This is a genomic window from Massilia paldalensis (assembly GCF_044901715.1).
GTDB classification, from domain to species: domain Bacteria; phylum Pseudomonadota; class Gammaproteobacteria; order Burkholderiales; family Burkholderiaceae_D; genus Telluria; species Telluria paldalensis.
Genome location: NZ_JBJCIU010000003.1, coordinates 736,512 through 962,838, shown reverse-complemented (window position 1 = coordinate 962,838; position 226,327 = coordinate 736,512). Strand labels below are relative to the sequence as shown.

Here is a 226,327-nt window from a genome sequence, read left to right as displayed (position 1 = left end):
TCGGACATCAACACGGACCGCCTCGGTCCCACCTCGGCCGGCCAGAGCATCCACAACACGGGCGGCGCCACCCCCAACAAGCAGTACGAGCCGGCGCAGACGCCCGAGCAGCGCGACGCCGAATTCTTTGCCAAGGAAATCTGCGGTTTCCTGCTCAAGGGGCAGCAGGAGAAACGCTTCGGCAAGCTCGTACTGGTGGCCGAGCCGAAATTCCTGGGCGTGCTGCGTGGTGAACTCGACAACCAGCTCAAGCCCGCCATCGCGCTCGAAGTGAACAAGGACTACAGCCACTCGAACGGCCAGCAATTGCGCGAACAGCTGCAGGCCTACAAGGCCAAGCAGTAACCCTCCCGCCCGGCGCCGCGCCATGCGGCGCCGGGCAGCCTGCGGCGATCAGAAGGTTTCCCACTCCGCTTCTCGTTCCGCTTTTCGCTCAGCTTCCCGCTTTGTTTCCCGCATGCCCGCCGCGACCGGCTTGGCACGGACCGCCGCGGCCGGCGCCGCTGCGGGACGGGCCATGCGTGGCGCACTGCGCTCCGGGCGCGCCGCTACCCGCACGGCCGGCGCCGATGCCGGCACTGCCGCGGCCTGGCTTCCATGGGCCAGCTTGAACACGCTGACGGCTTCGGCCAGGTCGCGCGCCTGTTCCTGCATCGATTCGGTGGCCGCCGCGGCCTGCTCGACCAGCGCGGCATTCTGCTGGGTGACCTGGTCCATCTGCATGATCGCCTGGCCGACCTGGTCGATGCCGGCGCTCTGCTCGCCCGATGCGGCCGAGATCTCGCCCATGATGCCCGTCACCTGGCGCACGCTGGCCACCACTTCCTGCATCGTGGCGCCGGCCTCGTCGACGAGGCGCGCGCCGATGCCGACCTTGTCGACCGAGTCGTCGATCAGGGCCTTGATTTCCTTCGCGGCCGCGGCCGAACGCTGGGCCAGCGTGCGCACCTCGCCCGCGACCACGGCAAAGCCGCGTCCCTGCTCGCCCGCGCGCGCCGCTTCCACCGCGGCGTTCAGGGCCAGGATGTTGGTCTGGAACGCGATGCCGTCAATGACCGAGATGATGTCGACGATCTTGTGCGCCGACGCGTTGATCGCGCCCATCGTGCCGACCACCTGGGCCACCACGTCGCCGCCGCGGGTGGCGATGTCGGAGGCGGATGCCGCCATCCGGTTGCCCTGGGCGGCATTGTCGGCGTTCTGCTTCACGGTGCTGGTCAGCTCTTCCATCGAGGACGCGCTCTCCTCCAGCGCGCCGGCCTGCTGCTCGGTGCGCACGGACAGGTCGTGGTTGCCCGTCGCGACTTCCGCCGCCGCGGTGGCGATGCTGTCGGCGCCGCTGCGCACCCGCGCGACGAGGGTATTCAGGTTGTCGTTCATGCGCTGCAGGGCCGTCATCAGCTCGCCCGTTTCGTCGCGCGCATCGACCTCGATGCGCGAGGACAGGTCGCCGCCGGCGACCGCATTGGCCAGGTCGACGGCGCGGCGCAGCGGACGGGTGATGCTGCGCGCCAGCAGCCACGCCATGACGGCCCCGATGGCCAGCGCCATGACGCCGGCGGCGGCCATCAATTGCTGGCCGCTGCTCGTCAGGCCATCGACCTGGTCCTGCGCCTCCTCGAACATCGCGCGCTGCCGTTCGGCCAGCCTGGCGACGGCGTCGTCGTAGGCAGTCAGCGCCGGGCTCATCTTTTCCTCGGCCAGGCGATGGACGGCAGCGTCGTCGGCGCCGCCGTCCTGGCGCGCGAACACATCGTCGCGCGCGGCCACGTAGGCGCTACGCTTCTCGGCGATTTCCGCCAGCAGCGCCTTGCCCTCCGGGCGCACGACGAGCTTTTCCAGTTCCTCCTTGGCCTTGCTGATGGCGGCGCTGTTGGCCTTCATCCTGGCCGCGATCGCCGCCTTGTCCTGCGCGTCGCGCGCGCGCAGGCGCGCGTCGACCAGGGCGCGGTTGGTGCGGCTGCCGGCCAGCCAGCTGTCGGCCAGGCGCAGCTTGCGGATGGTGCCGTCCATCTCGTCGACGGCATTGCCGACTTGCTGCAGGCGCAGCGCGCCGATCCCGGCCAGCAGGGCCGTCAGCGCCAGCACGGCGGCAAAGGCGAGTCCCAGGCGGACGCCAATTTTCATGTTCTTCAATTGCATAGCTACCTCGACGATGCGAAAACGATACGACTGGTTACCCGGCAGGAGAAAGGCGGGCAGGAAGACAGCGGCGGCGAGGTTTTGGCCTGGGAAAACGACTTTTGGTATGTACAGCGCCATGGTAATGCAGTTTTTACTGATTTTCAGCAAAATGTTGTCGCACAACAACATCGGAGTCGATGTTCCGCGTGGTGTCGTGCGCAGGGGCAAACCCGTTAGAATGGTCGGTTGCTTTGCCACCCCGTGTATTTATCCGCTTCTTCACGATCGAACGATGGCTCACTTCCTCCCCCGCCCCCTGCATCTCCTGGCCGCCATGATGCTGCTGGGCGCCCTCCTCGCGGGCGCCCGCGCCGCGCCTCCCAAACCCGTCCTGCTGGGCATCGACGGCGAATTCGGCCTCGACAACAGCACCTCCGCCCAGGCGGTGGAGCTGGGCATGCGCGCGGCGGTCGCGGAGATCAATGCGGCCGGCGGCGTGCTGCACGGACGCCCGCTGGCAGTGGTGACCAAGGACCACCGCTCGATTCCGGCGCGCGGCATCCGCAACATCCAGGAATTCGCCGCCATGCCGGACCTGGTGGCCGTGTTCGGCGGCCGCTTCAGCCCCGTCGTCATCGAGGAATTGCCGACGCTGCGCCAGACCCGCACGCTGTTCATGGCCGTGTGGTCGTCGGCCGACGGCATCGTCGACAACGACATGCAGCCGAACTACGTGTACCGCTTGTCGCTGCGCGATGGGCTGGCCATGCCGCGCCTGCTGGCGTCGGCGCACCGCCGGCGCCTGGACAAGGTGGGCCTGCTGCTGACCAACACGTCCTGGGGCCGCAGCAACGCCAAGGCGGCCGAGCGCGCGCTGGAGCGCCAGCCGGACATGAAGATCGTCGGCACGTCCTGGTACAACTGGCGCGACGCGAGCCTGGTCGACAAGTACCAGCACCTGCGCGCGGCCGGCGCCCAGGCCATCGTGCTGGTCGCGAACGACGACGAGGCGGCGATCCTGGTGCGCGAAGTGGCGCGCCTGCCGAAGGCGCAGCGTATCCCGATCCTCAGCCACTGGGGCGTGACGGGCGGCGAATTCGTCGAGCAGGCCGGTCCGGCGCTGCAGGAGGTCGACTTCACGGTGATCCAGACCTTCAGCTTCTTCAAGGCCGACCCGGCGCGCGTGAAGCGTTTCCTCGCCAGCGCCGCCAGCGTGTCCGACGTGCGCCGCATCGAGGACGTCAAGGGACCGGTGGGCGCCGCCCATGCCTACGACATGACCCATCTGCTGGCGCTCGCGATCGACCGCGCCGGCAGCACCGACCGCAAGGCCGTGCGCGACGCCCTGGAAAAACTGGGCCCGTGGCGCGGCCTGGTCAAGCACTACGCGCCGCCGTTCACGCCGGCCAGCCACGAAGCGCTCGGCGCCGAGGAGCTGCTGATGGCGCGCTACCGCGCCGACGGCGTGCTGGTGCCGACGCGGGACTGATCGATGATGCCTCCCGCTCCCCCGCCCAGCCTGTCGCAGCGCTTCGCGCTCGCGGCGGCGATCCTGACGGCGGCCGCCGTGCTCCTGATCACCGGCGTCTCGTTCTGGCTGATCGACTCCCAGCGCGCCCAGGCCAACGCCCTGCTGCAGCAGCGCGAGGTGGCCTTCCACGCGACCACGGTCGGCCGCAACCTGGAGGCGCTGACCACGCGCTTTGCCGAGGTGGCCAACAGCCCGATTTTGGCTACCGCCCTGGTCGACAGCGCCGGCAAGGAAACCTACCTGACGCCGTTCCTGCACGGCCTGCGCCAGATGAACGGCATTCCGCTGCAACTGCTGTTCACCGACTTCGAGGGCAAGGAAATCGCCAGCAACGGCGTGCCCGGCTTCACCGAGGCCGACCTGGCCTGGCTGCGCGCGCGCCTCGAGAGCGGCGACGAGCGGCCCGCGCTGCAGTCCGGCCCCAAGGGCGACGAACTGATCGCCGTGAACCTGCTGCGCTATTCGCGCACGCGCACGCCGGAAGGCGCGCTGATGGTCAAGATCCGCCTGGCCGACCTGAAGCCCGTGCAATGGGCCAGCTTCGTGCGCACGGATGCGCGCGCGGACGCCGCCCGCCACGGCCTGGCCGACGGGCACGAGATCGCGGCCCCCGTGCCGCTGCCGAAGGGTTTTTCCCACCTCGGCCTGCAATTGCGCGAGGACGAACGGCGCCTGGCCGTGCCGCTGGATGCCGCCGCCCCGCAATACCTGCTGATCGTCGGCGTCGCCGCCCTGCTGGCGCTGGTCGTGTTCCTGCTCGCCTCGCGCCTGGCGCTGGGCCTGACGCGTGACCTGCGCCGCCTGCAGGCCTTCTCGGCCAGCCTCGGCGACGAAGGCATCAGCAGCCAGCGCGCGCCGCTCGAAGGCAGCCTGGAAGTCGTCGGCCTGGCCGGCGCCCTGAACCGCATGCTGGACCGCCTGTACGAACAGCACGCCCACCTGGAAGCGGAACGCCAGAAATTCCTGCAGCTGTCGAACAACATCCCGCAGCTGGTCTGGATCGCCGACCCGCAGGGCAACATCCGGTGGTTCAACGAGCGCTGGTACGAATTCACGGGCGTGGCGCCGGGAACGATGGATCCGAACGACTGGCATGCCTTCCACGATCCCGACCAGCTGCCGCAGGTGCAGCGGCGCTGGGAGGCGGCCCTGGCCAGCGGCGAGATGGCCCAGCTGACCTTCCCGCTGCGCGGCGCCGACGGCCGCTACCGCAATTTCTTCACCTCGGTGGCGCCGCTGCGCGATGCCGGCGGCGCCATCGTCCAGTGGTTCGGCACCTGCACCGACGTCACGCCGCTGGAGCGCGCCGAACGCGCCGTGCGCTACAGCGAGGAGCGCCTGCAGCAGGGCCTGGTGGCGGCGCGCATGGCCGTGTGGGAGCGCGATCCGGCGAACGGCCAGGTCACGTTCTCGGCCAACCTGCACAGCGTGTTCGGCAAGTCCTGGCACAACGTCGCCGAGATGTGGCGGCTGGTCGACGCGGACGACCGCGAGCAAGTGCGCGAGGCGGCCGAACGCGCGCTGCGCGAAGGCGGCGAGTACCGCATCGTCCCGCGCATCCGCCGCGCCGACGACGGCAACACGGCCTGGATCGACATCCGCGGACGCCTGGGCCTGGGCGCGGACGGGCGCAGCACCGTCATGCACGCCGTCGCCATCGACATCACGGAACGCAAGCGCGCCGAAGAGGCGCTGCGCCTGGCCGACCGCCGCAAGGACGAATTCCTCGCCATGCTGGCGCACGAGCTGCGCAATCCCCTGGCCCCCATCGCCAGCGCCGCCGACATGCTGCGCCTGGCCTATGCCGACGAGCCGCGCGTCAAGCAGATCAGCGACATCGTCGCGCGCCAGGTCGCGCACATGCGCCACCTGGTCGACGACCTGCTGGACGTCTCGCGCGTCACGCGCGGCCTGGTGACGGTCAACCGCCAGCCGATCGATTTGCGTACGGCGGTCGGCGAGGCCATCGAGCAGTCGCGCCCCCTGATCGACGCGCGCCGCCACCAGTTGCAGGTGCGCCTGGCGCAGCAGGCACTGATGGTCGACGGCGACCACACCCGCCTGGTGCAGGTGGCCACCAACCTGATCAACAACGCCGCCAAGTACACGCCGGAGGGTGGCCTGATCGAAGTCGCGCTGGACGCCGTCGACGGCCGCGCCCAGCTGATGGTGCGCGACAACGGCAGCGGCATCGGCCACGACCTGCTGCCGGTCGTGTTCGACCTGTTCACCCAGGGCTCGCGCACCCTCGACCGCACCCAGGGCGGCCTGGGCCTGGGCCTGGCCCTGGTGCGCAAGCTGGTCGAACTGCACGGCGGCCGCGTCGACGCCGCCAGCCCCGGCCCGGGCCGCGGCAGCACGTTCACCGTCCGCCTGCCGCTGCTCGCCTGACCCACCTCAAACCGGGGTCAGAGCCGGGGTCAGAGTCCTGATTTTGGAAACAGCCTGTTAGCTATTTCTTAAAACCGGGCTCTGACCCTGGCTCTGACCCCGGTTTGTTTTTCTGCAAAGGTGTAATGACAGTTGGCACGACTATTGCTTAACAGAAAGTAACTCCTTTTACTTGCCAAGCAATGCGCGCCGACCAAGATTTGCAGCTGGACACCTTCCTGCCCCACATGCCCGACGTCGGCCGCTACCAGGCCGCGCTGCGCGAGCTGCACCAGACGTGGCGCCTGATCGAGGCGTCGGCGAAGATGAATTGCCCCGTCGAGGCGCGCATGCTGCTGCCCGCCGTGGTGGCCACGCGCACCAACCTGGGGCAGCTGGAAGAGGCGCTGGTCGCCAAGCTGGTGTCCGAAAAGGTGCGGCAGGTGCTGGGCGACGCGGCCACGCGCGCCCAGTACGCACTCGACCTGCTGGTGCGCAACCTGTTCGAACGCACGGCCGACGTCGGCTTCCTGGCGACCGATGTCGACCTGTGCCGCTTCGCCGCCGGCCTCGATGACGACCGAGACCGCGCCCAGGCCCGCCTGGCCGCCTACCGCGACAAGTACACGGTCTACGACGATATCCTCGTGCTGGCGCCCGACGGCCGCGTGCTGGTGCAGGCCGATGCCGGCGCGCACCTGGCCGCGAGCGGCGATCCGCTGGTGGCGCAGACGCTGCAGGCGGACGGCTACCTGGAGACCTTCCGCGCCACCGACCTGCGTCCCGGCCAGGCGCGCGCCCTCGTGTATTCCCAGGCGATGCGCCACCCGGAGACAAACGCGCCCGTCGCCGTGCTGTGCCTGAGCTTCCGCTTCGAGCACGAGATGGCCGCCATCTTCGCCGCCTACGGCGACCGCGCGGGCCGCGCCAACATGCTGCTGCTCGATGCCGAGCGGCGCGTGATCAGCAGCGCCGACCCGCTCTGGATCCCCGCCGGCGTGCGGGTCCCGGCCCCGCCGCGGCAGGCGGATGCAGATGCGCGGAACGACGGGCAGGAAGCGCACGTGCTGCTGTTCGCCGGACGCGCCTACCTGGCCAGCACCTTCGCCAGCGCCGGCTACCAGGGCTATCCCGGCCCGGCCGGCTGGACCAGCCAGGTGATGGTGCCGCTCGACCTGGCGTTCGACACCGCGCGCGCCGGCAGCGGCGGCATCGACGCGACCGAGCCGCGCCTGCTGCAGGGATTGCTGTCGCATGCGGACAGCTTCAATCCCGCGCTGCACGCGCTGCTGTCCGCCGTCACCGCGGCCACCCACGGCATCAAGCGCATCGTCTGGAACGGCAAGGTGACGACCAGCGTCCAGGCGCACGGCGACCAGGGCAATAACAAGGGGAGCAACAAGGGAGATGGCGGCGCCGCCCGCCTCGGGACGATCCTCGACCAGATCACGGAAACGGGCCAGCGCAGCGACGCCGTGTTCTCGCGCTCGATCCGCGACCTGTACCGCACCGTGCTCGCCTCGAGCATGCGCGCGGCCGAATTCACCTCGCAGCTGCTGGTCGACATGCTCGACCGCAGTCTGTACGAACGCGCCAACGATTGCCGCTGGTGGGCGCTGGCCAGCCAGCTGCGCCACGGCCTCCTCGATGCCGACGCGGTGCGGCGCGCCCAGGCGATCGGCGCGGTCCTCAAGACCATCAACGCGCTGTACACGGTGTACAGCCGCCTGTTCGTGTACGACCGCAGCGGCACCGTGATCGCGGCCACCGGCAGCCAGGACGTGGTGGGCCGGCGCATCGACGGCGGCACGCTCGCCAGCGTGTCCAAGCTGCGCGATCCGGGCGAGCACCATGTGGAGCCCTTCGCCCCATCCGATTTCTACGACGGCCGCCCGACCTTCATCTACCACGCAGCGATCCGCGACCCGGAACGCGAGCAGGCCATCGTCGGCGGCATCGGCATCGTGTTCGACGGCGCCACCGAACTGGCGAACATGCTCGCCGGCGGCGTCGCCGGCCGTCCCGGCATGCACGCGTTCTTCTGCGCGCCGGACGGCCGGGTGCTGTGCGCCACCGATCCGGCGACTGTCCCGGGAGCGGCACTGGGACTGGATCCGGGCCTGCTGCACGCGGCGCTGGAGGGCGGCGCCAGCGTGTCGCGCATCGTCACCTGGCGCGGCCAGTACTGCGTGGCCGCCTGCACGGCCGCCGGCGGCTACCGCGAATTCCGCGCCGGCACGCACCGCGAGGAACCGGTGCTGGCCGTGCTGCTGCAGACCTTCGGACCGCTGCGCGACGATGCCGCGCTGGCGGCGGCAGCGGAACCGGCGCGCATCGAATCCGCGCCCGAAGGCGGCCGCGCCGTCGCGCTGTTCCACGCCCAGGGCGCCCTGATGGCGCTGGACGCCGCCTGCGTCGTCGAGGCCGTGCCGTTCGCACGGGTGAAAAAGGCGCCGAGCGGGGCGCCGGGGGCGGAGGCACGCATCGGCATGCTCGACATCGACCTGTCCGGCCAGCCGCGCGCCTTCGTCTGGGTGTTCGACCTGGCGCGCCTGATGGGCGGACGCGCCGCCGCCGCGACGCCGCACAGCCAGGTGCTGCTGGTGCGCAAGGACGGGCGCACGATCGGCCTGCTGGTGGACGACGTGCACTCGGTCCAGCAATTCGATGCGCAGCAGTCGGCGCCGCTGACGCTGACGGGCGGCACGCGGCCGCTGTCGAAGGGGCTGATCAAGGCGAACGGCGGCGCCGTGCTGATCCAGGAACTGGACATCGGCGCCGTGTTCACGGCCCTGCTGGCGCCGCGCGAGCCGGCGATGCCGTGAGTTGCAGCGCGGCACTGGTTTGACGGGCCCGACGATTCGTCGGACCATGGAGCCAATGCCAACGCTCATGTCGCTTCCATGTCTGCATCGTCACGCCCTGCCCTCGGCCTCGTCTGCATCACCTCGTCCAAGGAGGTCCGCTACCGCATCGTCACGCGCAAGCGCCTGCTGGAGCAATCCGACGCCGGCCAGCGCAAGATCCTCGACGACATCTACCGCGACAACCTGCAGACGCTGGACCGCGCGCTGCAGTACTGCCAGTGCGAAGGCATCCGCCTGTACCGCATGCCGTCCTCGATCTTCCCCTTCTTCGACGAGGACATCGGGCGCGAGGTGATGCAGCCGCTGGCCGCGGCCATGGCAAGGACGGGGCAGAAGGCGACGGCGCTGGGCATCCGCCTCGTCATGCACCCTGACCAGTTCGTGGTGCTCAGCTCCGACTCGCCCGACGTGGTCGCCAACAGCGTCAAGATCCTGCAGATGCATGCGGACATCATGGACCTGCTGGAACAGCCGCGCTCCCCCTGGGCCCTGCTCGAGATCCACGGCGGCAAGGCGAACCGCAGCGACGCCCTGGTCGAGCGCATCGGGGCGCTGCCGGAAGCGATCCGCTCGCGCCTGTGCCTGGAGAACGACGAATACGCGTACAGCGCCGCCCAGATCCATGACGTGTGCATGCGCAGCGGCGTGCCGATGATCTTCGACGCCCACCACCACATCGTCTGCGAAGGCCTGTCCAGCTACGACGACCCGAGCGTGGCCGACATGCTGGCGAAGGCGCGCGCCACCTGGGCCAATCCCGAGCACCAGCTGGTGCACATCTCGAACGGCCGCGAAGGCTTCAACGACCGCCAGCATTCCGACCTGATCTCCGTGATGCCCGCCTCGTACGAACAGGCGCCGTGGATCGAGATCGAGGCCAAGCTGAAGGAAGAAGCGATCCAGGGCCTGCGCCACTGGCCCGCCGGACGCAACGGCCACCTGAACGATCCCGCGCTGTAAACCCATGCGTATCGTGCATGGCCGCGATCAGCAATAAGAATTAGTCATTTCGCGGCCCGGCGCGCAGAATGGGGCCGGCCATGCAGACCCGCCAAAAGGCGGTCGCCGCCGCCCGTGCGGTGGTGCAGAATATGGTCGTCCACGTCCGTCCAACTACCGATGCCAGGTCCGAATATCCGCGTTTCCGATCTTTCCAGCCACCGTCCGCGAGGCCGTGCATGATCGTCCGCGACCGCCCCACGCCGCTGCGCCTGTTCCTCGCCGTGCGCGGCTCGATCCTGCCGAGCATCTGGAAAAGCCTCGCCGTCACCACGCTGCTGGCCATCGCCGTCACGGCGACGCACGGCACGCTCGACGGCGTCAAGTTCTCGCTGGCGGCCTTGCCCTTCACGCTGATGGGCTTGCCGCTGGCGATCTTCCTCGGCTTTCGCAACAACTCCGCCTATGCGCGCTACTGGGAAGGCCGCATGCAATGGGGCGAACTGGTGCTGCGCAGCCGCAGCCTGGCGCGCCAGTGCCTGTCGCTGGTCGACACGGGCCGGCCGTTCGCCGCCGAGGACGATGACGCGCGCACGCGCATGCTGCGCCGCGCGATCGCCTACGCCCACGCGCTGCGCCACCGCCTGCGCGGCGGCGATGCCGGCGCCGACGTCGCGCCCTGGCTCGCGCCAAGCGAGTGGGAGCGCGTGCGCGTGCTGCCCAACCTGCCGCACGCGCTGATGCTGGAAATGGGCGCCGACCTGGCGCTGTGCCTGCGCGAGCGGCGCCTGGACGCCTGCACGGCGCCGGCGCTGGACGCGACGCTGACGGCCATGACGGGCGTCGCCGCGGCCTGCGAACGCATCCGCGGCACGCCGATCCCCTTCTCGTACACGCTGCTGCTGCACCGCACCGCCTACCTGTACTGCTTTTTCCTGCCCTTCGGGCTGGTCGACACGATCGGCTACGCCACCCCGCTGGTCACGGCCATCGTCGCCTACACCTTCTTCGGCCTGGACGCCCTGGGCGACGAGATCGAGGAACCGTTCGGCGAATCCGACAACGACCTGCCGCTGGAGGCCCTGTGCCGCACGATCGAGATCGACGTGCGCATGGCCCTGGGCGAACACGACCTTCCCCCACCGCTGCTGCCGGTGAACTACCGGCTCGGCTGATTCATAACGATAGAGACGACCATGACACAGGACTACCAGGATCGCATCCGCTACGCCCCCTTGCGCGAGCGCGTCACCACCGCTGCCGAAGCAGCCAGCTGGATCAAGGACGGCATGACCGTCGGCATGAGCGGCTTCACCCGCGCCGGCGACGTCAAGGTGGTGCCGGCCGCGCTGGCCGAGCGCGCCCGCCGCGAACCGATGAAGATCACGCTGCTGACCGGCGCCTCGCTGGGCCACGACACCGACAAGCTGCTCACCGAGGCCGGCGCGCTGGCGCGGCGCATGCCGTTCCAGGTCGACCCGGTGCTGCGCGCGGCGATCAACCGCGGCGAAGTGATGTTCATCGACCAGCACCTGTCCGAGACCGTCGAGCAGCTGCGCAGCCGCCACATCAAGCCCGTGGACGTGGCCGTCGTCGAGGCGGTGGCGATCACCGAGACTGGCGCCATCGTCCCGACCACGTCGGTGGGCAACAGCGCCAGCTTCGCGATCCTGGCCGACAAGGTGATCGTGGAGCTGAACCTGTCGCAGTCGCCGCACCTGGAAGGCCTGCACGACATCTGGATCCCGAAGAAGCGCCCGATGCGCGAACCGGTGCCCGTGATGTCGGTGCAGCAGCGCGCCGGCGTCCCGTTCATCGAGATCCCGCCGGAGAAGATCGTCGCCGTCGTCATCTCGGAGCAGCCGGACAGCACCTCGTCGGTGCTGCCGCCGGACGCGGACACGCAAGCCATCGCCGGCCACCTGATCAAGTTCTTTGGCGACGAGATCGCGGCCGGCCGCCTGACCCATTCGCTGCTGCCGCTGCAGGCCGGCATCGGCACCATCGCCAACGCCGTGCTGGCCGGCTTTGCCGACAGCCCGTTCTCGCACCTGACGATGTATTCGGAGGTGCTGCAGGATTCGACCTTCGACCTGTTCGACGCCGGCAAGCTCGATTTCGCTTCCGGCTCCTCGATCACGCTGTCGCCGGAAAAATCGGCGCAGGTGTTCGGCGACTTCACCCGCTACCGCGACCGCCTGGTGCTGCGCCCGCAGGAAGTGTCCAACCACCCGGAAGTGATCCGGCGCCTGGGCATCATCGCCATCAATACGGCGCTCGAGGCCGACATCTACGGCAACGTCAACTCGACCCACGTGGGCGGCACGCACATGATGAACGGCATCGGCGGCTCGGGCGACTTCGCGCGCAACGCCTACCTGTCGATCTTCGCGACCAAGTCGCTGGCCAAGAACGGCCACATCTCGTCGATCGTACCGATGGTGTCGCACGTCGACCATACGGAACACGACGTCGACATCATCGTCACCGAGCTGGGCCTGGCCGACCTGCGCGGCCTGGCGCCGCGCGAGCGCGCCGACGTCATCATCGAACACTGCGTGGCCGAACCGTACCAGCACCTGCTGCGCGCCTACGTCGAGGAAGCGAAGACGCGCGGCGGGCAGACGCCGCACGTGCTGGAAAAGGCGTTCGCGTGGCACGAGCGCTATCGCGATACGGGGTCGATGCTGGAAAGCTGACGCAACGTAGACCGTCGTCCCTGCGAAGGCAGGGACCCAATTTGGCGCCGTCGCGATGCAAGAATTGGGCCCCTGCCAAGGCGGCCGGCGAGGTCAGGGGCGACGTTACAGGTACTTCACCCACCCCTTCCCGCTCTCCCGCTTGTACCGCCCGAACGCCCTCGTCGGCCAGTACAGCGCCGCGGCCAGCCCCGCCGCCAGCACCCACACCTCCCACACGTACATCACGTCCACCCGCTCCGCGCCCAGCAGGGCCGCGGCGGCGCGCTGCATGGCCAGCAGCGCGTACAGGTGCAGCAGGTAGTAGAACAGCGGCGCCCCGCCGAACACGCCGCAGGCGCGGGTAAAGGCGTTGTCGGCGCGCTCCAGCCACGCCAGCACGGGCAGGCCGCAGCCCAGCGTCAGCAGCAGGAAGTCCAGCGACGGCGGATACTTGGTGAAGTTCAGCCACGCCATCGCCGTGCGCAGCGCGTCCTCCTGCACGCGCCACGGCAGCGGCTCGCCGTAGACGTTCCACGTCCGCAGCACCGCCAGCAGTGCCAGGCAGGCGGCGCCGCCGAGCACGAGCCGGCGCTGGCGCAGCGACGGGGACATAGCGCGCGCGTAAAGGGGGCCGCACGCGTAGCCAAGCAGGATCACGCCGATCCACGCCAGCACCGGATAGCTGATCTTCACGCGCGGCGCGCCGTCGGTGAGGAAGCCGCGCTGTTCCAGGACGGTCCAGGCGTAAGCGGCCGCGCCGCCCGGTTCGAACGACAGGCCGGCCAGCGCATTGTGGCCGCCCACGATGGCCAGGCCCAGCGCCGCCAGCACGGCGAGGGGCAGCCGGTGCAGCAGGGCCAGCGCCAGCATCGCCAGGCCGATGGCCCAGATCACCTGCAAGTACAAGGTCGCGGGCGCGAAGGTGCCCGTCCAGGCGAAGTTCACGAACACGATCTCAAGCAGCACGAGGAACAGGCCGCGCCTGGCCAGGAAGCCGCCGGCCGGCCGCGTGCCGCCCGCCGGGTGGGCGTACAGCCAGGCCGACAGCCCGGTCAGGAACACGAACATCGGCGCGCAGAAATGCGCGGCCAGGCGCGAGAAGAACAGGCCCGGGCTGGTCGCCGCGACGTCCATCGGGTCACTCACCTGGTGCTGCAGGAAGAAGGTCTCGCGCACATGGTCGACGGTCATCAGGAGCATGACGAGGCCGCGCGCCACGTCGATCGAGAGGATGCGTTTGCTCGAAGAATGCATCGGCCCTCCGTCAGAAGCGCAGCGAGGCCGTGGCCGTCAGCGTGCGCGTGCTGCCGGGCGCGACCCACAGGCGGCTGTAGGAACTGGCGTAGTAGCGGCGGTCGAACAGGTTGTCGACGTTCAGCGCGAGGCGCCAGCGCGGCTGCGGCATCCAGGCGGCGAGCAGGCGCGCCGTCGTGTAGGCGGGCAGGCGGAAGTCGCTGGACGCGGCGACGTCGCCGAAGCGCTCGCCCACGTAATGGATGCCGGCGCCGATCGAGGCACGCGCGTCGCCCGCGACCAGCAGCACGTTGGCGCTCTGGCGCGGCACGTTGGGGAAGCGGCTGCCCGTGCGGATGGTGTTGTCGCCGTGCGTGACGCGCGCGTCGGTATAGGCATAGGCGGCCGACAGGCGCAGGCCGCGCCGCAATTCGCCGGCCACGTCGAGCTCGACGCCCCTGCTGGCCACCTCGCCGGCCGGCAGCGCGTAATCCGTGTTGACGGGATTCGTCGTCAGCACGTTGCCCTTCTCGATGCGGTACACGGCCAGCGTGCCGGACACGCCGCCCGGCACGTCCAGCTTGGCGCCGATCTCGTGCGAGCGGCTGTCCTCGGCGGGGAAACCCGTGTTGTCGATGCCGATGCCGCTGTTGGGGCGGAAGCCTTTCGCCGTGCTGGCATACAGCGCCAGCGTGTCCGTCGGTTGCCACACGAGGCCCGCGCGCGGGCTGGTAGCGCCCAGCGCCTGGTGGTTCACGGCGCCGGTCCGGTAGTTCGCGACGGTCTGGCGGTAGCGGTCGTGGCGCAGGCCCACGAGCGCCTTCCAGCGCGGCGCCAGGGTCACCTGGTCCTGCAGGTACAGCGCATGGGCGCGCTGCGCCTCGTTCGTGTCGATCGATAGCGCCAGCGGCGCCGCCATGGCGCCATACACGGGAGCGAACAGGTCGATGGCATAGGGATAGGCGGCGGACGGATTGCGGCGCAGCTGGATGCGGCGGTCGTCGAAGCGGTAGCCGTCCACGCCCAGCAGCAGCGCATGGCGCACGCCGGCGGTGGACACGGTGCCCAGCAGCTCCAGGCGCGCCGAGCGGTCCTCGGCCGAGAAATCGCGGTGGCGGCGCTGGCGGCGCAGCGTGCGGCCGTCCGCCAGCAGGTCGTTCGCCTCGCTCGAATAGCCGTCGAGCGCGCTGTTGCGCCAGGACGCGCCGCCCTGCAGCGACCAGCCTTCCGCAAGCACATGCTGCACGAATACCTGGTGGCCGGTCGAACGCACCGTCGTGCGGCCGTCGCCCGGCTCGCCCAGGAAGCGCTCGACCGGCACGGCCCCCAGCTGCATGCCGATCGCCGGGATGCCGCGGTCGAACGGGGCGCGCTGGCGCGTCGCCTCGATCTCGTACGTCACCGTGGTGTCCGGCCCCGCCAGCCACAGGAACGAGGGCGCCGCGTACGAACGCTCGACCTGCACCGTCTCGCGGAAGCTGCCGCCGTCCTGATGCGCCACGTTCAGGCGGTAGGCGACGCTGTCCGAGACCGGCCCGGTCAGGTCGGCGGCGACGCGGCGGGTGGCGTGGCTGGCCAGCGCGACGTCGACGCCGTACTGCGGCGCGAAGCGCGGCTTCTTGGTCAGGATATTGACGGTGCCGCCGGGCTCGCCGCGTCCGTACAGCGCGGACGCCGGCCCTTTCAGGATCTCGATGGCCTGGGTGCCGGCGACGTCGCGCATGCCGTTGTAGCCGCGGCTGGAACTGAAGCCGTTCACCATGTAGTCGGAACCGAAGTTGGGGTCGCCCGTGAAGCCGCGCATCGCGTAGCTGTCCCACAGGCCGCCCAGGTCGCTCTGGCGCGCGATGCCGCTGGCCAGTTCGAGCGCCCCCGCCAGGCTGGTGACGCCGGCATCCTCCAGCAAGTCGTTGCCGAGCGTGCGCACGCTCTGCGGCAAGTCCCTGGGCAGGGCATCCGTCTTGGTGGCGCCGGCCACCGCCAGCGTGCCGTACGGAGAGCGCTTGCCGTTGATGACGACGCTGTCGACGGCGTCGGTTTGCGCCAGCGCGGTGAGAGGGAAAGCGCTGGCGAGGAGCGCCAGGCACGGTAATGCGTTGTATGTCATCCGGGTGTGTTTCATCTGTCTTCCTGTCCTGCGTGGCCGCGCACATGGCAAGGCGCCGCCGCTGCGCCGGATGGCGCAGGAGCGCTCGCCGCGCACGCGGCAAATGGTCGTGGAACGGCCGCCGCACGGGCAGCAGCCGCCGCGCGCAAGGCGCGTCGAACGTTACGGGTGCGGGAAGACGGGAGGCGCGTGCGGCGGAGGGCGCAGCCAGCCGAGGGCCGGCACGGCCTGGCTGGCAAGCGTTGCCACGGCCAGCGCATGCAGCAAATGCCAGGCGAACGGCGCCAGCGGCAGCGCGGCGTCGGGCGGCGCCGCCAGCGGCTGGGCGTGCAGCGTGCACGCGACGCAGTGCTGCGACTTGGCCGAGAGATCGTGGTGATGCTCGGTCGCGGCCAGCATCTGCAGCAGGAAGATGACCGTCGCCAGCCACACGAGCACGCGGCCGCGCGCGGAGGCGGGTCGGTACTGGCGAAGGGAGAAGGCGGTCATCGGCTGCGTTGCGTGGTGCATTGTGCGGAATCCGCGATTGTACTGCAGGGCCGCGCCGCAGCGTGGATTTCCGCCGCCGGCGCGCTATGATGAAACGGTGGCCGCCGCGCACGTGGCGCGGGCCGTGCCGCTCATGGCAAGGAGAACGGTATGCAAGGCATCGAAGACCATTCAGCCACCCGGGCCCCGCTCGCGCGGGACGTCGTGCGCATCGTGCTGGGCACCGCGCTGTTGCTGCTGGTGCCGCTGGTGGCGATGCGCTTCACCCGCGAGGTGGACTGGGGGCCGGGCGATTTCCTCGCCGCGGGCGCGCTGCTGGCCGGCGCGGGCATCGCCTGGGTCGGCGTGTCGCGGCGCGTGCGCGCGCCGGGCCGCCGCGTGCTGATGAAGACGGGCGTGGCCCTCGTCCTGCTGCTCGTGTGGGCGGAACTGGCGGTCGGCATCGTGTCGTGATCGGCGACCGATAAAAAAACACCAGCCCGCGGGCTGGTGTTTTATGTCATGCATCAGGCAAAGGCCGGCGTACCGGCCCGTGCCGATCAGTAGCCGCGGCTGCCGGTGCCGCCGCTGGTGCCGCTGGTGGTGCTGGTACCGCTGGTGCTGGTGCCGCCGGTGGTGGTGCCGGTCGAGGTGCCGGTGCCGGTAGCGCTGGTGCCGGCACCGGAACCTGCGCCGGTGCTGTTCATGCCGCCTGCCGAGCCGCTCAGGCCGCTGCCCGAGCTGACGCCGCCGGCGCCGGTGCTGCCGCTCATGCCGCTGGTGCCCGACGAGCCAGTGCCCATGGCGCCGGTCGCGCCAGTGCCGGTTGCGCCGCTACCGGTCGCGCCGGTGCCGGTGCCGCCCGTGCCGGTACCCATCGAACCGGCACCGGTGGTGCCGCTGCTGCCGCTGGTGCCGGACGTGCCGGTGCCCATGGAACCGGACGAGCCGGTGCCCATCGATCCGGACGAGCCGCCGGTGGACGAGCCGCTACCCATCGAACCCGACGAGCCGGTCGAGGAACCGGAACCCATCGAACCGCTGGAGCTGCTGCCCGAGCTACCGGATTTTTTCTTGCCCGTGTGTTTCTGGGACGAGCCGGTCGACGATTGATCCTGCGAAGTGGCACTGGAGCCGGTCGACGAGCTGGTTTGCGCTTGTGCGTTCACCGCACCCAGCATGGCCATTGCAACCGACGCGCCCATGAGACCTTTCAGCAATTTATTCATCTTCATGTCGTTCTCCTTAATGTATATGGGGCAAAACTGTATATGGAGCAAAAAGCTCAACAATATCAAGTAGATATCGAGCGAAGAACCAGTTTATGCCGGTCCCTGCAAAGGGTGCGCGCGGTAGCCGCGAGGAAAAATTATGCTGCGCCGCGCCAGACGGTCAGCGTGTATGGGCGGCAAGGGCCGACGTCGCTCCGGCGGCCCGCGCGGACAGCGTTCCCAGCGCGGTGTACAGCGCCAGCACGTTGCTGCCATCGTCCGGGTAGACGCGGTTCGACAGGAGTACGTAGAAGCTGCGCGATCCCGGGTCGATCCAGAGCACGCAGCCCGTGAAACCCGTGTGGCCGAAGCTGCCGACCGGATACACGGTGCCGCGCGGACGCACGGCATACGGCGAACCGATGTCCATGCCCATGCCGCGCAGCGCCAGCCCCGGTGGAGATTGCACCGTGGTAAGTAATCGCACGCTCTCCGGAGTCAGTACGCGCACGCCATCCAGTTCTCCGTTGCGCAGCACCATGCGCGCGTAACGCGCCACGTCGTGCGCCGTCGTGAACACGCCGGCCGATCCGGCCACGCCCTCCATGCGGCGCGCCGTCGGGTCGTGCACGATGCCTTGAAGCACTTGCCCAGGTTCGAGGTCGGTATGTGCCGTGGCGGTGCCGGCTTGCGCGCCTTTCTGCGTGGGCGCGATGACGGCGCGCGCGACGCCCCGCCGCAGCGGCAGGTAGCCCGTGTCGCGCATGCCCAGCGGTTCGTAGAGGCGCATGCGCACGAACGCGTCCAGCGGCATGCCGGACACGCGCTGCACGACCTGGCCCAGCAGCACGTAATTGATGTCGGAATAGCGGAACAGCGTGCCCGGCGCATTCGTCACCGCCGCCTGGCAGGCCAGCAGGTGGCCGGCCGCATCGCCGTGCCAGGCCGGCCTGGCGGGCAGGCCCGACGGCAGGCCCGAACTGTGCGTCAGGAGCTGGCGGATCGTGATCGCCTCCTTGCCGCCGTTCGCGCATTCGGGAAAGACGTCGACGAGGCGCCCGTCGAGATCGAGCTTGCCCTGTTCCGCCAGCATCAGGATGGCCGGTGCGGTGGCCAGCACCTTGGTCAGGGACGCCGCGTCGAACACGGTGTCGCGCCGCACGGGCGTCGGGTCGTCGTAGCTCAGCGTGCCGTAGGCCTGCGTAAACGTCCGCACGTCCGTCCGCACATCGGCGTCGCCGTCGCGTTCGAGGAGGAACACGGCGCCGGGCAGCTTGCGCCCGGCGATGGCGCCCTGGATGGCGGCGTCGATCGCGGGAAACATGCTGGCGTCGAGGCCGGCGGCGTGGGCAGGATCGGCGGGATCGGCGGGCGCCGTGCGGGGCGTGGCGCACGCGGCGGCGAGCCCGGCGATACAGGCGACGGCGAACAGGGTTCTGCGCTGGCGCAGCAGGCGGATCGGGAACATGCGCATCGATGGGGCTGCTTGAACGAACAGCCATCATAGCAGCGGCTGGCATGGACGAGCGCCGGCAATGTCGGGGTGGAAAATCAGGGCCCGCAAAACGCGAACGGCGGGATCGGCGTATGATTTCCCCATGATCCCATTCTCGATACTCGACCTCTCCCCCATCGTGGAAGGCGGCACCGCTGCCGACTCGTTCCACAATTCGCTCGACCTCGCCCAGCATGGCGAGCGCTGGGGCTACAACCGCTTCTGGCTGGCCGAACACCACGGCATGCCGGGCATCGCCAGCGCGGCGACGGCGGTGCTGATCGGCCACGTGGCCGGCGGCACCTCGCGCATCCGCGTGGGCGCCGGCGGCATCATGCTGCCGAACCATTCCCCGCTCGTCATCGCGGAACAATTCGGTACGCTCGCCTCGCTGTATCCGGGCCGTATCGACCTGGGCCTGGGCCGCGCGCCCGGCTCGGACCAGGCGACGGCGCGCGCACTGCGCCGCAACCTGGCTGCCGATGCGGACGAGTTCCCGCAGGACGTAGTGGAACTGATGGATTATTTTTCCGAGGCGCCGCGCCGCAATATCCGCGCCGTGCCCGGCGCCGGCCTAGACGTGCCGGTCTGGATCCTCGGTTCCAGCCTGTTCGGCGCCCAGCTGGCGGCGGCCCTCGGCCTGCCATACGCGTTCGCCTCGCACTTCGCGCCGCAGATGATGATGCAGGCGATCGAGATCTACCGCGCCACCTTCCGCCCGTCGGCCCAGCTCGACAAGCCCTACGTCATGCTCGGCTTTAACGTGTTCGCCGCCGACACGGACGAGGAAGCGCAGGTACGGGCGACCTCGATGCAGCAGGCCTTCGTGAACCTGCGCACGGGCCGGCCGACCAAGCTCAAGCCCCCGGTGCCGGGTTACTACGACCTGCTGGGCACGGCCGAGCGCACGATGCTCGACTCCGTGCTGTCGTGCACGGCGATCGGTTCGCCCGAGACCGTCGAACGCCAGCTGAAGGCCTTCATCGAGCGCACCGGCGCGGACGAGCTGATGATCACGGCGCAGATCTACGACCACGCGGCGCGGCTGCGTTCGTACGAGATCGCGGCGGACATCCAGCGCAAGGGCTGACTGCGAGGTTGACTGCGGGGCTGCCCGCGGCGCTGAACATTACAGCGCATCTCATCGGTGGTGTGGCGCACATCCGCGCGTGCGGATTGCGCCTACCCTGTTCTCCATGACGGCGACACATGGGCGCCGCGAACAGGAGAACGACGATGAAAGCAATGAAGACAATGGCAGTGGGCGCCGCGGCGCTGGCGCTCGCATGCGCATCCACGGGCGCGCTGGCCAAGCCCGGCTGCCTGAAGGGTGCGGCGGTCGGCGCCGTCGGTGGCCACCTGGCCGGCAAGCACAGCGTGCTCGGCGCCGCGGCCGGCTGCGCCGTGGGCCACCACATGGGCAAGAAACAGGAAAAGAAGGAACGGGAGCAGCAGGCCCAGGCGCAAGCCCAGGCAGATGCCCAGGCCCGCCAGCAGCAGCAACAGGCGCCGGCCCGCAAATAAGCCCGTCAATGAGCTCTACGGCGGCGCCTGTCAGGCTCAGGCGTCGCCCGTCCCCGCCTGGAACGCGTCGATCAGCGCACGCGTCGAACGCACTTTCCCCATCACCTTGAACGTATTCTGGCAGGCGAACTCGTGCGCCTCGGCCTGCATGCTGCTCATCGCATCTTCCGCGAAGACGAGGGCGAATCCTTGGTCGAAGGCGGCCCTGGCCGTCGATTCGACGCCGAAGTTGGTGGCGATGCCGCCCAGGATGATGGTATCGATGCCGCGCCGGCGCAGCAGCTGCTCCAGGTTCGTGCCGTAGAACGCGCCCCACTGGCGCTTGGTGACGACGATGTCGGTGGCCTGCACCTGGGCGTCAGGCGAGAACTGGATGGCTTCCGGCGGCGGTTCCGGCGTGCCGGGCTTCTTCATCGGATTGTCGGCCGGCAGCGCCAGCAATTCGCCCATCAGCACGCGCACGAACACGACCATGCCGCCACGGTTGCGCATCTCGTCCGCCAGCAGCACGCAGTTGCCGACGACCCGGTCGGCCGGATGCGGCGCCAGTTCGCGCGTCGTATTGAAATTCTGCAGGTCGATCAGCACCAGGGCGGTGCTGCCGATATCCATCTTCTCATCATTCATGTTCAATAACCCTCCTATGCCGCCAGTATCGGCCAGCGACGGAATCGGTGGCGCGCATTTTCATCCGCTTCGGGTTTCCTCTGTGATAGATTTCTCAAGATCACCAACAGCGGAGTGTCCATGAAACGATTCGCCCTGGCCGGCACGAGCGCCCTGCTCGCCGCCTGCGCCACCACCCAGCCGCCCCTGACCGCCACCACCGTCGGTTCCGGCGCCGTCCGCAGCGCCGAGCAGCAGGCGCTCGAGTTCGACAAGGCCGACCTGAAGCTGCGCATCGAGCCGGCGACGAAAAGCATCCAGGGCGACGTGCTGCTGACCTTCGGCACCCGCGCCCCGCTCGACCGCATCGAACTGGACCTGGACCGCAACCTGCCGATCGACGCCATCGACGTCGACGGCCAGCCGCTCGCCGCGAATCGCTGGCGCAATCCGGAAGGCAAGCTGACGGTCGAGCTGCCGCAGCGCCTGGAGCCCGGCAAGCAGACGACGATCCGCGTGCGCTACCACGGCCAGCCGCACGTGGCGAAAAAGGCGCCATGGGACGGCGGCTTCGTGTGGTCGACGACGCCGGACGGCCAGCCCTGGGTGGCCAGCGCCGTGCAGGGCGAGGGCTGCGACCTGTTCTGGCCCTGCATCGACCATCCGACCGGCAAGGCGAAGGTGGTCGAGGAGCACCTGACGGTGCCGGCCCCGCTGGTCGCCGCCGGCAACGGCGTCGCGCTGGGCATGGACACGAAGGATGGCTGGAACACCTGGCACTGGCGCACCAAGAACCCCAGCACCTACGGCATCTCGATCAACGTCGGCCCGTACAAACTGCTGGAAGGCGACTACAAGAGCCGCTACGGCAACACCATTCCCCTGCGCTTCTACTACCTGCCGCAGAGCGAGGCGCAGGCGAAGGAACTGTTCGCCGAATTCCCGCAGATACTGGACTTCTTCGAAACCACGATCGGCCCCTACCCGTTCGGCGACGAGAAGATGGGCGTGGTGGAGACGCCGCACAAGGGCATGGAACACCAGACCATCAATGCCTACGGCAACAAGTACGCGAAGACGCCCTATGGCTTCGACGAACTGCTGCAGCACGAATTCGCCCACGAGTATTTCGGCAACCAGCTGACGAATGCGGACTGGGACGACATGTGGCTGCACGAAGGCCTGGGCAGCTATATGCAGCCGCTGTACATGCAGGTGCTGCGCGGCGACCAGGAATACTTCGCGCTGCTGATGGCCTCGCGCGCCGGCATCAAGAACAAGCGGCCGATCGTCTCCGGCACGCCCAAGCTGGAAGAAGACGTGTACGACGAGAAGAAGGGGCCGGGCCAGGACATCTACGTGAAGGGTTCGCTGGTCATGCACACGCTGCGCGGCCTGGTCGGCGACGACGCGTTCTTCCGCTCCGTGCGCGAAATCGTCTACGGCACGCCGGACCCGCGCCCCGGTAACTTCGCGCCGCGCTACGGCACCACGCCGGAATTCATGGCCATCGTCAAGCGCAACGCCGGCCGCGACCTGGACTGGTTCTTCCAGGCCTACCTGTACCAAGCCGCCCTGCCCGACCTGCAGGCCACCCGCGACGGCGACCGCCTGCTGCTGGCATGGAAGACGGAAAAGGACACGCCGTTCCCCATGCCGGTCGAGGTGCGCGTCGGCGCCAAGGTGGTCACCGTGCCGATGACGGATGGACGGGGCAGCGTGGCGCTGCCGGCGGGGGCGAGCTACACGCTCGATCCGCATTCGAAGGTGCTGCGGCGCGAGGAGCAGATCGAGCGGTATCAAGCGTGGCGGGAAGAGCAGCAGAAGAAAACGAAGCCGAAAAACTGAGCGCCGTCGTCCCTGCGAGGGCATCGAATAGCAATCACCATTGCATCAATCGAGCAAACGCCCTTCCGTATCGATCCGGCGCACCTCTCCGAGCTTCAGGGCACGGATGTCCCCTTCGATCTTCGCCATGTCGCCCACGACGATCCACACGGGCTGGCGCGGCAGGATGAGCCGGCGCGCCAGCGCGTCGACGCCGGCCGGCGTCTGGGCCGCCACCCGCGCCGCGTAGCTGTCGTAGTAATCGTCCGGCAAGCCGTACTGCAGGATGGTCGCGTAGGCATTGCTCAGCTGCGCGACGGTCTCGAAGGCGCCCGGCAGGCCCAGCGTTTCGTTCGCCTGGGCTTCCGCGAGTTCGCGCGCCGTCACGGGACGGGTGCCGGCGATGGCCGCGTATTCCCCGGCCAGCTCGCGCAGCGCGTCGGCCGTGCGGTCGGTCTGCACGGGAGAGGCGCTGTATAGGATGCGCTGGCCCTTGGCCTGCACCAGCGTCGAGCCGACGCCATAGGACCAGTGCTTGTCCTCGCGCAGGTTCATGTTCAGGCGCGCGCTGAAGGTGCCGCCGAACACGTCGTTTAGCAGGTTCAGGGCGATCGTGTCCGGCGACGCGCGCGGCGGCGCCAGCTGGGCGGCGAGGATCTCGCTCTGCAGCGCGCCGGGACGGTCGATCAGGTAGACCGTGGTGCCGGCCGGCTGGGGCACCGTCGCCACGTCCTTGTGCGGCACCGCGCCGGACCGCCAGCCGCCGAAGGCGCGCTCCAGCTGCGGCAGCAGCGCGGCCAGCGTCTTGTCGCCCACCACCAGCAGCGTCGCGTTGCCCGGCTTGAACCAGGCCGCGTGCCAGGCCGCCAGGTCGGCCCGCGTGACCTGCGCCACCGCTTCCTCGGTGCCGCTGCCCGTCAGCGGCAGCGCGTAGGCGTGGCCGCGGCCGTAGACGAGCGCCGGCAGCGCGCGCAGGGCCATCGCGCGCGACACCGTCTTCTCGCGCTGGATGCCCGCCAGGCGCAGCGCGCGCTGGCGCTCCACTTCGGCGGCGGGAAAGGATGGATGCAGGGCCAGGTCCGCATACAGGTCCAGCGCCCGCGCCAGCGTCGGCTGCAGCACATTCATGTTGACGAAGGCGCCGTCCAGGTTGATCGTGGTGCCGAACGAGGCGCCCAGCGCTTCCAGCTCGCGGCCGATCTGCAGCGCGTCGCGCGTCTTCGCATCCGCCCCGCCCGTGCCCTCTTCCAGCATGCGCAGCGCGAAGCTGGCCAGGCCCGGTTGCCGCTGGGAGTCGGACGCGAAGCCGGCGTCGATCATCAGCGACAGGTTGATCACGGGCGCGCCGTGGCGCTCGGCCAGCACCACCTTCAAGCCATTCCTGAGCGTCGCCTTCTGCATGGGCGGCAGCGCCAGCGTTTCTGGTCCGCCGAGGGGCGGCCCCTGGCTGCGGTCGAGCGTGGCGGGGCTGGCGGCAAGGCCCGTCGGGAACGGGTCGACCTGCAGCACGAAGTCGCCGTCCGACAGCCAGTCGCGCATCGCCCGGCGCACGCTGTCCGGCGTGGCGGCGCGGATGCGCTCGGCATACGTCCTGTAGCAATCTGGCTGGCCCGTGAACACGGTGCAGCGCGCCAGCACGTCGCTCTTGCCGCCGAAGCCGCCGACGCGCTCCAGCGCGCGCGCCTGCCCGGCCAGGATCGCCGTGCGCGCACGCTGCAGCTCCTCCGCCGTGGGGCCATCCCGCAGCAGGGCACGCAATTCCTCGTCGGCGGCGCGCTCCATGGCGGCCGTGTCGGCGCCGGGCCGCGCCGTCAGGTTGATGCCGAACTGGCCGGCGATCTCCTCCGACTCGTCGCCGGCGAAGGCCGACGTCGCCAGCTGCTCCCTGACGACGAGGCGCTGGTACAGGCGCGAGGTCTTGCCGCCGCCCAGCACCAGGGCCGCCAGGTCGAGCAGCGCTTCTTCCGGCGTGTCCGCGCCCGGCACGTTCCAGATGCGGTAGATGCGCGACTGCGGCACGCGGTCCTGGGCCTGGGCGCGGTGCGTGCCGCTGCGCCTGGCGATCCAGGCGCGCTGCTTCGCCAGCGGCGGCCCCGGCGGGATGGCGCCGTAGTAGCGCTCGACCTTCTCCCTTGCCTGCTGCGGCGTGATGTCGCCGGCCAGCACCAGCACGACGTTGTTCGGGCCGTAGTGGCGCTTGAACCAGGCCGTCACGTCGTCCATGCCGGCCGCGTCGAGGTCGGCCATCGAACCGATCGTGGTCCAGGAATACGGATGGCCGCGCGGCCAGGTGTTCTCGGCGACGAGCTGCTCGACGACGCCATAGGGCTGGTTCTCGCGCTGGCGCTTCTCGTTCTGCACCACGCCGCGCTGCAGGTCGAGTTTCTTTCGGTCGAGCACGGGCAGCAAATGGCCCATGCGGTCGCTCTCGGCGAACAGCACGTAGTCGAGCATGGAAGCCGGCACCGTCTCGAAGTAATTGGTGCGGTCCTTGTTCGTGGTGCCGTTCAGGTCGCGCGCGCCGATGCCTTCCAGCGCGGCCAGGAAGGGTTTGTCGAAATGGGCGCTGCCTGAAAACATCAGGTGCTCGAACAGGTGGGCGAAGCCCGTCTTGCCCGGTTGCTCGTCCTTGGAACCCACGTGGTACCAGGTGTTGACGGCCACCACGGGCGCCTTGTGGTCTTCGTGCACGATCACGGTCAGGCCGTTCTTCAGGACGAAGCGCGTGTACGGGATGTCCGGCGTCGGGACGTCGACCCTGCCGGCGGCTTGCGCGGCGGCGCCATGCGATTGCACGATGAGCAAGAGTCCGAGCAGGCAAGCCAGTACACGCATGGGTTCTCCCGAGAATGATCCATTCGAACAGGCCATTCTAGGCCCGATGCCTGCACAGCCGGTGCACGCATGTTCGGAAGAAATGTTGCAAGGACCTGTAGTTCTGGACTGACATCCTGCGAAGGTGTGCTCTGTCTGCATGATCCCGCCATGGGGCGTATGATACGAACTTAGCCAACAGCAAGGACAGCTCATGAATCAACGACGCTCCTTCCTCAAAAGCTCTGCCGTTCTCGCCTCGGTGCTCGGTGCACCGGCCGTGGTGAAAGCCAAGTCCGTGCCGGCCGCCGTTGCCGCCGCGCCGGGAGAACGCATCCTGCGCCTGTACAACACGCATACGGGCGAAACGACGCGCAGCGTGTTCTGGGCCGAGGGCCAGTTCATCCCCGACGCTTTGCAGGACATCAATAAATTGCTGCGTGACCACCGCAACAACCAGGTGGCGGAAATCGATCCGCAACTGCTGTTGCTGCTGGACCGTGTCAGCGCGAAATTCGGCGACCACCCGACCATCCACGTGATTTCCGGCTACCGCTCGCCGGAAACGAATGCGAAATTGCACGAAAACACGAGCGGCGTCGCCAAGCACAGCCTGCACATGGACGGCAAGGCGATCGACGTGCGCATCCCCGGCCAGGACCTGGCCAAGCTGCACAAGGCGGCCATGGCCGCGAAGGGCGGCGGGGTCGGCTACTATCCGGACTCGCAGTTCGTCCACATGGACGTCGGCCGCGTGCGCTACTGGTAAGCGACCGACGATGCGCCGTATCTCGTCGTTGCTGGCCTCCCTGCTGCCTGCCGTCGCCTTTTCCCAGGTGCAGCAGGCGGCGCAGGAGGCGCCCCCGGCGGCGGCCGTCGTGCCGCCCGCCCAGACCGTCACCGTGACCTCCACCCGCGACCCGGTCGACAAGTCCTATCGCAAGATGCTGCACGGCGTGGAACGCTTCGAGCGCCAGCACGGCCTGGCGCCGAAGGCGTCGTTGCGCTTCCGCCTGCTGCCGCGCACCCCGCAGGTGGACATGAGCGGCATCACGCTGCGCGTGGTGGGCGACGGCATCACCCTGCCCGTTCCCGTCGCGCCCGACAATACCTTCACGCTGCCCCGCAACCAGCAGGCGCTGCGCGAGGACGCGGCCGTGATCGCCAACCGCAAGACCACCAGCATGACCTGGCGCGCCCAGGTGATCACACCCGGCCTGCCGCCCGACACGCGCCGCCTGGGCGACCTGCGCCTCGAGTGCCTGGTCGGCGTGGAAGCGGGCCTGGTGTCGAACAGCTCGCCGCTGTTCGGCTGGATCGCGAATGCGCTCACGAGCCCGGACCAGGTCTGCAACAGCCCGGACGGCAACTTCCTGTTCTTCACGGAGCGCCCCGTGTTCTCCGTGACCCTGCGCGCCGGCGCGCGCACCGAGATCCTGCCCTTCCGCTTCCTGTACGCGGGCGGCGAACAGACGCGCGACATGCTGCAGTATTGCGATTGCCAGGTGCTGCTCGACCGCACGTATTACGCGCCGATCTGGGACAAGACGTGGCCGGACGACACGCTGGTCAGCTTCGACTACATGGATGACGCCGCGGAGGCTACGCCATGAGCCGCCTGCTCGCCGCCGCCCTCGTCGTCGCCGCGCTGGCCGGCTGCGCCACCCGTTCGCAGGCGCCCGGCACGCTCGTGCAGCAGCAGCGCTTCAGCCAGCTCGTGGTGCCGGGCAAGACCACGCGCGCCGAGCTGCTGGCCGCCTTCGGCCAGACCCGCAACGTCGTGTTCGACAGCGGCATGGAAGCCTGGGTCTACAGCACCGACGCGGGCAACGGCCGCACGGCCGAGCTGGTGCTGCTGCTGGACCGTGCCGGCGTGGTGCGCAAGATGCGTACGCGCCCGTCCTATCCAACCGATCCGGCACCCTGAGCGGTGCTGCGTGGCAGAATGGAAATTTTCCACTCCTGCCACCGCCACCATGCACGACTCTCCCGAAGCCGTCGTCCAGCGCCAGCTCGACGCCTACAACGCCCGCGACATCGACGCCCTGCTCGCCACCTATGCGCCGGATGCGCGCCAGTACGAGCATCCCGGCACGCTGCTCGCGACCGGCGCGGCCGAGATGCGCGACCGCATGGCCGTGCGCTTCCGGGAGCCGAACCTGCATGCGCGCCTGCTGCAGCGCGCCGTGATGGGCAATATCGTCATCGACCACGAGGAAGTGACGCGCACCTTCCCCGAAGGCACGGGCACCGTGAACATGGTGGCGATCTATGAAGTGGTCGACGGCCGGATCGCCAGCGCCTCCGTGCAGGTCAGCAACAAACGCCTGCATGGGGCCGCCGAATCGGTGTAAAGTCGATCATCATTATTTTTTGGAAAGATCATGATGCGCAGGACGATCGTCGCGGCCATGCTCGCCGCAGCATGCATGGGGGCTGCGGCCGCCGCCGAACCGGGCGCGAATGCGCTGGACCCGACCGAACAGCGCATCGTCGCCGCGATCAAGGCCCGTTCGCCGCAGGCGCTGGCCCTGCTCGAGCAGAGCGTCCTGATCAATAGCGGCACGATGAACACGGAGGGCGTGCGCGCCGTCGGCAAACTGTTCCGCGACCAGTTCGACGCGCTCGGCTTTTCCACCCGCTGGATCGCGCTGCCGCCCGAGATGAAGCGCGCCGGCCACCTGGTCGCCACGCGCGAGGGCAACCAGGGCAAGCGCCTGCTGCTGCTGGGCCACCTGGACACCGTATTCGAGCCGGGCAGCGCCGTGCCCATGTGGCAGCGCAACGGCGACCGCATCCGCGGCCAGGGCGTTTCCGACATGAAGGGCGGCGACGTCATCGTGATCGAGGCGCTGCGCGCATTGAAGCAGGTGGGCGCGCTGGAGAACACGACCATTGCCGTCATGTTCACGGGCGACGAAGAGGAAGCGGGCAATCCGAAGAGCGTCTCGCGCGGCGACATGGTCGCACTGGCCAAGCGCAGCGACGTCGCGCTGAGCTTCGAAGGCAGCATCGTCGACAAGGATGGCCTGGCCACGGCCACCGTCGGGCGCCGCGCCACGGCGAGCTGGGAGCTGGACGTCAAGGGCAAGCCGGGCCATTCCTCGACGGTGTTCGGCGCCAACGGCTACGGCGCCGTGTACGAGGCGGCGCGCATCCTCGACGCGTTCCGGCGCGAGGTGGCGGAACCGGGCCTGACGTTCAATCCCGGCCTGATCGTGGGCGGCACCGAGGTCGCGGCCGACGACGCCGCCTCGCGCGGCACCGCGTTCGGCAAGACCAACGTCATCGCGGCCGGCGCCAGGATCAAGGGCGACCTGCGCTACCTCGACTATGCGCAGCGCGACCGCGCCCAGGCGCGCATGCAGGCGATCGTCGCCCAGAGCCTGCCGGGCGCCAGCGCCACCATCGCGTTCCACGATTCGTATCCGCCGATGGCCGTCACGCCGGGCAATCTGAAGGTGCTGGAGGCGTATTCGCGCGCCAGCCGCGATGCCGGGCTGGGCCCGGTGGGCGCCGTGCCGGCCGAGGCGCGCGGCGCCGGCGACGTCCAGTTCGTGGCGCCGCTGCTCGACAGCCTGGACGGCCTGGGCGCCAACGGCAACGGCGCCCACTCGCCGGACGAGGACCTGGACGCCGGTTCGATCGAGCGGGGCGCGATCCGGGCGGCGCTGCTGATCTATCGCCTGACACGTCCAACTTCGCGCTCAACTACGGATCCAAGCGCGCGCTGAATGTTCGCCGAATTTTCCTACAATGCAGCCATGGCACGACTACAGCTTACCTTTCCCGAGGACCAGTACTGCTACACGACGCTGATGACGGTGCGCGTCACCGACATCAACGCCGCCAACCACCTCGGCAACGACTCGATGATCTCGATGATCTCCGAGGCGCGGGCCCGCTTCCTGTTCGAATACGGCGTGGCCGAGACGGAACGCGACGGCACCGGCATCATCGTCACGGACCTGGCCACCGTCTACCGCGCGGAGGCGCATGCGCGCGACCAGCTGCTGTTCGAGGTGGGCGTCATGGACTTCAACAAGTATGGCGGCGACGTCATCTTCCGCGTCACCCGGCCCAAGGACAAGTGCACGATCGCGCTCGCCAAGCAGGGCTTCGTGTTCTACAACTACAAGACCAGCCAGGTGGTGGGCATGCCGGACGAGTTCCGCGGCAAGTTCGACAGGGTGAACTGGGTCGATTGATCGTCCGTCGTCCCTGCGCAGGCAGGGACCCAATGTTGCATCCGTCTCGATGACGCAAGCAGACATTGGGTCCCCGCCTGCGCGGGGACGACGAGTTGGGAAACGCTTACACCATCGGCGGATCCGTCTCGCGCACGAACACGCGGTGGCTCGCCAGCGCCGTCTTGAACGCGTCGACCGGGGCGTCGACCAGCAGGCCCGGGTCGGCCGAGCCGTCCGGCAGCGCGGACGGGACCATCGCCTTGGCCAGCAGCTGGGCGCCTGCGCCCAGCACCAGGATGGTCTTGCAGTGGCGGTACTGTTCGCGCACGAAGTCGATCGCCTGGGCGTTGCGCGCCAGCGCCTGCACGGCCTGGGCGCCGTCCGGCACGATCATCGCGTCGAACAGCACCGACGGCGCCGCTTCCAGCGTCACCTCTACGTCCAGCGCATCGCCGTTGGCGGCCGGCAGCTTGCCCAGCATATTGCCGACCAGGCGCGGCACGGCGCCGTCGTCCAGCAGCGACTGGTACAGGGCGCGCACCTGGGTGGCGTCGCTGTCGCGGCCCACCAGGATGGCGACGCGGCGGGTGCGGATGCCGGTCTGGCCCGGGCGCGCCAGCAGCGACAGCGCCGGCGACGGGGCATAGCTCGGCACCGGCGCATCGAGGGCGCGCGGCAGCGGATCCGGCACGTCCATGCCGAGGCCTTCGGCGACCTTGGCCACCAGGTCCGCGTCGATATTGGCCAGCAGCGCCAGGATGCGCTGGCGCACGGCCGGGGTCTGCACGCGGGTCAGCTCGAAGCGGAAGGCGTTGGCGATGTGGGCCTGCTCGACCGGGGTCTGGCTCTGGTAGAACAGGCGCGCCTGGCCGTAGTGCTCGGCGAACAGTTCCGGGTTGCCGCGCACCTTGTCCTCGGTGGTGAAGCGTTCCGGGAAGCTCGTGAAGCCCATGCGGCCGGCCTGAAACGGGCAGCCGCCGCCCAGCGAATTCGGCTCGTAGTTGACGCGTCCGCGGTGGATGGCCTGGCGGTGGAAGCCGTCGCGCTGGTTGTTCTGGATCTGCACGATCGGCGAGTTGATCGGGATCTCGTGGAAGTTCGGGCCGCCCAGGCGGGTCAGCTGCGTGTCCAGGTAGGAGTGGTTGCGGCCCTGCAGCAGCGGGTCGTTGGTGAAGTCGATGCCCGGCACGATGTGCGCCGTGCAGAACGCCACCTGCTCGGTCTCGGCGAAGAAGTTGTCCGGGTTACGGTTCAGCACCAGGCGGCCCACCGGGGTCAGCGGCACCAGCTCCTCCGGCACGATCTTGGTGGCGTCGAGGATATCGAAGGGGAAGGATTGCGCCTGCTCCTCGGTGAAGATCTGCAGGCCCAGTTCCCACTCGGGGAAGTTGCCCGACTCGATCGCTTCCCACAGGTCGCGGCGGTGGAAGTCGGGGTCGGCGCCGGAGATCTTCACGGCCTCGTCCCACACCAGCGAGTGCGTGCCCTGCAGCGGGGTCCAGTGGAACTTCACGTAGCGCGACTCGCCCTGGGCATTCACCAGGCGGAAGGTGTGCACGCCGAAGCCCTGCATGGTGCGGTAGCTGCGCGGGATGGCGCGGTCCGACATCACCCACATCAGCATGTGCGCGATTTCCGGCGACAGGCCGGCGAAGTCCCAGAACGTGTCGTGGGCGGTGGCCGCCTGCGGCATCGCGTGGTGGGGTTCCGGCTTGGCCGCGTGCACCAGGTCGGGGAACTTCATCGCGTCCTGGATGAAGAACACGGGGATGTTGTTGCCGACCAGGTCCCAGTTGCCTTCGTCCGTATAGAACTTGACGGCGAAGCCGCGCACGTCGCGCGCGACGTCGGTCGAGCCGCGCTCGCCGGCCACGGTCGAGAAACGCACGAACACCGGCGTGCGCTTGCCCTTGGCGGCGAACGGCGCGGCGCGCGTCAGGGAACTGAAGTCATCGTAGGCTTCGAAGAAACCGTGCGCGGCCGAGCCGCGCGCGTGCACGACGCGCTCGGGAATGCGCTCGTGGTCGAAGTGGGTGATCTTCTCGCGCAGGATGAAGTCTTCCATCGCGGTCGGGCCGCGCAGGCCGATCTTCAGCGAGTGCTGGTTGTCGGCAACCGGCACGCCCTGGTTGGTGGTCAGGTGGCGGTCGGCCGGGTCCACGCGCACGCGGTCCAGCGGCAGCACGGTGGCGTTCTCGCCTTCCGGCGGCTGGCCGCTGCCGACCTTGGCCGAGCTGGCGACCTCGGTGCTGGTGCTGCCGGTGGCGGCGTGGGTGGCCGGCTTGGCGTGAGCGCCTTCCTGCGGCACGCGCGACGCGTCGCCGTATTCGGCCGGCTTGTTCGGATTGAACGGCATGGCGGCCGCCAGGTTCTTCTCGGCGGCGACCTTGTCGAACAGGCGGTCCTCGACGGGATTGTGGGGCGTGACGGCGGGCGGGGTCGGGTCCGACGGTCCTGCCATGGTGCTCAGCACGGAGCCTGCGCCGTCGGGCTTGCCTGTTGCCGGGGTCTTGCTGTTGGAAGTCATCCTGTCCTCGCTGGTTGGTTGTCGGTTCTTGTTCAACAACCACGTTAGCCCAGGAAGAGCGAACGCTACGTTAGCGCGCTAACGTAGCGTCGATGTCAGCATTGAATCATTCCTATCATTGCGATAGCTTTACCTTATATGATTGCTATCATCGACCGGCCAGGCCGCGTCGGTCTTTCAACGGGGCAATCTCCTTGTCGAACCACACGTCGATCATGCGCTTTTCGTAGCGCAGCGGTTCCGTGTCGAAGTAGCGGTTGAAGTTCTGCTGGTAATTCATGTCCGACAGCTTGGCGTCGCCGCTCTTGATCACGTTGCCGTCCTGCTCCAGCGTGTAGTGCAGGTCCATGCGCGGCCAGTCGGCCATGCCCTTGAGCACGCGGATATCCTTACCGGCGCGGGCGTTCGGATACAGGCGTCCGGCCGGGTCGAAGTCGGTCACCTCGATGCGCAGGTTCTGGCCCGGCGGCAGCGACTTGCCCAGCTCGACGAAGTGGTCGGTCACCTGCTGCAGCACTTCGTCGCGTTCCCAGGTGGCGAACGGCAGGTCGTAGAAGGTTTCCGGTTTCACGTAGGTCACCGTGACGTCGGCGAACGCGCTGCCCGCGCCCAACGCCAGCAGGCCCGCTAGGGCCGCCTTCTGCATGAACGATTTCATGGTCATGTCCTTTTCTCGCAATGGGGTATCTGGACACGAATATACGCCTGTTCGCACGGCGGTGTCCGTCGCCGGAACGTCAAACTTTGTATCGAATGTTAGGCCCCGCACCGGCAATTCAAGAGCCCGCTCGCAGAATGGGGACAGAGGAGAACGCCATGCCCGAAGGCCCATCGCTGGTCATGCTGAAGGAACAGACGGCCCGTTTCGTGGGCCAGGAGATCGTGCGCGCCGAGGGCAATACCTGGGCCATCGACACGTCTCGCCTGGTGGGCCAGCCCGTGCTGTCGCTGCGCACCTGGGGCAAGCACTTCCTGATCCAGACGCCGGCCATGACGGTCCGCATCCACTTCCTGCTGTTCGGCACCTACCGCATCGACGAGCGCCGCGACAAGGTGCCACGCCTGTCGCTCGGTTTCGCCGACGGCGGCGAAATCAATTTTTATGCGTGCTCGGTGAAGGAATTCGACGGCGACCTCGACGCCGACTACGACTGGGCCGCCGACGTCATGTCGGACGACTGGGATCCGGCGCGGGCCCGCAAGAAGCTGCGGGCCGCGCCGGAGACGCTGGCCTGCGACGCCCTGCTCGACCAGGACATCTTTTCCGGCGTCGGCAACATCATCAAGAACGAGGTGCTGTTCCGCATCCGCCTGCATCCGCTGTCGACGGTGGGCAGCCTGCCCCCGGCCAAGCTGCGCGCGCTGGTGCAGGAAGCCCGTCAATACAGCTTCGACTTCCTCGGCTGGAAAAAGGAGGGCGTGCTGAAGCGGCATTGGCTGGCGCACAACCAGAAGACCTGCCCGCGCTGCCACATCCCCTTCCACAAGGCCAATCTCGGCAAGACCAAGCGCCGCAGCTTCTGGTGCGAACGTTGCCAGAAGCGCTACGGCTGAGCCGCTGCGGTGCGTCCGCACCAGCGCGGCGCCGTTCGTGACCCATCCGGACGCACGCGTGGTGCCTGTCGCAAAATCCCGCATCCCGCGTGTTGCGACATTGTGACTTATTTCGGGTTCGGTTCAATATTTCTTGTTGTTAATGGTTACTGCCCATACTACAATCAAATTGCCGTAGTACTGCCCTAACGCAATCCCCTCTCTTTTCCCTAATTCACTCACGATACGGACATCGTTCATGTCATTCCTTTCTTCTGCTGCGCCCAAACTGGCTCCCTGGAAGGTCTTGCTGGTCGACGACGAACCGGACATCCATGACGTCACCAAGCTGACCCTGTCGCGTTTCCGCCTGGACGGACGCGCCCTGACCTTCCTGCATGCCTACAGCGGCGCCGAGGCGAAGGAGGTACTGGCGCGCGAGAAGGACATCGCGCTGGTGTTCCTGGACGTGGTGATGGAGCAGGAAGACAGCGGCCTGGAAGTGGCGCGATGGATGCGCCGCGACCTGGACAACCAGTTCACCCGCATCGTGCTGCGCACGGGCCAGCCGGGCCAGGCGCCGGAAGAACGCGTGATCGTCGACTACGACATCAACGACTACAAGGAAAAGACGGAACTCGATCGCACCAAGCTGTTCACGACGACCTTCGCGGCGCTGCGCGCCTACCGCGACATCATGAAGGTCGAGGATGCGCGCCGCACCCAGCAGAACTACCGCGAAGGCCTGGAACGCGTGATCGCCGCGTCGACCCACCTGTTCCGCCAGCGTAACCTGAAGGATTTCGCCAGCGGCCTGCTGCAGCAGGTCGTGGCCCTGCTGCGCCTGGAGCAGAGCATGCTGCTGCGCCTGGCCGGCGCCAGCGTGATCACGGGCGAGAGCAAGTACGAGGTGCTGGCCCGCATCGGCGACCTGGGCGAGCCCGACATCGGCCCCGAACTCGTGGCCCAGCTCGACGAGGCGCGCCACAACCGCATCTCCAAGCTGCACGGCGACACCTATGTCGGCTACTTCCCCAACAACAGCGGCAAGGCGTCCCTGCTGGTGCTGAAAGGCGTCGAGGAGATCTCCGAGATCGACGTCCAGCTGCTCGACGTGTTCTGCTCGGGCGTCGCCGTCGCTTTCGACAACATCCTGCTGAACCAGGAAATCACCGATACCCAGGCCGAGCTGATCCTGCGCCTGGGCGACGTGGTCGAATCGCGCTCGAACGAAGCGGGCAACCACGTGCGCCGCATGGCCCAGGTCTGCCACATGCTGGCGCAGGAATCGGGCATGTCGGAAGACGAGACCGCCGTGCTGATGCATGCCGCGCCGATGCACGACATCGGCAAGATCGCCACGCCCGACGCCGTGCTGCTCAAGCCGGGCCGCCTGACGCCTGAGGAATGGGAAATCATGAAGCAGCACCCGACCGTGGGCCTGCAGATCCTCGACGGTTCGCAGCGCCCGATCCTGAAGGCGGCCGCCGTGATCGCCCACCAGCACCACGAGAAGTACGACGGCAGCGGCTACCCGCAAGGCCTGAAGGGCGAGGACATCCACCCGTATGCGCGCATCGTGGCGGTGGCCGACGTGTTCGACGCGCTGACCCATGAACGCTGCTACAAGGAAGCCTGGCCGATCGACCAGGTGCGCGACTACCTGCGCGAGGTGGCGGGCAAGCATCTCGACCCGTACTACGTCGACCTGCTCGTCAAGAACCTCGACAAGGCGGCCGAGATCAACCGCATCTGGCCAGACTGACCACCGTTGCCCGGCGGGACAGCTGCCGTATTGTCGGGTACCATGCGGGACGGCGAACGAATCGCCGTCCGATCTACTCCGGCATGCCTCCAATGCGCATTCGAACCCGCCTCCTGCTCCTGATCCTCGCCGTGCTGGTCCCCGCTTTCCTGGGGGTCGCGCTGGCCGTCGGCTATGTCTATGTCGAGGAGCGGCGCGCGCAGGAAAACAGTGTCAAGGAGACGGTGCGCGCCTTTTCCCTGCTGGTCGATAACGAGCTGGAGACCAACGAGGGCATCCTGCACGCGCTGGCCGGTTCGCCCGCGCTGGCCGAGGGCGACCTCGACGAATTCTACCGCCACGCCCGGGCGACCGCCCCCCTGCGCGGCGGCGCCATCGCGCTGTACGACGCGGCCGGACGCAGGCTGCTCGACACGCGCGTCGCACCGGGGAGCGCGCTGCCGGAACGGCGCCTGGCCAATATCGACACGCTGGCACGCCGCTATGGCGCCGACCGCACGCTGGTGTCCGACGTGTTCGCGTCGCCGGAAGGCGGGCACCGCTTCGTGATCCAGGTCCCCGTCCACCTCGGCGGCCGCATTGCCTATTTCCTCAGCATGAGCGCGGATGCCTCCTCCCTGCAGAAACTGCTGACACGCCAGCGCTTCCCCGAGCAATGGCAGGCCGTGATCACCGACCGCCAGGGCCACATCGCGGCGCGCCTGCGGGACCCCGAACGGTTCCGCGGTCACCTGGTGGGCGACGCGGTGCTGCGCAGCTTCGCCGTGGTGGCGGAGGGCACCGTGTCCGCCAACAACCTGGCCGGCATTCCGATGCGCGGCTTCTTCAACACCGTGCCGGATTCCGGCTGGCACGTCATGGTCACGATCCCCCAGGCCGAGTTGCGCCGCGTCCCCCTGCATACCGCCGCCTTCCTCGGCGCCATCATGACGACGCTGCTGGTGCTGGCGGTGGCGGCGGCGCGCTGGTTCGGCCAGCGCGCCGCCGCGCCGATCGAATACCTGGGCCGCAGCGCCGAGGAGATGGGCCAGGGCCGCGAGATCGCCTACACGCCGCAGGGCGTGCTGGAAATCGATGCGGTGGCGCGGCGCATGGCCGAGGCCAGCCGCCAGATCGTGCGCGCCCAGGCCGAGCTGGAACGGCGCGTGGCCGAAGCGGTGGCGAACAGCGAGCGTGCCCAGACCGCCCTGATGCGCGGCCAGAAGCTGGAAGCGCTGGGCCGCCTGACGGGCGGCATCGCGCACGAGTTCAACAACCTGCTGCAGACCCTGACCACGGCGCTGCAGATGGCAGCCCTCACGTCCAACCAGCCCAAGGTGCAATCGCTGATCGAGACCTGCCGCCGCACCGTGGGCCGCGCCACCGCGCTGACGACGCGCCTGGGCTCCTTCGGCCGCGTGCAGGATGCGCGCCTGCTGACGGTCGACCCGGCCGACCAGGTACGCGGCTCGCTGCAGCTGCTGCGCGGCGTGCTGCGCCAGGGCAGCAGCCTGGAAGTCGATTGCGCCGAGGACGTGTGGCCCGTGACGGTCGACCCGCTGCAGTTCGACCTGGCCCTGCTGAACCTGACGATCAACGCGCGCGACGCCATGCCGGACGGCGGCCGCCTGGGCATCACGGTGCGCAACGTCACGCTGGAGCCGGGGGCGGAACGCGCGCAGGGGGCGCACGGCGACTACGTGCGCGTGAGCGTCTCCGACAGCGGCACCGGCATGCCGCCCGACGTGCTGGCGCGCGCCCTCGACCCCTTCTTCACCACCAAGGAACCCGGCCAGGGCACGGGCCTGGGCCTACCGCAGGCCTATGCCTTCGCGACGCAGTCGCAGGGCTGGCTCGCGCTGTCGAGCAGCGTCGGCGCCGGCACCACGGTCGACCTCTACCTGCCGCGCTCGCACCAGCCGCTGTCCCCGCAATCGCCCTCGCGCGGCGGCACCGAGGCGCCGCGCGGCGCCGGCCGCGTGCTGTTCGTCGAGGACGACGAACTGGTGCGCGAGACCGTCGTGCGCGGCCTCGAACAATCCGGTTTCGACGTGGTGGTGGCGCCGGGCGGCGACCAGGCGCTGGCCATGATCGAGGCCGGCCTCGATGCCGACGTGGTGTTCTCCGACATCGTCATGCCGGGCAAGGTGAGCGGCATCGACCTGGCCGGCATCCTGCGCGAACGCCGCCCCGGCCTGCCGGTGGTGCTGGCCACCGGCTATACCGACCAGCGCGTGGCCGTCCCCGGCGTGCAGGTGCTGGCCAAGCCCTACGAGATCGACCAGCTGGTCGATCTGCTGGCCGGCCTGGCCCGGCAGGAGTGAATCCGATGGCTACCTCGCTGCACCCCCTCCCCTTGCGCATCGGCCCCGGCGCCGACCTGCGCGCCGAACTCGCCGCCGTGACCGCCCGTCACGGCGTGGCCGCCGCCTTCGTCGTGCAGGGCATCGGCAGCCTGAGCGTGGCGCAGATCCGCTTCGCCGGCCGGCCGGATTGCACCGCATTGCACGGCGACCTGGAAATCGTCAGCCTGGGCGGCTCGCTGTCGCCGGACGGGCCGCACCTGCATATCGCCGTCTCCGACGCGGACGGGCGCGTGACGGGCGGCCACATGGGACCGGGGTGCATCGTGCGCACGACGGCGGAGGTACTGGTTATGCTCTTGCCGGATTTCCGCTTCAGCCGCGAGGACGATCCGGCGACGGGATATAAAGAGTTGTTCGTGAACCGGTGACGGTGCGTGGTGGGCACGTGGTGCCCACCAGCCCCCTCACGCCGCCATCAGCCTCGGCTTGTGCAACTTGCGCGGGAAACGCAGGTGATACTGCAAGCCCTTGCCCGGCTCGCTCTCCACGCGCAAGGTGCCGCCCAGCGCCCCCGTCACCAGGTTGTACAGGATGTGCGCCCCGAGGCCACTGCCGCCGCTGCCGCGCTTGGTCGTGAAGAACGGGTCGAACAGCTTGGCCAGCGTGTCCGCATCCATGCCGGCGCCGTCGTCGCCGTACTCGAACACCACCATCTCGTCTTCCAGGGCCGCGTGGATGCGGATATGGCCCGCCTGCTCGCGCTCGAAGCCGTGCACCAGGGAGTTCATCAGCATATTGGTCAGGATCTGCGACACGGCGCCGGGGAAGCTGTCCAGGACCAGGTCCTTGGGACAATCCACCTCCACCTTGACGGGCCGGCCTTTCAGCTTGGGCTGCAGCGACAGCAGCACCTCGTTCACGTAGGCGCCCAGGTTGAAGCTGCGGATATCGTCCGAGGACTGGTCCACGGCCACCTGCTTGAAGCTGCGCACCAGGGCCGCGGCGCGCTGGGTATTGGTGGTCATGATGCGCAGCGACTGGTCGACCACGTCGAGGAAGGCGTGCAGGCTGTCTTCCGTCATGGTGCCGTCGGCCAGTTCCTCGCGCGTGAGCTTGAGCTCCTGCACCAGGTGGCTGGTGGCGGTGACGCAGATGCCCAGCGGGGTATTGATCTCGTGGGCGACGCCGGCCACCAGCCGGCCCAGCGAGGCCAGCTTTTCCTGGCGCACCAGTTCCGACTGCGCTTCCTGCAGCTGGGTCAGGGCCCGGTTCAGCGCCGCGTTCTGCGCCTCCAGGCTTTCCTTGGCCTTGCGGATCGCGCGGTCGGCCTGCATGCGCGCGATCGCCACCGCCACGTGGCTGGCGATGAAGGCCAGCAGGTCCAGCTCGGCCTTCGAATACACGATGGTCGGGTCGTAGCTCTGCACCACCATCACGCCATAGGCCTTGTCGTGCACCAGCATCGGCGCCCCGATCCAGCTCGCGATGCCGACGTTGCCGAGCGGCTCGCGCACCTTGCCGGACGCCTGCAGGCGGGCGAAGCTGCCGGCATCGTGCAGCTGCGCCTGGCGCGTCTGTAGCACGTACGACACCATGCCGATGCCGAACGGGAAGCGCTTGTGCGGCGCCTCACCATCCTTCTCGTCGACGAAATACGGAATGCTGATCTCGCCCGAGTCCGGGTGCGTGAGGGCGATCAGGAAGTTCTTGGCCACCATCAGCTCCGCGATGATGCGGTGCAGGCTGGACGCCAGTTCGTCCGTCTCCAGCGCGGACGCGGACAGGTCGGCGATCTGGTACAGCGCGTGCTGCACCTGCTCGGCGCGGCGCCGCTCGGCCACTTCGCGCGCCAGCGCGCGGGTGCGTTCCTGCACGGCGCGCTCCAGCCGGTCCATGCTCTGCAGGCCCTGCAGCGCATTCGAGATGTGGTTGGCGATGAGGGAAAACAGCGCCTGGTCCTCGACGCTGTACGTGTGTTCCGGCAGGTAGCTCTGGACGACGATCACGCCCACCGCCTCGTGCTGCTGGTCCAGCAGCGGGCAGCCCATCCAGTGCTCGGCCACGCTGCCCGTGCCCCAGGTGCTGCCGTTCTCGCGCGCACGCTCCTCGGCGGACGTCATCGACAGCGCCTGCTTGTTCAGCAGTACCCAGGCCGTCGGCGACTGCTCGGGCGACGCCAGCTTCACCCGTTCCTGCGGGTCCGGGCCCTGGTCGCGCGTATCGACGAAGTAGACGAAGCGCACGGTGCCATCCTCGCGGTCGGCCAGGGCGACGTAGAAGTTTTCCGCATACATGATGCGGCCCAGCGCGCGGTGCACGGCGCCGATGAATTCGGTGATGTCGGTGCAGCTGGCGGACAGCTGCCCGATCTCGAGCAGCATCGCCTGGACGGCTTCCAGGCGGGCGAGACGGCTTTCCATGGTTCCCCTATCGGCACAATAATGCGTCAGGGAAATATTAGCAGCTCACATCGCCCGCGGGAGCATCTGTCGCGGAAATATCAACAGGAAATTGGATCCCCGCCTGGCGGGGACGCCTCTTCAGCGCGGCGCGCGGAAGTCGTTCTCGACCCAGGCCATGGCCGACGCCGGCGACAGCTTGAAGTTCGCCTCGACGCGCACCTTCGCCACCTGCTCGCCCATCTCGTCGATGGCGGCCAGCAGCGCGTACGGGTGGTCCTCGTCCGGCACGATGTCCAGCGTGACCTTCAGTTCGCCGTCGGCGGTGGACACCACGGTGCTCTTGTGCAGGATCGCGTGCAGGTGCTGCTCGTGGCGGCGGATGACTTCCGACGCCGTCTTGACCAGCGTGTTGAATGCGTTGACGTCGAGCGGCTTCGGGTTCTTCTTGTCGCGTCCCATGGTCCAGGGACCGACCAGGGCCGGTTCGGACTCGCCTTCCTTGTACATGGCGACGGCCCAGCCCTCGTCATCTTCGTTCTTGATGACGCGCGCGGTCCAGCCGTTGTCCTGCCACAGGCGTGCTTCCTGGACAGGCGCGTCGTTCTCGGGTGCTTCGTCGTCGTGTACTTCGTCGTTCATGGGTTCCATCGTGATCTGCGGGCCGTGCCCAAAGCCAGATCATAGGGAATTAGCGCCTGCCGGACAAGCGCCGCACCCCTGAATTTCCTCGCCTGACTCAGATGATGCGCAGGTCGGGACCGCGCGGCGGGACGATCGGCGGCCCGGGCGGCGTGCGCAGCGGGTCGATGGCCGGATTCGGGATGTGGCGGCTGGCCGGATCGTTGCGTGGATCGATGACGATCGGCGGGATCGCCGGCGGCGCGGAGGGCGGGTTCTTGTGGCCGCCCCGATCGAACCATGTCCGGCACGCGTGCTGAAGCAGTTGCATGGGACCTCCTGTGACAGAGCAGGCTGTCAGTATAGACCGCAGGTCCTGCATTGCAAGGCTTGATTTCCGGCAGCTTTTACCTTGCGTTCGCGCTACCGTTCGTCATGCCGGCGCGCCGTTCGGCCCCGCGGGAATGCAGCCTGTCGCACGCCGATGGAGGCGCCTGCCCGATACAGATACATTGTGACCATGCCGCCGACAAACGAAAGAACGGCACAACGCCATCAACGAGGAGCCATCATGAAAAAGACCGCCGCATTCGTCATCCTGTTCGGAGTTGCCCTGCTCTTGTGGAACCTGTTCGCCTGGCACGGCGACATGGCCTTCCACGTCAACGGCGACGACATCGACGGTCCGCTGGAAGGGCTGCTGGCGATGCTGTTCGCGGGCGGCGGCGTGCTGCTCGGCGGCGTGATCATGCTGACCGTGGGCGCGGTGCTGGCCGTGGTGTTCGCCGGCGTCGGCATCCTGTGCCTGGGCGGCATGGCGCTCGGCGCGCTGGTACTGGCGCTGGTGGTGTCGCCGCTGCTGCTGCCGCTGCTGGTGCCGGTGGCGATCGTGTGGTGGCTGGTGTCGCGCTCGCGCCGCAACCGGGTCATGTCGCAGCCGGTGTGACGCGTGCATGGTGGGCACGTCGTGCCCACCATCGTAGACCTCACCCCTTCTTGTGTTCCGCCGCGTACTGCTCGTAGCCGCGTGCCCGCAAGGCGCACGCGGGGCAGGTACCGCAACCGTGGCCCCAGGCGTGGGGCGCGCCCCGCTCTCCCAGGTAGCAGGTGTGGGTGTCGAAGCGGATCAGGTCGACCAGCGCTTCGCCGCCGCTTTGTTCCGCCAGTTCCCAGGTCTGCTTCTTGTCGAGCCACATCAGCGGGGTCTCGACCTTCAGGCGCGTGGCCATCCCCAGGTTGAGGGCCACCTGCAGCGCCTTCATCGTGTCGTCGCGGCAGTCCGGATAGCCGGAGAAATCCGTTTCGCACATGCCGCCGACGAGCACCGTCAGGCCGCGCCGGTAGGCGACCGTCGCCGCCACCGTCATGAACATCAGGTTCCGTCCCGGAACGAAGGTGTTCGGCAAGCCGTTGGCCTGCATCTCGATGGCGACGTCGCTGGTCAGCGCCGTATCGGAGATGCGTCCGATCAGCGACAGGTCGATCATGTGGTCCTCGCCCAGGCGCTGGTCCCACTGCGGCGACAGCGCGCGCATCTTGGACAGCACGGTCGGACGCACCTCCAGCTCGATCGCGTGGCGCTGGCCGTAATCGAAGCCGATGGTCTCGACGCGCTCGTAGCGCTGCAGTGCCCATGCCAGGCAGGTGGTGGAATCCTGGCCGCCGCTGAAAAGCACCAGTGCGGTATCGGGTTGATGCATGTTAAATATTCCTGAGCAAAGTTGACACTAAGCGTCCGCCACCGGGTTTGACAATCCGTTAAGATGTGGCCGGCAAATAGACACAATGGAGAGACATGTTTCCCGCAAGACCCGACCAGACCGAGGCGAAGACGACGGCGCAATCACGGATTTTGGCACAAATCGTGCTGGGCGTGAACGCGCTGTGCCTGATCCCTGCCGTCGGGGCGCAGGAACAGCAGCCCGTTTCCCCGCCCGCCGCCGAGCAGAAGCCGGCGACGGCGGCCACGCCCGACGACAGGACGGCCGCGCCGCTGCCGATGGATGCGCCCTCGCGCGCCGTCGACTACGACGTGCGCATCGAGGCGCCGCGCGACCTGCGCGAGCTCATCGAAGGCAACATCGACCTGATGCGCTGGCGCGGCAATCCGCGCGTCGACCTGGAGCAGTTGCAGCGCCTGGTCCGGGTCGCTCCCGAACAGATCAAGACCCTCGTCGCCACCGAGGGCTACTACTCGCCGCAGGTGTCCAGCACACTGGACACGTCCGGCGCCAAGCCGGTGGTGCGCATCACCGTCGAACCGGGCCAGCCGGTGGTCGTGAGCGACGTCGACATCGAATTGCGCGGCTTCGTCCCGGCCGACAAGGGCAGCGCGCCGGTCGATGCCGCCGCCCTGCGCCAGGGCTGGTCGCTGGGCAAGGGATCGCGCTTTCGCACGGCCGACTGGGAAGCCGCCAAGCGCAACATGCTGCGCCAGATCGCCCAGCGCCGCTTCCCGCGCGCCCAGCTGCTCGAATCCAGCGCCACCGTCGATCCGGACACGCGCAAGGCGCAGCTGAAGGTCGTCATCGACAGCGGCCCGGACGCGCGCTTCGGCGCCCTCCGGATCGAGGGCCTGAAGCGCTATCCGGAACGGGTGATCACCAACCTGAACCACATCCGCCCCGGCGACGAATACAGCGAGGCCGCGCTGCAGGGGCTGCAGGGCCAGTTGCAGGACACGGGCTATTTCGCCACGGTCGAGGTCAGCGCCGACATGTCCGGCGTCGTCGCGCAGCAGGTGGACGACCTGGCCCAGGGCGAGCAGCCGGCCACCACGGGGCCCACCGCGGCGCCCGCCACGCTGCCCGTGCTGGTGCGCGTGACGGAGAACAAGCGCAAGAACGTGTCGCTCGGCGTCGGCTTCTCGACCAACACGGGCGCGCGCGCCCAGGCCAACTACGGCGACCTGTTCGTGTTCGGCAAGCGCAACAAGAGCAGCGTGCTGTACGAGCAGAAGCACCAGGCGGCGCGCACCGACTTCTACTGGCCGACCACGTCGAACGGCTACAGCAACAGCGTGGGCGGCGGCTTCGACCGCGAGGACGTCGAGGGCCAGATCACCCGCACCACCAGCATCTCCGCCACGCGCAGCTGGGGCTCGCCGCTGCTGGAGCGCAGCCTGAAGCTGGAAGCGCTGACCGAGGAAATCACCCTCGAAGGCCAGACCACGCCCAGCACGCGCGTGAAAAGCCTGCCGCTGACCTTCTCGATCACCAAGCGCCACCTGGACAGCCTGGTGGCGCCGACCAAGGGCTACATCGCCAACGTCCAATTGGGCGCGGCCGTGCTGCCGATCCTTACCGACGAGAAGTTCGTGCGCCTGTACACGCGCGGCCTGGCCTACAAGCCGGTCGGCAGCGAAGGCACGCTGATCCTGCGCGGCGAATTCGGCGCCGTCGGTTCCGGCGACAAGGCCGGCGTGCCCTCCACGTTCCTGTTCCGCGCCGGCGGCGACGGCTCGGTGCGCGGCTACGGCTACCAGCAGCTCGGCGTGCCCGTCGCCAGCGCGATCACGGGTGGCCGCTACCTGTTCACGGCCAGCGCCGAATACGACTGGTGGTTCAAGCCGCCGTACGGCGCGGCGATCTTCTATGATGCCGGTAACGCCGCCGACAATTTCAGCGACCTGAAACCGAAAGCGGGCTACGGCGTCGGTGCGCGCTGGCGCAGCCCGGTCGGACCGATCAACGTCGACGTCGCCTACGGCCAGGCGGTGCACAAGGTCCGCCTGCACTTCTCCCTGGGATTCACCTTCTGATGGAAGTCGATAACAACACCTCCGAACAAGCGACGCCGCCGGCGCAACACAAGCCGCGCCGCTGGCCGCGCCGCGTCGCGATCGGCGCCGCCGTCACCGTCGTGGTGCTGGGCGGCGTGGTCTGGTACCTGGGCCGCGAGACGACGCTGCAGATGATCGCCCAGCGCGTCGCCAGCGCCAGCGGCGGCGCGCTGACGCTGTCCGGCGTCTCCGGCTCGCTGTACGGCCGCATGCACGTGGACCGCATCGTGTTCCGCACCGAGACCCAGCTGATCACGGCGGACACCGTCGACATCGACTGGAAGCCCTGGCAGTTCCTGTCCAGCGGCGTCGAGATCAACCAGCTGTATGCGGCCGCGCTGCGCCTGGAGACGCTCAAGGAAACGGACGAGAAGTCGACGATGCCCGCGCGCCTGGCGCCGCCCTTCAAGATCGCCGTCGAGGATGCGCGCCTGGCCAAGCTGGTCATGGTCAACAAGGGCGCCTCGACCGAGATCGACGACATCCGCGCGCGCCTGCACGGCGACAAGCAGCAGTGGAAGCTCGACTACGCAGGGGCCGCCACGCCCTGGGGCCAGGTCAAGGCCAACGGCACCATCGCCAACACCCTGCCCTACAAACTCGACTTCAATGCGAGCCTGAGCCAGACCCAGGCCCCGCCCCCGGCGGCCAAGCCGGGCGAGCCGGCGCCCTCGGTGGCACCAGTCACGCCGGCGAACCTCGGCGCCCAGCTCACCCTGCACGCCGGCGGCGATCTGCAGCGCACCGTGATCGATGCAAAAGGCCAGGCGGCGCGCGCCCAGGGCAGCGGCCAGCTCGTGCTGGCGCCGTTCGCCGACCTCCCGCTGCAGGCATTCAAGCTCGACGCGCACAATATCGACCCGGGCTTCTTCAGCCCCTCGCTGCCGACGGCGGACCTGAACCTGAACGTGGCCGTGCGCCTCGACCCGGACCGCAAGCTGGCCGGCACCGTCGACATCAAGAACGACGGCCCGACCGGCACGCTCGACCAGCAGCGCCTGCCGCTGCGCGCCATGCGCGGCCAGTTGAGCGGCAACCTGGATGCGCCCGTCATCTCCGACGTCCTGATCGACCTGGGCGCGGCGGGCCGCTTCACGGGCCAGGGCGGCGTGCAGCGCGGTGCCAACGAGCAGGGCCTGGGCACGGCCGAATTCGCGCTGCACACGGACCGCTTCGACCTGCACGAAATCCAGGCCAGCATGAAGCCGACGAAGATCGCCGGCGACCTGCGCATCGCCAACACGCAGGACACGCAGACGCTGAACATCAACCTGTCCGACGCCGGCATGCGCCTGGTGGCCGAGGCGGCGCTGAACAACAACGTGCTGACCGTGCGCGACGCGCGCCTGACGGCCGGCCGCAGCAGCGTGCGCGTGACGGGCAATGCCAACCTGCTCGACAAGAAGCCGTTCAAGGTCAATGCCGTCGCCAGCCGCTTCAATCCGGCCGACTTCGGCGACTTCCCGCAGGCCGACATCAATGCCGAGGTGAATGCGGCCGGCGCGCTGGCGCCGCAGTGGCTGGTGAACGCCGACTTCGCGGTGAAGCAGAGCCGCCTGTTCGACCAGGCGCTGTCCGGACGCGGCAAGCTGACGGCCGATGCGACCCACGTCGACGACGTCGATGCCAGCCTGGCGCTGGGCCAGAACACGATCGACCTCAAGGGCGCCTTCGGCCGCGCGGGCGAACGCCTGTCCTGGCGCGTCGACGGCCGCCAGCTGGCCGCGCTGCGCTCGGACCTGTACGGCGCCGTGCAGGCGAACGGCGTCGTCACCGGCACCATGCAGGCGCCGCGCACCACCTTCGAGGTCGATGCGCGCAGCCTGGGCTGGGTGGCGAAGGAGCGAAAGAACAACGAGGGCCGCCTGCATGCGAGCGGCGAAGCCTGGCTGGGCGGGAACGCGGACGCGCGCATCGTCGAGGTGCGCGCCAAGGGCGACATGCAGCGCCTGAACCCGGCCGCCTTCGGCTCGCCCCTGGCCGGCAGCATCAACGGCACCTTCGACGCCAGCGGCCGCACGGGCGCCAACATGGGCGGCTCCGTCAACCTGGCGCTGCAGCAGTCGACGCTGTCGAACTCCCCGCTGTGGGGTTACGCGAAGCTCACGGCCGACAAGCGCCACGTGTCCGACGCCGACGTCGACCTGCACCTGGGCGGCAACGTGGTCGCCGCCAAGGGCGCCTTCGGCAGCGGCCGCGACACCCTGAACTGGCGCATCGACGCGCCCCAACTGGGCGCCCTGGGCCCCGACTTCGGCGGGCTGCTGCGCGGCTCCGGCACCCTGTCCGGCACCATGGACACGCCATCGCTGACGGCATCGCTGGAAGGCCAGAAGCTGCGCATGGCCGGCCAGTCGGTGGGCAGCCTGCGCGCCACCGCCAACCTCGGTTCCGGCCGCGGCGCCGCCGACCCGCTGGCCGTCGACGTGCAGGTGGCCGACTACGCCAGCAGCGCCGCCAACGGTTCGGGCGAACAGACCCGCATCGCCAGCGCGCGCCTGCAGTCCACCGGCACGCGCGGCGCCCACACGATCAACGCGGCGGCGCGCAGCGACATGTTCGACGCCGCCGTCGCCGTGCACGGCGGCTGGAACAACAATGCCTGGACGGGCAGCCTCGATACGCTGACCAACCGCGGCCGCTATGCCTTGAGCCTGGCCGCGCCGGCGCCGCTGCGCATCGTGGCGCCCGCCGGCAGCGGCGTGGCGGGCCTGGCCAACCCCGCGCAGATCGCGTTCACCAATGCCACCATCCGCCTGCCGGCCGGCTCGATCACGGTCGAGTCGCTGCAGAAGGACGGCGCGCGCTGGACGAGCCGCGGCGGCGCCACCGGCGTGCCGGTCAACTACCTGACGCAAGCCTCGGACGCCGTGCGCCAGAACCTGCGCGGCGACATGACCATCGGCGCGCAATGGGCGCTCGACCTGCGCGCGCCGAGCAGCCCCGGCGCCGTGCCCGCGCTGGACGGCAACCTGCACGTGTTCCGCGAAGGGGGCGACCTGATCGCCGGCGACACGGCGCCGGTGAAGCTGGGCCTGCGCACGCTGGACCTGCGCGCCGACGTCGCCGGCGGCGCCCTGCGCGCCCAGCTGGCCGTGGACGGCTCGCGCGTCGGCAGCGCCAAGGTGGACGCCACCGCCCAGCTGATCCGCGGCATGGTCCACAACGACAGCCCGCTGAAGCTCACGGCCGAAGCCAACCTCGGCTCGCTCGCCTGGGTCTCGCCGCTGATCGGCCAGCCGGGCCTGGAAGTCGACGGCGCCCTGCGCGCCAGCGTGACGGGCACCGGCACCGTGGGCAACCCGACGCTCAACGGCGGCATCAACGGCGAAGGCCTGGCCGTGCGCTGGCCCGACCAGGGCCTGCGCCTGCGCAACGGCACCCTGCGCGCCACGCTGGCCGGCGACCAGCTGCAGTTGCAGCGCTTCTCGTTGGAAGGCAACAGCGGCCGCGCGAGCCTGGAGGGCAATGTGCGCTTCGCCGGCGCCCAGGCGACGATGGACCTGCGCCTGGTGGCCGACAAGCTGGAAGCGCTGTCGCGCCCGGACCGCACCGTCATCGTCAGCGGCCAGGCGTCCGTGGTGCGCGACGCGACCCGCTTCGCCGTCGAGGGCAAGTTCCGCGCCGACCGTGCGCTGGTCGAATTCGCGCCGCAGGACCGCCCCACGCTGTCGGACGACGTGATCGTGCTGGGCCGCGGCACGCAGAAGCCGACCGCTGCGAAGAAAGAGAAGGAAGTGCCGCTGACGATCGACCTCACGGCCGACCTGGGCGACGACTTCCACGTACGCGGCCTGGGCGCCGACGCCTACCTGGCCGGCGCCGTGCAGCTGCGCATGGTCGGCGACGGCCCGCCGCGCCTGAACGGCAGCGTGCGCACCGTCAGCGGCACCTATGCCGCCTACGGCCAGCGCCTGTCGATCGAACGCGGCGTGGTCACCTTCAGCGGTCCGTACGACAACCCGTCGATCGACGTGCTGGCGGTGCGCAAGCGCCCCGACGGCGAGCAGCTCAGCGAGACCAACGTCGAAGCGGGCGTGCAGGTGCGCGGCACGGCGCTGGCGCCGTCGGCCTCGCTGGTGTCGACGCCGAACGTGTCCGACAGCGACAAGCTGTCCTGGCTGGTGCTGGGCCACGGCATGGACTCGGCGACCGGCGGCGAAGCGGGCGTGCTGAGCGCCGCGGCGGGCGCCCTGCTGGGCGGCAAGGGCGGCACCGGCGGCATCACCAGCAAGCTGGCCAATTCGCTGGGCCTGGACGAACTGGGCGTGCGCCAGGGCGCGGGCCAGGCCAGCGGCCTGGAAAACACCGTGGTCACGGTCGGCAAGCGCATCTCCTCGCGCCTGTACCTGAGCTTCGAGCAAGGCGCCGCCACCGCATCGAGCGTGGTGCGCCTGCGCTACAAGATCAATCCGCGCATCACGCTGCAGCTGCAGACGGGGACCAATACGGCGCTGGATGCCTTGTATTCGTGGTCGTTTGACTGACCCAGGTTTGCGCGACCGACCCGTCGCCCCCGCGCAGGCGGGGGTCCAATTGCTGTTGGCGCAGCGACTGCGCCGACAACATTGGGTCCCTGCCTGCGCAGGGACGACGGTTCAGCGTTAGCGCGGAAAATAACGCTCGCTGTCCACATCCTCCAGCAAGGTCGCCCCTTCGGGCGTCCACCCCAGCACTTCCCGCGTCCAGCCGCTCGATGCCGGCGCATCGATCCCCGCGAACCGCGTGAACCAGCCGAAGTGCTGCTCCGCGTCCTCCGCGCGCAAGCTCGCCGACGGCACGTCCAGGCGGCGCGCGATGGCCTCGGCGATCGCGCGGAACGGCACGCCCTCCTCCGCCACCGCGTGGTAGCGCGCGCCCCTTGCCGCCCGCTCGATCGCCAGGCGGTAGACGCGGGCCGCATCGAGGCGGTGCACGGCCGGCCAGCGGTTGCCGCCGTCGCCGACGTAGGCCGCCACGCCCTTTTCACGCGCGATCCCGACCAGGATGGGCACGAAGCCGTGGTCGCCCTCGCCGTGCACGGACGGGGGCAGGCGCACGATGGACGCATGCACGCCGCGCGCGGCCAGCGCCTCGGCCGCGTGTTCGGAGGCGCGCGGGAAGGCGTCGATGACGGGATGCGGCGCATCCTGCTCGGTCGCCAGGCGCCCCGGCGCGATGAGGGCGATGCCGGACGTGACCAGCAGCGGCTTGGCCGTGCCGTCGAGGGCGGCGCCCAGCGCCTCGATGGCGCGCCGGTCCAGCGCGCAGCTTTCGGCGAAGCGGGAAAAGTCGTGGTTGAAGCCCGTGTGGATGACGCCGTCCGACGAACGCGCGCCCTGCCGCAGGCCGTCCACATCCTCGAGCGTGCCGCGCAGCGCCTGCGCGCCCATCCGTTCGAGCCGCGCGGCGCCCTCTTCCGAGCGCGCCAATCCCAATACTTCGTGGCCATTCCTCATCAGGTCCTCGACGACGGCCGAGCCGACGAAGCCGGTGGCGCCGGTAACGAAAATTCGCATGGTGTTCCTCCCTTGGTTGCCGATGTGCCTTACTATCGGCGCTGGCCCCATGGGGGTAAAGTAGTGACGTCATACTGGTATAGGAACTGACAGGATGGACCTGCCGATCGCACGCGCGATGAAGAAAGACAACCCGCTGGGCGGCTACCTGAAGGACCGCCGTGCCCGGATCGACCCGGTGGCGCTGGGCTATCCGGCCGCGCGGCGGCGCACGCCGGGACTGCGTCGCGAGGAAGTCGCGCAGCGCGCCCACATCAGCGCCACCTGGTACACCTGGCTGGAACAGGGCCGCGGCGGCGCGCCGTCCGCCGAGGTGCTGGAGCGGATCGCCCGCGCCCTCATGCTGACGGGGGCCGAGCGCGACCACCTGTTCCTGCTGGCGCTGGGCCGTCCGCCGGAACCGCTCTACCAGCCCGAGGCCGGCATGTCGCCACGCGTGCAGCGCGTGCTCGACGCGCTGCCGACGAGTCCCGCCTTCGTCAAGACGCTGACCTGGGACGTGGTCGCCTGGAACCGCGCCGCCGACGCCGTGTTCGGCTACAGCGGCGTCCCCGCCGGCGAGCGCAACATCCTGCGCCGCATCTTCGGCGCGCGCGGCCGCCTGAGCAACGGGATCGACTGGGAAAAAGTGGCGCGCTTCGTCGTGGCCGCATTCCGCGCCGATGCCGCGCGCACCAGCGCCAGCGCCGAAGCGCGCGCCGGCATCGACGCCCTCGTGCGCGAGCTGTCCGAACGCAGCCCGGAATTCGCCGCCTTCTGGCGCGACAACGACGTGCGCAACTTCGGCGAAGGCACGAAGCACCTGCACCACCCGGTGGCCGGCGTCATCGCGATGGAATACTCGTCGTTCACGGTCGACGGCCGGCCCGACCTGGGCATGGTCGTCTACAACCCGGCGACGCAGGACGACGTCGACAAGGTGCGCCGACTCACGGCTTGCTGACGGCCGGCACGCCGCGCAGGAAGGCCACGATGGCCGGCGCCAGCTTCGGATGCAGCGGCAGCGACGGGTCGCCATAGGAAGCCATCTGGCGCTGCGGATCGTCGGGCACCTCCTTGAGGACGTGGTTCATGCCGGGGATGATGGCCAGCACGGCGTCCGGCTTGGCCTTCGCCAGCGCCCGCGCCTCGTCGACGCCCACCTGGATGTCCGTCGTGCCCTGCACGACCAGCACGGGCACGTGCAAGGCGACGACCTGCTCGGCCGGCACGTACTTCATCCACGAGATCAGGTAGGGCTGCACGCTGGGCCGGTACAGGGCCGCCAGCGCCGGCGGCACGTCGGCGTCCGTCGCACCGCGCTCGAGCGCGGCCAGGATACGGTTGCTGGCCGCGAGCAGGTCGGGCGGCAGCTTGTCCGCCAGCTGGGTGCGCAGCGCGGCGCCCGCGTTGCGGGCCAGGCCGGCAATCGAGACGTAGGCGCCGGCGCCCGCGCGCTGCGCGGCCAGCATGCCGACCAGCGAACCTTCGCTGTGGCCCAGCACGATCACGGGGCCGAAGCGCGGATCCCCCTTCAGCCTGGCGACCCAGGCCGCGGCATCGTCGACATAGGTGTCGAAGCGCAGCGCCGACTCGGCGGGACCGGCAGCTCTGCTGGCCGCGATGCCGCGCTTGTCGTAGCGCACCGAGGCGAAGCCGGCGTCGGCCAGGGCCGCGGCCAGCAATTTGATGCTGTCGTTGCGCGTCTGCGGCACGGGGCCGTTGCCGTCGCGGTCCGTCGGTCCGGAGCCGGACACCAGCAGGACCACGGGCACCCTGGCGCCGGCAGGCAGGTTCAGGGTGCCCGCCAGCGTGCCCGTCGGCGTGGCGAGATCGATGGCCTGTTCGGCCGCCATGGCGGTGTGCGCCGCCAGTACCAGCATGCACAAGGGCAGCAGCAGCCGCGCCACGGACTTCCTCATCGTTTCTCCTCGCATCCCTGTCGATCGTCGATCGACGTATCGTAGTTTCTGCAGATGCAAGGGTCAATGCGCGGCGGGTATGGTTCCGCCGGATCAGTGCAGTCGACGGCGGGCGACGACGCTCGGATGCGGATCCGTCACCGGCGGTTCGTCGTTCATGGGCGTGCGGATCGGCGGCTGGTGCGGATCGGCCGGTTCGAACGGATCCTCGGCCGGCTCCTCGACGGGGGCCGGGTCGGGCGCGCGGTGCGCTTCGATAGCGGTGGCAAACATGGCGGACTCCTCAAGATGATGCCAAAACACTACCATGGCCGCCGTTTGCCCGCCGTCCCGCTGGCATCCGGCTGGATTACAATGACGGATTCGACAGAAAGGATCCGCCATGATGACAACGCCGATGGTTGCCGCCGTCCTCGTCCCGCTCGTGCTGTGGCGGATGGTCAGCCGCATCCGGCGCCTGACGAGCCGCCAGCGCTCGAAGACCTGGCGCCACCGCACCACGCTCGTGTTCTTCCCGCTGCTGGTGCTCGTGCTGGGCGCCGTCAGCCTCAAGGGCGGCCTGCTGGGCATCGCGGCCCTGGTGGCCGGCCTGCCCGTGGGCGCCGTGCTGGGCCGCATGGCCATCAAGCGTACCCGCTTCGAGCAGGTGGGCGACGACTACTATTTCACGCCGCATGCACCGATCGGCCTGGCGGTGGCCGCCCTGTTCATGGGCCGCATGGCCTGGCGCGCCTGGGAGTTCTACCAGGAGGGCGCCTTCCAGCATCCGGAAGCGTTCCAGCACCACGAATTCGTCAGCAATCCGCTGACCCTCGTCATCTTCGGCGTCCTCGCCGGTTACTACATGAGCTACGCGTTCGGCCTGCTTTCCTGGCGCCAGCGCAGCGCATCGCTTACTATCCCTGCATGAGCATCACGACCCTCGCCCTCATCATCCTCATCCCCGTCCTGGTCTGGCGCATCTATTCGCGCCTGAAGAGCCAGATGACGCGCCAGCGTTCGATCATGTCGCGCCACTACACCGGCCTGCTGGTGTTCGGCGCCCTTGTGCTGGTGCCGGCCGCCAGCCTGCTCGACCGTCCCTACGGCCTGGTCGCCCTGGCCGGCGGCGCCGTCATGGGTGTGCTGCTGGGCCGCTATGGCCTGCGCCGCACCCGCTTCGAAGACACCGACGAAGGCTATTACTTCACGCCCGACCGGCGCCTGGGCGTCCTGGTCGGCATGGTGCTGGTGGCGCGCATCATCTACCTCGGCATCGAGATCTACATGAACCAGGGCAGCAACCTGCCCAACCCGCGCATCACCGACAGCCCCGTCACGATGTACTGCCTGGGCCTCACCGGCGCCTATTTCGCCGCCTACTCCTTCGGCCTGATGCGCTGGCGCCAGCAGAAGCGGCGCGCCATCGGCACCATGTGACCGATCCGGCGGCGCCGGCTGGCCTATACTCCCCGGTACCAACGCCACCGGAGACGCCATGACCCTGAACCGCCGCCGCTTCCTCGGCGCCGTACCGACGTTTTCCCTCGGCCTGGCCGCCGGCAACGCCCACGCCCAATACGGCACGCCGTCTTCCGCACCCGCACCCGCGCCCGTCACCGACTACGACACGCTGGTCGTGCTGGCCGGCGACGCGCTGCCGCGCAATCCCGCCACCGAACCGGCGCGCCTGCAGGCGCTGATCGACAAGCATGCGAAACCCGTCGACAGCTACCTGTCCGGCGGCGCCGTCGCCGAACTCGAAGCGAAGTTCTCGGCCTTGCTCGGCAAGGAAGACACGGTGTTCATGCCGACCGGGACGCTGGCCAACCACATCGCCCTGCGCCTCCTGTGCGGCGAGGCGAAGCACGCGCTGGTACAGCAGGAAAGCCACGTCTACCGCGACGAATCGAACGCCGTCACGACGCTCAGCGGCATCAACCTCGTTCCCCTCGCCCCCGGCCGCGCGGCGCCCACGCTGGAAGAAATCGGCGCCGCGATCGAGCGCGCGGAAGTCGGCCCCTACCCGATCAAGGTCGGCGCCATCGCCCTGGAAAGCCCCGTGCGGCGCGCCCAGGGCGCCACGCTGCGCCCGGAACTGGTCGCCGCGATCGCGCGCCAGGCTAAGGAAAAACGCATCGGCCTGCACCTGGACGGCGCGCGCCTGCTGCTCATGTGCGGCATGGCCGGCTTCGACGTGAAGCCGTACTGCGCCCACTTCGACACCGTCTACGTCTCGCTGTACAAATACCTGGGCGCGCCGTTCGGCGGCGTGCTGTCCGGCCCCAAGCCCCTGATGGCGCGAGCACGCGAACTGCGCCACATCTTCGGCGGGACGCTGTACCACGCCTGGCAGGCCGCCCTGCCCGCCCTCGATGCGCTGGACGGCTTCGAACAACGCTACGCCGGCGTGCGCGCGGCCGGCGAGCGCCTGCTGGCGGCGCTGGAGCGCACGCCGGGCTTCACGGTACGACGCGTCGCCGACGGGAGCAACCTGGCCGTGCTGGAGATGTCTACGCAGCGCCAGGCCGGCCTGGAAGAACGCCTGCGCGCGGCCAACGTGCGGATCGGGAAGATCGACGGGGGCAAGGTGACGCTGGGCTTCAACGAATCGATCCTGCGCCGCGATACGGCCTACCTCGTCAAGGCGCTGGCGGGATGACCACTGCCACCGACAACGCGCAGCGCTTCCCGCGCGGCCGCTTCATCCTGTTCCACCTGGGCGCCGTGCTCCTGAGCGCCACCGCCGGCTTGTTCACGGGCATCGCGCCGCTGACCTTGATCGTGGCATTGGCGCCGCTGCTGGGCATGCGCAAGGCGGGCCGCGCCGACAGGCGTACGCTGGCGCTCAGCACGACGCTGGCGGTACTGCTGGTCGCGTGCGGGTATGGGCTGTTGCTGCTGACGTTCGTGACGGGACTCGGCAAGGGCCGGGTCTGAAGGCGCCGAAAAAAAAGCGGCCGGCCTCCCGAGAGAATGCCGGCCGCGACCTTGCCGTGGAAGCGCTGCAGGATTATGCCGCCTTCGGCTCCTCGCCTTCCTTGCGCCGCTGCAGCACGAAGATCGGCTGCGCCCACTGCGTGTCCTTCTTCTTCTTGCTCGTGATGAGCGTCAGGTCCGACGGGTCGTAGACGTCCGTGTTGTGCGTCAGCGGGGTCGTCATCAGGTACTGGGCGTCGGTGTTCTTCAGGAACTCGCCGACCAGCTGGATGTTGCGGATGTCCAGGTGGGCGAACGGTTCGTCGATGAACACGAAGCCGCCCGAGCCCTCTTCCGACTTCAATAGGCCGATCAGCAGGACCAGCGACTTCATGACCTGCTGGCCGCCCGAGGCTTCGCCGTCGTTCATGCCGATCTGGCCCTTGCCGTCGAACTTGAAGCGCACGTGCAGGCCGGCCTGGGCCAGTTGCACGTCGTCGTTTTCCAGGCGCACCGGGTCGGCCGTGACTTCGATGTTCGCGAGCTCGCCCAGTTCCTTGATGTTCTTGGAATAGGTCTTGATCGTGTAGCGCAGGCGCTCGATGTAGGCGCCGCGTGCATTGGCTGTCGCCTCGATGGCGCGGTTGTTCTGGTAGCGGCGTTCTTCCGTCTCGTTCTGGCGGCCGGACAGCTGCTCGTTCAGTCGCGCGTACTGGTCGATCACGGTGGGATCCTGCTCCCAGTCGTTGCGGCCCAGCGAGTGGTCGAGGGTGTTCATGCGCAGCTTGACCTGGTGCGCGTTCTGGTGCGTGGCCACCAGCGCGGCGCGCTGCTGCGGGTTGCGCCAGGCCTGGGGCACGTGGCGCCAGTTGCGGCGCAGCGCCAGCAGGTCGCGCGCGTGTTCGCTGCGCTGCTCGAGCTGGCGGCGGTTGTTCAGGCGCATGCCCGCTTCCGCTTCCGACAGCGCCATGCGCGCGTTCTGCCATACGGTGTCGGCGCGGGTACGCGTGACGGTGGCGTTCTTGATCAGGACCTGCAGCTCGCCCAGGCGCGCGCCCACTTCGAGGCGCTCGGCCTTGAGCGGTTCCAGCGCGCGCGTGGCTTCCTCGAACTCGGCCTGGCGCGCGGCCAGTTCCTTGGCCGCGTCCACGCCGGCGATGCGCACGCGCAGCGCCGATACTTCCGACGCCAGCTTGCTGATCGCCAGCGTCAGCGTGTCTTCCTGCGCTTCCAGCGCGGGCAGCGATTTCTGGATCGCTTCCAGGCGCTGGGTTTTACCCGCCGCGCCGAAGCGATAGCGCGACGGCTCGACGAACAGCGAGCGGCCGCCGCGGCGTTCGCGGTGATACGCGTCCGGCGTGATCCATTCGTCGGCATCGCTCTTGAAGCCGGCGTCGACGGATTCCACGCGCTCGATGCGCTCCAGCTGGTCGATCAGCCAACCCGGGGCCGGGCTGGAGAAGCGCACGACGGACAGCAGCGTGTCGTCCTTGACCACGGGCGCGTCGACGCAATCCGGCACGATGAAGTGGCGGTACCTTTCCTTCTCCGCCAGCTTGTACGCGGCCGGCGCATCCTTGGCGCGCTCCAGCAGCACGACGGACGCGTAGCCGCCCAGCACGCCCTCGACGGCGCCCTGCCACTTCGGATCCGTCACCTCGACGATGTCCGACAGCATGGCGTGCGGGATGCCGGCGTCGCGCAGCGCGCGGCGCATCTGGCGCTGGGCTTCCGGTTCCGGCATCGTGGTCTTGCCCTGCAGGGCGGAGACGGTCGCCAGTTCGCCGGCGATCTTCGTCGCCAGCGCATCGCGCTCGCCCTTCTTCTTGGCCAGCTCCGCTTCCTTGGCTTCGAGCTGGCTCGCCACCTCGGCGATGTCGGCGCCGGCATCCGCGGCCAGCTTGTTCAGGCGCTCCTTCTGCTCCAGCAGGCTTTCCAGCGGCTTCAGCTTGCCGTTCAGCTGGGTCAGGCGGCCGGCCAGCTCGGTGGCTTCCTGTTCCAGCTTGACTTCCTGCTGCTGCGCCTCGGTCAGCGCGCGCTGCTGGGCCGCGAGCGCGTTGCGCTTCTCGGTCAGGATGCTGTCGGCTTGCGCCAGCGGCTTCCTCGCCTCGCGCAGCTGGCGGCTGATGTTGGCCGCCTTTTCGCGCGCCTCGTGGTATTCGAGGCTGGGCAGCACTTCCTCGACGAGGTTGCGCCGCTCCTTGTTCAGGTCCTCGAACTGGTGGAAGTTGGCCACGCGCAGGCGCAGGCCTTCGAGGTTGATGCGCGAGGTCTCCAGCTCGGCCTCGAAGCGCTTCAGTTCCGCCTCGGTATCGCGCTGGTGGCGCTTGGCTTCGTCGTAGGCGTCCAGCACTTCCTTGTCGCCGAACACCTGGAACACCAGGTCCAGCAGCTGGCGCGGCGCGTATTCGCACAGTTTATCGGTCTCGCCCTGCTCGAGCGCCAGCACCTTGGACATGGCCGGCGACAGGCCGGCCGACGCCAGGCGCTTCCTGTAGTTTTCCACGCCCAGCCAGTCGGTGGCGTCGGTGACTTCCTCGATCTGGATGTTCCCCGGTCGCATCAGGTACTGGCGCTTCCAGTCGCCGCCGTTCTTCTGCACCTGGCAGAACAGCGTGACCTCGTCGTCGCTGAAGAAGCCGGAGTGGCGGAACGGGCGGTTCGACAGCTGCAGGCCGACCGGCTTGTTGTCGACGACGGCGCGGATCCAGGCGCTCTGCTGGCCGGAGTGGCGCGCATAGTGCTTGTACGTGCGGCCCATCGAGCAATCGAGGCCGAACAGGGTGCGCAGCGCGTCCAGCAGCGTGGTCTTGCCGGAGCCGTTCTGGCCGGCGATGGTGATGATCTTGGCGTCGAGCGGGATGTTCTTGATGCGCTGCCAGTAGTCCCAGTGGACCAGCTCGAGTGATTTGATGTGGAACATGCGTCTCTTAACCTTCGGTCGTATCGGGGGCTGCGGCAGTGCCGGTTGCAGGCACGTCGGCGGCCGGCTCGGCCACGGCGGCGGCGGCATCGTTGGCCGCCTCGCTGGCGGGGCGGCGCGGCGCCGCGGCCAGCGGGGCGCGCTTGAACACGTCGGCCAGCGCGCCGTTGATGATGCGTTCCTTCAGCACATCGGTGTCCATCAGGAGGTCCAGCAGCGGGCCTTCCAGGATCACGTCGCCGCGGCGCTCGATGAAGCCCAGCTTGGACAGCAGGCCCAGGTTCATGTCCATGCGGGTCTTCTTGCCCAGCTTGTCGCCGAAGTCGGCCAGCAGCGCGGAATACGAGATGCCGATCGAGGTGTCCTCGGCGCGCGGGATCGGATTGTCCTTGTCGAACATGTCGGACTGGTCGACGTCGATCGACTGGTGGGTTTCCTGGCGTTCGCGCTTGGGCAGGATGATCTGCGCCCACAGCACGACCAGCAGCGCCACGCCGTCGCGCGTGAGGCCGAAATTATTGTTCTGCCAGATGTCCTTGGCGCCGAAGATCTTCGGCTCGACGTTGCGGTGCAGCGCCAGCGTCACGTGGTCGGCATACACGTTGTCGAGCAGCTTGAGGCCCGTCTCGAGCAGGCGCTTGTCGACGTCGGCGCGGAAGGTGTCGTCGGACAGCGCGCGCTTGACCATCTTGTCGTCGCGGCGCAGGGTCTGGTGCGTGAGCAGTCGCGCGATCAGGATTTGTGCGTCGTCATTCATCTTGCGTCTTGCTTTCCAGGTCTAGTGTCAGGTCGTCCAGGTTCAGCGACAGGGTCGCGCGCGACATGGCGGCGACGTGCGGATCGTCCAGCTGCACCATCTCGTCCTCGGACATGAATTTCACGGGCAGGCGCGCCAGCTCGGCCGTCGCGCCCTGCAGGTTGGCCTCGGCCGCGTCGCCCAGCAGGGGCAGCAGCGAGGCGCGATAGGACGCCACCGCGAAGCTGGCCGGCAGCAGCGACTCCTGGATCGGCACGCTCTTGGGCGAATCCTCGGACATGACGGGGAAGTTGCCCAGGTTGGCGAAGTCGGACAGGCGCTTGATCCAGTCGTCCAGCTCCGCCTGCATCGCGGGGTTGTCGTTGATGGTCATGGGCGCGTCCTCGCCGTTCGGCAGGCCGCCCGGCGCCAGCACCGGCGCGCGTTCCGTCATCAGTTCGGTCTCGGCCACGTCGATCATCTCGGCCGGCGTGGTGAACAGCGGCACCACCGGACGGTCGATCGCGTTCTCGGCCAGGCTCGCGAGGTCCTCGTGCGCCAGCAGCCAGCGCTTGATGTCCGTCGTCGACAGGCCGGACTGGCCCAGGTGCACGCGCTGGCGCTCGATCTGGTTCAGTGCGCGCGAGAACATGCCCTGCATGTTCAGCAATTGCGACTGGGCGCGGCCGATCGCCTGGGCGGCGCGGTGCGTGGCGAAGTCCGCGCGCTCGTCCGAGGTGATGGCGCGCAGGATGTCGGAGCCCTTCTCGACCCAGTCGCAGGCCGTGTGCCACTTGGCCTGCGAGGCACGCAGGCGGAATTCGGAGCCGGACGCGATGGCGTCGCGAAATTCCTCGTGCAGCTCGACCAGGCGCCCCAGCAGGTGCTTCAGCTGTTCGACGGTGACGCCGCCCACGGCCTGGGCACCGGCCACCTGCGACAGCAAGAAGCCCATCTCGGCCTCGTCCTCGTCCGGCTTGCCCAGGGCCAGCAGCGTGTCGAGGGCGGCCAGTACGTTGCGCGCCAGCGGTGTGATACGGTACACGCCGGCCTGGTTGTCCCAGGCCAGCAGGCCGTGGCTGCGCAGGCGGCCCAGCACCGTCTCCAGGCTTTCCGGGATCAGGTAGGCGAACTTCTGGTTGATGTCGGCACGCGAGAACGCCGACGTGCCGCTGTCAGCCGCCAGGTCGCGCAGCACCAGCAGGCGCACGATGACGCCGTCCTGGGAGCCGTGGAACAGCGCCGTGAACGCCTGCAGCATCGGCGCGGCGCGCTTGAGGTGATAGACCTGCTCGATCTCGTCGGGCGCCACTCCCTCGTGGAAGTGGGCCTGCAGCGGGTCGAGCTCTTCTAACGCCGGGGAATGGGGTTCGGCGGCGGGTGCGCCGGCCAGGTTGTCGATCATCGTAGGGCTTACCAATCTGCTGTCGCGCGCGGCGGCCATGCGGCAGGCGCGGGGGCGTCAGTATAACAGTTAAGGGTTGGCAACTTGAAAGAATGGCCGGGGCGATGTCACATCTGGCGAATTAGCAACGGAATCCGGAAACGCTTGACTTGCCAGAATGACAAGCTCGATGCATGTTGCAGCCGGGCAGGCGCGCGCCCTCGGCGAGCTCGTCCGTGGATAATCGACGTTGTCTTATTTACATGAACATCTCGAGGAGGAACGCCATGCAACGCACACTCGCCGCGGCCGCCATCCTGGCCGCCTGTCTCGCCACCGTGCCCGCCGTCCAGGCGGCCGGCCCCCAGCAGCAGAACGGCATCACCTACATCAACGGCGGCGTCGGCCAGGACGAGCAGAACGCCATGCGCGCCCTGCGCGCCGACTACAACCTGCTGCTGACGTTTGCGACCAAGCAGAGCGGCGCCTTCCGCTCCGACGTCCAGCTCGACATCATGGACGCCAAGGGCACGACGCTGCTGAGCGTCCCGAATACGGGTCCCATGTTCTATGCCAAGCTGCCGGCCGGGACCTACCGCATCAGCGCCGCCGCCGAAGGCAAGACCTTCAAGCGCACCGTCAAGGTGGGCAATGCGCCGCGCGAGATGACCTTGCACTGGGAAAACGACTCGCCGGACGATCCGGGCGTGCAGGAGTAAGCGCCCACGCCCGTCGCCCCTGCGCAGGCAGGGGCCCAAGTTCCGGGCCCAGCCGCAACATTGGATCCCTGCCTGCGCAGGGACGACGTACCGTCGGCCTTTATTTCTTCGTGATCTTCTGCAGCACCTGCTCGACGACCTCGCCGCGGTCGCCCTCGGTGAAGCGCAGCTTGACCGGGTACCACTCGTTGCCCGGCGCCAGCCACATGTCCAGCGTCTGCTCGCGCGAACCCGGCGGCGTGCCGCGCGAGACGTGCACGGCCTCGATCTCGCCCATGCCGGTCTGGATCTTCTCGTTGCCCACCACGCGGAAGGTCCAGGGATCGGCATCGCGCGGGCCGACCACGAAGAATTTCCACTCTGAGCCCGCCTTGAACTTGTCCTTGGCGGCGCGCGCGACGGCGACCAGCTGCCACGAAATCGACACGCGGTCCTGCTCGCCGCCCTTGATCGGGTAGGTCTTGTCGCCGTCGCTGAAGCTGATGGTCTTCGCGTCGCGGTCGAAGGTGGCCGTCACGGGCTCCTTGCGGATGCGCTTGTCGTAGAACTCGGCGGGCGCGAGGCCGTAGCTGTCGATCGTGCCGCTGCTGCGGTTTTCCGTCAGCTTGCCCATGATGGCCACGCGCGACTCGGCGCTCGCCGCATACTTGCCGGGATCGGCGCGCCAGGTGATGACGGCGTCGCCCTTCAGGGCCAGGCCGCGCTGGGTGGCGCTGATCGCATAGGCCAGGTCGGCCGAAGGCGGCAGGTCGAACGGGCGCTTGACGGCCGGATGCTCGGCGGCGTCCTGGGCCCGGACGGCGGGCACCGCGGCGAGGGTCAGCGCCAGGGCGGCGGCCGTGGCTTTGATCAGGGTGTTCATATCAGTTTTCCGCATGTCATTTTTCCATATTCTTGTTGTCGATCTTGATGGCGCTGGCGGTCTGCGTCGTCACCGCGCCGTTCGCTTCGGTATTGCGGATCTGGACCGGATACCAGCCATAGCCCGGCGCCAGCCACAATTCCAGGCGCGAGTGGTAGGACCCCGGCTTGGGCGGACGCACGAGGCGCCAGGTGGCGATGCGGCCCAGTTTCGTGTCGATCTCTTCCTGCCCGGCCACCGTGAAGCTGTACACGGTGGCGCCGCGGTCTTCGCCGACCAGCAGGTCGATCGTGCCGGACAATTGCTTGGGGTCGCCGCGGGCGATCGCCGCCAGTTGCAGCGGCACGCTGGCCTTGTCCTGGGCATACGGCACCAGCGGCACCTTGGCGTCGGATGCCGAGAACGTCAGCGTGCCTTCCTTGCGGTTGAAATGCGTGGCCGTCATCGAGCGGCCGCGCCGTTTCTCCGTCATCAAGGTGGGGACGAATCCCTCGTCTCCAACCGCACCTTCGCTCGTCAGCGTCAACAGGTTCACATGCGCGAACACGACCTTGATACCGGCCTCGACGCGGATCGTGTAGCTCGTCGGCGCGATGCGCCACGACAGCAGCTGGTCGCCGCTCCACTTGGTGCCGTTGGCGTCGGTACGCGCGACGTCGAGCGTGATGTCGGCCGACGGCGGCAGATCGATGCGGTAGCGGCGCGCGGCCGGCGCGGGTGCTTCCGGCACGGGCGGGGCAGCCGGCGCCGGGGCCGCGGGCGCAGGCGCCACGGCGGCCTGCCCTGATTGTACGCCCGTCGCGGCAGCGGGAGCGCCCGCCTGTCCGACGGCGTCGCCGGTAGCGGCCGCGGGCGCACCGTCCGCCGCTTGCGGCGCGGGGGCGCCTTCCGCCGCGGCGACGTCGGGTCCTGCACCGGTCTCGGGCGGAGGCGGCAGCGGTTCCGGATCGATCTCGGGCAAGGGCGGCGGCGGTTCCGCGACCGGCTGCGGCGGGGAAGGCGGCGGCAGTGGCGCGGGCGCCGGTTCCGGAACCGGCACCAGTTCCGCCGTGACCGGCGCGGCCGGGCGGGCCGCATCGCCGCGGAGGGCAGGCGCGCGTCCAAGCTGGCCGCTCAACCACTCGAACACGAGCACGTGCAACAAGACCGTCAACGCGCCCAGTACGAATTGCCGGCGACGACGGTTCGGTACGGTAGTGGTGCTCATCCTGCTAGTGTAGCCTGTCCACCCATCCCGCGTCTGCGGGAACGGCTTTGACGGCCATTCCTTATCTGTTAGGCTACCTGGAAATACGAGGGAGACGATCATGCTGAAACCACCTGCCCCCGGCATTCCCGGAATGACGGATACGCTGGATTTCGTCAAGAACCTGTGGGGATCCATGCATCTCCCCGGAGCCGGCATGCCGGGCATGTCCGCCATGGCGGGCCCGCCGCTGTCGATGGAAGACCTCGACAAGCGCATCGCCGACATGAAGGCCGTCGAATCCTGGCTCAACCTGAACCTGACCATGCTGCGCGGTACGATCCAGGCGCTCGAGGTGCAGCGCGGCACGTTGGCCACGCTGCGTTCGATGAGCACGTCGATGGCCGAAGCCATGCGCCAGTCCGGCGTCAGCGCCGAGAAGCTGGCCGCGATGCCGTTCGCGCCCTTCTTTGCCACGCCGCCGGGCGCTGGGGAGTCATCCAGACCGGGCGGCGACGCTGCAGCGCCTGCCCCATCGCCGGCCGATGCCGCAAGTGGCGCCAGCGCGCAGCCCGGCACGTCCGCGCCGGCAGGCCAGGGCCAGGACGGCGCAGGCGCCGCGGCCATGGGCATGCCGGCCGCGATGGCCTGGTGGAATATGCTGCAGGACCAGTTCGCCCAGGCCGTCAACGTGGCGATGACGCCGGCAGCGGACAGCGGCGCCAAGGCGGACCCGGCGCAGGAACAGCCGACGGTGCCGGAAAGTGCAACGGGAACGGGAACGAAGCCGGCCGGCGGGGGTGGCAGCGGCAAAATGCGGGCCAGCAAGCCCAAGGCGGAAAAGCCCTGAGGTAGGCTCCCTGAGGTAGGCTCGCTGAGGCAGGCACCCTGAGGCAGGCACCGCGCGCCACGCCTACGCTTCTTCCTTCTCCTCCGGCTCGGCTTCCGGCTGCAGATCCGACTCGGGCTGCGGCTGCAGCAGGGCCAGCTGCTCCATCAGCTGCGCGAAACGCTGCTGCCCCGGCAGCAGGCGGTCGACGTGGTGCAGCACCTCGTACGCTTCCACCGACAGTGCCGCGTCGTAGCCTTGCTGCTGCATGTGCGACACCATGATCTGGGCCGCATTGAACAGGATACGCTGGTTGTTCGGCACCTTGCGGCGGGCGTCGCGCATCCACTGGACGGCGGCGTCCAGCTTGCCCGTCTTCCACAGCAGCACGCCCTGGTTCATCAGGTCGCCCGCTTCCTTCTTCGAGGCCTGGATCAGGGCCATGCCCTCCTCGCCCATCTCCGCCTCGTCGAAGATCTGCTGGACTTCATCCAGCAGTAGCGGATTGTCGTGGTTGTTGCGGATCACGTAGCACAGCAGCTCGGCGGGCGCCTCCTTCATGCCGACCGCGAACATCAGGGCCGCCTGCTCCAGGCAGGTGGCCACGTCCGGACGTTCCGGCGCCGCTTCCAGCAGCGCTTCCAGTTCCTCGCCGACCTTGCGCGCGCGGCGCTCGTCGCCGCTCTCGTGGTAGACGAGGCCTTCCGTGACCTTGGCGCGCACGACGACGTCCGGATGGTCGGCCACGAATTCGCGCTGGGCCTGGGTCAGGAGGCGCAGGGCTTCCTTCGTATCGCGCTTCTGGCCGCGCACGCGCGCCAGGCCCAGGTAGGCGTCCGGCGTCTTCATGACGGAATACTCGCCGATCGCCAGGCATTTGCGGTAGGCCTTCTCGGCCAGCGGCATGTTGCCGATCTTGAGGGCGATATTGCCCAGCGAGCGCTGGCGCGTGACGGAGTTCGGCGACAGCTTGGCGGCCCGCTCCAGGATCGCGCACGCCTCTTCCTGCTTGCCCATGTTCTGGTAGGCCAGCGCGAGCTGGTCGTAGGCTTCGATGAAGTGGCGGTTTTCCGCGATCACGCCCTGGAACATCTGGCGCGCCTGCTCGAATTCGCCGTTGGCCATGCGGATCTTGGCCAGGCCCACGCGTGCCCACTGGTATTCGCGCTGGGCGAGCACGCGCTCGTACACCTCGCGCGCCTTGACGGGCTCGCCGCTCTTTTCCATCAGCCGCGCCTTCATGCGCAACAAATCGATCTCGTGCGCCTTGTGGGCCTCGATCTGGACGTCGCACAGCCGGGCCGCGCGCAGGTAATCCTTGTCGGCATAGGCCTGGTCGATCGAGCGGAACACCTGCTTGCGGTGCCACACGCGGTTCAGGCGCGTCAGCAGCACGCCTTCCGTGATCGGCTTGATCAGGTAGGCATCCGGCTGGTGCTCGGCCGCGCCCATGACGGATTCCACGCTCTTCTCGGCCGACACCATCAGCCACACGGTGCTGGGATTGACGAGGTTGCGCACGCGCGCCTCTTCCAGCACCTGCTGGCCGTTCTTGCCGTCGCCCAGGTTATAGTCGCACAGCACCACGTCGTAGCGGATGCGCGCCAGCAGCCCCATGGCCTCGCCGCCGGACGAGGCCTGGTCGATGTTGCGGGCGCCCAGGCTGCGCAGGCTTTCGCGCAGGAGCTGGCGGATGCCGACGAAATCGTCGACGACGAGATAGTTCTTGTCGGCCCAGTCGACGTCCTCGATCTTGCCGGCGCCGACGAGGGGATGGGCGGCGGCATTCATGGCAGGGTCAGGATGAAGCAGCCGCCGCCGTAGGCGCCGCCGTTCTCCAGGCGCAGCGTGCCGTGGCGGCCGCGGTGGCGGTGCATCTTCGCGACTTCGCTGGAGAAATACAGGCCCAGGCCCGTGCTGTTGGTGAGGAAGTTGACGCCGCCGATGTCGCGCGCGGCGCTGGCGCCGGCCTCCAGCAGCGCGGGCGGATAGCCGGGGCCGTTGTCCTCGACGCGCAGCTCCAGCGAACCGTCCACCTCGCGGATCGCCAGGCGCACCGTGTCGCAGGTGTAGTGGATGGCATTGTTGATCGCATGCGACAGCACGCCCACGACCAGGTCTTCGTCGACGTGCCAGATCTGCGCGCGGTCGACGTCGACGTCCAGCCGGATGCCGCGCGAGCCGAGCAGCACGCGCGCGATCGCCGCCACCTGGTCGACCAGGTGGCCCATCTCGAGCGGCTGCAGGTCGAACGGATAATCCGGCTTGCCGACCTTCTTGTACAGGGCCAGCAACTGCATCAGGTTGTCGTTCAGGCGCTTGGTCTGGTACAGCATGTGCGCCAGTTGCGGATAGGCGCCGTCCTGGGCGGGCGACGATTCGGCCAGCAGCCGCTCCAGCGTGCCGGACAGGACGCTGATCGAATTCTTCATGTCGTGCGCCGTGGAGGCGAGAAACAGGAACAGCTCGTGCTCCGGGGCGTTGGGCGTATCGTCCATGACGTTATTGTCAAATGTTGCCGAGCGCCAATTATACCTTTGGAACTTCCAGTTTCTCGGGAAAGATCAAAGTTCGGCACCTTCCACGCCTTGCGGGCCGCGCGGACTGCGGCGCGCACGCAACACGAACCGGGCCGGGTCCAGCGCATCGACGAGGTTCGCTTCCAGCGGCAGCGGTTCGCCCTCGATCTGGGCCGCGAGCAGCTCGGCGCCCAGGCCCGCCCAGATCAGGCCGCGCGAGGCATAGCCCAGCAGCGCGTACAGGCCCGGATGGCGGGGGACGTCGCGCAGGCGCTCGGTGGTGCCGGCCGCGTCGAAGTCCGGCAACCGGCCCACCAGCGGCAGGCGGTCCGGCGCGATGCAGCGAAAGCCCACGCGCCCCTGCAGCGGGGCGCCCGCCGCCGCCTGCGGGTCCGACAGCAGGCCGCGCAGCCGCTCCAGGTTTTCCGCATGCGAGGCGGCCGACAGGGCCGGATCGGGATCGGCGTCGTAGGTCGCGCCGGCGCTGCACACGCCACCGGACGGCGGCGTCAGGTAGGCTTCGCGGCACAGCACGACGGGCAGCGCGGGTAGCATTTCCGCGGGCACGTGGCTGACCTGGCCGCGCATGGCGGTCAGCGGCAGCGCGGCCGCCTGGGGAATGCGCATGGCGCCGGCGCCGTTGGCCAGGATCAGGTTCGGGGCGTGGGCGACGAGATTGCCGGCCGCGTCGCGCACCTGCCATTGGCCATCCACGCGCTCGATCGCCACGTCGCCCACCCCGAAGCGCTGTTCCAGCCGGCCTCCGCAGGCGGCCACCAGGGCGTCGCACACGCTGCCGGGGCGCGCCCAGCCGCCCTGCCGGAACAGCCAGCCGCCGTCCGGCGCGGGCAGGCCGAGCAGCGCCTCGGCCTGCGGCGCTTCCAGCCATTCGGCAAAGTCCGCCGGCACGGCGCCGCTGGCGGCGATCTCGCGCGACACGGCGGCGTGACCGGCATCGCGCGCCAGCTGCAGCACGCCGCAGGCGGCGCCGTCGATGGCGCGGCCGATGCCGCCCAGCCGTTCCCAGTGGCGCAGCGCGAACAGGAAGGCGGCGCGCGTCAGGCGCGTGGGGACGTTGTCGTCCTTCGACAGCAGCGGCATGAAGATGCCGGCGCGGTTGCCGGACGCCTCCATCGCGGGACGCGCGTGGCGTTCGACCAGCGTCACCTGCCAGCCGCGCGCGCACAGGCGCTCGGCCGCGGCGCAGCCGGCGATGCCGGCGCCCAGGACGACGGCGCGCCGCTCCGGCACGGGTGGCAAGGGCGGGCGCGGCTTGCGGCTGGCGAAGCGCGCGCGCTGCGTACCGGGCTCGAACACGAAGCCCTGCGCCTGCAGCGCGGCCACTTGTTCCGCCGTCAGGCCATGGCCCAGCAGGCGCGCATTGGCGGCGGCCACGCGCGCCAGCGGCCGCGCGAAGCCGGTGCCCGCATGCTCCAGGCCAACCAGGCGGAACAGGTCGACGCGCGCCACCAGCTGCGCCAGCGCCGTCTCGATGGGGGCGTTGACCAGGTCGACCGTCAGCCCCGGCTCGGCCTGCGGAAAGCGGTGGAAGCCCGGCTGCAGGTGGTCGCACACGGCGATCAGGTGCAGGTGCGGCGGCCGCTGCGGGTCGGTGCGCCAGACGTCCGTGAGCACGCGCACATCGGCCCCGCCGCCGTGGCAGGAATCGAAGACGGTGTAGCGCGACGAGGCGTGCCAGTGCTCGCGGTAGTCCATCGCTGTCATCCCCGGCGCTTGCGGCACAGGCAGTCGCGGTCGTGGTCGTCCACCATGCCGATGCCCTGCATGTAGGCATACACGATGGTCGAACCGACGAACTTGAAGCCGCGTTTGCCCAGGTCCTTCGAGATGCGGTCGGACAGTTCGGTCCTGGCCGGGCGAGCGCCGTCCGGCCAGTCGTTGACGATGGGGCGGTGGTCGACGAAGGACCACAGGTAGTCGTCCAGCGTGCCGCCCTCCTCGCGCAGGCGCAGGTAGGCCCGGGCGTTGTTGATGGCGGCGGCCACCTTCAGGCGGTTGCGCACGATGCCGGGGTCGGCCAGCAGCGACGCCACCTTGGCATCGTCATAGGCGGCGATCTTGTGCGCATCCCAGCCGTCGAAGGCGGCGCGGTAGTTGTCGCGCTTGTTCAAGATGGTTTCCCACGACAGGCCCGCCTGCGCCCCTTCGAGGTTCAGCATCTCGAACAGCGTCGTCTCGTCATGGCAGGGCACGCCCCACTCGTGGTCGTGGTAGGCGATGTAGCGTGGATTGGCCATATTGGCCCAGGTGCAGCGGATCTCGTTCATGGACCAAGTATACCCCTCGGCGCTGGCGCGGCAATGGCCTCGTGGCCCGATTGGAGGGAAGTGGGTGCCGCGTCCTTTTATGAGGGTTATTCGTCCCAATGGCCATCCGTTTAATGCAGACAATGGCCTCCCGAAAAATCAACCAGTGAGGTGATCCATGAAGAAAATCCTGTCCGCCCTGGCGCTGTCGCTGCTAGGCTTCTCCTGCGTTGCCCCGGCATCCGCCGCCGAGGGCACCGACATGCGCCTGTACCGCTTCGACTGCGGCACCATGACGCTGGGCGACCTGAGCATGATGTCCGACGCGGGCGAATACAAGGGCCGCTCCTACGACATCGTCATCTCGTGCTACCTGGTCAAGCACGGCAATGACTGGCTGCTGTGGGATACGGGCTATCCGCGCAACTTCCAGGGCGGCGTCACCCAGGGCACGCTGAAGATGAACCTGGAAAAACCGCTCGTCGACGAGCTGGCCACGGTGGGCGTCAAGCCGGCCGACATCCGCTACGTCGTGCTGTCGCACGCCCACTTCGACCATGCCGGCCAGTCGAACGACTTCCCGCAGGCCACGCTGGTCATGCAGCGCGCCGAGTACCAGGTCCTGGCGAACAGGAAGGACGCCGAAGCCCACTTCATCCAGCCCCAGCTGCTCGCCGCCCACACCGACGGCAAGCAGGACAAGCTGCGCCTGCTCGACGGCGACACCGACCTGTTCGGCGACGGGACCGTCAAGCTCTACGCCCTGCCCGGCCACACCCCCGGCCACCATGCCATGGAACTGACGCTGCCGCACGCGGGCAAGGTGGTGCTGTCGGGCGACCAGTGGCACTTCACGGAAAACCACGAGCGCAACCAGGTGCCGACCTTCAACTACGACCACGACCAGACCATCGCCTCGTCCAGGCGCCTGAACGACATCGTCACGCGCGACCATGCGCGCCTGATCCTCGGCCACGAACCGAAGGACAACGGCGCGCTGCCGCGCCCGCCGCGGTATCTCGACTGAAGTACCGCGACTGAAGTACCTCGACCGAAGTACCTCGACTGAAGTACCTCGCCTGACATACCGCGACTGACGTACCGCGAGCGGTCCCGCCACCGGGTGACGAAACCCCGGTTCGGTGGGACGAATGGCAGCGGCGGCGCTGCTATACTTTTTGGATGACGCCAGCGCCCTCCCTCTCCGCTCCCCTTCTTCCGCCACGGCCCGCCGCGAAGACCATCGCCGTCACCGTGCTGGTATGGACGGCGATCAGCGCCCTGGGCGCGTTGCAGACCTACAGCGACAACCTGCGCGGCGGCACGGACAGCCACTACCCGTCGCTGCTGGTCACCTGGTTCGTCGAATACGCACTGCCGCTGATCGTGCTGAGCGCCGGCCTGTCGCTGGCGCTGGCCCGCTGGCCCGCGCTGATCGAGCGGCCGCGCAACGTCATCCTGCTGTTTATCGCCCTCGTGTGCGTGTTCCAGCCGGCGCAATGGGTCTATATGGCATGGCTGCGCGGCTACCTGGCGGCCATCGACAGCCCCTGGCAGCTGCTGCGGCGGATGCTGCTGGTCGGCTGGTTCTCCACCACGGGCACCTTCGCCGCCATCCTGGCGCTGCACTACTTCCGGCGCGCGCGCGAACGCGAGCTGGCGCTGCTGGGCCTGCGCCTGGCGCTGGAAGAACAGCGCATGCTGGCGCTGCGCGCCCAGCTCGAACCGCATTTCCTGTTCAACGCCCTGAACGCGATCAGCGCGCTGGTGCGCGACGACGACAAGGCGCTCGCCCTGGGCGGCATCGGCCGCCTGAGCGACCTGCTGCGCTACGCGCTGTCGGCCAGCGCGCACGGCGCTTCCCATGCCGGCGCCACCGTCGCCACCGAGCTGCAGTTCGTGCGCGACTACCTCGACCTGCAGCGCCTGCGCTACGGCGACCGCCTGCAGATCCACATCGACGGCGAAACGTCCCTGCTGCACGAGGTGGCGTGCCCGCCGCTGCTGCTGCAGCCGCTGATCGAGAACGCGCTGCGCCACGACCTCGATTGCCATGCGGGCCCCAGCGACATCCGGCTGGAATTCGCCCAGCACGGCGACGCGCTGCGCATCCGAGTCACCAATCCCGTGAGCACGCAGACGCCGCCGAATCCCGGCACGGGCCTGGGCCTGGCCAATACGCGCGAGCGCCTGCGCCTCGTCCATCCTTCGGCGTCGCTGGACGCCGGCGTGCAGGGCGAGCGCTACGTCGCGGAGGTCCGCCTACCGTTCGTGGAGCCGGATTGACGCCATGGCCATCCGCTACCTGATCGTCGACGACGAAGTGCCGGGCCGCGCCAACCTGCGCCTGGCGATGGCCGTCCATGCTGGCTGGGAGCTCGCGGCCGAATGCGACGGCGCCCCGGCCGCGCGCACGGCGCTGGCGGCCGGGAACATCGACGTCGTCTTCCTCGACATCCGCATGCCGGGCGAGTCCGGGCTCGTGCTGGCGCGCGAGCTCAGCCGCATGCAGGAACCGCCCCTGGTCGTGTTCGTGACCGCCCACGGCGAGCACGCGCTGGATGCCTTCGACGTGCACGCGCTCGACTACCTGCTGAAACCCGTCGGCGACGCGCGCCTGGCCCAGGCGGTGGAGCGCACCGCGGCGCTGCTGCGCCAGCGCCAGCGCGAAGCCTATGGCGCGGCGCTGCGCGACTACGTCGACGGCAACGCCGAGCGGCCGCTGGACCACCTCAACGTGCGCTCCGTCGGCCGCATCGAACGCATCGACATCGCCGACATCCTGTGGATCGAATCGGCCGGCAACTACGTCGAACTGCACCTGGCGGCGCGCACGGTGCTGCACCGGATCACGCTCAACAAGCTGGAGGCGCTGCTGCCGCCCGGCGCCTTCATCCGCGTGCACCGCGGCGCCATCGTGCGGCGCGGCCAGATGGCGCGGCTGGACGCCACGGGTGACGGCACCTGGCGCTTGCTGCTGCGCTGCGGCGGGACGGTGGCAGTCAGCGAACGCTACCTGGGCGCCGTCAAGGCGAGCATGTGACGAAACGCCGGCACGCCGGGACGGCTGGCCTGGGCGGCCGCAGGCGGTGTCACTACACTGGCCGTCATCATCGAACGACACTGGAGAGACCCACGTGAACATCCGCCGTACCGCCCTTGGCGTCCTTGCCGTCCTTGCCCTCAACACCGCTCCCGCCGCCATGGCCGCGGACGCCGCCGCCGTCCGCGCCGCCGTCGACCGCGTCATCCGCCCCCTCATGAAGGAATACGACGTGCCGGGCCTGGCGGTCGGCGTCACCGTCGATGGCCAGGCGCTGTTCTTCAATTATGGCGTCGCTGCCAGGGACAGCGGCAAGCCCGTGAGCGAAAACACGCTGTTCGAACTGGGCTCCGTCAGCAAGACCTTCACGGCGCTGCTGGCCTGCCATGCGCAGAACCTGGGCCGCATCGATTTCCATGACCATCCCGGCGCCTACGTGCCGCAACTGAAGGGCAGCCCGATCGACCGCGCCACGCTGCTCGACCTGGGCACCTACACGCCGGGCGGCCTGCCGCTGCAATTCCCGGACGAGGTCCAGACCGACGAGCAGGCGATCGCCTACTACCGCCAATGGCAGCCGGACGCGCCGCCCGGCACGCTGCGCCGCTATTCGAACCCCAGCATCGCCCTGCTGGGCCGCGCCGCCGCGGTGGGCCTCGGCACGTCCTATGGCGAAGCCGTCGAGCGCCGCCTGCTGCCGGCCCTGGGCCTGCGCCATACCTACGTGACGGTGCCCGCCGGCGCGATGGCCGACTATGCCTGGGGCCACAACCAGGCGAACAAGCCCGTGCGCGTGAACCGCGGCCCGTTCGACCTGGAAGCCTATGGCGTCAAGTCGAGTAGCGCCGACATGGTGCGCTACATGCAGGCGCAGATCGACCCGTCGCAACTGCCGGCATCGATGCGCGCCGCACTGGACTGCACCCACGTCGGCCACGTCCAGGTCGGCGAGATGACGCAGGGCCTGGGCTGGGAACAGTACCGCGGCACGCCGACGCTGCAGCGCCTGCTGGCCGGCAACTCGACCGATGTCAGCATGAAGCCGAACCCGGCGCAGAAGATCGCACCGACGGCCGCGCCGCCGGGCACGCTCCTCAACAAGACCGGCGCGACGGGCGGCTTCGGCAGCTATGTCGTGTACGTGCCGGAAAAGAAGATCGGCGTCGTGCTGCTGGCCAACCGCAACTACCCGACGCCGGCGAAGGTCACGGCCGGGTGGAAGATCCTGGAAGCGCTGCAAGGGCAACGCTGATCGTCGGCCTGGTCCGACACGACGGCGCGACCTCGATTACCCAAGATGGGTCTTGTGGGCGCCGCCACCGTCCCTACCTGTAAAGCGTACCTCCGGTGAGTAGGTTTCATTGGTGGCTCCCTGTCTCCTCCAAGCTCTCCGCTTGGATTCACCGCCCGCGGCAGCGATGCACGGGCGGATTTTTTTTGGCGCCTGCCGGGGCGCTCATCGAGTTCGCGTCGCGCCACACAATGAAATCTCTCAAATCCCTAGTCTGCTGGCGCTCGGTAGCTGTCCGGATAGCAACAACGTCGTATACTGAGCTCACCATGACCACCGTTCGCTACCGGATAGAAGCGGACCCAAGTCAAGAACGGATTGATGTCTGAACTCAGCCATAAACGCATCACTATGAACCCATCCTTGTCGATCGCCGCTAACGGACACCTAACTCTCGACTTTGGCGATTACGATTCCGTGGCATACCAGCAGGTATGCACCAAACTTGAAAAAGAACTCGGGTTTTCAAGACAGGGAGGCACCGTCGTTGGACTCGACGAAGGTATAAGTCCTTCCTTCTTACGGGCCGGACTCGAGATTTCGGCAGGGTGGGACAACTGGAGCGGTAGCTATCTGCTTTCAAATTCAGACGCAGGCGACGCAGTTCTCCGTCGTCTGCACGCTGAGCTTGTATAAGAAATTGCGGGACGAAACAATATTCGCTACACGTTGCCTCTCAAGGCAGGCGACGTCCGCTTCGGGTCGAACGCGGACGTCGCCAGTGCTTGCAAGACCGGTAGACCGCGAACGTGATCGTTCGTTCACCTCTACCCCGGCAGCGCCGCCGCTCAGGACCGCAGGAACCGGATGACGGGCGCGAAGAACGCCTCAGGCTGCTCGATCCAGGGGAAATGCCCGGCATGGTCGATGGCCACGATCTCGGCCCGGGGAATGCCGGCCTGGATCGCTTCCGACTCGGCCAGCGGGCAGACCGGGTCCTGGCGGCCGTCCACGACCAGGGTCCTGGCCGTGATCTTCTTCAGGTCGTCCAGCGGCGGCGCATCCTTGGCCGGCGGGCTTTCCTCGAATGCCTTGCTCATCGCCGCGCTCATCGGCTGCGTCATGACGGCCAGCAGCTTCGGCACGTCCCTGGCCGGGTCGTAGAAGAAGTAGCCCGCGTAATCCTTGAACTGGCGCGTGAATCCCGCGTCGTCCTTTGCCGCGGGTGCGCGCATCAGCTTGGCGTAGGCGGCGAAGCGCGGGTCGGCGTCGCGCCGCTCGTTTTCTGCCTTGCCGTCCGGGCCCCAGCCGCCCTGGTAGCCCAGCAACTGGGAACCAACCAGCACCAGCTTGCGCACATGCTCTGGATGCGTCTCTGCATACACGATGGCGATGGCGCTGCCGTTCGAATGGGCCACCAGGTCCATCGCGTCCAGGCCGAGGTAGGCGCGCAGCCGTTCGAGATCGCCGGCCAGGTCGCCGTTGGTGACGTGCGCGGACCGGCTCACCGGCGTCGATTGACCGGTGCCGCGCGGGTCATAGGTCAATACGGTGAAATGCTCGCGCAGCGGCGCCAGTCCCTTTTCCAGGTATTCGGTGCCGATGCCCCAGCCCGGCGCCTGGACCACGACCAGCGGGCCGTGTCCCTCGATGCGGTAGTGAAGTTCGACGCCGTCGAGCTTCGCGACATGGTCGCCCGCGGACGTCCTGGCGCGCAAGTCCTCGGACGCGGCACCTGCCGAGGGGCCGGATGACAATGCGGCGGCGAGCGCCGAGGGATTGGACGACAGCGCGGCGGCGAGCGCTGAGGGAGTGGACGACAGCGCGGCGGTGACCGCCGCGCAGGCTGCGAATGCGATGACGTTGGTTCTCACGATCTGACGATGCTTTCCGATTCGATGCCGCCGGCGCGGCTGGATTACCAGGGTAGCGCGATCGGCTGGCCGTCGCCATCCACCACAGGGACAGGTGACACGGACAGGATGCCGTACAGGGTCAGGGGCTCGCTGCCCGTATTGACGATCTGGTGCAGCTCGTTCGGCTGGCACAGCAACACGGTGCCTGCGGTGATCGGCGTCTCGGTGCCGGCATGGTGCATGACGCCGGTGCCGCCCGTGAACACGATGACTTCCTCGCAGTCGTGACGGTGCAAGGGGGTCGCGGCACCGGGGCCCAGCGATTGCTGCCATACTTCGAAGGCGCCGATACCATTGGCGCGGGAAGCGAGCGTCTGGTGCGTCAGGCCAGGCAGCGCGAGGGCAGGAATGGTGGCGACATTGCGTACTTCCATGGGAGTTCTCCATTGCGATGATGGGAAGGATTATGCGGATGGTCGCCCAAAGAAGAAACGGCACGGCATGGCACAACCAACTGGACATAAACTCAACGGCAGCAACCAGGAGCTGGTCAAGCAACGCTCTTTCGTACAGACGGTACGTACGGGCGGCATCACGAGCGCGGCGCGCCAGCTCGGGCTGACGCCGTCGGCGGTCAGCAAGAACATCGCACGCCTGGAGGCGGAACTGGGCGTGCAGCTGCTGGCGCGCGACAACCGCCACCTGGCCCCGACGGAACGGGGGCTACAGGCTTACGAAGCCTATTCCGAGCTGATCGAGCGCCTCGACGGCCTGCAGCAGCGCCTCGCCGCGCCGGACGAGGTGGCGGGCCAGCTGGCGCTCGCGATCCCCTCCGGCACCCTGCCCTGGCTGGTGCCGCTGCTGGCGCGCTACCGCGCCGCTTATCCAAAGGTGCAGATACGCCTGAATGTGAGCGACCAGCACAGCGACCTGGTACGCGACCGCAACGACGTCGCGCTGCGCTTCGGCCACCTGAAGGACAGCAGCGTGCGCGCGCTGGCGCTGGGCGCCACGCCGCTGGTCATGTGCGCGGCACCCGCCTATCTCGACAGGGTCGGCACGCCGGCGACGCCGGACGACCTGGCGGCGCACGAGGGCATCCTGTTCCGCCTGCCCGAGAGCGGCCGACCGCGTCCCGTCGAACTGGTGCCCGGCGCCGTCACGTGGCAGGCGCACACAGTGGTCGACGAGGGCCAGGCGCTGGTGCAGGCCGCGCTGGCCGGCTTCGGCCTGATCCAGGCGCCGCTGCTGCTGGTACAGGCGGAGCTGGAGGCGGGCCGCCTGGTGGAAGTGCTGGCGGCGCACCGGCCGGCGCCGCTGGACGTTCACCTGCTGTATTCGGCCGCGCGCTGGCTCGCGCCGCAGGTACGCGCCTTCCTCGACAGGGCCCGTGAAGCCACCGACCAGGACATTCGAAAAAATCGATGATAAAACATTAAATTACTCGTTTTTTAATTCTCCTGCAGCCTCGCATAATGTCTCCATCGCAGCGAACACAAGGCAAGCGCAACAAAGCAAGCCTTCGAAAGATTCGATGCATAACTTGACCACTATGACAGGGAGAACATCATGCAAAACGCCAAACTCGAAGTCCTGACCCCGGAAAACGCGCAACTGATCATCATCGACCACCAGCCGCAGATGGCATTCGGCGTCCAGTCGATCGACCGCCAGACCCTGAAGAACAACGTCGTCGGCCTGGCCAAGGCGGCCAAGGCCTTCGACATCCCGACCATCATCACCACCGTCGAAACGGACTCGTTCTCGGGCAAGACCTACCCCGAAATCCTGGACGTGTTCCCGGGCCAGCCGATCCTCGAGCGCACCTCGATGAACTCCTGGGACGACCAGAAGGTGCGCGACGCCCTGAAGGCCAACGGCCGCAAGAAAGTCGTCGTCGCCGGCCTCTGGACCGAAGTCTGCAACACCACCTTCGCTTTGTGCGCGATGCTGGAAGGCGACTACGAGATCTACATGGTGGCCGACGCCTCGGGCGGCACCTCGAAGGAAGCGCACGACTTCGCGATGCAGCGCATGGTGCAGGCCGGCGTCGTCCCCGTCACCTGGCAGCAGGTGCTGCTGGAATGGCAGCGCGACTGGAAGAACCGCGAGACCTACGACGCCGTCATGGACATCGTCAGGGAACACTCGGGCGCCTACGGCATGGGCGTGGACTATGCCTACACGATGGTGCACAAGGCGCCGGCGCGCAACCGCAGCGAGCACGAAGTGCTGGCGCCCGTGGCGGCCAACTGACGCGCCGTCGCCCCGGCGGAGGCCGGGGCCCAAGACCTTGGCGCAGCCGGCCTGCAACGAGAAATTGGGTCCCGGCCTGCGCCGGGACGACGGTGCCTAGGCGCAGCCGGCCGTCAGCAGCAGCGGCACCCCATTCCACGCGATCGCCACCAGCGCCAGCACGGCCAGCACGAGCCGCGTCCAGTCGAGCAGTCCCGCGTGCGGGCTGTTCGGCACGGTGCGCGCGCCCCAGGCCAGCCAGGCGCAGATGGCCAGCGCCACGATGGTGACGCCGCCCAGCAGCAGGCGATCCGGCCCTTCGGGCCGCAGCCCGCCCGGGCTGCACTGGGCGGCCGCCGTCGCATACGTGAAGGCGAAATACACGATCCAGACGATCAGCGGCAGCGTGGCGCGCAGCGTGCGCGGGAAGAACCGTTCGTTCATGGTCACTCCATCAGCAAGGGCATCACGCGGATGAGCGTCGACATGGCGATGCCCTGCAGCGTCGTGTAGTGCCAGATCAGCGCGCTGTTGTCGAGCGTGGCGCGGCTGTGGTCGGACAGGTGGCCGCGCCAGGCGCGCAGCGCCAGGTAGGGACCGACGATCAGCAGCACGGCGATGTGCAGGCCCTGGTAGCCGAGCATGGCCGAGATGGCGGCGGCCCAGGCGCTGCTGCTGCCGTCCAGGCCCGCCTGGCGGAAGCCTTCCATGTCGATGCCGAACGCGGCGCAGGTGCACGCCAGTGCCGCCAGCGCCAGCCACGGCAGCCTGCGCTTGCCGAGGGCGCGCGTGGCCAGCCAGACCAGCACGGAACCCAGCGCCAGCAGGCCGCTTGAAGCCAGCGCCCACGACAGCGGCGGTAGCGACGCGCCGGGCGGCGGGCACACCTGCAGGCGCATCGACACGTGGATGTAGGCGAAGCCGAACGAGGCGAAGATGCTGCCGTCAACGACCAGCATGATCATCGTGCCCCACCAGGAGTGTGATCCCGTCTTGACGGCGCCCACGGGCAGCGTCTCCCCTTCGCCGATCTGCACGCTGCGCTGCGGCGCGGCGCGGTCCGATTGCCACAGCCAGCAGACCACGGCCACGATGGCGACGATGCCGCCGATCCAGGCGGCAATCGTCAGCTTCATCGTCAGCAGCAGGAAGAAGGCGGCGGTGCCGGCCGCGGCCAGCGGCGGCAGCCAGCTGTCGCCCTGCAGGATCATCAGGTAGGTCGGCCTGGCGGCAATGGGGCTGGTGGCGATGGTCTCGCGCTTGCCGGTGGCCGTGTTCGGCAGGTAGTGGCGGCCCTCGTCCACTTCCTGCGACAGCGTCGGCTGGTCCCACAGCGGATTCGTGCTCGCGATCCGCGGGATGCTGCGGTTGCCGTAGTCCTCGGACGTCAGCCATTCCAGCGTCGACGCATTCCACGGATTGCCGACCTCCTTCGTCGGCCGGCGCAGCGTGCGCACGACGTCGGCGGCGAACAGCACGACGCCCAGCGCGAACAGGAAGGCGCCGACCGTCGACAGCATGTTCAAGCCGTTCCAGCCCATGTCCGCCGGATAGGTGTAGACGCGGCGCGGCATACCCAGGAGGCCCGTGATGTGCATGGGGAAGAAGGCAGTATTGAAGCCGACGAACATCAGGCCGAATACCCAGCGCGCCAGCCGCTCGGACAGGCGATTGCCGTTGATGAGGGGCAGCCAGTAGTACATCGCCGCGAACACGGGGAACACCATCCCGCCGATCAGCACGTAGTGCAGGTGGGCGACGATGAAATAGGTGTCGTGCACCTGCCAGTCGAACGGGATGACGGCGACCATCACGCCGGTCAGGCCGCCCAGCACGAAGATGAACATGAAGCCGAGCAGGAACAGCGTGGGCGCCCCGGCCTGCACCTTGCCCTTCCACAGCGTGGCGATCCAGGCGAACACCTGGATCGCCGTCGGCACGGCGACGGCCATGCTGGCGGCCGAGATGAAGCCCATCTCCATCACGCCCAGGCCGGCCGTGAACATGTGGTGCGCCCACAGGCCGAAGCTGAACACGCCCACGCCCAGCAGCGCGGCGATGATCGCCCTGCGGCCCACCAGCGGCGTGCGGGCGATGGTGGGGATCATGGTCGAGACCATGCCCGCGGCGGGCAGGAAGATGATGTAGACCTCGGGATGGCCGAAGAACCAGAACAGGTGCTGCCACAGCAGCGGGTCGCCGCCGCGGTCGGCGATGAAGAACGGCCAGTCGAGCGCGCGCTCCATCTCCAGCAGCGCCGTGCCGGCAATCACGGCGGGGAAGGCGAACACGATCATCAGGCCCACCACCAGCATGGCCCAGGCATACACGGGCATGCGTGCCAGCGTCATGCCGGGCGCTCGCGTGAACAGGATGCCGACGATCAGCTCGATGGCGCCGGCGATCGCCGAGATCTCGATGAAGCCGATCCCCAGCAGCCAGAAGTCGGCGTTCATGTCCGGCGAATACTGCAATCCCGTCAGCGGCGGGTACATGAACCAGCCGCCGTCCGGCGCCAGGCCCACGAACAGCGTGCAGAAGAAGGCCAGGCCGCCGATCGCATAGGCCCAGTAGGCATAGGCGGACAGGCGCGGGAACGGCAGGTCGCGCGCGCCCAGCATGTTCGGCAGCAGGTACACGGCCAGCGCTTCCACGACGGGGATCGCGAACAGGAACATCATCACCGTGCCGTGCATGGTGAACACCTGGTTGTAGGTGCCCACGGCCAGGAAGCCGTTCTCCGGCACGGCAAGCTGCAGGCGGATCAGCAGGCCCAGCACGCCGGCCAGCACGAAGAACAGCAGCGCCGTGCCGATGTAGAGCAGCCCGATATTGGTATTGTTGACGCTCTTGAAGAAGCGCCAGCCCGAGGGCGTGCGCCATACGTCTTCCAGGCGCTCCAGCTCGCCCGGCGGGCGGGGGGAGGAATTGGGGAGGTCGTTCCGGTTCGTCATCGGGGCTTCATTCCAGGTGCGCGAGATAGGCGGCCAGCGCGCGCAGCGACTCGCCGTCGAGGCCTGATGCGGCCGGCATGAACACGCCCGGCTTGACGGCCTGCGGGTCGGCGATCCAGCCGGCCAGCGTGCCTTCGTGGGTGCGCAGGACGCCGGCGCCAATCTGCTTGCGGTTGCCGACGTGGGTCAGGTCCGGTCCGAGGTGCGCCTTCTCGGCCACGCCGCGGATCGTGTGGCAGGACTGGCAGCGCTGTTCCAGGAAGACGGCGCGGCCCCGCTCCTGCAGGCTGGACGCCGGCGCGACGGCCGGCTGCGCCTGGCGTGCCAGCCAGGCCTTGAATTCGTCCGGCGGCAGCGCGATCACCTGCAGCGCCATGCGCGCATGCTGGGCGCCGCAGTACTCGGCGCACTGGCCGCGGTAGATGCCGGGCTTGTCGGCGCGGATCGTCAGGCCCGTGACGCGGCCGGGAATCATGTCGCGCTTGCCCGCCAGCGACGGCACCCACAGGCTGTGGATCACGTCGGCCGCGTTCAGGCCCAGGTACACGCTTTGCCCGACCGGCACGTGGATCTCGTTGGCGGTGGCGATCTCGCGCCCGCTCTCGGGGTCGCGGTAGCGCACGTCCCACCACCACATCTTGGCCGTGATGGAAATGGTCAGGGCCTGGCTGGAACTCTGCGGCGCCAGCTGGCCGCTGCGCCAGGTGCTCCACACCAGCAGCGCGCTCAGGACGACGATGGGGAAGGCGACGCCGGCGCCGGCGATCCACAGCGCGGGGCGCACGGGACGCTCGTGGCGGCGCAGGCTCAAGGCCAGCAGCGCCATGACGGCGACGAAGATCAGCGTGCCCGCGCCGAACATCACCCAGGCGAACTGGCTGATGACGGTGGCGTCCCAGCCGGCCGGATGCAGCACCGACTGCAGCGTGCCCTCACCCGTCTTTTCCGTCATTGGCCCCATCATCGCAACGTGTACAGGTAGGCCGCCATGTGGCGCGCCTCCTGCTCCGTCAGGCCCAGCGCCGGCATCGACGTGCCGGGCTTGTGGGCCGGCGGATCGCGCAGGAAGGCGACCATCTGCGCGGGGTCGTTGGGGATGCCGCCGGCGATGTAGCTCAGGCGCCCGATGGTGGCAAGCGCGGGGCCGGCATCGCCCGTCGCGCCGGGAATGCCGGGGATCGCATGGCAGGCGCCGCACTGGTATTGCGCGACCAGGCGCTTGCCCACGGCCGCGTCGCCGCCTTCCACGCGCACGGGCTTGCCCTCGTCGGCGCAGGCGGACAGCAAGGCCAGGGATGCCAGGGCGAGACAGGCGGAAGCACGAACGGCGGACGGGCGGGCGGCGATGGGCACGGTTGAATTCACGATATGCGGAGGACTTTTATAATACCGGACACCATGACATTTTTTTAACACGATACGATTCGCCAATCCGGCCACCCCGACGATGCCCTCGAACCGCACGCGACTGATCCTCAAGACCATCGTATTGACGCTGCTGGCGGCAGGCTGCATCGCGGCAGCGGGCGGCGCGGCCGTGTTCTACGGCGGCTGGTATTACGTGGGCGCGACCAAGCACCACTTCCAGACCGTCTACAGCGTGCTGGAAAAAGGCATGCAGTACTCGGTGCGGCGCAACGCGCGCGACATCGCCGTGCCGCCGCTGGGCGCGCCGGAGCAAGTGCGGCGCGGCGCCGCGGTCTACCGCGACCATTGCGCCCAATGCCACGGCGGTCCCGGCTTCGCGCAATCCTCGATCGGCATGAGCATGCAGCCGGTGCCCGGTCCGCTGATCGACGCGACGTTGAACTGGAAGGAACGCGAGATCTACTGGATCACGCGCCACGGCATCAAGATGAGCGGCATGCCGGCCTGGGAATTCCACCTGAGCGACGCCGACATCTGGGCCACGGTGGCTTTCATCCGGCAGTTGCCCGAGATGAGCGCGCAGGACTACCGCGCCATCACGGCGCACGAGGTGCAGCGGTGATGCGCGCCGCGACCGCTGCGCTCACCGGCGTCGTCCTGGCGCTACTGGCCGGCTGTGGCAACAGCGGCCGGCCGCCGGCCGGCGTGCTGGGCGACCCGGAGCGCGGCAAGCTGGCGCTGAGCCAGTACGCCTGCCAGGCCTGCCACATCATCCCCGGCGTGACGGGCTCGAAGATCTACGTCGGGCGCCCGCTCGACGACCTGGCCAAGCGCCGCTTCATCGCCGGCTCGCTGCCGAACGACCAGGCCAACCTGGTGCGCTGGATCCGCGATCCACAAGCGATCGACCCGCACACGGCGATGCCGAACATGGGCGTGAGCGAACGGGATGCGCGGGACATGAGCGCCTATCTACTTAGCCGATGAGTGCTCAGCCGATGAGTACTCAGCCGACGAGCACCTGTTCGAGCGTGCGCACCCCGGCGCGGATCTCGTCCGGACGGAAGGCCGAGAAGCCCAGCACCAGGCCCGGGTCCACCCTGCACGCCGCGCCGGCGTCCGGATTCGCGTAGTAGCCCAGCGTGCGCAGGTCGATGCCGGCGTCGCGGGCGCGGCGCGCCACGGCGTCCTCGTCGTCGTCGCCGTCGAAGTGCACGCACAGGTCCAGGCCCGCATCCGACGGCCCGCAACGCAGCCGCCCCGCCAGGCGCGCCTGCAGCGCGTCGAGCAGGGCTTCGCGCCGTTCGCCGTACGCTTCGCGCGTGCGCCGGACATGGCGCGCGAAGTGGCCCTGGGCGATGAAGTCGGCCAGCGCCGCCTGCGCCACGAACGGCCCCTGGCGGTCGACCAGAGCCCGGGCGCGCGCCAGGGGTCCGGCCAGCGCTAGTGGTGCCACCACGTAGCCCAGGCGCAGTCCGGGGAACATCACCTTCGACAGCGTGCCGACGTAGACCACGCAGCCGCTGCGGTCCAGGCTTTGCAGCGACGCGAGTGGCGGTCCCGTGTAGCGGTACTCGCTGTCGTAGTCGTCCTCCACGATCCAGGCGCGCTGCCGTTCGGCCCAGCGCAGCAGTTCGAGGCGGCGCCGCAGGCTCATGGTGACGCCCAACGGAAGCTGGTGCGACGGCGTGGCGAAGGCCAGCCTCGCGTCGGGGAAGCGCGAGGCCGCGTGGGCCACGTCCATTCCCTCGGCGTCGACGGGCACAGGGCAGACGCGCGCGCCGGCCGCGACGAACGGCGCCACCGCGCCCTGGTAGCCGGGCGATTCGATCCAGGCGGCGTCGCCGGGCGCCAGCAGCAGGTGCGCCAGCAGGTACAGGGCCTGCTGCGATCCGGCCGTGATCACCACCTGGTCCGGCGTGCAGCGCACGCCGCGCGACGCCTTCAGGTAGGCGCACAGCAGCTTGCGCAGGGCCGGCAGCCCGGCCCCGCTGTCGCCGTAGCCCAGGCGCGCCGTCGAATGGCGCCAATGGCGCGCTTCCAGCTTGCGCCAGGTGTCGAAGGGGAACAGGTCCAGTCCTGGCATGCTGACGCGGAAGGCGCGCAAGGGCCCGTCGTGGTGGCGCACGCGCGCCATGCCGGACGCCATCGCCTCGCCGCGCGGCGACAGCGGACGCATCGCCTGCGCGACCGGCGCGGCATCCTGCTCCGCGCGCGCGACCGGCAGCGAGGCGCTGACGAACGTGCCCTTGCCCACCGCCCCCTCCAGGTAGCCTTCGGCCATGAGCTGTTCGTACGCGGCCTGCACCGTCTGGCGCGACACGTCCAGCAGCGTGCATAGCGCGCGCGTGGCCGGCAGGCGCACGGATGCCTCGATGCGGCCGTCGAGGATGGCTTCCTTCAGGTGCGCGTACAGCTGGCGGAACAGTGGCGTGGTCCCGCCGCGCTCGAGGGGCGCGGCGGCAAGGATGTCGTGGACGTGCATCGGTCGGCGCAGGAATTGGACCGCTCATCTTCGCCCCGATTGGCTGTTTGAGCAAGCCATTGCCGGCGCTAGCATGCAGGGCCATCACAAGGAGAACCGCCGATGTATGTGCCTGCCCAGTATGCCGAGACCCGCAACGAAGCGCTGCATGCGCTGATCGACCGCCATCCGCTCGGCACGCTGGTGCGCATGGACGGCGACGGCCTCGATGCCGACCACCTGCCCTTCCAGCTGGTGCCGCCCGCCTCCGCCGCACCCCGGGGCAGCCTGCGGGCCCACGTGGCGCGCGCCAATCCGCTGGCGCGGCAGGATGGCATGGCGGTGATGGTGCTGTTCCGCGGCGCCTCGGACTATGTGTCGCCGCGCTCCTACGATCTCGCCGCGCGCGGCGGACGCGCCGTGCCGACCTGGAACTACGAAGTCGTGCACGTGCATGGCAGGTTGCGCGTGGTGGACGATGGCGACTGGATCATGGCGCACATGCAGGCGGCGACGCTGCGGCGCGAGGACGCGCAGGCCGGATGGCGGATCGAGGACGCGCCGCGCGACTACATCGACAAGCTGTTGCGGGCGACGGTGGGGATCGAGATCGCGATCGAGAGGATCGCGGGGAAATTCAAGATGGGGCGGTGAAGCGGGCAAGGTGGGCACGTGGTGCCCACCCTACCGCTACGACCGGGCGATTACTTGCCCGATGCGGTGCCCGACTTGGCCGACGGCATCTGCTCGGCCGACTTCAGGTGCTGGGCGACGACCGGCTCGGTCTTGTCGACCAGGGCCTTCACTTCCGGATCCTTGGCTTTCTTGGAAGCGGAGACCAGCTTGGCGTGGACGGTCTTGTGGTCCTGGACGCCGGCCTGCTTCATGTAGGCCTTGTCGAAGGCGTCGCCGCTCATCTTTTCCAGCTTGGCGGCCATGGCCTTGTGCTTGGCGTCCGGCTCGGTCGGCAGCGTCACGCCGCGCGCCTGGGCCAGGGTCTTCACTTCGTTCAGGTTCTGGGTGTGGTCGTCGATCATCTGCTGGCCGAAGGCCTTCACCTCGGCGCTCTGGCCCTTGCTCTGGGCCAGCTTGCCGCCTTCGATCTCGGACATATTGGCGATCGCCATGTCCTTCAGGATCTGCTGGTCGCCCGAGCTCAGCTTGGCACCGGTGGCGGCGCCGCCGGCCGCGGTCTGGCCCGCTGCGCCGCTGGCGCCGGCTGCCTGGCTGCGGTTTTCCATGCCCGCGCTGTTGCTGTTGTCGATGGTGCCGTCGGTGACGGTCTTGCCCGAGGTATTGGCCTTGCCCTGGCTCTGGGTGCCGGTCTGGGCGACGCTCGGGGTGGTCTGCGCTTGCACGCCGACGGCGCTGAACATGGCGGCCACGGCCAACACGGCCAGCAGGGCTTTCAAGGATTTATTCTTCTGCATGTTGATTCTCCTGGTCTAAGGGGGCGTGGACCGCGCATCGACGATGCACATGGCCACTTCGTGTTCGATTGACAACGACGTGAGCCAGTGTATCGCCGCGTTTTACCGTACAGCGCACGTTAGCCAGAAGGAAATTATTTCTGCCAGAAGCCGCTTCAGAGGAAGCTCATCGTTAGCTCATCGGAAGCTCAGCGCGCCCGTCAGGTCGCCCGGTCCGCGCTCGCCGCGCGCGGCAAAGGCGGCCGTGCGCGCCGCCGGTCCCTCCAGCGGCGGCAGGTCGTGCAGGCGCGAGATGAAGCGGATGATCGACGTCGTGTCGTAGAAATTGTGGTCGACGGCGCCCTTCTTCGCATACGGTGACACGATGATCGCCGGGATGCGCGAGCCCGGACCCCAGCGGTCGCCCTTGGGCGGTGCCACGTGGTCCCACCAGCCGCCGTTCTCGTCGAAGGTGATGACGACGACCATGTTCTTCCACTGCGGCGACTTCTTGAGGTGCTCGATCACGTTGGCCACGTGGGCGTCGCCCGACTCGATGTCCGAGTAGCCCGCATGCAGGTTCAGGTTGCCCTGCGGCTTGTAGAAGGCGACGGGCGGCAGCTTGCCGGCGACGGCGTCGGCGATGAAGCGGTTCGAGATCGGGCTGTCACCCAGGCCGCCGTCGCGCAGGTGCCTGGTGCGCGCCTCGGTGCCGGGGCCGAACTGCTTGAAGTAATTGAAAGGCTGGTGGTGGAACTGGAAGTTCGGGCGCGTGCCTTCGCCGCGGCCGTCCAGGGCCGCCTGCCAGGCTCCGCCGTACCAGGCCCAGTCGACGCCTTTCCTGCTCAGCAGGTCGCCGATGGTGTCGTAGGTCTGCGGCGGCAGCGTGGACGGGTCCTGCGGATCGGCGTGGTCCTTGTCGCCACCCGGTGCCGGACGCACCCAGCTCGGCTGGTACGGCGGCGCCATCGTATTGACCGCATAGCCGTCCGGCGTGATCGCGCCGTTGTTGACGAATTTCGGCTTGCCTTCCAGCGCCGATTTGGGCGAATCGGGCGCCACGGCCAGGCGCGTGCCGGTCGGCCCGTCTTCCGTGACGGCGATCTTGCGCTTGGCCGGCGTCTGCGCCGCATTGAAATACTCCGGCACGCGGCCGCTGATCAGGAACTGGTGGTTCAGGTAGGAGCCGCCGAAGGCCGCCATGAAGAAGTTATCGCACAGCGTGAATTCGCGCGCGATCTGCCACAGGCCCAGGTGCTTGTCCGTTTCGCCGTAGCGGCCCATCACCAGCGCGCCGCTGTCTCCCCAGGCGACGAAGCCATCGTTCTTGCCGCCGTTGATCTGCATCTGGTTATGGTAGAACGCGTGCACCAGGTCGCGCGTGACGAGGCCTTCCGGCAGCGGCTTGCCGTCCGTGTCCTGCAGCTTGAACGGGCCGTTCGGCAGGTGCTGGATGTCGTCTTCCTTGACGATGTAATCCTTGCCCCCGATGTTCTGGCGCGACGGCACCATGCCGCCCCAGATCTTCGGCAGTTCCGGCAGCGGCGAACCGTCGCGGTCCTTCTGCACGGCGGCGGCGGACGGCAGCGCCGACAGCGGTTGCGCGAGGCCCGGGAAGTCCGCGAACAGGTTGTTGAAGCTGCGGTTCTCCAGGTAGATCACGACCACGTTCTTCACATTCGCCTTGAGCTTGGCGTCGAGCGAGCCGGCGGCCGGCTTCGTCGCTGCCTTGGCGGACGCCTTGTCGGCGGCCTGGGCCGGCGTCAGCGTGGCGGACGTCAGGCCGACGGCGGCGGCGGCCTGGAAGATCTTGCGGCGCGAGGGGCTCGCGGGCTGGTCGTGGTCTTGCATGGCATCTCCTGTCGCGGCGAACGCTGCCGCAAAGGAACGATTATCTGTTCTTTCGACTAGTTGGAAAAGGGAAAAAGTGGAGCAATATGGATGGGATAACATTGCTGCAATAAGCCGGGGCGGCATGCACGCCGTCATGACATCCCAGGGTTTTACATGGATTTACGGCGCCCCCGCCGCCGATCGACACGACAATGCGCCAGAATGGCGCCAGCCAGAACAGATGCAAGAAAGAGGAATTCCCATGACGCCAACCTTCGTCTCCCGCGCGCTCGCGCTCGCCGCCCTCGTCGGCACGGCCAGCCTGGCCCATGCCGCTCCCGCCGATGCGGCCAATGCGGCCGATGCGGCCCGCCCTCCCGTACAGACGCAGGACCAGCTGGTCCTGCCCCAGGCCGAAGTGGAAAAGCTGCTGGCCGCCTATGCGCTGATCAAGCAGAACTACGTGGGCCAGGCCGACGACAAGAAGCTGTTCGACGGCGCGCTGGCCGGCATGCTGGCCTCGCTCGACCCGCATTCGAGCTATCTCGACAAGGACGCCATGCTCGACATCCAGCGCGAGAACACCGGCGAATACGTCGGCATCGGCGTCGAGGTCGAGGAGCACCAGGACGAACTGCGCATCGTCTCGACCAGCGACGGCTCGCCGGCCGCGCGCGCCGGCCTGGTCCCGAACGACGTCATCGTCTCCGTCGACGGCACCGCCGTGGCCGGCATGTCGACCGAGGAAGTGGGCCGGCGCATGCGCGGCGTTCCCGGCACCGTGGTCACGCTCGGCGTGACCCACGCGGGCCACTTCGGCAACAAGCTCACGACGCTGCGCATCGCGCGCGAGGAACTGCACAATGCCACGGTCCAGACGCGCATGGCGGGAAGCGGCGTGGCGTGGATCCGGATTTCCGAATTCGGCGGCGCCACCGGGGCCGACCTGGCGGCCGCGCTGCGCAAGCTGGATGGCAAGGAGCCGCCGCGCGGCCTGATCCTCGACCTGCGCAACGACCCGGGCGGCCTAGTGGCGGCCGGCGTGGCCGTCGCCGGCGCCTTCCTGCCGCCCGGCACCGTGCTGTTCTCGGCGCGCGGCCGCGAGGACGGCGCCAATGCCGTCGTCACCGTCGACCAGCGCTTCTACCGAGGCCCCGGCGAGCCGGACGTGCTGGCCGGCCTGCCCGCCTGGACGCGCACCGTGCCGCTCGCGGTGCTGGTCAACGGCGCCTCGGCGTCGGCCGCGGAACTGGTGACGGGTGCGCTGCAGGACCAGCACCGCGCCACCGTGATCGGCACCCAGACCTTCGGCAAGGGCTCGATCCAGTCCGTGATCCCGCTGGGCCAGGACGATGCCGTCAAGTTCACCGTCGCGCGCTACTTCACGCCGAACGGCCGCGAAATCCAGGCGCACGGTATCACGCCCGACATGCGCGTCCTGCCCCGCGGCGTGGACCGCGACGACCTGCTGCTGCGCGAGTCCGACCTGGCCAACCACCTGCGTCCGGCGTCGGCGACGGCGGACAGCGCTGCGCGCGACCCCGTCGAGCCGTCCCGCCTGTTCGGCACCCGCGACGACAAGGCGCTGCAGGCCGCGGTCACGCTGCTGGCGTCGTCGGACCAGCGCAAGACGGGGCTCTCCGGCCTGCTGCACCGCTGGAGCGCCGCGCTGAAGTTCGGCAAGCCGAAAGCCGCGCCGGCGGCCCAGTAACGAGGGAAGCGTTGTACTGCCCAGTAATACGAATGTCACGCCGGCGTCAAGATGGCGTCACATTCGGCCGTCAGAATACGCATCGCTCCTAGGGAAAAGAGCACAAGGCGGCCCAGCCGCCCTACCGGCGCCGGCGGTCGGGAAACATACCGGCACCAATTCCAGATCCCCGCACCAGGGCTGACCGCGTGCGGGGATCGTCCTTTGCAGCCTGGCGCGCACTGTGGCAGCATGGTCTTCCCGCAACCGAGGAGACACGATGGACCCGGACCTGAAAACCCTGCTCGCCGACCTGGCGGCATTCGGCGACGCCCACGACGCCGACGGCGCCAACCGCGCCACGCGCATGCTCAACATCACGCCCGACACGGGCGAATTCCTGGCCGTGCTGGTCAAGGCCACGGGGGCGCGCCGCATCCTCGAACTGGGCACCTCGAACGGCTATTCGACGCTGTGGCTGGCCGATGCCGCGGCGAGCATCGGCGGCGCCGTCACGACGGTGGAGATGGCGCAAGCGAAGATCGACATGGCGCGCGTCAATTTCGAGCGCGCCGGCCTGGCCGACCGCATCACCCAGCTCGGCGGCGATGCCGGCACCGTGCTGCGCGGCATGGAGGACAGCGAATTCGACCTGGTGTTCCTCGATTCGCAGCGCAGCAGCTACATCGGCTGGTGGCCGGACCTGCAGCGCGTGCTGCGCACCGGTGGCCTGCTGGTGGTCGACAACGCGACCTCGCATGCGCCGGAAATGGAAGGGTTTGTCGCGGCCGTGCGGCGGGCCGGGTTCACGACCAGCCTGGTGCCGGTGGGGAAAGGCGAGTTTTTGGCGGTGAAGAACTGACGACGCATTACCGGTAGGGTGGGCACCATGTGCCCACCCTACGAAACCGCGCTCGGGCGACGGATCAGAACCGCGCCTTGTCGCGCAAGCGGTTCCTGACATGCTTGCGCGCCCGCGGCAGCGCATCCAGCGCACGCATCGCCAGCACGCCCTCGATGAAGCCCAGCAGCCCCTCTTCCTGCGGCACCCGTTCGCGCAGCTGACCGACCAGGTCCTGCGCCACGAAGGCATCGTTGATCTCGCCCAGCTCGTCCTGCATGCCGGTCAGCAGGTCGTGGCGGCGCGCGCCGTGCTTGCCGTGGCCCAGCGCGGCGAAGAATTCGCGCGCATAGCGTTCCTTCTTGGCCGCGATGCGGACCTTGTGCAGGTTTTCCGGCTGCGTCAGGTCGAAGGTGCGGGCGCGCTTGCGCACGCGCGCGGACGCGTGCTGCACCAGCCGCGGCGCCGCCCGGCGCACCTGCTGCGCCAGCGGATCGGGCGGCAGGCCGCCGTCCTGCGGCAGGCCGGCCTGCTGCCAGCCCTTGCCCGCGATCCAGCCGCCCAGGCCCAGCATCAGGCCCGTATAGCGCGCGCTGCCGACGGCCGAGCGCACCTTGGCGTGGTGGCGCTGCGCTTCCTCGCGCGCCGCCACTTCCACGCGCGCCAGCGCCGGCTTGTGCGTTTCCGTCAGCGGCAAGGCGGGCAGCACGGATTCGATGAACACGTCCCAGTTGCGGGCCTCGCCCAGCTCCCCGGCCAGCCATTCGATGTCGGCCGCCAGCTGCTCCGGCAGGTGGATCAGGTCGCGCACCATCGCCAGCGCGGCACGCAGGCGGCGCAGGCCGACACGCATCTGGTGCAGGCCCTCGACGTCGCCCGTCGCGACGAGGCGCTCGTTGGCCTGCATCTGCTGCAGGCAATTCAGCATGATCGCACCCAGCGCCTCGCCCAGCGTGGCCTTGCGCTTGAGCGTCACGGGCGTCGCCTTGACGGCCTGCGGCTTGTCCTCGTGCGCCAGCGCGTAGCCGCGTTCGGCCTTGCTGACGTTCTCGATGCGCACCGGCGTGTGCTCGTGCACCTGCTGCGCCAGCTGGAACAGGCGTGCGGGGTCGCCTTCCTTGATCTCCAGTTCCAGCTCGCGCACGGGCACGCTCTTGTCGCCGCGCTGCAGCTCGCCCACGTCCAGCGCAACCTCCACCTGGGCGCCGCCCTCCAGCGCCAGCATCCAGCTACTGCGCTTCGTGTTGTTGACGAACACCGGCTCCTGCGCCAGCTGCAGGCCGCCATGGCGCGCCAGCTCGGGCACGGCCTGTTTCAACTGCCTGGCAAACAGGTCCAGGTCCGGCGTGTCGGACGCGACCTCGGCTTCCAGCTCGGTACGGCGGTGCAGGCCGGCCAGCGCGCTGCCGCCGCCTTTCAGGGTCTGCACGTGGCGCTCGCCGATGCTGCGCACACGCAGGGCGAAGCCGTGCTTCCACAGGTCGCCGTCGGCGCTGTCGTAATAGCGGTCGACGTGCTGCTCGTCCTTCGGCTCGGATTCCGGCGTCGGCCGCAGTATTGGGTTCTTCTTGATCTTCGTGATGCTGGCGGCGTCGAGCGCCAGCTTGATTTCGGCTTCCATTCTTGCTCCTTTGGCTACATCGGCTCACTCTAGCGCATCTTTACGGCGCTCGGCGTACGCAAGGGTAACCGCGGCATGTGTCGACCATATGTCCTGGGGCAGAATGGAAACCGCCACTCAATCGAACTTGCTGAAGTCCGGCTTGCGCTTCTCGAAGAAGGCCGTGAACGCCTCCTTCGCTTCGGCGCCCGTCAGCATGGCGCTGAAGCGCTCGTTTTCCGCCTTGATCGTGTCCGCCACCAGCGCCGCGCGCGAGCGCTTCATCAGCATCTTGGTCGTGCGGATCGATGCGGCCGGCAGCTTGACCAGCTTGGCGGCCTGGCCCTGCGCGAACGCCAGCAGGTCGGCGGCCGGCAGGACTTTCGCCACGATGCCCATCTCGAACGCTTCCTGGGCGGAGAACGCCTCGCCCAGCATCAGCTTTTCGGCGGCGCGGGTATAGCCGGCCGCTTGCGTCACGAGCAGCGACGAGGCGAACTCGGGGCACAGGCCCAGCTGGGTGAAGGGCATCGAGAATTTCGCGTTGTCCGCCGCATAGACGAGGTCGCAGTGCATCAGCAGCGTGGTGCCGATGCCGACGGCCAGGCCGGCGACGGCCGCGACGACGGGCTTGGTGCTGCCTTCCAGCGCGCGCATGAACTGGAACACGGGGCGGTCTTCCGTCATCGCGCCCTCGCCCACGTTGTTGAGGAAGTCGTCCAGGTCGTTACCGGCCGTGAAGATCTCGGGCTTGCCGACGATGAGGATGGCGCGCACGGTATTGTCGCTCTCGGCGACGCGCAGGGCGTCGGCCATGGTCGTGTACATGGCGCCGGTGATGGCGTTCTTGCGCTCGGGGCGGTTGAATTCGATGGTGAGGATGCCGTTGGAGGTGGTGGTGAGGATGTCCATCTGGGGTCTCCGTTGTCGTTCGTATGGCGTCTTGCTTGCAGCGCGCTGTTGGCACGCTCAGCTTGGGTTCCCGCCTGCGCGGGAACGACGTTTTGATGTTGGCGTAAAAAAGGGCGCTGGTGGTATTCCCACAGCGCCCTTTTTGCACGGTGTGCTATGCGACGTTTACACGCGCTCGATGATACCTGCGGCACCCATGCCGGCGCCGACGCACATGGTCACCATGCCGTACTTCAGGTTGTTGCGGCGCAGGGCGTGCACGACGGTCGCGGCGCGGATGGCGCCGGTGGCGCCCAGCGGGTGGCCCAGGGCGATCGCGCCGCCCATCGGGTTGACCTTGCTGGTGTCCAGGTCCAGGTCGCGGATCACGGCCAGCGCCTGGGCGGCGAAGGCTTCGTTCAGCTCGATCCAGTCCAGCTGGTCCTGGCTGATGCCGGCGGCGGCCAGCGCCGCGGGAATCGCGAACTTCGGACCGATGCCCATGATTTCCGGCGGCACGCCGCGCACGGCGAACGACGAGAACTTGGCCAGCGGGGTCAGGTTGTGTTCCTTCAGGATCTTCTCGCTGACGACCAGCAGCGCGCCGGCGCCGTCCGACATCTGCGACGAGGTCGCGGCCGTCACGCTGCCCTTGGCGGCGAACACCGGCTTCAGCTTGGCCATCGCTTCCAGGCTGGCGTCGGCGCGCGGGCCTTCGTCGTGCTCGACGAGGCGGCGCTTGACGTCGACTTCGCCCGTCGCCAGGTTCGGCGTGCGGGTCACGGCTTCGACCGGGGTGATCTCGTCCTTGAAGTAGCCGGCCTGCTGGGCGGCGATGGCGCGGCGGTGCGATTCCAGGCCGAACGCGTCCTGGTCTTCGCGGCTCACCTTCCACTGCGCGGCGACCTTCTCGGCGGTCAGGCCCATGCCGTAGGCGAGGCCGACGTTCTCGTCCTCGAACACGCGCATATTGATCGACGGGTGGTGGCCCATCATCGGCACCATCGACATCGATTCGACGCCACCGGCGATCATCACGTCGGCTTCACCGACGCGGATGCGGTCCGCGGCCATCGCCAGGGCGGTGATGCCCGAGGCGCAGTAACGGTTGATGGTCACGCCGCCGACGGTGTTCGGCAGGCCGGCCATGACGACGGCCTGGCGCGCGATGTTGAAGCCCTGCTCCGCTTCCGGGAACGAGCAGCCGATGATGGCATCGACGACCAGTTTCGGGTCCAGGTTCGGCACCTGTTTCATCGCGCCCTGGATCGCGGCGATCAGGAGGTCGTCCGGACGGGTCTTGTTGAACACGCCGCGCGGCGCCTTGCCGATCGGGGTGCGGGTCGCTGCGACGATGTATGCGTCTTGAAGTTGTTTGCTCATGTCAGTGTCCTTGTTGTCCGCGACGCGATCAGTTACGGACCGGTTTGCCGGTCTGCATCATGCCCATGATCCGTTCCTGGGTCTTCGGATTGTTCAGCAGCGAGACGAAGGCCTTGCGTTCCATGTCGAGCAGCCACTGCTCCGACACGACGCTGCCCTGGTCGACGTCGCCGCCGGTGACGATTTCGGCGATGGTGTCGCCCAGCTGGTAGTCATACGCCGAGATGAAGCCGCCGTCGCGCATATTGACCATCTGGCCGCGGATCGTGCCCCAGCCGTAGCGGCCGGTGACGGGGATCGCACGGCGTGCCGGCGCGCGGTAGCCGGCGTCGAACATGGCGCGTGCCGTGACCTTGGCGACGTGCAGCAGCTCGTACGGGTTGAACACGATGACGTCGTCTTCCTTCAGGTAGCCCATGGCCTTCGCTTCCAGCGCCGACTTCGACACTTGCGCGGTGGCGGCGTTCATGAAGCCGGTCTTCAGGAATTGCAGGATGTCGTTGCCCTTGGCTTCATTGGCCGCGCGCAGCGCCGCTTCCTTCAGGCCGCCGCCGGCCGGGACCAGGCCCACGCCCACTTCGACCAGGCCGATGTAGGACTCGATCGATGCCACGCGTTTCGACGCGTGCAGCGCCATCTCGCAGCCGCCGCCCAGCGCCAGGCCGGCCACGGCCGCCACGACGGGGATGTTCGAGTACTTCATGGCCATGAAGGTGTCCTGCAGTTCCTTCACGATCGGGTCCATCGCCTTGGCGCCGCCCGCCATGAAGGCCGGCAGGGCCGATTGCAGGTCGGCGCCGGCCGAGAACGCGCCGCCTTCGGCCGCATCGGTATTCCAGATCACCAGGCCTTTATAGCCCTTGGCCGCTTCCGCCAGGCCGCGCTGGATGCCCTTGATGACGCCATCGCCGATCACGTGCATCTTGGTCTTGAGCGAGATGACCAGCACCTCGTCGTCCGAGTGCCACAGGCGCACCGAGTCGTCCTCGAACACGGTGGTGCCGGCGGTCTTCGGATCCGCGCCTTTCATGCCCACGACCGGGGCGCGGAATTGCTGGCGCTGGTACACCGGCAGGTCGGACAGCGGCACGTAGGCGTTCTTCGACACCGAGTACGAACCTTCCGGCGTGTGCACGCCCTTCTCGGCGACAGCGCCGTTGAAGACCCAGTCCGGCAGCGGTGCATTGCTCAGTGCCTTGCCGGCGTCGATGTCTTCCTTGACCCACTGGGCGATCTGCGTCCAGCCGGCCGCTTGCCAGGTCTCGAACGGACCGACGCTCCAGCCGAAGCCCCAGCGCATCGCGAAGTCGACGTCGCGCGCATTGTCGGCGATGGTGTCGAGGTGGAAGGCGATGTAGTGGAAGGCGTCGCGGAAGATCGCCCACAGGAACTGCGCCTGCGGGTTCGACGATTCGCGCATCGCCTTGAATTTCTTGACCGGGTCCTTCTCTTTCAGGATACGGCCCACGATGTCGGCCGCCTTGGCGCCGCCCGGGACATACTCGCCGCTGGCGAAGTCCAGGCGCAGGATGTCCTTGCCGACCTTCTTGTAGAAACCGGCGCCCGTCTTCTGGCCCAGCGCGCCCTTCTCGATCAGCTTGGCCAGCACGTCCGGGGTTTTATAAACGCTGAAGAACGGATCGTCCTTCAGGTTGTCCTGCATGGTCTTGATCACGTGGCCCATCGTGTCCAGGCCGACCACGTCCGCGGTACGGAAGGTGCCCGACTTGGCGCGGCCCAGCTTGGCGCCGGTGAGGTCGTCGACGACGTCTACCGACAGGCCGAACTTCTCGGCTTCGACGATGGTCGCCAGCATGCCGAAGATGCCGACGCGGTTGGCGATGAAGTTCGGGGTGTCCTTGGCGCGCACGACGCCCTTGCCCAGCGTCGAGGTCAGGAAGGTTTCCAGCTGGTCCAGGATCTCCGGACGGGTGGCGGCGGTCGGGATCAGTTCGACCAGGTGCATGTAGCGCGGCGGGTTGAAGAAGTGCACGCCGCAGAAGCGCGACTTCAGTTCGGCGTCGAAGCCTTCGGCCAGCTTCTCGATCGACAGGCCCGAGGTGTTCGAGGCGAAGATGGCGTTCGGGCCGATGTGCGGCGCGACCTTCTTGTACAGGTCATGCTTCCAGTCCATGCGCTCGGCGATGGCTTCGATGATCAGGTCGCAGCCGGCCAGCACGTCGAGGTTGTCTTCGTAGTTGGCGACTTCGATCAGCGCGGCGTCGTCCTTATTGCCCAGCGGGGCCGGCGACAGCTTCTTGAGGTTCTCGATGGCCTTCAGGACGATGCCGTTCTTGTTGCCTTCTTTTGCCGGCAGGTCGAACAGCACGACCGGCACCTTGGCATTGACGCAGTGCGCGGCGATCTGCGCGCCCATCACGCCGGCGCCCAGCACGGCGACTTTCTTGACGATGAAATTGGTCATCTCTCGTAATCCTTAGTTATCGTCGCCCCTGCGAAGGCAGGGGCCCAAGGTTGCATGCGCTTTCTCTGCGCTGAAATTGGGTCCCTGCCTTCGCAGGGACGACGGGTCAATGAAGCAGGTGTACGCGTTGGTACGTGATGGTCGTGCTTAGAACAGGTCCGCGTCCAGCGCCAGCAGGTTCGCAGCACCCGACCGCGCCTGGCGGATCAGCATGGCGGTTTCCGGATACAGGCGGGCGAAGTAGAAGCGCGCCGTGGCCAGCTTCGACTCGTAGAACTTGTCGCCCGAATCCTTCTTCTCCAGCGCGATCTTGGCCATCTGCGCGAAGAAGTAGGAGAACACCAGGTGGCCGGCCACGCGCAGGTAAGGCACGGCGGCGGCGCCGACTTCGTCCTGGTTCTGGAAGGCCTTCATGCCGATTTCCATCGTCAGCTTGGTGACCTTCTCGCCCAGCTCGCCCAGCGGGGTCACGAACTCGGACAGGTTCTCGTCCAGGCCGTTCTCTTCCACGAAGGATTTGATCTTCTCGCCGAAGGCGCGCAGCTTGGCGCCGTTGTCCATCAGGATCTTACGGCCCAGCAGGTCCAGCGACTGCACGGTGTTCGTGCCTTCGTAGATCATGTTGATGCGGGCGTCGCGCACGTACTGCTCCATGCCCCACTCGCTGATGTAGCCGTGGCCGCCGTACACCTGCAGCGCTTCCGAGGTCGCGATCCAGCCGTTGTCGGTGATGAAGGCCTTGACGATCGGGGTCAGGAGCGCCACTTCGCCGGCGGCTTCCTTGCGCACTTCCTCGTCCGGGTGGTTCAGTTCGCGGTCGATCTGCAGCGCCACGTAGGAGGTCAGCGCGCGCGCGCCTTCGGCATAGGCCTTGGCGGTCAACAGCATGCGCCGCACGTCCGGGTGCACGATGATCGGGTCGGCCGGCTTGTCCGGTGCCTTCGGGCCCGACAGGCTGCGCATCTGGATGCGGTCCTTCGCATAGGTCAGCGCGTTCTGGTAGGCGACTTCGGTCAGGCCCAGCGACTGCATGCCCACGCCCAGGCGGGCCGCGTTCATGAACACGAACATCGCCTGCAGGCCCTTGTGCGGCTGGCCGATCAGGGTGCCGACGGCGCCGTCCAGGTTCATCTGGCAGGTGGCGTTGCCGTGGATGCCCATCTTTTCTTCGATGGCGCCGCAGAAGATCGGGTTGCGCTCGCCGATGGAACCGTCGGCGTTCGGCAGGAACTTCGGCACCAGGAACAGCGAGATGCCCTTCGAGCCTTCCGGCGCGTCCGGCAGACGTGCCAGCACCAGGTGGACGATGTTCTCGGCCATGTCGTGTTCGCCCGCCGAGATGAAGATCTTCGAGCCGGTGATCTTATAGGTGCCGTCGGCCTGCGGTTCGGCCTTCGAGCGCAGCAGGCCCAGGTCGGTGCCGCAGTGCGCTTCGGTCAGGCACATGGTGCCGGTCCATTCGCCCGAGACCAGTTTCGGCAGGTAGAACTTCTTCTGCTCGTCGGTGCCGTGCTCCTTCAGGCACTCGTAGGCACCGTGCGACAGGCCCGGGTACATCGACCATGCCTGGTTCGACGAGTTCAGCATCTCGTAGAAGGAGTTGTTCAGCGAGACGGGCAGGCCCTGGCCGCCATATTCCGGATCGCAGGCCAGCGCCGGCCAGCCGCCGTCGACGTACTGCTTGTACGCTTCCTTGAAGCCCTTCGGCGTGGTGACGGTTTTACCGGCGGCGTCGTAGTGGCAGCCTTCGCGGTCGCCGCTGTGGTTCAGCGGGAACAGCACTTCCTGGGTGAACTTCGCGCCCTCTTCCAGCACCTGGTTGATGATGTCGGCGTCGAACTCCGCATACGGCGGGAGGTTCTTGTACTCTTCGGTGACGTTGAGGAATTCATGCAGAACGAACTGCATATCCCGAAGTGGCGCGACGTACTGACCCATGGTGTTCTCCTGACGGTGTAGATATTGGTGTTTACTGGAGCGCGGATGCTTCCGGCTGGCTGCGTTTGGTATTGGGGTTGCGGTAATCCTCGATCAGGCGTGCAAAACCGCGGTGCGCGCGGTCGACGGCGCCGGGAATGCGCAGGAAGCGGGCATCGTGGTGCACGGCCAGCACCAGGCCATACATCTCGTAGACGAGCTGCTGGGCGTCGGTGCCTTCCTTCAGGTCGCCGCAATCGACGGCTTGCTGGGCGCCGCGCACGAGCGCATCCTGCCAGGCGCGCACCATGGCCACCAGCGCATCGCGGATCGGGCCCGGACGGTCGTCGTATTCGACGGCGCCGCTGATATAGATGCAGCCCGACGCGATCTCGACCGAGACGCGCTTGAGCCAGCGATTGAACATCGCTTCCAGGCGCGGCAGGCCGCGTGCTTCCTTGATGCTGGGGAAAAAGACTTCCTGCTCGAAGCGGCCGTGGTACAGCCTCAGCACTTCGATCTGCAAATCCTCGCGCGAACCGAAATGGGCAAAGACGCCCGATTTGCTCATGTTCATGCGGTCGGCCAGCAGGCCGATGGTCAAGCCTTCCAGGCCGTCGCGGCTGGCGAGCTCGAGCGCAACATCGAGGATGGCCGCACGGGTCATCTCGCCTTTACGCATGCTCATGGATTTGGCTGAAGTGCTAATAGTACGCCTCTGACGTTAATCGAAAAAATCCGAACGCTCGTACTATTATCTACCAGCCTTGAAATGTCAAACGGGAAGTTTAGAGGCGCCGTTCTAGTACTTTGGCGCAATGCCGTGGGCCGCCCCGGAAGACGGCCCAGGCGTCAGAAGTCGTCGCCGCCGACGCGGCCGATGGCGCGGCGGTCGCGCTTGGTCGGGCGACCCTTGATGGTGCTGCCCGGCTCGGGGAACAGGCGGCGCGCCTCCTGGTCGTTGGCGCGCTTGACGAGGCTGTCCTCCGTTTCGCGGTACAGCGCCTGCGCCACCGGGGCCGGACCGCGCTTGTCGGATACGTCCAGCACCACCACTTCCCAGCGGGTGGAACCATTATCGATGAAAATCTTGTCGCGCACCTTTACCGAACGGGCAGGTTTCACGGGTTCGCCGCCGATCCTGACCCGGCCGCGGTCGACGGCTTCCGCCGCCAGCGAGCGCGTCTTGAAGAAGCGCGCCGCCCACAGCCATTTGTCGATGCGTACGCTGCCGTTATCCTGTTGCTCGCGGTTGTTCATGCTGTTGCTCATACCGTTGTTCGTTCTGTGTACACCGCCTCGATGACGGCATCATTTCTGCTCATGCATAGCCGATGGCGAACACGCGCATCGTCATTTTATAAAGAAGATAGGCCATTTCGTGGCCGTAGCGGCGCACCCATCCCAGTTTGCGCAGGTCGTCCATGCACACCGTCACGCCGTCCGCGATGCCCCGCTCGATCCGCCCCGCGAGGGTAGCGGCGAAGCCCGCGTCGCGCACGACTACGTTGGCTTCCTGGTTGACGAACAGCGACAGGGCGTCGCAATTGCTCGACCCGACCGTGGCCCAGTCGTCGTCGACCACCGCGACCTTGGCGTGCAGCTGGGTCTTGCGGTACTCGACGATGTGCACACCCGCCGCCAGCAGCTGCGGGTAGAACGAGGACGCCACCGCATCCTGCATGCGGAACTCCCCGACCCCGATCAGGAGCTGGACGTCGACCCCGCGCCGGGCCGCGCGGCACAGCGCCTCGCGGAACTTGCGTCCCGGCGCGAAATACGGCGTGGCCATCAGCACGCGCCGTTTCGCCTGTCCGATCGCCTGCAGGTAGGCGCGCTGGATCGTGCGGCGATTACGCAAATTGTCGCGCACGACGAAGCCCGCGCGCATCGGCCGATCGCCCTGCGTCGGCGGCTGCTTGCGCAGTTCGCGGAACAGGTTGATGCGGCCGACGATCGGCAGGTGCCCGGCGCGCAGCCACTGGCCCTGCGATTCGCGCAGGATCTCTTCCACCAGCGGTCCGCGCACGCGTACCGCGAAATCCCAGCGCGGCGCCGGCAGCGGCGCGTGCGGCGCGTAGTCGTGCAGGTGGTCGTCGTTGGTATTGATGCCGCCCACGAACGCCGTCTCGCGGTCGATCACGGCGATCTTGCGGTGGCTGCGCGCCGTGCCGCGCCGGAACCAGGGGTTGAACATGCGGTAGTGCACGCAGGCCTGCGCGAACTCCTCGCCCAGCGCGCGCGCGATGCGGTTGCCCGTGCCGAACCAGTCGGCCAGCACGCGCACCTTCACGCCACGCTTGGCGGCACGCACCAGCGCGTCGGTGACGGCCCTGGCCTGTTCGTCCTCGGCATAGATATAGGTTTCGTAGAGGATTTCAATGCCGGCGGCATCGATGGCGGCCAGCAGCGCGGGAAAATAACTGCTGCCGCTTTCGAGGAGGGTGACGTCGTTGTTCGCTACATAGGTAACGGAACGCATCGCTATTTGAGTTGGAGGTTGGCCACGATGGGTGCGTGGTCCGACAAGCGCGCCCACTGGGGACCGTGCAGCACTTCGGCATGCTCGACCTTGAAGCCGCGCACATAGATCCGGTCGAGCCGGAACCACGGCAGCGCGGCCGGGAACGTGCGTGCCGGCACCAGACGGCGCTCGCGTCCCGCCATGGACCGCACCATCTCGCCCAGGCGCGAGGTCTTGCTCAATTCATCGAACACCTCGACCACGCCCAGGTTCAGGCGCAGGCAATCGCTCAGCGTATTGCGCCAGTCGTTGAAGTCGCCGGCGATGATGACCGGTTCGCCATTCGGCGCCGACTCGTTGACCGCATTGATCAGGGCATCGGTCTGGCGCCGGCGGCTGCCTTCGAACAGGCCCAGGTGCACGACGTAGCAATGGACATTGCCGGCCTCGGTCTCGAGCACGCAGTGCAGGATGCCGCGCTGTTCGTACGCATGGTCAGACACGTCGTGGTTATGCTGGTTCCCGATGGGGAAGCTGGACAGCAGCGCATTGCCGTGGTGGCCGTGGTCATAGACCGCGTTCATGCCATAGGCGGCATGCAGGTTTTCGCCGGCAAAGAATTCGTGCTGGGATTTTTCCGGCCAGTGGTGATGCGGACTGCGCACCTTCTCGCCATAACGCGCCTGGTAGCGGTCGTGCCGCCCCTGCACTTCCTGCAGGAACACGACGTCCGCGCCGAAGGCGCCGATGGCCTTTTTCAGCGCCAGGACGCGCGGCGTACTGCGCAAGGATGAAACACCCTTATGAATGTTGTAGGTCGCAACACGGATTTTCATGGGGACATTGTAACCCCATCAGTCGACGTTCTTGCGGCACGTCGGGCAATCGTGCGGCGGCTCCCCGGCCCGGCGGCCGGGGTGGAAGGTGCGGAAAATCAGGTAGCCATGGCCGGCACGAAATCGTTCTTCGGCTGGCGGCTGTCGGGCGGGACGACGGGATCGCGGTAGACGGGGTTCGTACGTAGCGGCCCCATCAGTCGCAAGCCGCTCAGCAGTTCGATGCACAGGTAATCGTCGTCGACACCCACGTTCTTGACATTGTCTTTCTGCGCGCGTTCGCTCATCTTTGGTTTCTCCCTGTCTTGTAGTTGGACATTGCAAAACGAAAATTCGCTCATGGCGAACTATTGACCTTAATCAAATCATTTATGCATGTCAAACAAGGAAATGTATTGTGTTCATTAAATTCTGCTGAATTTAATTCTGGAAAGACAAGATAGTGCCGGGAATGTGGCAGCGCAGATTTCTTTTGCGAAATAAATAAAACGCTCGTTTTTTTATATTTATTCCACGCGGAAACGTCAGGAAGGTCGTTGCGGGGGGTTATTGCGCCCGACGCGCCGCCCTGCAGCGCGTCGGGAAGTGCGAGCTTATTCGTAGCGCAGCGCTTCCGCCGGCTGCACGCGCGCCGCCGCCCAGCTCGGATAGAGCGTGGCGACGAAGGCCAGCAGCACGGCCACGCCGCCGATCTGGCCGACGTCGCTCCACAGCAGCTGCGACGGGATCTCGCTGATGAAATAGATGTCCTTGTCGAGGAAGTGCACGCCGAACAGGCGCTCGATGAACGGGACGATGACGTGCACGTTCAGCGCCACGGCCACGCCCAGCGACACGCCGATCAGCGTGCCCAATAGGCCGACCAGCGTGCCCTGCACCATGAAGATCTGCATGATCGAGCGGGGCGACGCGCCCAGCGTGCGCAGGATCGCCACTTCGGCCTGCTTGTCGCGCACCGTCATGACGAGGGTCGAGACGAGGTTGAACGCGGCGACGGCGATGATCATCGCCAGGATCACGAACATCATCCTCTTCTGCGACTGCACGGCGGCGAACCAGATCGCGTTCACCTGCGACCAGTCGCGCAGGTACAGGTCGCCACCCATGCTCTGCTTGAGCTGGCGCGCCACTTCCGGCGCCTGGTACAGGTCGGCCAGGCGCAGGCGCAGGCCGGACGGCGCCGCCAGGCCGATCAGCGCCTCGCCGTCTTCCAGGTTCACGAAGGCCAGGCCCGAATCGAATTGCTGGTGCCCCGCCTCGAAGATGCCGGCCACCGTGAAGGCGCGCGGGCGCGGCAGCATACCGGCGACGCTTCCTCCCTGGCCGGGCGTCGCCGGCGCCGCCGTCAGCAGCGTCAGGGTGTCGCCGACGCCCAGGCCCAGCGACTTGGCCAGCGCGCTGCCCAGCACGATGTTCGACGAGCCCGGCGTCAAGGCCGCGAAGCTGCCCTGCTTGATCTGCTTGGCCACGTCCGATACGTGCGCCTCCGCCTCCGGCAGCACGCCGCGGATCACGGCCGGCTTCATCTCGTCGTCGCGCACCAGCATGCCCTGGGTCTCGACGAAGGGCGCGGCCGCCTGCACCTGCGGGTTGCGGCGCGCGGCCTCGGCCTGCTCGCGCCAGTTCGGCATGCCGCCGCGCGCATCGAAGACCTCCACGTGCGCCAGCACCGACAGCATGCGGTTGGTCACCTCGGTCTGGAAGCCGTTCATCACGGACAGCACGACGATCAGCGCCGCCACGCCCAGCGAGATGCCGGCGACGGAAATCAGCGAGATGAAGGAAATGAAGCTGTTGCGGCTGCTGCGCTTGCCGGCGCGGGTGTAGCGCAGGCCGATGATCCATTCGTAGGGCAGCTTGTGGATGAGGCTCACTGGTTCTCCGGGATGTGCCTGGGCAGCTGCAGGATCGCCTCGGCGTTCGAGGACGAGAAGCAGCGGTCGGCCGCTTCGAGCAGCGGCAGCCAGGCATGGTGGACGTGCTCGCGCGGCGCCAGCACGATGGGGATATCGCGCGGCACGCACACGGAGAACACGTGCTCGGTATTGTGGGTGACGCCGGGTGCGTAGCGGTGGCGCCAGGTGGCGTAGATTTCGTAGACGTTGGACAGGTGCCAGTCCCGCAGCACGATCCGTTCGCCGTCCGCGACGATGCCCGTTTCCTCGAACAGCTCGCGGCGCGCGGCCTCCATCAGCGGCTCGTCGGGCGCGTCCAGCGAACCCGTGACGGATTGCCAGAAGCCGGGACGGTCGGCGCGTTCGATCAGGAGGACGTCCAGGTCGGCGGTGTGGATGAGGACGAGGACGGATTCGGGGATCTTGTGGGGCATGCCGTCATTGTAGCGTACCCCACAAAAACAACGCCCCGCGCAAGGCGGGGCGGGAAACGACATGGTGGGCATGTGATGCCCACCCTACGTTGCCGTTGTAGGGTGGGCACCATGTGCCCACCGAACGAATGCTTACGCGACCTTCGGCTGCTCGTTGCGCAGGCGGATGTGCAGTTCGCGCAGCTGCTTCTCGTCGACTTCCGACGGCGCGTTGGTCAGCAGGTCCTGCGCGCGCTGGGTCTTCGGGAAGGCGATCACGTCGCGGATCGACTCGGAGCCCGTCATCAGTGTGATCAGGCGGTCCAGGCCGAACGCCAGGCCGCCGTGCGGCGGCGCGCCGTACTGCAGGGCGTCGAGCAGGAAGCCGAACTTCAGCTGCGCTTCTTCCGCATCGATCTTCAGCGCGCGGAACACCTTGCTCTGGACTTCCTCGCGGTGGATACGGATCGAGCCGCCGCCCAGTTCCCAGCCGTTCAGGACCATGTCGTAGGCCTTGGCGACGCAGGCGCCCGGGTTCGTCTCGAGCATGTCTTCGTGGCCGTCCTTCGGTGCGGTGAACGGGTGGTGGGTCGCGTTCCAGCGGTCGCCCTCTTCGTCGTACTCGAACATCGGGAAGTCGATGACCCACAGCGGTGCCCAGCGGTCTTCGAACAGGCCGGCCTTCTTGCCGAATTCCGAGTGGCCGATCTTCACGCGCAGCGCGCCGATGGCGTCGTTGACGACCTTGGCCTTGTCGGCACCGAAGAAGATCAGGTCGCCGTCTTCGGCGCCCGTCAGTTCCAGCACCTTGGCCAGCACCTCGTCCGAGATGTTCTTGACGATCGGCGATTGCAGGCCGTCGCGGCCCTTGGCCTTCTCGTTGACCTTGATGTAGGCGAGGCCCTTGGCGCCGTAGATGGCGACGAACTGGGTGTAGGCGTCGATTTCCGAACGGGCCATCGAACCGCCCTGCGGCACGCGCATGCCGACCACGCGGCCGTTCGGCAGGTTGGCGGCGCTGTTGAAGACCTTGAATTCGACGGTCTTCATCAGCTCGGTCAGTTCGGTGAACTGCAGCTTGACGCGCATGTCCGGCTTGTCCGAACCGTACAGGCCCATCGCGGTGGCGAAGTCCATGACCGGGAACGGGTTCGGCAGGTCGACGCCGGCGGCGTTCTTGAAGACGGTGCGCATCATGTCTTCGAACAGGTCGCGGATTTCCTGCTCGGTCAGGAACGAGGTCTCGCAGTCGATCTGGGTGAATTCCGGCTGGCGGTCGGCGCGCAGGTCTTCATCGCGGAAGCACTTGGTGATCTGGTAGTAGCGGTCGAAGTTGGCGACCATCAGCAGCTGCTTGAACAGCTGCGGCGACTGCGGCAGCGCGAAGAAGTTGCCCGGGTTGACGCGCGACGGCACCAGGTAGTCGCGTGCGCCTTCCGGCGTCGACTTGGTCAGCATCGGGGTCTCGATGTCGATGAAGCCCAGGTTGTCCAGGTACTTGCGCACTTCCATCGACACCTTGTAGCGCAGGCGCAGGTTGTGCTGCATCTGCTGGCGGCGCAGGTCGAGCACGCGGTGCGTCAGGCGGGTGGTTTCGGACAGGTTGTCGTCGTCCAGCTGGAACGGCACCGGCACGGAAGCGTTCAGCACTTCCAGTTGCGTGGTGTTGATCTCGATCTTGCCCGACTTCAGGTTGGCGTTGGCGGTGCCTTCCAGGCGGTTCACGACGGTGCCGGTGACGCGCAGGCAGTACTCGTTGCGCACGTGCTCGGCGGCCTTGAAGACCTCGGCGTTATCCGGATGGCAGACCACCTGCACGAGGCCTTCGCGGTCGCGCAGGTCGATGAAGATCACGCCGCCATGGTCGCGGCGGCGGTGCACCCAGCCGCACAGGCTGACGGTTTGGCCCAGCAGCTCTTCGGTCACGAGGCCGCAGTAGTTGGTACGCATCGAGGACATAATTTTTTGGATCCTGGTTGGTTGATTCGGTGCCCTGCTCGTCGGCAGGCCTTGATTGTTTGCTGCCTTCTTTATGCTTGTTCGGTCGCGCCGGCGATGCGCGCCTGCGCTTCGGCCGGCGCATCGGCCGGATTAGCTGCGGGCGTCACCACGCCCATCGACACGATGTACTTCAGCGCCGCATCGACGCTCATGTCCAGCTCGACGACACGGCTGCGTTCCATCATCAGGAAGAAGCCGGAGGTCGGGTTGGGGGTGGTCGGCACGTACACGCTGACGTAGTCGCCCACCAGGTGGTTCTTGACGTCGCCGCCCGGCACGCCGGTGAGGAAGGCGATCGTGTACGAGTTCTCGTGCGGGTACGGGATCAGCACGGCCTTGCGGAACGCATTGCCCGAGGACGAGAACAGCGTGTCCGACACCTGCTTGACGCTGCCGTAGATCGAATTGACGACCGGGATGCGGTGCAGCAGGCGTTCCCACATGCGCACGATCCACTTGCCGACCAGGTTGTTGGTCAGCAGGCCCGTCAGGAACACGATCGCCAGCGTGATGACGGCGCCCAGGCCCGGGATGTGCGTGCGCGGCTGCCACCCGTCCGGCACCAGCAGCAGCGACTGGTCCAGGGTGCCGATGACGAGGTTCAGCACCCACAGGGTGATCGCCAGGGGAACCAGGACCAGCAGGCCGGTGATGAAATATTTACGCATCGATGTGGTCGTCAATGCGCCGGCATCGCGGCCGGCGCGTGGATATCAGGTACTGCCGCCGTCCTTCGACGGCGCCGCCGCTGCCGGGGCAGCGGGCGCGGACGGCGTGCTCGACGCCGCGGCGTCGCCCGCGGGCGCGGCCGCGCCGGCCGATGGCGCCGTGCCGGTCGCCGGGGCCTGGCCGCCGCGGAAGTCCGTCACGTACCAGCCGGTGCCCTTCAGTTGGAAGCCGGCCGCGGTGACCTGCTTCTTGAACGACGACTTGCCGCACGAGGGGCAGACGGTCAGGACCGGGTCGGAAATCTTTTGCAGTACATCCTTGGCAAAACCGCATTCATCGCAGCGGTAAGCGTAAATCGGCATTCTGGGTACTCCGCAAAAATCATCAAAACCCTGAATTATAAAGCTTTTGCGGAGGATTTTGCCCCTCGTGGGCTGTCGATGGCTGGATGGACGTGATTGCAACTCCGCGCGAAGTGCTGCAATTTGGCAACAGTGTTGTTTTTCTTGCCCATGATGGATGTGTTTCGTTTGCCCAACTTCAACTAAGCTGTTTAAATAGCATCCCTCAGCAGCGTTCTCGTGCGGCTTGTCCGCCCGGGCGTTTGCAAGAAACAGAAGTTTGCGCGACCGGCTTGCCGGCGCCGCGAAGCCATAAAAGAACGACTTCAAATCGGGCCCGCATTGCGGGCCTTTCTTTTTTTCTGCACCCCCGTCGTCCCTGCGCAGGCAGGGACCCAGTTTTTCATGCATAGCGACGACGCTTGCATCAATTAGGCCCCTGCCTTCGCAGGGGCGACGGGTCAGCGGCGGCGCCAGACCATCCAGCGTTCCTTGCCCGCGAACACCGGAATCGAATCCTCGACCGCCTCGTCAGCGATGCAGTCGAACGCGGGCGCGAGCAAGGCATCCAGTTCCTCCCGCCCGATCCCGAACGGCGGCCCCTTCTCCACCTCGTCGAAGAAGAAGTAGCCGGCCAGCAGGCCGCCCTGCGCCAGCAATGCTTCCCATCTGCGCGCCACATCCGGCCGGCGCGCGCGCGGCAATGCGCACAGGAAGGCTTGTTCGTAGACGAGGTCGAGGGGCTGCGGCGGGGCCCAGCCGAAGAAATCCGCTTCGTGGACGCGTCCCGCCCACGGCCCGGCCAGCGCCCTGGCGCGCGCCACCGCGACGGGGGAAAAATCGATCGCCGTCGCCGCCCAGCCCGCCTCGCACATCAGCACCAGTTCACGGGCGGAACCGCAACCGGGGATCAGCGTGCGCAGTGGACGGGGCGCAGCGGCCACGAAGCGGCGCAAGGCCTGCGACGGCCCGCTGCGCTCCCACGGCGTGAAGGCTTTCTCGAAGCGCTCGTCCCAGAATTGCCGCGACAGCGGGTCGCGGCTGGCGAAATCCGGGACCGGCGCGCCCGCCATCAGAGCACGCCGCTGCCGGCGATGTGCAGGCCGATGGCGACCACGGCGGCCGCGCCGGCCACGCAGGACAGGAACACCAGCAGGCGGTTGGTGCGGCGCTGCTCGATCAGCAGCGAGGCCATCAGCTCGCTCTGGTCGGCGAACGGATGCGCCTTGTGCTCCAGCACCTGGTGCACGAGGCGCGGCAGTTGCGGGATGACCTTGGCGTAGTGCGGCGCCTCGTTGCGCAGGCGTTCGACCAGGCCGCGCCAGCCGACCTGCTCGGCCATCCAGCGCTCCAGGTAGGGCTTGGCCGTCTTCCACAGGTCCAGGTCCGGGTCCAGCTGGCGGCCCAGGCCCTCGATGTTCAGCATGGTCTTCTGCAGCAGCACCAGCTGCGGCTGCACCTCGACGTTGAAGCGGCGCGAGGTCTGGAACAGGCGCAGCAGCACCTGGCCGAACGAGATGTCCTTCAGCGGACGGTCGAAGATCGGTTCGCAGGTGGCGCGCACGGCCGCTTCCAGCTCGTCCACGCGGGTGTCGCGCGGCGCCCAGCCGGACTCGATGTGGGCCTCGGCCACGCGCTTGTAGTCGCGCCGGAAGAAGGCCAGGAAGTTCTGCGACAGGTAATCCTTGTCGAAGTCGTTCAGCGTGCCGACGATGCCGAAGTCCAGCGCGATGTAGCGCCCGAAGGTCTCCGGCTCGACGGACACGAGGATGTTCCCGGGGTGCATGTCGGCGTGGAAGAAACCGTCGCGGAACACCTGGGTGAAGAAGATCTCCACGCCGTCGCTCGACAGCTTCTTGAGGTCGACGCCGGCGGCCACCAGGCGGTCCGTCTGCGAGATCGGGATGCCTTTCATGCGCTCCATCGTGATCACGCTGCTGGAGCAGTAATCCCAATACATTTCCGGCACCATCAGCAGCGAGGAACCGGCGAAGTTGCGGCGTAGCTGGCTGGCCTGGGCCGCCTCGCGCATCAGGTCCAGTTCGTCGTGCAGGTACTTGTCGAATTCGGCCACGACTTCGCGCGGCTTCAGGCGGCGGCTGTCCGGCCAGACTTTCTCGATCAGGCCGGCGGCCATCTGCATCAGCGCCAGGTCTTCGTCGATCGTGGTTTTCATGCCCGGGCGCAGCACCTTGATCGCGACTTCCTTGCCGTTCTTCAGCCTGGCGAAGTGCACTTGCGCGATCGAGGCGGAGGCCACCGGCGTGCGCTCGAAGTGCTCGAACAACTGGTCCGGCGGCGCGCCGAGGGAGCGCGTGATCTGGGCCACGGCCAGTTCCGAATCGAAGGGCGGCACGCGGTCCTGCAGCAGCGACAGTTCGGCCACGATATCGGGCGGCATCAGGTCGGGACGGGTCGACAGCACCTGGCCGAACTTCACGAAGATCGGCCCCAGCTCTTCCAGCGCCAGGCGCAGGCGGATCGCGCGCGGCGAGGTGATGCGGCGCCAGAAGAAGAAGCCGTTGATCAGGCGGGCGGTACGCGGAACGTGCAAGCCCGACATGGCGATTTCGTCGAGGCCGTAGCGGGTGGCAACCGTGAGGATTTTAAGCAGGCGCAGGAATTTCAGGATCATCAGTGTTCCGATTTCGGTTCCGGTAGTGCGGGCACGGCGGGAGGTGCGGAGGCGGCGCTGCGCTGCGCCAGCTTCTGCTCCAGCTTTTGCTCCAGCTTCGCGATGCGCTTGGCGCTGCGTTCGACGTCGTCGCGCAGGCGATTGATGCCGTCGGCGAAGTCGTGGATGGCGTCGGGACGCACCAGCACGCGCCGCTCTTCCAGCAGGAATTCGGCCACGTTCTCGGCCAGGCGCCGGCCCGCGGTGGCCGCTCCCTGCGCCGCCCGCTGCGCGCCGCCGACCAGGCGCACGGCACCGATCGGGCCGACGATGCGTTCGAGGTCGTGCTCGGCATCCCAGCGCAAGCCCTTGGACAGCTGCGAGATGGTATTCGCGAACTCGGCATCGCCCTCGATGCGCACATAGGAAAACGCGCGGTCGCGGTTCTGCAGGATCAGCGGCAGGTCGCTCAGCTTGACGTGGATCGTCACGGCCGGCTGGTCAGCGGCTTCGGCGGTTTCCAGCATGCCGTCGCGCGCCACGCGCATGCGCAGGGCCACGGTGCCCGTATCGATGCAGGCCGTCTTGCCCGCATGGCGTTTCAAGGCATCGCGCGCCCAGGCTTCCTGGGCCAGCAGGTGATTGATCGTCGCCACGGCCGGCGCGGACAAGCCGCCCCGGGGCAGCGCAAGAGAGGAAATCGGTGCCATCACGTTGTCATGTGCCAAAAAAAACCGCCCGTCGGAGCGGGCGGTTTGTCCGCCCAGCCTGGGCGGTGTCGATCTTACCAGTTCGCCGGGTCACTAACCCCGGAGCACGAGTTATTTTCCTGCAAATGTTTTACGCGATCTGCTGGATGCCCGCCAATACCCAACCGCCGTTGCCATTGAGCGGCTTCGCCAGGTTCCACACCTCGACGTACGGCTCGGCATTGCCGTTCGGCGCATTGCGGATCATGCCGTTGAACTGCACGCTCGCCAGGTAGTCGCGCTCGGTGGTCTCGATGCCCAGCAGCTGGGCGTCGATCGACACGACTTCCGTGAAGTCGGGCTGGCCGCCGCGTTCCTGGATCTGCAGCTGCAGCTCGGCGAACACTTCCGGCGACGTGAATTCGCGCAGGTCGTTCAGGTCGGCACGGTCCCAGGCCGCCTGCATGCGGATGAACGATGCCTTCGCATGGCGCAGGAAGGACTCGGCGTCGAAATCGGCCGGCACGCCCCATTGCTGGTGCTGGGCGGTATTCTTGTCCAGCGACAGGCCGGCCTGGGTGCCACCCATCGGGTAGCCAGGCTGGTTGTAGCCGCCCGAGTACGACGACGGCTGCGCATTCGTCCCATTCAAGCCCGAGCCGATTTCCGGCGTGGCGCTGGCATTGGCCGGCATCGGCTGGCTGAAATTACCCGGGTAGGTATTGTTGGCCGGCGTGTCCTTGCGGCGGAACATGCGCACGATGAACATCACGGCCAGCGCCAGCAGCACGATCATCAGGATCGAGGACAGCACGCTCGCCATGGCGCCGCCGATGCCCAGGTGCGAGAACAGTGCGCCCAGGCCCAGGCCCAGCAGCGCGCCGCCCAGCACGTTCTTCCACATGCTCGGACGCGGTTGCTGTACCGGCGGACGCGCGCCCGGGGCCGGCTGGACGGCCGGACGCTGGGCAGGCTGCTGGTAAGCGGGCGCGGGGGCGGGCGCCGGAGCCGGCGCGCGCATCTGGCGCACGGACTGCGACTGGCGGCCGAACGAACGGCCGCCGCCGACCGGGCGGGCGAAGGCTTCGGCGACCATCGAGAATGCGGTCACCGCGATCATCATGCTGGCCAAGAACTTTTTCATGGTCATCACCTTAGAGTTTGATACCGGTGTGTAAAGCGGCCACACCTGCCGTCAGGTTGTAATACTGGACCCGCTCCAGTCCCGCGCCTTCCATCATCGACTTCAGCGTTTCCTGGTCGGGATGCATGCGGATCGACTCGGCCAGGTAGCGATAGCTTTCCGCGTCGTTGGCGATGCGCTGGCCCAGCCACGGCAGCACCGAGAACGAATACACGTCGTACGGCTTCTGCAGCGGCGCCGCCACTTTCGAGAACTCCAGCACGAGCAGCTTGCCACCCGGCTTGAGCACCCGGCGCATTTCCGCCAGCGCCTGGTCCTTGTGCGTCATGTTGCGCAGGCCAAAGGCCACGCTCACACGATCGAAGTAATTGTCCGGGAACGGCAGCTTTTCCGCATCACACAACAAGGTGGGGGTCACTAGACCTTTATTCAATAGACGGTCGCGACCCACGCGCAGCATCGACTCGTTGATATCGGTCAGCCAGACCTCCCCGCTCGGCCCCGCCTGCTTGGCGAATGCCTTGGACAGGTCGCCCGTGCCGCCGGCGATGTCGAGCACCTTGAAACCGGGACGCACGCCCGCCTGGGCGATGGTGAAGGTCTTCCAGAGGCGATGCAGGCCGCCGGACATCAGGTCGTTCATCACGTCATACTTCGAGGCGACGGAATGGAAAACCTTGGCGACTTCGTGGACCTTCTCGTCCTCGGAGACGGTCTTGTAGCCGAAATGGGTGGTATTGGTCATAGTAGCAAGCCGTAAAGTCTTGCCGCATTATACAAGCCAGGGATGGGCCAGGCTTAAACCTGTCTTACCGTGTATCAAGTATCCGCGACGCAGCCGTTTTTATTGCTGAGTATGCATCACGCGACAGCCCCAAAGATATCTGCGCACGATTGCAAATTCTGCATCACTTTTTCTCGGACTCTGCCTATAATGATTTTCGCTTGAGTAGAGTTCGACGCGCGGCAACCAGACCGTGCGCTACAGAAAAAGCGTTTTATTGTGAAAATCCTTGAGAGAGAGAAACATGGCGACTGGCACCGTAAAATGGTTCAACGACGCAAAAGGCTTCGGCTTCATCAAACCCGATGATGGTGGCGACGATCTGTTCGCACACTTTTCGGCAATCAACGCCGCCGGCTTCAAGTCGCTGGCCGAAAACCAGCGCGTGAGCTTCGAAGTCACCGCAGGTCCGAAGGGCAAGCAGGCTGCCAACATCCAGCCGCAGTAATCCCTTCTTCCAGGGCCTTGCCCTGACCGGTTAGCCAGACCGGTTCCCATAAAAAAAGCGCCGCAGGTTTCTACGGCGCTTTTTTTATTGGTATGTCGCGGATCGCGTCAATGGCAACCGCAGCTGCCGCTGCCACAACCGCCACCCTTCTTCATGCCGGGCAGTTCCGGGATCGGGTCGCGGCCGGTGTCGTCCTTGAAGCCGGCGGCGTGCAGGCGGTCCATGTAGTCACCCCACAGGCGATCCTGCTGGCTGCCGAGGCGGTACAGGTATTCCCAGGTAAAGATGCCGGACTCGTGGCCGTCGCTGAAGATCGGCTTGATGCCATAGTTGCCGACTGGCTCGACGGCGTCGATGACGACGTTGCGCTTGCCCAGCTGCAGGACTTCCTGGCCGGGGCCATGGCCCTGCACTTCGGCCGAGGGAGAGTAGACGCGCAGCAGTTCGATCGGCAGCACGAAGGCGGCGCCGTCGTCGAAGGCGATGTCGACGGTGCGGGATTTCTGGTGGACGGTGAATTCGGTGGGGATGGGCATGGTGATGAGGTCCTGATAACCTGAGAAACGTCGCCCCTGCGAAGGCAGGGGCCCAAGTTAGATGCGTTGCGGCTGCGCTGGCAAAATTGGCTCCCTGCCTGCGCAGGGACGACGTTTTGAGTGCAGCGTCAGGCTTTATTTTAGCTGTTAGCGAACCGCCGCGTGATCGCCGCCTGCAATTCCCGCAGCAACGCCTTGCGCGCTTGCAACACTTCGGCATCCGTCTCGCGCACGGCCTGCGCCCACACGGGCGCCGGGAAATGGGCATCGTCGGCGTAGCGCGGGATCACGTGCCAGTGCAGGTGCGGCACGACGTTGCCCAGGCTTGCCACATTGACTTTCAAGGGCTGCATCACCTCGCGCACGGCCAGCTCCAGCCGCCAAACGGCGTCGTTCAGCAGCAGGCGGTCGGCATCGGGCAAGTCGCTGACCTCGCGCACGTGGTCCTTCCAGATCACGCGCGCGAAGCCGGGATAGTTGGCGTCGTCGACGAGGATGACGGCGAACTTGTCGTTCTCGAATACCTTCGGGGCGGAAAGTTCGCACAGCTCGCAGCCGGCCACCGTCGTCATACCAGCACCCGCTCGATGCCGCCGTTGTTGGCGTTGGCCACGTAGTTCGGCATCCAGTTCTCACCCAGCAGGTGGCGCGCGATCTCGACGACGATGTAGTCGGCCGTGGTGCCCGCGTCGTCGTTGTAGCGCGACAGGCCCTGCAGGCAGGACGGGCAGCTCGTCAGGATCTTGACGTCACCCTTGAAGCCGTCCGCGCGCAGCTTGTCGGCGCCCTTCTCCATTTCCTGCTCCTTGCGGAAGCGCACCTGCGTCGCGATGTCCGGACGCGAGACGGCGAAGGTACCCGACTCGCCGCAGCAGCGGTCGTTCTTCTCGATCCTGACGTTGTCCGCGGTCTGCACGAGCGCGTTCACTGTCTTCATCGAATCCTGCAGCTTCATCGGCGTGTGGCAGGGGTCGTGGTACATGTAGCGGGTGCCGGTGACGCCTTCCAGCTTGACGCCCTTCTCGAGCAGGTACTCGTGGATGTCCATGATGCGGCAGCCCGGGAAGATCTTCTCGAACTCGTAGGTCGCCAACTGGTCGTAGCAGGTGCCGCAGGAGACGAGGACCGTCTTGATGTCGAGGTAGTTCAGCGTGTTGGCCATGCGGTGGAACAGCACGCGGTTATCCGTCATCATCTTGTCGGCCTTGTCGTACTGGCCCGCGCCGCGCTGCGGATAGCCGCAGCACAGATAGCCCGGCGGCAGCACGGTCTGCACGCCCACTTCCCACAGCATCGCCTGCGTGGCCAGGCCCACCTGCGAGAACAGGCGCTCGGAGCCGCAGCCCGGGAAGTAGAACACGGCCTCCGTGTCGGCGTTCGTCACCTTCGGGTTGCGGATGATCGGGATAACCTTGTCGTCCTCGATGTCCAGCAGCGCGCGCGCCGTCTTCTTCGGCAGGTTGCCCGGCATTTTCTTGTTGACGAAGTGGATCACCTGTTCGCGCACGGGCGCCTTGCCCGTGGTCGGCGGCGGTGCCTTGGTCTGTTCCTTGGCCACGGCCTTCAGCACGCTCGCGCCCAGGCGCTGGGCCTTGTAGCCCCAGTCGATCATCGCCTTGCGGGTCGCGTTGATCGTGGTCGGATCGGTCGCGTTCAGGAAGAACATGCCCGCGCGCTGGGCCGGCTTGAAGGTGCGCTTGTCCATCTTGCGCAACAGGTTACGCATGTTCATCGACACGTCGCCGAAGTCGATGTTGACGGGGCACGGCGTCACGCACTTGTGGCACACGGTGCAGTGATCGGACACGTCCTCGAACTCTTCCCAGTGGCGGATCGACACGCCGCGGCGGGTCTGCTCCTCGTACAGGAAGGCTTCGATCAGGGCCGAGGTGGCCAGGATCTTGTCGCGCGGCGAGTACAGCAGGTTCGATTGCGGCACGTGCGTCGTGCACACGGGCTTGCACTTCCCGCAGCGCAGGCAGTCCTTGATGCTGTTGGCGATCTCGCCGATATCGCTCTGCTGCATGATCAGCGATTCGTGGCCCATCAGGCCGAACGACGGCGTGTAGGCATTGCGCAGGTCGGCGTAGGCGGTGGCGCTGTTGAGCAGCTTGCCCTTGTTGAAGCGTCCTTCCGGATCGACGCGCTGCTTGTAGTCGCGGAAGTCGCGGATCTCGTCGTCGGTCAGGAATTCCAGCTTCGTGATGCCGATGCCGTGCTCGCCCGAGATGACGCCGTCCAGCGAGCGCGCCAGCTTCATGATGCGCTCGACGGCCTTGTGCGCATCCTGCAGCATCGCGTAGTCGTCCGAGTTGACGGGCAGGTTCGTGTGCACGTTGCCGTCGCCCGCGTGCATGTGCAGGGCGACGAACACGCGCGAGCGCAGCACGCGCTTGTGGATGGCGCTCGCCTCGTCCAGGATCGGTTTGTAGGCCGCGCCGTTGAAGATCTGGCGCAGCGGCGCGCGGATGTCGTTCTTCCACGAGACGCGCACCGTATGGTCCTGCACGACGTCGAACAGCGTCGCCTGCGGCTGGCGCTGCAGGCGCTCGTCGAACGTTCCCAGCAAGCCATCGAGGCCGAACTCGGCCAGCTTGCCGCGCACGTCCTGCAAGGGCTGGTCCAGGTTCGCCATGATCCAGCCCCAGCGCGCGGCCACGCGCGCCAGCAGCTCGTCGGCCTGCTGCGGACGGTCGCCCAGGATTTCCTCGCGCGACACGCCCTCGCCCGTCGCATCGTCGGCCTTGGTCGTTTCGAGGTCGCCGGCCGCGAAGTACGCGTGCAGTTCCTCGACCAGCTGCAGCTTGTTCTTGATCGACAGCTCGACGTTGATGCGCTCGATGCCGTCCGTGTACTCGCCCATGCGGTTCAGCGGGATGACGACGTCCTCGTTGATCTTGAAGGCGTTGGTGTGGCGCGCGATGGCGGCGGTACGGGCGCGGTCGAGCCAGAACTTCTTGCGCGCTTCCGGGCTGACGGCGATGAAACCCTCGCCCACGCGGGTATTCGCCAGGCGCACGACTTCCGACGCGGCCTGCGCGACGGCGTTCTCGTCGTCGCCCACGATGTCGCCGAACAGCGCCATCTTCGGCAGCACGCCGCGCTTGGACTTGGTCGCATAGCCGACGGCGCGCAGGTAGCGCTCGTCCAGGTGCTCCAGGCCCGCCAGGCGCAGGCTGGCGAATTCCGGCTTGCCGCTCCTGGGCAGGCTGTCCAGGTAGTCCTTGATCTCGACGATCGACGGGATCGCGTCGCGCGCCTGGCCGAAGAATTCAAGCGCCACGGTGCGCGTGTACTTCGGCATCTTGTGCAGGATCCAGCGCGCCGACGTGATCAGGCCATCGGTGCCTTCCTTCTGGATGCCCGGCAGGCCGGCCAGGAATTTGTCGGTGACGTCCTTGCCCAGGCCCTCCTTGCGGAAGCGGCGGCCTTCGATATTCAGGAACTCCGTGCGGAACGGCTCGCCCTTCGGCGCACCCTTCGTCGAAGGATGCGTCCATTCGAGCTTGAACGAGGCGACGGGCGCATCGTGGATCTTGCCCAGGTTGTGGTCGACGCGGGTGACGTCGAGCCAGTCGCCATTCGGGTCGACCATGCGCCAGGAAGCGAGGTTGTCGAGCGCAGTGCCCCACAGGACGGCCTTCTTGCCGCCCGCGTTCATCGCGATGTTCCCGCCGATGCAGGACGCGTGCGCCGAGGTCGGGTCGACGGCGAACACGAAACCGGCCTTCTCGGCCGCCTGCGACACGCGCTGGGTGACGACGCCTGCGCCCGTGTAGATGGTCGCGTAGTCGTGCGCCACGCCGGGCAGGCGGGTCATCTCGACCTCGCCCATTCCAATCAGCTTTTCGGTGTTGATCACGGCCGACATGGGCGACAGCGGAATCGCGCCGCCCGTGTAGCCGGTGCCGCCGCCGCGCGGGATGATCGTTAGCCCGAGCTCGATGCAGCCTTTCACGAGGCCGGCCATCTCGTCCTCGCTGTCCGGCAGGACCACGAGGAACGGGTACTCGACGCGCCAGTCGGTGGCATCGGTCACGTGCGAGGTGCGGTGCATGCCGTCGAAGCGGATGTTGCGCTTGTCCGTGTACTGGCCCAGCACCTTGGTCGCGCGCTTGCGCAGGTCGTAGGTGTCGCGGAACTCCTGGCCGAAGTCGTCGACGGCCTTGCGCGCCGCGGCCAGCAGCTTCTCGACGGCGCTGCTGCGCGCGGCCACCGTGGCTGCATCGCCCCCGTCGCCGGCATCGACCGTCATGCGGCGCTTGTCGACTTCCGCCAGGCGGTGGTGCAGCGCCTCGATCAGCTTGGCGCGGCGCTTCGGATTGTCCAGCAGGTCGTCCTGCAGATACGGATTGCGGCGCACGACCCAGATGTCGCCCAGCACCTCGTACAGCATGCGCGCCGACCGCCCGGTCTGGCGCGCGCCGCGCAGCTCGTCGAGCAACGCCCACGACGACTCGCCCAGCAAGCGGATCACGATCTCGCGATCGGAAAACGACGTGTAGTTATAGGGGATCTCGCGCAGGCGGACCGGCGAATTTTCTTCGAGCAGGGTGTGGATATTGGCGGGGGCGTTCATGGAAATCGGCTGTCATGCGGACGCTGTCGGATGACCATTCTAGCTTATTGCGTTGCACCACGCTGGGGAGTAGGCAATTTTTGCAACGCTGGAAAAGCACAAATGGCGGAAAAATAGCGGGCTGTGCAAATTTCTGTTGGTAATCCGAAATATTTTTCAATGAAAAGACGGCCTGCACAAGAAATAGTCATCGTATGCATGGCGGGCACCGTGATCGATGCCCGCGGCGTCAATCACCCCACCATCGCTCAACCGAACCACCGGCTCGTGCTATCCCCGATCCATTTCCACCACCCGTCCGGCACGTACAGCAGCGTCGCCGTCATGAACACGTAGCGTCCGAACTTGCCGATGCACATATACATGAGGCTCGACCAGAACGGCAGGTGCAGCCAGCCGGCCAGCGTGCACAGCGGGTCGCCGATGCCCGGCACCCACGACAGCAGCATGGTCTTGGAGCCGTAGCGGGCCAGCCAGTGGAACCAGCGCGACTTGCGCTCCTTGGCGAAGGCGACTTTCGCACGGTAGCCGATCCAGTAGTCGACGGCGCCGCCCAGCGTGTTGCCTACCGTGGCGACGAGGATCGCCGGCCAGAACATCGCCGGATTGGCCTTCACGACGGCGAACACGGCCGGCTCGGAGCCGAGTGGCACGAGCGTGGCCGAGACGAAGGCGATGACGAAGACCGACGTCAGGCCCACGGCGGGCGCGGCAAGCAACTTCAGCAGCCAGAGAACGGCGGATTCGATCATCGCAAGAGATTGAGGGCAATGGAATGGATGGGTCCATTATAATGAGGTGACCCCCATCGTCACGACACGGTAGGTCCAGGCCGTATCCCGGCCACGGCCGCCGCACTGCACACCTCGGTTACCCGCCAACAGGACAGTCCAGCGTCGCCCCGGAATCCAGTGTTACGTATCCGACCATGACTACCGACTACCTTAAAAAAATCCTCACCGCGCGCGTCTACGACGTGGCGGAAGAGACGCCGCTCGAATTCGCCCCTACCCTGTCCCAGCGCATGGGCAACCGGATCTATTTCAAACGCGAAGACATGCAGAGCGTGTTCAGCTTCAAGCTGCGCGGCGCCTACAACAAGATGGCGAACCTGCCATCCGAACAACTCAAGCGCGGGGTCATTTGCGCCTCGGCCGGCAACCACGCCCAGGGCGTCGCCCTGTCCGCCAGCCGCCTCGGCTGCCGCGCGCTGGTGGTGATGCCGACCACCACGCCGCCCGTCAAGATCAATGCCGTCAAGGCGCGCGGCGGCAACAACGTCGAAGTGGTGCTGCATGGCGATTCCTATACCGACGCCTACAACCACGCGTTGACGCTGGAGCGCGAACAGAAGCTCACCTTCGTGCACCCGTTCGACGATCCGGACGTGATCGCCGGCCAGGGCACGATCGGCATGGAGATCCTGCGCCAGCATTCCGGCCCGATCCACGCCATCTTCGTCGCCATCGGCGGCGGCGGCCTCGTGTCCGGCATCGGCGCCTACGTGAAGGCGGTGCGCCCGGACATCAGGATCATCGGCGTGCAGACGATCGATTCCGATGCGATGGCGAAGAGCCTGAAGGCCGGCGAGCGCGTGACGCTGCCCGACGTGGGCCTGTTCTCGGACGGCACCGCCGTGCGCCTCGTGGGCGAGGAAACCTTCCGCCTGGCCAAGGAAGTCGTCGACGAGATCATCATCGTCGATACCGATGCGATCTGCGCCGCGATTCAGGACGTGTTCCAGGACACCCGCAGCATCCTGGAACCGGCCGGCGCGCTGGCCGTGGCCGGCGCCAAAGCCTACATCGAGCGCTCGCAGATGGCGCGCACGCCGGTCAGGAGCGAGACGCTGGTGGCGGTGGCCTGCGGCGCCAACATGAACTTCGACCGCCTGCGCTTCGTGGCCGAGCGCGCCGAGGTGGGCGAGGCGCGCGAAGCCGTGTTCGCCGTGACGATTCCCGAGCAGCGCGGCAGCTTCAAGCGCTTCTGCAGCCTCGTCGGGCCGCGCAACGTGACGGAATTCATCTACCGCATCAGCGACGAGCGCGAAGCCCACGTCTTCGTCGGCGTCCAGATCGGCAACCGCAGCGAGTCGGGCACCGTCGCGCGCACCTTCGAGGAGCACGGCTTCCGTACGCTCGACCTGACCCACGACGAGCTGGCCAAGCAGCACGTACGCCACCTCGTCGGCGGCAAGAGCCCGCTGGCCAACGACGAGTTGCTGTACCGCTTCGAATTCCCGGAGCGCCCGGGCGCGCTGATGCGCTTCCTGGACAGCATGGCGCCGAACTGGAACATCTCGCTGTTCCACTACCGCAACCAGGGCGGCGATGTCGGCCGCATCCTCGTCGGCCTGCAGGTGCCGGCCGGGGAGATGGACGAGTTCCGCCAATTCCTGGCCACGCTCGGCTACCGGCATTGGGACGAGAGCGCGAATCCGGTCTACAAGCTGTTCCTGTGAACGCAGGCATGATGGGCATGTGATGCCCACCATGGGGGTCAGAGCCCGGTGTTGTCGTTCAAAGGGCTCTGGCCCCGGTGTCCACCGCGCCATGGCGAACCCGGCCCACAGGGAATGCCGGAAAGGTGTACGATACGCCGCTTTGCCGCCGCCGGAACGGCATCGGAACACCGGCACTTCGAGATGACACCATGACCAATACTCCCGATCAATCGCCCCTCGGTAAGACTTCGGCCTACCAGACCCAGTACGCCCCCGAGCTGCTGTTCCCGATTCCGCGCCAGCAAAAGCGCGACGAACTCGGCCTGTCCGGTACGTTGCCCTTCTTCGGCGTCGACATCTGGAATGCCTACGAGTTGTCGTGGCTGAACATGCGCGGCAAGCCGCAGGTGGCGATCGCGACGATCACGGCGCCGGCGGATTCGCCGAATATCGTCGAATCCAAATCGTTCAAGCTGTACCTGAATTCCTTCAACCAGACCCGCCTGGCGAACAGCGACGCCCTGCTGGCGCTGCTGCGCGAAGACCTGTCGAATGCCTTCGGTTCCCCCGTGCACGTGGCGCTCACGCTGCCGGAAGACTTCGGCAAGCTCAAGATGGGCGAACTGGACGGCCTGCTGCTGGACCGCCTGGACATCGAGGTCGACAACTACAGCCCGGCACCCGAACTGCTCAAGGCCAACCACGAGGAAGCATCCGTCGAGGAAACCTTCGTGTCGCACCTGCTCAAGTCGAATTGCCTCGTCACGGGGCAGCCGGACTGGGCCAGCGTGCAAATCCACTATGCGGGTCCGCAGATCGACCAGGAAAGCCTGCTGCGCTACCTGATCGGCTTCCGCGAACACAACGAATTCCACGAGCAATGTGTCGAGCGCATCTTTACCGACATCCTGCGGCAATGCAAACCGAGCAAGCTGGCCGTGTACGCGCGCTATACGCGGCGCGGCGGCCTCGACATCAACCCCTGGCGCGCCAATTTCAGTACCGGCAAGCCACTGAATCTGCGCACGGCACGTCAATAAACACGCTCGGATGGGTGATTTTCCGTCGACAGACCCCATCTAGTGTCCGTTTCGAGCGACAGCCTATCGACTGGCGCCACCGTGCTCGAAACGACAAGATTCCGCCAGAAAGCGTGAAAATAAGGTCCCCGGGCGAATCATTCGTGCGTCGAACTCGGGATTTCATAACGGAAATTGCGCACCTGCGAACGTCGCCTTCCTGCGCCCGGCCCAACGGTTGCCGGCGGGGAGCCGACAGGGTGCCCATCGGGCGCGAAATCGAATGTCATGGCCTGGAAACAGGCCTATAATTCCCGCTCGCAAGCACCGCAGCGCACCGCAACAGAAGCGTGTCATGACTAATCTAAGCAAAATCCTCTCGCTCGAGAACGTTCAGCTCGACCTGGAAGTCTCGAGCAAGAAGCGCGCCTTTGAACAGGCCGGCCTGATCTTCGAAAACAATTGCGGCATCGCCCGCTCGACCGTCTCGGACAACCTGTTCGCGCGCGAGCGCCTCGGTTCCACCGGCCTCGGCCACGGCGTCGCCGTGCCGCACGGCCGCATCAAGGGCAGCAAGAGCCTGAAAGCCCCGCTGGCCGCCTTCGTGCGCCTGGTCGAGCCGATTCCGTTCGAATCGCCCGACGGCCAGCCCGTCAAGCTGCTGTTCTTCCTCCTGATCCCGGACCACGTGACCCAGCAGCACCTGGAAATCCTGTCCGAAATCGCCGAACTGTTCTCGGACGAAGCCGTGCGCACCGCGCTGGCCACCGATCCGGATCCGAAATCGGTCCACGAGCGCATCATCAACTGGCAACCCAGCCTGCAGGCGCTGGGCTGAGGCGAAGACGTCCATGCTGCAGACACCGCTGACCATCCAAAGGCTGTACGACGACAATCGCGATACCCTGCAGCTCGGCTGGTTCGCGGGCTTTCCCGGCGGCGAGCGCCTGATCTCGGGCGACGCCGTCTCGGCCGCCGACCAGGTGGGCCACCTGAACCTGATCCACCCGGGCCGCATCCAGGTGTTCGGGCACCAGGAACTGAACTATTACCAGCGCCTGAAATCGGGCTCGCGCAGCCATGTGATCGGAGAATTGATCGCGGGCGAGCCGCCGGCGCTGATCATCGCGCAAGGCCTCGATACGCCGCCCGACATCCTCGCCATCTGCGACGAAAAGAACATCCCCCTGTTCTCGACGCCCCTGCCGGCCGCCCAGGTGATCGACTTCCTGCGCGTCTACCTGTCCAAGAAACTGGCGCAGCGCGTGATCATGCATGGCGTGTTCATGGACGTGCTGGGCGTGGGCGTGCTGATCACGGGCGACTCGGGCCTCGGCAAGAGCGAACTGGGCCTGGAACTGATCTCGCGCTCGCACGGCCTGGTGGCCGACGACGCCGTCGAGTTCTCGCGCATCGCCCCGAACATGATCGAGGGCCGCTGCCCGCCGCTGCTGCAGAACCTGCTGGAAGTGCGCGGCCTGGGCCTGCTGGACATCAAGGCGATCTTCGGCGAGACGGCCGTGCGGCGCAAGATGCGTCTCAAGTTGATTGTGCACTTGGTCAAGCGCGGCGCGCTGGACGAGGAAGTCGAGCGCCTGCCCTTCCACTTCCCGACCGAGGACGTGCTGGGCCTGCCGATCCGCAAGGTCGTGATTCCCGTCGCGGCCGGCCGCAATATCGCGGTGCTGCTGGAAGCCGCCGTGCGTAACACGATCCTGCAGCTGCGCGGCATCGATACGCTGCAGGAATTCATGGAGCGGCAGCGCCAGGCGATGAGCAGCGACTAGCGATGCGCAAGGGCTGGCGTCCACTGCTATCGCTCTTCCTGCTCGGCTGTCTGCCTGCGGTCCACGCCGCGCCCCTGCATCTCCAGTGCGAACAGGCCGCTCCGGGACCGGCGGAAGCCAAGCGGATCGCCCGTCTCGCGAACGGTGTCGTCAAGCGCGACGGCAAGCATGCGCTGTCAGTGCACACCGCCGGCGGCACGCTGCGCCTCGTCGACAAGCCACCCCACGACGAACCCTTGAGCGGCGTGCATTACACGTTCTGCGACCGCCGCGACGGCTTCATCCTCATCGCGGTCGACGACGAGACCCTGGGCACGGGCTTGCTGGTCAACGAAGCCAGCGGCCAGGCCAGCAGGGTCGGACACGACATCCTGTTCTCTCCGGACCGCCGCGCCTACCTGGCAACGGAGCAGCCCGATGGCATGGATGGCGCGCGCTGGAAGATTCATGCCGTCGATGGCACCCTGTCCTGGTCGGGCTACAGTTTCATTCCGCGGGAAGGCAAGGAAAGCGAATTCACCGCCTCCCTCGATACGCCGGCCTGGACCGATACCGGCGAATTCACTGCCATGGCCCAGTGCGTCGGCCCATCGGAGACGCGCTGGAAGGTCAAGCTCATCAAGGCAAAAGGCAGCTGGCAATGGCTGCCGAAGCGGCAATGCCCGCGTCCATGATGCTATCATTCCCGCATGCGCATCTTACTCATCACCGGTATCTCGGGCTCGGGTAAATCCGTTGCCCTCAACGTCCTCGAGGACGCAGGTTATTATTGCGTCGACAACCTCCCGCCGGCCCTGCTGCCGCACCTCGTCAAGACCATCGATGGCGACGACGACAACAAGGTCGCCGTGGCCGTCGATGCGCGCAGCGCGCGTTCGCTGACGGAGCTGCCGACCACGGTGGCCCAGCTGCGCGCCGAAGGGCACCACGTCAAGGTGATCTTCCTCACGTCCAGCACGCATTCGCTGGTGGCCCGCTTCTCGGAAACGCGGCGCAGCCATCCGCTGTCGCACGAACTGCGCCCGGGCGAGAACCCGGCCTCGCGCCGCACGCTGATCGAATGCATCCTGGAAGAACGCGAACGCCTGCTGCCCATCGAGAAGCTGGGCCATGTGATCGACACGTCGGAACTGTCGGCCAACAAGCTGCGCGCCTGGGTCAAGGAGCTGGCCGAGGTCGAGTACGCGCCGCTGACGCTGTTCTTCGAATCGTTCGCGTTCAAGCACGGCGTGCCGCTCGACGCCGACTTCGTGTTCGACGTGCGCGCCGTGCCGAACCCGTATTACGACCTGACGCTGCGCCCGCTCACGGGCAAGGACGCGCCCGTGATCGCCTTCCTCGAGGCGCAGCCGCAGGCGACGGAACTGCTGTCCGACATCCGCGCATTCATCGCCAAGTGGCTGCCCTCGTTCAAGAAGGACAACCGCAGCTACCTGACGGTGGCGGTCGGCTGCACGGGCGGCCAGCACCGCTCCGTGTACATGGCCGAACGCCTCGGTGCCTATTTCTCCGACACGGAACGTGTCGTGGTGCGGCACCGCGAGCAGCCTTAACGGAGGGGTCAGAGCCCGGTGTTGCTTTCAAGGGGCTCTGACCCCGGTGTTCCGCCACAGCATCCGGTAGGGTGGGCATCACATGCCCACCATCGCCACCATCAAAAGAACTCGTCCAGCAAGCGGTAGAAACCGCACTTCGCCCCATCCATCTCCACCCCGTACGCGCGCAGGAACGGCGCCACCCACTCCTCCCCCCACTCTTCCGCGATATCGCGCGTGGCCAGCGCCAGATCCTGCCAGCGGTCCGCCACGCCCAGGCGCCCGCAATCGATCCAGCTGCTGCGTACGCCCGCGGCATGGACGACCAGGTTCGGCAGGCAGGCGTCGCCATGCGCCACGACGAGGTCTTCGCTTGCCGGCGCCTGCGCCTGCAGGCGCGCGAACAATGCGGACGGCGCCAGGCCGCGGTGCGCGTCGTCGAGGTCGTCCTCATCCACCAGGCCCGCTTCCATGCGGGCACGCGCGCGTTCGATGCGCTGGGCGGCACGGTGGTCGAACGGGCACGTTGCCGGATCGAGCGCATGCAGGGCCCGCAATGCCGCGGCCAGCAGGCGCACGCCGTCCGCGGGCTTGACGCCGGACGCCAGCAGGTCGCGGCCCGGCACGGCTTCCAGCAGCAGCCAGTCGCGGCCCCCTTCCTGCACGATGTCGACGACGGGCGCGCACGGGATGCCGGCGCCGGCGAGCCAGCGCAGCCGCGCCGCCTCGTCGTGCAGCTCGGCCAGCGGCCCCGCTGGCTCGGTCTTGACGAACAGCGTGGGGCGGCCGCCGGCGTCGAGGCGGAACACGTCCGCATCCGAGCAGCCGGCGTCCTCGTCCACGCTGCGATACCCATCCAGGCGGGTCTGCCAGACGGCAGGAAAACGCGGCGGCATGGGGGCTCCGTGGTGCAGGGTCAGAGATGGCGCAGCGGATGCACGTAGTCCGGCCACACGGGGTCGAAGAAGCGCGCGACCATCGCTGGCGTCACCTCGTCCAATGTGGGCGGATTCCAATGCGGGTCGTTGTCCTTGTCGATCACGAGCGCGCGCACTCCTTCCAGCACTTCGCCGTGCTCGAAGTTGCGGCGTACCAGCGCGCGTTCCATGCGCAGGCAATCGGCCACGTCCAGCGACGCGGCGCGCTCCAGCATCTCGCGCGTCACGCACATCATCAGGGGAGAACGCTGGCGCATCATCGACAAGGCCTTCTGCGCGAACGGATCGGCATCGCCCGCCAGCGCGGCCATCACGCCGGCCACCGAGTCCGCGCCAAAATGCGCATCGATGCGTTCGCGCTGCGCCTGCAGTTCGCTGGCGCCCGCCCCATCCGCGAACGGCGCGGCGAAGGCGCGGATCGCGTCGGCCAGCGCCGCGCCCGGCGTGGCCTCGACGAGCGCGAGCAGTTCGCCCATGCGCTCGCCCGGCACGAACAGGTCGGCCAGGCCCAGGTAGAGGCCATCGGCGGCGCCGACGGTGGCGCCGGTCAGGCCCAGGTAGTGGCCCAGGCGGCCCGGCGCGTGCGACAGGAAGTGGCTGCCGCCCACGTCCGGGAACAGGCCGATGTTCACCTCGGGCATGGCCATCTTCGTCCGTTCCGTCACGATGCGCAGGCCGCAGCCGGGACCGCCCTGGGCGATACCCATGCCGCCGCCCATCACGACGCCGTCCATCAGCGCGACGTAGGGCTTCGGATAGAAGTGGATCAGGTGGTTGAGCGCGTATTCCTCGGTGAAGAAATCCTCGAGCAGCGCGCTGCCGCCCATCGGCGTCGCGCGGCCGACCTCGTGGAAGAACCGGATGTCGCCGCCGGCGCACAGCGCCTTCTCGCTGCTGCTGCGGATGACGACGGCGTGGACGGAGGCATCGTCGCGCCAGGCCTGCAGGGCCTGCGCCAGCGCGCGCACCATGTCGAGCGACAGCGAGTTCAGGGCTTTGGGGCGGTCCAGCGTGATGATGCCGGTGCCATTGGCGACGCGGGTCAGTACGTATTCGGTCATGTGTCTCGTTATTCGACTAATCAGACCCTTATTCTAGCGGCAGGGTGGACGGCTTGCCGCCCGCCCTGCGCGCCACGCCATGCGCGCGCCCGTCAAAGCAAAAAGGGCGCCGATGCGCCCTTTGTTCACGTTGCCGTTATGGAATCAAGCCGTGGCCGGCTCGGCGTCGTCGCCCGCGTCGGGCAGGCGTTTCGGTGACGTGTGCGTGAAGTCCTGCATCATCTGCTTGTACTTCAAGACCTGGCGGTCGAGCCGGTCCATCAACATGTCGATCGCGGCATACAAGTCGTGCGCGGCACTGGCGACATGGAGGATCTTGCCGGCGACGCGCAAGTTGATCTCCGCCTTCTGGCGTTTGGCCTTCTCGGTGAGGTTGTCGATGCAGAGGATGACGTGGGTATCGATCACTTGATCGAAATGGCGGGTAATGCGTTCGAGCTTGTTCTGTACGTACTCTCGGATGGCCGGGGTAACATCGAGGTGATGTCCGCTGATGGTGAGATTCATACACACTCCTTTGAAGAGGCGCTGCCACAACCACGCGCGCATCCGCGCTTCATGCGCAGGTGGCAACGTTTTGACACGAACTGGCCGCAAGGACTCGTCCAACGACGACAAGTACTTGCTACAAGGATTTGCGGAGGCTGACGGGCGGGATCTTCAAGGCTTCTCGGTACTTGGCGACGGTGCGCCGCGCGATGACCATTCCCTGCTCCCCCAACATGTCCGCGATCTTGCTGTCGGATAAAGGGTTCTTGGGGTCTTCTGCTCCTGTGAGTTGCACGATGAGAGCCCGGATTGCCGTCGAGGATGCTTCTCCTCCCGCCTCGGTGGCAACATGGCTCCCGAAGAAATACTTCAACTCGAACATGCCGTGCGGGGTCAGCATGTATTTCTGAGTTGTGACTCGAGAAATTGTGCTCTCGTGTAGACCTAGTGTATCAGCTATCTCGCGCAAAACAAGGGGCCGCATGGCAACGGCGCCATGGGAGAAAAAATTGCGCTGGCGCTCGACGATGGCCTGGGCCACGCGCAGGATCGTGTCGAAGCGCTGGCGCATGTTCTTGATGAGCCACTTCGCTTCCTGCAGCTGCGCATTCAGTTGCGTCTCGGACTTGCCGCCCTTGAGGGCCTGCGCATACAGGCTGTTCACGCGCAGGCGCGGCATGACCTCGGGATTCAATTGCACGCTCCAGCCATCCTTGGCGCGGCGCACGATCACGTCCGGCACGACGAAGTCGGAGACGTCCGATGCGAACGCGGCGCCCGGATGCGGGTTGCACTGGCGGATCACGCTCTGCGCCTCGCGCAGGTCTTCGTCGTCGCAGTCGAGCGCCTTCTTGAGCTTGTTGAATTCGCGCTGGGCGAACCAGGTCAGGTATTTTTCGACGATGGTCAGCGCCATGCGGCGCGTCACCAGGGGCACGTTCGGCATGCGCCGGATCTGCAGCGCCAGGCACTCGGCCGCGCTGCGCGCGCCCACGCCGGCAGGCTCCAGGCTCTGCACGAGGGAGAGCGCCGTGCGCAGCTCGTCGAAATCGATCTCCAGCTCTTCCGGCAGGCGCGCGTGGATGTCGTCCAGCGATTCTTCCAGGTAGCCGTTGTCGTCCAGCGCATCGACCACCAGCTCGACCAGCGCGCAGTCGCGCGGCGCGCAGCACGACAGGCGCACCTGCTCCATCAGGTGCTCGCGCAGCGTGACGGGACTGGCTTCCAGCTGCGGGCGGCCATCCTCGTCGTCGGCGCCGCTGCCGCTGTTGCCGCTGCGGCCCTCGCCCCAGTCGGCATCGCCGTCGCCGCCGTGCGCATCGTCGCTGCCGCCGCCCTCGCCTTCACCTTCGCTGCCGGCGGCCTTGTTTTCCTCGCCGCTGCCCTGCTGCGCGGGGGCCTCGGCCGGCGCCGGCGCGCTGTTGATGGCGCCGTCGGCCAGCAGGCGCACGGAACGGTCGAGCGGATCGTCGAGCCGTTCCAGCAGCGGGTTGTCGCTCAGGACCTGCTCGATCTCCTGGTGCAGCTCCAGCGTGGACAACTGCAGCAGGCGGATCGATTGCTGCAGCTGCGGCGTGAGCGCAAGGTGCTGTGAAGTCTTGAGTTGCAGCGTCTGTTTCATACCTACATTCGGAAGTGTTCACCCAGATAGACGCGGCGTACGGATTCGTTGGCGATGATGTCGTCGGGGCGGCCGGATGCGAGCACTGCGCCCTGGTTGATGATGTAGGCGCGGTCGCAGATGCCGAGCGTCTCGCGCACGTTGTGGTCGGTGATCAGCACGCCGATCCCGCGCTCCTTCAGGAAGCGCACGATGCGCTGGATCTCGATCACGGCGATCGGGTCGACGCCGGCGAACGGCTCGTCCAGCAGCACGAAGCGCGGGTTGGTCGCCAGCGCGCGCGCGATCTCCACGCGGCGGCGCTCGCCGCCGGACAGCGACAGCGCCGGGCTCTCGCGCAGCTTCTCGATCTGCAGCTCGCTCAGCAGCTCGTCGAGGCGCTCGGCGATGCGCTGCTTGCTCAGCGCCTTGCCGTTCTCGCGCTGCAGTTCCAGCACGGCGCGGATGTTTTCCTCGACCGTCAGCTTGCGGAACACCGACGCTTCCTGCGGCAGGTACGACAGGCCCAGCAGCGCGCGGCGGTGGATCGGCAGGCTCGAGACGTCGTCGCCGTTGATGTCGATGGTGCCGGCATCGGACGGCACCAGGCCCACGATCATGTAGAACGAGGTCGTCTTGCCCGCGCCGTTGGGCCCCAGCAGGCCGACCACTTCGCCGCAGGCGACCTGCAGCGACACGTCGCGCACGACGAGGCGCTTGCCGTAGCTCTTCTGCAGGCCCTTGACGACGAGGGTGCTGCCGCCGGCGCCGGTACTGCTATTGCCGGCGACGGCCGCGTTTTCCGTGCTCGTCTCCATCACTTCTTCTCCGTGGCCGGGACATTCGCCGCGGGCGCTGCGGCCGGCGTGGCGGCGGCGGGCGCCGCGGCTGCCTGGTTACGGCGCGGCGCCAGCGTGATGCTGCCGCGGCCCTTGCCCTGCACGTCGGCGCCGCTCGGATCGTTGCGGCCCACCAGCACTTCCCTGCGGCTGTCGTACGAGATGAACGGGCTATCCATTTCCTGCGTGACCTTCTTGCCTTCGAGCTGGCGGATCTCGGCCTTGGAGAACAGCTTGATCAGGTCGGCGCGCTCGTCGTATTCGATGCGCTGGGCCTGGCCCTCGGCCCACAGGTCGGGGCCGCCGTCGCGCTTCTGGCGGAAGGTGGCCACCTTGCCCGCCGCGGCGGTCAGGATGAAGGTGCGGTAGCCGTCCGGCGCTTCCTTGACCTCGGCGCGGTCCGACTTCAGCACCATGGTGCCGCGCGTGATGACGACGTCGCCGGTGGCGACATAGTTCTGCGTGACCTGGTCGACGTGGGCGTCCTTGTAGTCGATCGTGATCGGCTTGAGCGCGTCCGCCTTCTCGGCCGAGGCGGCCAGCGGCACCAGCAGGCAGATGGCGGCGGCGAGTAGTTTGTTCATGGTTGTCCTCAGGTGAATGGGCTTCAGCGCGGCTGGCGCGGCGGATAGACGGTGCGTCCCCGGCCGAGCTGGGCCTGCTGGGTCGCGTTGTTGACCGTGGCGCCGATCGAATCGATCGTCGCGCCGCCGAGCGTCATCTTGACCGGCTTGTCGGTCTTCGCGATCTCTTCGTCCGGCAGGAACGTCATCGCCGTGGTCTGGATGTGCAGCGGCTGGCCGGTGCCGCTGGCCGGGCGCCGGATGTCGACGTTGCCGGTCAGGTCGATCTGGTTCTGGTTCTGGTTCACGAGCGCGTGGTCGGCCGTGATCGTCATCGGCGGCTTCTCGGCCGCCAGGCTGTGCACGACCGGGTTCTCGATCTCCGAGGTGTTGGTCGACGGCCGGTGCGTCAGGCGTTCGCCCGAGATCACGTAGCGCGGCTTGCCGTCCACCGACATGCGCACGAAGCTGAAGTTGTCGATGATGTAGTCCGGGTCGTCGCCCACGTTGACGCGGGTGGGATCGTCGCCCTGGCCCTGCATCACCTGCACCAGCCAGAAGCTGCCGAAGGCGAAGAACACCGCGGTCAGCATCAGCGCCAGCAGGCGCCAGCGGTGCGCGGTCCGTTTGTAGGTTGCGGGTGCCATGGGGTATCCGGTCGTCCCTTATGCGAAATACGGCGCGAGGGCCTGATCGTAGGTGCCCTGGGCGCGCATCACCATGTCGCAGACTTCGCGCACGGCGCCGCGGCCGCCCGGGTTCTTCGTCACGTAGTGGGCGCGGTGCTGCACTTCCGGATGGCCGCTCGGCACGGTGACGGCAAAGCCCACGCGGGTGAGCAAGGGCACGTCGATCACGTCGTCGCCGATGTAGCCGCATTCCTCGGCCGTCACGCCGGTCTTGGCCAGCAGCTCGGCAAAGGCGATGCGCTTGTCGTGCTGGCCCTGGAACACGTGGGTGATGCCCAGGTCCGCCGCGCGCCTGACAACGATGGGGGAAGTGCGCGCGCTGATGATCGCCGTCTGCACGCCCGTGCGGTTCAGGAGCTGGATGCCGAGGCCGTCCAGCACGAAGAAGGTCTTGGTGACCTCGCCGTCGGCGCCATAGGTCAGGCTGCCGTCGGTGAGCACGCCGTCGACGTCGAAGATCATGACCTTCACGCGCCTGGCGCGTTCCATGTGTGCCAGCGGAGTCACCATCAGATCACCTTGGCGCGGGTCAGGTCGTGGATGTGCAGGGCGCCTACCAGCTTGTCGTCGGCATCCGTCACCAGCATCTGGTTGATGCGGAATTCCTCCATCACGGCAACGGCGTCGACGGCCAGCTGTTCCGGATGGATGCGGCGCGGGTTCGCGTGCATGACGTCGCGGATGACGAGCGTGGAAAAGTCCTGGACCTTGGCGATCAGGCGGCGCAGGTCGCCGTCGGTGAACACGCCGACCGGGCGGCCTTCGCCGTCCACCACGGCCGTCATGCCCATGCCCTTCTGCGAGATCTCCAGCAGCGCGTCGATCAGCAGGGTATCCGGCGCCACCTTCGGCACCGCGTCGCCGCTGCGCATGACGTCGCTCACGCGGGTCAGCAGGCGCCGGCCCAGGGCGCCGCCCGGGTGCGACAGGGCGAAATCCTCCGACTTGAAGCCGCGCAGTTCCAGCAGCGCCACGGCCAGGGCGTCGCCCAGGGCCAGCGTGGCGGTGGTGCTGGCGGTCGGGGCCAGGTTCAGCGGGCAGGCTTCCTTGTCGACCGCGACGTCCAGGTGCACGTCGGAGGCCTGCGCCAGGCGCGATTCCGGCTTGCCGGTCATGGCGATCACGGGCACGCCCATGCGCTTGACGGCCGGGATCACGATGGCCAGTTCGCTGCTCTCGCCGGAATACGAAATGGCGATGAGGACATCGCCCGGGGTAACCATGCCGAGGTCGCCGTGCGCCGCTTCGGCCGGATGCAGGAACAGCGCCGGGGTGCCCGTGGAGGCCAGCGTCGCGGCGATCTTGCGGCCGATGTGACCCGACTTGCCGATGCCCGAGACGACCACCCGCCCCTTGCACGCCATCATCAGCGCCACCGCGCGCGCGACGCTGTCGTCGTCGCCCAGGCGCGCGGACAGCTTGCGCAGCGCTTCGGTCTCGATATCCAGGGCCTCGCGGGCCAGTGCCAACGCGCGCTGGGCCTGGGTCTCGTTAAAACTTGTCAGCATTATTTTTTCATCGGTTACACTCATAGACAAAGTATAGCCGAATTGGGAAAGCAAGAAACTTGCCAGACGTAACAAAACATCACTTGACAGGCCCTTCGCCTTTGACGACGCGATGACATCATCCGGGCTCGAACTCACCTTGCTCCTGCTGGGCAGCGCCGTCCTCGGCGTGGTCGCGTTCCGGATGCTGCACCTGCCGCCCATGCTGGGCTACCTCGCGGTGGGCGTGCTGATCGGCCCGAATGCCCTGAACCTGGCCGACAACGGCCCCACGACCCACGCGCTGGCCGAATTCGGCGTGGTGTTCCTGATGTTCTCCATCGGCCTGGAATTCTCGCTGGCCCAGTTGAAGGCGATGCGCCGCATCGTGTTCGGGCTGGGCCTGGCCCAGGTGGCGCTGACCATCCTCGCCACCGTGGCCATCTCCTTCTTCTCGTCGGCGCTCCCGCCGGCTTTCCGGATCGGCTGGCAGGCCGCGCTGGCGCTGGGCGGCGCGCTCGCGATGTCCTCCACCGCCATCGTCTCCAAGATGCTGACCGAGCGCCTCGAACTGGAAAGCGAACATGGACGCCGCATCATCGGCATCCTGCTGTTCCAGGACCTGGCCGTGGTGCCCCTGCTGATCCTGATTCCCTCGCTGGCCAAGCCGGCCGAGGAGCTGGCGATGACGCTGGCCTGGGCCGGCGTCAAGGCCGCCGCCGTGCTGGCGCTGCTGCTGTTCTTCGGCCAGAAGCTGATGCGCCAGTGGTTCACGGTCGTGGTCAAGCGCCGCTCGCAGGAACTGTTCATGCTGAACCTCCTGCTGGTGACGCTGGGCGCGGCCTGGATCACGGAGCACGCCGGCCTGTCGATGGCGCTGGGCGCCTTCGTCGCCGGCATGCTGATCTCCGAGACCCAGTACAAGCACCAGGTGGAAGAAGACATCAAGCCGTTCCGCGACGTGCTGCTCGGCCTGTTCTTCATCACCATCGGCATGCTGCTGAACGTGCAGCTGGTGCTGGCCAACTGGTGGATCGTGCTGGTGCTGCTGGTGGTGCCGGTGGTGCTGAAATTCGCGCTGATCGCCGCCCTGGCCAAGGCCTTCGGCTCGTCGGACGGCGTGGCGCTGCGCACCGGCTTCGGCCTCGCGCAGGCCGGCGAATTCGGCTTCGTGCTGCTGAACCTGGCGTCCGGGTCGACGCTGATCGACCCGTTCGTGATCCAGCTGGTGCTGGCGTCGATGGTGCTGTCGATGCTGGCCGCGCCCTTCGTCATCGCCAACATGGACAAGATCGTCATGAAGATCGCGTCCAACGAATGGATGCTGCAGTCGCTGCAGCTGACCCAGCTCGCCAGCCGCACGATGAAGGCGCAGAAGCACGTGATCATCGCCGGCTTCGGCCGCAGCGGCCAGAGCCTGGCGACGCTGCTGTCGGAAGAAAAGCTGTCCTGGTACGCGCTCGACCTGGACCCGGAACGGGTGCAGGAAGCGCGAAGCGCCGGCGTCGACGTCTCCTACGGCGACTGCACCCGCCGGGAGGCGCTCATCGCGGCCGGCATCAAGCGCGCCAGCGCCCTCGTCATCACCTTCGCCGACACCCGCCTGGCGCTCAAGGTGCTGCACCTGGTGCACGAGCTGGCGCCGGACCTGCCCGTGATCGTGCGCGCCCACGACGACCGCGAACTCGATGTATTGAAGCAGGCCGGGGCCACCGAGGTGGTGCCGGAAGCGCTGGAATCGAGCCTGATGCTGGCCTCGCACGCGCTGGTGGCGATGGGCGTGCCGCTGCGCCGCGTCGTGCACCGCGTGCAGGCGGCGCGCGACGAGCGCTACGCCTCGCTGCGCGGCTTCTTCCACGGCGCCCGCGACGCCGACGACGCCGAGGTGCACCTGCATTCGGTGACGCTGAAGGACGACGCCGACGCGGTCGGACGGCGGCTGATGGAACTGGAGCTGGACGCGCTCGGCGCCGAGGTCGCGGCCGTGCGCCGCGGGATCGAGCGGATCGAGCCGGATGCGCAGGTCGAGCTGCGTGCCGGCGACGTGGTGGTATTGCGTGGAACGGGCGACGCCGTCAGCCGCGCCGAGGGCCGCCTGGCCCGGACCTGATCACGGCGCCGCGACCACCTGGTTGCGGCCGTTCTCCTTCGCCTGGTAGAGCGCCTGGTCGGCCTGGGCGACGAGCTGCTGCGCCACGCCCTCGATCGCGTGGTCGCGCTGGAAATCGTCCAGCATCGCCACCCCGATCGACACCGAGATCGACAGCCACTCACCGTCCGGCAGCGCGAACGGCGCGTCGGCCACGCTGGCGCGGATGCGCTGGGCCACCACGCTGGCGCTGCCCACGTCCGCGTCGATCAGGAGCACCACGAATTCCTCGCCGCCGAAGCGGCCCAGCGCGTCCGAGATGCGCAGTTCCGCCTTGATGCGCGCCGCCACTTCGCGCAGCACGTCGTCGCCGGCCTGGTGGCCGTGGGCGTCGTTCACCTGCTTGAAGTGGTCGATGTCGATGTACATGCACGAGAGGCGGTAGGACTGGCGCCGCGCGCGGGCAATTTCCTCGACGAGGCGCCGGTCCATGTAGCGGCGGTTGTAGACGCCCGTGAGCGAATCGGTCAGGCCGATGTACTTCAGCATCTCGTTGCTGATCGTGTTTTCCAGGCAGATCGCGATGATCGAGCCCATGTGCTCGACGAAGTCCGTGCCCAGCAGCGGCGTGAAGCGCGCCGGGTCGCGGCTGCCCAGGTTCAGGCTGCCGATCAGGCGCTTGTTGCGCAGCAGGGGCACCAGCGCGACGCTGGCCAGGCCCGCCGGCGGATGCGGAAAGGCGTGGCGGTGGACGGCGGGATCGTAGGGCGACAGGCGCGGCTTGGGCGCCTGGCCCGCAGGCGTGTCGTGGCCCAGCGTGGCGGCGCTGTCGTGGAAGATCAGGCCGGGCAGCGCGTCGAAATCCACGCCCAGCTTCTGCATCACCGTGTGGATATCGGCGTCGGCGTCGACCAGCGCCAGCGTGACGGCGTCCAGGTCGGAGACCACGGGCAGCAGGCGGAAGATGGTGGCGGCGAGCTCCTGGAAGCTGCCGGCGCCGACGATCTCGAGGTCGAACGCCTGGTGCCGCATCATGATGGCGTGGTTGCTCTCGGCCTGGTCGAGCAGGCTCGCGAGCTGGCGCCGCAAGGCCTCGTTTTCGGCTATCAGTTCGCGCACACTGGCGCCGCGCTCGTACATCGGTCGACCTCCGTATAGGAATATTCCTACATTACGCCAACTGCGCCCAAATGCAAACGAAAAGTGACTGGACCGTTGTCGGAATGCCTTGGAACGCCTGACAAAAACTGCAGGGCAAGGCGATGCAACGCCGCCATGGAGGTTTTGTTAGGCGCTCTCAGCCGGGCGGCGCGCGCCAGGCCTGCTCCGCCGCATCCAGGATGGCCGGCGACAGCAGGTGCACGGCGCGCGGCACCAGGTCCAGCGCCACCGGCGCGCCCAGCGCGGCCAGGCGTTCGCACGCGCGCCGGCTGTGCTCCGCGGGCACCACGCCGTCCATCCTGCCGTGCACGAGGCTGACGGCCGTGCGCGCATCCCAACGCTCCGGCAGCGGCGCGAAGCGGCCGGCGATGGCGATCACGTGGCGCGCCAGCCAGCCGTCGGCGCCGGCGGCCAGCGCCATGATCGCGCCTTGCGAGAAGCCGGCCAGCACCGTATCCCGCGGCCCGGCGCCGTGGCGGCGCTGCAGCGCCCGCACCGTCTCGACGAAGGCGGGCAGCGCGGCGCGGATCCGGCCCGGACGGTTGTCCTCGTCGATGCCGTCGACGGAGAACCATTGATGGCCGCGCGGGCCCCGATCGTAGGGCAAGGCGGCCGGCGGCGCTTCGATGCGCACGTCCGGGGCGGCGGCGGCGATGCGCTCGCCCAGCGGCGCCATGTCGGCCGGCTGGCCGCCGACGCCGTGCAGCAGGATCAACAAGGTCATCGGAAGGTTGCGTCAGAACGCCAGTTCGGCTTCCAGCTCCTGCCCGGCATACAGCTCGCTGCCGGCGCCGTGCGCCACGATGCAGTTCATGCCCAGGCAGACGGCGCCTTCCATGCGCGGATTGGCGCGGTAGGTCTGCAGGATGTCGAGGGGGTCCGGCCCGGCGATGCCGGTCTGCTGGTCGATGGACGGGATCGGGCAGCGCGCGCACGGCTTCACGGGGCGCACCGTGGCCGTCTCGAACGCCAGCTCGGCCAGGTAATCCTCCTCGAAGGCCGGCAAGCCGCCGACCACCAGGTTGGGACGGAAGCGGTCCATCGGCAGCGCGGCGCGGCCGGCCGCGGCCAGGCGGGCATTCAGGTCGTCCAGCGAGGACTGGCCGATCAGCAGCAGCGGATAGCCGTCGGCGAAGCGGGTCTGCGACGGCACGCCCTCCGTCCACTTGACGCTGGTCGGACGCACGACGTCGCGCCGGAAGCGCACCAGCCGGCAGGCGCTGCCGACGGCCTGGGTGAACCAGTTGGCGGCGGCGTCGCCGCAATCGGCGGCATCGACCAGGTCGTCCCAGATCTTCACCGTGCGCGCGCTTGCCTCCGGATTGTGCGCCAGCGGCAGGCAGAAGTCGGACATGCCGGGGCTGCTCACCCGCAGCAGGTCGCCGTCGGGACGGGGCCGGATCAGCGCCATGCACGGGTGCTCGCGCTGGGTCAGGAACTGGCCCTGCTCGGTGACCAGCATCCATTCGCGGTCGTGCACGCCCTGGGCCTGCAGGCCGGATTCGAGCAAGGTGGCGGACGGCACGGACAAGCCCGCGCAGGATTTGATCGGGTAGATGAACAGCTGGGTCAGGGTGGCCATGCTCGGAGCGGTGGGAAGGCGGTGCGGGATAGTATCGCACCAAAACCGGCCGATGCCTACGTGTTGCCATCCCCATAAAACCGGCGTACACTCGCCGCCGTCGACTCCCGCAAAGGGAGCCGTCACAACGCTAGGGGTCCTGCGCTTTCACGGGCGCGGGTGAGAAATACCCTCCGAACCTGATCTGGATAATGCCAGCGAAGGGAAGCTACAGAGACCGTGTGGACCCATGCCGTTCGTCCGTACGTACTCCGCACTCCTCACGCTGGATCGCCGATCCACAGTGACAAAAGGAGTGCACGTTGAACGCCGATCCGAAATTCCTCTCCGCCAGCGCCACGGTCGATGCCGCGGCCGTGGCACCGCTACCCAATTCCCGCAAGGTCCACGTGTCCGGCAGCCGGCCCGACATCCGCGTGCCGATGCGCGAGATCCACCAGTCCGACACGCCCGCCTCGTTCGGCGCCGAGCCGAACCCGCCCGTGTGGGTCTACGACACGTCCGGCCCCTACACCGACCCGGATGCGCGCATCGACATCCGCTCCGGCCTGGCGCCGCTGCGCGCCGGCTGGATCGCCGAGCGGGGCGATACCGAGGAGCTGCCCGGTCCCACGTCCGCCTACGGCATCGAACGCCTGCACGACCCGAAGCTGGCCGAACTGCGCTTCGACCTGAAGCGCAAGCCGCGCCGCGCGCTGGCCGGACGCAACGTCACCCAGATGCACTACGCGCGCCAGGGCATCGTCACGCCCGAGATGGAATTCGTGGCCATCCGCGAAAACCTGCGGCGCCAGGAATACCTGGCCAACCTCGCCGCCGCCGGCCCGACGGGCAAGCGCATGGCCGCGCTGATCGGCCGCCAGCATGCGGGCCAGTCCTTCGGCGCCAGCATCCCGCGCGAGATCACGCCGGAATTCGTGCGCGACGAGATCGCCCGCGGCCGCGCCATCCTGCCGGCCAACGTCAACCACCCGGAATCGGAGCCGATGATCATCGGCCGCAACTTCCTCGTGAAGATCAATGCGAACATCGGCAACTCGGCCGTGACGTCGTCGATCGGCGAGGAAGTGGAAAAGATGACCTGGGCCACGCGCTGGGGCGGCGACACGGTGATGGACCTGTCGACGGGAAAACACATCCACGAGACGCGCGAATGGATCATCCGTAACAGCCCCGTCCCCATCGGCACCGTGCCCCTGTACCAGGCGCTGGAAAAGGTCCACGGCAAGGCCGAGGAACTGACCTGGGAAATCTACCGCGACACCCTCATCGAACAGGCCGAGCAAGGCGTCGACTATTTCACCATCCACGCCGGCGTGCGCCTGCCCTTCGTGCCGATGACGGCCAACCGCCTGACGGGCATCGTCTCGCGCGGCGGCTCGATCATGGCCAAGTGGTGCCTGGCCCACCACAAGGAATCCTTCCTGTACACGCATTTCGAGGAGATCTGCGCGATCATGCAGGCCTACGACGTCGCCTTCAGCCTCGGCGACGGCCTGCGTCCCGGCTCGATCTACGACGCCAACGACGAAGCCCAGCTGGCCGAGCTGAAGACCCTCGGCGAACTGACGCAGATCGCCTGGAAGCACGATGTGCAGACCATGATCGAAGGCCCGGGCCACGTGCCCCTGCAGCTGATCAAGGAAAACATGGACCTGCAGCTGGAGCAGTGCCACGAGGCGCCGTTCTACACGCTGGGGCCCCTCACGACCGACATCGCGCCGGGCTACGACCACATCACCTCCGGCATCGGCGCCGCCAACATCGGCTGGTACGGCACGGCGATGCTGTGCTACGTGACGCCCAAGGAGCACCTGGGCCTGCCCGACAAGGACGACGTCAAGGACGGCATCATCACCTATAAAATCGCGGCGCATGCGGCCGACCTGGCCAAGGGCCACCCCGGCGCGCAGATCCGCGACAACGCGCTGTCGAAGGCGCGCTTCGAATTCCGTTGGGAAGACCAGTTCAACCTCGGCCTCGACCCGGACAAGGCCCGTTCCTTCCACGACGAGACGCTGCCCAAGGACTCGGCCAAGGTGGCGCATTTCTGCTCCATGTGCGGCCCGCACTTCTGCTCCATGAAGATCACCCAGGAAGTGCGCGACTACGCGGCCGGCCAGGGCATCGCCGCCCAGGACGCGCCGGCCCACGGGATGCAGGTCAAGGCCGTCGAGTTCATGCGCAAGGGGGGCGAGTTGTACAGCAAGGACTTCAGCGTGGCGGAATGACCATGCTCGAGATCGAACTGAACGGCGCGCCCTACCTGCTGCCCGACGGCGCCAGCCTGGTCGACCTGGTCGACCGGCTGGAGCTCGCCGGCCAGGCGCTGGCGCTGGCCGTCAACCGCCGCGTGGTGCCGCGCCAGCGCTGGCCCGACACCCTGCTGCAGCGCGCCGACAAGGTCGATGTGGTGCGCGCGATCGGCGGCGGTTGAGTCCCTTCCCATGACTACGGAGCACACGATGACGAACACATTGCACGAAGACCGGCCGCTCACCATCGCCGGCAAGACCTACCGATCGCGCCTGCTGGTCGGTAGCGGCAAGTACCGCGACCTGGACCAGACCCGCGAAGCGACGGAGGCCGCGGGCGCCGAGATCATCACGGTGGCGATCCGCCGCGTGAACATCGGCCAGCATGCCGGCGAGCCGAACCTGCTGGATGCGGTGCCGCCCAGCCGCTACACGATCCTGCCCAACACGGCCGGCTGCTACACGGCCAAGGATGCCGTCTACACGCTGCAGCTGGCGCGCGAGCTGCTGAACGGGCACAAGCTCGTCAAGCTGGAAGTACTGGGCGACGAGAAGACGCTGTTCCCCAACATGCCGGAAACGCTGCGCGCCGCCGAGGAACTGGTGCGCGACGGCTTCGACGTGATGGTCTATTGCAGCGACGATCCGATCCAGGCGCGCATGCTGGAAGACATCGGCTGCGTGGCGGTCATGCCCCTCGCCTCGCTGATCGGTTCCGGCATGGGCATCCTGAACCCATGGAACCTGTCCCTGATCATCGAACAGGCCCGCGTGCCCGTGCTGGTCGATGCGGGCGTGGGCACGGCGTCCGACGCGGCCGTCGCCATGGAACTGGGCTGCGACGGCGTGCTGATGAACAGCGCCATCGCGCTCGCACAGGATCCGGTGCGCATGGCGCGCGCGATGCGCCTGGCCGTCGAAGGCGGACGCGAAGCGTATCTCGCCGGCCGCATGGCGCGCCGCTTTGCCGCCTCTCCCTCGTCGCCGATGGCGGGCCGCGTGTGATGGCAGTGCCACCGGATGGACTGCGTTCGCCGGTCCGGCCCAGCGTGCTCGTGTTCGCCGGACTCGATCCGTCCGGCGGCGCGGGCATCGCCGCGGACATCGAGGCGATCGCCGCCCAGGGCGCGCATGCGCTGCCCATCGTGACGGCGCTGACGGTGCAGGACAACAACCGGGTGCGCGGCATGGAACCCGTGAGCGACCTGCTGCTGACGCGCCAGGCGGGCCTGCTGGCGGGCAGCGTGGCGATCGCCGCCGTCAAGATTGGCATCCCGGGCAACCGGGCGAATGCCGAGGCCATCGCCGACGTCGTGCGCCACCTGCGCGAGACGCACCCCGGCCTGCCGGTGGTGCTCGACCCCGTGCTGGCCAGCGGCCATGGCGACGCGCTGGCGCGCGGAGACGCCCTGCAGGCGCTGGAACCGCTGCTCGACGTGGCCACCGTGCTGGTGCCGAACCTGCCGGAAGCGGCGGCGCTGGGAGAACGCCTGCAGCGCTGCCCGCACGTGCTGGTGACGGGCGGCCACGGCGACGGCAGCGAAGTCGTCAACCGCTGGACCAGCGGCGCCGGCACGCGCGAATGGCGCTGGCCGCGCCTGCCCGGCGAATTCCATGGCAGCGGCTGCACGCTGGCGGCCAGCATCGCGGCCCGCCTGGCGCTGGGCGACGCCATCGCGCAGGCGCTCGAACGGGGCCAGCGCTACTGCAACCAGTCCCTGGCCGATTCCTATGCGATCGCGCCGGGCCAGCGCATCCCGCGCCGCATCCACCCATGAACAAGGACATCCCATGAAAGGCCTCTACCTGGTGACACCCGATTGGACCGACACCGAGCGCCTGCTCGACGCGACGGCGCGCGCGCTGGACGGCGGCGCCGCCCTGGTCCAGTACCGCAACAAGACGGCGTCGCCCGCGCTACGGCGCGAACAGGCGTCCGCCCTGCTCCGGCTGTGCCGCGGCCGCGGCCGGCCGTTCATCGTCAACGACCACGTGGCGCTGGCCATGGAACTCGATGCCGACGGCGTGCACGTGGGCGGCACCGATGCGCCCGTGCGGGCGGTACGCGCGGCGCTCGGGCCGGACAAGATCGTCGGCGCATCCTGCTACGGCGAACTGGCGCTGGCCGAGACGGCGCAGGACGCCGGCGCCAGCTACGTCGCGTTCGGCGGCTTTTACCCGTCGGTGGTGAAGCAGTATGCGGTGACGACGCCGCCCACGATCGTCGCGCTGGCGAAGGAGCGACTGCAGGTGCCGGTGGTGGTGATCGGCGGGATGACGGTGGAGAATGCGCGGCCACTCGTTGGGCACGGGGCGGACCTGGTGGCGGCGATCAGCAGCGTGTACCGGACGGAGGATCCGGAAGAGGTGACGCGGGAGTTTGCAGCGTTGTTTTGACAGCAAAGACGTCGTCCCCGCGCAGGCGGGGACCCAATTTTGCATGCGCTAACGATACGCCGGCAGATTGGGTCCCTGCCTTCGCAGGGACGACGGTTTGCTTTAGGCTTTCGCCAGCTTGATCTGCGAAACATCCGCCGTCAGGTAGCCGACGGCACCGCCGAACTTGTCCTTGTAGTTCGTGCGGATCATCGGATCCAGCGTGTCCTTGACCTTGGCGTGGATGCTGCCCCAGTCGCCCGGGTGCTGGAAGTTGCTCATGATGTAGGTCCAGCCGTTGATGTCGTCGACGGCGTGCAGGCCCGTCGATTCGGCGCCGGCCGGGGTCGACAGCACGCGCGACAGCTTCTTGGTGTCCACGTTGTAGGCCCACAGGAAGTTGTTGACGTGGTTGCCGCTGTCCTCGCCGATGAACAGGGTGCGCATCTTTTCCGAGAACTTCAGGTTGTCCGGGCTGGCGATCTTGTCCGGGTTGGCGGTGTTGCCCAGGCTGTCCGCGGCGATGTCCTCGCCGACGATCAGGGCCTTGACGTCGACCGGCATCCATTCGCTGTTGATGGCATTGCCCGCGGTGTCCTTCTGGCCGCCCTTCATGCTCAGCGCCATCACGGCACCGGCGGTCAGCGCCTTCGGGATCGAGATGCCGTTGCCCGGCACGTTCGTGCTGGCGCCGGCCACCATCGAGCCGTTGCAGTTCGCCAGTGCCGAGTAGGCGACCTTGTCCTTCAGGTTGACGGTGGTGCCTTCCATCTTGGTGAAGCCCATCGAACCGCCGACCAGCGCGGCGTAGCGGTGGGTTTCCAGGAACGCGGCGGCCTTCTCCATGCCCGGCTTGACCTTGATCCACTCGACGCGGCCGCTGGCGGCGACCTTGGTGTAGGTGGCGTCGGCCGGATCGGCGGTCTTGACGTCCATGATGTCGGCCGGCTTGAGCGACGCGGCCAGCGAACGGATCTCGTCGCTGGTGGCCGAGCCGAGCTTGATCCAGGTGAGCGGCGCGGCGGTGGCGGCCGGGTCCAGCGAGAAGCCGGCACCGACCTTGGCCACGTACAGGGTGCCCGAGGACAGGTCTTTCTCCTTGTCGGCGACGAACACGAAGTAGCCGGCGTTGGTGGCATCGTCGCCCATCAGCACGGTACGGTTGTCGCCCATGACCTGCACCAGCTCGTGCGAGATGCGGCCCATGCAGTAGTGCTTCTTGATGCTGCCGGTGCCGTCCGGGTTGACGGTGATTTCCGGCAGGTGGCCATAGTTGTACGGATTGGCCTTCGTTTCGTCGCCGTACAGGCTCTTGCTGTAGCCCTTGAACTGGGCATCGGTCGAGGCCAGGTAGGCGTTCGGTTCGTACTCTTCGCTCGACAGGTGGGTGCCCCACGGCGACAGGCTGGCGCCGCAGGTGATCCACAGGCCGTTCACGCCGGAGGTGTCGACATTGTGGTACTTCACCAGCGACAGCTTGCCGGTGGTCTTGTCCTGGTCCAGCGTCAGCACGGCGATCGGCGACGGCAGCTTGCCGTACATATCGGTCTTGCCGTCCTGCGCCCAGGTCGTGTACTCGAACTGCACCACGGCGAACACCGGGTTGCCCTTGACGCCGTCGACCTTGGCGTTCGGCACGGTCAGCAGCGAGGTGCCGTCCGGCGAATCCGAGAAGAACTGGCGCTCCTTGCCGGCCACGGTGGTGTCGATGATGGGCTTGTTGTTGATGTCGTAGTAGCCGCCGGCCAGGATGGTGCCGCCCTTGCCGTCCGGGACCATGTCGCCGGTGACGAAGAACGGTTGATACGACAGCTTGAAGTCGACCTTGCTCGAATCGCTGAAGTTGACCGTCATGTTCGATGCGACATAGGTCTTGGCCATGTTCGCGGCCTCGGCCAGGCTCGGGGCGTTCATCGCGCCGAACGACACGCTCGCCAGCGTCACGGCCGGCGGCGTCGGGTTGGTGCTGACCGGCGGTGCGACCGGATCGTCATCGCCGCCACCGCACGCGCTCAGCAATGCGGCAACGCCACCGGCGCCGAGCGGCAGCATCGGGGTGGCGCCGAACAGGCGAAGCATACGGCGGCGGGACAGGTCGGTATTCGAAGTCATGCGTCATCTCTCCAGATGGTCGGTGGGGGCCGGGCTCATTCGGCACGGAATCCGCAGGAGGATAGGGGACGCATATTTCACGTTGATGACAGGAATTTAACGGCTGTGTGACATGCATGGGCGGCAGGTATCGCCAGGCGCCCCGTTCGGTAGCGCATGCAGGTTCCACTTGCGACGCATGGGCACTAAGCCATTTTCTTCGTACAGACTGGCTGGACCGACGACAATAGGAGGACCTACCGTCATGAACAACACTATGACCGCACGCAACGATGACTGGCGCTTCGTCTTCGACCTTCCGATGTTTCTCTCGCTCTGCACTGTGTTCGTCGGCACGTGGCCGCTGTTCGACCGCGCCAGCGGGCAAGGCACCTTCAATCTCGGCGGCCTGTTACACGCGCTGTTCCTGGTCTACGGACTGTTTGGACTCGCCGTCTGCCACATGGAGGCAGCCCCGCACCGTAAATGGTTCGGCCGCATCGGCCTGGGGTGGACGGCCTTCGTTCTGCTTATCCTGTCGATGTCAGTCCCGTCGCGCACTGGCGACATCTACCCGTTCGGACGTGGTGGAAACCTGGGTTTCCTCGCCATCTGCATTGCCATAGCCGGCGTGCTGGCCGTCCACGACAGACACCGGGACACTATGTCCGGGCTCCAGGCTACTGCCATCCGTTGGCTGGCGCATGGTTTTTTCGCCGCCTGGGCATGCCTGCCGTTTGTGTCTTTTGCGCTGATGCCGACTGACTGATGCCGCGCCGCGTTACAGCATGCCGCCGATTCCCAGCATGGACAGCGGCATCGCCACGCCCGCCACCAGCGTCTGCACCGCGATGATCCCCGCCATCAGCGGCGCGTCGCCGCCAAGCTGGCGCGCCATGATGTAGGACGACGATGCCGTCGGCAGCGACTGGAACAGCAGCGCGGTCAATGCCGCCGGACCTTGCAGGCCGAAGGCGTGGCAGGCGGCCAGCGTCGTCAGCGGCATCAGCGCGAACTTCGCCACCGAGGACAGGCCCACGGGACGCATGCAGCTGCGCACTGCGGAAAAATCGAGCGCGGCGCCCACGCACAACAGGCCCAGCGGCAGCGATGCCTGGCCCAGCGCCTTGAACACGGGTTCGACGGGCGCCGGCAAGCCGATGCCAGTCGCGTGCAGCAGGATCCCGGCAACGCAGGCGACGACCAGCGGATTGGCGACCAGCTGGCGCAGCACGGCGGGCAGCGAGGGCCTGCCTTGCTGCTGTAGCGCGAGAACACAAGCACGCACAGCACGTTGACCGTGGGTACGATGGCCGCATTGCCGACCGCCGCCAGCGCCACGCCCTGCGCGCCCCAGATGCTGGCGACGGCCGACACGCCGACATAGTTATTGAAGCGGACTCCGCCCTGGAACACGGAAGTAAAGGCGGCATCATCGACGGGCAGCCGGCTCCGCGCGGCGACCAGCAGCGTCGAACAGACGAAGGTCGCCGCCATCGCTGCGACGGGCAGCCCGTCCGGGTGCGCTGTCGCCAGGCCGTGCAGGAACAGCGAGGGCAGCAGCACGTAGTAATTCAGTTTTTCCGCGTGGGGCCAGAACGCGTCGTCGATGAAGCGGGTGCGGCGCAGCCAGCTGCCTAGGGCGATCAGGACAGCGATGAGGATGAGGGCGAGCAGGAGCGTGGTCGTCATGCCGCCACGATAACTGTTTTCTGTTGAGAAAAATCTAGATTAAATACTAATTAACCCAAGTTTTTACTTAGCCACGGACAAAAAACAAAATACCCCGATTTACGGGGCTTTCTTGAGGATTCCAGGCGGTTCGGATAAACGTTGAACAGGAAGTCCACCAAAAACATCATATAACTACGGCATCAAACGCTTGCATGATCAAACTTATACGCTGTTTTATACCTGGTTTTCTGATCAGAAATTGCGCGGGCCGGTACCTATCGCGCGACCAGCCTTGGTCACCTCCACCCGATAGTCTTGAGCGCATCACAAAGAGAGGTCGCCACAAGGTAGCGAGAGGGCTTTTCGCAGTCCCCGAGAGCCACAAAATGAGCTCTCTTGCCGCGCAGATCATCAATCACAAACTACTCTTGGTTTTCAAGACGAAATAAGCGCTCCCCGCCGCCTTGATCAAACAGGATGACCCATCAGAATCGTAAGGCACTTCGACCGGCATCCTGGAATCGCAATTGCGCTAGCCAAGTCTTAAGAAATGATGAGCGCAGCTCTGACACCTTTTCTACGAAAAGCTAAAGTCGTTGTGCGTTCCCAGAGAACGCGCGTCATTGCACGTTACGCCATGTCATACAGATGAGAAACGTAGCACCCTCAGCCGCAATGGTGGACAATACGGTTACGGGGGATTGCATGAACAAGTTTTACGAATTTTTCGCCGGCGGCGGCATGGTGAACGCTGGGCTAGGTGATGAATGGGAGTGTCTTTTTGCTAACGATTTCAGCGAAAAAAAGCGCGCGGCGTACGAAGCTAACTGGGGCAACGACCATTTCGTGCCTGGCGACGTGGGTAGAGTGCAGCTTGACCAGCTGCCTACGCAAGCAGACTTGGCGTGGGCTTCGTTTCCATGCCAAGACCTATCGGTGGCGGGGAATGGCGCTGGGTTGAAAGGTGAACGCAGCGGGACGTTCTGGGCGTTCATGAAGTTAATTCAGCAACTGCGCGAGGACAGGCGCAAGCCGCGCATCATCGCGCTTGAGAATGTGTACGGCGCCATCACGAGCCACGCCGGCAAAGATTTTAAGGCGATCATTGCGGCGCTGGCGGCTGAGGGGTACCGCGTCGGCGGCATGGTCATTGACGCTGTGCACTTTGTTCCGCAATCACGTCCGCGCCTATTTGTCGTGGCGGTTGACGAGGCACTTCAAATCCCCGTCGCCTTGGACGGTGCGCAACCAACCGCAGCATGGCATCCCAGAGCCATTACACAGGCTTACGGCCGTCTATCAAAAGAACTCAGAAATCGATGGGTCTGGTGGAATTTGCCGACTCCGAAGGCGCGCAGGCTCACGTTGGAAGACATTATTGAAAAAGAGCCGCAAGGTGTAGCTTGGCATTCTTCAGACGAGACGTGGAATCTCCGGAGAATGATGTCTGACGTTAATAAAAAAAAACTCATCGAAGCACAACAAGCGGGTAGACTGCGCGTTGGCGCGGTTTACCGACGGATGCGGAACGGCCAGCAACGCGCCGAAGTGCGATTTGACGGGGTTTCTGGCTGCCTGCGCACACCCTCTGGCGGCTCTAGCCGCCAGACAATCATGGTTGTGAACGGCGAAGACGTAAAGTCGCGTCTTTTATCGCCGCGCGAGGCCGCCCTTCTGATGGGCTTGGATCACGATTACATCTTGCCCGAGTTCTACACCGACGCCTATCACTTGGCAGGCGATGGGGTAGCTGTGCCGGTTGTGGCCCACTTAGCCCGCCACATCTTCGAACCAGTGTTGGCGCAAAATCAGCTGCAGCTGACGGAACTGCCGCAAGACTTGGCTGAGGCGGCGTGACTGCTTGGACAGGACGTTGCACGTTTCACCTTAGCCTTATCTAAAGTCAGGTAAGGTGCGGCAACGCTGCTCACGCCTATTGCCGCCTCTTGAACGGCGCCAAGACCAAGGCGCTAGACTGGACATGGATCTTTTTGTAGCTTAGTTTTTGCGAAAACATGAACTTGGACACGCTTGAGTTCAATACTGGCACATGTAGGGACGGCGTTGATCTCTATGCTCTTCGCTAGAACGACGCCGCCCCCGCTCTACTTCGGACCCAGTCCGCAACTTGATCGGCGAGCACATCTAAAGTTCTTAGCTTAATGCTGCATTCCCAAACAACCAAAACCCGCCATCCGCTCGCCATCAGCTTCGCTAGATTGTCGCAATCTCGCTCCTGGTTGCGGGAGATTTTTCGTTCCCAATATTCAACGTTTGTCGACGGCATGCGGCTCCGGCTGCAACCGTGCCAATGCCACTGACACCCGTGTACAAAGATGACCACTTTTCGGCCTGGGAAAACGATGTCAGGTTTGCCCGGCAGACCTGACGCATAAATTCGATACCGTAATCCACGCGCGAACAAGGCTTTTCGCAGGCGAAGCTCCGGCGTGGTGTTCGTGCTGCGCACGCGGGACATGATGCGGCTGCGCGTCGCTTGGTCGAACGTGTCGGGCATTCTGAAGCGCTCTTTCGTTAAAGATTGCGACAGTGTACAAGACTGAGGCGTTTTAACCCGCTTGATCCGTCCGCGCTGCTGGATGCGTTTGAGGCCCTCGCGCGCCTGCTTACCTGATCAATAGTCACCGTTCTTCGTTCCACCGATCAGACGCTGACGTCGCTGGCAATTCACCGCACTGACGCGTCAATCCTGCAGGCGCGGCACCGCCGCAAGCGCTGGAAGACCCGGGAGATCTTCGCGTTTGCAGGTCAGATGAGCGTCAAGCGGCTTCGCTTAAGCTGCCGGTTCTTGATTGGCGCGCCGTTCTCTTAATTCGGCCAACACGCGCAGCGGACGCCGTTCCAAGTTATAGGTGTCGACGGCCATCATGCCCTCGTGGTAGTCGCTTCCTAAAATTTTGCTGAGCGCTTCCCCGTCCTTTCTCCACAGCGGATGCAGCACCACATAGCGCCACGTCTCCTTCTCGCCGCGTTCAACGATGCACGGCAATCCGGTATGGGGCAGGGTCTCGGCGTGCATGACACTAGGCCGCATGAACGCCACTTCAGCGGCGAGGGCCAGAGCGCGCTCGCGCCATCCGGCCAATTCAGGCAGCTGCGTTTCGCCGGGATTGAGGCCGCAGCCATAGATCGGGTCGACCAATGCCCGCAAATACGCGAGGCCTAGCCGCCAATCCAGCAGACCGTGGTAGCTCCGGTTGCTGAAGCGCTGGACGCAGCGGTAGCACGACGTCTTGCATTGATCTTGGTGGTGAACGGCGTTTGAGCGCGTTTCCACAAAGTCCTTGAGCGGCCAAACATCATGGCGAGACAACATCTCCGCCACAATCTGCCCAATGTATGCGGGGCCGCCTGGAACGCTTGGTTCGCCCAGACGACGGCACAAGCCGGAGCCATTGATCAACGCGTCAGCGATTTGCAGCATCGGTCTTCCGCTTCGTAGCCGAGGCTCGAGCGCCTCAAATTCTTCCGGCGCAACGTCAAGCTCCAGCGCCGCGCGCTGGACCAAGATTTGCGTGGCGCTGATGGCCGCCGCGCGCGCGGCGATGTCGGAATAACGTCCTTTGCGCGCGACCCGGTCCAGATTAAGACGCTCATCAAACCCCAGCAGTTCCAGATACACGGCATCCGTTTCTTTGCGGGCGATAAGCCCAAGCTGGAGGTTGGCCTCACCTTGGGCTGCAAGCGGCCATCGAAAGGTGTTCTTCTGGCGCACGCTCGATTCAATCACTTGCTGGTCATTGAGACACAAGGGGGCACCGCCAGGAACAGGGACGCGGTTGTCGATCGCCTCGTCAACAACGAAACGCATCGCTTGGCCGTCAGCATCCGTTGGCCCATCGTTCAGCTGTAAAATGGTCGCACCCGCTCCACTCCAAATCCGCATGTTCGCTTGGTCTACAGGGACGCCTTCCTTCAACATCGTCGCGACTGTGCGCTGCGACAGCCGCGCAGTCGTTTCATCTTCGCTAGATGGATTGAAGTCCGTGCGAAACGCCGCCGGCGTCACATAGCGGGAAAAGGCGTCGATCGACATCGTCTCGCCGCAGTCATCGCACGACGCATCTTCGACAGGCGGCTCTTCCATAAATTTCGCGGACCCGCAGGCGGCGCACAAGGCGACATAAGATTGACTTTCGCACCAACTCGAGACCGCTTTGGCGGACAAGCTGCCGCGGCCGGGAACCGGATCCGTGAGGTTCCCTGTAAATCCAACGACCTTATGCCGAAGCTTGTCTTTGACGAGCATATTGCCTGGGGCGTACTCAAGCACGGCCATGTCCAGATCGCGGTCCATGGTCGACCACGCGTACTCATTCTTTTCGCCCCGCTCAGCGCGCAGTCCTAGATACAAATTCCTTACTCTCGTCGGCATGCCGTACATCGGCAGAAATCCCCATTCAGCGAAGAATTTTGCTAGTCCAACGGAGGCGTTCGGCGCATGTTCGCGCAGCGCTTCGATGTCTGCAATTAGCTTATCCGACGTGGCTTCAGTCAGCAGGCGAGCTCGCTGTGCGCCCGCGACAGCGGCGTTTAAAAATGCGTTGCGCGCGCTCTGGGTGGCGTCCAACGCCGCCTTCAAGCGCCCCACCCACCTCCGATCGGGATCGTGATAATAGTCGCGCGTGGTAACGTACTCGCCGTGCACGTCCGGCGGCGTCAGCGCGTCGCCCGGATATGGCTGGCCGGCCTTATCACAGTCATCCCGCAATTTTTGGAACGCCGCACGCAGCCAAGCTTTGCGTAGTAGCCGCATTGGAATGGGATCATGTTCGACAGCCAAAAACGGCGGGGGCGGCGCGTCGCCAGTGATGGCGTGAGGATGCGCAAAGTAATAAGCATCATGCGACCGCCCGCGGCAGAAGGTGACGACAAACGAAAATGCTTGCGCGCGCCGCCCGGCGCGGCCGACGCGCTGCTGGTAGTTGAAGCGCTGCGGCGGCATGTTCGCTTGATAGACGCTTTGCAGCGCGCCAATGTCAATCCCGACTTCCATCGTGGTGGTCACGGAGAGCATGTCGATGGAGTTTGCGCGCTTTTCGGTCTCGCTTTCGCCATTGACGAAGATGCCTTTGAACTTGCGCAATCTATCGGCGAAGTCTTCTGTTTGGCCTGTCAACTCTTCGACCCGCAGACGAAAGCGCGGCACCCCATCCGCGGCGCCGCGAACAATCCGTTTGCCAAGAAAATTCGTGGTCCACAAGTCGCCGGCCCGGCCCGCAGGCTCTTTGTCCAGCGACTCCCCGCAGCGCGTGCACAAGCCAAATCCGGTGTGCAAATGCACACGTTCGCAGTTACAGCAGCGCCAATAAGGATCGTCTTTCGCGGCCACCTTCAGATACAAGCTCTCAATGTGGAACAATCCGCTTGGGTGCCCCGCCTGCGAAAACCGGTGCAGTAAGTCGGACAAGCCAAAGATAGGATCCGCTGCGAACGCCTTATTGGCGAGCTTTCTGACGCGATTGGTTGGTGGGATGTCGCCGCCGGACACCCACTCCTTTATCTTTTCTTCATTGACGAAATGATTGTCTGCCATGCGGTACGCGCCGGCGAAGACGCGCAGCCAGGCGTCCATCAAATTCTGGTTTCCGTCAGGCAGATCAGCTAAACAAGGGTAGCCCAGCCCCGTCTCCTCCAGCGCGTAAAAGGTGTTGGCGAAGATCACCTCGTCAGTCAGCTCATACTGCTGGTTGAGAATCGTCGAGGTTAGCTCTGACTGGTCGGCACCTGTTAAGTTGTTCGCGTACTGCACCCCTTCGTCCGACTCGCGAAACAATGCGTGCCAAGGCTGGTTATTGAATGTCTCGCGTCCATTTTTATCAAACGGATGAATGCCCATTTTGACGAACTCGGCGACGATATCGCCTACGCCTCCACCTTGCATGCCGTTAAGGAGGTCGCGTAGCGCAACTTTGCGGGAGGACCGATTTTGATCGCTGGATTGTTGGGCCCCATACTGCGCAGATAGAGCCACCAGTCCATTGAGATCACCCGCCTTCAGCAAACGTTCGCTCATTTGCTGGAATTCTTCTGCGCTGAGCTCATCATGCGTCGGCTTTTCAACTCGGGCGCGCGCCGCGGCCACCAATACTTCGCGCCGGAGATCGCGCAGATGCATGGTTTCGATGTTGAGCGCCTGGTTGGCGGCGTCTTGGCGGCTGTCGGAGAAGCAGATGCCCTTAGGCTCAGCACCGATCGCGTGCAGCAGCTCAAACAGTTCAGTCGCGACCAGTTGAGACGCTTTCGAAACACCCGTCCGGAATGCGCGAATCGGCGAGCGCTGGCGGTTGGTCGACGGTCTGCGCGAATAGTCCACCCCGCACTTAGGACAGCAAAACGGCTGTGCAGTCTTGGCGCGCTTTGGGTCGTTCTGTGTTTTCTTACCAGGGCGAGCGCCATCGACCGCTCCGTCTTTTTGAAAATATAGATAACCGCCTATATGGCCTGGTGGGATGTCCGTCCCGCAGACAGCCACGCCGCTGTGCGGATCGAGATGCGCTGGATCCCAGGCGTCGAAGTCATATTCCGGAAGCATCGGCGTGCTGCGGCGCGGCCAGAACACCGCAAACTCGTCGAATGTCATCCGGTCGTAGTAATCATTCGCCGCGCGCTCCGGCAGGTTTTCCAAATTGCCTGACGAAGGCAGCAGCTCGGTCGACGTGGACATGATCCGACGCTCCCCCCGCTGCCCACCGATCAACAAGTCGCCGCAAGCTTCGCAATACAGCAGTTCAAACAGCCTTCGCCCTTTTTTTTGATCACCACGTGGGGGCGCATGCGACAGGCCGCGCTCCACCGTGAGGTCTTCATACACCGTTCCGTCAGCGGTCGCCGTCGGCGCGCCGAACAGGCCTTCCACATTGCGAATGAAAGTGTGCACACGAAATGCCGGCGTGTCGAGCGCAACGCGGCCCGTCCAGATTTTCGATTCCGGCAAAGCGCGCGTCAGCATCAACCCGCGCAGCGCCGCGTCAAGGTCTTGCGCGCCCTCTTTGAAAAGTCGCGCGCTGACGATGGAGGCTGAAGCCGCGCGCACTCTATTTTGTTCGCGGCACGCGTTAGTCAAGGCCGACGCGGCGGCCTCCGCCGCTTTAACGACGAGCTTACTTTCGTCCGCATCGTGCACGCCAAGCGCGGCCGCGGCAGTCGTCAGCGCGCGCGACAACTCAGGGCTGCGCGTCAATGTAGGAAGAAAATCCAAGCGCTCGCCAAGGGCGGCCTTAAACAACGTGGCAAACGGCGCGGCGTCAAGCTTACCCTGGCTCCAATCCGGGATGTTGGGCTCGCCCTCGACCACACATTCGCGCCAAAAATCGGCGGCGTCGTCGCCCAAGTCCCCAGCTGCGCCGCTTGTGCCGTACGGCGCGAACATGTCGCGCAAATATTGCCGTGAGCGTTGACCATCCTCGCCGTCCATCGGCATCGACGCCGACGACGCTAAAATGCGGAGCTTATAGCGGTGCTTCGGATCAGCCAGCCCCAGCCTTTCGATGAGCGCCTTCGCCAAGAACGCGACCTCGGTGCCGGCAGAGCCGCGAACCAGGTGCAATTCATCGAACACCAGGTAAAAGTAGGCGTCGTCGTTGCTTGTCAACCATTTGCGAGTCTGTTCGAAGATCGGGTCTTCGACCTCGCGCGAGAGCATCGCGCCAAGCATCGATGCGTTTGTGATCAAGAGATCAGGGGGCGTGGCCTGCATGTCCCACCGCGACAACATCTCACCGCCGTCCAGCGACGGGAAGATATAGCGCGTGGTTTCGGGATGGGCCGGCAGTTCGCGGCCTTCTTGTTCAGCGATGCGGCGCTGTTCCTTTACGCGCTGCGCTTCGCGCTCATCGTGCAGGCGCGCCGCCATTTGATCTTGGTCGGCGCGCTGTAAGCCTGCGCGCAATTTGGCGACGCGCCGTTTGCGCCGCTTTTTTTCATCGGTATCGCCGGACAGCCTTGGATGCGCTTGATGTCCTGTCACTTCAATGGCGCTAGTGTACTGACCGAAGAATACGCGGTTGCCTGCAAACCGCTCTGTCATAACTGCGCGCGCGTCCTCCGAATCCAAAGTGCGACGCAAGCGCACCATTTGATCTTCGACCAGCGCGTTCATCGGGTACAGCACCAGCGCTCGGACCGCTGCGGGCCGTCGCTCGCCGGCCCGCATCAACGCCCAGTCGGCGCTGGGCTCACGCCACCACTGCTCCTTGAGATAAGTGTTGCCAGGTTTTCGCCAGCCCACCGCTTCGTTCGCAATTGCAGCGAGCACGGGCAACATAAAGCTTTCCGTCTTGCCCGAGCCGGTGCCTGATGTGACAACGCCGGGACAGCCAGGACGCACGCCGCGCGCCAACATCTCGACTTGATGGCGATACGGCGCGTAGCTGGATACGCGCCGGATGTCGCCGCGGCTCGGCTGGCCTTCGAACAGACCGGACAGCGCGAGTTCGGCGAAAGCGCGGCGGCCCTCCGGCGACAACGGTGCCAGCGGGCCGCCGTTCATCTGGGCCAACTCCTCCAACTTCACGCCGTCCGACTTATAGCGCAGCACCGGTTCAATAAAAGGCTCAGTAGTGAACGCGCCAAGCCCGTTTAATAACGCGCGGCGCGCCTTGGCGGCCGCGGAATCGGAAATACGGAAGCTGGTCTCTACATACGAGATGAAGAAATCTTTGATGCGGTCAAAACCGCCGATTGGGTCAAGCATGGCGCAGGCTCCGCAGAGTGTTGTCAACGGCGTCGCCGCCGGTCATAAAAAGTTTGATAAATGCAGCAGCCTGCACACTGGCGTGAGTCCCGGTCGCCTGCGCATTGCCTTGCATCTGACGCGCCTGCGCGAGGACGCGCAATGCACGGGCGGTTCGGGAAGCTCCCAGCGCGTCAGCGTGAGCGAGAACGTCCTTTGCCCCTAGCGAGACGTCAGCGCTCCCCGGTCCTGGATCCAGCTCCTCGGCAATTCCGGCCGCCTTCGCCATGGCGAAGGCAACTCCCGCATTAGGAGCTAACGCACCGTCGACGTCCAGGCGCACGGCATGAGCAAAGATCGCCGCCGCTTCCTCGCAGCCTGGGTCTTCGATGGTGACGCACATCAGCAAGCGCTGCGGTACATCGCCGCGCTGCGCGGCATGTAAAAGCGATGGATACCAAAAGCGCGCTCCCGAGCGTTCCGCGCGCTCAATGACGGCGAGGTTTGTCCGCGGTCGACTAGCGGCACCGGCGGCGCAGCGCAGCGCATGTCCGAGCGTAGTGGACAAACTGACGCCTGGACGGATCCATAAATCTTCAAAGGTGATAATTGTTGGGTCCGCTTCCATCCGGACAGCGCGGCCTGCGGCAAGCATTGTTTCAGCTGCAGCCAGAAAATCGCTGACGCCAGGTCCACATAGCGCCGGAACCTCGCCCGCCAGCACGAGCGCGGCGAATTGCATCATGAGTTTCTTGCCCTGCGCCGATAGAAGCTTGGACGCTTCAATCTTTTGCGACAGCCCCACGGGGGAAACTGTTGGCGCGGAGGCCGGTGCAGACGGCGCCGGACATTTCATTTGCAGGGTCGTCAAACTCGCCTGCTCCGCCAGCAAGGCGACATGAATGGCGTTCGCTTCGCTGCGAGTCGCCTCAAGCCCCGCATTCGCTTCGCTGGCGGCGCTGCGCAGGGACGCGAGTTCGCGTTGCGCTTCTTCGTTCGCCGCCTCTAGTTGCGCCGCCTGCTCGGTGAGCGCGGCGCGCCGGTTCTCGAGATCTTGGATCCCTGACTCAATGGCGGCGCGTCGCGCCTCAACGCTGCGCTGCATCGCTTCTTCCGCTGACACGCGTTGGCGCTCGATGGCTTCACTGAGCTGTTTTAAGCGCTGCACACGATCCGCGTCGAGCTCCGCGGTCCTTGCGCGCTCCATGCTGCGCATGTCGCTTTCCAGTTCGCGCAGTTTTTTGTCGCGCTGCACAGTGATCTCCTTGGCGAATGCGGTCTCCGCCCTGCTTCGCGCAGCCTGCCTTTCTTGCTCCGCTGCTTTCGCTGCGAACGCATTTATCACGTCAGCAATGCGTTCGTCGGTTGCGAACGCGTCAATGAATTTACGCAGCAGCGCTTGATCGTCCGCGAGTCGCTTCGCCAGCTGACCAGCGCGAATGGCGTCGTGGGCTAAGGCGAGGTCAGATGGATCAACTGAAGACAAGGTTTGTCCTTGCTTGGCGAATGCTTCAAGCCAAGGAATAAACCTATTCGCCTCCACATTGCCAGCGCCGGCGGCGGCGCGGACAAGGCGCAGCGCAAACGCATCGTCGCCGGTCCAGTCATAAGTAGCCTGCACCGCCGCGCCGTTTAAGTCGTACAGCTGGATCTCTCCGTCCGCGGTCGGCAGCGCCGCCACAGACGCCGTATCGAAACGATACGCCGTCACTTTACTGGCGGCGCTGGACAAATGCGCGGTTCCGTCCTGTTGCTTCAAATCGAGCAAAAGCACTTCATCGTCCGTGCAGCGGACAATCCATGCGCCGCTCGGTTGGCGCGTGTTAAAGCCTTCCGTCAACAGGCGTCGATGCACGGGTTCTTGTCCACCATCCGCGGAGAGATCGACATACCAGTACAGTCGACGATGCTGCAGGGCCTTCCATGTTTTCGCGCGTGGACCTGTGGGGATCATCGTGAATGCGAACCACTCGGCCGCGCGCACTTGACGTGCGTCGGCAGTCCGCAATTCCAGGCGGTCAATATGCTTGAATAACGCCTCGCGATTTTCGATCGGTTTCCATACGCCGTCTACTTGCTGCGCGGCCGCTTCAAGCAGCGCCGGTTTGTCGTGCTCAGCGCGCTTAATGCAGCGCCCAGCGTACCAAGCTAAAGTCGATGCCATCTTGTGTTTCGCTTTCCTCACGCTAAAGTGTCAATCGCCCATCTATCCACTGCGGGCGCAACGCACCGTTGGAGCGGCGCGCCAGAGACAGCGTAACGCCCGGGGTAAGCGCAGCGTTAGCGTCAAGTCCTGCAACACATCTCGGCAACAATCCAGCAATCCAGCGCGCGTCTTCAGCCGTCGCTGGATAGGTGTATTCGTCGTCGGCGAAGCCTCCATTTTCAAGTCGTCGTCTGCGCAAGGCGGCGCATAAGACGTCGGGAAGCGCACCGTCTCGACCCATCGATGTAAGGCGCTGTCCATCGAACACGAACAAAGGAACGGCGGCCGCGACGTAGGCCGCGACAATCGCAGCGCAGCGCGATAAATAATGAGTACGCGCGCCTTTGGCCTCGACTCGGTACACGTCGTGGTCGGCACCGGAAGGATGCGCCAGCAAGGTCAACCGAACGGTGCCTTCGTTCGCGCCTACTTTAACGAAGCGCTGGCTGCGCCAACACCACACGGCGGCGGCGAGATAGTGTTCCGCACGTCGCTCAGTGACAGCTAGGGCCAACGGGGCATGTATCGGGACATCAGGATCGGCCGCGCACTGCCAGCGCAGCACGCCGGCCAGTTTTCCAGGATCAGCGCCGACTGCGCCCATGACTGGCACGGACCAGCGGGCGGCGCCAGGCAGCCTAAACGGCGTTGCGCCCATGCCTTTGGCAGCGACGAAGAAAGCCTCCTGCAGCTGCGCGCAGAATGCGCCTTCCGCCAATGAGATGGGGCCTATTGCGCTGTCGAGAGGGATAATCCGCGGCGCGGCCAAGGTCCACACACGCCCCTTCCACCCTTGCCGCAGTCGCGGTTCGATCACGCCGCCGTCTTGCAGCATTTTGAGCGTACGCCACGGGGCCGCTGCCGCCTCCGCATCGGCGCGCCTCAACAAGTCCACCAGGTCACATTCATCCCAGCCACTCCCACCGCTCGCATAAACCGCTTCCAGCAGCCATTCCAGCGCATCGTCGGCGCGCCCCCATGCAAGCGTCTCAGGGGCCACGCACTCTGCGCGCGCACCGTTCACTGCGCTCCAATCGGTAAGCAGCGGCTGGCGCCGGCGCGCGCCGGCCAGTTCGTAGTGCGGTGCGGCGCGATCGACAAACTGCAGCTTTAAACGCCAGTGCGGGCCGCGCTCGCTCGCCGCAGGTTTCGGTTCAATCACACACGATCCGATCACCGGTCGCTCAGCGGCGAGCAGAAAACCGTTCGCTGCTGATACCCGTAGATTCGCTATGCCAGAGTCGGCGACGATGCGCAGGTCGGGGGTATCCGACGCGATCAAAGGCAGAAAGCCAGGTAGTCCCAACCAGGCGCCGTTAACTCTGACGCCGTCGAATGCACCGGGCCGGAACAAACTGGCGTCGTTCGACGCCAGCCCGCATCTAGCGAGCTCGGCGGCTAGCGTCTCCGCGTTGACGGGATTAACAGTCAAGCGCCAATTTTCATATTGATCGGCGCGCCCCAACCAATGCGTGATACGCGCCGCCGTCTTGTCATCGTAGGCGACCAGCACGCGCCCTCGACATTTGCTCAAGTCTGGCTCAGCTGTCCAGCGCCCCATGCTCGCTTGTGTGAAAAACAGCAGTCCGCGGGACACACTTGCGCCAAGGTTTGCGCTGCTGCGAACAGCTTGCTGCGTCAACGCCCCCGACAAGGTTTGGCCTGAACGGGGCTCGTCCATGCCCTCTACGAAGACGCGAAATTCCCGCTCATCGTCAATTGTGAGCGCGATCTCCAGCTGCGCGTACGCTGCGGCCTTGGAGCTGACCGCCGCACGAACTTTATTAATCAAAATCCAAAAGCGATGATCAGCGAGCGCTCTTCGCTGCGAGTAGTACGCCTGCTGAAAATCTTTAAATGCTTCGTTTAAGCCCGTCGACATGTGGATTCGATGCGAACAATTCCAGAACGCGTTGATGACAGCGGCTGGATTGGCCAGATCTTGTTGCGAGGTAGAATCCAGCGCCCGTTCCACAGCTCTGACGTCGGCGCGATTCGGAAACGACAGGCGCCGCGTGTAACCGATGTGCACCCAATTGAGAGGATGCTCGGGTAGCACCAGCCGCCTAAACGAACGTCCCACCGATGCTTGCGCATCCAACCAGCCCGCAAGCTCCTCCCACATTAGCTTGACGCCTGCGAGGTTGTTGAACTTGCGGTCAACGCCGAGCCAACTGGCTAACTTGGCTCGAAACTGGTGGTTGTCGTACCCATCGCCATCCAGGAAGCTATCGATTAGCAAAGTCATCGCCAGCGGGGCGAAACAGTTAGGCACATCTTTGCTTGGAAGCCGGCTGGAGCCCTGCTGCAACGCTGGCCACAAATAACGTTGGTCGCGCAGCAGAGCGCAGCGGAAGGCGTCCTCCGCTTGGTCCTGACAATTTGCGTCGAAGCCGCAGGCAAGCGCCAATGTCGTCGGAGTTACTTCAAGCGCACGGATGTCGCTTGCATCGCCGCTCGGCCCGACAGCGAGAAAGTAACGCACCAACATCGATTCCCACACGTCGATACTGATCGGGATTTGCTGTTGGGGCGGCTGATCGCTGAAGTTCGTCATGCTGCAAACCACGCTTCGTGTTTACTCACAGTCGAGCGAGATGCTTTTGTCGTCAGCGCGCACCGAATTGCAACGTGAGCGGCAGTGCTGCGGCCGGCCACTCCCAGAAGTTGCAGGCGTGTCACAGGTGCGTTTCTATCTAGATGTTTCAGACAAAACATGCCTTATTCCTTCTGTCGCCGCATAAAAGCCCTTATTGGATTAATCAATTTTAATAATAACAATTACTTTTTAGAAATGCTACAGATTCTTAACTGACGGTTTCGAACACTTATGGTCGGCGATAAAAATATGCTTCAAAGTGACAATTTGAGAACATTGGGATCACCGGGCAGCGTATCATGCATCAGGGAAACATGCGGCTGTCTACACGTTTCGTATCGAAAGAGCGGACATGGATGGACCGTGAAGCTGCGAATGCAGTTTTTAACTCGTCCAGTGCGCGACCAAACGTGGCGTTTCGGTCACAGGGAACCGTACGCAGTTGTTTCGCCCCTGCTGCGCCCTTGTCGCCGTAGCTGCGTGTTGAACTCATCCAATATGTTCGCCTCGTCCGCATCGCGAGCGACAATTATTCCGAAAAAACATGACTGATTTGCATCGTTTTCTTGAAGGCCTAATAGGGCTCTCAGAGGCGCATCGCGAAGCCCTGCAATGGTTTCATGCGCACCGGGATCAAGAAGTTTCTTGGCCTTCGCCGCGGCCCAACGGCTTCTTCCTTGTGAACAAAGCAAAAGGCATTCATAAACCTGCTGGATCGGCATACGCGCTGAGTGTTCGTGAATCGCTTGGTGGCCCATATCCGGACCGTGCGCCCGTATATGAAGCGGACGGAAGCTGGACTTATCCATACTTCCAGGAACAGCCAGATCCGGAAAAACGCGATTCCATGTTCACCAATCGGGCCCTGCTCGCGTGTCAACGCGACAGGATACCTTTGGGCGTTATTCGACAAGTTAAAGCTAAGCCTAACCCGCGATATAAGGTTCTCGGTCTGGCGATCGTGGGCAATTGGGAAGATGGGTATTTCAACCTAAGGGGTCTGATTCCCGACGGAACGAACTTGTCATATATCGGCGAGCTGGCCAAAGCCGAGGGTGCTGGATCTGAGGATAAAGAATTTAATCCTGCTAGTACTACAGTTGTAAATTTTTAAACCTCTATCGGAGGCCGGTGTATAGCAAGGATACGACTTGGAGGTACCAGATGGACACCATAGTCGAGCGATACGGGGAATATCCGAGTTCGTGGCTGGGCGAACTTGAAAATCTGTTTGCCTATATCGGCTACCGCTTTGGACGACGCTAGATGCGCGAACGCGCGCTCGATTATCTGATCGGCCTGCTCAGCTCGATCGAACGCAAGAATGGCTGGCAACTCGCTCGAGCAAGAGGACTTGCATTATGTCCTGGCGGAGGCAAGCATCAGTAGTCCTTGGGCTTCGCGTTGCGGCACTGGATATCAGTCAACATGGCTGCCTGATCGAGTCGTACCTGGTTTCAGGTTCCGGGACTTCGACTCCGACGCCGTACCCGGTTTGGTACCCGGTGATTAACTGGATCGCAACGTCCCTCCCTGGGCAGTCTTGGATAAAACAAAGCCCCGACTCCAGAAGAAGGTCGGGGCTTTTATTGTCCATTGGAATCCGCCAGATTCCGACCTCATGCTTAGACGTTGAACAGGAAGTTCAGCACATCCCCATCCTTGACGATGTATTCCTTGCCTTCCGCGCGCATCTTGCCCGCTTCCTTGGCGCCGCTCTCGCCCTTGTAGGCGATGTAATCGTCGAAGGAGATGGTCTGGGCGCGGATGAAGCCGCGTTCGAAGTCGGTGTGGATCACGCCGGCCGCCTGCGGCGCGGTGGCGCCGATCGGGACGGTCCAGGCGCGCACTTCCTTCACGCCGGCGGTGAAGTAGGTCTGCAGGCCCAGGAGCTTGAAGGCGGCGCGGATCAGGCGGTCCAGGCCCGGCTCTTCCATGCCGAGGTCGGCCAGGAATTCCAGCTTGTCGGCGTCGTCCAGGTTGGCGATTTCCGATTCGATGGCGGCCGAGATGGCGACGATCGGGGCGTTCTGCTTGTTGGCGAATTCGGTCAGCTGGTCCAGCAGCGGATTGTTGGTGAAGCCGCTTTCCGAGACGTTGGCGACAAACATCGCCGGCTTGGCGGTGATCAGGTGCAGGCCCTTGATCAGTTCCATCTGGTCGGCGTCCAGGCCCAGGGTGCGGATCGGCTGGCCTTCGTTCAGGTGCGGCAGCATCTTTTCCAGGATCGCGACCAGCTTGATCGCGTCCTTGTCGCCGGCGCGCGCCTTCTTCTGCTCGCGGTGCAGCACTTTCTCGGCGGTGCCCATGTCGGCCAGCGCCAGTTCGGTCTGGATGACTTCGATGTCGTCGATCGGGCTGACCTTGCCGGCCACGTGGATCACGTTCGGGTCTTCGAAGCAGCGCACGACGTTGACGATGGCGTCCGTTTCGCGGATGTGCGACAGGAACTGGTTGCCCAGGCCCTCGCCCTTCGACGCGCCGGCCACCAGGCCCGCGATGTCGACGAACTCGACGATGGCTTTCACGACGCGCTCCGGCTTGACGATCTCGGCCAGCTGGTCGATGCGCGGATCCGGCACCTCGACGACGCCGACGTTCGGCTCGATGGTGCAGAACGGGTAGTTTTCAGCCGGGATGCCGGCCTTGGTCAGGGCGTTGAACAGGGTGGACTTGCCGACGTTGGGCAGGCCGACGATGCCGCATTTGAGACTCATGGGAACGCTTTCGGGGAAGAATGTCGAAACCCCGTATTGTACCCGCGCTCGCCGCCGAAGACTGCAATCCGGCCCGAAATGCGGCGATGTTGCCGGATTATCGGGCCGCCAACGTCGCTTAAAGCGGACGGATCTGGCCGACGTCCGGCTTTTCCACGAAGGCGGCGAACGCGTCGCGCAGCCGTTCTCCCTCGTCCATGGCCCGGTGCCAGGCCTGGATGCGGGCATCGTGGTTCAGGCCATAGAACTGGAAATCGCTGCGGTCGATGATTTTCCCGCGCGGCAGCTTGCCCAGGAATTCCCGGCTCGGCGCCACCACCAGCACATTGTCCAGCCAGCCGCGGTTCGGCCCGCGCGCGGCGCGGCGCCACGGCATGGCTTTGTCCAGCCACCCCGGCACGATGTGTTCGGAAAAATGCGGGTACAGCACGATGGCACCCGGCTCGCGTTCCGCGATGCGCGCGTAGGGCAGCGCCAGGTTGTAGTCGATGATCCCGCCATCCCAGTAGTGGCCGGGCGGCGCGCCGGGAATGTCGCGCACGGGCTGCATCAGCATCGGCAGCGTGCCCGAGGCCAGCAGGCTGGCGGCCAGGTTGTCTTGCGTGAGCGGCGCGAAATGCGTGTCGAAGCGGTCGAAGGCGTCGCTGAGCCAGGGCGCGTCGGCACGGCGGTCGCCGATCACCACGCGGTCCATCAGCAACGCCAGCTTGTCGCGCGAAAACAGGTTATGCAGGGCGGCCGCCGCGAAACCGCGCAGCTCGGCGTGGCGGTGGCCCGGCGCCGCCAGCGCGCGCTTGCCGCGCACCGCCAGCACTTGCAGGCGGTAGTGCGGGTGCGCGACGATGTCGTCCTCGTGGCCGCGCACGAATTCCCTCAACAGGCCCTGCACGACCTCGTCGATCTGCTGCTGGCTCGGCTTGGTGCTCGTGTAGCGCTGGCCGCTGTACAGCTCGCCCAGGCGGGTAAAGGCCTTGGCGGGATCGCGCTGGCAGGCCGCCGCCATGCGCCAGGCGCCGATCGAGGAGCCGATCAGGATGCGTTCGCGCGGCGCCGTGGGAAACCACGAGCCGAACAGCCACCCGTCGAGCGCACGGAACAGCAGCCCTTTCGGGCCGCCGGCCGCGGCCGGGACGACGGCAATGTCGGCGGCGCGCAGGCCGTGCGTGCGGATGCGTTCGAGGGCGCGCGGGCCCGCGTGGAAAGTCAGATCGCTCATCCGGAAATTATCGCAGGATGCCTCGGTTCGCGCCGCAGCACGGACAATCGCACATGCCGTACCGCCTGGCGTAGCGCGTCGCGAACAGCGTCCGGCAGTCCAGCGCGCTTGCGTTAGCTCAACAGTAGAAGCTTGCGCCTTCGTAAGATGGGTCGGTTGCCCTCGCATCCGGAGCCCACATGCTTGCTCGACATTGTGCCGTCGCATCATGCCTGTTCCTGTTTCTCATGCTGGCGCTGGCCTGCGGCTGCGTGCTGGCGCGTGGCAGCGGCAGCGATGCGGGAACGGATCCGGCCGTCGTCGTCGAGCACCATGTGCAGCACTATGCCGTCGAGCCGGGCGGTGCCTACCGCCTGACGGTCGATCACCTGGAAACCATCGTCGAGGCGCGCGCCATCCAGGCCCATGGGCAGTACGCCATCAGTTACAACAACACCCTCGATGCGATCGAATCGCTGGAAGCCTGGACGCTCAAGCCGGACGGCCGCCGCGTGCCCGTGCTGCCTGCCCAGGTCAAGGACCAGCAGGAAGCCGCGTCGAGCGACGCCCCGCTCTTCCAGGACACGCGCGTGAAAGTCGTCGTGTTCCCGGAGGTGGCCGTGGGCGACCGGCTGGCCGTGCGCTACGTGCTGCGGCGCGCGGCACCGTTGTTTCCCGGCCACTTCGAAGACCTGGCGCCGGCCCCCGCCTACCTCAACCGCAATTTCCTGTTGATCTACGACATGCCGGCCGCGCTGCCGCTCTACGCGGACGCGGTCGGCTTCGCGCCGGTGGCGGGCAGCGGTCCGCCACCGGCCGGTATCCGGCGCTACCAGTGGCGCTACCAGGGCGGCCAGGTGGGCGACGAGGGACGGATCGAAGCGGATGCGGTCAGTCCGCTGGACGACGGCAAGCGCCTGGCCGTGTCGACGTTTTCCGGCTACCCGGCCTTCGCGGCGGCCTTCCGCAGCGGCGGCGCCGGCCGGGCGGCGCCCTCTCCCGCCATCGCCGCGCTGGCGCGCCAGCTCACGGCCGGGCTGCCGGACACGCGCGCCCGCGTGCTGGCATTGTCGGACTGGGTGCGCAGGAACGTCCGCTACGTGGGCGTGTACATCGGCGCGGGCGGCGTGGTGCCCCATCCGGCGTCCGTCGTGCTCGACAACCGCTACGGCGACTGCAAGGACCACGCGGTGCTGCTCGAGGCGCTGCTGGCGGCGCTGGGCATCGACAGCAGCGGCGCCCTCGTCAACAGCGGCAACGCCTATCACTTGCCGGATGTGCCCACGCTGGGCGTGTTCAACCACATGATCACCTACGTGCCCGGCCTGGACCTGTTCCTCGACCCGACGGCGGACGCGGCCGCGGCCGGCTACTTGCCGGCCAGCGTGCTGGGCAAGCCCGTGCTGCTGCTCAAGACGGGCGGTTTCGCGATGACGCCCATGCTGCAGCCGCAACGGATCCGGGCCCTGGCCACGGTCGACATCGGGCGCGATGGACGCGGCAGCTTCCGCGTCGAGCGCAGCGTGTCCGGCGCCCTGGCCGAGCCGCTGCGCAAGGCCGTGCGCGACGCCCGCCCGGGCGAACGGGAGCGGTTCGCCGAGCACATGCTGCAAGGCATGGGCCGCAAGGCGCGCGGGGTGTTCGATGCGGGCACCATCGACGGCAATGGCGACGACTACCGCATGGCCGTTTCCGGCAGCGGCGACCAGTTCGTCGACCTGCCCGGGCCCGGTGCGCTGGCCACCACCTACCCGGCCTGGAGCGTCGTCGACGATGCCGTCGCCGGCATGGTCCGGGAGCGGGAGCGGCGCCGGGATTTCGTCTGCCCGGCCGTCGATGCCGAGGACGAGATGCGCTTCCGGCTGCCCAGGGGCGTGCGCATCCTGTCGTTGCCGCCGCCGCTGAACGCGATGAACGGCGGCATCTTCTACCGCGCCAGTTACGTGCGTGCAGGCAATGCGGTGGTCGTCAAGCGGCGCCTGACCTTCCGCCACGGCAGCGCCACCTGCACGCCGGCCGACTACCGCGCCATGCTGCCGGTGCTGGACCGCATCGTGCGCGACTTGCGCAGCCAGATCGTGGTGCAGGGCCAGGGGACTTAGCGGCTGGCTCGGCGCTTATCGTCAGCCCGCTTAATCAGCCCGCTTTTCGGTCCCCTCGTCGGCCCGCTCGCGCAACGCCGCCACCGCCGCATCGCTCAATTCAAAACGCAAATCGACCCGGTCGCGCCCCGAACGGTAGCCGCCGGGCCAGCGCGCGATCTCCTCGAAACCGCAGCTGCGGAAGAAGCCGGCCGTATGCGGATGCGTATCGACCGTCACCCAGCGCGGACGCAGCTTGCGCTTGGCCATGTGCAGCAGGCGGTACTCGAGCAGGGCGCGGCCGACGCCCGTGCCGTGGCAATCGGCACGCACGAGGCCGAACACGAGGGTCGCCAGGTCGTAGAACGCCGATAGCTCGTAGCCGCCGAAGCCGACCAGTTCGCCGTCCCGCACGACGACGAACAGCGGGCCGTCCGGCTCGTCCAGGCAGGAGCGCAGCCAGGCTTCTTCCGAGGGCGGAAAGTGGTCCGGCACGTTGGTGCGGAAGGCGGCCAGCACGGCCTTGCGGTCGCTGTCGCGGTAGCGGCGGATACGGATCGTCATGGCATCGATGGGGTTGGCATGGGCGCACTATAAACCGCCGCCGTCGCGCCGCGCGTTCGCGCCCGGACGGGCTTGCGTGCACAACAAGAAAAATAATCCGCGAATTCCTTAGGTGATTCGGAAGAACGCCTGTATATTGGTCCTCGCACTACATCAAGTCGCTTTCTTGCTGGTCTCTTTCCCGTCTCGCCTTCACGGCATTCCTGTTTGATTCTCGTTGCTTGTATCTCTTGATTGCATGTGCTTTCCGGGCGCATTCGCCCTCACCAACTTCAAAGGTATTTCAATGACTATCCATACCGGCACCGTCAAATGGTTCAATGACTCCAAGGGCTTCGGCTTCATCGCTCCCGATGCGGGCGGCGGCGACTTGTTCGCGCACTTCAAGGACATCCAGTCGGATGGTTTCAAGAGCCTGGCCGAGAACCAGCGCGTGTCGTTCGAGCGCGCGCCGAGCCCGAAGGGCGAGAAGGCCAGCAACATCCGCGCGATCTGATCGCATGGCGCCCGACGGCCTGCACCACGCAGATAGCGTGGGCGCGCCGGACGCGCCTGGCGCCGGACGGTCCGCACCACGCAGATAGCGCGGGCGCACCGGTCGGCGCCGCATGAACGACATGCTGCTGCGCGCACCGCAGCCGCGTGAACATTCGAAAAATCCCGCCACGCGCGGGTTTTTTTTCGTCCGTGCCCCAGGAACCCAACCGTGCGCCTTGTACAGGTTGACAATGACCATTACATTAGGGCCATGCATTCCGATGAAACCATCACCGTCGAAGATGCCGTGCAGGTGCTCGCCATGGTGGGCGACCTCAGCATGGGCCTGCCGCCCGATCACTCGATCCGCACGGCGCGCCTGGCCGCGCGCCTGGCCGAAGAAAACGGCGATGGCGCCCTCGCCTGCACCAGCACGCGCATGGTCGCGCTGCTGCGCTGGTCCGGCAGCACGGCGACGGCCGTCGGGTTCTCGCACTTGCTGGGCGACGACGTCGGCGGGCGCCTCGCGATGGTCACGCGCACCCTGCCGAGCGACAACAACCTGAATTTTTCCAACGTCATGCCGCTGGCGCAGATGCAGTGCGAGGTGGCGGGCGACATCGCCGCCCTGCTCGGCCTGCCCGCGGACGTGGAAGAAAGCCTGCGCCACCTGTTCGGCACCCACCACCGCGGCGACATGCAGGATGCCCTGTTCTCGCCCGGTATTCCGCGCGCCGTGTTCTACGTGCGCCTGGCCGGCGACCTGGAAGTGCTGGCGCCGTCGCACGGCACGACGGGCGCCCTGAAGCTGATCGGCGAGCGCGCCGGCGTGAAATACCCGGCCTCGCTGGTGCAGCGCCTGTCCCCCCATGCCCAGGCCTGGCTCGACGCGCTCGAGGAACCGTCCTGCGCCGCCGACTACGCGGGCCACGACCGGCGCGTGCCCTTGACCATCGTATCCGACGTCATTGAACTGAAACTGCCCTGGCTGACGGGCTATTCGCGGCGCGTGGCGGCCCTCGTGCGCCGCGGCGCGGCGCTGGCCGGCATGCTGCCGCTGGAGGAGCGCCCGCTGGGACGCGCGGCCCTGCTGCACGGCATCGGCCGCGTGGCCGTGCCGAATCTGGTGTGGGAACGCCCGGGCAAGCTCGACACCCACGACTGGGAGCAGGTGCGCAAGGTGCCGTTCTGGACGGCGCGCGCGGGCAACCAGGTGCCGGCGATCCAGGAGGAAGCCACGCTCGGCTCCTTCGCCTACGAACGCCTCGATGGCAGCGGCTACTTCCGCAAGGCGCGCGGCGAAGCGATGGGCATGCAGGAGCGCATGCTGGCCGCCGCCGCGGCCTTCACGGCCATGTGTTCGCCCCGTCCGTGGCGTCCCGCGCATGGCGAAGCGGCCGCCGCCACCTTGATGACGGCGCAGGCGGCCGCCGGCCGCTTCGACCGGCGCGCGACGGAAGCCGTGATCGCCGCCGCGCGCGCCACGGCGCCGCCCGTCCCGCGCCGGAGCAGCCAGTTCACGGAACGCGAGATCGAAGTGCTGCGCCACATCAGCCAGGGAGAAACGAGCCGCGAGGCGGCGCGCGCCCTGCGCATCAGCCCGGCCAGCGTGCGCATGCACGTCGACAATATCTTCGACAAGCTGGACTCGACGTCGCGCCCCGCGATGACCTTGAAGGCGCTGGCGCGCGGGCTGCTCTGACGCCGCATCAGGGGGCGCCGTCGGCGCGCATCACGTCGACGAAGGCGCGCGTCGCCGCCGGCATACCGCGCTGGCGCGGGTAATAGAGGTGAAAGCCGGGAAAGGTCGGCGTCCAGTCCGGCAACAGCCACACCAGCCGGCCGGCGCCGATCAGTGTCTCGACGCGCGCCTCCGCCGACATTGCGATACCCACGCCCTGCAGCGCCGCATTCAGGCCGGCCGCACGATCGTTGACGACGAGCGGGCCGCGCACGGCAACAGCCATGCGCTCGCCTTCCTTCTCGAACTCCCAGTTGTACATGCCGTCCATACCCGTCTGGCGCCAGTTGATGCAGGCATGCGCGAGCAGGTCGCGCGGATGGTGGAGCGGCGGCTTGCCCTCGAGGTAGGCCGGCGTGGCGACGGCGCGCTGGCGCATGGGGCCGCCGAGCGCCAGCGCGACCATGTCGGCGTCGAGCAGTTCCCCGAGCCGGATGCCGACATCGAAGCCGTGCTGGACGATGTCCAAAATGGCGTCGTCGATCGTCACGTCGAGCGTGATGTCGGGATAGCGGGCATGCAGTTCGCCCAGCACGGGCTCGACATGCAGGTGGAAGGCAATGCGCGGCACGTGCAGCCGGACGATGCCCGCCGGGCGCTCACGGTGCGCGTTCACGCTTTCCACCGCCGCGTCCAGGCTTTCCAGGGCCGGTATTAGTTGCCCCAGCAAGCGCGTGCCCGCACTGGTCGGCGCGACACTGCGCGTCGTCCGGTTCAGCAGTTGGACGCCCAGACGCTGTTCGAGCTGGCGCAGGATCTGGCTGACGGCGGACGCTGACACGCGTAGTTCCTGGGCAGCGCGCGCCAGGCTGCCCAGGCGGCAGATGGCCTCGAACACCTTCAGCTCGTGGTAGTCGGCGCCGCGCATTATGCATTCCCTTCTAATGAATGCATCAAGTATATAACGCATTCACTTCTGGATTGGTTCCTCCTAAGCTGTCGTTTTCGAAGGAGGACATATGCAACTCGATCTGGAACAACACGTCGCCATCGTCACCGGCGCCGCCGGCGACATCGGCAGGGCCACGGTGGCGGCATTGGTCGAAGAAGGTGCGCTGGTCGTGGCGCAGGACATCCGCCCAGCGGTGCAGGAACTGGCGTGCGCACAAGTGGCGTGCATCTGCGTCGACGGTGCCGATGAAGCGGGCGCGCGCACGACCGTAGCGAAGGCGCTGGAACACTTCGGGCGGCTCGACATCCTCGTCAACAATGCGGGGCGCACGCTCAACCGGCCCGCTGTCGACACTTCGCTCGATGACTGGAACGAGGTGCTTGCCGTCAATGCCGGCGGCGCCTTCCTGCATGCGCGCGAAGCGCTGCGCCACATGCTGGCGCAGCGCAGCGGCGCCATCGTCAACGTCGGCTCGATCAGCGGCCTCGTCGGCATGCACGGACTGTCAGCCTATGCGGCCTCGAAAGGAGCGATCCACCAGTTGACGCAGGTACTGGCGGCCGAGGCCGGCCCATCCGGCGTCCGCGTGAATGCCGTGGCGCCCGGCGTAGTCGAGACGGGATTCCTGGGCGAGGACCGCGAGGCGAGCCGCGCCTCGCTTGCGGGATTCGGCAAGGCGCACCTGCTGGGACGAGTGGCGCAGCCGCAGGAAATCGCAGACGTCATCGTCTGGCTGGCCTCGCGCCGCGCCAGCTTCGTCACGGGCGCGATCGTTACCGCCGACGGCGGCTACACGGCCATCTGAAAAGGAGAGCACCATGAAACGGATCATCATCGTCGGCGCCGAACGCGGATTGGGCCTGGGGTTGGCCGATACCTTGCTGCAGCGCGGCTGGCATGTCATGGCGACGGCGCGGCCGGGCAGCGATACTTCCGCGCTCCATGCACTGCAGGCGCACTACGTGGGCCGGCTGGCGCTGGGCGAGGTCGACGTGACCGATGCGGCGCAAGCGCACGCGTTCGCAACAGGCCTGGGGCGCGAGCTGGACGCGCCGTTCGACGTCGTGTTCATGAATGCGGGTATCTTCGGGGCCCTGCACCAGTCGGCAACGGCGGCGACCGACGAGGAATGGCACGTCGTCTTCCACACGAACGCCATCGGCCCGTTCAGGCTGGCGAAATGGCTGGTGCCGTGCCTGAAACCGGCAGGCACCGTAGCTTTCATGAGCTCGCACCGCGCCAGCATCGCCGGCAATGTCGAAGGCGGGCTCGAGCTATATCGGGCCAGCAAGGCGGCAGCGAACATGCTCAGCCGCGGCCTGTACGCCGAACTGAAGGACGGCGGTTACACCGTGCTGAACATTCACCCGGGCTGGGCGGCAACGGCGATGGGGACGCTCGATGGCACTGTCGCGGCGGAAATCGACGTGACGACGAGCGTGAACGGCGTGGCCGACCAGCTCGAACGGGAAATGGGATCGGGGCTGCAGCGCTACCTCGATTACCAGGGCATGCCACTGACCTGGTAATCGACGCAGGTCAATCCGTATGCAGCTGCATCGTCGCCGCATTCATCTTGCCCTCGCACACCATCGGGATGATGCGCAGCGCCTTGTCGATGGCTTCCTCGATCAGCGCCTGTTCCTCGCGGCGGGGACGGTGCAGCACGAAGTCGGCGACGGCCTGCTGCAGGTTCAGCGTGCGCGGGTGGCCGATGCCCAGGCGCAGGCGCCAGTAGTCCTGGGTGCCGAGGGCGGACGTGATGTCCTTCAGGCCGTTGTGGCCGCCGGACGACCCGCCGCGCTTGAGCTTGGCGGCACCGGGCGGCAGGTCGAGCTCGTCGTGGACGACGAGGATTTCCTCGGGCCCGATCTTGAAGAAGCGCGCCAGCGCGCCGACCGACTGGCCGGAGCGGTTCATGTAGGTCAGCGGCTCCAGCAGCCAGGTATCGTGGCCGCCGATCGACGTCTTGGCCATCATGCCGTTGAAGCGCGACTCGCGCTGCAGGTGGCAGCCGGGCAGCGAACGGGCGAGGTTGTCGACGAGCCAGAAGCCGGCGTTGTGGCGGGTTTGTTCGTATTCCGGGCCGGGGTTGCCGAGGCCGACGATCAGGCGGATGTGCATGGGGCGATCAATCAATGCGTAAAAGCAGATTATCGCGGAAAACGACGGGATGCAGCTATCCCGTCGTGCATGCCAGCGCGCCTGCCGGCCTTACTTCGTGGCCGCCACCGCGTCCAGGATCACCTTCGCCACGTCCTGCGGACGCGACTGCTGCGGCACGTGGCTGGTCGCCAGCTCGGTGGTCTTCGCCCCGATTTTCTTTGCGAACGCGCGCTCCAGGTCCGGCTGGATCATGCGGTCGTTCTTGCTGACGATGTACCAGCTCGGGTGGTTCTTCCAGGCCGCGACGGTGGTCTTGTCCTCGAATGCCTTCATGGCGATCGGGCCCTGGGTCGCGGCCATCACGGCGGCCTGGACGGCCGGCACGTCCTGGGCGAAGTCTTCCTTCAGCGCGGCCGGCGGCAGGCTGGCGAAACCGGCCTTGTCGACCGACAGTTTCCCGATGCCGGGGGGCGTCGGCAAGCCCTTGCCCAGCTCGCCGGTGGCCTGGCCCGCGTCGGGGGCGAATGCGGCGACGTAGACGAGGCTGGCGACCTTGTCGTGGACGCCCGCTTCCGTGATCACTGTGCCGCCCCAGGAGTGGCCGACCAGCACGACCTTGCCCGGCTGGTTGTCGAGCGCGCGGCGGGTCGCGGCGACGTCGTCGGCCAGCGAGGTCAACGGATTCTGCACGGCCGTCACGCGGATGCCCTTGGCCTGCAGCAGCGGGATCACCTTGGCCCAGTCGGAGCCGTCGGCGAAGGCGCCGTGGACGATCACGACGGACGGTTGCGCCGGCGCGGCCGGGGCTGCCATGGCGTGGCCGGCGGTGGCGATGGCGGCAGCGGCGACGGCGGCGCGCAGGCCGGTCTGGATGCGGGAAAAGGTCGTTGCTTTCATGGTGGTCTCCTTGCGAACGTTGATCGGGAATCGATGGAGACAGTGTAGGGAGACGGCCGGGACGCCGGTATCGGTCGATCGACCGACCCCCGCTCGTGGTCGACCGATCGCCGTCTTGCCCGGCGCGGGTATCACCGCTACAGTACCGGCATGCAACCCGACCATACCGTCAGCGTCGACGACGCCGTCCATCTCCTGGTCATGATCGGCGACCTCAGCATGGGCCAGCCGACCGACCAATCGATCCGCACGGCGCGCCTGGCCGAACGCATCGCGCTGGCCGACGGCGCCGGCCGTGCCGGCTGCGCCCATGCGCGCCTGGTGGCGCTGCTGCGCTGGTCCGGCTGCACGGCGAATGCCCCCGGCTTCGCCACGCTGCTGGGCGACGACGTCGGCGGGCGCGACGCGATGCTCCGGCACGCGCTGCCGCCCGGCCATCCGCTGAATTTCGCCACCGTGGCGCCGCTGGCACGCATCCATTGCGAAGTCGCGGGCGACATCGCCGGCATGCTGGGCCTGCCGGCCGAGGTCGAGGCGGGCTTGCGCCACGTGTGGGAATGGCATGACGGCAGCGGCACGCCGCAGGGCCTGCGCGCCCCGGCCATCCCGGCCGTCGTCTACGTTACGAGCCTGTCCGGCGACCTGGAAATCCTCGCGCGCACCCGCGGCCTGGACGATGCCCTGCACATGATCCGCGCCTGGGGCGGCAGCAAGTATCCGGCGGCGCTGGCGGAACTGGCGGCGCGGCATGCTGCCGGCTGGCTGGCCGAGCTGGACGCGCCGGCCTGCCCCGCCGACGAGCCGCTGCTGACGCGCCAAGTGCCGCTGATGCTCATTGCCGACATGATCGAACTGAAACTGCCCTGGCTGACGGGCTATTCGCGCCGCGTCGCGGAGCTGGCGCAGCGCGCCGCGGCGCTGGCCGGCCTGGCGCCGGAACAGCAGCGCTGCCTGGGACGGGCGGCACTGATCCACGGCATCGGCCGCGTGGCCGTCCCGAACACGGTGTGGGAGCGTGCGGGCAAGCTCGGCAGTGCGGACTGGGAAGCCGTCCACCTCGTGCCGTACTGGACTGCCCGCGCCGGGACCCAGGTGCCGGCCCTGCGGGCGGAAGCGGCACTGGCGTCGCACGTCTACGAGCGGCTCGACGGCAGCGGCTATTTCCGCAACCTGGATGCGGAAGCGCTCGCCATGCCGCAGCGCCTGCTGGCCGCGGCCGGCGCCCATGCGGCGCTGTGTGCGGCGCGGCCCTGGCGGGCGGCCTGCGGCGAGGACGAGGCGGCCCGGATCCTGGCCGACGAGGCCAGGGCCGGCCGCTTCGATGCGGATGCCGTCGCCCTCGTCGTGAACGCGGCCGGCGGCCAGGCGCCCGCGGCCCCCGCGCGCAAGGGGGTGTTGTCGGAGCGGGAGATCGAGGTGCTCAAGCGTATCAGCCTGGGCGACAGCAACAAGGAAGCGGCGCGCGTCATGCAGATCAGTCCGTCGACCGTGCGCACCCACATCGAAAGCATCTTCCGCAAGCTCGAGTGTTCGACGCGCGCCGCGGCCACGCTCAAGGGATTGACGCTGGGCCTGATCTGAACGGGCAACAAAAAACCCGCCGGACTCGCGTCGCGACGGGTTCTCGTTCGCTGCCCGGCGAGCCGGGCGGCACGGTGCAGGAATTACTCTGCAGCGGTTTCGGCAGCAGCCGCGCCCGGCGGCACCGAAGCGGTGGCGACGGTCAGGTTCTGGCCGTGGGTCAGGGCGATCACGCCTTCCGGCAGTTGCAGGTCGGACACGTGGATCGACGCACCGGCTTCCAGCTTCGACAGGTCGACGTTGATGAACTCCGGCAGTTGGCCCGGCAGGCAGGACACTTCCAGTTCGTTCAGCACGTGCGACACAACGGCGCTGTTCAGCTTGACGGCCGGCGAGATCTCGGCGTTGACGAAGTGCAGGGTGACCTTGGTGTGGATCGGCTGCGAAGCGTCGACGCGCTGGAAATCAGCGTGCAGGACCAGTTGCTTGTATGCGTGCATCTGGAAGTCGCGCAGCAGGACTTTTTGTGCCTTGCCGTCGATTTCCAGGTCCAGGATCGAACCGTGGAACGCTTCTTTTTTCAGCGAGTGGTACAGGGCGTTACCGTCCAGGGCGATCAGTTCCGGGGCGGCTGCGCCACCGTAGATGATGCCCGGGGTCTGGCCAGCTTTGCGCAGGCGGCGGCTCGCTCCGGTCCCCTGCAGCGTACGGGCAAATGCGACTACTTTCATGTGATACTCCAAGAGTAATGGGCCCGAATGCCGGTTCGCACCGGCCCGGTGGCCCGGGTTTGGACGTCCCCGCGACCAGGGACTTCCGTGAACAGAGCGCTTGCGCGCTCAAGAATGCCTAAACGTCGTTCTCGGCATCGCCGAAAACGATTCCCCGCGCAGGCGGGGATCCAAGTTCTGCATGCGTTTCGATGACGCTTGCAATATTGGATCCCCGCCTGCGCGGGGACGACGCCTTACTATTTAGTCGACGAACAGCGAGATGACCGAGTCACCCTTCACGATACGCTTGAAGGTTTCGGCCAGCAGCGGTGCGCAGGTCAGCTGGCGGATCTTGCCGCAAGCCTGGCCAGCCGGGCTCAGCGGGATCGTGTCGGTCACGACCAGCTCGTCCAGCGGCGAGCTGGCGATGCGGTCGATGGCCGGGCCGGACAGGACCGGGTGCGTGCAGTACGCCACGACTTTCTTGGCGCCGCGCTCTTTCAGGACTTCGGCGGCCTTGCACAGCGTGCCGGCGGTGTCGACCATGTCGTCCATGATCACGCAGTTGCGGCCTTCGACCTCACCGATGATGTTCATGACTTCCGACACGTTCGCCTTCGGGCGGCGCTTGTCGATGATCGCCAGGTCGCAGCCGAGGCGCTTGGCCAGCGCGCGGGCGCGCACCACGCCGCCGACGTCCGGCGACACGACCAGCAGGTCGTCGTAGTTCTTGCGCTGCAGGTCGCCCAGCAGGATCGGCGATGCGTAGATATTGTCGACCGGGATGTCGAAGAAGCCCTGGATCTGGTCGGCGTGCAGGTCCATGATCAGGACGCGCTCGACGCCAGCCTGCTGCAGCATGTTCGCGACCACCTTGGCCGAGATCGCCACGCGGGCGGACCGCGGGCGGCGGTCCTGGCGGGCATAGCCGAAGTACGGAATCGCCGCGGTGATGCGGCCTGCCGATGCGCGCTTGAGAGCGTCGACCATCAGCATGATTTCCATGAGGCTGTCGTTGGTGGGAGCGCAGGTCGATTGCAGAACGAAGACGTCCTTGCCACGAACGTTCTCGTTGATTTCGACCATCACTTCGCCGTCGGAGAACTTCGAGACCACGGCCTTACCGAGAGGAATGCCGAGGCTTTTTGCGACCCCTTCTGCTAGCGCCGGATTGGCATTGCCGGTAAAAACCATCAGGTTTTCGTAAGCCATGGGAGTCCCAGAAGAGTAATGAAAAATCTTGAAAAGGCGCTAATACAAGAAGACTAACGCGGAACCACAAAAAAAATGGGCCGCTCTCGGCGGCTCCACTTCTGCTGCCTGCTGGAGCGTTTGGCATCAACAGCTCAGGCATTAAAACTTACTGAAACTTTGGCAGGGGAACAAGGATTCGAACCTTGGAATGCCGGAATCAAAATCCGGTGCCTTAACCAACTTGGCGATTCCCCTACGCTGAAACTTTGCAGCTTGTCGCTGCACCCGACTATTATATCGTGTTGCGCATCGACAGGCAAGATTTTATTCTACAACTCGTTGATTTGCAAGAGCGTTTTCATCGGATGTTTCGTCAGCGCCTTGGCTTTCCATGCCTTCCACCGCCCCGGCACCTGCTTCAGTACCCGATCGGCTTCCTGCTCGCTGGAAAACGCGCAAAACACACACGCTCCGGAACCAGTCATCCTGGCCGCTCCGTGATGGCCCAACCATTCGATCGCCTGTGCTACCGGCGGGAACAGGCGGGCTGCCACGTCCTGCAAATCATTTTTCCCAAAGCCAATCAAACCTTGCGATCCGATATGCCCCCTGGAAAAGTCCGCTATTGTGATGGGTTTCGAATCCCTTGTCAAATCGTCTGCCGTAAAAATTGCAACGGTGGGGACGGCGACGCCCGGCTCGACGACGACGTACCACACGTCCGGCCCCGCCACTGCCTGCAAGCGCTCGCCCACGCCTTCGGCGAAGGCCGTCTCGCCGAACAGGAAGAACGGGATGTCGGCGCCCAGCGGCAAGCCCAGCGCCATCAGGTCCGCCGTGCCCAGGCCGGCCTGCCACAAGTGGTTCGCGGCCATCAAGGCCGTGGCCGCATCGGACGAGCCGCCGCCCAGCCCGCCGCCCATCGGCAGGCGCTTGTCGATGGCGACGTCGATGCCGGGCGGCAGGCGGCCGTGGCGCTTGAGGCATTCCGCCTGCAGCGCGCGCAGGGCGCGCACGATCAGGTCCTGTTCCTCCGGCACGCCGGGCACGTCGCTCGTGCGCACGATCCGCTCGTCGTCGCGCAGGTCGAAGTGCAGCGTGTCGCCGTGGTCGATGAGTTGGAAGACGGATTGCAGCAAGTGATAGCCGTCGGGGCGCCGGCCCGTCACGTGCAGGAACAGGTTCAGCTTGGCCGGGGCCGGGCAGTCGTGCAGGAAGGATTGCGCCACGCTCACTCCACCGGATCCACAACGATATTGATCGACAGCTCTTCCGCATCTGCCGTCGCGCTGCGCGAAGCACGGATGATGCGCGGGAACGCGCCGTTCGAGCCCTTCGGCCCGTACTGCCACTCCGCGAAGCGCAGGTTCCAGCCGTCGTTCGTGAATACGGTGTTATGGGCGGGCGAAGCGGCCAGCCGCTTGCCGCTGGCATCGGTGGCGTAGCCCTGCAGCCAGTCGGCCAGTCCGGCCACGGGCAGCGACCAGCCCAGCGCCTGGCGCGTGAGGCCGTCGATGTCCTTGTCGGTGCGCGGCGCATGGCCGGACTGGGTCAGCGTGGCCGATTGCGGCGTCACGGTGATCCGGGCGACGGTCTGGCCCAGCTGGGAATTCAGGGCGACGTCGACCTGTCCGGGGCGCTGCGTCCAGGTGAAATTGCCGTTGATGCCTTGCGGCCGGCCTTCCTTCTGGTACGTCACGGCCAGGCGGCCGGACAGGTCGATCGTGTCGCGGTAGGCGACGGCGGCGGCGTCCGGATTGGACAGGTGGGCGCTGCCGGTGGCGCAGCCGGCCAGGACGGCACTCAGGGCAAGGATGGGAAGGAGGCGGAATGAACGGTAAGTCGGCATCGTCGGATCGGTGTCGGAAATGAAAACCGGCGGACGAGCCGCCGGTCCGGTTGATAGCTTTACATTATTTCATAGCATCAGAGCGATACGCGCAGGCGCGCCAGCGTGGTCTTGAGCGCCTCGTTCTTCGCATCCTTGGACCGGGCCTCGCGCCACAGCTTGCGCGCCTCGTCCTGCTGGCCCTTCTTCCACAAGACTTCGCCCAGGTGGACGGCGATCTCCGGATCGCTGCGCACGGCATAGGCCTTGCGCAGCTGGGCTTCGGCCGCATCCAGGTTGCCCATGCGGTATTCCACCCAGCCCATGCTGTCCATGATGAAAGGATCGTTCGGCGCCATGCCGAGGGCCTTCTCGACCAGCTGGCGCGCTTCCTTCAGGCGCACGTTGCGGTCGGCCAGCGAGTAGCCCAGGGCATTGTAGGCGTGCTGGTTGTCGGGGGCGTTGGCGATCACCTTGCGCAGCGACTTCTCCATCACGTCCGTCTTGCCCACGCGCTCGGCCGTCAGCGCGAAGTCGTACAGGAAATCCATATTCTCGGGGAAGCGTTTCGTGCCCTGCTCCATCAGCTTGTAGGCTTCCTGCTCCTTGCCGGCATCACGCAGGATCTGCGCCTCGACCAGCAGGATCTGGGCCTGCTCGGCCTTGTCGTCCGTCTGCAGCGTGGCCAGGTGCTTGCGCGCGCCGGGCACGTCGCCGGCCTTGGCGATCAGTTGCGCGCGGCGCAGCTCGGCGCCGAACTGGATCTTCTCGTCGCCGCTGTCCAGGCGCGAGAGCCAGTCCTGGGCGCCCTGGTAGTCGCCCCGCTCTTCCGCCAGCTGGGACAGGATCAGCACGGCCTTGGAGGCGTCGCGATCCTCTTCCGGCGCGCGCTCCATCACATCGACGAAGCGCTTCAGGTAGCCTTCCGCGCCCTGGTTGTCGTTCATCTGCATGGACAGCACGCCCAGCGCGTACAGGATGCCGGGATTGTCCGGCTGGGCCTTGTCCAGCGTGAGGAATTCGCGGCGCGCGGCCTCGAACTGCTTGCTGTCGACGAGCAGGCGTGCATACGCCGTGCGCACTTCGCGCGCGTCCGGATGGGCGTCGAGGAATTGCTTCAGGATGCCGATGGCCTGGGCGTCGTCCTCGCTCATCTGGGCGAGCGTGAGCACGGCGATCTCGGAATCCGGCTTGATCTGCAGGGCGGCGCGCGCCTCGCGCTGGGCGTCGGCCTTGGCGCCGCGCGCCAGCGCCGTCTGCGCGAGCACGACGTGCGCTTCCATCGTATTGCCGTAGGGTTTCACCAGGCGCTCGATCATCGCGATGCCCGCCTCCTTGTCCTTGGCGCGCATCAGCAGCTGCTGCATCTGGAACATGACGAGGCCGCGCGCGCCGGGCGTCGCCTCGGCCAGGCGCTGCTGGAGGATTTTTTCCGCTTCGCCGAGGTTGTCGGACAGGATGACCAGCCCCAGATAGTACTGGCTGGCCTCTTCGGAGTGCGGCGAGAACTCGCGCCACAGGCGCACGGCGGCGAGCGCGTCCTCGGCCTGCTTGGCCGACAGCGCCATCTCGGCGGCGCGCTTGGCCAGGCGCGGGTCGCGGGTCTGCTGGGCCAGGCTCAGCAGTGTCAGGTAGGGGCCTTGCCAGTCGCCATTCTTGAACGCCATCTCAGCCTGCATCAGCTGGGTCATCATGGTGCTCGTCATGGCGACGTTCGGGATGTTTTCTTCCGACTTGGGCTCGTCCGGCGCCTCGCCTGCCTGCGCCTTGCGCTGTGCTTCGGCGGCGAGCAGGGGTTGGTCCGCGTCCTGGGCGGGTTGCTGCTTGGGCGCCACAGCACAGGCCGATAGCAGCGCAGAGAGGGTTACAATGGCGAAAGCGTTTTTCAAGGCAAGTCCCAATCAAATCGATGGTCCGATTCTACGCCGAACGCCTTCCCCGCGTGCGCCCCTGCAACACGAATTTACATTGCGTCCATCTTTACCGAATCTTTACCGATTCTTTCCTGATTTTCCTGGAGCTTCATGCCTGAATTACCAGAAGTAGAAGTCACCCGCCGCGGCGTCGCGCCGCACCTGGAAGACCGCATCGTCGAACACGTCGTCCTGCGCCGCGAGGGCCTGCGCTGGCCCTTCCCGCCCGAACTGCCGGCGCTGCTGGCGGGCCGCCGCATCCTCGGCACGGGCCGGCGCGGCAAGTACCTGCTGCTGAACTTCGAGCACGGCACGCTGATCGTGCACCTGGGCATGTCCGGCCACCTGCGCGTACTGCCCGAAGGAATCGAGCTCAAGAAGCACGACCACTTCGACCTCGTCGTGCGCGGGCCGGAAGGCCGGCGCGTGCTGCGCCTGCACGATCCGCGCCGCTTCGGCGCCGTGCTCTGGCACGGCCACGACGACGGCGACCTGGACGAGCACATCCTGCTGCGCGGCCTTGGCGTCGAACCGCTGGAAGACAAGTTCTCGGGCGAACTGCTGTGGCGCGCGACCCGCAAGCGCAACGCGCCGATCAAGCAGGTGCTGCTGGCCGGCGACATCGTCGTCGGGGTCGGCAATATCTACGCCTGCGAAAGCCTGTTCCGCGCCGGTATCAATCCGAAGACGCCTGCCGGTCGCATCAGCCGGGCCCGCTACGACAAGCTGGCCGAGGCCATTCGCGAGATCCTGGCCGCCGCGATCGTGCAGGGTGGCAGTACCTTGCGTGACTTTATTGCAGTAAATGGTCAATCCGGATATTTCCAGCAGACATATTTCGTCTATGATCGTGCTGGAGTGCCTTGCCGCCAGTGCAGCGCGCCGGTTCGCCAGATCAAGCAGGGCCAGCGTTCCACGTTTTATTGCGCGACCTGCCAGCGGTAAGAGCGAAGAGAACGCGCCGGAGTACGCGCACACGGGGCAGAACGGGACCATGCAAGACCTACAACGATACGGCGCCTGGCGCGGACACGTCGCCCAGGCCCTGGAACGCTATCGCGCCTGGACGCAGGCCGCGGGCCTGCTCGACGGCGCCCTCGACCAGCGCCTGGCACGCGCCCTCGCGCGCCTGCGCGACGACCGCCTGACGGTGGCCTTCGTCGCCGAATTCTCGCGCGGGAAGTCCGAGCTGATCAACGCCCTGTTCTTCGCCGACTACGGGCGCCGCATCGTGCCGTCCAGCCCGGGCCGCACCACGATGTGCCCGACCGAGCTGGCCTGGGATGCGGCGCTGCCGCCATCGATCCGCCTGCTGCCCATCGAGACCCGCGCCGGCCGCCGCGCCACCGGCGACTACCGCGACGATGCCGGGGCCTGGACCGTGCTGCCCCTCGACCTGGACGCGCCCGCGCGCATGACGGAAGCGTTCCGCCAGGTCAGCCTGACCAGGCGCGTGCCGGTGGCCGAGGCGGCTGCCTACGGTTTGTACGACCCCGAGGATCCGGACCTGGCCGCAGCGGCCGGCGCCGACGGCCTCGTCGAGATCCCGTGCTGGCGCCATGCGCTGATCAACTTCCCGCATCCGCTGCTGCAGCAAGGCCTCGTGATCGTCGATACGCCGGGCCTGAACGCGATCGGCACCGAGCCGGAACTGACGCTGAACCTGATCCCGAACGCGCACGCCGTGCTGTTCGTGCTGGCCGCCGAGACGGGCGTCACGAAGAGCGACATCGAGGTCTGGCGCACGCACATCCGCACGCACAACAATACGCAAGCGGGCGCCGGCGCGCAGGCCAGCCGCATCGTCGTGCTGAACAAGATCGACGCCTTGTGGGACGAGCTGCGCAGCCCGGTGGACAACGACGCCGCGATCGCGCGCCAGCAGCAGGACGTGGCGCGGCTGCTGGGCGTGCAGGCGGCCCAGGTCTATCCCGTGTCGGCGCAGAAGGCGCTGGTCGGCAAGATCGGCGGCGACATGACGCTGTTCGAGAAGAGCCGCATCGGCCTGCTGGAGGCGGCGCTGTTCGGCCAGCTGCTGCCGGCGCGCCAGGACATCCTGCGCCGCCAGCTGCAGGACGAGCTGGCGGCGCTGGCCGCCTCGCAGGAGACGCTGCTGGGCGCGCGCGGCCGCGACCTCGTCGAGCAGATGGAAGAACTGCAAAGCCTGCGCGGCAAGAACCAGGGCATGATCGCCCACATGATGCGCCGCGTGGAGATGGACAAGAAGGAATTCGATGCCAGCCTGTTCAAGCTGCAGGGCACGCGCGCCGTGTACACGACGCTGTCGACGGAGCTGTACAGCCTGATCGGCATGGACGTCGTGCAGCGCCAGGCCGACGCCGTGCGCGACGCGATGCAGGCCGCGCGCTTTTCCACCGGCACGCGCGCGCCGGTGCGCGACTTCTTCGCCCAGGTGCGCGCCAGCCTGGATGGGGCGAGCGCCAAGATCGAGGAGATCCGCGCGATGATGGACACGATGGCGCGGCGCTTCTCGGCCGACCACGGCCTGGCGCTGTCCGCGCCGCTGCCCCTGTCGCTGGAACGCTACCGCCTCGAGGTCGACGCCATCGAGGCGATCTACCTGAAGCAGTTCGGCACGGCCACCCTCCTGATGACGAGCCGCGCCACGCTGCTGGAGCGCTTCTTCGATACCATCGTCTCGCGCATCAAGCATGCGTTCCGCGAGGCGAACGTCGACGTGGAAGCGTGGCTGCAGGTGCTGATGTCGCCGCTCGAATCGCGCATTCGCCAGCACCGCGACCAGCTGCGCCAGCGCCAGGTGTCGATCCAGCGCGTGCACGACGCCACCGGCACGCTGGACCAGAAAATCGCCGCCTTCGACGCGGCGCGGCGCGACGTCGATGCGGCCCGCGCCCGCCTGGCCGAGCTGACCGGCGCCGTCGCCGGCGCACTGCGCGCCACCCTGGCCGAGACGGCGCCCGAACCCTTGTTTGAGACTTCATGAAACGCACCACCGAATCCGAGATCCTGTCCGACCCGAGTTTTTCGCGCGCCGTCATCGACTGGCAGCGCGCCCACGGACGCCATGCCCTGCCCTGGCAGAACACGCGCGACGCCTACCGCATCTGGCTGTCCGAGATCATGCTGCAGCAGACCCAGGTCGCCGCCGTGCTGGGCTATTACGCGCGCTTCCTGGAGCGTTTTCCGACCGTGTTCGCGCTGGCCGAGGCGCCGCAGGAAGACGTGATGGCCCACTGGGCCGGCCTGGGCTACTACACCCGCGCGCGCAACCTGCACGCCTGCGCCAAGCGCATCGTGGCGGAATACGGCGGCGCCTTCCCGGCCGACCCGGCGCTGCTGGCCGACCTGCCCGGCATCGGCCGCTCGACGGCCGCCGCCATCGCCGCCTTCTCGGCCGGCACCCGCGCGGCCATCCTGGACGGCAACGTCAAGCGCGTGTTCGCGCGCGTGTTCGGCATCGACGAATACCCGGGCATCAAGCCCGTCGAGGATGCGCTGTGGCGCCGCGCCGACGCCCTGCTCCCGGCCGACGAGGGCATCGAGGCCTACACGCAGGGCCTGATGGACCTGGGCGCCACGCTGTGCACGCGGTCCAGCCCCGACTGCGGCCGCTGCCCGCTGCAGGCGCGCTGCGTGGCCTACGCCACCGGCCGCACGGCCGAACTCCCCGTGCGCAAGCCGAAGAAGGCGACGCCGGAAAAGCGCGCGCGCATGCTGGTCGTGATCGACGCCGGCCAGGTGCTGCTGGAACAGCGTCCCGGCACGGGCATCTGGGGCGGCCTGCTGTCGCTGCCCGAGGTCGAGGGCCACGTGGCGCTGGACGACGCATCGGTGCCGGCCGACGTGCTGGGAGTGCCGGAAGCGGCGGCAAGGTTCGGCACCGTGGACGAATGCGAGGAACTGCTGCCGCTGCAGCACGTGTTCACGCACTACCGGCTGCACATCCACCCGTACCGGATCGGCCTTGCGGCACGTGCGGCGACGCCGGACGGCTACGTGTGGTGGGACATGGCCAGGATCGACGAGGCGGCGCTGCCGGCGCCGGTGAAGAAGCTGCTGGGCCAGTTGGGACAGCCGAACCTGTTCGACTGAGCGGCACGGCAACGATGACACGCTCGCAGCGTTTGCTGGCCCTGCTCCAGGCCATGCGCGGCTACCGCGCGCCCGTCACCGGCGACGCGCTGGCGGACAAGCTCGGGGTCAGCCTGCGCACGCTGTACCGCGACATCGCGACCCTGCGCGAACAGGGCGCGCGCATCGACGGCGAACCGGGCCTGGGCTATGTGCTCAAGCCCGGCTTCCTGCTGCCGCCGCTGATGTTCACACAGGAAGAGATCGAGGCGCTGGTGCTGGGCGGGCGCTGGGTCGCGCAGCACGGCGACGCGCGGCTGGCCGAGGCCGCGCGCGAGGCGGTCGACAAGATCGCCTCGGTGCTGCCGGCGCCGCTGCGCCGCACGCTCGACGATACGGCGCTGCTGGTCGCCAGCGCGCGCGAAGCGGGGCCACCGGGCCCGCACATGGCGCCGATCCGCGCCGCCCTGCGCGACGAATGCAAGCTGGTCCTCGACTACCGGGCGGAAAACGGCGCCGCGTCGCGGCGCACCGTGTGGCCCGTGGCGCTGGGGTTCTTCGAACGGGTACGCATGCTGGTCGCCTGGTGCGAGCTGCGCCAGGAATTCCGCCACTTCCGCCTGGACCGCATCGCCGCCCTCACGGCCACCACGGAGCGCTACCCGCGCCACCGCCGGGCGCTACTGCAGGAATGGCGCGCCATCGAGGGACTTCCCGAGCGCTAGCGGACCATCACGCTGCTGACGGAAACTGACAGTGCCCTTCCCTACACTGGCCGCACTGTCAACCACCGAAGGAGCATGCATGATCACCCCGCACTACACCATCCTCTACGTCGCCGATACGCAGGCCAGCGCACGCCTGTACGCCCGGCTGCTCGGCGCGGACGCCATCGATGCTGCGCCGACGTTCGCCCTGTTCGCCCTCGAGGGCGGGCGCATGCTGGGCCTGTGGGCAAAGGAGGCCGTCAAGCCCGCAGCGGATTTCCATGGCAGCGGCAGCGAGATCGCGCTGAACGTGCCCAGGACGGCCGACGTGGATGCCCTGTACGCCACCTGGCGCGAAGCCGGCCTGACGATGCTGCAAGCGCCGCAGCAAGTGGATTTCGGCTACACGTTCACGGCTGCGGATCCGGATGGACACCGGCTGCGCGTGTTTGCGCGCGTCGAATAAATTTTGCACACCGTCGTCCCTGCGCAGGCAGGGACCTCGTTTCGCGCACCGCTCGACTACCCGGAAAAATCAGGCCCCTGCCTGCGCAGGGGCGACGGAGGGTACGGGTTACAGCTCGTCCAGCGAGAAGATCCGCTTGTGCTCGCGGATCGCGTAGCGGTCCGTCATGCCCGCGATGTAGTCGGCGATCTTGCGCGCCTGCTTCATCGTGTCGCCGGACGCCACCTGGTAGTCGAACGGCAGCAGCACCGGATCCGTCATGAAGGCGTCGAACAGTTCGCGCACGATGCGGCTGGCTTTCACGCGCATGCGGTTGACCTTGTAGTGGCGATACAGGTTGGCGTACAGGAAGCGCTTCAGCGCCGTCGTCTCCGCGCGCATCTGCGGCGAAAAGCGGATCAGCGGCTGGGCCGCGCGCACGTCCTCGATCGATTGCGGATTCGCCTCGCGGATCAGCGCCGCCGAGGTCTCGACCAGGTCGGCCGTCATCGCCGTGATCATCAGGCGGATCGTCTCGTACAGCTCGCGCCGGCCCGGCAGGCCCGGATACTGCGCCACGACCTGGCGGTGCAGGCGCGCGAACAGCTCCACCTCTTCCATCTGCTTCATCGTCAGCAGGCCGGAGCGCAGGCCGTCGTCGATGTCGTGGTTGTTGTAGGCGATTTCGTCGGCGATGTTCGTGAGCTGGGCTTCCAGGCTCGGTTGCGTGCGGTCGACGAAGCGCTGGCCCAGTTCTCCCAGCTGGCGCGCATTCACGAGCGAGCAGTGCTTCAGGATGCCCTCGCGCGTCTCGAAGGTCAGGTTCAGGCCGTCGAAGGCGCCGTAGTGCTCTTCGAGGTGGTCGACCACGCGCAGGCTCTGCAGGTTGTGCTCGAAGCCGCCGTAGTCCTTCATGCAGTCGTTCAGGACGTCCTGGCCCACGTGGCCGAAGGGCGTGTGGCCCAGGTCGTGGGCCAGCGCCGTGGCCTCGACCAGGTCCTCGTTCAGGCGCAGGCTGCGCGCCAGCGTGCGCGCGATCTGGGCGACCTCGATCGAATGCGTCAGGCGCGTGCGGAACAAATCTCCCTCGTGGTTCAGGAAGACCTGGGTTTTGTATTCGAGGCGGCGGAACGCGGTGGAGTGGATGATGCGGTCGCGGTCGCGCTGGAATTCGCTGCGCGAGCCGGCCGGCCCTTCCGGATGGCGACGCCCCAGGCTCTTCGACGAGTGCGCCGCGTACGGGGCCAGGTGGGCGTCGAAATCGATCATCGCGCGTCGTCTCCCCTGTCTGCTCCCACCGTCGCCGCCAGCGTGGCCAGCAAGTGCTCGCGCGGCGCGCCCGTCACGCTGGGGCTGCCCAGCGGCTTGAGCAGGATGAACTTGATCGCCCCGCCCTCGTTCTTCTTGTCGACTTCCATCAGCTCGATCCAGCGCTCGGTGCCCAGGTCCGGCGCCGTCACCGGCAGGCCGGCGGCCCGCGCCAGCGCACGCACCCGCTCCACGCTGGCCGCGTCGACGAGGCCCAGGCGGTGCGACAGGTCGGCCGCCATCACCATGCCGCAGCCGACCGCCTCGCCGTGCAGCCAGGCGCCGTAGCCCAGGCCGGCCTCGATCGCGTGGCCGAAGGTGTGGCCGAAGTTCAGCACGGCGCGCAGGCCGCCTTCGCGCTCGTCGCGCTTGACGACGTCGGACTTGATCTCGCAGGAGCGCGCGATGGCGTAGGCCAGCGCCGCGTGGTCGCGCGCCACCAGCTTGCCGATGTTCTGCTCGATCCAGTCGAAGAAGCCGGCATCGAGGATGGCGCCGTGCTTGATGACTTCGGCCAGGCCGGCCGACAGCTCGCGGTCCGGCAGCGTGTCCAGCGTGGCGGTGTCGGCGATGACGGCGCGCGGCTGGTAGAAGGCGCCGATCATGTTCTTGCCGAGCGGGTGGTTGATGCCCGTCTTGCCGCCCACCGAGGAATCCACCTGCGCCAGCAGCGTGGTCGGGATCTGCACGAAGGGCACGCCGCGCATATAGCTGCTCGCGGCAAAGCCGGTCAGGTCGCCGATCACGCCGCCGCCCAGCGCGACGAGCGTGGTCTTGCGGTCGCACTTGTTGGCCAGCAGCGCGTCGAACACGAGGTTCAGGCTCTCCCAGTTCTTGTATTCCTCGCCATCCGGCAGCACGATGGGGACGACCTCGCGGCCGGCCGCGCGCAGCGGCGCCGCGACTTTTTCCAGGTACAGCGGGGCCACGGTCGTGTTGGTGACGATCGCCACCTTGCCGCCCGCGCCGATGTGGCGGGTCAGCAGGCCCGCGTCATCCAGCAGGCCGCGGCCGATGACGATGGGATAGCTGCGCTCGCCGAGGTCGACGTTCATCGTGGTACATGCTTGTTGCTCGTTCATTCTGTTTCTTGCCTTGCGTGCGCGCGCCGCTTCCAGCGCCGCGATCTGGTCCAGTATCGTTTGTACCATCGATTGTACGTTAGGGCGGCCCGTATCGATGACGAGGTCCGCGATCTCGCGGTACAACGGCTCGCGCTGGGCCGTCAGGTCTTCCAGTTTCCTGCGCGGATCGGCCGTCTGCAGCAGGGGGCGGTTGCGGTCGTGGGCGGTGCGCTGCAGGATGCTGTTCACGCTGGCGCGCAGGTAGACGACGGTGCCGCGCTCGGCCAGCAGCTTGCGGCTGTCCGGATTGAGCACGGCGCCGCCGCCCGTGGCCAGCACGATGCCGTTCTGCGCCGTCAGGTCGCGGATCACGTCGGCCTCGCGCCGGCGGAAGCTCGGCTCGCCCTCGATCTCGAAGATCCACGGGATCGACGCGCCGGTGCGTGCCTCGATCTCGTGGTCCGAGTCGATGAACGTCATGTTCAGCCGCCGCGCCAGCAATCGCCCGATGGTCGTCTTGCCGGCGCCCATCAGGCCGACGAGGAAAATATTGTTGTTCTTGCAGTCAGGCATCGATCGCTCAAAATGCGAACGGCCAGGTCGCCCTGGCCGTTCTTATTCACTCGGTCCCGTGTTACGAGCAGGTGAACGACAGTTTAAACGGAATATTGGTAGACAAGCCAGACGGCGTCGTCACCGTGACGTTGAAGGTGGCGTCCTTGGCCACGCAGGTGGTGCTGCCGGCCGTAGGGCTCGAGATGCTGAAGGTGTGCGTCGAACCCTGCGGGCTGGCCTTGTTGTTGCTGCCCACCGAGTTGCCCGTCGGATCGTCCGTCGTATTGACGTGCGGCGCAATGCTCGGCACGGTGGCCGGGGCCACGGCGGTCGCCACGGCGTTGACGAGGCTGGTGGCCTCGACGCGCGAACCGGACGGCATCGGGTTCCAGTTGACGTCGTTCAGCTGGACCTGGAACACCTTCGGGTTGTTGTTGCTGATCGTGCCCAGGTCGTTCGGCTTGAGCGGATCGAAGGACACGGCCGTGCCGCCGCTGGTGCCCGGGTTCAGCAGCGCATTCGTGGCCTGGCTGCCGCTGAAGAAGATGGCGGTCTTGCCGAACACGGTATTGCTGCCGTCGGTCGAGCTGGCGCAGATGGTCGCCAGGCCCACGCGGGTCGAGTCGTTGCTGGCGCCGGTGCCGGTGTTGCACGGCGTGACCGGGGTGTTCGGCGCCGGGCTGCGCGGCTGCTGCGCGCGGAAGTCGACCGAGCAGCCGCCGTTGACGGTGCTGCAGCCGCCCTTGTTCGAGGAACCGACCGAGCCCATATTCGTCTGGAACACGATCGGGGTGCCGTCCGCGACGGGGTTGCCGAAGGTGTCGGCCAGCAGTACCTGGATGGTGGTGGCCGGCACGGTCGGCGTGCTGTCGACGGTCCAGCCTTCGACGTTGAAGGTACCCGAGCTGATCGAGAACGAACGCTGCACGGTGGAGCCGGTGGTGACGACGATCGAGTCCGACATCGTCGAGATGTCCGGGCCGCCGTTGGCGGCGGTGCCCGGCAGGGTCGCCTGCACGCGGAAGGACGTCGCGGTCTTGCCCGAATTGACGGTGGTGATCACGTTGCCGGCGGCGTCCGTGGTGTCGCTCGGCTTGTTGATGGTGATGTCGGCGTTGGCCGGGATGCGCGTGAAGTTGACGGCCTTGCCGGCCAGCGGATTGCCGAAGATGTCGACCACCTTGAAGGTCAGCGTGGCCGTTTCGGTGCGGCCGTTGCCGCCCTGGCCCTGGATCACGATCGACTGGTTGGTCGGCGTCGCGGTGGCGAACTGCACGGAGGCGGCGGCCGGCGCCGCGATGGCCAGCGACACCGTCGCGGAGCGGGCCACGCCGTCGGACGAGACGGTGATGGTGTCGTTGTTGGCGCAGCCCTTGTCGCGGTAGACGGTCTGCGCGGTGCCGTTGTTGGTGGCGACGGTGGTTGCCAGCGTGGCCTTGCCGGCCGCGACGCAGGCCGAGCTGAAGCTCACGTTGACCTGCTGGTCCGTGTATTTGGCGGAGCCGGACAGCAGGTCGACCGACAGCACGGTCGAACCGTAGGCCTGGATGCTTGCCGGGGATGCCGTCAGGCTGCCGAACGCCAGCGTGGTCGCGCCGACCGAGTAATTGCCGGTGCCGCTCACGGTGGCGCCGGCCACGGTGGTGCTGGCGGTGACGGTGCCGGCGCCGCCGGCGGCCAGGCTGGCCGCGCGCATGGTCACGCTGGCCACGCCGTTGGCGTCGGTCAGGGCCGTGCCCGCCGTCGGCGAGAAGGTGGCCAGGTTGTTGTCGGTGGCGAAGGTGACGATGGCGTTCGGGACCACCTTCTTGTTCGCGTCCAGCACGGTGGCCTTGACGGTCAGCGGGGTCGCGCCGCTCAGGGCGTTGGTGCTGGCGCCGCCGGCATTGCTGAAGGCCAGCGTGACGGTCGCGCTGTTGGTGACGGTGCCGCTGCCGCCGTTGCCGGTGGAGCCGCCGCCGGTGGAACCGCCGCCGCTGCCGCCGGTCGTGCCCGGATTGCCGCCGCCACCGCCGCAGGCGGCAAGCGCCAGCGCCAGGGTGGCTGCACGCACGCCGTGGCGTGCCGCGAAATCATGCTCGTAGTTGTTCATCTCTGCTCTTTGTTGATTATTGTTGCTGAAATTGGTACTGCGTTCGCGGCCTGCCGGCGGGCGCCGGTCAATGCACGCCCGTCACCCTGTCCGCCACGATCTTCGGGGTGATGAACACCAGCAGTTCGGTCTTCCTGGTCGAACGCGCGGTGCTCTTGAAGAGGTTGCCCACGACGGGGATGTCGCCCATCAGCGGTACCTTGCTCACGTCGGTGCTCTCGCTTTGCTGGTAGATACCGCCCAGCACCACGGTGCCGCCGTTCTCGACCATCACCTTGGTCTTCACGTGCTGGGTGTTGATGGCGAAACCGGCCGTCGTGCTCTGGCCCTGGGAATCCTTGGCGACGTCGACGTCCAGCACGACGTTGCCGTCCGGCGTGACCTGCGGCGTGACTTCCAGGCGCAGGTTGGCCTTGCGGAAGGCGATCGAGGTGGCGCCGCTGCTGGTGGCCTGCTGGTACGGCAGCTCGACGCCCTGCTCGATCACGGCGGCCACGTTGTCCTCGGTGACCACGCGCGGGCTGGAGATGATCTTGCCCTTGCCGTCCGCTTCCAGCGCCGACAGTTCCAGGTTCAGGAAGCGGTTGGCGGCCGACGAGAACAGCGAGAACGCGATGGTCGGCGCGGCCACGCCGTTGATCGGATTGGCCGGCAGGTTCACCATCTGGCTGTTGGCGAAGCCGCTGGTGGCGGGGATCTGGCCGGTGGTCTCGCCCACGCCGGTCAGGTTGCCGCCGATCGCCAGGCGGTTGTCGCCGCTGACCTGGTAGCCGGCGTCGCCGCCGCGGATCCCGCGCAGGTCGGAAAAGCCCAGCTTGGCGCCCAGGTTGCGCGAGAAGCCGTCGTTGGCCTCGACCAGGCGCGCCTCCACCAGCACCTGCTTGGTGCGGATGTCGACCTTCTGGATCAGCTTGCGGATGTCCTCGATCTTGGACGCGATGTCGGTCACGAACAGCTGGTTGGTGCGCGGATCGATGATCGCGCTGCCGCGCCGCGACAGCACGCGGTTCCTGCCGTCGGCGCCGGTGCTGGCGCCGCCCGCGTCCAGGCCGAACACGTTGCGGAACGATTCCGCCTTCTGGTAGTTCAGCTGGAAGATCTCGGAGCGCAGCGGCTCCAGGTCGGTGATCTGGGCCTTCTGCTCGAGCTCCAGCTTTTCCTTGGTCAGCAGTTCTTCCTTGGGCGCGATCCACATCACGTTGCCGTTCTTGCGCATGTCCAGGCCCTTGGCCTGCATGATCACGTCCAGCGCCTGGTCCCACGGCACCTGCTTCAGTTGCAGCGTCAGGTTGCCGCTGACGGAGTCGCTGGCGATGATGTTCAGGCCCGAGATGTCGGCCACCGCCTGCAGCGCCGCGCGCACGTCGATGTTCTGGAAGTTGAACGAGACCTTTTCGCCCTTGTAGCCCTGCTGCCCCGTGGCCAGGCGGTTCGGGTCTTCCTTGACCGGCTTGACGTCGATGACCAGCTGGGTGTCGCTCTGGTACACGCTCTGCTCCCAGTTGCCGTGGGCGTCGATCAGCATCTTCACGTTGCCGCCCTGGGCGGTCGTCGTGATGCGCGACACGGGCGTGCCGAAGTCGGTCACGTCCAGGCGCCGGCGCAGCGACGGCGGCAGGCCCGTGTTCAGGAACTCGACCTGGATCTGGTTGCCGGCCTGGCGCACGTCGACGCCGACCTGGCCGTTGGGCAGGTCGACCACGACGCGGCCTTCGCCGTTGCTGCCGCGGCGGAAATCGAGGTCGCGCAGCAGCTGGACGGCGGCGCGCGTTCCCGTGCCCGCGGCCGGTGCCGCGGCCGCGGGCGCGGCTGCCTGGGCCACGCCGCCCGAACCCTCGACCGTGACCAGCACGGAACGGCCCTCGATGGCGGTGGCATAGTTCAACGGGCGCTGCAGGTTCAGCACGAGGCGCGTGCGTTCGCCGGCCTGGACCAGGTTCACGCCGCGCACGTCGCCCAGGTTGATGTCCTGGGACGTCTTGCCGGTGGCGTTGGCGGTGGCGCCGAAATCGAGCGCGATGCGCGCCGGGTTGGTGATCGAGAAGCCGATCGGCGCGCGCGCCGGCGCTTCCTTCATGGTCACGTTGAGGACGACGTTGCCGCCCTGCTGGTTGGCGCTGATCGATTCGATCGCGTTCTGCGCCCATGCGCCGCCGGCGCCCAGCGCCAGCAGCAAACCGCATACGAGGCGGGTGAATCGGATCATTTACGGCTCTCCTTGGTTTGCAGCTCCAGCCTGGCCATGCGTTCGACCCAGTCGCCGGCGGCGTCCTGCACCACTTCGCGGATATCGACGGCATCCTCGCCCACGCGGGCGACGACGCCGAAATTCTGGCCGATGCGCTGGCCGGCCCTTACCTGGTACACCGAGCGGTCGATCTGCAGCAGCGCGTAGCCGACGCCGCCCTTCTGCATCGAACCCACCATCTGCATGGTGTCGAGCGGGAAGCTCTCGAGCAGTTCGCGCGGACGGTTGAGGTCCGGCTGGTTGCGGTCGTGCGCGGCGGTGCGCGCCAGCTCGCCCAGCAGCTTGGACTGGCTGAACGGTTCGGGCGCCGTGGCGGCGCCGTAGGCATAGGGGATGAAATCCTTCGGCTCGGCCAGCGGCTTGACGTTCGGGCGGGTGTCGCGCTGGACCTGGTCCATCCACTCGCGCACTTCGCGCACGTCGCTGTCGCCGCAGCCGGCCAGCAGGAGGGCGCCGGCCACCGCCGGCAGGAGGCGGTGACGGATCATGCGCCTTCTCCCTTGGCGGCGTTCGCGCCCTTCTTGTTCTTCTTCGCCTTGCGCGCCTTGGCCTGGGCTTCCAGCTCGTCCTGGTCGAGGTAGCGGAAGGTCTTGGCGACGGCGTCCAGCGACAGCGTGCCGTCCTTGCCGGTAGCGAGCGCCAGGTTGTTCAGCGTGACGATGCGCGGCATCTTCGCCATGTCGGCAGCGAAGGCGCCGATGTCGTGGTAGCTGCCGCTGACGCGGATGTCGATCGGCAGCTCGGCATAGTAATCCTTGACCACGACCTGGCCCGGCTTGAACAGCTCGAACTGCAGGCCGCGGCCGACGCCGGCCTGGTTGATGTCCGACAGCAGCGCGGCCATCTCGGCCTTGCTCGGCAACTGCTTCTCGAGGCGTTCGACGTAGCGGTTGACCTGCTGCTGCTGCGCCTGCAGCGCTTCCAGGTTGATCGCCTGCGCCATCTTGACCTTGTAGTCGTCGCGCAGCTTGATTTCCTGCTGGGCCAGGGTTTCCTGTTCCTCGAACTGGCCGCTCCAGTAGAGATACCAGCCCAGCACGAGCACGCCGGCCATGGCGCCGGCCGCGCACAGCAGGCGCGGCGCCAGTGGCCACAGGCCGGGGTGGCGGCCCTGCAGGCCCTCGAACTGGGCCGCCAGGTCGGCGCCCAGTTGTTTGACGTCGATGTTCATGTTTGTGCTCCGGCCGTTGCCGCCGGCGTGCCCGGCTGTACTCCGTCCTTCTTGCCGTCCTTCTTGCCGTCCTTGTCGTCGGCCTCGCGGCTGCGCTTGATCGCCACCGTCAGGTTGAATTCCACGACCTTGCGGCCGGTCTTGCTCTGGGCCAGCGTGGCCGCGCGCACCTCGGTCAGTTCCGGGCGCTCCAGCCACGGCGAGACGCCCGACAGGTTGCGCAGCAGTTCGGCCACCCGTTCCTGCGACTGGGCCACGCCGTTCAGCTGGACCTTCTGGCCGTCCTGCTTGAAGCTTTTCAGGTAGACGCCGTCCGGCACCTGGCGCACCAGCTCGTCCAGCAGGTAGACGGGCTGGTTGCGGTCGCCCTGGAGGTCCTCGACGGCCTGCTGGCGCGCCTTGAGCGCCTCGATCTCGGACTTCAGGCTGGCGATCGAGGCGATCTTCTTGTCCAGGTCCGCATTGGCGTTCTTGAGCACCAGGTTGCGTTCGTTCTGCACGGCGATGCGGCTGGCGTTGTAGGCGCCCACCAGCAGCACCAGCGCGACGCCGGCCAGCGCGCCCAGCGACATCAGGGCCACGAAGGCGGCCTGTTTCTGCTTGCGCTTGGCCTCGCGGTGCGGCAGCAGGTTAATCCGGATCATCAGCCGAACCTCCGCAGCGCCAGCCCGCAGGCGACCAGGTAGCCGGGCGCCTCGTTGCGCAGCTGCTGCTCGCGCACGGCGGGCCCCATCTGCATGCCCTGGAACGGCGTCACCAGCGCCGTCGGGATGCGGGTGCGGCCGGCGATGATGTCGATCAGGCCGGGCAGCATGGCGCAGCCGCCGGCCAGCCAGATCTGGTCGATGCGCGTGTAGGGCGTCGACGTGAAGAAGAACTGGATCGCGCGCGTCACTTCGAGCGCGGCGTTTTCCAGGAACGGCGGCAGCAGGTCGGTGCGCCAGTTGTCCGGCAGGTCGCCGGCGCGCTTCCTCGCTTCCGCTTCCTCGAACGACAGGCCGTAGGAGCGCACGATGTCCTGGGTCAGCTGGATGCCGCCGAACGGCTGCTCGCGCTCGTAGATGGTCTCGCCGTTCTGCAGCACCGAGACGTGGGTGGCCTGGGCGCCGATCTGGAACAGCGCGTGGACGCGGTCCTTCGGCATGCCGGCGGGGCCCGCGATCACGCGCTCCAGCGCGGCGCGCGCGGCATACGACTCGATGTCCATCACGGTGGCGGCGAGGCCCGCCGCCTCGGCGATGGCCACGCGGTCCTCGACCTTTTCGCGGCGCGCCGCGGCCAGCATCACTTCCATGTCGTCCGGCGCGTTGGCGGCCATGCCGATCACGTCGAAGTCGAGGCTGACCTCGTCCAGCGCGAACGGGATATACTGGCTGGCCTCGGATTCGACCTGCACTTCGAGCTGGTCTTCCGCCAGGCCGGCCGGCAGGATGATCTTCTTGGTGATGACGGCGGCCGGCGGCATGCCGAGCGCGACGTGCTTGATGCGGGTGCCGCTTTTCTTCCAGACGCGCAGCACGGCGTCCGACACCGCTTCGATGTTCTCGATATTGCCGTCGACGACGACGCCGCGCGCCAGCGGCTCGGAGGCGTAGCGCTCCAGGCGCAATTCACCCTTGCCGGCGTCGGCCAGTTCCACCAGGCGCACGCTGGACGTACTGATGTCGAGGCCGACCAGTGGCGGACTCGATGGTCCGAACAAGGAACCGAGGCTGATCACGAGCGCACTCCCTTTTACTCCGTTCTCTCTGGAACGACTTGTTAACGCCCGCGTGGGGATTCATTGATAAAACAGATATTTGGCGCATATATATCAGGCACCGCATCAAATCGTAGCAATACTGATGTCCACAGACAAGAAATTTCTATACGGGAATATCTAGTAGCGAAGCAGGAATGCGACACTGCGAAAAATCAATATTGCAGCGGTTTTCACACCTGTTGTCGCCTTGTCTAGCGGTGATTCAGACCTTGCACTGTCTTATAATGATTACGATCAATAAAGCGAGCCGTCCATCCGCATGAAAGCATCCCCGAACGGAGCGCCATCCGCTCCGCAGCCTCCCCATTCCTCTTCCAGCCCCAAGCGTTTGCTGTTCAAGATCGTCGCCGGCCTGTTCGGCCTGGCCGTCTGCGGCGTGCTGGTGGTCGTGTTCGCGCTGGCGATGGCCTATCCCGGCCTGCCCGCCCTCGACACCCTGACCGACTACCGCCCCAAGATGCCCTTGCGGATCTTCACGGCCGATAACGTCCTGATCGGCGAGTTCGGCGAGGAGCGCCGCACGCTGGTGCACTTCAAGGACATTCCCGACGTGATGAAGAAGGCCGTCCTCGCGATCGAGGACGACCGCTTCTACGAACACGGCGGCGTCGACTACTGGGGCATCCTGCGCGCCGCGCTGCACAACGCCACCGGCGGCGCGCGCCAGGGCGCCTCGACCATCACCCAGCAGGTCGCGCGCAACTTCTTCCTGTCCAGCGAACAGACCATCAAGCGCAAGGTCTATGAGGCGCTGCTGGCCTACAAGATCGAGAAGAACCTCAGCAAGGACCAGATCCTCGAGGTCTACATGAACCAGATCTACCTGGGCCAGCGCGCTTTCGGCTTCTCGTCGGCGGCCCAGATCTACTTCGGCAAGGACCTGAAGAACATCACGATCGCCGAAGCGGCGATGCTGGCCGGCCTGCCGAAGGCGCCGTCGGCCTACAACCCCGTGGTCAACCCGAAGCGCGCGCGCCTGCGCCAGCAGTACATCCTGCAGCGCATGCACACGCTCGGCTACATCAACGACGCCCAGTACGCCCAGGCCAAGGACGAGGAACTCAAGATCAAGACCGACAGCACGGCCTTCGGCGTGCACGCCGAATACGTGGCCGAGATGGCGCGCCAGCTGGTCTACGAACAGTTCAAGGAAGACACCTACACGCGCGGCCTGAACGTGTTCACCACCATCACCAAGGCCGACCAGGATGCCGCCTACCTGGCACTGCGCCGCGGCGTGATGGAGTACGAGCGGCGCCACGTCTACCGCGGCCCGGAAAAATACATCGAGGTGCCGAAATCGAAATCCGACGCCGACGAGGCCGTCGAGGCCGAGCTGGCCGAGCACCCGGATTCCGACGACATCGTGGCCGCCATCGTGATGCAGGCCTCGCCCACGCTCGTCACGGCCGTGCTGGCATCGGGCGAGGAGATCAAGATCACGGGACCGGGCCTGACGTTCGCGCGCGAGTGGCTCTCGCCCAAGGCCGCCGAGACCCGGCGCCTGCGCCGCGGCGCCGTCATCCGCGTGAGCCAGGACGGCGGCTCGTCGTGGAGCATCACCCAGCTGCCGGACGTGGAGTCGGCCTTCGTGGCGGTGGACCCGAACGACGGCAAGATCCGCGCCCTGGTCGGCGGCTTCGACTTCAACCGCAACAAGTTCAACCACGTGACGCAGGCCTGGCGCCAGCCCGGCTCCTCGTTCAAGCCCTTCATCTATTCGGCGGCGCTGGAACGCGGCTTCTCGCCGGCCACCCTGATCAACGACGCGCCGATTTCGTTCGCGGCCGGCACGACGGGCGGCCAGGCCTGGGAGCCGAAGAACTACGACGCCAAGTACGAGGGCCCGATGACGATGCGGCGCGGCCTGACCAAGTCGAAGAACATGATCTCGATCCGCATCCTCAACAAGATCGGCGCCCGCTACGGCCAGGAATACGCGACCCGCTTCGGCTTCGACGCCGAGCGCAACCCGCCCTACCTGACGCTGGCGCTGGGCGCCGGCTCGACCAATCCGCTGCAGATGGCCGGCGCCTATTCCGTGTTCGCCAACGGCGGCTACCGCATCAGCCCCTACATCATCTCGAAGGTGACGGATGCGGACGGCAAGGTGCTGTCGGAAGCGCGTCCGGAACGCGCCGGCGTCGAGGCCAACCGCGTGATCGACGCGCGCAACGCCTGGCTGATGGACAGCATGCTGCGCGACGTGGCCCGCTACGGCACCGCCGCCAAGGCCCAGCAGACCCTGAAGCGTCCCGACATCGGCGGCAAGACCGGCACCACCAACGACTCGATCGACGCCTGGTTCGCCGGCTACCAGCCGAACCTGGTCGGCATCGCCTGGATGGGCTACGACCAGCCGCGCAACCTGGGCAACCGCGAAACGGGCGGCGGCCTGGCGCTGCCGATCTGGGTCGGCTTCATGCAGAAGGCGCTCAAGACGGAACCGGTGGTCGAGCGCGAAGTGCCGCCGGGCCTGGTGCTGTACGGCGACGAGTACTACTATGCGGAGAATCCGCCGGGCACCGGGGTGCAATCGCTCGACGTCGGCCCCCTGCCCGAGCAGAAGACGCGCGACGCGGTGCGCAACGAGTTGTTCTGATCCTGCGTGCAATGGTGGGCATGTGATGCCCACCCTACGCCAACGTACATTGTAGGGTGGGCGCGGCCGGCGTAGGCATCACATGCCCACCATGCAGACCGGTCAGCCCAGCTTGATGGGCACGCCCGCCTGCTGCGTCGCGTACGCGGACAGCGACGCGAAGAACTCGCTGTCGTCGCGGGTATTGCGCCATTCGTCGCCCACGCGCTTGTAGTGGAAGCCTCCGGCGCGCGCCGCGACCCACATTTCCTGCAGCGGCGCCTGGCTGTTGACGATGATCTTGGAACCATTGTCGACGAACTCGATCTCCAGCACGTTACCGTTGCGCTTGCATTCGACGTCGACGACGTCCTGCTCGAACAGCTGGTCGAACGCGCCTTCGATCTGGTCCAGGGTGGACTCGGCGAGGTCCAGGAATTCGGTTTCGGTCATGCTACACTCCAAGGTCTGATATCAAACCGTGATTCTAATCGTGAAGTCTCCATTTGCGCTCCCCGCCGGCCTGGCGCTGCTGCTGACGCTGTCCGCCTGCGGCCAGACCGGCCCGCTCTACATGCCGAACGCGCCCGCCGCCCGCGGCCACCGCGGCGGCCACGGCGCGGTGCCGACCCCGAACCAGGCGGCGCAGGCCACCCAGGCCACGCAAGCGGCCCCCAACGCCATCGGCACGGCCACCACGCCGCCGGCGCCGGCCGCCGGCACCGTGGGCCCGTCGGCCCCATCGAACGCCAACGATACCCAAGCCACCCAATCGCCGACCACCCCGGCCACCCAACAGTAAACATGTCGCACTTCGCCCTCAAGAACGGTGTCCTGCACGCCGAAAGCGTTTCCCTGTCCGCCATCGCCGAGCAGTTCGGCACCCCGACCTACGTGTACTCGAAGGCCCAGCTGCTGGACAACTTCGGCGCCTATGCGCGACCGGCCGCCGGCCGCGACGCGCTGGTCTGCTATGCGATGAAGGCCAATTCGAACCTGGCCATCCTCGACATCCTGGCGCGCCAGGGCGCCGGCTTCGACATCGTCTCGGGCGGCGAACTGCTGCGCGTGATCGCCGCCGGCGGCGATCCGGGCAAGGTGATCTTCTCGGGCGTGGGCAAGACCATGGCCGAGATCGGCCTGGCGCTGGAAAAAGGCATCCTGTGCTTCAACGTCGAGTCGATCCCGGAACTGCACCGCATCAACGAGGTCGCCGCGCGCATGGGCAAGCGCGCCCCCGTGTCGCTGCGCGTGAACCCGAACGTCGACGCCAAGACCCACCCCTACATCGCCACCGGCCTGAAGGCCAGCAAGTTCGGCGTGGCGTTCTCGGACGCGCTCGCGACCTACCGCACCGCCGCGTCGCTGCCGCACCTGGAAGTGGTCGGCATCGACTGCCACATCGGCTCGCAGCTGCTGGACGACGCGCCGCTGCTGGAGGCGCTGGACAAGTTGATCGAACTGATCGACACGCTGGCGGCGGAAGGCATCCACCTGCACCACCTGGACGTGGGCGGCGGCCTGGGCATCGACTACGGCACCGGCGACAAGCCGCCGGTCCCCGTCAGCGACTACGTCGAGCGCGTGTTCGCCCGCATCGACGCCTGGCGCGCCCAGAAATACGACGGCAAGCCCATCAAGGTGATCTTCGAGCCGGGCCGCTCCATCGTCGGCAACACGGGCGTGCTCCTGATGACCGTGGAATTCGTCAAGCCGGGCGAGGAAAAGAACTTCTGCGTGATCGACGCCGCCATGAACGACATGGCCCGTCCGACCCTGTACCAGGCCTGGATGGACGTCAAGCCGGTCAAGCCGCGCGACGGCGAGGCCGTCACCTACGACCTGGTCGGCCCCGTGTGCGAGTCGGGCGACTGGCTGGCGCGCGACCGCGCGCTGGTGGTCGAGCCGGGCGACGTGCTGGCCATGATGGCGGCCGGCGCCTACGGCTTCACCATGTCCTCGAACTACAACACCCGCGGCCGCGCCGCCGAGGTGCTGGTCGACGGCGAGCAGGTGCACCTGGTGCGCCGGCGCGAGGATCCGTCGGAATTGTTCGCGCTCGAGACGGTCGTCCGATAAAAACACGCGCAGTCTCAAACAGCGTCGTCCCCGTGCAGGCGGGGACCCACTTTGCCAGCGCTAACGCAGCGCATGAGAATTGGGTCCCTGCCTGCGCAGGGACGACGTCGTTTTACGTACGCATGCGTGCGTACTTTGCTAGTCCCGCCCCCGCGACCGGTCGTCCGGCCACGCCAGCGCCGCGCACGCCGCCGTCTGCTCGCCCCAGCGCGCTTGCAGGTTCAGGCAACGGTCCACCGCCACGCCGTAGCGCGTGCGCGAGACCCCGAGCACCATCAGGAGCACCAGGGCCAGCAGGAGGACGATCGCACCGAACCGTTTCATGTCATGAGCGTACCGATCCCGCCGAGGCGGCGCTGCGCGTGCGGTTCCAGCTCCACCAGGCCCGCAGGCCCAGCAGCAGCGCCACGACGGCGCCCCAGACGATGGGTTGTTCGAAGTTGTGCTTGCCCGCCTTGATCCACCAGTAGTGCAGGATCGCCAGCGGCGCGATCAGGTAGATCAGCCGGTGCAGCTGGGTCCAGCGCCGGCCCAGCCGGCGGATCATGGCCTGGGTACTGGTCGCCGCCAGCGGCACCAGCAGCAGGAAGGCGATGAAGCCGACCGTGATGAACGGCCGCTTGAGCACGTCCTTCCACATCGCCGCGACGTCGAAGCCGTGGTCGAACCAGAGGAAGGTCAGGAAGTGCACGCTGGCATAGAAGAACACGTACAGGCCCAGCATGCGGCGCAGGCGCACCAGCCAGTTCCAGCCCGTCAGGCGGCGCAGCGGCGTGACGGCCAGCGTGGCGCACAGCAGGTACAGGGCCCAGTCGCCGGTGCCGAAGGTCAGGAAGGCGACCGGGTCCACCGGCACGCCGTTCGCCACCAGCCAGGCCATGCGCAGGAAAGGCAGCAGCGCCAGCACGAACACGACGCCCTTGACGGCGCTCAGCTGCTTCGGTGTCGGGTTGAATGCCATCGCCGTGCCCTCGTCAGAAGAACTTCTTGAGGTCCATGCCGGTGTACAGCGACGCGACGTCGTTGTAGCCGTTGAACATCAGCGTCTTGCGCTTGAGCGTGAACAGGCCGCCTTCGCCGATGCGCCGCTCCGTTGCCTGTGACCAGCGCGGATGGTCGACGTTCGGGTTCACGTTCGAATAAAAACCGTATTCTTCCGGCGCCAGCAGGTTCCACGAGGTCTTCGGCTGCTCGCGCAGGAAGCGGATGCGCACGATCGACTTGGCCGACTTGAAACCGTATTTCCAGGGCACGATCACGCGCACGGGGGCGCCGCTCTGGTTCGCCAGCACCTGGCCGTACATGCCCACCGTCAAGAGCGCCAGCGGATGCATGGCTTCGTCCATGCGCAAGCCTTCCGAATACGGCCAGTCGATCACGCGGCCGCGCACGCCGGGCATCTGGGCACGGTCGGCCAGCGAGATGAACTGGACATACTTCGCGTTGCCGGTCGGCTCGACCTGCTTGATCAGGTTCGACAGCGAATAGCCGATCCACGGGATCACCATCGACCAGCCCTCGACGCAGCGCAGGCGGTAGATGCGTTCCTCGAGCGGGGCCAGCTTGACCAGGCGGTCGATGTCGAGCGTCACCGGCTTCTTGACCTCGCCGTCGATCTGCACCGTCCACGGCCGCGTGCGCAGCGTGTGGGCATTCTCGGCCGGGTCGGACTTGTCGGTGCCGAACTCGTAGAAGTTGTTGTAGTGGGTCGCGTCCTGGAACGAGGTCTGGTTCTCGGTCGTCGACAGGGCCGCATTGCGGGCGGCGGCCAGCTTCTGGGCCGGGGCGCCCTGGGCCAGCGCCTCGCGCTGCAGCATTTCCCACAGCGACGTGCCGGCTACGGCGGTGGCCGCGGCGCGGGCCAGGAAGGCGCGGCGGCCTTCGACCACCTCGCGCGGCGTGATTTCGGATGGGAACGGCAGGTCGATGCCGTTCGGGTTTCGCTTGATCAACATGGCAGCTCCGGTTGGACTAGGCGCCTACCCCGGTAGGCGCTCGGACGCATCGTCGTCCGTTGTTTCAACCTTACACTATCCACCGATACTAGGCCGGACACGTGCGCTTTCGTTACACCATGTAATCCGGCCGTCATCTTGGTCGGCTTACAGCTTGCCGTAGGAATGCAGGCCGGACAGGAACATGTTCACGCCCAGGAAGGCGAAGGTCGTGACCAGCAGGCCCACCAGCGCCCACCAGGCCGCCGCGCGCCCGCGCAGGCCGGACATCAGGCGCATGTGCAGCCAGGCCGCGTAGTTCAGCCAGACGATCAGCGCCCAGGTTTCCTTCGGGTCCCAGGACCAGTAGCCGCCCCAGGCCTCGGCCGCCCACAGCGCGCCCAGGATGGTGGCCACGGTGAAGAAGGCGAAACCGACGGAGATGGCCTTGTACATCACGTCGTCCAGCACTTCGAGCGACGGCAGGCGGTCGACCAGGTAGCCGTGCGACTTCAGCAGGTAGGCGGAACCGACCATGGCGGCCAGCGCGAAGGTGCCGTAGCCGATGAAGTTGGCGGGCACGTGGATCTTCATCCACCAGCTCTGCAGCGCCGGCACCAGCGGCTGGATCTCGGCGGCGTCGCGCGCCACCGTGTACCACAGCAGGAAGCCGACGGCGGCCGAGATCACCAGCAGCACGAAGGGGCCCAGCTGGCGGGTGGCGTAGCGCTGCTCGTAGTACAGGTAGAACAGCGCCGTGATCATCGAGAACAGGATGAACACTTCGTACAGGTTCGAAACGGGGATGTGGCCGACGTCGGGGCCGACCAGGTAGGACTCGTACCAGCGCACCATCATGCCCGTGAAGCCCAGCACCACGGCGGCCCAGCACAGCTTGGAGCCGACGCTGCCGCCGAACGGCGAGCGGGCGGCCAGGCCGATCCAGTAGAACACCGTGGAGAACACGAACAGCGCGCTCATCCACAGGATCGCGGACTGGCTCGACAGCGCGTACTTGAGGAAGAATTTCTGGTTCGCCGCATCGAGCGAGCCGCCGTACAGCGAGATGCCCCACAGCGACAGCGCCGCGATCAGCGGGATCAGCCAGCGCACGGGCTTCCAGGTCCAACCCAGTACGGCGAAGGTGGGCGCGGCCAGCAGCAGGATCGCCTCCTCGTAGACGTCCATGTGGGCGCCGTAGCGGTTGAACGCGAACAGCGCCGCGGCCATCAGCGCGGCGCCGTAGAGCCAGTCGACGACCGTCAGGCGCTTGAAGAAGCCGGGCGGGCGGGTGTAGCGGACCTGGTCGGCCTGCGTTTGCGCGTTTCCTTGCGCTTGCGATACTTGCGAAATATCCATCGTGTTCTCCTTGCGTGGCCGGCAGCTCAGGCCGATTGCGGCAGCTTGGTTTTCAACTCGTCGAACTCGCGCTCGAAATCGAGCGTCTTGCGCTGGGTGCTCATGGCCATCAGCGCATGGGCGCCCTTCCCTTCAGGTTCGTTCTTCACCCACACCCAGATGCGGCGCTCGCGGATGTAGAACATGGCAAAGATACCCAGTACCAGCAGCACGCAGCCCAGGTAGACCACCTTCTTGCCCGGCGAACGCGTGGCCTGCAGCACCGACGCCTTCACTTCCGTGAAATCGTCCAGCGCCAGGTAGACCGGGGCGCCGTAGAAGAAGCTGTCCGACAGCGCATTGGTGGCCAGTTGCAGGAAGCGGCCATGGGCTTCGGTCGGCTCGGCGGCCGGCTCGCCCGCTTGCGCGCGCGCGGCCTGCCACAGCTCCCACATGGCGCCGTTGAGCATCTTCATGAACACATTCGCGGCCTTTTCCTGCTCCGCCTGCGGGATCCGCTCCAGGAAGCGCGACACGGCGACGTAGCCGCCATTGTCGCCGCTGCCGGCAAAGATCGCCAGCGTCTTCGCGCTCGATTCGCGCAGCTGGGCGGCCAGGGCGGCATCCTGCTGGCCCGGCGGCAGCGCGCGTTCGGCGTAGCGGCGCGCCGCTTGCTCGCGCAGGGCCGGATCGGCCAGCGCCGCGCGCAGGCGCATCCATTCGCCCACGCCATGCTTGTCGTCGGCGGGAATGCGCAGGAAGCTGAACGGCGCCGACGGGTCGGTGCGCACGCCGGCCAGGTAGACCTGGGCGCCTTCGAGCTCCACCGGCTGCATGTAGTTCAGGAATTCGCGCGCCTGGCCGCTCTTGTCGCGCAGCTTGTACTGCACGCTGGGGCCGACGTTCTTGAGGTCCTTGTTGTTGGCGTTCTTGGCCGCCGAACCGGAATGCTGGGACAGGGTCGCGGACAGTTCCTCGTTGAGGGATTTGCCTTTCTTGACCGCGTTGACGTCCTCGCCGGCCTTGACGTTCTCCACGTTGAACGGGCGGAAGCCGCTCCATTCGATCGCGTAGACATCCTTGCCGTGCTTGTATTCGCTGGCGCCGCCCACTTCGCCCGCCACCGGGAACGAGCGGTCGACGTTGCCCGTCATCGGCCAGCCGGTCAGCTTGAGCTTGCTGCCGCCATCCTCGAAGCTGGACTGGTACAGGGCCACGCCGCGGTAGATCAGCGGCTGGTTGACCTTGATGGTGCCGTCGAAGGTCTTGCCCGTCTCGTGGTCGCGGATCGTCACCTCGCTGGCGAACAGCTTGGGCATGCCGGTCGAGTAGAAATCGATGATGAATTTCTTCAGGTGGATCGTGAACGGCAGTTCCTGCACGAACACGCCGTCATTCTGCGCCAGGATGGCGGTGGCGCTGCTCTGCCCTTCCGGGATCATCGTGTTGCCGCGGAACGAGGGATTGCCCACGCCCAGGCGGTTCTTCGCGGGGATGTTTTCGGGGAAGGCGCCCATGAGGGGGGTCTTGCCCATGAACCATTGCTGGAAGCGGATGGTCAGGTCGGAATCGAGCAGGCCGCCCAGCAGGATCACGATGATGGCCGTGTGCGCGAAGATGTAGCCGAACTTGTTGCCGGCGCCCTTCTTGGCCGCGACCAGCACGCCGCCCGTCTTGTCGACCAGTTTCACCTTGTAGCCGGCGTTTTCCAGGCGCTGCGCGGTCTGGGTGGCGAGCGGCACGGCGCCCATGTCCGCCGTCCATTCGCTGCGGTGGTGGAAGTTGCGCAGCGATTCCTCGCGCACGCTCTCGCGCCAGCTGCGCATGTCGCGCAGCATCTTGGGCGCATTGCGGGCGATGCACAGCGAGGTCGAGACGATCAGGATCGCCAGGCTCAGCAGGAACCACCAGGTCGAGTACACGGTGTACAGGCCCAGCTTGTCGAAGATCTCGAACCAGAACGGACCGAACTGGTTGATGTAGTTCGGCGTCGGCTGGTTCTGCTGCATGACCGTGCCGATGATGGCGGCGATCGCGATGATCATCAGGAGGCTGATCGCGAAGCGCATCGACGATACCAGCTCGACCGCCTCGGCAAGACCGTTGCGGCGTGTTTTCAGTTCAATTCCCGTGGTACTCATCGGCCCCTACCTTCGTTCGCATCAGAAACAACGTGCGGGAGCATACCAACAAAAAGGGCAGCCTGCTTGCGCCGCTGCCCCGTGATTACAATTCTTATGAGAAATTATTTTAATCCGGCAATGTAGTCGGAAACGGCTTTCATTTCCTCGTCCGACATGCGCTTGGCCAGCGTCGCCATTTGCGGGCTGTTGTTGCGGCCGCCACCCTTGAATGCCTGCAATTGGGCCAGGGTATAGTCCTGGTGCTGGCCGGCCAGGCGCGGATACTGGGCCGGGATGCCGTTGCCGGCGGCGCCGTGGCAGCTGGCGCAGGCGGCCACGCCGCGGTCGGCGATGCCGCCGCGGTAGATCTTGCGGCCCAGCTCGACGGTATCCTTGTTCTTGGCCGCACCCTGCTTCGGCTGCTGGGTGGCGAGCCAGGCGGCGATGTTCTGCTTCTCTTCCTCGCTGAGCATCTTGGCGTACATGGTCATCACGGGCTGCTGGCGGTTCGGCGTGGTGAAGTCGACCAGCTGCTTGTGCAGGTAGGCTTGCGACTGCCCGGACAGCTTGGGATTGGCGACGATCGTCGAGTTGCCGCCCGCGCCATGGCAGGACACGCAGGCCGGCAGGCCGCGGGCATTGTCGCCGCTATCGTAGAGGGAGCCGCCCTTGGCCGGATCGACCTTGGGGACGGGATTGGCCGCCGGTGCCGCGTCGGCAGCAAGCGCGCCCACGCACGGCAGCGCCAGGATGGCAAGCAGGAGGGATTTGGTCATCGCCGCGCCCGCGGCCGGTAAGAACACACGATTCATTCAACGCACCCCGAAAAAGTCGACGTTCATTCGCAGTATCAGTGCTGCTCCAGTGCCACATGTCCGGCCTTCGAGAAGGGCCCTTCGAAAAACCTACTGCGCGTTGCACTGGCGGTCTGCGATGCTCGCTGTACTCACGTACAGCTGCGCTTCTCGACCACCATTGCCGCCGCTCGCGACGGTTTTTCGAGGTCCCCCGTACGAGCGCAATCCAGATTGCTCGGCGACGGCAGGTAACTCCCTATTGTACAATAGCTTGCTTTCCGGACCGCTTCTTTTGTTGTCTTTTTCGCTTCACTTCCCATTCACCGTCCCTCGTCCATGTCCAAACTCTGGCAAGCCCGCTTCTTTACGACCGTCAACCAACTGCGCGATTTGCCGCGCACGCAGGTGCCGGAAATCGCCTTCGCCGGCCGGTCCAATGCGGGCAAATCGACGGCGATCAACATCCTGACGAACCAGAAGGGCCTCGCTTTCGCCTCCAAGACGCCGGGCCGCACGCAGCACATCAACTTCTTCTCGATTGGCGGCGCCCACGTGGCCATGCACCGCAAGGACCCGACCAAGGTCGAGGAAATCCAGGCGCTGCTGGTCGACCTGCCGGGCTACGGCTATGCGGAAGTGTCGGGCGACGCCAAGCTGCACTGGCAAAAGCTGCTGGGCGACTACGTCCAGCGCCGCGACCAGCTGGCCGCCCTCGTCCTGATCATGGATTCGCGCCGCCCGTTCACGGAGCTGGACATCCAGATGCTGGAGTGGTTCGCCCCGACCGGCAAGCCGATCCACTGCATCCTGACCAAGGTCGACAAGCTGAACCGCAACGAATCGACGAATGCGCTGCGCCAGGCCCAGCAGGTGCTGGACAGCTACGTCGACGAGGACGGCAACGGCTTCCCCTTCACGGTCCAGCTGTTCTCGGCCCTGAAGCGGGTGGGCATCGAAGAAGCGGACGCCAAGATCATCGAACTGCTCGGCCTCGATGGAGACGATGCCGCGCAGTCTGACACCCAGGCCGACGGACCGGACGGCGACAGCCCGGCCGCGGCCAACGACTGAGGATTGAACATGCCGATCATCACCCCCCACGCCTATCCCGCCGTGCGCATGCGCCGCATGCGCCGCGACCCGTTCTCGCGCGCCCTGATGCGCGAGAACACCGTCACCGCCTCCGACCTGATCTACCCGGTGTTCGTGCTCGACGGCCAGAACCAGCGCCAGCAGGTGGCATCGATGCCGGGCGTGGAACGCGTCTCCATCGACCTGCTGCTGAAGGTGGCCGAGGAAGCCGTCAGCCTGGGCATTCCCGTGCTGGCGCTGTTCCCCGTCGTCGATGCGTCCCTGAAGACCTACGACGGCGTCGAGGCGACCAACCCGGAAGGCCTGGTGCCGCGCGCCGTGCGCGAACTGAAGCGCCACTTCCCGCAGCTGGGCCTGATGACCGACGTCGCGCTGGACCCGTACACGACGCACGGCCAGGACGGCCTGCCGGACGAGAACGGCTACATCGTCAACGAAAAGACGATCGCCATGCTGACGCGCCAGGCCCTGGCCCAGGCCGAGGCCGGCGTCGACATCGTGGCCCCGTCGGACATGATGGACGGCCGCATCGGCGCGATCCGCCAGGCGCTGGAAGAGAAGGAACTGATCCACACCCGCATCATGGCCTACTCGGCCAAGTACGCCTCCGGCTACTACGGTCCGTTCCGCGAAGCGGTGGGCTCGAGCGCCAACCTGGGCAAGGCCGACAAGAACACCTACCAGATGGACCCGGCCAACAGCGACGAGGCGCTGCGCGAAGTGGCGCTGGACATCGCCGAAGGCGCCGACATGGTCATGGTCAAGCCGGGCATGCCCTACCTGGACGTGGTGCGCCGCGTGAAGGACGAGTTCAAGGTACCGACCTTCGCCTACCAGGTCAGCGGAGAATATGCGATGCTGCAGGCCGCCTTCCAGAATGGCTGGCTGGATCCGGACAAGGTCATCATGGAAACCATGATGTCGTTCAAGCGTGCCGGCGCCGACGGCGTGCTGACGTATTTCGCGCTGGACGTGGCGCGGCGCCTGAAGGCCGCTGCCTGATCAGCACGTCACGCATGACATCGCGATGTCGATGCCGTCCAGCACAGCTGGACGGCATTTTTTTTGGGCGGCCGCTGCGGCGATCACGCGCCGGCCTTGCCGAGCCGCGTGGCAATGTGCACGACCAGCTCCACGGGAGGCAAGTCTTCCGAGCGCCACACGAGGCGCCCGCCCGTGTCGACGAAGAAGACCTGCGACGAGTGCGCGGGAACCGCCGGCGCGCCGGCCTGCAGCGCCTTGCGCAGCGCGTCGATATCGGCTGCCGTGGGCACCGCCGCCATCCAGTTGCGTCCCGCCCCGAAGCGGCGCAGCCAGGCCGACAGGCTGCGCGCGTCGTCCATCGGGTCGATGCTCAGCGACAGCAATTGAAGCCGGCTGCCGGAGCGCGCGGCCTGCTCCTGGACGCCGGCGAACAGGGCGCCCTGCAGCGGACAGGTCTCGCTGCATCCCGTGAACATCAGCTGCAGCGCCGTCGTGCGGCCCAGCAGCAGGCGGCGCAGCGGCAGCCGCACGCCGTCGCTGCGCAGCACCTGCACGTCCAGCGGCAGGCCGACGGGCGGGTTCACGATGCCGATGCCGTGCGCCCGTGCAGCGGGCCCCAGGCCCGGCGTCAGGCACGCACCCGCGCATGCCATTGCCGCGAACAGCACGTGCCGCCTTCCCTTCCTATCGCTCGTCATCGCAACCGGCTCCCTTCGTCGTCAGGTAGGTCCACAGCGCATCGCACTGCGCCTGCTCGAGTTCGAAACGCGGCATCGTTCTTTGCAGGACGACCTCGTTCGGATTGATCCCCGTGCGCACGGCGCGGCAGAAACCATTCCTGTCGTAGGCGAACGGCGGCTCGCCGCGCCGCGCGCGGATGCGCGACAGGGTCGAGCAGCCGAGCGCGGGTGCCGAGCGCGTTTCCAGTGGCGAGGAAGACGCCGCACGACCGTGGCAGGCCAGGCAGGCACCCTGGCCCGATGGCAGGCTGGCCGTATGGCCGGCGAGCCGCCCCCGCAGCGCCTCCCTGCCGTCGAACAGGCGCTCGCCGCGGGCTGCCGCGGCGGATGCGGCAACCGATGCGGCAACCGATGCGGCAGCAGGCGCGGCGGCGCCCGCCCCCGCCGCCGCAAAGGGGGCCGCCGTCCCGGCGACGAAGGCGGTGCACAGGAGGACGGGCCACATGGCGCGCTCGCCGCATCTAGCTCAGCGCAGCTGCAGCATCCAGGCGACGCTGGGAACGCCGTTGGCATCCAGCGCGAACAGCATGTAGTAGCCCGGCGGCGCGATGCCGGCATTCGCGGGTGCCCGGAGCGTATAGCTGGTGGCGCCGGTGGTGGTGAACGTGAGCGGCACGCGGCGCTGGTCGTTGTTGAGCGAGTGCGTCACGGCGCTCAGCCGCATCAGCACGAACTGGCTGACCGCGCGATTGGTCGTGGCCGCGATCGTGCCGCCATAGCGGGCCTGGCGCGCCGCCGAGACGATGTTCGGGCGGCTGGCCGCCGTGCCGTTCGCGTTCAGCAGGTAAGGCGGCGTCAGGATCTGCGCATCCAGGTGGTTCGTCGTGCAGTTGAAGTCGCACAGTCCGCCGCCGCCGATGAGGACGCGTCCGTCGGGCAGCAGCAGCGAAAAGCTGTGGTAGTTGCGCGGGACCGTGAGCGCCCGCAAGGGCGTGAAGGCTTCGGTGCGCGGGTCCCAGATCTCCGTCATCAGCACCGAGCGGTCGTCGGAAAATATCTTGACGTAGGTCTGTCCGCCCAAGATGACGACCTGGCCATTGGGCAGGACGACGCTGTTGTGCATGGCGCGCGCGTAACGCATCGGCGACAGCTTCTTCACCCGGGCGCTGCCGCCGCTGATGTCGATCGTATAGGCCGCCGCCGTCGCATCGACCTCCTCGTATGCCTGGGCACCGCCCGTCTTGAGGATCTTGCCGATGTCATACATGACGGCATTGCCGTTCATGCTCGAGACGTCGTCGCCGCGCCGGCCGGCGGACGTCACCGCGCCGCTGCCGTTCGTGTCGATCCAGTGCATCTCGACGCCGGGACCGGCCTGGAATACCCGTCCGCCGGCCTGGGAGAACAGCCACAGGTGGTTGTCGCCGCGGTAGACACCGTCCGGGTCCGGCGTGATGAAGGGGGCGATGGGAATGCCGGACATGAGCGTCCAGCCCGCGCCGTCGCGCCAGATCTCGCCGTTCTTGTCGCCGATCGGACCGCTCCACGAACCGCCCAGCGTGAGCACGTTGCCGTTGGAGAGCGTCGCATTGCCCTGGTAGCCGCGGGCGACCTGCATCGGGTAGGAAGCGCCCCACGTATCGTTCGCGAAATCATAGATGCTCGTCTTCTGGCTGCTGGAGCCGCCGTTGACGAGCAGCCTGCCGTCGGCCAGCAGGCTGGTGCCAGGGCAGAACATGTCGTGGCCCGTTTCCGCGACCCAGCGCTGGGTCACGGACAGGGTCGCCGGGTCGAACAGCGCGGTCGCGGTAAAGCCGTTGTCGCCGCTGAAGGTGGTCGGGCTGAAGGCGGCCCAGGTGACGACCTTGCCGTTCGGAAGATTGGCGGCGGCCACCGGGACGATGGGGAACGGGATCAGGCCGGTCAATGCGGAGGGCAGCGTCGTCGTCGTCGTCGCGCCCTGGACATCGCAGAACTTGGCAACGCCGTAGGCCGGATCGCCGAATACGGCATTGCTGCATTGAATCGAGTTCGTTGCACTCTGGTAGGCATAGCTGCCATTCGCGCCGTAGCGGACTTGCCGGGTACCTTCGAAAGTGCAGGTCTGGTCCTCGGCGGCGCACCTGGTCCATTCCCCGCTCGTCGGCGCAGGCGTGGTCGTGCTGTCGGCATAGCTGCAGACCTTGTCGAACCCGTAGGCGGGATCGCCGAAGACGGCGTTGGTGCAGGCGATCGACGCCGTCGCGGTCTGGTAGGCGTACTGGCCATTGGCGCCATAGCGCACCTGCCGCGTTCCGCTGAACGTGCAGACCTGGTCTTCCAGCGCGCACTGGACCCAGGACGCGGCCGGCGGCGTCGTCGTGTCGCCGGCGTAGTCGCATGCCTTGCCCACGCCGAACGCGGGATCGCCGAACACATCGTTATTGCAACCGATCGATCCGGTCGCCGTCTGGTACGCATAGCTGCCGTTCGCGCCATAACGTACCTGCCGCGTTCCGCTGAACGTGCAGTCCTGGCCTTCCTGGGCGCACTGGATCCAGGTTCCTTGCGCGAATGCGGGCGTCCATCCGTCCATGAAAAAAGAACATAGAACGAAGACACACGCCGTTAATAACTGTTTGAAAAGCAGTGTATTTTTCATCTTATCCCGCCTTCATCGCCATTGATAAGGGAACGATGCCTTTACCCGATTCGGCTACCGCTCAGGCAAAGGTAAGGCGGCGGCTCCCCATCCCGCTTGCGGAGCGTCACTGCGTGGACTACGCAAAATCAATACGCATTCATCATGGAAAACGGCAAATGCAAATGACCAAAACAAAAAGCCCGGTCGATATGGCGACCGGGCTTTTTATTGTCTAGTCTCGCACTCAACCGCGCGGCGGCCTGTACTCCGGGAACATTTCCTTGTAGAGGAAGTTCATCAATTCCTGCGTATCCTGCGGGCGCGCCGACAAGGTCACCACGCGGTTCAGGCGGTGCGAATCCCATTCGAAGTCGCCGCTCTTTTCCTTGCGGATCAGCTCGATCATTTTCTTGACGATTGCCGTCTCGATGTCCGGCTCGCTGCCGCGTTCCACCGTCACGGCGGTCAGCCAGCGGCGCTTGAAGTTCGGGTTCCAGCCGCGGAATTTCAGGTCGGCCTTGGAGAAGGTCTGGTTGGTCACGCTGAACACGCCGCCCGTCTCGTTCGGGTCCTGGCCGCCGCGGCCGTTGATGCCGGCGATATTCGCCAGCGCATTGCGGGTGCCGCGCGCGGCCTCGCTTTCCTCGGCCGGCGGCGCGTCCGAGCGGGTGGCACCGCGCGCCTTCTTGCGCGCCTCGATATAGGCCTGCATGTCGACTTCCTGCGGCGGCGACTTGCTTTCTTCCTTCGGCGGCGTCGGGACCGGGGCTTCCTTGACCGGCTTTTCGTCCGGCAGCGTGATGGTGTCGGGCAGACGCTGCACCTTCGGCCGGGACGCCGGCGCGGGCTTCGCCGCCTTCGACGGCGCCGGCTTCGACGTCTTGGCCGGCTGTTGCGACGGCTTCGGCGTGGGCGTGGGCTTGACCTGCGGCTCGGGCGGCAGCCACACGATGGCGTTCTCGGCGCCGGCCTTGGGCGGGGAACTGTGCTTGTCCTTCGGCTGGTACAGCCAGATCGCGACCAGCAGCACGTGCAGCAGCACGGTGGCGATCAGGCCGGTGCGGTCCGGTCCCTTGCGGCCGTACGTGATCACACTCCGTCCGGGCAGCGGCTGGCCGCAATGTGCGCAGACATCGCTATCGTCCAGTGGCATGTGGGAATGGTCACGCAAGATATGAGTACCGCTTTTCGAACACAGCTGGGATGGGTTAACGTGCGCAGTCTACCGCGTTTGGTAACTGTACGCACGCATCGTTGGACATTTGCAAACAGCTTACAAGTTCGCCGTTTTAACTGTTGTTACAGGATGTATCCGCAAATCGCCCGATATTCCTGCGATCTGCGGCGATTTTACCCGGTAATCGGGGTTTGATAGCAAAAAGGCGGGCACCTGGCCCGCCCTCCATGGACAAACTGTAATCCGCTGCCCGCGCGTCAGGCCACCTTCACGAGGTCCAGCTCCGGACGGTCGAGCTTGGCCAACTGCTCGTCCGTCATCGGGCCGCTGCCGCTGTACTTGTCCAGGTACAGGTAGATCACGGGCGTGATGTACAGCGTGATGACCTGGGAGAACACGAGGCCCCCGCACACCGCCAGGCCCAGCGGCTGGCGCAGCTCGGCGCCGGCGCCCAGGCCGAGGGCGATCGGCAGCGCGCCCATCAGCGCGGCCAGCGTCGTCATCATGATCGGACGGAAGCGCAGGATGCAGGCTTCGCGGATCGCCTGCTCCGGGGTCATGCCGCCGTTGCGCTGGGCGTCCAGCGCGAAGTCGATCATCATGATCGCGTTCTTCTTGACGATGCCGATCAGCATGAGGATGCCGATCATCGCGATGATGGTCAGGTCCATGTTGAACAGGCGCAGCGTCAGCAGCGCGCCCACGGCCGCCGACGGCAGGCCGGCCAGGATCGTGATCGGGTGGATGAAGCTTTCGTACAGCGCGCCCAGCAGCACGTAGATGACGCCCACGGCCGCGATGATCAGCACCAGCTGGCTCGATTGCGAGCTCTGGAACACGGCCGCGTCGCCGCCGTAGTTGGTGATGACGGACGACGGCAGCTTGATCTCCTGCCCCATCTGCTCGATGGCGGCCGTGGCCTGGCCCAGCGAGGCGTCCGGCGCCAGGTTGAACGACAGCGTGATCGCCTGCAGCTGGCCCTGGTGGTTGACGGAGATCGGGCCCACGGTACGCTTGACGCTCGCCACGCTGGACAGCTGCACCATGCGGCCCGTGCTGCTGCGCACGGACAGGCGCGACAGCGCGTCCTCGAACTCGCGGTCCGGCTTCGCCGTCTCCAGGATCACGTAGTAGCTGGCCGCCGTCGAATAGATCGTCGACACCTGGCGCTCGCCGAACGCCGCGTACAGCGCCGTGCGCACGTCGGACAGCTGCACGCCCATGGCGTTGGCCTTGTCGCGGTCGATGTCGAGCGTGGCCTGCAGGCCGCGCTCCTGCGAATCGCTGGTGACGTCGCGGAACAGCGGATTGGCCTGCATGCGTTCCAGGAACTGGTTGGCGTAGCCGTTGATCGGCTCGCCCGACACGCTCTGCAGCGTGTACTGGAAGCGGCTCTTGCTCTGGCGCCCGCCCAGCTGCAGGTTCTGCACCGGCGACATGTAGACGGCGATGCCGGCCACCGCGCGCGTGCTCTTCCTCAGGCGCTCGATCACGGCCGGCATCTTGTCGCGCTCCTCGCGCGGCTTCAGCACGACGAACATGCGTCCGCCGTTGCCGCCGCCCGAGAAGGCGGTCACGTCCTGCACGGCCGGGTCGTCCTGGATCACCTTGGCCACGCGTACCTGCAGGTCCATCATGGCCGCCGACGAGATGTCCTCGGCCGCTTCCGTCGACACGCGCAGCTGGCCCAGATCCTCTTCCGGGAAGAAGCCCTTCGGGATGTCGGTGTACAGCACGGCCGTCAGGACGAAGGTGCCGAAGGCGATCGCCAGCACCACGGCGCGGTGCGCCAGCGCCAGGTCCAGCGTCTTCTCGTAGCCATTCCTCACCTTGGCGAAGCCGGCCTCGAAGTGGCGGCCGATGAAGCTCTTCTCTTCGTGCACGTCATGACCGTGCGCGGACAGCAAGCGCGAGGACAGCATCGGCACCAGCGTCAGCGACACGACGGCCGACACCAGCACGGCCAGGCCGACGATCACGGCGAATTCGTGGAACAGCAGGCCGATCACGCCCGGCATGAAGAAGATCGGGATGAACACGGCGACCAGCGACACGGAGATCGAGATGATCGTGAAGCCCATCTCGCGCGAGCCCTCGAGCGCGGCGCGCATGGGCTTCTTGCCCATCTCGATGTGGCGCACGATGTTTTCCAGCACCACGATGGCATCGTCGACGACGAGGCCGACGGCCAGCGTGATGCCCAGCAGCGACACGTTGTCCAGGCTGTAGCCCATCCAGTACAGCAGCGACAGCGCGCCCAGCAGCGAGATCGGCATGGTGATGGCCGGGATCATCGTGGCCGACAGGCGGTGCAGGAACAGGAAGATCACCAGCACCACCAGCACCACGGTCAGGCCCAGCGTCAGGTTGACGTCGTGCAGCGCCTCGCGGATCGAGATCGAGCGGTCGTTGACGAGGTTGATCTTGATCGAGGCCGGCAGCTGCGACTGGAAGCGCGGCAGCAGGTTCTTCACGTGGTCGACCACGGCGACCGTGTTCGCGTCCGGCTGGCGCTGCACCAGCAGCACGATCGAGCGCTCGCCGTTGTAGGCGCCGAAGGCCTTGACCGACTGGTAGCTGTCCTCGACGTCGGCGACGTCCTTCAGGCGCACCGGCTGGCCTTCGCGGGTGGCGACGATCAGGTCGGCGAAGTCGGCGGCGCGTTGCATCTGCGGCGGGCCCTGGATGGTCAGGGTCTGCTGCGGGCCGTCCAGGATGCCCAGCGGCGCGTTCGAGTTGGCGGCGCGCAGCGCGCTGGCCAGTTCGTCCATCGTCAGGTTGCGCGCGTTCATGAGGTCGGTCTTGGCGCGCACGCGCACGGCGAACTTCTTGCCGCCGTTGACCTGCACCTGGGCCACGCCCGGCAGCGTCGAGATCGCGGGCGACACGAGGTTCTCGGCGTAGTCGTTCAGCTCAGACAGGTTCATCGACGGCGAGGTCATCGTCATGAACAGCACGGGCGCATCGGCCGGGTTCACCTTGCGGTAGGACGGCAGGTCCGTCATCTCCTGCGGCAGCTGGCGCTGGGCGGCGAGCAGCGCGGCCTGGACGTCGACGGCGGCCGCGTTGATGTCGATCGACGTGTCGAATTCCAGCGTCAGCGAGGTATTGCCCTGGCTGCTGCTGGACGTGATCAGGTTGATGCCGGGGATCGTCGAGAACTGCTTCTCGAGCGGCAGCGCCACCGACGAGGCCATCGTCTCGGGGCTGGCGCCGGCCAGGTTGGCGTTGACGTTGATGACGGGCGTGTTATAGCTGGGCAGCGCCGCCACGGGGATGTGGAAATAGGCGAGCACGCCGACCAGGATCAGCGTGAGCGACAGCAGCACGACCATCACGGGCCGGCGGATGCACAATTCGGACAGGTTCATGGCTCAGCTTTTGTTGGCGGCGACGGTGGTGGCGCGGTCCTTGTTGCCGCCGTGGTCCTTGTCCAGCTCCTGGACCAGGCGCACCTTGCCGCCCGGGCGCACGTTCTGCTTGCCGTCGGTGATCACCTGCTCGCTGCCGCTCAGGCCGGACACGGCCGCGTCCGGCCCGAAGCCGTACAGGCGCTGCACAGCGACCTGCTTCGCCGAATAAGCTTGATGCGGGTCCTTGTCCAGCACGTACACGAAGGTTCCGGTGGCGTTCGTGATGATCGCCGTCTGCGGCACCACCACGGCATTCTTCAGCGTCTGCACGGTGACCCTGGTGTTCACGTACTGGCCCGGCCACAGCGTGGTGTCGCGGTTGTCGAACTCGGCCTTCACGCGGATGGTGCCGGCCATCGGGTCGACCGTGTTGTCGACGAAGCTGAGCTGGCCCTTCACGGGCGCCAGGTCGGCGCCGGGCAATGCCTGCACCTCGACCTTGCCGCGCTTTTGCGCGGCCAGCAGCGCCGGCAGCGCGGACTCGGGCAGCGTGAAGGCGACCGTGATCGGGTCGAGCTGGGTGACGGTGGTCAGCGAGGTGGACGGCTGCACCAGGCTGCCCGGATAGACGTTGATGCCGCCCACGCGGCCGGACATGGGCGCGTGGATGGCCGTGTAGCTGGTGGCGACGCTGCTGGCGCGCGCGGCGGCGATGTCCGACTGCAGCGTGGCCTTGGCCCCGTCGACCTGGGCGCGCAGCGTGTCGACGGCGCTCTGGGCGATGTATTTTTGCGCGAACAGGTCCTGGCTGCGCTTGTACTGGCGCTCCAAGTCGGCCAGCTGGGCGCGGTCGCGCTCCACCTGGGCCTGGGCCTTGTCGAGGTTGGCGCGGTCGGCGCGGTCGTCGAGCGAGAACAGCAATTGTCCCTGCTGCACGAACTGGCCTTCCTTGATGTGCACTTCGCGGATCGTGGCCGTGGTCTGCGGATGCAGGTCGACGGTGCGGATCGGCGTCACGGTGCCGTTGGCCTGCTGCAGCACCGGCACGTCCTGGCGTTGCGACGGCACTACGTTGACGACGGCTGGCGGCTGTTCGCCGTGGCCCTTGCCCGGCTTGGCGACCAGCGCTTCCGGCTGCGCGCCGCTATGATGGTTCACGTACCAGCCCCCGGCGCCGACGGCGACGACGGCGGCGACCAGTGCGATGTTCTTGTGTTTCATTCCACTCCCTCTGCCCGGTGCTCTGTGCCAGGCTCGTTCTTATGCGATGAGGGCATTGCCGGATGTCGACGTCAATACCCGGCGGCGATTGTCGCATACGGGCATGACGGCAATATGTCGGAATGTTGCTGTAGGTAGAATTACTTTCCCGGGTAGTATTCCGGCAACATCAACGTCACTTCCAGGCCGCCTTCCGGGTGGTTGGCGAGTGCGATGCTGCCCCCGTGCTGCTCGGCGATGTTGCGCGCAATCGTCAAGCCGAGGCCGGTGCCGCCGGATTCGCGCGAGCGCGACGTCTCGACGCGGTAGAACGGGTCGAACACGCGCGCCAGCTCCGCTTCCGGGATGCCGGGGCCGGCGTCGCGGATGCGGATGCGGGCAGCGCCGTTGATGCGGTCCACCGTCACCTTGGCCGCATGGCCGTACTTGACGGCGTTGTCGATCAGGTTGACGAGGCAGCGCCGCAAATCGAGCGGCCGGCCCAGCAGCGCCATGCCGGCGTGGCCGGACAGGCTGACGCGCTGCTGGGCGTCGGCGGCGTCGGCGCAGACCGAATCCAGCAGCGAGTCGAGGTCGAGCATCTGCATGGTCTCGGTGGTGTCCATGCTGCGCGCCAGGTCCAGGCCCTCGCGCACCATCTGCTGCATCGCCGACAGGTCGCCGATCAGGCGTTCCTGCAGGTCCGGCTCGTTGACCTTTTCCAGGCGCAGGCGCAAGCGCGTGAGCGGCGTCTGCAGGTCGTGGGTGATGGCGGCCAGCATCTGGGTGCGCTGGAAGATGTACTGGCGAATGCGCGCCTGCATCGCGTTGAAGGCGGCGCTGGCCTGGCGGATCTCGTCGGCGCCGGTCAGGTCCAGCGGCGGGTGGTTGATGTCGTTGCCGAGGTTTTTCGCGGCCTGCGCCAGCTGCTTGAGCGGGCGCGTGGTCATGCGCGCCACCAGGTAGGCCAGGAAGGCCACGCTGAGCAGCAGCAGCGCGATGGCGGTCGTGTAGTCGGTGCGTTCCGGGCCCGTGACGGAGCGCGGCGGCAGCACCGACAGGCGCAGTTCGTCGCCGTCGCGCAGGCGCACGCTGATGTTCTCGCAGGTGCCGCGCCAGGTCATGCTCAGCAGGCCGAACACGACCGGCTGCTCGTAGCCGATGCCGCACTGCTCGGGGCGCTCGACCAGCGAGCGCAGTTCGTAGCGCGGCCCGAGGCGCGCCGCCAGCTGCCTGGCGAAGGCGCTCTGGGCCGGCGCCGGGATACCGGCCGCGCCGGCGACGTCCTTGAGCAGCAGCCCGGGACGGTTGGCGATGTCGAGGTAGGAAGGACGGGCCGATTCGGGGACGATCTCGGTCGCCATGATCAGTTGCTCGGCACGGTCGAGCAGGTGCTGGTCGCGGTAGGTTTCGATCACGCGCTGGCGCTCGGCATCGGCGAGCAGCTGCGTGAGCGCGGCGGTGAGCAGGATCCCCAGCAGCAGGGTGGCGAACACGCGGCCCGTCATCGAGCCGAGGAAGGCTCTCACGCGCCCGGCTCCACCGTCACCTGGCCGGCCAGCACGTAGCCGCCGTTGCGCACCGTCTTGATAATCTGCGGCATGCGCGCATCCTCGCCCAGCTTCTGGCGCAGGCGGCTGATCTGGATGTCGATCGAGCGGTCGAACGGGTCGGCGTCGCGGCCCTGCGTCAGGTTCAGCAGCTGGTCGCGGTTGAGCACGCGGTTCGGGTGTTCGAGGAAGACGCGCAGCAGGCGGAACTCGGCGCCCGACAGCATGATGATCACGCCCTGCGGATTGACCAGGTGGCGCGCCGTCAGGTCCAGCGTCCAGCCGGAGAACTTCATCTGCTGGACGTTCTCGACCTGGGAGTTGGGCGGCATCGCGTGGCTGCGGCGCAGCACGCTGCGGATGCGCGCCAGCAGCTCGCGCGGTTCGAACGGCTTGGGCAGGTAGTCGTCGGCGCCCATCTCGAGGCCGAGGATGCGGTCGAGCGGCTCGTTGCGCGCCGTGAGCATGATCACGGGCAGCGTCGAGTGCGCGCGCAGCTTGCGGCACAGCGTGAGCCCGTCGTCGCCCGGCAGGTTCAGGTCGAGCACGATCAGGTCGGGGCGCGACTCGTCGAGGAGCTTCCACATCGCATTGCCATCGGCGGCCGCCAGCGCGCGATAGCCGTTCGCCTCCAGGTAGTCGGCCAGGAGGGAGCGGATATCGCGGTCGTCGTCGACGATCAGAATGGTAGATGGTGTGTCCATGACATCATTATCGCGGCTGGCGCGGCCCCTGAACAGCATCTTTGTATCGATGTGTATAAGGATGGCATAGGGAAACAAATTGATACAAAGAGCGCGACAGCGGACACGCCGTGCTTACATTTTCCCTCGAAGATGGACACATGCCGCACACGTTCCGACGCCCTTCCCGGCGCACGTTGCGCGCAGATTCACGGCGCCTTGCGGCCATATTCCATGGCCGCCGCCGCGTTCAACCTGACTAGGAAAAAGAGATGACTACCATGCGCAAATCCATCGTTACCGCACTCGCTGCCCTGTCGCTGGGCGCGGCCGCCATCGGCGCGCACGCCCAGACCGCCGCCCCGGCGGCCCAGGACCAGGGCCACCCCAAGGCCGAGCACCAGGGCCGCTTCGGCCACGGCCCGAAACTGACGCCGGAACAGCGCGCCGAGTTCCGCGCCAAGCGCGTCGCCAAGCTGCACGACGAGCTCAAGATCACCCCGGCCCAGGAACAGGCCTGGAACGCCTTCGTCGCCTCGATGCAGCCGCCTGCCCGCGGCCAGCACGGCCCGCGTCCGGACCGCGCCGCCATGGCCAAGCTGTCGGCGCCCGAGCGCATGGCCAAGGCCATCGAGCGCCAGAAGCGGCGCACGGCGGCCATGGAGCAGCGCCTCGGTGCGCTGAACGACTTCTACGCCGTGCTGACGCCGGAGCAGAAGCAGACGTTCGACGCCAAGGCGGCGCGCATGCAGCACCGCTTCCACCGCGGCCCCGGCGGCTGGCAGGGGAACGGCCAGGGCCGCAGCGGCGATACGGCGCGCGGCTGATCCGCCGTCGCCATGAACAACGGACACCCGCGGGTGTCCGTTTTTTTTCGCATGGACGTAAAGATCGTCCTTGCAGGTGTTACTGAAGTTTTCCGAGCGAGCCCAGGAACTTGCCCGTATCCTGGTAGCCGATCACGCGGCTGTCCGGGATCTCCTGCCCATCTTTGCCGAACAGGATGATCCCCGGCGGCCCGAACAGGCCGAAACGCTTGAGCATCGCGCGGTCGTCGCCGTCGTTGGCGGTGACGTCAACCTGCAGCAGCAGCGTGTTCGCCAGGCGCGCCTTGACGGCCGGGTCGACGAAGGTCAGCTTTTCCATCTCCTTGCAGGACACGCACCAGTCGGCGTAGAAGTCGAGCATGGCCGTCTTGCCGGTGGCGGCGTTGGCGGCCAGGGCGGCGTCGAGCTGGGCGACGGTCTTGATGCGGGTGAACGCGAGCGGCTGGTGCGCCGGGGCGCCCCCCGTGAAGCGGGCCAGCGGCGCGAACGGGTCGCGCGCGCCGCTCACCAGGCCGACCAGCTGGGTCGCGCCGACGACGACGGCCGCCGTGCCCAGCGCCAGCGCCGCCCAGTGCGCCTTCTTCCCTGCCCCGTGGCCACGCACGAGATAAAAGCCGTAGCCGAGCAGCAACGCTGCCCACAGCAGCATCTGCGCCAGGCCCGGCAGCACGGGCGTGACCATCCAGATCGCCATCGCCAGCATCAGCACGCCGAAGAAGCGCTTGACCGATTCCATCCACATGCCGGCGCGCGGCAGCAGCGAACCGGCCGACAGGCCCACCAGCAGCAGCGGGATGCTCATGCCGATCGCCATCGCGAACAGCGCGGCGCCGCCGACCAGCACGTTGCGCGTCTGGCTGATGTAGACGAGGGCGCCGGCCAGCGGCGCGGCCACGCAGGGGCCGACGATCAGCGCCGAGATCGCGCCCATCACGAACACGCCGGCCAGCTTGCCGGACGACTGGCGGCCCGAGGCCGTGGACAGCCGGGTCTGCAGCGCGGCCGGCACCTGCAGCTGGTAGACGTCGAACATCGACAGGGCCATCGCCGCGATGAGGATGGCGAACGCGCCCAGCACCCACGGGTTCTGCAGCGCCGCGGCCAGGCCTTCGCCGAGCAGGCCCGCCGCCACGCCCAGCAGCGTGTAGACGATGGCCATGCCGAGCGAATACGCGAGCGACAGCACGAAGCCGCGCGCGCGCTTCACGTCCTTGCCTTCGCCGACGATGATCGAGGACAGGATCGGCACCATCGGCAGCACGCAGGGTGTGAACGCCAGGCCCAGGCCGAGCAGCACGAAGGCGGGCACGATGGCCAGCAGGCGGCCGCCCTGCAGCAGCGCGCCGATGCCGGAGAGTTCGGAAGGCGCCGCCGCACCCTGTACCGGAACGGTGGTGCCCTGGGCTGCGGACGGCGTATCGACCGGCGCCGGGGCCTGTGCTGCCTGGCCCGGCAGCGCGAAGCCCTGTGCGCCGGGCGCGGTGGACTGGCCGGCAGGCGCGGCGCCGGCGCCGATCGGCAAGGCCGGCTGGGCCGTGCCGCCGACGCCGGCCACGAGCTGCACGGAGGCGTCCTGGGGCGGATAGCACAGGCCCTTGTCGGCGCAGCCCTGCCCTGTCACGTTCAGCGTGAAGGGGCCGCTGCCCTGCACCGGGATGCGGATCTCGACGCCCTTGTGGTAGGTCTCGACATCCTTCTGGAACGTCTCGTCGAACTTCACCTTGCCGGCCGGGATGGCGGGCTCGCCCAGCGTCGCGCCCGTGGCCGTGAACTTGAAACGCTCGCGGTACATGTAGTAGCCGTCGGCGATCGCGTAGCTGACGACGGCCGTGTGCGCGTCGAGCATGCGCGCGGAGAGCTTGAACGCCTGCTCGGGCGGCAGGAAATCGTCGTCGGCGCGCGCGGGCGCGACGATGGCCAGCAGGGACAGCAGCACGGCGAACAGGACCGGCAGGGAGCGAAGCGGAATGCGGAAAAGGGACATGGATCGACAGGATTGGTTTCGGCGCAGCAGCATGGTACACCGCCGGTGGCCCTGCTGCACGGCTGACGGCCACGGCGCAGCCAGGTCGAGCGCTTCGGCAAAGCGGATGAGACGATCGGGCAGCCGGCCCGTCGCACGGACGAAAAAAAACCAGGCGCGGAGCCTGGTTTTCATTGACGCTGAGTGGATTACTCGGCGGTCGGTGCGTCTTCTGCAGCGCCGACTTCCGGACGGTCCACCAGCTCGACGTATGCCATCGGTGCGTTGTCGCCGACGCGGAAGCCCATCTTCAGGATACGGATGTAGCCGCCCGGACGCGCGTTGTAACGCGGGCCGATTTCAGCGAACAGCTTCTGGACGATTTCGCGGTCACGCAGACGCGAGAAAGCCAGGCGCTTGTTTGCCAGGGTGTCGTTCTTGGCCAGGGTGATGATCGGCTCGACGACTTTACGCAGTTCCTTGGCTTTCGGCAGCGTGGTCTTGATCGCTTCGTGACGCAGCAGCGAAACGGTCATGTTGCGCAGCATGGCCAGGCGGTGGGACGAAGTACGGTTCAGCTTGCGAAGGCCGTGACGGTGACGCATGGTAGTTCCTTTCGAGTGTTTTAAATCCAGTTCTTCGATCGTCCGAGCGCTTGCGCGCGAGGACGCGGACCGGTTCTAAGTTGAAAACTGCCCGGACGCCATTGCCCGGGCAGGTAGTGCAAAATTACTTTTCCAGACCTGCAGGCGGCCAGTTTTCCAGCTTCATGCCCAGGGTCAGGCCGCGCGACGCGAGAACTTCCTTGATCTCGTTCAGCGACTTGCGACCCAGGTTCGGGGTCTTCAGCAGTTCGTTTTCCGAACGCTGGATCAGGTCGCCGATGTAGTAGATGTTCTCGGCCTTCAGGCAGTTCGCCGAACGGACGGTCAGTTCCAGGTCGTCCACCGGACGCAGCAGGATCGGATCGACCAGCGGCGCGCGCGACGGGGCTTCCGCGGCGGCTTCGGTGCCTTCCAGGGCGGCGAACACGTTCAGCTGGTCGACCAGCACGCGGGCCGACTGGCGGATCGCTTCTTCCGGCGTGATGACGCCGTTGGTCTCGATGTTGATGATCAGCTTGTCCAGGTCGGTACGCTGCTCGACACGGGCCGATTCCACGGCATACGACACGCGGCGCACCGGCGAGAACGAGGCGTCCAGGATGATGCGGCCGATGGTCTTGTTGGTGTCTTCCGACAGGCGGCGCACGTTACCCGGCACATAGCCGCGGCCCTTCTCGACCTTGATCTGCATGTCCAGCTTGCCGCCGGCGGTCAGGTGGGCGATCACGTGTTCCGGGTTGATCAGTTCGACATCATGCGGCAGGTCGATGTCCGATGCCAGGACCGGGCCTTCGCCTTCCTTCTTGAGGGTCAGCGTGACGGAGTCGCGGTTGTGGACCTTGAAGACCACGCCCTTCAGGTTCAGCAGCAGGTCGACGACGTCTTCCTGCACGCCATCCAGCGACGAGTACTCGTGCACGACACCGGCGATCGTCACTTCGGTCGGTGCATAGCCGACCATCGACGACAGCAGCACGCGACGCAGCGCGTTGCCCAGGGTGTGACCGTAACCACGCTCGAACGGCTCCATCACGACTTTCGCGTGGCCGGCGCCCAGTGCTTCGACGTCGATGATACGTGGCTTCAACAAACTATTTTGCATGAAATGTCCTTTTCAATACCCTCGGCTCGTTACACCGATAAGGCTGATGGCATCAGTAGAAACGCCCGCTGCGATGGCGGGCGGTACAACGAATTCTGTGGTTGGACGGAGCACGACTCCGTCGTCCCTGCGAAGGCAGGGACCCAATTTCTGCAAGCGTAATCGCTGCTCGAAATTGGGCCCCTGCCTGCGCAGGGGTGACAAAAGCGGACGGCTCGCGCCGCCCGCTTTTGTCAATCAACGCGAGTACAGTTCGACGATCAGTGCTTCGTTGACGTCGGCAGCGATCTCGTTACGCTCCGGGAATGCACGGAAGGTGCCTTCGAACTTCTTGGCATCGACCGAGACCCAGCTCGGGAAGCCGACTTGTTCAGCCAGCGACAGCGCTTCGGCGATACGCACTTGCTTCTTGGCCTTTTCGCGGACAGCGACGACGTCGCCGGTCTTGACCTGGTACGAAGCGATGTTCACGACGTTGCCGTTGACGGTGAAGGCCTTGTGGCTCACCAGCTGGCGTGCTTCGGCGCGGGTCGAACCGAAGCCCATGCGGTAGGCGACGTTGTCGAGGCGGCCTTCCAGCAGCTTCAGCAGGGTTTCACCGGTGTTGCCCTTGCGGCGCGACGCTTCGGCGAAGTAGCGGCGGAACTGGCGCTCCAGGATGCCGTACATGCGCTTGACCTTCTGCTTTTCGCGCAGCTGGTTGCCGTAGTCCGAGGTACGCTGGCCCGACTTGACGCCGTGCTGGCCCGGCTTGACGTCCAGCTTGCACTTGGAGTCGAGCGAGCGGCGTGCGCTCTTCAGGAACAGGTCGGTGCCTTCACGGCGCGACAGTTTTGCTTTTGGTCCGATATAACGTGCCACGTTAAACTTCCTTTATTTGAATGATCACGCCCCGGAAGCGGATTCCTATAAAATCCACAACAGGCGCTAGTCCAGCTCTGCATGAGACCGGACGTGGCTTGTAAAAACCGCCCGGGCCGGAAGGCCAAGGCGACAATAGCCGGGCAGTATAACCCATTTCTGGGCCAACTGCACCGGCGGGTGCGATACCACGATCACGCGGCGTATCGTCTTCACGACAGGCGGCCAGGCCGCCGATCGGGATTAGATACGACGACGCTTCGGCGGACGGCAGCCGTTGTGCGGAACCGGCGTCACGTCCTGGATCTCGGTGATCTTGATGCCCAGGTTGTTCAGCGCGCGCACAGCCGACTCACGGCCCGGGCCCGGGCCCTTGATGCGCACTTCCAGGTTCTTCACGCCGTATTCCTGAGCGACCTTGCCAGCAGCTTCGGCAGCAACCTGCGCTGCGAACGGGGTCGATTTACGCGAACCCTTGAAGCCGGCGCCGCCGGAAGTCGCCCACGACAGAGCATTGCCCTGACGATCGGTGATCGTGATGATGGTGTTGTTGAACGATGCGTGGACGTGTGCGATGCCTTCAGCGACGTTCTTTTTGACTTTCTTGCGGACGCGTGCTGCTGCCGCCGAGCTTTGTTGCTTAGCCATGGTCAGTTCCTAGATTATTTCTTGAGCGATTGAGCTGCCTTGCGCGGGCCCTTGCGGGTACGTGCATTGGTACGGGTGCGCTGGCCGCGGACCGGCAGGCCCTTGCGGTGACGCATGCCACGGTAGCAGCCCAGGTCCATCAGACGCTTGATGTTCATGGACAGCTCACGGCGCAGATCGCCTTCGACCACGAACTTGCCAACTGCGTCACGCAGCTTTTCCAGTTCGTTGTCGTCCAGATCCTTGACCTTCTTGTTGGTAGCAACGCCAGTCGAAGCGCAGATCTGCTGCGAGCGGGTGCGACCGATACCGTAGATCGCCGTCAGGCCGATGACGGTGTGCTGATGATTGGGGACGTTGACCCCTGCAATACGTGCCATTCGTTATTCCTCGTATTAACCTTGACGCTGCTTGTGACGCGGCTCGACGCAGATCACACGGACCACGCCCTTGCGCTTGATGATCTTGCAGTTGCGGCAGATCCGCTTGACTGAAGCGTTAACTTTCATTTTGCACTCTCTTCCAGATTCGATAACTTGATTACTTTTACTTGGTGCGGAACACGATGCGGGCCCGGGACAAGTCATACGGGGTCAGTTCCACCGTTACCTTGTCACCCGGAAGAATGCGGATGTAATTCATCCGCATTTTACCCGAGATGTGTCCTAACACCACGTGCCCATTTTCCAGCTTCACGCGAAAGGTCGCGTTCGGGAGATTCTCGAGAATCTCCCCTTGCATTTGGATGACGTCGTCTTTTGCCATTCGGTCTGATCACTCCTGGTTGCGTCCCGCGCTTAACGCGACGGGATGCCGCCCTTGAAATTTGCCTTGCGCAGCAGCGATTCATATTGCTGCGACATGACGTAGTTCTGCACTTGCGCCATGAAGTCCATCGTGACGACCACGATGATCAGGAGCGAGGTTCCGCCGAAGTAGAAAGGAACTTTCCACTGGCTCTGCAGGAACTCCGGCAACAGGCACACTGCCGTGATATAGACCGCACCGGCGAGGGTCAGGCGCATCAGGATCTTGTCGATGTAGCGCGCAGTCTGCTCGCCCGGACGGATGCCCGGAACGAAGGCGCCGCTCTTCTTCAAGTTGTCCGCCGTCTCCTTGCTGTTGAATACCAGCGCCGTGTAGAAGAAGCAGAAGAACACGATCGCCACCGCATACAGCAACGCGTGGATCGGCTCGCCGGCGGTCAACGACGCCGCAAGGTCCTTCAAGAACCCGATGAACGGGTTATTGGTGTCCTTGCCGCGCGTGAACCAGTCGACGATCGTGGCCGGGAACAGGATGATCGAAGAAGCGAAGATCGGCGGGATCACGCCGGCCATGTTCAACTTCAACGGCAGGTGGCTGGATTGGCCACCGTAGATCTTGTTACCGACCTGGCGTTTCGCGTAATTCACCAGGATCTTGCGCTGGCCGCGTTCGACGAACACGACCGCGTAGGTCACGAGGGCCACCAGAATCACGATGAAGATTGCGGCGAAGCTGCTGATCGAACCGTTCGACACCAGGGTGAACAAGCTACCCAGTGCGTTCGGCAGACCGGCTGCGATACCGGCAAAAATGATGATCGAGATACCGTTGCCAAGACCGCGCTCGGTGATCTGCTCGCCCAGCCACATGAGGAACATGGTGCCGGTCAGCAGGGTCGTGACGGTCACGAAGCGGAAAGCCACGCCCGGGTCGATGACCAGGCCTTGCTGCGCTTCCAGCGCGACTGCGATGCCGAACGCCTGGAACAGAGCCAGCACGACCGTGAAGTAACGGGTGTACTGGGTGATCTTGCGGCGACCGGCCTCGCCCTCTTTCTTCAGTGCCTCCATCTGCGGCGAGACGATCGACACCAGCTGCATGATGATCGAAGCCGAAATGTACGGCGTAATGCCAAGTGCGAACACGGCAAAGCGGGACAGGGCACCACCGGAGAACATGTTGAACATGCCCAGGATGCCGCCCTCGTTCTGCTTGAACAGCTGGGCCATGGCGACCGGGTCAATCCCGGGGACCGGGATATGAGCACCGATACGGTACACGACCAATGCGCCAAGCAAGAACCACAACCGGCCCCAGGGGAAGCCGGAAGCGGCACTTTTACCAAGTTGTGAATTAGTCGCCAATTTTTGCTCCGATCAGGCAGCGGTCGCGCTTACGCGACCGAGCCGCCAGCTGCTTCGATCGCTGCCTTCGCGCCAGCGGTGGCCTTGATGCCTTTCAGGTTCACCGCCTTGGTGATTTCGCCCGACAGGATCACGCGCACGTCGCGAGCGACGACCGGCAGCACGCCGGCTTGCTTGAGCACCAGGATGTCGATGTCGCCGACGGCCAGGTTGTTCAGGTCCGACAGGCGCACTTCCGCCTTGAACGAAGCGTTCAGGGACTTGAAGCCGCGCTTCGGCAGACGACGCTGCAGAGGCATCTGACCGCCTTCGAAGCCGACTTTGTGGAAGCCGCCCGAACGCGATTTCTGACCCTTGTGACCGCGGCCGGCAGTCTTGCCCAGGCCCGAGCCGATACCGC

195 protein-coding genes, 1 tRNA gene, 3 pseudogenes and 1 riboswitch (2 of these 200 only partly in view) are annotated in these 226,327 nt (G+C 66.8%); of the genes and pseudogenes, 76 read left to right on the top strand and 123 right to left on the bottom strand.

Annotated elements, in window-relative coordinates; translation table 11 throughout:
* On the top strand, positions 1-345 hold the 3' portion of the coding sequence (locus ACI1V7_RS19015; protein ID WP_404533335.1) for a host attachment protein. 123 nt of this gene lie to the left of the window's left edge; the window shows 345 of its 468 coding nt (coding positions 124-468); its start codon lies off the left edge, out of view; its stop codon occupies positions 343-345.
* A gap of 48 nt (positions 346-393) precedes the next feature.
* Here ACI1V7_RS19015 and ACI1V7_RS19010 read toward each other — a convergent pair whose 3' ends face one another.
* Positions 394-2,142, bottom strand: a complete 1,749-nt coding sequence (locus tag ACI1V7_RS19010) for a methyl-accepting chemotaxis protein (RefSeq protein ID WP_404533334.1) — start codon at positions 2,140-2,142, stop codon at positions 394-396.
* A 274-nt stretch (positions 2,143-2,416) separates the two neighbouring features.
* Between ACI1V7_RS19010 and ACI1V7_RS19005 the strand changes: the two genes are divergently transcribed.
* From ACI1V7_RS19005 to scpC, 6 genes are all read left to right on the top strand, one after another.
* The gene (locus ACI1V7_RS19005; RefSeq protein ID WP_404533333.1) at positions 2,417-3,613 is read left to right on the top strand and encodes an ABC transporter substrate-binding protein; all 1,197 of its coding nucleotides are present in this window, start codon (positions 2,417-2,419) and stop codon (positions 3,611-3,613) included.
* 3 nt (positions 3,614-3,616) lie between these two features.
* Positions 3,617-6,046, top strand: a complete 2,430-nt coding sequence (locus ACI1V7_RS19000; protein ID WP_404533332.1) for a sensor histidine kinase — start codon at positions 3,617-3,619, stop codon at positions 6,044-6,046.
* Between the two features lie 182 nt (positions 6,047-6,228).
* Positions 6,229-8,850 (top strand): chemotaxis protein CheW, encoded by a 2,622-nt coding sequence (locus tag ACI1V7_RS18995; protein ID WP_404533331.1) that lies wholly within the window; start codon positions 6,229-6,231, stop codon positions 8,848-8,850.
* A 78-nt stretch (positions 8,851-8,928) separates the two neighbouring features.
* On the top strand, positions 8,929-9,852 hold the full coding sequence (locus tag ACI1V7_RS18990) for an apurinic/apyrimidinic endonuclease family protein (RefSeq protein WP_404533330.1): 924 nt from the start codon (positions 8,929-8,931) through the stop codon (positions 9,850-9,852).
* A 218-nt stretch (positions 9,853-10,070) separates the two neighbouring features.
* Positions 10,071-11,006 (top strand): bestrophin family protein, encoded by a 936-nt coding sequence (locus ACI1V7_RS18985; protein ID WP_404533329.1) that lies wholly within the window; start codon positions 10,071-10,073, stop codon positions 11,004-11,006.
* 21 nt (positions 11,007-11,027) lie between these two features.
* Entirely contained in the window at positions 11,028-12,530 is a 1,503-nt protein-coding gene (gene scpC, locus ACI1V7_RS18980; RefSeq protein ID WP_404533327.1) for a succinyl-CoA:acetate CoA-transferase ScpC, read from the top strand.
* Positions 12,531-12,635: 105 nt separating this feature from the next.
* Here the strand turns inward: scpC and ACI1V7_RS18975 are convergent, their stop codons facing one another.
* The 3 genes from ACI1V7_RS18975 to ACI1V7_RS18965 form a co-directional block, all read right to left on the bottom strand.
* Positions 12,636-13,766, bottom strand: coding sequence for an acetyltransferase domain-containing protein (locus tag ACI1V7_RS18975; RefSeq protein WP_404533326.1), 1,131 nt, complete (start codon positions 13,764-13,766; stop codon positions 12,636-12,638).
* Positions 13,767-13,776: 10 nt separating this feature from the next.
* Entirely contained in the window at positions 13,777-15,867 is a 2,091-nt protein-coding gene (locus tag ACI1V7_RS18970; RefSeq protein ID WP_404533324.1) for a TonB-dependent siderophore receptor, read from the bottom strand.
* A gap of 147 nt (positions 15,868-16,014) precedes the next feature.
* Positions 16,015-16,362: a hypothetical protein gene (locus ACI1V7_RS18965; RefSeq protein ID WP_404533323.1), complete on the bottom strand. Its 348-nt coding sequence runs from the start codon at positions 16,360-16,362 to the stop codon at positions 16,015-16,017.
* 129 nt (positions 16,363-16,491) lie between these two features.
* On the opposite strand from ACI1V7_RS18965, the gene ACI1V7_RS18960 reads away from it, so the two are divergent.
* Complete coding sequence (locus tag ACI1V7_RS18960) at positions 16,492-16,794, top strand: hypothetical protein (RefSeq protein ID WP_404533322.1); 303 nt, start codon at positions 16,492-16,494, stop codon at positions 16,792-16,794.
* A gap of 86 nt (positions 16,795-16,880) precedes the next feature.
* On the opposite strand, the gene ACI1V7_RS18955 is transcribed toward ACI1V7_RS18960, so the two are convergent.
* Both ACI1V7_RS18955 and ACI1V7_RS18950 read right to left on the bottom strand, forming a co-directional pair.
* Complete coding sequence (locus ACI1V7_RS18955; protein WP_404533321.1) at positions 16,881-17,555, bottom strand: hypothetical protein; 675 nt, start codon at positions 17,553-17,555, stop codon at positions 16,881-16,883.
* Positions 17,556-17,712: 157 nt separating this feature from the next.
* Complete coding sequence (locus tag ACI1V7_RS18950) at positions 17,713-18,999, bottom strand: serine hydrolase domain-containing protein (RefSeq protein ID WP_404533320.1); 1,287 nt, start codon at positions 18,997-18,999, stop codon at positions 17,713-17,715.
* A 130-nt stretch (positions 19,000-19,129) separates the two neighbouring features.
* On the opposite strand from ACI1V7_RS18950, the gene ACI1V7_RS18945 reads away from it, so the two are divergent.
* Both ACI1V7_RS18945 and ACI1V7_RS18940 read left to right on the top strand, forming a co-directional pair.
* On the top strand, positions 19,130-20,116 hold the full coding sequence (locus tag ACI1V7_RS18945; RefSeq protein WP_404533318.1) for an LLM class flavin-dependent oxidoreductase: 987 nt from the start codon (positions 19,130-19,132) through the stop codon (positions 20,114-20,116).
* 146 nt (positions 20,117-20,262) lie between these two features.
* Positions 20,263-20,550: a hypothetical protein gene (locus ACI1V7_RS18940; RefSeq protein ID WP_404533317.1), complete on the top strand. Its 288-nt coding sequence runs from the start codon at positions 20,263-20,265 to the stop codon at positions 20,548-20,550.
* Positions 20,551-20,586: 36 nt separating this feature from the next.
* Here ACI1V7_RS18940 and ACI1V7_RS18935 read toward each other — a convergent pair whose 3' ends face one another.
* Complete coding sequence (locus tag ACI1V7_RS18935) at positions 20,587-21,177, bottom strand: isochorismatase family protein (RefSeq protein ID WP_404533439.1); 591 nt, start codon at positions 21,175-21,177, stop codon at positions 20,587-20,589.
* Positions 21,178-21,297: 120 nt separating this feature from the next.
* Between ACI1V7_RS18935 and ACI1V7_RS18930 the strand changes: the two genes are divergently transcribed.
* The gene (locus ACI1V7_RS18930) at positions 21,298-23,004 is read left to right on the top strand and encodes a M1 family metallopeptidase (protein WP_404533316.1); all 1,707 of its coding nucleotides are present in this window, start codon (positions 21,298-21,300) and stop codon (positions 23,002-23,004) included.
* Positions 23,005-23,049: 45 nt separating this feature from the next.
* Here the strand turns inward: ACI1V7_RS18930 and ACI1V7_RS18925 are convergent, their stop codons facing one another.
* Positions 23,050-25,818 carry a M16 family metallopeptidase gene (locus ACI1V7_RS18925; protein WP_404533315.1) on the bottom strand — a complete coding sequence of 923 codons (2,769 nt, stop codon included), beginning with the start codon at positions 25,816-25,818 and terminating at the stop codon, positions 23,050-23,052.
* Positions 25,819-26,011: 193 nt separating this feature from the next.
* Between ACI1V7_RS18925 and mepK the strand changes: the two genes are divergently transcribed.
* Genes mepK through ACI1V7_RS18895 form a run of 6 tightly spaced genes read left to right on the top strand, consistent with a single transcriptional unit; the run spans position 26,012 to position 30,005 of the window.
* Positions 26,012-26,566 (top strand): peptidoglycan L,D-endopeptidase MepK, encoded by a 555-nt coding sequence (mepK, locus tag ACI1V7_RS18920; protein ID WP_404533314.1) that lies wholly within the window; start codon positions 26,012-26,014, stop codon positions 26,564-26,566.
* A gap of 10 nt (positions 26,567-26,576) precedes the next feature.
* Positions 26,577-27,410 (top strand): hypothetical protein, encoded by an 834-nt coding sequence (locus tag ACI1V7_RS18915; protein WP_404533313.1) that lies wholly within the window; start codon positions 26,577-26,579, stop codon positions 27,408-27,410.
* Positions 27,407-27,724 carry a hypothetical protein gene (locus ACI1V7_RS18910; RefSeq protein WP_404533312.1) on the top strand — a complete coding sequence of 106 codons (318 nt, stop codon included), beginning with the start codon at positions 27,407-27,409 and terminating at the stop codon, positions 27,722-27,724. Before ACI1V7_RS18915 ends, ACI1V7_RS18910 begins: the two co-directional genes overlap by 4 nt.
* A gap of 49 nt (positions 27,725-27,773) precedes the next feature.
* On the top strand, positions 27,774-28,151 hold the full coding sequence (locus ACI1V7_RS18905) for a nuclear transport factor 2 family protein (protein ID WP_404533311.1): 378 nt from the start codon (positions 27,774-27,776) through the stop codon (positions 28,149-28,151).
* A 30-nt stretch (positions 28,152-28,181) separates the two neighbouring features.
* Entirely contained in the window at positions 28,182-29,531 is a 1,350-nt protein-coding gene (locus ACI1V7_RS18900) for a M20/M25/M40 family metallo-hydrolase (RefSeq protein WP_404533310.1), read from the top strand.
* A gap of 30 nt (positions 29,532-29,561) precedes the next feature.
* Entirely contained in the window at positions 29,562-30,005 is a 444-nt protein-coding gene (locus ACI1V7_RS18895; RefSeq protein WP_404533309.1) for a thioesterase family protein, read from the top strand.
* 106 nt (positions 30,006-30,111) lie between these two features.
* Here ACI1V7_RS18895 and ACI1V7_RS18890 read toward each other — a convergent pair whose 3' ends face one another.
* Both ACI1V7_RS18890 and ACI1V7_RS18885 read right to left on the bottom strand, forming a co-directional pair.
* Positions 30,112-32,514, bottom strand: a complete 2,403-nt coding sequence (locus ACI1V7_RS18890) for a catalase (RefSeq protein ID WP_404533308.1) — start codon at positions 32,512-32,514, stop codon at positions 30,112-30,114.
* A gap of 148 nt (positions 32,515-32,662) precedes the next feature.
* The gene (locus ACI1V7_RS18885; RefSeq protein WP_404533307.1) at positions 32,663-33,178 is read right to left on the bottom strand and encodes a DUF3016 domain-containing protein; all 516 of its coding nucleotides are present in this window, start codon (positions 33,176-33,178) and stop codon (positions 32,663-32,665) included.
* A 152-nt stretch (positions 33,179-33,330) separates the two neighbouring features.
* Between ACI1V7_RS18885 and ACI1V7_RS18880 the strand changes: the two genes are divergently transcribed.
* The 4 genes from ACI1V7_RS18880 (at position 33,331) to ACI1V7_RS18865 (ending at position 38,525) form a co-directional block, all read left to right on the top strand.
* Complete coding sequence (locus ACI1V7_RS18880) at positions 33,331-34,068, top strand: DNA-formamidopyrimidine glycosylase family protein (protein ID WP_404533306.1); 738 nt, start codon at positions 33,331-33,333, stop codon at positions 34,066-34,068.
* Between the two features lie 238 nt (positions 34,069-34,306).
* Positions 34,307-35,812, top strand: a complete 1,506-nt coding sequence (locus tag ACI1V7_RS18875) for an HD domain-containing phosphohydrolase (RefSeq protein WP_404533305.1) — start codon at positions 34,307-34,309, stop codon at positions 35,810-35,812.
* A 92-nt stretch (positions 35,813-35,904) separates the two neighbouring features.
* A complete protein-coding gene (locus ACI1V7_RS18870; RefSeq protein ID WP_404533304.1) occupies positions 35,905-38,115 on the top strand; it encodes a hybrid sensor histidine kinase/response regulator in 2,211 nt (736 codons plus the stop codon).
* A 17-nt stretch (positions 38,116-38,132) separates the two neighbouring features.
* Positions 38,133-38,525 carry a PPC domain-containing DNA-binding protein gene (locus ACI1V7_RS18865; protein WP_404533438.1) on the top strand — a complete coding sequence of 131 codons (393 nt, stop codon included), beginning with the start codon at positions 38,133-38,135 and terminating at the stop codon, positions 38,523-38,525.
* Between the two features lie 36 nt (positions 38,526-38,561).
* Here the strand turns inward: ACI1V7_RS18865 and ACI1V7_RS18860 are convergent, their stop codons facing one another.
* The 3 genes from ACI1V7_RS18860 to ACI1V7_RS18850 form a co-directional block, all read right to left on the bottom strand.
* The gene (locus ACI1V7_RS18860) at positions 38,562-40,517 is read right to left on the bottom strand and encodes a GAF domain-containing protein (RefSeq protein ID WP_404533303.1); all 1,956 of its coding nucleotides are present in this window, start codon (positions 40,515-40,517) and stop codon (positions 38,562-38,564) included.
* A gap of 120 nt (positions 40,518-40,637) precedes the next feature.
* On the bottom strand, positions 40,638-41,138 hold the full coding sequence (locus tag ACI1V7_RS18855; protein ID WP_404533302.1) for a hypothetical protein: 501 nt from the start codon (positions 41,136-41,138) through the stop codon (positions 40,638-40,640).
* 97 nt (positions 41,139-41,235) lie between these two features.
* Positions 41,236-41,448, bottom strand: a complete 213-nt coding sequence (locus tag ACI1V7_RS18850; protein ID WP_404533301.1) for a hypothetical protein — start codon at positions 41,446-41,448, stop codon at positions 41,236-41,238.
* Between the two features lie 240 nt (positions 41,449-41,688).
* Between ACI1V7_RS18850 and ACI1V7_RS18845 the strand changes: the two genes are divergently transcribed.
* Complete coding sequence (locus tag ACI1V7_RS18845; RefSeq protein WP_404533300.1) at positions 41,689-42,063, top strand: hypothetical protein; 375 nt, start codon at positions 41,689-41,691, stop codon at positions 42,061-42,063.
* A gap of 40 nt (positions 42,064-42,103) precedes the next feature.
* Here ACI1V7_RS18845 and queC read toward each other — a convergent pair whose 3' ends face one another.
* Positions 42,104-42,817 (bottom strand): 7-cyano-7-deazaguanine synthase QueC, encoded by a 714-nt coding sequence (queC, locus tag ACI1V7_RS18840; RefSeq protein WP_404533299.1) that lies wholly within the window; start codon positions 42,815-42,817, stop codon positions 42,104-42,106.
* 95 nt (positions 42,818-42,912) lie between these two features.
* Here queC and ACI1V7_RS18835 point away from each other — a divergent pair, with 95 nt between their 5' ends.
* Both ACI1V7_RS18835 and ACI1V7_RS18830 read left to right on the top strand, forming a co-directional pair.
* Positions 42,913-44,877 carry an autotransporter assembly complex protein TamA gene (locus tag ACI1V7_RS18835; protein WP_404533298.1) on the top strand — a complete coding sequence of 655 codons (1,965 nt, stop codon included), beginning with the start codon at positions 42,913-42,915 and terminating at the stop codon, positions 44,875-44,877.
* Complete coding sequence (locus tag ACI1V7_RS18830; RefSeq protein ID WP_404533297.1) at positions 44,877-49,385, top strand: translocation/assembly module TamB domain-containing protein; 4,509 nt, start codon at positions 44,877-44,879, stop codon at positions 49,383-49,385. Before ACI1V7_RS18835 ends, ACI1V7_RS18830 begins: the two co-directional genes overlap by 1 nt.
* Positions 49,386-49,502: 117 nt before the next feature.
* Here ACI1V7_RS18830 and ACI1V7_RS18825 read toward each other — a convergent pair whose 3' ends face one another.
* The gene (locus tag ACI1V7_RS18825) at positions 49,503-50,396 is read right to left on the bottom strand and encodes an SDR family oxidoreductase (RefSeq protein ID WP_404533296.1); all 894 of its coding nucleotides are present in this window, start codon (positions 50,394-50,396) and stop codon (positions 49,503-49,505) included.
* A 94-nt stretch (positions 50,397-50,490) separates the two neighbouring features.
* On the opposite strand from ACI1V7_RS18825, the gene ACI1V7_RS18820 reads away from it, so the two are divergent.
* Positions 50,491-51,339, top strand: a complete 849-nt coding sequence (locus ACI1V7_RS18820; protein ID WP_404533295.1) for a helix-turn-helix transcriptional regulator — start codon at positions 50,491-50,493, stop codon at positions 51,337-51,339.
* Here the strand turns inward: ACI1V7_RS18820 and ACI1V7_RS18815 are convergent.
* Complete coding sequence (locus ACI1V7_RS18815) at positions 51,326-52,297, bottom strand: alpha/beta hydrolase (protein ID WP_404533294.1); 972 nt, start codon at positions 52,295-52,297, stop codon at positions 51,326-51,328. The two genes, ACI1V7_RS18820 and ACI1V7_RS18815, sit on opposite strands and share 14 nt — an antisense overlap.
* 93 nt (positions 52,298-52,390) lie before the next feature.
* On the bottom strand, positions 52,391-52,570 hold the full coding sequence (locus ACI1V7_RS18810) for a hypothetical protein (protein ID WP_404533293.1): 180 nt from the start codon (positions 52,568-52,570) through the stop codon (positions 52,391-52,393).
* A 109-nt stretch (positions 52,571-52,679) separates the two neighbouring features.
* Between ACI1V7_RS18810 and ACI1V7_RS18805 the strand changes: the two genes are divergently transcribed.
* The 4 genes from ACI1V7_RS18805 to ACI1V7_RS18790 are packed head-to-tail and all read left to right on the top strand — an operon-like array spanning position 52,680 to position 55,216.
* The gene (locus ACI1V7_RS18805; protein ID WP_404533292.1) at positions 52,680-53,207 is read left to right on the top strand and encodes a CcdC protein domain-containing protein; all 528 of its coding nucleotides are present in this window, start codon (positions 52,680-52,682) and stop codon (positions 53,205-53,207) included.
* Complete coding sequence (locus tag ACI1V7_RS18800; RefSeq protein ID WP_404533291.1) at positions 53,204-53,716, top strand: CcdC protein domain-containing protein; 513 nt, start codon at positions 53,204-53,206, stop codon at positions 53,714-53,716. The genes ACI1V7_RS18805 and ACI1V7_RS18800 overlap by 4 nt, the downstream gene beginning before the upstream one ends.
* Before the next feature lie 58 nt (positions 53,717-53,774).
* Entirely contained in the window at positions 53,775-54,938 is a 1,164-nt protein-coding gene (locus ACI1V7_RS18795) for a threonine aldolase family protein (protein ID WP_404533290.1), read from the top strand.
* Positions 54,935-55,216: a hypothetical protein gene (locus ACI1V7_RS18790; RefSeq protein WP_404533289.1), complete on the top strand. Its 282-nt coding sequence runs from the start codon at positions 54,935-54,937 to the stop codon at positions 55,214-55,216. The genes ACI1V7_RS18795 and ACI1V7_RS18790 overlap by 4 nt, the downstream gene beginning before the upstream one ends.
* Positions 55,217-55,289: 73 nt before the next feature.
* On the opposite strand, the gene ACI1V7_RS18785 is transcribed toward ACI1V7_RS18790, so the two are convergent.
* The 3 genes from ACI1V7_RS18785 to ACI1V7_RS18775 are packed head-to-tail and all read right to left on the bottom strand — an operon-like array spanning position 55,290 to position 60,259.
* A complete protein-coding gene (locus ACI1V7_RS18785) occupies positions 55,290-58,118 on the bottom strand; it encodes an ATP-binding protein (protein WP_404533288.1) in 2,829 nt (942 codons plus the stop codon).
* Positions 58,119-58,125: 7 nt separating this feature from the next.
* Positions 58,126-58,875: a hypothetical protein gene (locus ACI1V7_RS18780; protein WP_404533287.1), complete on the bottom strand. Its 750-nt coding sequence runs from the start codon at positions 58,873-58,875 to the stop codon at positions 58,126-58,128.
* Complete coding sequence (locus ACI1V7_RS18775) at positions 58,868-60,259, bottom strand: hypothetical protein (RefSeq protein WP_404533286.1); 1,392 nt, start codon at positions 60,257-60,259, stop codon at positions 58,868-58,870. Before ACI1V7_RS18775 ends, ACI1V7_RS18780 begins: the two co-directional genes overlap by 8 nt.
* A gap of 266 nt (positions 60,260-60,525) precedes the next feature.
* Here ACI1V7_RS18775 and ACI1V7_RS18770 point away from each other — a divergent pair, with 266 nt between their 5' ends.
* Positions 60,526-60,957, top strand: a complete 432-nt coding sequence (locus tag ACI1V7_RS18770; RefSeq protein ID WP_404533285.1) for a hypothetical protein — start codon at positions 60,526-60,528, stop codon at positions 60,955-60,957.
* Positions 60,958-61,057: 100 nt separating this feature from the next.
* Here the strand turns inward: ACI1V7_RS18770 and ACI1V7_RS18765 are convergent, their stop codons facing one another.
* Together ACI1V7_RS18765 and ACI1V7_RS18760 are read right to left on the bottom strand one after the other, a co-directional pair.
* A complete protein-coding gene (locus ACI1V7_RS18765; protein ID WP_404533284.1) occupies positions 61,058-61,819 on the bottom strand; it encodes a DUF3108 domain-containing protein in 762 nt (253 codons plus the stop codon).
* A 16-nt stretch (positions 61,820-61,835) separates the two neighbouring features.
* Positions 61,836-63,026 (bottom strand): DUF3108 domain-containing protein, encoded by a 1,191-nt coding sequence (locus ACI1V7_RS18760; protein ID WP_404533283.1) that lies wholly within the window; start codon positions 63,024-63,026, stop codon positions 61,836-61,838.
* Positions 63,027-63,126: 100 nt separating this feature from the next.
* Between ACI1V7_RS18760 and ACI1V7_RS18755 the strand changes: the two genes are divergently transcribed.
* Positions 63,127-63,855 (top strand): PhaM family polyhydroxyalkanoate granule multifunctional regulatory protein, encoded by a 729-nt coding sequence (locus ACI1V7_RS18755; RefSeq protein WP_404533282.1) that lies wholly within the window; start codon positions 63,127-63,129, stop codon positions 63,853-63,855.
* Between the two features lie 63 nt (positions 63,856-63,918).
* Here the strand turns inward: ACI1V7_RS18755 and ACI1V7_RS18750 are convergent, their stop codons facing one another.
* The 4 genes from ACI1V7_RS18750 to ACI1V7_RS18735 all read right to left on the bottom strand — a co-directional run bounded on the left by ACI1V7_RS18750 (position 63,919) and on the right by ACI1V7_RS18735 (position 68,641).
* Complete coding sequence (locus ACI1V7_RS18750) at positions 63,919-65,625, bottom strand: response regulator (protein ID WP_404533281.1); 1,707 nt, start codon at positions 65,623-65,625, stop codon at positions 63,919-63,921.
* The gene (locus ACI1V7_RS18745; protein ID WP_404533280.1) at positions 65,622-66,332 is read right to left on the bottom strand and encodes a sensor histidine kinase; all 711 of its coding nucleotides are present in this window, start codon (positions 66,330-66,332) and stop codon (positions 65,622-65,624) included. Before ACI1V7_RS18745 ends, ACI1V7_RS18750 begins: the two co-directional genes overlap by 4 nt.
* Before the next feature lie 66 nt (positions 66,333-66,398).
* Positions 66,399-68,078 carry an FAD-dependent 5-carboxymethylaminomethyl-2-thiouridine(34) oxidoreductase MnmC1 gene (gene mnmC1, locus ACI1V7_RS18740; protein WP_404533279.1) on the bottom strand — a complete coding sequence of 560 codons (1,680 nt, stop codon included), beginning with the start codon at positions 68,076-68,078 and terminating at the stop codon, positions 66,399-66,401.
* Positions 68,075-68,641 (bottom strand): DNA-3-methyladenine glycosylase I, encoded by a 567-nt coding sequence (locus ACI1V7_RS18735; protein ID WP_404533278.1) that lies wholly within the window; start codon positions 68,639-68,641, stop codon positions 68,075-68,077. Before ACI1V7_RS18735 ends, mnmC1 begins: the two co-directional genes overlap by 4 nt.
* 157 nt (positions 68,642-68,798) lie before the next feature.
* Here ACI1V7_RS18735 and ACI1V7_RS18730 point away from each other — a divergent pair, with 157 nt between their 5' ends.
* From ACI1V7_RS18730 to ampC, 4 genes are all read left to right on the top strand, one after another.
* Positions 68,799-69,647 (top strand): N-acyl homoserine lactonase family protein, encoded by an 849-nt coding sequence (locus tag ACI1V7_RS18730; RefSeq protein ID WP_404533277.1) that lies wholly within the window; start codon positions 68,799-68,801, stop codon positions 69,645-69,647.
* 155 nt (positions 69,648-69,802) lie between these two features.
* Entirely contained in the window at positions 69,803-70,906 is a 1,104-nt protein-coding gene (locus tag ACI1V7_RS18725; protein WP_404533276.1) for a sensor histidine kinase, read from the top strand.
* A gap of 4 nt (positions 70,907-70,910) precedes the next feature.
* Positions 70,911-71,663: a LytR/AlgR family response regulator transcription factor gene (locus tag ACI1V7_RS18720; protein WP_404533274.1), complete on the top strand. Its 753-nt coding sequence runs from the start codon at positions 70,911-70,913 to the stop codon at positions 71,661-71,663.
* Between the two features lie 100 nt (positions 71,664-71,763).
* Positions 71,764-72,915: a class C beta-lactamase gene (ampC, locus tag ACI1V7_RS18715; RefSeq protein ID WP_404533437.1), complete on the top strand. Its 1,152-nt coding sequence runs from the start codon at positions 71,764-71,766 to the stop codon at positions 72,913-72,915.
* A gap of 827 nt (positions 72,916-73,742) precedes the next feature.
* Here ampC and ACI1V7_RS18710 read toward each other — a convergent pair.
* Together ACI1V7_RS18710 and ACI1V7_RS18705 are read right to left on the bottom strand one after the other, a co-directional pair.
* A complete protein-coding gene (locus tag ACI1V7_RS18710; protein ID WP_404533273.1) occupies positions 73,743-74,768 on the bottom strand; it encodes an alpha/beta fold hydrolase in 1,026 nt (341 codons plus the stop codon).
* Between the two features lie 44 nt (positions 74,769-74,812).
* A complete protein-coding gene (locus ACI1V7_RS18705) occupies positions 74,813-75,184 on the bottom strand; it encodes a cupin domain-containing protein (protein ID WP_290415585.1) in 372 nt (123 codons plus the stop codon).
* 67 nt (positions 75,185-75,251) lie between these two features.
* Here ACI1V7_RS18705 and ACI1V7_RS18700 point away from each other — a divergent pair, with 67 nt between their 5' ends.
* Positions 75,252-76,178: a LysR family transcriptional regulator gene (locus ACI1V7_RS18700; RefSeq protein WP_404533272.1), complete on the top strand. Its 927-nt coding sequence runs from the start codon at positions 75,252-75,254 to the stop codon at positions 76,176-76,178.
* A gap of 141 nt (positions 76,179-76,319) precedes the next feature.
* A complete protein-coding gene (locus tag ACI1V7_RS18695) occupies positions 76,320-77,006 on the top strand; it encodes a hydrolase (protein WP_404533271.1) in 687 nt (228 codons plus the stop codon).
* Between the two features lie 96 nt (positions 77,007-77,102).
* On the opposite strand, the gene ACI1V7_RS18690 is transcribed toward ACI1V7_RS18695, so the two are convergent.
* Genes ACI1V7_RS18690 through ACI1V7_RS18675 form a run of 4 tightly spaced genes read right to left on the bottom strand, consistent with a single transcriptional unit; the run spans position 77,103 to position 81,292 of the window.
* Positions 77,103-77,429: a hypothetical protein gene (locus tag ACI1V7_RS18690; RefSeq protein WP_404533270.1), complete on the bottom strand. Its 327-nt coding sequence runs from the start codon at positions 77,427-77,429 to the stop codon at positions 77,103-77,105.
* A gap of 2 nt (positions 77,430-77,431) precedes the next feature.
* Positions 77,432-79,939 carry a cytochrome c oxidase subunit I gene (ctaD, locus tag ACI1V7_RS18685; protein WP_404533269.1) on the bottom strand — a complete coding sequence of 836 codons (2,508 nt, stop codon included), beginning with the start codon at positions 79,937-79,939 and terminating at the stop codon, positions 77,432-77,434.
* A 7-nt stretch (positions 79,940-79,946) separates the two neighbouring features.
* A complete protein-coding gene (gene coxB, locus ACI1V7_RS18680) occupies positions 79,947-80,891 on the bottom strand; it encodes a cytochrome c oxidase subunit II (protein ID WP_404533268.1) in 945 nt (314 codons plus the stop codon).
* An 8-nt stretch (positions 80,892-80,899) separates the two neighbouring features.
* Positions 80,900-81,292 carry a c-type cytochrome gene (locus tag ACI1V7_RS18675; RefSeq protein WP_404533267.1) on the bottom strand — a complete coding sequence of 131 codons (393 nt, stop codon included), beginning with the start codon at positions 81,290-81,292 and terminating at the stop codon, positions 80,900-80,902.
* A 94-nt stretch (positions 81,293-81,386) separates the two neighbouring features.
* On the opposite strand from ACI1V7_RS18675, the gene ACI1V7_RS18670 reads away from it, so the two are divergent.
* Together ACI1V7_RS18670 and ACI1V7_RS18665 are read left to right on the top strand one after the other, a co-directional pair.
* A complete protein-coding gene (locus tag ACI1V7_RS18670; RefSeq protein ID WP_404533266.1) occupies positions 81,387-81,929 on the top strand; it encodes a c-type cytochrome in 543 nt (180 codons plus the stop codon).
* Positions 81,929-82,294 (top strand): c-type cytochrome, encoded by a 366-nt coding sequence (locus ACI1V7_RS18665; RefSeq protein ID WP_404533265.1) that lies wholly within the window; start codon positions 81,929-81,931, stop codon positions 82,292-82,294. The genes ACI1V7_RS18670 and ACI1V7_RS18665 overlap by 1 nt, the downstream gene beginning before the upstream one ends.
* Before the next feature lie 19 nt (positions 82,295-82,313).
* Here the strand turns inward: ACI1V7_RS18665 and pdxR are convergent, their stop codons facing one another.
* The gene (gene pdxR, locus ACI1V7_RS18660; RefSeq protein ID WP_404533264.1) at positions 82,314-83,792 is read right to left on the bottom strand and encodes a MocR-like pyridoxine biosynthesis transcription factor PdxR; all 1,479 of its coding nucleotides are present in this window, start codon (positions 83,790-83,792) and stop codon (positions 82,314-82,316) included.
* A 102-nt stretch (positions 83,793-83,894) separates the two neighbouring features.
* Here pdxR and ACI1V7_RS18655 point away from each other — a divergent pair, with 102 nt between their 5' ends.
* Positions 83,895-84,425 carry an FMN-binding negative transcriptional regulator gene (locus ACI1V7_RS18655; protein WP_404533263.1) on the top strand — a complete coding sequence of 177 codons (531 nt, stop codon included), beginning with the start codon at positions 83,895-83,897 and terminating at the stop codon, positions 84,423-84,425.
* Between the two features lie 50 nt (positions 84,426-84,475).
* Here the strand turns inward: ACI1V7_RS18655 and ACI1V7_RS18650 are convergent, their stop codons facing one another.
* Positions 84,476-85,201, bottom strand: coding sequence for a DUF4142 domain-containing protein (locus ACI1V7_RS18650; protein WP_404533262.1), 726 nt, complete (start codon positions 85,199-85,201; stop codon positions 84,476-84,478).
* Positions 85,202-85,378: 177 nt separating this feature from the next.
* A complete protein-coding gene (locus ACI1V7_RS18645; RefSeq protein ID WP_404533261.1) occupies positions 85,379-87,031 on the bottom strand; it encodes an acid phosphatase in 1,653 nt (550 codons plus the stop codon).
* 244 nt (positions 87,032-87,275) lie between these two features.
* Between ACI1V7_RS18645 and ACI1V7_RS18640 the strand changes: the two genes are divergently transcribed.
* Together ACI1V7_RS18640 and ACI1V7_RS18635 are read left to right on the top strand one after the other, a co-directional pair.
* Positions 87,276-88,724, top strand: coding sequence for a S41 family peptidase (locus ACI1V7_RS18640; RefSeq protein ID WP_404533260.1), 1,449 nt, complete (start codon positions 87,276-87,278; stop codon positions 88,722-88,724).
* Between the two features lie 259 nt (positions 88,725-88,983).
* Positions 88,984-89,565 carry an O-methyltransferase gene (locus ACI1V7_RS18635; RefSeq protein WP_404533259.1) on the top strand — a complete coding sequence of 194 codons (582 nt, stop codon included), beginning with the start codon at positions 88,984-88,986 and terminating at the stop codon, positions 89,563-89,565.
* A gap of 64 nt (positions 89,566-89,629) precedes the next feature.
* Here the strand turns inward: ACI1V7_RS18635 and ACI1V7_RS18630 are convergent, their stop codons facing one another.
* The 20 genes from ACI1V7_RS18630 to ubiE form a co-directional block, all read right to left on the bottom strand.
* Entirely contained in the window at positions 89,630-91,165 is a 1,536-nt protein-coding gene (locus ACI1V7_RS18630; RefSeq protein WP_404533258.1) for a CYTH and CHAD domain-containing protein, read from the bottom strand.
* Positions 91,166-91,282: 117 nt separating this feature from the next.
* A complete protein-coding gene (locus tag ACI1V7_RS18625) occupies positions 91,283-92,056 on the bottom strand; it encodes an enoyl-CoA hydratase (protein WP_404533257.1) in 774 nt (257 codons plus the stop codon).
* 165 nt (positions 92,057-92,221) lie between these two features.
* Positions 92,222-93,418 carry an acetyl-CoA C-acyltransferase gene (locus tag ACI1V7_RS18620; protein ID WP_404533256.1) on the bottom strand — a complete coding sequence of 399 codons (1,197 nt, stop codon included), beginning with the start codon at positions 93,416-93,418 and terminating at the stop codon, positions 92,222-92,224.
* Between the two features lie 28 nt (positions 93,419-93,446).
* Positions 93,447-95,843, bottom strand: coding sequence for a 3-hydroxyacyl-CoA dehydrogenase/enoyl-CoA hydratase family protein (locus ACI1V7_RS18615; RefSeq protein WP_404533255.1), 2,397 nt, complete (start codon positions 95,841-95,843; stop codon positions 93,447-93,449).
* A gap of 147 nt (positions 95,844-95,990) precedes the next feature.
* The gene (locus ACI1V7_RS18610) at positions 95,991-97,781 is read right to left on the bottom strand and encodes an acyl-CoA dehydrogenase C-terminal domain-containing protein (protein WP_404533254.1); all 1,791 of its coding nucleotides are present in this window, start codon (positions 97,779-97,781) and stop codon (positions 95,991-95,993) included.
* A 31-nt stretch (positions 97,782-97,812) separates the two neighbouring features.
* Positions 97,813-98,442 (bottom strand): TetR/AcrR family transcriptional regulator, encoded by a 630-nt coding sequence (locus ACI1V7_RS18605; RefSeq protein WP_404533436.1) that lies wholly within the window; start codon positions 98,440-98,442, stop codon positions 97,813-97,815.
* A gap of 170 nt (positions 98,443-98,612) precedes the next feature.
* Positions 98,613-99,032, bottom strand: a complete 420-nt coding sequence (locus ACI1V7_RS18600) for an RNA-binding S4 domain-containing protein (protein ID WP_404533253.1) — start codon at positions 99,030-99,032, stop codon at positions 98,613-98,615.
* Positions 99,033-99,081: 49 nt separating this feature from the next.
* Positions 99,082-100,242, bottom strand: a complete 1,161-nt coding sequence (gene clsB / locus ACI1V7_RS18595) for a cardiolipin synthase ClsB (RefSeq protein WP_404533252.1) — start codon at positions 100,240-100,242, stop codon at positions 99,082-99,084.
* Between the two features lie 2 nt (positions 100,243-100,244).
* Positions 100,245-101,060 carry an endonuclease/exonuclease/phosphatase family protein gene (locus ACI1V7_RS18590; RefSeq protein WP_404533251.1) on the bottom strand — a complete coding sequence of 272 codons (816 nt, stop codon included), beginning with the start codon at positions 101,058-101,060 and terminating at the stop codon, positions 100,245-100,247.
* A 98-nt stretch (positions 101,061-101,158) separates the two neighbouring features.
* A complete protein-coding gene (locus tag ACI1V7_RS18585; protein ID WP_404533250.1) occupies positions 101,159-101,347 on the bottom strand; it encodes a hypothetical protein in 189 nt (62 codons plus the stop codon).
* A 306-nt stretch (positions 101,348-101,653) separates the two neighbouring features.
* Positions 101,654-102,934 carry a lipoprotein-releasing ABC transporter permease subunit gene (locus tag ACI1V7_RS18580; RefSeq protein ID WP_404533249.1) on the bottom strand — a complete coding sequence of 427 codons (1,281 nt, stop codon included), beginning with the start codon at positions 102,932-102,934 and terminating at the stop codon, positions 101,654-101,656.
* Positions 102,931-103,389 carry a dihydroneopterin triphosphate diphosphatase gene (gene nudB, locus ACI1V7_RS18575; protein WP_404533248.1) on the bottom strand — a complete coding sequence of 153 codons (459 nt, stop codon included), beginning with the start codon at positions 103,387-103,389 and terminating at the stop codon, positions 102,931-102,933. Before nudB ends, ACI1V7_RS18580 begins: the two co-directional genes overlap by 4 nt.
* Positions 103,390-103,521: 132 nt before the next feature.
* On the bottom strand, positions 103,522-105,318 hold the full coding sequence (aspS, locus tag ACI1V7_RS18570; protein WP_404533435.1) for an aspartate--tRNA ligase: 1,797 nt from the start codon (positions 105,316-105,318) through the stop codon (positions 103,522-103,524).
* Positions 105,319-105,398: 80 nt separating this feature from the next.
* Positions 105,399-106,037, bottom strand: a complete 639-nt coding sequence (locus tag ACI1V7_RS18565; protein ID WP_404533247.1) for a DUF502 domain-containing protein — start codon at positions 106,035-106,037, stop codon at positions 105,399-105,401.
* A 45-nt stretch (positions 106,038-106,082) separates the two neighbouring features.
* On the bottom strand, positions 106,083-106,400 hold the full coding sequence (locus tag ACI1V7_RS18560; RefSeq protein ID WP_404533246.1) for an FmdB family zinc ribbon protein: 318 nt from the start codon (positions 106,398-106,400) through the stop codon (positions 106,083-106,085).
* Between the two features lie 440 nt (positions 106,401-106,840).
* A complete protein-coding gene (locus ACI1V7_RS18555; protein WP_404533245.1) occupies positions 106,841-107,452 on the bottom strand; it encodes a methyltransferase domain-containing protein in 612 nt (203 codons plus the stop codon).
* On the bottom strand, positions 107,452-109,014 hold the full coding sequence (gene ubiB / locus ACI1V7_RS18550; RefSeq protein WP_404533244.1) for a ubiquinone biosynthesis regulatory protein kinase UbiB: 1,563 nt from the start codon (positions 109,012-109,014) through the stop codon (positions 107,452-107,454). Before ubiB ends, ACI1V7_RS18555 begins: the two co-directional genes overlap by 1 nt.
* Positions 109,014-109,703, bottom strand: coding sequence for a ubiquinone biosynthesis accessory factor UbiJ (locus ACI1V7_RS18545; RefSeq protein ID WP_404533243.1), 690 nt, complete (start codon positions 109,701-109,703; stop codon positions 109,014-109,016). The genes ubiB and ACI1V7_RS18545 overlap by 1 nt, the downstream gene beginning before the upstream one ends.
* 130 nt (positions 109,704-109,833) lie before the next feature.
* Positions 109,834-110,826, bottom strand: a complete 993-nt coding sequence (locus ACI1V7_RS18540) for a Tim44 domain-containing protein (RefSeq protein WP_404533242.1) — start codon at positions 110,824-110,826, stop codon at positions 109,834-109,836.
* A gap of 10 nt (positions 110,827-110,836) precedes the next feature.
* Positions 110,837-111,571 carry a bifunctional demethylmenaquinone methyltransferase/2-methoxy-6-polyprenyl-1,4-benzoquinol methylase UbiE gene (ubiE, locus tag ACI1V7_RS18535; RefSeq protein WP_404533241.1) on the bottom strand — a complete coding sequence of 245 codons (735 nt, stop codon included), beginning with the start codon at positions 111,569-111,571 and terminating at the stop codon, positions 110,837-110,839.
* 283 nt (positions 111,572-111,854) lie between these two features.
* Between ubiE and ACI1V7_RS18530 the strand changes: the two genes are divergently transcribed.
* A complete protein-coding gene (locus tag ACI1V7_RS18530) occupies positions 111,855-112,058 on the top strand; it encodes a cold-shock protein (protein WP_314544864.1) in 204 nt (67 codons plus the stop codon).
* Between the two features lie 107 nt (positions 112,059-112,165).
* Here ACI1V7_RS18530 and ACI1V7_RS18525 read toward each other — a convergent pair whose 3' ends face one another.
* From ACI1V7_RS18525 to ACI1V7_RS18505, 5 genes are all read right to left on the bottom strand, one after another.
* Positions 112,166-112,594 (bottom strand): gamma-butyrobetaine hydroxylase family protein, encoded by a 429-nt coding sequence (locus tag ACI1V7_RS18525; RefSeq protein WP_404533240.1) that lies wholly within the window; start codon positions 112,592-112,594, stop codon positions 112,166-112,168.
* Between the two features lie 140 nt (positions 112,595-112,734).
* Positions 112,735-113,166: an HIT family protein gene (locus ACI1V7_RS18520; RefSeq protein WP_404533239.1), complete on the bottom strand. Its 432-nt coding sequence runs from the start codon at positions 113,164-113,166 to the stop codon at positions 112,735-112,737.
* Positions 113,163-117,173, bottom strand: a complete 4,011-nt coding sequence (locus tag ACI1V7_RS18515; protein WP_404533238.1) for a DUF3683 domain-containing protein — start codon at positions 117,171-117,173, stop codon at positions 113,163-113,165. Before ACI1V7_RS18515 ends, ACI1V7_RS18520 begins: the two co-directional genes overlap by 4 nt.
* Positions 117,174-117,217: 44 nt before the next feature.
* Positions 117,218-117,373, bottom strand: a complete 156-nt coding sequence (locus tag ACI1V7_RS18510; protein ID WP_404533237.1) for a hypothetical protein — start codon at positions 117,371-117,373, stop codon at positions 117,218-117,220.
* Between the two features lie 48 nt (positions 117,374-117,421).
* On the bottom strand, positions 117,422-117,925 hold the full coding sequence (locus ACI1V7_RS18505; RefSeq protein ID WP_404533236.1) for a YqaA family protein: 504 nt from the start codon (positions 117,923-117,925) through the stop codon (positions 117,422-117,424).
* A gap of 53 nt (positions 117,926-117,978) precedes the next feature.
* On the opposite strand from ACI1V7_RS18505, the pseudogene ilvA reads away from it, so the two are divergent.
* From ilvA to rapZ, 6 genes and pseudogenes are all read left to right on the top strand, one after another.
* Positions 117,979-119,634: pseudogene (ilvA, locus tag ACI1V7_RS18500) on the top strand (threonine ammonia-lyase, biosynthetic); the annotation flags it as partial.
* Positions 119,635-119,825: 191 nt separating this feature from the next.
* Positions 119,826-120,656: an NADPH-dependent 7-cyano-7-deazaguanine reductase QueF gene (gene queF, locus ACI1V7_RS18495; RefSeq protein ID WP_404533235.1), complete on the top strand. Its 831-nt coding sequence runs from the start codon at positions 119,826-119,828 to the stop codon at positions 120,654-120,656.
* 334 nt (positions 120,657-120,990) lie between these two features.
* The gene (locus ACI1V7_RS18490; RefSeq protein WP_404533234.1) at positions 120,991-121,473 is read left to right on the top strand and encodes a PTS sugar transporter subunit IIA; all 483 of its coding nucleotides are present in this window, start codon (positions 120,991-120,993) and stop codon (positions 121,471-121,473) included.
* A 13-nt stretch (positions 121,474-121,486) separates the two neighbouring features.
* Complete coding sequence (gene hprK / locus ACI1V7_RS18485; RefSeq protein WP_290415440.1) at positions 121,487-122,422, top strand: HPr(Ser) kinase/phosphatase; 936 nt, start codon at positions 121,487-121,489, stop codon at positions 122,420-122,422.
* Between the two features lie 2 nt (positions 122,423-122,424).
* Positions 122,425-123,096 (top strand): hypothetical protein, encoded by a 672-nt coding sequence (locus ACI1V7_RS18480; protein WP_404533233.1) that lies wholly within the window; start codon positions 122,425-122,427, stop codon positions 123,094-123,096.
* 15 nt (positions 123,097-123,111) lie between these two features.
* Complete coding sequence (gene rapZ / locus ACI1V7_RS18475; protein WP_404533232.1) at positions 123,112-123,975, top strand: RNase adapter RapZ; 864 nt, start codon at positions 123,112-123,114, stop codon at positions 123,973-123,975.
* Between the two features lie 101 nt (positions 123,976-124,076).
* Here rapZ and ACI1V7_RS18470 read toward each other — a convergent pair whose 3' ends face one another.
* The 9 genes from ACI1V7_RS18470 to ACI1V7_RS18430 form a co-directional block, all read right to left on the bottom strand.
* Positions 124,077-124,853 carry an APH(3')-II family aminoglycoside O-phosphotransferase gene (locus ACI1V7_RS18470; RefSeq protein ID WP_404533231.1) on the bottom strand — a complete coding sequence of 259 codons (777 nt, stop codon included), beginning with the start codon at positions 124,851-124,853 and terminating at the stop codon, positions 124,077-124,079.
* Between the two features lie 20 nt (positions 124,854-124,873).
* Entirely contained in the window at positions 124,874-125,956 is a 1,083-nt protein-coding gene (locus ACI1V7_RS18465) for an enoyl-CoA hydratase/isomerase family protein (RefSeq protein ID WP_404533230.1), read from the bottom strand.
* 144 nt (positions 125,957-126,100) lie between these two features.
* Positions 126,101-126,463: a ribosome hibernation-promoting factor, HPF/YfiA family gene (gene hpf, locus ACI1V7_RS18460; RefSeq protein ID WP_404533229.1), complete on the bottom strand. Its 363-nt coding sequence runs from the start codon at positions 126,461-126,463 to the stop codon at positions 126,101-126,103.
* Positions 126,464-126,581: 118 nt separating this feature from the next.
* Positions 126,582-128,066: an RNA polymerase factor sigma-54 gene (locus tag ACI1V7_RS18455; protein ID WP_404533228.1), complete on the bottom strand. Its 1,485-nt coding sequence runs from the start codon at positions 128,064-128,066 to the stop codon at positions 126,582-126,584.
* Positions 128,067-128,068: 2 nt separating this feature from the next.
* Positions 128,069-128,863 (bottom strand): LPS export ABC transporter ATP-binding protein, encoded by a 795-nt coding sequence (lptB, locus tag ACI1V7_RS18450; RefSeq protein ID WP_404533434.1) that lies wholly within the window; start codon positions 128,861-128,863, stop codon positions 128,069-128,071.
* Entirely contained in the window at positions 128,863-129,468 is a 606-nt protein-coding gene (gene lptA / locus ACI1V7_RS18445; protein ID WP_404533227.1) for a lipopolysaccharide transport periplasmic protein LptA, read from the bottom strand. Before lptA ends, lptB begins: the two co-directional genes overlap by 1 nt.
* A 23-nt stretch (positions 129,469-129,491) precedes the next feature.
* On the bottom strand, positions 129,492-130,094 hold the full coding sequence (lptC, locus tag ACI1V7_RS18440; RefSeq protein WP_404533226.1) for an LPS export ABC transporter periplasmic protein LptC: 603 nt from the start codon (positions 130,092-130,094) through the stop codon (positions 129,492-129,494).
* An 18-nt stretch (positions 130,095-130,112) separates the two neighbouring features.
* Complete coding sequence (locus tag ACI1V7_RS18435) at positions 130,113-130,646, bottom strand: KdsC family phosphatase (RefSeq protein WP_404533225.1); 534 nt, start codon at positions 130,644-130,646, stop codon at positions 130,113-130,115.
* Positions 130,646-131,668, bottom strand: coding sequence for a KpsF/GutQ family sugar-phosphate isomerase (locus ACI1V7_RS18430; RefSeq protein ID WP_404533224.1), 1,023 nt, complete (start codon positions 131,666-131,668; stop codon positions 130,646-130,648). Before ACI1V7_RS18430 ends, ACI1V7_RS18435 begins: the two co-directional genes overlap by 1 nt.
* Before the next feature lie 88 nt (positions 131,669-131,756).
* Between ACI1V7_RS18430 and ACI1V7_RS18425 the strand changes: the two genes are divergently transcribed.
* The gene (locus ACI1V7_RS18425) at positions 131,757-133,733 is read left to right on the top strand and encodes a monovalent cation:proton antiporter family protein (RefSeq protein ID WP_404533223.1); all 1,977 of its coding nucleotides are present in this window, start codon (positions 131,757-131,759) and stop codon (positions 133,731-133,733) included.
* On the opposite strand, the gene ACI1V7_RS18420 is transcribed toward ACI1V7_RS18425, so the two are convergent.
* The 3 genes from ACI1V7_RS18420 to ACI1V7_RS18410 form a co-directional block, all read right to left on the bottom strand.
* Positions 133,734-134,852 (bottom strand): GGDEF domain-containing protein, encoded by a 1,119-nt coding sequence (locus ACI1V7_RS18420; protein ID WP_404533222.1) that lies wholly within the window; start codon positions 134,850-134,852, stop codon positions 133,734-133,736.
* 157 nt (positions 134,853-135,009) lie between these two features.
* Complete coding sequence (locus ACI1V7_RS18415) at positions 135,010-135,597, bottom strand: alpha/beta hydrolase family protein (protein WP_404533221.1); 588 nt, start codon at positions 135,595-135,597, stop codon at positions 135,010-135,012.
* A 12-nt stretch (positions 135,598-135,609) separates the two neighbouring features.
* On the bottom strand, positions 135,610-136,455 hold the full coding sequence (locus ACI1V7_RS18410; protein ID WP_404533220.1) for an MOSC domain-containing protein: 846 nt from the start codon (positions 136,453-136,455) through the stop codon (positions 135,610-135,612).
* A gap of 122 nt (positions 136,456-136,577) precedes the next feature.
* Positions 136,578-136,678, top strand: a riboswitch (TPP riboswitch).
* A 79-nt stretch (positions 136,679-136,757) separates the two neighbouring features.
* Between ACI1V7_RS18410 and thiC the strand changes: the two genes are divergently transcribed.
* Genes thiC through thiE form a run of 5 tightly spaced genes read left to right on the top strand, consistent with a single transcriptional unit; the run spans position 136,758 to position 141,107 of the window.
* Positions 136,758-138,686 (top strand): phosphomethylpyrimidine synthase ThiC, encoded by a 1,929-nt coding sequence (gene thiC / locus ACI1V7_RS18405; protein ID WP_404533219.1) that lies wholly within the window; start codon positions 136,758-136,760, stop codon positions 138,684-138,686.
* Between the two features lie 2 nt (positions 138,687-138,688).
* Positions 138,689-138,892 (top strand): sulfur carrier protein ThiS, encoded by a 204-nt coding sequence (gene thiS / locus ACI1V7_RS18400; protein ID WP_404533218.1) that lies wholly within the window; start codon positions 138,689-138,691, stop codon positions 138,890-138,892.
* A 28-nt stretch (positions 138,893-138,920) separates the two neighbouring features.
* On the top strand, positions 138,921-139,715 hold the full coding sequence (locus ACI1V7_RS18395; RefSeq protein WP_404533217.1) for a thiazole synthase: 795 nt from the start codon (positions 138,921-138,923) through the stop codon (positions 139,713-139,715).
* Positions 139,715-140,488 carry a bifunctional hydroxymethylpyrimidine kinase/phosphomethylpyrimidine kinase gene (gene thiD / locus ACI1V7_RS18390; protein ID WP_404533216.1) on the top strand — a complete coding sequence of 258 codons (774 nt, stop codon included), beginning with the start codon at positions 139,715-139,717 and terminating at the stop codon, positions 140,486-140,488. The genes ACI1V7_RS18395 and thiD overlap by 1 nt, the downstream gene beginning before the upstream one ends.
* Before the next feature lie 13 nt (positions 140,489-140,501).
* Positions 140,502-141,107, top strand: coding sequence for a thiamine phosphate synthase (gene thiE, locus ACI1V7_RS18385; RefSeq protein WP_404533215.1), 606 nt, complete (start codon positions 140,502-140,504; stop codon positions 141,105-141,107).
* Positions 141,108-141,209: 102 nt separating this feature from the next.
* Here thiE and ACI1V7_RS18380 read toward each other — a convergent pair whose 3' ends face one another.
* Complete coding sequence (locus tag ACI1V7_RS18380) at positions 141,210-143,198, bottom strand: PhoX family protein (RefSeq protein WP_404533214.1); 1,989 nt, start codon at positions 143,196-143,198, stop codon at positions 141,210-141,212.
* Positions 143,199-143,442: 244 nt separating this feature from the next.
* Between ACI1V7_RS18380 and ACI1V7_RS18375 the strand changes: the two genes are divergently transcribed.
* Positions 143,443-143,946, top strand: a complete 504-nt coding sequence (locus ACI1V7_RS18375; RefSeq protein WP_404533213.1) for a hypothetical protein — start codon at positions 143,443-143,445, stop codon at positions 143,944-143,946.
* A gap of 12 nt (positions 143,947-143,958) precedes the next feature.
* Here the strand turns inward: ACI1V7_RS18375 and ACI1V7_RS18370 are convergent.
* Positions 143,959-144,869: pseudogene (locus ACI1V7_RS18370) on the bottom strand (AEC family transporter).
* Positions 144,870-145,556: 687 nt separating this feature from the next.
* Here ACI1V7_RS18370 and ACI1V7_RS18365 point away from each other — a divergent pair.
* The gene (locus ACI1V7_RS18365) at positions 145,557-146,708 is read left to right on the top strand and encodes a DNA cytosine methyltransferase (RefSeq protein WP_404533212.1); all 1,152 of its coding nucleotides are present in this window, start codon (positions 145,557-145,559) and stop codon (positions 146,706-146,708) included.
* Positions 146,709-146,934: 226 nt separating this feature from the next.
* On the opposite strand, the gene ACI1V7_RS18360 is transcribed toward ACI1V7_RS18365, so the two are convergent.
* The 4 genes from ACI1V7_RS18360 to ACI1V7_RS18345 all read right to left on the bottom strand — a co-directional run bounded on the left by ACI1V7_RS18360 (position 146,935) and on the right by ACI1V7_RS18345 (position 158,309).
* The gene (locus ACI1V7_RS18360) at positions 146,935-147,369 is read right to left on the bottom strand and encodes a very short patch repair endonuclease (RefSeq protein ID WP_404533211.1); all 435 of its coding nucleotides are present in this window, start codon (positions 147,367-147,369) and stop codon (positions 146,935-146,937) included.
* Between the two features lie 276 nt (positions 147,370-147,645).
* Positions 147,646-153,567 carry a DEAD/DEAH box helicase gene (locus ACI1V7_RS18355; RefSeq protein WP_404533210.1) on the bottom strand — a complete coding sequence of 1,974 codons (5,922 nt, stop codon included), beginning with the start codon at positions 153,565-153,567 and terminating at the stop codon, positions 147,646-147,648.
* Positions 153,560-155,731, bottom strand: a complete 2,172-nt coding sequence (locus tag ACI1V7_RS18350; protein WP_404533209.1) for a coiled-coil domain-containing protein — start codon at positions 155,729-155,731, stop codon at positions 153,560-153,562. Before ACI1V7_RS18350 ends, ACI1V7_RS18355 begins: the two co-directional genes overlap by 8 nt.
* A 1-nt stretch (position 155,732) precedes the next feature.
* Positions 155,733-158,309, bottom strand: coding sequence for a hypothetical protein (locus ACI1V7_RS18345; protein WP_404533208.1), 2,577 nt, complete (start codon positions 158,307-158,309; stop codon positions 155,733-155,735).
* Between the two features lie 586 nt (positions 158,310-158,895).
* Here ACI1V7_RS18345 and ACI1V7_RS18340 point away from each other — a divergent pair.
* Positions 158,896-159,465, top strand: coding sequence for a hypothetical protein (locus tag ACI1V7_RS18340; protein ID WP_404533207.1), 570 nt, complete (start codon positions 158,896-158,898; stop codon positions 159,463-159,465).
* Between the two features lie 50 nt (positions 159,466-159,515).
* Positions 159,516-159,704 (top strand): annotated as a pseudogene (locus ACI1V7_RS28365) (hypothetical protein); the annotation flags it as partial.
* A gap of 272 nt (positions 159,705-159,976) precedes the next feature.
* Here the strand turns inward: ACI1V7_RS28365 and ychF are convergent.
* On the bottom strand, positions 159,977-161,068 hold the full coding sequence (gene ychF / locus ACI1V7_RS18335; RefSeq protein WP_404533206.1) for a redox-regulated ATPase YchF: 1,092 nt from the start codon (positions 161,066-161,068) through the stop codon (positions 159,977-159,979).
* Positions 161,069-161,186: 118 nt separating this feature from the next.
* Positions 161,187-162,284 carry a patatin-like phospholipase family protein gene (locus tag ACI1V7_RS18330; protein ID WP_404533204.1) on the bottom strand — a complete coding sequence of 366 codons (1,098 nt, stop codon included), beginning with the start codon at positions 162,282-162,284 and terminating at the stop codon, positions 161,187-161,189.
* Between the two features lie 179 nt (positions 162,285-162,463).
* Here ACI1V7_RS18330 and ACI1V7_RS18325 point away from each other — a divergent pair, with 179 nt between their 5' ends.
* Positions 162,464-164,365: a DUF3857 domain-containing protein gene (locus tag ACI1V7_RS18325; RefSeq protein ID WP_404533203.1), complete on the top strand. Its 1,902-nt coding sequence runs from the start codon at positions 162,464-162,466 to the stop codon at positions 164,363-164,365.
* Between the two features lie 30 nt (positions 164,366-164,395).
* Here ACI1V7_RS18325 and ACI1V7_RS18320 read toward each other — a convergent pair whose 3' ends face one another.
* Positions 164,396-164,908, bottom strand: a complete 513-nt coding sequence (locus ACI1V7_RS18320) for a GNAT family N-acetyltransferase (protein ID WP_404533202.1) — start codon at positions 164,906-164,908, stop codon at positions 164,396-164,398.
* A gap of 286 nt (positions 164,909-165,194) precedes the next feature.
* On the opposite strand from ACI1V7_RS18320, the gene ACI1V7_RS18315 reads away from it, so the two are divergent.
* On the top strand, positions 165,195-165,404 hold the full coding sequence (locus ACI1V7_RS18315) for a cold-shock protein (RefSeq protein ID WP_404533201.1): 210 nt from the start codon (positions 165,195-165,197) through the stop codon (positions 165,402-165,404).
* A gap of 252 nt (positions 165,405-165,656) precedes the next feature.
* Positions 165,657-167,087, top strand: coding sequence for an HD domain-containing phosphohydrolase (locus ACI1V7_RS18310; RefSeq protein ID WP_404533200.1), 1,431 nt, complete (start codon positions 165,657-165,659; stop codon positions 167,085-167,087).
* A gap of 7 nt (positions 167,088-167,094) precedes the next feature.
* Here the strand turns inward: ACI1V7_RS18310 and ACI1V7_RS18305 are convergent, their stop codons facing one another.
* Positions 167,095-167,994, bottom strand: a complete 900-nt coding sequence (locus ACI1V7_RS18305) for a LysR family transcriptional regulator (RefSeq protein WP_404533199.1) — start codon at positions 167,992-167,994, stop codon at positions 167,095-167,097.
* Between the two features lie 91 nt (positions 167,995-168,085).
* Here ACI1V7_RS18305 and ACI1V7_RS18300 point away from each other — a divergent pair, with 91 nt between their 5' ends.
* A complete protein-coding gene (locus tag ACI1V7_RS18300; protein WP_404533198.1) occupies positions 168,086-168,823 on the top strand; it encodes an SDR family NAD(P)-dependent oxidoreductase in 738 nt (245 codons plus the stop codon).
* Between the two features lie 13 nt (positions 168,824-168,836).
* Positions 168,837-169,547 (top strand): SDR family NAD(P)-dependent oxidoreductase, encoded by a 711-nt coding sequence (locus tag ACI1V7_RS18295; protein WP_404533197.1) that lies wholly within the window; start codon positions 168,837-168,839, stop codon positions 169,545-169,547.
* A gap of 10 nt (positions 169,548-169,557) precedes the next feature.
* On the opposite strand, the gene pth is transcribed toward ACI1V7_RS18295, so the two are convergent.
* Positions 169,558-170,142, bottom strand: coding sequence for an aminoacyl-tRNA hydrolase (gene pth, locus ACI1V7_RS18290; protein WP_404533196.1), 585 nt, complete (start codon positions 170,140-170,142; stop codon positions 169,558-169,560).
* Positions 170,143-170,232: 90 nt separating this feature from the next.
* Positions 170,233-171,021: an alpha/beta fold hydrolase gene (locus ACI1V7_RS18285; protein ID WP_404533195.1), complete on the bottom strand. Its 789-nt coding sequence runs from the start codon at positions 171,019-171,021 to the stop codon at positions 170,233-170,235.
* 150 nt (positions 171,022-171,171) lie between these two features.
* Between ACI1V7_RS18285 and ACI1V7_RS18280 the strand changes: the two genes are divergently transcribed.
* Positions 171,172-172,602, top strand: coding sequence for an HD domain-containing phosphohydrolase (locus tag ACI1V7_RS18280; protein WP_404533194.1), 1,431 nt, complete (start codon positions 171,172-171,174; stop codon positions 172,600-172,602).
* An 83-nt stretch (positions 172,603-172,685) separates the two neighbouring features.
* On the opposite strand, the gene ACI1V7_RS18275 is transcribed toward ACI1V7_RS18280, so the two are convergent.
* From ACI1V7_RS18275 to ACI1V7_RS18250, 6 genes are all read right to left on the bottom strand, one after another.
* Positions 172,686-173,273, bottom strand: a complete 588-nt coding sequence (locus tag ACI1V7_RS18275) for a 50S ribosomal protein L25/general stress protein Ctc (RefSeq protein ID WP_404533193.1) — start codon at positions 173,271-173,273, stop codon at positions 172,686-172,688.
* 243 nt (positions 173,274-173,516) lie between these two features.
* Positions 173,517-174,467, bottom strand: coding sequence for a ribose-phosphate pyrophosphokinase (locus ACI1V7_RS18270; protein WP_404533191.1), 951 nt, complete (start codon positions 174,465-174,467; stop codon positions 173,517-173,519).
* A 160-nt stretch (positions 174,468-174,627) separates the two neighbouring features.
* Positions 174,628-174,704: transfer RNA gene (locus ACI1V7_RS18265), tRNA-Gln, on the bottom strand.
* A gap of 74 nt (positions 174,705-174,778) precedes the next feature.
* The gene (ispE, locus tag ACI1V7_RS18260; RefSeq protein ID WP_404533190.1) at positions 174,779-175,678 is read right to left on the bottom strand and encodes a 4-(cytidine 5'-diphospho)-2-C-methyl-D-erythritol kinase; all 900 of its coding nucleotides are present in this window, start codon (positions 175,676-175,678) and stop codon (positions 174,779-174,781) included.
* Between the two features lie 2 nt (positions 175,679-175,680).
* Positions 175,681-176,298 (bottom strand): lipoprotein insertase outer membrane protein LolB, encoded by a 618-nt coding sequence (locus tag ACI1V7_RS18255; RefSeq protein WP_404533189.1) that lies wholly within the window; start codon positions 176,296-176,298, stop codon positions 175,681-175,683.
* A gap of 77 nt (positions 176,299-176,375) precedes the next feature.
* On the bottom strand, positions 176,376-178,166 hold the full coding sequence (locus ACI1V7_RS18250) for a tetratricopeptide repeat protein (protein WP_404533188.1): 1,791 nt from the start codon (positions 178,164-178,166) through the stop codon (positions 176,376-176,378).
* A 135-nt stretch (positions 178,167-178,301) separates the two neighbouring features.
* Here ACI1V7_RS18250 and mutM point away from each other — a divergent pair, with 135 nt between their 5' ends.
* The 5 genes from mutM to ACI1V7_RS18225 all read left to right on the top strand — a co-directional run bounded on the left by mutM (position 178,302) and on the right by ACI1V7_RS18225 (position 183,416).
* Positions 178,302-179,135, top strand: a complete 834-nt coding sequence (gene mutM, locus ACI1V7_RS18245; RefSeq protein ID WP_404533187.1) for a bifunctional DNA-formamidopyrimidine glycosylase/DNA-(apurinic or apyrimidinic site) lyase — start codon at positions 178,302-178,304, stop codon at positions 179,133-179,135.
* Between the two features lie 49 nt (positions 179,136-179,184).
* Entirely contained in the window at positions 179,185-181,155 is a 1,971-nt protein-coding gene (locus tag ACI1V7_RS18240; protein ID WP_404533186.1) for a dynamin family protein, read from the top strand.
* Positions 181,152-182,264, top strand: coding sequence for an A/G-specific adenine glycosylase (mutY, locus tag ACI1V7_RS18235; protein ID WP_404533185.1), 1,113 nt, complete (start codon positions 181,152-181,154; stop codon positions 182,262-182,264). Before ACI1V7_RS18240 ends, mutY begins: the two co-directional genes overlap by 4 nt.
* A 14-nt stretch (positions 182,265-182,278) precedes the next feature.
* Entirely contained in the window at positions 182,279-182,968 is a 690-nt protein-coding gene (locus ACI1V7_RS18230; protein ID WP_404533184.1) for a helix-turn-helix transcriptional regulator, read from the top strand.
* Between the two features lie 79 nt (positions 182,969-183,047).
* A complete protein-coding gene (locus ACI1V7_RS18225; RefSeq protein WP_404533183.1) occupies positions 183,048-183,416 on the top strand; it encodes a VOC family protein in 369 nt (122 codons plus the stop codon).
* A 108-nt stretch (positions 183,417-183,524) separates the two neighbouring features.
* Here the strand turns inward: ACI1V7_RS18225 and ACI1V7_RS18220 are convergent, their stop codons facing one another.
* The 8 genes from ACI1V7_RS18220 to ACI1V7_RS18185 form a co-directional block, all read right to left on the bottom strand.
* Positions 183,525-184,664 (bottom strand): deoxyguanosinetriphosphate triphosphohydrolase, encoded by a 1,140-nt coding sequence (locus tag ACI1V7_RS18220; RefSeq protein WP_404533182.1) that lies wholly within the window; start codon positions 184,662-184,664, stop codon positions 183,525-183,527.
* Positions 184,661-186,298 carry a bifunctional shikimate kinase/3-dehydroquinate synthase AroKB gene (gene aroKB / locus ACI1V7_RS18215; RefSeq protein ID WP_404533433.1) on the bottom strand — a complete coding sequence of 546 codons (1,638 nt, stop codon included), beginning with the start codon at positions 186,296-186,298 and terminating at the stop codon, positions 184,661-184,663. The genes ACI1V7_RS18220 and aroKB overlap by 4 nt, the downstream gene beginning before the upstream one ends.
* A 103-nt stretch (positions 186,299-186,401) precedes the next feature.
* Positions 186,402-188,414, bottom strand: coding sequence for an Ig-like domain-containing protein (locus ACI1V7_RS18210; protein ID WP_404533181.1), 2,013 nt, complete (start codon positions 188,412-188,414; stop codon positions 186,402-186,404).
* A gap of 67 nt (positions 188,415-188,481) precedes the next feature.
* Positions 188,482-190,620: a type IV pilus secretin PilQ gene (locus ACI1V7_RS18205; protein WP_404533180.1), complete on the bottom strand. Its 2,139-nt coding sequence runs from the start codon at positions 190,618-190,620 to the stop codon at positions 188,482-188,484.
* On the bottom strand, positions 190,617-191,150 hold the full coding sequence (locus ACI1V7_RS18200) for a pilus assembly protein PilP (RefSeq protein ID WP_404533179.1): 534 nt from the start codon (positions 191,148-191,150) through the stop codon (positions 190,617-190,619). The genes ACI1V7_RS18205 and ACI1V7_RS18200 overlap by 4 nt, the downstream gene beginning before the upstream one ends.
* Positions 191,147-191,833, bottom strand: a complete 687-nt coding sequence (locus ACI1V7_RS18195) for a type IV pilus inner membrane component PilO (RefSeq protein ID WP_404533178.1) — start codon at positions 191,831-191,833, stop codon at positions 191,147-191,149. The genes ACI1V7_RS18200 and ACI1V7_RS18195 overlap by 4 nt, the downstream gene beginning before the upstream one ends.
* On the bottom strand, positions 191,830-192,477 hold the full coding sequence (locus ACI1V7_RS18190; RefSeq protein WP_404533177.1) for a PilN domain-containing protein: 648 nt from the start codon (positions 192,475-192,477) through the stop codon (positions 191,830-191,832). The genes ACI1V7_RS18195 and ACI1V7_RS18190 overlap by 4 nt, the downstream gene beginning before the upstream one ends.
* Positions 192,477-193,553, bottom strand: coding sequence for a pilus assembly protein PilM (locus ACI1V7_RS18185; protein ID WP_404533176.1), 1,077 nt, complete (start codon positions 193,551-193,553; stop codon positions 192,477-192,479). Before ACI1V7_RS18185 ends, ACI1V7_RS18190 begins: the two co-directional genes overlap by 1 nt.
* Positions 193,554-193,854: 301 nt before the next feature.
* Here ACI1V7_RS18185 and ACI1V7_RS18180 point away from each other — a divergent pair, with 301 nt between their 5' ends.
* Positions 193,855-196,197 carry a penicillin-binding protein 1A gene (locus ACI1V7_RS18180; RefSeq protein ID WP_404533175.1) on the top strand — a complete coding sequence of 781 codons (2,343 nt, stop codon included), beginning with the start codon at positions 193,855-193,857 and terminating at the stop codon, positions 196,195-196,197.
* Between the two features lie 102 nt (positions 196,198-196,299).
* Here the strand turns inward: ACI1V7_RS18180 and cyaY are convergent, their stop codons facing one another.
* The gene (cyaY, locus tag ACI1V7_RS18175; RefSeq protein ID WP_290414952.1) at positions 196,300-196,629 is read right to left on the bottom strand and encodes an iron donor protein CyaY; all 330 of its coding nucleotides are present in this window, start codon (positions 196,627-196,629) and stop codon (positions 196,300-196,302) included.
* 40 nt (positions 196,630-196,669) lie between these two features.
* On the opposite strand from cyaY, the gene lptM reads away from it, so the two are divergent.
* Both lptM and lysA read left to right on the top strand, forming a co-directional pair.
* Positions 196,670-196,978 (top strand): LPS translocon maturation chaperone LptM, encoded by a 309-nt coding sequence (gene lptM, locus ACI1V7_RS18170; protein WP_404533174.1) that lies wholly within the window; start codon positions 196,670-196,672, stop codon positions 196,976-196,978.
* 2 nt (positions 196,979-196,980) lie between these two features.
* On the top strand, positions 196,981-198,255 hold the full coding sequence (lysA, locus tag ACI1V7_RS18165; RefSeq protein ID WP_404533173.1) for a diaminopimelate decarboxylase: 1,275 nt from the start codon (positions 196,981-196,983) through the stop codon (positions 198,253-198,255).
* 138 nt (positions 198,256-198,393) lie between these two features.
* On the opposite strand, the gene ACI1V7_RS18160 is transcribed toward lysA, so the two are convergent.
* The 6 genes from ACI1V7_RS18160 to ACI1V7_RS18135 form a co-directional block, all read right to left on the bottom strand.
* Positions 198,394-198,579 carry a hypothetical protein gene (locus ACI1V7_RS18160; RefSeq protein WP_290414955.1) on the bottom strand — a complete coding sequence of 62 codons (186 nt, stop codon included), beginning with the start codon at positions 198,577-198,579 and terminating at the stop codon, positions 198,394-198,396.
* 1 nt (position 198,580) lies between these two features.
* Positions 198,581-199,216 (bottom strand): protein-methionine-sulfoxide reductase heme-binding subunit MsrQ, encoded by a 636-nt coding sequence (gene msrQ / locus ACI1V7_RS18155; protein WP_404533172.1) that lies wholly within the window; start codon positions 199,214-199,216, stop codon positions 198,581-198,583.
* A 13-nt stretch (positions 199,217-199,229) separates the two neighbouring features.
* Positions 199,230-200,210: a protein-methionine-sulfoxide reductase catalytic subunit MsrP gene (gene msrP, locus ACI1V7_RS18150; protein WP_404533171.1), complete on the bottom strand. Its 981-nt coding sequence runs from the start codon at positions 200,208-200,210 to the stop codon at positions 199,230-199,232.
* 147 nt (positions 200,211-200,357) lie between these two features.
* A complete protein-coding gene (gene ccsB, locus ACI1V7_RS18145; RefSeq protein WP_404533170.1) occupies positions 200,358-201,548 on the bottom strand; it encodes a c-type cytochrome biogenesis protein CcsB in 1,191 nt (396 codons plus the stop codon).
* 26 nt (positions 201,549-201,574) lie between these two features.
* Positions 201,575-203,668: a cytochrome c biogenesis protein ResB gene (locus ACI1V7_RS18140; protein WP_404533169.1), complete on the bottom strand. Its 2,094-nt coding sequence runs from the start codon at positions 203,666-203,668 to the stop codon at positions 201,575-201,577.
* A 104-nt stretch (positions 203,669-203,772) separates the two neighbouring features.
* The gene (locus ACI1V7_RS18135; protein ID WP_404533168.1) at positions 203,773-204,462 is read right to left on the bottom strand and encodes a c-type cytochrome; all 690 of its coding nucleotides are present in this window, start codon (positions 204,460-204,462) and stop codon (positions 203,773-203,775) included.
* A gap of 321 nt (positions 204,463-204,783) precedes the next feature.
* Here ACI1V7_RS18135 and yihA point away from each other — a divergent pair, with 321 nt between their 5' ends.
* Both yihA and hemB read left to right on the top strand, forming a co-directional pair.
* Positions 204,784-205,518 (top strand): ribosome biogenesis GTP-binding protein YihA/YsxC, encoded by a 735-nt coding sequence (gene yihA / locus ACI1V7_RS18130; RefSeq protein ID WP_404533167.1) that lies wholly within the window; start codon positions 204,784-204,786, stop codon positions 205,516-205,518.
* A 9-nt stretch (positions 205,519-205,527) separates the two neighbouring features.
* On the top strand, positions 205,528-206,541 hold the full coding sequence (gene hemB / locus ACI1V7_RS18125; protein ID WP_404533166.1) for a porphobilinogen synthase: 1,014 nt from the start codon (positions 205,528-205,530) through the stop codon (positions 206,539-206,541).
* A gap of 83 nt (positions 206,542-206,624) precedes the next feature.
* On the opposite strand, the gene ACI1V7_RS18120 is transcribed toward hemB, so the two are convergent.
* The 8 genes from ACI1V7_RS18120 to ACI1V7_RS18085 all read right to left on the bottom strand — a co-directional run bounded on the left by ACI1V7_RS18120 (position 206,625) and on the right by ACI1V7_RS18085 (position 217,810).
* Entirely contained in the window at positions 206,625-207,221 is a 597-nt protein-coding gene (locus ACI1V7_RS18120; protein ID WP_404533165.1) for an SCO family protein, read from the bottom strand.
* On the bottom strand, positions 207,208-207,708 hold the full coding sequence (locus tag ACI1V7_RS18115) for a hypothetical protein (protein WP_404533164.1): 501 nt from the start codon (positions 207,706-207,708) through the stop codon (positions 207,208-207,210). Before ACI1V7_RS18115 ends, ACI1V7_RS18120 begins: the two co-directional genes overlap by 14 nt.
* Positions 207,709-207,729: 21 nt before the next feature.
* Entirely contained in the window at positions 207,730-209,778 is a 2,049-nt protein-coding gene (locus ACI1V7_RS18110; protein WP_404533163.1) for a galactose oxidase early set domain-containing protein, read from the bottom strand.
* Positions 209,779-210,070: 292 nt separating this feature from the next.
* Positions 210,071-210,979 (bottom strand): hypothetical protein, encoded by a 909-nt coding sequence (locus ACI1V7_RS18105; RefSeq protein WP_404533162.1) that lies wholly within the window; start codon positions 210,977-210,979, stop codon positions 210,071-210,073.
* Positions 210,980-211,260: 281 nt separating this feature from the next.
* Positions 211,261-214,374: an efflux RND transporter permease subunit gene (locus ACI1V7_RS18100; protein ID WP_404533161.1), complete on the bottom strand. Its 3,114-nt coding sequence runs from the start codon at positions 214,372-214,374 to the stop codon at positions 211,261-211,263.
* Positions 214,375-214,377: 3 nt separating this feature from the next.
* The gene (locus ACI1V7_RS18095) at positions 214,378-215,577 is read right to left on the bottom strand and encodes an efflux RND transporter periplasmic adaptor subunit (protein ID WP_404533160.1); all 1,200 of its coding nucleotides are present in this window, start codon (positions 215,575-215,577) and stop codon (positions 214,378-214,380) included.
* Between the two features lie 140 nt (positions 215,578-215,717).
* Positions 215,718-217,085, bottom strand: coding sequence for an ATP-binding protein (locus ACI1V7_RS18090; protein WP_404533159.1), 1,368 nt, complete (start codon positions 217,083-217,085; stop codon positions 215,718-215,720).
* A complete protein-coding gene (locus tag ACI1V7_RS18085) occupies positions 217,082-217,810 on the bottom strand; it encodes a response regulator (RefSeq protein WP_404533158.1) in 729 nt (242 codons plus the stop codon). Before ACI1V7_RS18085 ends, ACI1V7_RS18090 begins: the two co-directional genes overlap by 4 nt.
* A 251-nt stretch (positions 217,811-218,061) precedes the next feature.
* On the opposite strand from ACI1V7_RS18085, the gene ACI1V7_RS18080 reads away from it, so the two are divergent.
* Positions 218,062-218,616 carry a Spy/CpxP family protein refolding chaperone gene (locus ACI1V7_RS18080; RefSeq protein ID WP_404533157.1) on the top strand — a complete coding sequence of 185 codons (555 nt, stop codon included), beginning with the start codon at positions 218,062-218,064 and terminating at the stop codon, positions 218,614-218,616.
* A 79-nt stretch (positions 218,617-218,695) separates the two neighbouring features.
* Here the strand turns inward: ACI1V7_RS18080 and dsbD are convergent, their stop codons facing one another.
* The 10 genes from dsbD to rplO all read right to left on the bottom strand — a co-directional run.
* Positions 218,696-220,600, bottom strand: a complete 1,905-nt coding sequence (dsbD, locus tag ACI1V7_RS18075; protein ID WP_404533156.1) for a protein-disulfide reductase DsbD — start codon at positions 220,598-220,600, stop codon at positions 218,696-218,698.
* A gap of 188 nt (positions 220,601-220,788) precedes the next feature.
* Positions 220,789-221,184 (bottom strand): 50S ribosomal protein L17, encoded by a 396-nt coding sequence (gene rplQ, locus ACI1V7_RS18070; protein WP_290414973.1) that lies wholly within the window; start codon positions 221,182-221,184, stop codon positions 220,789-220,791.
* A gap of 124 nt (positions 221,185-221,308) precedes the next feature.
* Positions 221,309-222,286, bottom strand: a complete 978-nt coding sequence (locus tag ACI1V7_RS18065; RefSeq protein WP_290414974.1) for a DNA-directed RNA polymerase subunit alpha — start codon at positions 222,284-222,286, stop codon at positions 221,309-221,311.
* 237 nt (positions 222,287-222,523) lie between these two features.
* Positions 222,524-223,147 carry a 30S ribosomal protein S4 gene (gene rpsD, locus ACI1V7_RS18060; RefSeq protein ID WP_404533155.1) on the bottom strand — a complete coding sequence of 208 codons (624 nt, stop codon included), beginning with the start codon at positions 223,145-223,147 and terminating at the stop codon, positions 222,524-222,526.
* 243 nt (positions 223,148-223,390) lie between these two features.
* On the bottom strand, positions 223,391-223,795 hold the full coding sequence (gene rpsK / locus ACI1V7_RS18055; protein WP_135205915.1) for a 30S ribosomal protein S11: 405 nt from the start codon (positions 223,793-223,795) through the stop codon (positions 223,391-223,393).
* 14 nt (positions 223,796-223,809) lie between these two features.
* Positions 223,810-224,175, bottom strand: a complete 366-nt coding sequence (gene rpsM / locus ACI1V7_RS18050; RefSeq protein WP_169434637.1) for a 30S ribosomal protein S13 — start codon at positions 224,173-224,175, stop codon at positions 223,810-223,812.
* Positions 224,176-224,190: 15 nt separating this feature from the next.
* Positions 224,191-224,304, bottom strand: coding sequence for a 50S ribosomal protein L36 (gene rpmJ / locus ACI1V7_RS18045; RefSeq protein ID WP_005663407.1), 114 nt, complete (start codon positions 224,302-224,304; stop codon positions 224,191-224,193).
* A 37-nt stretch (positions 224,305-224,341) separates the two neighbouring features.
* The gene (gene infA, locus ACI1V7_RS18040; RefSeq protein ID WP_005663428.1) at positions 224,342-224,560 is read right to left on the bottom strand and encodes a translation initiation factor IF-1; all 219 of its coding nucleotides are present in this window, start codon (positions 224,558-224,560) and stop codon (positions 224,342-224,344) included.
* Positions 224,561-224,592: 32 nt separating this feature from the next.
* A complete protein-coding gene (gene secY, locus ACI1V7_RS18035) occupies positions 224,593-225,927 on the bottom strand; it encodes a preprotein translocase subunit SecY (RefSeq protein WP_290414977.1) in 1,335 nt (444 codons plus the stop codon).
* Positions 225,928-225,956: 29 nt separating this feature from the next.
* Positions 225,957-226,327 carry the 3' portion of a 50S ribosomal protein L15 gene (rplO, locus tag ACI1V7_RS18030; RefSeq protein WP_290414978.1) on the bottom strand. It continues 61 nt past the right edge of the window, so the window shows 371 of its 432 coding nt (coding positions 62-432); its start codon lies off the right edge, out of view — the gene reads right to left on this strand; it ends in the stop codon at positions 225,957-225,959.

Excerpts from the sequence above, each read along its gene's own strand:
- ACI1V7_RS19010 (WP_404533334.1), bottom strand. The coding sequence starts at position 2,142 with ATGCAATTGAAGAACATGAAAATTGGCGTCCGCCTGGGACTCGCCTTT.
- ACI1V7_RS19005 (WP_404533333.1), top strand. The coding sequence starts at position 2,417 with ATGGCTCACTTCCTCCCCCGCCCCCTGCATCTCCTGGCCGCCATGATG.
- ACI1V7_RS19000 (WP_404533332.1), top strand. The coding sequence starts at position 3,617 with ATGATGCCTCCCGCTCCCCCGCCCAGCCTGTCGCAGCGCTTCGCGCTC.
- ACI1V7_RS18995 (WP_404533331.1), top strand. The coding sequence starts at position 6,229 with ATGCGCGCCGACCAAGATTTGCAGCTGGACACCTTCCTGCCCCACATG.
- ACI1V7_RS18990 (WP_404533330.1), top strand. The coding sequence starts at position 8,929 with ATGTCTGCATCGTCACGCCCTGCCCTCGGCCTCGTCTGCATCACCTCG.
- ACI1V7_RS18985 (WP_404533329.1), top strand. The coding sequence starts at position 10,071 with ATGATCGTCCGCGACCGCCCCACGCCGCTGCGCCTGTTCCTCGCCGTG.
- scpC (WP_404533327.1), top strand. The coding sequence starts at position 11,028 with ATGACACAGGACTACCAGGATCGCATCCGCTACGCCCCCTTGCGCGAG.
- ACI1V7_RS18975 (WP_404533326.1), bottom strand. The coding sequence starts at position 13,766 with ATGCATTCTTCGAGCAAACGCATCCTCTCGATCGACGTGGCGCGCGGC.
- ACI1V7_RS18970 (WP_404533324.1), bottom strand. The coding sequence starts at position 15,867 with ATGAAACACACCCGGATGACATACAACGCATTACCGTGCCTGGCGCTC.
- ACI1V7_RS18965 (WP_404533323.1), bottom strand. The coding sequence starts at position 16,362 with ATGCACCACGCAACGCAGCCGATGACCGCCTTCTCCCTTCGCCAGTAC.
- ACI1V7_RS18960 (WP_404533322.1), top strand. The coding sequence starts at position 16,492 with ATGCAAGGCATCGAAGACCATTCAGCCACCCGGGCCCCGCTCGCGCGG.
- ACI1V7_RS18955 (WP_404533321.1), bottom strand. The coding sequence starts at position 17,555 with ATGAAGATGAATAAATTGCTGAAAGGTCTCATGGGCGCGTCGGTTGCA.
- ACI1V7_RS18950 (WP_404533320.1), bottom strand. The coding sequence starts at position 18,999 with ATGTTCCCGATCCGCCTGCTGCGCCAGCGCAGAACCCTGTTCGCCGTC.
- ACI1V7_RS18945 (WP_404533318.1), top strand. The coding sequence starts at position 19,130 with ATGATCCCATTCTCGATACTCGACCTCTCCCCCATCGTGGAAGGCGGC.
- ACI1V7_RS18940 (WP_404533317.1), top strand. The coding sequence starts at position 20,263 with ATGAAAGCAATGAAGACAATGGCAGTGGGCGCCGCGGCGCTGGCGCTC.
- ACI1V7_RS18935 (WP_404533439.1), bottom strand. The coding sequence starts at position 21,177 with ATGAATGATGAGAAGATGGATATCGGCAGCACCGCCCTGGTGCTGATC.
- ACI1V7_RS18930 (WP_404533316.1), top strand. The coding sequence starts at position 21,298 with ATGAAACGATTCGCCCTGGCCGGCACGAGCGCCCTGCTCGCCGCCTGC.
- ACI1V7_RS18925 (WP_404533315.1), bottom strand. The coding sequence starts at position 25,818 with ATGCGTGTACTGGCTTGCCTGCTCGGACTCTTGCTCATCGTGCAATCG.
- mepK (WP_404533314.1), top strand. The coding sequence starts at position 26,012 with ATGAATCAACGACGCTCCTTCCTCAAAAGCTCTGCCGTTCTCGCCTCG.
- ACI1V7_RS18915 (WP_404533313.1), top strand. The coding sequence starts at position 26,577 with ATGCGCCGTATCTCGTCGTTGCTGGCCTCCCTGCTGCCTGCCGTCGCC.
- ACI1V7_RS18910 (WP_404533312.1), top strand. The coding sequence starts at position 27,407 with ATGAGCCGCCTGCTCGCCGCCGCCCTCGTCGTCGCCGCGCTGGCCGGC.
- ACI1V7_RS18905 (WP_404533311.1), top strand. The coding sequence starts at position 27,774 with ATGCACGACTCTCCCGAAGCCGTCGTCCAGCGCCAGCTCGACGCCTAC.
- ACI1V7_RS18900 (WP_404533310.1), top strand. The coding sequence starts at position 28,182 with ATGATGCGCAGGACGATCGTCGCGGCCATGCTCGCCGCAGCATGCATG.
- ACI1V7_RS18895 (WP_404533309.1), top strand. The coding sequence starts at position 29,562 with ATGGCACGACTACAGCTTACCTTTCCCGAGGACCAGTACTGCTACACG.
- ACI1V7_RS18890 (WP_404533308.1), bottom strand. The coding sequence starts at position 32,514 with ATGACTTCCAACAGCAAGACCCCGGCAACAGGCAAGCCCGACGGCGCA.
- ACI1V7_RS18885 (WP_404533307.1), bottom strand. The coding sequence starts at position 33,178 with ATGACCATGAAATCGTTCATGCAGAAGGCGGCCCTAGCGGGCCTGCTG.
- ACI1V7_RS18880 (WP_404533306.1), top strand. The coding sequence starts at position 33,331 with ATGCCCGAAGGCCCATCGCTGGTCATGCTGAAGGAACAGACGGCCCGT.
- ACI1V7_RS18875 (WP_404533305.1), top strand. The coding sequence starts at position 34,307 with ATGTCATTCCTTTCTTCTGCTGCGCCCAAACTGGCTCCCTGGAAGGTC.
- ACI1V7_RS18870 (WP_404533304.1), top strand. The coding sequence starts at position 35,905 with ATGCGCATTCGAACCCGCCTCCTGCTCCTGATCCTCGCCGTGCTGGTC.
- ACI1V7_RS18860 (WP_404533303.1), bottom strand. The coding sequence starts at position 40,517 with ATGGAAAGCCGTCTCGCCCGCCTGGAAGCCGTCCAGGCGATGCTGCTC.
- ACI1V7_RS18855 (WP_404533302.1), bottom strand. The coding sequence starts at position 41,138 with ATGAACGACGAAGTACACGACGACGAAGCACCCGAGAACGACGCGCCT.
- ACI1V7_RS18850 (WP_404533301.1), bottom strand. The coding sequence starts at position 41,448 with ATGCAACTGCTTCAGCACGCGTGCCGGACATGGTTCGATCGGGGCGGC.
- ACI1V7_RS18845 (WP_404533300.1), top strand. The coding sequence starts at position 41,689 with ATGAAAAAGACCGCCGCATTCGTCATCCTGTTCGGAGTTGCCCTGCTC.
- queC (WP_404533299.1), bottom strand. The coding sequence starts at position 42,817 with ATGCATCAACCCGATACCGCACTGGTGCTTTTCAGCGGCGGCCAGGAT.
- ACI1V7_RS18835 (WP_404533298.1), top strand. The coding sequence starts at position 42,913 with ATGTTTCCCGCAAGACCCGACCAGACCGAGGCGAAGACGACGGCGCAA.
- ACI1V7_RS18830 (WP_404533297.1), top strand. The coding sequence starts at position 44,877 with ATGGAAGTCGATAACAACACCTCCGAACAAGCGACGCCGCCGGCGCAA.
- ACI1V7_RS18825 (WP_404533296.1), bottom strand. The coding sequence starts at position 50,396 with ATGCGAATTTTCGTTACCGGCGCCACCGGCTTCGTCGGCTCGGCCGTC.
- ACI1V7_RS18820 (WP_404533295.1), top strand. The coding sequence starts at position 50,491 with ATGGACCTGCCGATCGCACGCGCGATGAAGAAAGACAACCCGCTGGGC.
- ACI1V7_RS18815 (WP_404533294.1), bottom strand. The coding sequence starts at position 52,297 with ATGAGGAAGTCCGTGGCGCGGCTGCTGCTGCCCTTGTGCATGCTGGTA.
- ACI1V7_RS18810 (WP_404533293.1), bottom strand. The coding sequence starts at position 52,570 with ATGTTTGCCACCGCTATCGAAGCGCACCGCGCGCCCGACCCGGCCCCC.
- ACI1V7_RS18805 (WP_404533292.1), top strand. The coding sequence starts at position 52,680 with ATGATGACAACGCCGATGGTTGCCGCCGTCCTCGTCCCGCTCGTGCTG.
- ACI1V7_RS18800 (WP_404533291.1), top strand. The coding sequence starts at position 53,204 with ATGAGCATCACGACCCTCGCCCTCATCATCCTCATCCCCGTCCTGGTC.
- ACI1V7_RS18795 (WP_404533290.1), top strand. The coding sequence starts at position 53,775 with ATGACCCTGAACCGCCGCCGCTTCCTCGGCGCCGTACCGACGTTTTCC.
- ACI1V7_RS18790 (WP_404533289.1), top strand. The coding sequence starts at position 54,935 with ATGACCACTGCCACCGACAACGCGCAGCGCTTCCCGCGCGGCCGCTTC.
- ACI1V7_RS18785 (WP_404533288.1), bottom strand. The coding sequence starts at position 58,118 with ATGTTCCACATCAAATCACTCGAGCTGGTCCACTGGGACTACTGGCAG.
- ACI1V7_RS18780 (WP_404533287.1), bottom strand. The coding sequence starts at position 58,875 with ATGAATGACGACGCACAAATCCTGATCGCGCGACTGCTCACGCACCAG.
- ACI1V7_RS18775 (WP_404533286.1), bottom strand. The coding sequence starts at position 60,259 with ATGATCGACAACCTGGCCGGCGCACCCGCCGCCGAACCCCATTCCCCG.
- ACI1V7_RS18770 (WP_404533285.1), top strand. The coding sequence starts at position 60,526 with ATGCAACGCACACTCGCCGCGGCCGCCATCCTGGCCGCCTGTCTCGCC.
- ACI1V7_RS18765 (WP_404533284.1), bottom strand. The coding sequence starts at position 61,819 with ATGAACACCCTGATCAAAGCCACGGCCGCCGCCCTGGCGCTGACCCTC.
- ACI1V7_RS18760 (WP_404533283.1), bottom strand. The coding sequence starts at position 63,026 with ATGAGCACCACTACCGTACCGAACCGTCGTCGCCGGCAATTCGTACTG.
- ACI1V7_RS18755 (WP_404533282.1), top strand. The coding sequence starts at position 63,127 with ATGCTGAAACCACCTGCCCCCGGCATTCCCGGAATGACGGATACGCTG.
- ACI1V7_RS18750 (WP_404533281.1), bottom strand. The coding sequence starts at position 65,625 with ATGAATGCCGCCGCCCATCCCCTCGTCGGCGCCGGCAAGATCGAGGAC.
- ACI1V7_RS18745 (WP_404533280.1), bottom strand. The coding sequence starts at position 66,332 with ATGGACGATACGCCCAACGCCCCGGAGCACGAGCTGTTCCTGTTTCTC.
- mnmC1 (WP_404533279.1), bottom strand. The coding sequence starts at position 68,078 with ATGACAGCGATGGACTACCGCGAGCACTGGCACGCCTCGTCGCGCTAC.
- ACI1V7_RS18735 (WP_404533278.1), bottom strand. The coding sequence starts at position 68,641 with ATGAACGAGATCCGCTGCACCTGGGCCAATATGGCCAATCCACGCTAC.
- ACI1V7_RS18730 (WP_404533277.1), top strand. The coding sequence starts at position 68,799 with ATGAAGAAAATCCTGTCCGCCCTGGCGCTGTCGCTGCTAGGCTTCTCC.
- ACI1V7_RS18725 (WP_404533276.1), top strand. The coding sequence starts at position 69,803 with ATGACGCCAGCGCCCTCCCTCTCCGCTCCCCTTCTTCCGCCACGGCCC.
- ACI1V7_RS18720 (WP_404533274.1), top strand. The coding sequence starts at position 70,911 with ATGGCCATCCGCTACCTGATCGTCGACGACGAAGTGCCGGGCCGCGCC.
- ACI1V7_RS18705 (WP_290415585.1), bottom strand. The coding sequence starts at position 75,184 with ATGGAAGTACGCAATGTCGCCACCATTCCTGCCCTCGCGCTGCCTGGC.
- ACI1V7_RS18700 (WP_404533272.1), top strand. The coding sequence starts at position 75,252 with ATGGCACAACCAACTGGACATAAACTCAACGGCAGCAACCAGGAGCTG.
- ACI1V7_RS18695 (WP_404533271.1), top strand. The coding sequence starts at position 76,320 with ATGCAAAACGCCAAACTCGAAGTCCTGACCCCGGAAAACGCGCAACTG.
- ACI1V7_RS18690 (WP_404533270.1), bottom strand. The coding sequence starts at position 77,429 with ATGAACGAACGGTTCTTCCCGCGCACGCTGCGCGCCACGCTGCCGCTG.
- ctaD (WP_404533269.1), bottom strand. The coding sequence starts at position 79,939 with ATGACGAACCGGAACGACCTCCCCAATTCCTCCCCCCGCCCGCCGGGC.
- coxB (WP_404533268.1), bottom strand. The coding sequence starts at position 80,891 with ATGACGGAAAAGACGGGTGAGGGCACGCTGCAGTCGGTGCTGCATCCG.
- ACI1V7_RS18670 (WP_404533266.1), top strand. The coding sequence starts at position 81,387 with ATGCCCTCGAACCGCACGCGACTGATCCTCAAGACCATCGTATTGACG.
- ACI1V7_RS18665 (WP_404533265.1), top strand. The coding sequence starts at position 81,929 with ATGCGCGCCGCGACCGCTGCGCTCACCGGCGTCGTCCTGGCGCTACTG.
- pdxR (WP_404533264.1), bottom strand. The coding sequence starts at position 83,792 with ATGCACGTCCACGACATCCTTGCCGCCGCGCCCCTCGAGCGCGGCGGG.
- ACI1V7_RS18655 (WP_404533263.1), top strand. The coding sequence starts at position 83,895 with ATGTATGTGCCTGCCCAGTATGCCGAGACCCGCAACGAAGCGCTGCAT.
- ACI1V7_RS18650 (WP_404533262.1), bottom strand. The coding sequence starts at position 85,201 with ATGCAGAAGAATAAATCCTTGAAAGCCCTGCTGGCCGTGTTGGCCGTG.
- ACI1V7_RS18645 (WP_404533261.1), bottom strand. The coding sequence starts at position 87,031 with ATGCAAGACCACGACCAGCCCGCGAGCCCCTCGCGCCGCAAGATCTTC.
- ACI1V7_RS18640 (WP_404533260.1), top strand. The coding sequence starts at position 87,276 with ATGACGCCAACCTTCGTCTCCCGCGCGCTCGCGCTCGCCGCCCTCGTC.
- ACI1V7_RS18635 (WP_404533259.1), top strand. The coding sequence starts at position 88,984 with ATGGACCCGGACCTGAAAACCCTGCTCGCCGACCTGGCGGCATTCGGC.
- ACI1V7_RS18630 (WP_404533258.1), bottom strand. The coding sequence starts at position 91,165 with ATGGAAGCCGAAATCAAGCTGGCGCTCGACGCCGCCAGCATCACGAAG.
- ACI1V7_RS18625 (WP_404533257.1), bottom strand. The coding sequence starts at position 92,056 with ATGGACATCCTCACCACCACCTCCAACGGCATCCTCACCATCGAATTC.
- ACI1V7_RS18620 (WP_404533256.1), bottom strand. The coding sequence starts at position 93,418 with ATGAGCAAACAACTTCAAGACGCATACATCGTCGCAGCGACCCGCACC.
- ACI1V7_RS18615 (WP_404533255.1), bottom strand. The coding sequence starts at position 95,843 with ATGACCAATTTCATCGTCAAGAAAGTCGCCGTGCTGGGCGCCGGCGTG.
- ACI1V7_RS18610 (WP_404533254.1), bottom strand. The coding sequence starts at position 97,781 with ATGGGTCAGTACGTCGCGCCACTTCGGGATATGCAGTTCGTTCTGCAT.
- ACI1V7_RS18605 (WP_404533436.1), bottom strand. The coding sequence starts at position 98,442 with ATGCGTAAAGGCGAGATGACCCGTGCGGCCATCCTCGATGTTGCGCTC.
- ACI1V7_RS18600 (WP_404533253.1), bottom strand. The coding sequence starts at position 99,032 with ATGAGCAACAGCATGAACAACCGCGAGCAACAGGATAACGGCAGCGTA.
- clsB (WP_404533252.1), bottom strand. The coding sequence starts at position 100,242 with ATGCGTTCCGTTACCTATGTAGCGAACAACGACGTCACCCTCCTCGAA.
- ACI1V7_RS18590 (WP_404533251.1), bottom strand. The coding sequence starts at position 101,060 with ATGAAAATCCGTGTTGCGACCTACAACATTCATAAGGGTGTTTCATCC.
- ACI1V7_RS18585 (WP_404533250.1), bottom strand. The coding sequence starts at position 101,347 with ATGAGCGAACGCGCGCAGAAAGACAATGTCAAGAACGTGGGTGTCGAC.
- nudB (WP_404533248.1), bottom strand. The coding sequence starts at position 103,389 with ATGCCCCACAAGATCCCCGAATCCGTCCTCGTCCTCATCCACACCGCC.
- aspS (WP_404533435.1), bottom strand. The coding sequence starts at position 105,318 with ATGCGTACCAACTACTGCGGCCTCGTGACCGAAGAGCTGCTGGGCCAA.
- ACI1V7_RS18565 (WP_404533247.1), bottom strand. The coding sequence starts at position 106,037 with ATGCGTAAATATTTCATCACCGGCCTGCTGGTCCTGGTTCCCCTGGCG.
- ACI1V7_RS18560 (WP_404533246.1), bottom strand. The coding sequence starts at position 106,400 with ATGCCGATTTACGCTTACCGCTGCGATGAATGCGGTTTTGCCAAGGAT.
- ACI1V7_RS18555 (WP_404533245.1), bottom strand. The coding sequence starts at position 107,452 with ATGGCGGGCGCGCCGGTCCCGGATTTCGCCAGCCGCGACCCGCTGTCG.
- ubiB (WP_404533244.1), bottom strand. The coding sequence starts at position 109,014 with ATGATCCTGAAATTCCTGCGCCTGCTTAAAATCCTCACGGTTGCCACC.
- ACI1V7_RS18545 (WP_404533243.1), bottom strand. The coding sequence starts at position 109,703 with ATGGCACCGATTTCCTCTCTTGCGCTGCCCCGGGGCGGCTTGTCCGCG.
- ACI1V7_RS18540 (WP_404533242.1), bottom strand. The coding sequence starts at position 110,826 with ATGAAAAAGTTCTTGGCCAGCATGATGATCGCGGTGACCGCATTCTCG.
- ubiE (WP_404533241.1), bottom strand. The coding sequence starts at position 111,571 with ATGACCAATACCACCCATTTCGGCTACAAGACCGTCTCCGAGGACGAG.
- ACI1V7_RS18530 (WP_314544864.1), top strand. The coding sequence starts at position 111,855 with ATGGCGACTGGCACCGTAAAATGGTTCAACGACGCAAAAGGCTTCGGC.
- ACI1V7_RS18525 (WP_404533240.1), bottom strand. The coding sequence starts at position 112,594 with ATGCCCATCCCCACCGAATTCACCGTCCACCAGAAATCCCGCACCGTC.
- ACI1V7_RS18520 (WP_404533239.1), bottom strand. The coding sequence starts at position 113,166 with ATGACGACGGTGGCCGGCTGCGAGCTGTGCGAACTTTCCGCCCCGAAG.
- ACI1V7_RS18515 (WP_404533238.1), bottom strand. The coding sequence starts at position 117,173 with ATGAACGCCCCCGCCAATATCCACACCCTGCTCGAAGAAAATTCGCCG.
- ACI1V7_RS18510 (WP_404533237.1), bottom strand. The coding sequence starts at position 117,373 with ATGCATACGATGACTATTTCTTGTGCAGGCCGTCTTTTCATTGAAAAA.
- ACI1V7_RS18505 (WP_404533236.1), bottom strand. The coding sequence starts at position 117,925 with ATGATCGAATCCGCCGTTCTCTGGCTGCTGAAGTTGCTTGCCGCGCCC.
- queF (WP_404533235.1), top strand. The coding sequence starts at position 119,826 with ATGACCAATACTCCCGATCAATCGCCCCTCGGTAAGACTTCGGCCTAC.
- ACI1V7_RS18490 (WP_404533234.1), top strand. The coding sequence starts at position 120,991 with ATGACTAATCTAAGCAAAATCCTCTCGCTCGAGAACGTTCAGCTCGAC.
- hprK (WP_290415440.1), top strand. The coding sequence starts at position 121,487 with ATGCTGCAGACACCGCTGACCATCCAAAGGCTGTACGACGACAATCGC.
- ACI1V7_RS18480 (WP_404533233.1), top strand. The coding sequence starts at position 122,425 with ATGCGCAAGGGCTGGCGTCCACTGCTATCGCTCTTCCTGCTCGGCTGT.
- rapZ (WP_404533232.1), top strand. The coding sequence starts at position 123,112 with ATGCGCATCTTACTCATCACCGGTATCTCGGGCTCGGGTAAATCCGTT.
- ACI1V7_RS18470 (WP_404533231.1), bottom strand. The coding sequence starts at position 124,853 with ATGCCGCCGCGTTTTCCTGCCGTCTGGCAGACCCGCCTGGATGGGTAT.
- ACI1V7_RS18465 (WP_404533230.1), bottom strand. The coding sequence starts at position 125,956 with ATGACCGAATACGTACTGACCCGCGTCGCCAATGGCACCGGCATCATC.
- hpf (WP_404533229.1), bottom strand. The coding sequence starts at position 126,463 with ATGAATCTCACCATCAGCGGACATCACCTCGATGTTACCCCGGCCATC.
- ACI1V7_RS18455 (WP_404533228.1), bottom strand. The coding sequence starts at position 128,066 with ATGAAACAGACGCTGCAACTCAAGACTTCACAGCACCTTGCGCTCACG.
- lptB (WP_404533434.1), bottom strand. The coding sequence starts at position 128,863 with ATGGAGACGAGCACGGAAAACGCGGCCGTCGCCGGCAATAGCAGTACC.
- lptA (WP_404533227.1), bottom strand. The coding sequence starts at position 129,468 with ATGAACAAACTACTCGCCGCCGCCATCTGCCTGCTGGTGCCGCTGGCC.
- lptC (WP_404533226.1), bottom strand. The coding sequence starts at position 130,094 with ATGGCACCCGCAACCTACAAACGGACCGCGCACCGCTGGCGCCTGCTG.
- ACI1V7_RS18435 (WP_404533225.1), bottom strand. The coding sequence starts at position 130,646 with ATGGTGACTCCGCTGGCACACATGGAACGCGCCAGGCGCGTGAAGGTC.
- ACI1V7_RS18430 (WP_404533224.1), bottom strand. The coding sequence starts at position 131,668 with ATGAGTGTAACCGATGAAAAAATAATGCTGACAAGTTTTAACGAGACC.
- ACI1V7_RS18425 (WP_404533223.1), top strand. The coding sequence starts at position 131,757 with ATGACATCATCCGGGCTCGAACTCACCTTGCTCCTGCTGGGCAGCGCC.
- ACI1V7_RS18420 (WP_404533222.1), bottom strand. The coding sequence starts at position 134,852 with ATGTACGAGCGCGGCGCCAGTGTGCGCGAACTGATAGCCGAAAACGAG.
- ACI1V7_RS18415 (WP_404533221.1), bottom strand. The coding sequence starts at position 135,597 with ATGACCTTGTTGATCCTGCTGCACGGCGTCGGCGGCCAGCCGGCCGAC.
- ACI1V7_RS18410 (WP_404533220.1), bottom strand. The coding sequence starts at position 136,455 with ATGGCCACCCTGACCCAGCTGTTCATCTACCCGATCAAATCCTGCGCG.
- thiS (WP_404533218.1), top strand. The coding sequence starts at position 138,689 with ATGCTCGAGATCGAACTGAACGGCGCGCCCTACCTGCTGCCCGACGGC.
- ACI1V7_RS18395 (WP_404533217.1), top strand. The coding sequence starts at position 138,921 with ATGACGAACACATTGCACGAAGACCGGCCGCTCACCATCGCCGGCAAG.
- thiD (WP_404533216.1), top strand. The coding sequence starts at position 139,715 with ATGGCAGTGCCACCGGATGGACTGCGTTCGCCGGTCCGGCCCAGCGTG.
- thiE (WP_404533215.1), top strand. The coding sequence starts at position 140,502 with ATGAAAGGCCTCTACCTGGTGACACCCGATTGGACCGACACCGAGCGC.
- ACI1V7_RS18380 (WP_404533214.1), bottom strand. The coding sequence starts at position 143,198 with ATGACTTCGAATACCGACCTGTCCCGCCGCCGTATGCTTCGCCTGTTC.
- ACI1V7_RS18375 (WP_404533213.1), top strand. The coding sequence starts at position 143,443 with ATGAACAACACTATGACCGCACGCAACGATGACTGGCGCTTCGTCTTC.
- ACI1V7_RS18365 (WP_404533212.1), top strand. The coding sequence starts at position 145,557 with ATGAACAAGTTTTACGAATTTTTCGCCGGCGGCGGCATGGTGAACGCT.
- ACI1V7_RS18360 (WP_404533211.1), bottom strand. The coding sequence starts at position 147,369 with ATGCCCGACACGTTCGACCAAGCGACGCGCAGCCGCATCATGTCCCGC.
- ACI1V7_RS18355 (WP_404533210.1), bottom strand. The coding sequence starts at position 153,567 with ATGCTTGACCCAATCGGCGGTTTTGACCGCATCAAAGATTTCTTCATC.
- ACI1V7_RS18345 (WP_404533208.1), bottom strand. The coding sequence starts at position 158,309 with ATGACGAACTTCAGCGATCAGCCGCCCCAACAGCAAATCCCGATCAGT.
- ACI1V7_RS18340 (WP_404533207.1), top strand. The coding sequence starts at position 158,896 with ATGACTGATTTGCATCGTTTTCTTGAAGGCCTAATAGGGCTCTCAGAG.
- ychF (WP_404533206.1), bottom strand. The coding sequence starts at position 161,068 with ATGAGTCTCAAATGCGGCATCGTCGGCCTGCCCAACGTCGGCAAGTCC.
- ACI1V7_RS18330 (WP_404533204.1), bottom strand. The coding sequence starts at position 162,284 with ATGAGCGATCTGACTTTCCACGCGGGCCCGCGCGCCCTCGAACGCATC.
- ACI1V7_RS18325 (WP_404533203.1), top strand. The coding sequence starts at position 162,464 with ATGCTTGCTCGACATTGTGCCGTCGCATCATGCCTGTTCCTGTTTCTC.
- ACI1V7_RS18320 (WP_404533202.1), bottom strand. The coding sequence starts at position 164,908 with ATGACGATCCGTATCCGCCGCTACCGCGACAGCGACCGCAAGGCCGTG.
- ACI1V7_RS18315 (WP_404533201.1), top strand. The coding sequence starts at position 165,195 with ATGACTATCCATACCGGCACCGTCAAATGGTTCAATGACTCCAAGGGC.
- ACI1V7_RS18310 (WP_404533200.1), top strand. The coding sequence starts at position 165,657 with ATGCATTCCGATGAAACCATCACCGTCGAAGATGCCGTGCAGGTGCTC.
- ACI1V7_RS18305 (WP_404533199.1), bottom strand. The coding sequence starts at position 167,994 with ATGCGCGGCGCCGACTACCACGAGCTGAAGGTGTTCGAGGCCATCTGC.
- ACI1V7_RS18300 (WP_404533198.1), top strand. The coding sequence starts at position 168,086 with ATGCAACTCGATCTGGAACAACACGTCGCCATCGTCACCGGCGCCGCC.
- ACI1V7_RS18295 (WP_404533197.1), top strand. The coding sequence starts at position 168,837 with ATGAAACGGATCATCATCGTCGGCGCCGAACGCGGATTGGGCCTGGGG.
- pth (WP_404533196.1), bottom strand. The coding sequence starts at position 170,142 with ATGCACATCCGCCTGATCGTCGGCCTCGGCAACCCCGGCCCGGAATAC.
- ACI1V7_RS18285 (WP_404533195.1), bottom strand. The coding sequence starts at position 171,021 with ATGAAAGCAACGACCTTTTCCCGCATCCAGACCGGCCTGCGCGCCGCC.
- ACI1V7_RS18280 (WP_404533194.1), top strand. The coding sequence starts at position 171,172 with ATGCAACCCGACCATACCGTCAGCGTCGACGACGCCGTCCATCTCCTG.
- ACI1V7_RS18275 (WP_404533193.1), bottom strand. The coding sequence starts at position 173,273 with ATGAAAGTAGTCGCATTTGCCCGTACGCTGCAGGGGACCGGAGCGAGC.
- ACI1V7_RS18270 (WP_404533191.1), bottom strand. The coding sequence starts at position 174,467 with ATGGCTTACGAAAACCTGATGGTTTTTACCGGCAATGCCAATCCGGCG.
- ACI1V7_RS18255 (WP_404533189.1), bottom strand. The coding sequence starts at position 176,298 with ATGCCGACTTACCGTTCATTCCGCCTCCTTCCCATCCTTGCCCTGAGT.
- mutM (WP_404533187.1), top strand. The coding sequence starts at position 178,302 with ATGCCTGAATTACCAGAAGTAGAAGTCACCCGCCGCGGCGTCGCGCCG.
- ACI1V7_RS18240 (WP_404533186.1), top strand. The coding sequence starts at position 179,185 with ATGCAAGACCTACAACGATACGGCGCCTGGCGCGGACACGTCGCCCAG.
- mutY (WP_404533185.1), top strand. The coding sequence starts at position 181,152 with ATGAAACGCACCACCGAATCCGAGATCCTGTCCGACCCGAGTTTTTCG.
- ACI1V7_RS18230 (WP_404533184.1), top strand. The coding sequence starts at position 182,279 with ATGACACGCTCGCAGCGTTTGCTGGCCCTGCTCCAGGCCATGCGCGGC.
- ACI1V7_RS18225 (WP_404533183.1), top strand. The coding sequence starts at position 183,048 with ATGATCACCCCGCACTACACCATCCTCTACGTCGCCGATACGCAGGCC.
- ACI1V7_RS18220 (WP_404533182.1), bottom strand. The coding sequence starts at position 184,664 with ATGATCGATTTCGACGCCCACCTGGCCCCGTACGCGGCGCACTCGTCG.
- aroKB (WP_404533433.1), bottom strand. The coding sequence starts at position 186,298 with ATGGGCGCCGGCAAGACGACCATCGGGCGATTGCTGGCGCGGCGGCTG.
- ACI1V7_RS18210 (WP_404533181.1), bottom strand. The coding sequence starts at position 188,414 with ATGAACAACTACGAGCATGATTTCGCGGCACGCCACGGCGTGCGTGCA.
- ACI1V7_RS18205 (WP_404533180.1), bottom strand. The coding sequence starts at position 190,620 with ATGATCCGATTCACCCGCCTCGTATGCGGTTTGCTGCTGGCGCTGGGC.
- ACI1V7_RS18200 (WP_404533179.1), bottom strand. The coding sequence starts at position 191,150 with ATGATCCGTCACCGCCTCCTGCCGGCGGTGGCCGGCGCCCTCCTGCTG.
- ACI1V7_RS18195 (WP_404533178.1), bottom strand. The coding sequence starts at position 191,833 with ATGAACATCGACGTCAAACAACTGGGCGCCGACCTGGCGGCCCAGTTC.
- ACI1V7_RS18190 (WP_404533177.1), bottom strand. The coding sequence starts at position 192,477 with ATGATCCGGATTAACCTGCTGCCGCACCGCGAGGCCAAGCGCAAGCAG.
- ACI1V7_RS18180 (WP_404533175.1), top strand. The coding sequence starts at position 193,855 with ATGAAAGCATCCCCGAACGGAGCGCCATCCGCTCCGCAGCCTCCCCAT.
- cyaY (WP_290414952.1), bottom strand. The coding sequence starts at position 196,629 with ATGACCGAAACCGAATTCCTGGACCTCGCCGAGTCCACCCTGGACCAG.
- lysA (WP_404533173.1), top strand. The coding sequence starts at position 196,981 with ATGTCGCACTTCGCCCTCAAGAACGGTGTCCTGCACGCCGAAAGCGTT.
- ACI1V7_RS18160 (WP_290414955.1), bottom strand. The coding sequence starts at position 198,579 with ATGAAACGGTTCGGTGCGATCGTCCTCCTGCTGGCCCTGGTGCTCCTG.
- msrQ (WP_404533172.1), bottom strand. The coding sequence starts at position 199,216 with ATGGCATTCAACCCGACACCGAAGCAGCTGAGCGCCGTCAAGGGCGTC.
- msrP (WP_404533171.1), bottom strand. The coding sequence starts at position 200,210 with ATGTTGATCAAGCGAAACCCGAACGGCATCGACCTGCCGTTCCCATCC.
- ccsB (WP_404533170.1), bottom strand. The coding sequence starts at position 201,548 with ATGGATATTTCGCAAGTATCGCAAGCGCAAGGAAACGCGCAAACGCAG.
- ACI1V7_RS18140 (WP_404533169.1), bottom strand. The coding sequence starts at position 203,668 with ATGAGTACCACGGGAATTGAACTGAAAACACGCCGCAACGGTCTTGCC.
- ACI1V7_RS18135 (WP_404533168.1), bottom strand. The coding sequence starts at position 204,462 with ATGAATCGTGTGTTCTTACCGGCCGCGGGCGCGGCGATGACCAAATCC.
- yihA (WP_404533167.1), top strand. The coding sequence starts at position 204,784 with ATGTCCAAACTCTGGCAAGCCCGCTTCTTTACGACCGTCAACCAACTG.
- hemB (WP_404533166.1), top strand. The coding sequence starts at position 205,528 with ATGCCGATCATCACCCCCCACGCCTATCCCGCCGTGCGCATGCGCCGC.
- ACI1V7_RS18120 (WP_404533165.1), bottom strand. The coding sequence starts at position 207,221 with ATGACGAGCGATAGGAAGGGAAGGCGGCACGTGCTGTTCGCGGCAATG.
- ACI1V7_RS18115 (WP_404533164.1), bottom strand. The coding sequence starts at position 207,708 with ATGTGGCCCGTCCTCCTGTGCACCGCCTTCGTCGCCGGGACGGCGGCC.
- ACI1V7_RS18110 (WP_404533163.1), bottom strand. The coding sequence starts at position 209,778 with ATGGACGGATGGACGCCCGCATTCGCGCAAGGAACCTGGATCCAGTGC.
- ACI1V7_RS18105 (WP_404533162.1), bottom strand. The coding sequence starts at position 210,979 with ATGCCACTGGACGATAGCGATGTCTGCGCACATTGCGGCCAGCCGCTG.
- ACI1V7_RS18100 (WP_404533161.1), bottom strand. The coding sequence starts at position 214,374 with ATGAACCTGTCCGAATTGTGCATCCGCCGGCCCGTGATGGTCGTGCTG.
- ACI1V7_RS18095 (WP_404533160.1), bottom strand. The coding sequence starts at position 215,577 with ATGAAACACAAGAACATCGCACTGGTCGCCGCCGTCGTCGCCGTCGGC.
- ACI1V7_RS18085 (WP_404533158.1), bottom strand. The coding sequence starts at position 217,810 with ATGGACACACCATCTACCATTCTGATCGTCGACGACGACCGCGATATC.
- ACI1V7_RS18080 (WP_404533157.1), top strand. The coding sequence starts at position 218,062 with ATGACTACCATGCGCAAATCCATCGTTACCGCACTCGCTGCCCTGTCG.
- dsbD (WP_404533156.1), bottom strand. The coding sequence starts at position 220,600 with ATGTCCCTTTTCCGCATTCCGCTTCGCTCCCTGCCGGTCCTGTTCGCC.
- rplQ (WP_290414973.1), bottom strand. The coding sequence starts at position 221,184 with ATGCGTCACCGTCACGGCCTTCGCAAGCTGAACCGTACTTCGTCCCAC.
- ACI1V7_RS18065 (WP_290414974.1), bottom strand. The coding sequence starts at position 222,286 with ATGCAAAATAGTTTGTTGAAGCCACGTATCATCGACGTCGAAGCACTG.
- rpsK (WP_135205915.1), bottom strand. The coding sequence starts at position 223,795 with ATGGCTAAGCAACAAAGCTCGGCGGCAGCAGCACGCGTCCGCAAGAAA.
- rpsM (WP_169434637.1), bottom strand. The coding sequence starts at position 224,175 with ATGGCACGTATTGCAGGGGTCAACGTCCCCAATCATCAGCACACCGTC.
- rpmJ (WP_005663407.1), bottom strand. The coding sequence starts at position 224,304 with ATGAAAGTTAACGCTTCAGTCAAGCGGATCTGCCGCAACTGCAAGATC.
- infA (WP_005663428.1), bottom strand. The coding sequence starts at position 224,560 with ATGGCAAAAGACGACGTCATCCAAATGCAAGGGGAGATTCTCGAGAAT.